The sequence below is a fragment of the Brachybacterium sp. GCM10030252 genome (assembly GCF_042666535.1).
In the GTDB taxonomy this organism is placed as follows: Bacteria; Actinomycetota; Actinomycetes; order Actinomycetales; family Dermabacteraceae; genus Brachybacterium.
In genome coordinates this window covers 1-223,144 of sequence record NZ_JBHTDM010000007.1, presented here as the reverse complement: position 1 = coordinate 223,144, position 223,144 = coordinate 1, and the positions used below count along the sequence as shown (strand labels likewise).

The window sequence follows — 223,144 nt, the reverse complement described above, 5'->3', positions numbered from 1 at the left end:
CTCCGTTCCGGGCAGATCAAGCACTCCGCGACCCGGCACGAGAAGAACACCGATCGGCAGATCAACGATCGCTCCCAGTGGGTGCTCGGCTTCGACAACCGCGCCAAGCGCGCCGTGTTCGAGGCCGAGCGCACTCGCGCCGAGCAGGCCCTGTTCGAGGCGCAGGCCCGGCGCAAGGACGTCGAGACCCAGCGGGAGCGCCGGCGGGAGCGGCTCTACGCGCTGCAGTCGATCAGCTCGGTGACCTGGGACGACATCGACGCCGCCTCGGTCGCCCGCCGGATCGCGAACCTCCGGGACATGGTGCGGGCGGCGGAGGACGGCTCCGAGGCGCTCGCCGAGCTCGCCGGCCAGATCGAGGAGGTCGAGAAGTCCATCGCCGAGACCGACGAGGAGCTGCTGGAGGTCGTCCGCAGCGCCGGCAAGCTCGGCGAGCAGGCCGAACGGGTCGAGGAGCGCCTGGCCGCGGCGAGGGAGCGCCTCGCCGAGTCGAGCCTGGACCCGGAGGTGGAGGCCGAGCTGGCCGAACGCTTCAGCGCGATCGCCCCCACGCTGGTGCTGTCCACCATCGACCAGGTCACCAAGGACGCCTCGGCCACCCTGGACGCCGAGCTGATGGACCTGACCCGGCGCACCTCCCGCGCCGAGGAGGACATCCGCACCGCGATGCGTGAGTTCTCCCGCCGCTGGCCCGCCCAGGCCGGGGACACCACCCCGTCCCTGGACTCGGCCGAGGACTACCTCGCCATCCTCCAGCGGATCGAGGAGGAGAAGCTGCCGGAGGTCGAGGACCGCTTCTTCGAGTTCTTCACCGGCAACACGCTCGGGGACGTGCAGGCCCTGGCCACGGCGATCGCCCGCGAGCCCGCGGAGATCCGCAAGCGCCTCCAGCGCATCAACGCTCTGCTGGCCCAGGTCGAGTTCCACGCCGGGCGCTACCTGCAGCTGTCGATGCGTCCGGTCCACCTCGCCGCGCTCGATGAGTTCAAGCGCGCCCTGGAGGACGCGGTGGCCGACACCGCGCTGAACGACATCAGCCGCGACCGCGAGCAGGCCGAGGAGCGCTTCCTCTCGCTGCGGCACCTGATGGACATGATCGGCGCCGCCCGCACCCGCGACGACCAGGTCTCCCGCGTCATCCTCGACGTGCGCCGGCACGTGCACTTCCACGCCGAGGAGGTCGACACCGAGGGCACCGTCGTCCACGCCCACGAGTCCGGCGGGCCCCTCTCCGGCGGCCAGAACGAGCGCCTGGCGACCTTCTGTCTGGCGGCGGCGCTGCGCTACCAGCTGGCCGGTACCGGCCAGGAGGTCCCGCGATTCGCGCCCATCATCATCGACGAGGCGTTCTCCAAGGGCGCCGGCAAGTTCATCACCGCCGCGATGGAGTCCTTCCGCCACTTCGGATTCCAGGTGATCCTCGCCAACCCCGGCAAGAACCCGCAGGCCCTGGCTCCGTTCATCGGCGGCGTCGGCGTGGTCTCGATCCGGCAGGATCGCTACTCCTCGGTCGCGCCCGTGGAGTTCGTGCCCGTCGACGAGTGAGCGCCACCGGGCGAGGGTGCGCCATGGGGAGTTCTCCCCATCGGCAGGATCCCCGCGGATCGCTAGCCTGATCGTCATCCGCTCCACCCGGGCGGAGGAACGAGCGCAGAAGCAGGCCGCAGCTGCGCCGAAGCAGGATGCGGCCGCCCGGTGCGGCGCGACAGGCGAGAGGTGGACAGCGATGCCAGCTCTGCCGGCCGACGGTCGTGAGTCGGTCCCCTCCCAGGACGAGGCCCACCAGCGCATCCGCGATCTGCTCGGCGCGGTGACCGCCGCCGTGCTCGAGCATCAGCCGGGCCTGACCTCCTTCGAGGACCATCGGCCCCAGCGGGACCGCTCCTCGGGCGGCTCCTGGCGCGGACTGGAGACCTGCTGCCACGTCAGTGCACTGCTGGTCAGCTCCGGCGTCCCCGCGGAGGACGCGGACGGACCCCGGCGGCTGCTGGGGACGGTCGACGCCGTCGCCGCGGCCCGCGGGATGGACCGCGGCGGGGAGCGGGAGAGCTACGCGATGCGCGCGGGGAGGTGGACCGGCGGGGACGGAGATGTGCTCGAGGTGATCGTCGGGGTGCGCGTGGCCGTGCGGGCGATCAGCGCGCCGTTCCTGCCGGGCTCGCTGGATCCGATCGCCTCCACCAGCCCGACGTCCCCGCTCAGCCCGGTGACCCCGGCTCCCCGGCTCGTGCGCTGATCCGTTCCAGGGCGGCCAGCGGGATCGGCAGCCAGTCGGGGCGATTGCGCGACTCGTAGAGCGCCTCGTAGGCGGCCTTGTCCGCCTCGAAAGCAGCGAGCAGGACCTGCAGCGCCGGGTCGTGGAGCGGCAGCCCCGAGGTGCCGGCGTACCCGTCCAGGAAGGCATCACGGGCGTGCGCCGCCCACAGTGAGGCATCTGCGCCGTCCTCGTGCGCGACCGCCCCGGCCACGTAGTCCAGGCTGCGCAGCATCCCGGCGACGTCCCGCAGCGGGGAATCGGGACGGCCACGCTGCTCCAGGGGCCGCAGGGGCTCGCCCTCGAAATCGAGCAGCACCCAGCCCCGCCCCGGGGCGAGCAGCACCTGCCCCAGATGCAGATCGCCGTGGATCCGCTGCATGGCCGGCCAGTCCACCTCGCCGGCGGAGGCCAGCAGGGACTCCAGGGCATCGCGGTGCCCGGCGACCTGCGGCACGGCCTCTGCGATCTCGCCGACCCGGCGGCGCATCTGCTCGAGCATCGCGGTGGCCACGGTGTGATCGGTGGCCGTCGCGCCGAAGGCGACGGCGAGGTCGTGGTGGACCTCGGCGAGGGTCGAGCCCAGCGCCCGGGCCGCTGCGGTGAAGTCCTCGCCGGCCCGGGCCAGACGCAGCGCCGTGCGCCATGCGTCCTCCAGGCCGGGCAGGAACTCCTGGGCGAACAGCGCGTGGGTGCGCAGCGGGCCGACGCGGACGGTCGCGGAGGCCACCAGGGACGGCACCCGCGTGCTGCCGGCGGCACTGAGTGCTCCCTGCAGCACCACATCCGGGTTCTCGCCGTGCTGAAGCACCCGGAACAGCTTGATGATCACCGGGTCCGCGCCCTCCGCCTCGGCGATCATCGAGGTGTTGGACTGCTCGCCGGAGAGCAGGCGCGTGCGCAGACCGGCGCCCCTCGGCAGCGGCAGCGGACGGCCGGCGGGATGACCCACGGGATGAGCGGCCATGCTCAGCGACGACCCGAGTGCCCCGTCCCCAGCGGCCAGGGCCGCGACGATCGCGGCGCGCCCGTCGGCATCGAGGGTGGCGTCGTCGGCCCGCACCGGGCCGCCCGGGACCGCCACCACGCCGATCTCGGAGCCCTCGTCGCGGGCCGCGCCGGGACCGTCCGGCGGCCTCAGCACGAGCGGGACCTGGTACAGCGCCTCCCCGGCGCCCTCCGGGGCGGCCGCCACCACGGTGAGGACGACGGCATGGCCGGCGGCGACCCGCAGCGGAGCCCAGCCCCGGATCGAGACCGTCGGCGTTCCGGCCCCCTTGTGCGCGTACCAGCGCTGGGAGGGCATCCAGGCCGCCAGCGGGCCGGTGAGGGCGTTGAGCACGTCGTCGAGCGGAGGCAGCGTGGTGACATCGAACGGGGTACCGGACGCGAACGCGGCGCCGGACGGGGAGGCGCCGGCCGCGGCAGCACCGTCCGCGGCGGGCGGGGAGCTGGGCTCGTCCATGGGCATCACTCTAAGGCCCCGTGCGGGTGCGCTTGCTACCCTTCTGGGGTGCCTGAGCCGACGCGTCGTCCCCGTGCGCGCGCGGGACTGCGGAAGGTCGCCGCGCGGGTCGCGGCACTGGTCGCGGTCGCGGTGCTGGCCGGTCCTCTCACGCTGCCGGCCTCGGCGCTGGGAGAGGACGGCACCTTCACCCTGCCGGTGGAGTCCGAGACGGTCTCGCTGGTGCCCGGGTCCGTGACCCGGCTGCCCCTGCGCGCCGTGGTCCAGGACGACGCCGAGGACGAGATCGACTTCGACTCCGCCCGCCTGGCGGTGCCCCAGGACCTCGACGAGGGCACGCGCGAGCTGATGGAGGTCGGCGACGATGATCGCAGCATCACCGTCCCCGGGGAGGGCACCTGGACCCTGATCGGCCAGGAGCTCGTGTTCACGCCGCTCAGCGGCGTCCAGGGTGCCAGCACCCCGATCGCCGTCACCATCGGCAGCACCCATGACACCCGGTCGCTGCCGGCCGTGCTCACCCCGGAGCTGGTGGAGCTGGAGGACATCTCCGTGCACGGCTCGGCCGGCGAGGTCACCGAGGTCCCGCTGGACCAGGAGATCCCCGAGGGCGGGACCGTGCGCCTGGAGCTGGCAGGTCTGCCCGCGGGATCCACTCTGCTGGCCGACGGCAGCAGGGCCACGGTCCCGGACCAGGGCGTGTGGCAGCTCTCGGCCGACGGCAGCTCGCTCAGCCACACCCCGTCGGGACCGGGGCTGGGCCGTCAGCTGGACCCGGTGCGTCTGGTCGTCGAGGACCCCGAGGGTGCGGTCGTGCAGGCGGGAGAGGTCTCCGTGACCGTCCCGATCATCTCCGACCTGGACTGGTCCGCCCCCTACGGGCAGGACATCCTGTTCGTCGTGGGGGAGGGCCAGCAGTACATCGATCCTTCCACCCTGCGTCTGCAGCCGCTGGCCGGCGAGGAGGGGGTCGAGGTCTCCGAGGACGGCACCACAGTGGTGGTCCCGGACCAGGGCACGTGGCAGCTCGACCGGGACCGTGCCACGGTCCGCTTCTCGCCCGAGAGCGACCAGGTGCGCACCACGGCGCCCATGGGCATCACCGGCGGGGACGGCGAGGGGGCGACGGCCGCGACCGCGCTGCTGTCGACCGCCTATCCGGTCCTGCTGGACCGCGCCGAGGCCGCCACGCCCGGCAACCCGATCCAGTTCGACCTGACCACCGGGATCCGCGACGTGCGCTCGGACTCGCTGCGCTTCGACCGCGAGCGGCTTCCCGAGGGGGCGGAGCTCTCCGAGGACGGCACCGAGGTGGTCGTCGAGGGGGAGGGCACCTGGACCATCGACTTCAAATCCCGCACCGTGACGATGACACCCGCCGAGGGCTTCGTGGGCGAAGCGTCCCCGGTGGGGCTCACCGGGCAGGGCGTCTACGCGGACAACACCGTCGATGCCACCTTCGAGGCCGTCGTCGCGCCGGAGGTCGCCACACTGCGCGACGACGAGCAGCTCGCCTCACCGGGAAGCCCGGTCACCGTGGACATCCTGGGCAACGACACCGCCGCCAGCGGCTCACAGCCGCTGGACCCGGAGACCGTGGAGATCGGCTCGCTCTCGGCGACCAACCTCTCCGAGCTCGAGGGGTGGCGCGGCAAGCGCCTGGTGATCCCCGAGGAGGGGGTGTACACCGTCGGCGAGAACGGCTCGGTCACCTTCGCCCCGGACGAGGACTTCGTCGGCCGCACCACCCCCATCACGTACTACGTGCGCGACAACGAGGGGGTCCCGGCCTCGGCAGAGCTCGTCATCGACGAGGACCCCACGCTCACCGGCTCCGATCGGTCCGGCGCGCAGGTCAGCGGTATCAACAGCCTGCTGATCGGGCTCTTGCCCTCGTCCCCGGCGACCGCGACCGTGTACCTCACGATCGTGCTGCTGCTGCTGTTCGGCGGGGGAGTGGCGCTGTGGATCGGCGTGCGCATGGAGGCCGACCGCCGGGCCTGGCAGGACTGAGCGCGGGGCGGACGATCCGGGACCGTCCCCCAGGGCCTCACTGCGTGGGACAGCCCTCGGGCATCTCGACCGGCTCCTCGGCGGCGGCGGACGCCGTCGCCTCCTCCTCGAGGCCGGCGAACCCGTCGCCGAGCAGCAGGTCCACGGCGGCGCCCTCGCGCGAATCCATCGTGAGCGTGGCGTCCGGAACCTGCGCGCTCAGGCTCTGGGCCGCGAGGTACCCGTCCGGGCCGTGGACGATGGTCGCGGGCCCTGCGGCCTCACCGGTGTTGCCCGGGTCCTCGAGGGCGAAGCCGCGCGCGGCGAGCTCCTCGGAGACGTCGCCGGCCAGGCCGGTGCGGCCGGTCCCGTTCAGCACGGTCACCGTGACCTCCTGGGCCGGCAGGGGGACGGCACCCGGTTCCGGGCAGGTGAGCTCGGCCGATCCCTCGTCGCCGAACGTCTTGGGGGCGATCACGCCGGGCTCGGCGGCCGGCTCGCGCAGTTCTCCCACCGCATAGAACCCGACCGCGATCACTGCGACCGCCAGTGCCGAGAAGAACACCAGCTGGGTCGCGCGCAGCCGGAGCTGCCGGCGCCGTCGCTGGTCCCGGCGGCGGACGTCGTCGGCCGAGCGGCCGTAGGGGTGGGAGTCCTGATGGGAGGAGGGCATGGATCAGTCCAGCGGGCGGTAACTGATCCCGAAGGCGTCCAGGCGGGGCAGATGCGCGCGCAGGCGCTCCTCGAACTCCTCCCAGCTCTGCTCGGGCGATCCCCAGGCGCGCTCGGCAAGGGCGCACATGCGGGGGAAGGCCATGTACTGCACCTGCTGCGCGGTGGGCATGTACTCGCTCCACAGCTGACCCTGGAGACCGATCAGCAGCTTGTGCTGATCCCCGTCCAGCCTGCCCGGGACCAGGTCGGCGGTGTAGACGTCCTCGACCGTGGTCAGGCCGCCGATGGCCAGCGGCTCCTCGTCGGGATCGCCCTGGTAGTAGTCGAAGTAGGTGTGCTCGCTGTTGGCGATCACCGTCTGGAAGCCGCGGGCGGTGGATTCCTTCAGGCCGGCGGCCCGACGCCAGTTCATCACCACGGTGTCATCGGGCAGATGGCTCTCGAGCACCTCGTCCCAGGCGACCACGCGCTTGCCGTGCTCGGCGAGGACCTCGGCCGCGAAGGAGGTGAACCTGCCCTGGATCTCGGAGACGCGGGTCAGGCCCCACTCGTTCATCCGGGCCCGGGCCGCCGACGAGCGCTCCCACTCCACCCGCGGGCACTCGTCGCCGCCGATGTGGACGTAGGGGCCGGGGAAGATATCCGCGACCTGCGTGAGCACATCGCGCAGGAAGTCGAAGACCTCGTCGGCCACGCCGAGGACGTGGTCGGAGATGCCCCACACCTGGCGCACCCCGAGCTGGACCTCGGGGTTGTTCCCGAGCTCGGGGTAGGAGGCGATCGCGGCCTGCATGTGGCCGGGCAGATCCACCTCGGGCACGATCATGATCCCGCGGCGGCGGGCGTACTCCACGAGCCCCCGCAGCTCGTCCTGGGTGTAGTAGCCGCCGTGGGGCGTGCCGTCGAACTCCCACGTGCCCGCCTCGGCCTGATGGTGGCCGATGAGCGTCTGGTCGCGCCAGGCGCCGACCTCCGTGAGCTTCGGATATCCCCGGACCTCGAGGCGCCAGCCCTGGTCATCGGTGAGGTGGAGGTGGAGGACGTTCAGGCGATGCAGTGCCATCGCGTCGATCATCGTCTCGAGCTCGGGGACCGTGCGGAAGTGGCGCGAGACGTCCAGCATCATGCCGCGCCAGGCGTGCTTGGGGTGGTCATGGATGGTCACGCACGGGATGGAGCCGGCGGCGCCGCTGACGATCTGGGCGAACGTGTTGCGGCCGTCGGCCAGGGCGGCCTCGCTGCCGGCGGCGAGGCTCGCGCCGTCCGGCGAGATCGACAGACTGTACTCGGTCCGGCCCAGGCCCTCGGAGAGGCCGACGGAGAGCGCGTCCCACGGGTCGTCGGTCACCCAGGTCCCCTCCGACCAGATGACGGACTGCGGCAGCGGGACGAGGGCGATGGGATCGGGCATCAACTTCTCCTGGCACGGCGGCGTCGGCGATGATCCGTTCCAGTCTGCCATGGAGACGCGGGTCACGACGCATCCGCCCCGTGCGCAGTGCGCAGTGCGCCGTGCGCTGTGCGCAGTGCGCTGTGGCTGCTGTGCTTGCGGTGTTCGTCGTGCTCGCCGTCCCCGGACGCACGGGAGCCCGGCCGGCGATGCCGACCGGGCTCCCTCACGCCGCCCTGCTCCTTCCCGGTGACGCTGATGCGTCGAGCAGGCCGCCGTGGTCCTGAGGCGTCGTCTCAGCGGTAGCTGACGAAGACGTGCGGCGAGTTCCAGATGGAACGCTCGACGACCTTCTGGCGCGAGCCGGAGGCGTCGATGATCTTCCCGTTGCCGACATAGATGCCCATGTGGCCGTAGTCGTTCGACGTGAAGGACACGAGGTCACCTGGCTGAGCCTGCGACCGGGGGATGATCTTCCCGCCGAAGGTGTATCCCTTCGCCGTCTTGCGCGGCAGATCGATGCCCGCCGAGTTGTAGGCGTAGTGGACCAGACCGGAGCAGTCGAAACCGGTCGAGGGCGACTCGCCGCCCCACGTGTAGCGCGCACCGAGCTGCGACCGGGCCGCGTTGATGACGGCCTGGCCGTTGATCGAGGTGCCCGACGTCGAGTCACGACCGTCGCCACGGCTGGAGCCGCCGTCGGAGATCCGCACGTCGGAGTAGACGGCGTTCCAGGTATTGGGGCCGACGACCCCGTCCACCTTGATGCCGGCGGCCGACTGCAGACCCCGCACCGCACTGGCGGTGCGGCTGCCGAAGACGCCGTCCACCGTGAGGGACGAACCGCGATCGTTCAGCGCGCTCTGCAGGGTGCGCACGGCGGAGCCGCGGCTGCCCTCGCGGAGCTTGGGCTGCGAGGACGACGGCGCCGAGGTGCCGCTGCCGGAGCTGCTGCCGCCCGCCAGGGCGCCCCACGTGTTCGGCCCGACGACTCCGTCCACGGCGATCCGGGCCGAGGACTGGAAGTTCTTCACCGCCCGCAGCGTGTTGGGGCCGAAGACGCCATCGGTGGCGATGGACGCGCCCTTGGCGTTCAGCTGGCTCTGGAGGTGGCTGACGGCGTCGCCGCGAGCGCCCAGACGCAGCTTCACCGTGGAGTACTTGGAGGAGGGCGCGGCCGGGGCGACGGTCGGCGCGGTGGCACCGCGGACCGTGCCGACGGTTGCAGGGGCGGGAGCGGGGCTCTGGGCCCGGGCCGTATCGGCGCCGGTGAACGCGGCGCCGGCGGTGACGGCACCGAGGACGGCGACGCCTCCGACGCCTCGGCCGACCGGGGCCGCGAGCCCGCGATAATCGATCACTGCACGGCCGGGTGCCCGGTGCGTGCTGCGTGGAGCGGTGCGGAACATCTGTGAGTGTCACTTTCTCCGTCGCCACGCAGGCGCCCCCGCGCGACGCGCGAGACCTGCGCCCGTCACCCAGGGAAGTGGAGGAAGCGACCGAGCCGGTGACGGGAAGGCGGCGTCTCGGTCAGTGCCCCAGCTACGGGCGGCACCAGCGCCACTGTATGTGCAGGTCAGGCCCCTACCACAGGGGAGTTTGCTCGCAGAAATGCACGTCTTTACCAAGATTTTGCCAAAAAAGCCGAATTCTCGCCGTGTTGTCCTCGTGCCTCGAAAAGCAGTGTGGTAGTTACACCGTTGTCATTCACGCCGCGAAAACCGCGGCCGATGACGTCGGTGCGTCCGAGGATTCCACCTGCGTCGAGCAATCCGTCGAGCAATCCTGGGCGGCAGGGAAAGGCGGGCCGGAAATACGTCAGGGCCGCGAGTGCGTCCGACGACGTTCTCGCGGCCCTGAGCCCGGTGGTCGGGGTGACAGGATTTGAACCTGCGACCTCCTCGTCCCGAACGAGGCGCGCTACCAAGCTGCGCTACACCCCGGAGGATCCTCGCCGAAGCGGTTCACCGAGGAGCAACTTTAGCAGGGGCGCGCGGGTGTCAGGTCCCCCTGGCGGGCGCCGGTGCGCGCAACGTGAGCAACGTCGCCTCGGGCGGGGTCAGCAGGCGGTAGTTCGAATAGGGGCTCGCACCGAGCCCGGCGCTGACGTTCAGCGGGACGCCGTGCCACGAGGAGAGCCCGCGGGCCTGCCGGCGGGGCAGGTCGCAGTTGGTCACCAGCGCGCCGATGCCCGGCAGGCGCAGCTGGCCGCCGTGGGTGTGGCCGGCCAGGATCATCTCGGCCCCGTCGGCCACGAAGGCATCCAGCACGCGGCGATAGGGCGCGTGGGCGACCCCGAGACGCAGCACGTGCCCGTGCGCCGGCGGCGGCTCCTGGGCCGGCTCGGGGACGCGGTCCCGGTCCAGATGCGGATCATCCACGCCCACCAGGCGGATCTCGAGCCCGCCGAGCTCGATGGTCGCCCGGGTGTTGGTCAGGTCCTTCCAGCCGTGGGCCGAGAGCACGCGTGCCAGGTAGGGCGTCGGCAGCGTCGGCTCCTTGGGATCGGTGAGGCCTTCGGGGCGTGCATCGGGCAGCAGGTAGCGTGCAGGGTTCTTGGGCGAGGGGGCGAACATGTCGTTGGAGCCCATCACGAAGGCGCCCGGGCGCTGCAGCAGCGGATCGAGGGCCTCGGCCAGCACCGGCACCGAAGCGGCCGAGGAGATGTTGTCTCCCGTGTCGATGACCAGGTGCGGCCGCAGTGCGGCCAGATGGCGCAGGAACGCGAGCTTGCGCTCCTGGTCCGGCATCAGATGGATGTCGCTGAGGTGGAGGACCCGGATGGTGCGGGTACCGGGCGGGAGGATCCGCAGCTCCGCCTCACGCAGCGTGAAGCGGTGGATCTCGACGTGACGCGACCACACGTGCGCCGCCGCGGCGGCGCCGAGGCCGGCAAGGCCCACTGCGCCCGCGGCCGCGGGGACCGGCCGCACGTCAGCCCTGCCCGGTGGACTGGCGGACGACGACCGTCTCGCCCTCGGGCAGGCGCGTGCCCGGGGGCTGCTCCGTGCCGATCACGAACCACTCGCCCACCGTGCCGGAGGGCTCCTTCGTGATCTCGACCCTGTAGCCGGCGGCCTCGAGCGTCGACTGGGCCTCGGAGAGGACCATGCCGGAGACGTCGGGCACCACGCCCTTCTGGACCGCCTGGGTCCCCGGCTGCTTGGTCGAGGCCGGTGCGGACGGGAAGGGTTCGCTGGGCAGGCCCTCGTGGACGCGGCTCATGTACTCCTGCCAGGTGGGCAGGGAGACGGTGTTGCCCCACACCTTCCCGCTGCGCAGCATCTCGCCGTCGACCGGGAAGCCCGCGGGGCGGACGTTCGCCTGCGGGTGACCGAACCAGACGGCGGTGGACATCTGGCGGGTGAAGCCGACGTACCAGGTGTGGAACTGGGAGCCGGAGGTGCCGGTCTTGCCGCCGGCGGGGTGGCCCTCGATGATCTTGCCCTTGCCGGTGGCGCGGGGGTCCTCGAGGTCCTGCTCGAGGGTCCAGGCCATGGTGTCGGCGACCTTCTTGTCCACCGCCTGGTGGCATTCGGCCCCGGAGATCGGCATGGCCTCGCCGTTGCGATCGATGACCTCGGTGACCGCCTGCGGCTTGCAGTACGTCCCGCCGGCGGCATAGGTCGCATACGCGCTGGCCATGTCCAGCGCGGAGATGCGCACCTCACCGAGGACCACGACGGACGGCGCCAGCTCGGTGCCGTAGACGTCCTCGATGCCGGCATCCCAGGTGGCCTGGTCGTACGGATTATGCGTCGCCGGGACCACGCCGATGTCGCGGGCGCCCTCGGCGATGTCGCACAGATCCAGCTGCCGGGCCATGTTCGCGTAGGCGGTGTTGATCGAGAACTTCGTCGAGTTCAGCGCGGTCTCCATCGGGGCGATGTCCACGGAGACGGCGTTGTCCGGGTTGTATCCGGGGCTCTCCCGCCATGCGCCCCGGGAGAGGCACTTGGCCGGGAAGCTCGGCATCGTCTCGCGGCCGGTGGCGACCTTGTCCATGATCCCGTGCCCGGTCTCCAGCCATTCCTGGAGCACGAAGGGCTTGAACGTGGAGCCGACGGGGAAGCCGCTGGAGCCGCCGAGGGCCTTGGGGACGTTGTAGTTGATCGCCGTCTCACCCGGATTGACCTCGTCGTACGGGTTGAACGTACGGTTCTCGGCCATCGTGAGGATGTTGCCCGTTCCCGGCTCGACGGTCACGATCGAGTGGCCGAAGCCGTGCTGCGCATCCCCCGGGACCCGGCGCTGCAGCACCTCCTCGGCGGCCGCCTGCGTCGAGGGATCCAGCGTGGTGCGGATCGTCAGCCCGCCCCCGTAGAGCAGCTTCTGGCGCTCCTCGTACGTCGGGGCGAGCTCCGGGTCGTTGAGGAGCGTGCGGGTGACGTAGTCGCAGAAGAACCCGCTGCCCTCCGCATCGGCACAACCGGCCCGGAGATTCTGGATCTGGAGCATGTCCTCGATGGGCTGCTCGGAGTACTTCGTGTACTCCTCGTCGGTGATGAAGCCTTCACGGCGCATGTCCGCCAGGACCTCGTTGCGGCGCTTCTCGCCGGCTTCCGGGTGGCTGACCGGGTCGTACTGGTTCGGGCCGTTGGTGACCCCCGCCAGCAGCGCCGCCTCGCCCGGATTCAGATCCGCGGCATTCTTCGAGAAGTAATGCCGCGAGCCGGTCTCGACCCCGTACTGGGACGGGCCGAACTGGGCGACGTTGAGATAGGCGTTGAGGATCTCGTCCTTGCTCCAGCGCTTCTCCAGCGAGATCGCCAGCTTCGCCTCACGCGCCTTGCGCCCGTACGTCTGCTCGGTCGCCTCGTTGATGTCCTCCTGGTCGCCGCGCTGGACCGCATCCATCAGCAGGGCGTTCTTGACGTACTGCTGGGTCAGCGTCGACCCGCCCTGGGTGGCGCCGCCGGCAGCATTGCTCGCGAACGCCCTCACCAGGCCCTTCGGGTCCACACCGCCGTGCTCGTAGAACCGGCGGTCCTCGACCGCGATCACCGCGTGCTGCATGTGCGGCGAGATCTCCTCGAGCGGCACCATGATGCGGTTCTCGGTGTAGAACGTCGCCAACAGCGACCCGTCAGCGGCCTCGATCCGGCTCGCCTCGTTCAGCGGCTCGACCTCGAGCTCGGTCGGGTAGGACTCGAACAGCTCCACCCCGTCCTCGGCGATCGCGGAGGTGGCCGAGACGGCGGGAAAGAAGAAGGCGGCCAGGAGTACGCCGCCGAGCGCCGAGACGGCGATCATCCCCAGCAGCAGGTACAGGGACTGCGCCAGGGCGACGGGAAGGGAGCGTCCGGAACCGGAGCTGGACGGAGTGCTGGCCATGATCCAAGAGTACGGCGGGCACGGGACGCAGGGCCAGACGCCGGGCCGGTGGCCGAGGAATCTTCACAACGCGAGACCGGGGCCGAGTCCTCGGGTCGCTGCCGCTCGAGGAGAGCTCGCGGTCAGTGGCCGGGTTTTGCGATGTGGCGTGGGTCTCCCTAGAGTATGGACAAAACGGGTCGACGAGGACCCGGGAAGGGGACGCAGATGAGCATCGGGGGGACTCCCATCAGCGCAGATTCGAGCTGGGCGGCACGCGGAGCCTGCGTGAGCATGGATCCGGACGGATTCTTCGTGCAGGGCGCGGAGCAGCATGCGGTCAAGACCACCTGTGGTTCCTGCCCCGTCCGGACGGAATGTCTGGCCGACGCGCTGGACAACCGTGTGGACTTCGGGGTGTGGGGCGGGATGACGGAGCGGGAGCGCCGGCGGCTGCTGCGCCGGCATCCCGATGTCAGCGACTGGTCCGCCGTGCTGCGGCGTGCCTCGCAGGAAGCCGTGGGCAGCTGACCGGTCGCAGCTGGCCGGTCGGGGCATGTCCACCCGCTCGGGCGCGTGTCCACGGGGCGGTCCCGCGAGGCCCCGGAGCAGGCCGTGGCCGGTAGGCTCGCCCCATGAGCACGCACACCCGCTGGGAGTACCTCACCGTTCCGCTGCTGATCCACGCGACCAAGCAGATCCTCGACAACTACGGCGAGGAGGGCTGGGAGCTGGTCCAGGTCGTCCCCGGGCCGAACCCGGAGAACCTGGTCGCCTACCTCAAGCGTCCTCTCGCCGAGGCCTGAGCCGGTGGCCGCCGCAGCGCAGGGCGCCACCACCGGCCCCCGCGTCCGGGCTCGCCTGGAGGAGCTCGGGCTCTCGTTGCCCGCTGTCGCCGCGCCGGTGGCCGATTACGTGCCGGCCGTGGCGACCGGTGTCCACGTGCACACCTCCGGCCAGCTTCCGTTCGTCGACGGCGTCCTGCCGCGCACGGGCAAGGTCGGCGCCGACGTGACCCCGGAGCAGGCCGCCGAGCTCGCCGCGACCTGCTGCCTCAACGCCCTCGCCGCGATCGAGGACCTCACCGGAGACCTCGACCGCGTGGTGCGCATCGTGAAGCTGACCGGATACGTCGCCTCCGATCCCGGCTTCACCGCGCAGCCCGCGGTGATCAACGGCGCCAGCGAGCTGCTCGGCGCGGTGTTCGCCGACGCTGGCCGGCACGCGCGCAGCGCCGTCGGAGTGGCCGTGCTGCCGCTGGATGCACCGGTGGAGCTGGATCTCCTGGTGGAAGTGGACTCCCCGCTCGTGCCGGGCCCCGCGCCCGTCTCCGTCCCCGCCGGCTGAGGCCCTGCCGTGTCCGACGACGAATCGCAGCGGGACCCGGCAGGACCCGCCGTCGAACTGCTCGCGGTCCCCGCATCGAACCCGGGGCCGATGACCCTCAGCGGCACCAACAGCTACGTGATCCGTGACGGTGACCAGGTGTGGGTGGTCGACCCCGGCCCCAAGGACCCCGAGCACCTCGCCGAGCTGCTGGTCAGCTGCGGCGAGGACGCACGGCCCATGGGCGTGCTGGTCACCCACCGACACCTGGACCACACCGCCGGCGCGGCGACACTGGCTCGCCAGCTCGCAGCCCGCAGCGGCCGCGAGGTACCGCTGTGGGCGGCGGACCAGGTGGCCGTGCCCGGCTCCCGGCCCCTGCCCTCCAGCCTGGAGAGCGACCACGGCACGGTCGGACACATCATCCACCTGCCCGGTCACACCGCGGACTCCGCGGCCGTGCTGCTCGACGGCGGCCGGCTGCTCAGCGGCGACACGCTGCTGGGAGGCTCCTCGACGGTGATCGTGCCCGACGACGGCGGATCGCTCGGTGACTACCTGCAATCGCTCGCGATCCTGCGCGCGATGGCTCTCGACGGCCGGATCGGCTCGATCCACCCCGGCCACGGCCCGGCCTACGAGTCGCCGCCCGCCGCGCTGGCGGCGATCGAGGAGGCGATCTCGCACCGCGAGGAGCGCATCGAGCAGGTCCGTCGGGCGCGCACGGCAGGCGTCCTCACCCTGGACCGACTGGTGCGTTCCGTCTATGGCCCTGATCTTCCCGCGTCGCTGCAGGAAGCGGCCCGCTGGAACCTGCGCGCCACGCTGGAGCATCTGGCCGAGGGGAACTGAGGCGGGCCGGGACATGCGGCTCGGACCGCCCGGCCTCGGCTGACCGTCTGGCATCAGCTGACCCTCTGGCCTCGGCTGACCGACCGGTTCGCGCCGACCGGTTCGCGCCGGCTGGTCTGCCCGCCCGAGGGCGCTTTCGCCCGCCCTGGCGCCGCGGGCCCGCCTGCCGGCGAGGACACACCGGCCGCGCAACGTCGAATCCCCTGATATGTGCCGGTCGTGGCACATATCAGGGGATTCGACGTCTCGGTCCGGCGTGGCGGTGGTCCGAGTCGGCGGCGCCGGTTCGAGTCAGCGGGCGCGGCGACGCAGGCGCTCGACGTCCGAGATCAGGACGGCGCGTGCCTCGAGCCGGATCCAGCCGCGCGAGGCGAAGTCCGCCAGCGCCTTGTTCACCGTCTCGCGGGACGCCCCGACCAGCTGGGCCAGCTCCTCCTGGGTGAGGCCGTGCGCGACCATCACGCCGTCGTCGGTCTGGCGGCCGAAGCGCTGGGCGAGGTCGAGCACGTTCTTGGCCACGCGGCCCGGGACGTCGGCGAAGACCAGGTCGGCGAGCGACTCGTTCGTCTTGCGCAGACGCCGAGCCAGCGAGGCGAGCAGGTGACGGCCCACCTCGGGGCGCTGCGCGAGCACCCGGTACAGATCCTGCTGCGAGAGCGAGTACAGGACCGACTCGGCGACCACGGTCGCGGTCGCGTTACGGGGGGCCGGGTCGAACAGGGACAGCTCGCCGAGCGTCTCGCCCGGGCCGAGCACCGCGAGGAGATTCTCGCGGCCGTCGCCCGAGGCGTGGCCGACCTTGACCTTGCCCGAGCCGATGATGAAGAGCCGGTCGCCCGGATCGCCCTCCCGGAAGATGATGGCGCTGCGGTGATAGTCCTCCTGCTTCATCGACGCCAGCACGGCCTGCTTGCCGTCCTCGTCGAGCGCAGCGAACAGCGGCGATGACCGTACGATGTTCTCGTCCACGGAACCTCCTGATGGTGGGGCCCCGGACGTCCGGGACCGTGCTGTGCTACCCATTGTGACCGATGCAACCAACAGCGGTGGTCACAGTCACATGATGGGGGAACACTATCGCGCCTGCGCCACCGGGGCCCGCCACCTTCCCACGAGGAGCAGTCCTGATGCCCACGCCGACCCCGTCCGCGGGCGCCGCGCCGACGCCCGCAGGGCCGGCCGGGGCCGTCGAGGTCAGCGCCCGGCTGCGGGAGCTGTACCCGGACGCACGCACGGAACTCGACCACCGCGACGCGTTCGAACTCCTGGTCGCGACGGTGCTGTCCGCCCAGACCACCGATGTGCGGGTCAACTCCGTCACTCCGGAGCTGTTCTCCGCCTGGCCCGACGCGGCCGCCCTGGCCGCGGCCGAGGAGAGCGAGGTCACCGACGTGGTCCGTCCGTTGGGAATGGGTCCGACCCGGGCGCGTCGCATCATCGGACTCGCCCGAGGGCTGCTCGCGGAGCACGGCGGCGAGGTGCCCGACGATCAGGCGGCGCTCGAGGCGCTGCCCGGTGTGGGGCGCAAGACCGCGCACGTCGTGCGGGGCGCATGGTTCGGTCGCTCCCTGCTGGCCGTCGACACGCACGTCGGCCGGCTCGCCCGCCGCCTGGGGTGGACCGCGGCCACCGACCCCCGGGCCGTGGAGGAGGACGTGGTCGCCGCGGTGCGCAGCAGTCCGCCGGCCGGCCCGCAGGGCACGGGGTCCGGCGAGGCACGCACGGAGGACGCGGAGCCGCCCGCGGGGCCCGCTGACCGCGCGGAGCATCCGCAGGAGCCGGAGGAGGATCTCGCGGCGCTCTCGCTGCGGCTGATCCTGCACGGGCGCCGGATCTGCACGGCGAGGTCACCGCGCTGTCCCGATTGCGTCCTGGCCGACGTGTGTCCGAGCGCAGGCGCCGTATGAGAGGCGCGAGCGCTCCGCACCCACCGCGCAGCGGCGGCGCACGGACCCCGCAGTTCCTGTCGTCGCTCGCCGACCGGGCGCGCAGCGGCGACGTGCTGGTCACCCGCGACCCCGATCCCCGCGACCCCGCCCGCGGCACCGACCAGGAGCGCCGCAGCGCCGTGCTGATCCTCGTCGCCGGGACGGAGATCGACGACGCCCGGATCGTCCTGGAGGAGCGGGGCAACGCACTGCGCTCCCAGCCCGGCCAGTTCTCCCTGCCCGGCGGGGGACGGGACGCGGGGGACGACGACGATGTGGAGACCGCGCTGCGCGAGGCGCAGGAGGAGACCGGCCTGGACCCCGATGGCGTACGGGTGCTCGGGGCGTTCGCACCGATCCCGATGCCCTGGCGCGGCCAGCGGGTCACCCCGGTGCTGGCCTGGACCCCCGTCGCCCCTGCGCTGGGTGTCCAGGATCCGATCGAGGTGGAGCGCGTGGTGTGGGCGTCGCTGACCGGTCCCGGCTCCCTGAGCGATCCCGCGCACCGGCGGCGCGGCCTGCTCAGCGGCGTCCCCGTCGGCCCCGTCTTCGAGCTGCCCGAGGACGCCTTCGTGTGGGGCTTCACCGCCATGATCCTGGAGAACGTGCTGACCGGGATGGGTCTGGAGCCCGTTGCGCGGACGGCCCCCACCCGCGAGATCCCGGCCCAGCGGCGCCGCTGACCATGCAGGCGCCGCCGCCGACCACCCGAGCGGTGCCCGACGTCACCCGCGTCGAGCGCGCTCGCCACGGCCTGGACTGCACGCGCTAGACTGGATCGTTGCCGGACGGTCTCCGGCGGCCGACTGCATGCCCGAACGCATGCAGGGTGCGTGCACGCAGAACCCGTCGGACCCGAACCCGGCTCCGCGCGCGCCCGGACTTCCAGAACCAGCAGACCGACACCAGCAGACAAGGATGGGATCCACGTGCCACGCGGCAAGGTGAAGTTCTACGACGCCGAGAAGGGCTTCGGCTTCATCCTCGATGACGAGGACGGACAGAGTGTTTACGTGCACGCCTCGACCCTTCCCGAGGGAGTCGCCACGCTCCGCCCGGGGACCAAGGTCGATTTCGACATCGTCGACGGCCGTCGCGGCCCGCAGGTGCTCGCGCTGCGCATGCTCGAGCCTGCCCCGTCGGTGAGCCGCGCGCGCCGCCCCAAGCCCGACGAGATGGCGGGCATGGTCGAGGACCTCATCCGCCTGCTGGACGATGCATCCAACGGCCTCCGCCAGGGCCGCTACCCCGATCGCGCGCACGCACAGAAGATCTCCACCGTGCTCCGCGCCGTCGCCGACAACTTCGAGGCCTGAATACATGACGCAGTCGACCATCGCCCCCCGTCGCACCCGCACCGCCCGGCCTCGGCTGGACGCGGTCGCGGCCGACGCCGTCGAGCTCGCCCGCGAGGCGCTGCTCGAGGTCACCGAGCCCGGCCAGGTCGGTGAGCACCTGCGCGTCGAGGCCAGTGGCGAGCGGTTGGTCACCCATGTCTTCGAATGCACCATGCCGGGCTACCGCGGCTGGTCCTGGGTCTCGGTGATCGCCCGCGCACCGCGCGCGAAGGTGCCGACCGTGGCGGAGACCGCGCTGCTGCCCGGCGAGGACGCCATCCTCGCCCCCGAGTGGGAGCCGTGGTCCGAGCGTCTGAAGCCCGAGGACATCGGCGCCGACGATCTGCTCCCCTTCCACGAGCAGGACGAACGGCTCGAGCCCGGCTACGAGGCCACCGGGGACGAGGACGCCGACCGCGTCGCGCTGTGGGAGCTGGGCCTGGGCCGCCCGCGGGTGCTCTCCCCGCACGGCCGGTCCGACGCCGCCGAGCGCTGGCTGGAGAGCGACTTCGGCCCCCGTCAGACCTCGAGCCGCGGTCGCCGCGGCACCGTGTCCGCCACCTGCAGCAGCTGCGGCTTCCTCACCCAGCTCGCCGGCTCCCTGCGCGGCGAGTTCGGCGTGTGCACCAACGAGTGGTCCCCGGCCGACGGCAGGGTCGTCCACCTCGGGTACGGCTGCGGGGCGCACTCCGAGACCGGCCAGGAGGACGAGGATCGCGAGATCCAGCGGTCCGGCGCCGGTCCCGTGGGCGTCGAGGAGCTCGATGTCGAGGACCCGGCCTCCGTCGGGCCCACAGAGACCACTGAGCCGGCGAGCGCCGACGAGAACGCCGAGTCGGCGAGCGGTGCCGAGAAGACGGCGCCGGCGAGTGCTGCCGAGGCCGCTGAGCCGACGGAAGTCGGGGCGGCGTCCAGGACGCTGACCGACGTGCCCGAGGCCGATTCTGCCGCCGACGAGGAGAACGCTGCCGCGACACCGGACGCCAAGCCGGCGGCCGACGCGAACGCCGAGTCGAGCACCGACGCCTCCGAGACGCCGCAGGCCTGACTCCTCGCCGACGCGCCTGCCCGCGCAGCTCCTCGCGGACGCGCGCCAGCGCAGCTCCGCGCGGGCGTGCGTCAGCGCAGAGAGACGGCGACGCGCGAGAGCAGCGCCTCGATCGCGAGCAGGGGCGGCACGTTCCCGCTGATCCGGGCCCGAGCCTGCCCCACCGCATCCAGCAGTCCCAGGGTGATCGTCCCGGAGCCGTTCGCCGCGGTCCGTTCGACCTCCTCGGCGACCTCGATGTTGACCAGCTCGCTGGAGGTGCCGAGCTGGCGGCTGAGCACATCGCGCAGCACCGAGTGCGCATCGAGCAGGTAGCGATCCAGCACGTCGCGCACCAGCCGGGTCTGGCGCCGCTTGGCATCCTCCTCGAGCTGACGCACCTGCGCCCGCAGCGCCGGCGGCACCTTCCCGTCGTCCACGCCCGCAGAGCGCAGGAAACGCTCCTTCTCCTCGGTCGCGACGGCATCGGCATGCTCCTTGGCCTCCGCGGTCGCTCGGTCCACCAGCGACTGCGCGGCCAGCACCGCCTCTCCGGTGCTGCGCAGGCCCAGGAGCGTGCGCGCGGAGTCCTCACGCGCCGCCAGAGCGCCCTCCTGCGTGGCGTAGCGCAGGGCGAGACCGATGTGTCCCTGCGCGGCGCGGGCCGCCCGCACGGCGAGCTGCTCGGCCACGCCGTCGCGGCGCCGCAGCAGCTCGGCGACCACGTCCGAGGACGGCACCGCGAGGGTCACCACCCGACAGCGCGACCTGATGGTGGGTGCGAGGTCCTCGGCCGAGGGCGCGCAGAGCATCCACACGGTCGAGGGCGGGGGCTCCTCGATGGACTTCAGCAGCACGTTGAAGGTGCGCGCGCTCATCCGATCGGCGTCCTCGATGATCACCACCCGGCGCGGCCCGGTGGCCGGGGACCGCTGGGCGGTCATGACCAGAGCCCTGACCTCCTCTTTCGCGATCGAGAGCTTGTCGGTCGCGACCACGGTGACATCCGGATGGGTGTCGGCCAGCACCGTCCGGCAGGCCCGGCACTGCCCGCAGCCGGTGCCGTTCTCGCACTCGAGCGTGGCGGCGAAGGCCCGTGCCGCCGTGGACCGCCCCGAACCGGGCGGGCCGGTGATCAGCCAGGCCTGGGCGAGGGAGCCCTCCGGGGACGCCGCACGGCGGAACTGTGCGACGGCGGCCTCCTGCCCGACCACGTCGGCCCACACGCCGGAGGCCGGATCGAAGTGACCCCCGCCAGGAGGGCCGGCGGGCAGGTGCGTTCCCGGCGCGGTCACAGCTCGTCCCGGTGCGAGGTGTGCGGGAGCTCCTCGAAGGTGGGGTCGAAGAGGTCCAGCAACTCGGCGACGGCCTCGAGCACCTCGGCGTGGACCTCCTCGCGCGGTCGGGTGCCGTCGATCACCGCGAAGCGCTCCTCGTCGGCCTCGGCCAGGTCCAGGAACTCCTGGCGCACCGTGGCGTGGAAATCCTCGCCGGCCTGCTCGAGACGATCACGGCCGGCCGCTTCCCGGCGCGTGCCCAGAACCTCCGGGGGCAGGTCGAGCAGGATCGTGCGGTGGGGGAGGAGTCCGTCGGCCGCCCACAGCGACAGCGAGCTGATCGAGTCGGGCTCCAGGTCCCGGCCCGCACCCTGGTAGGCGATCGAGGAGTCGAGGTACCGGTCGCCGAGCACGAGGCCGCCGCGGGCGAGGTGGGGGCGCACCAGCGTGGAGATGTGGTGGGCGCGGTCGGCTGCGTACAGGAGCGCCTCCGCGCGGGGATCGACGTGCTCTCCGTGCAGCAGCAGCTCCCGGATGCGCGCCCCCAGGGGGGTGCCGCCGGGCTCACGGGTGGTCAGAATCAGCTCCTCGGAGACCGAGCGCTCGCTGACCAGGTGGTCGCGCAGCATCGCCATCTGGGTGGACTTGCCCGCTCCGTCGCCGCCCTCGAAGGAGATGAACACCCCTCGGCGCGGGGGATGCGGTGAGGGGATGCGCAGGCCGCGGGCGGTCTCGAGGATGCTCACGCGCGCTCCTCCCCGGGGTAGACCACGCCGAGCTCGGCGCGCACGGTGTCCATCGTGTCCATGACGCTCAGGGTATCCGCCCAGCTCATGAGCGGGGATTCCAGGTCTCCTGCGGTGACCCGGCGGGCGGCCTCGGCGATCTCGTAGGCCATGCCGTCGCCGGGCGCACCGGGATGCTCGAAGCTCGCCGTGCGGCCGTCCAGCAGGGAGACGGTGAGAGTGCCGGGCGCGAAGAACGGGCCGGACAGCCGCGCCGCGCCGAGCGTGCCGCTGACCACGGCCTCGGTGGGGGTGCGCGCCAGCAGGGTGCTCGAGAGCCGGGCGCGGCCACCGCCGGTCCCGCGGGCCAGGACGGCGAGGTAGGCGTCGACGCCGGTCGAGGTGAGGTCGCCGCGGACCGCGAGCTCGGTGAGATCGCCGAGGACCATCTGTGCGAAGGAGACCGGGTAGACCCCGAGATCGAGCAGGGCGCCGCCGCCGAGCTCCGAGGCGTACATGCGGTGGGCCGGGTCCTCGGGGAAGGACTGGCCGTGATCGGCGGCGACCTCGATCACCTCGCCGAGCAGACCCGAGGCGATGACCTGCCGCAGCACGTCGTACTGCGGCAGGAAGCGTGCCCACATCGCTTCCATGGCGAAGGTGCCGCGCGCACGGGCCACCTCCAGCAGGTCGCGGGCCTGGCTGCCGCTGAGGGTGAAGGACTTCTCGACCAGCACCGGGATGCCGGCTTCGAGGACGGGCCGGGTCAGCTGATGGTGCTGGGCGTGGGGAGAGGCGACGTAGACGGCGTCCAGGCCGCCGGCGGCGAGCATGTCGGCCACCGAGGTGAACGCCTGCTCGATGCCGTGCGTGGCGGCGAACGCCTCGGCGCGCTCCGCCGAGCGGGAGACGACGGAGACCATTCGGGAGGCCGTCGCGCGATGTGCGGTCGCGGTGAACTGCCCGGCGATGTGACCGGGAGAGATCACGCCCCAGCGCAGGCCGGGCGCGGTGGCCGGGTCGGGGACGGTGGAGGCAGGCAGGGCCAGGGAGTTCTGGGCCTCGGGGCCTCGGGGGTCGGCGGTCTCGCTCATGACTCCAATCTACCCAGCGCGTCCGACGTCCACTGCCATGGTGGACGATGGGGAGGAGAGGTCCGCCCTCGGCTGAATCCGCACTCCGTGGCGCGCCGTCCGAGATATCGCGGTGCGCCGCTCGAGACTGCGCCGGGGCGGCCTCCCAGTGATCCGATTCAGCCCTTCACCGAGCCCGCCGTCATGCCTCGCACCAGGAAGTTCTGGAGCGAGAAGAACACGATCAGCGGGATCAGCATCGACAGGAACGCGCCGGCGGTCAGCAGCTCCGCGCCCTGTCCCTGGGTGCCCAGCAGCTGCTGCAGGGCCACGATGATGGTGGTGTTGGCGCCGCCGCCCAGGAACAGGCGTGCGATCAGCAGGTCGTTCCACACCCACAGGAACTGCAGGGTGGCGAAGGCGGCGATCGCGGGCATCGACATCGGAGCCACCAGTCGCCAGAAGGTCTGGTAGTGCGAGGCCCCGTCGATCTTCGCGCTCTCGATCACCGACCACGGCAGCCCGCTCATGTAATTGCGCAGGATGTAGATCGCCAGCGGCATCCCGAAGCCCGAGTGCAGCAGCCACACGGCCACGAACTCCCCGGAGATGCCCAGTCCCCGCGGTCCCAGCAGGTTCAGCAGGGGCTGGAAGGCGACCTGGATCGGCACCACCATCAGCGCCACGATGAGGATGAACGCGAGCTCCTTGCCGCGGAAGCGGGTGAAGGTGAACGCGTACGCCGCGAAGGCGGCGAACATGATCGGCAGCACCGTCGCGGGGACGGCCACGACGACCGAGTTCAGCAGCGAGGAGCCCAGGGCGGTGCTCTCGAACAGCCGCTGGTAGTTGGCCAGCGTCCAGTCCGCGCCGAAGGGGCCCAGCACGGCGGTCCACCAGCCGGAGGTGGCGGCGTCGGTGCGGCTGCGGAAGCTCGTGATCAGCATGCCGAGCGTCGGGATGGTCCACAGCACCCCGAGCAGGATCATCACGATGATGGCGGCCGGGGAGCGGCGGCGGCCGTCCGCCATGCGTGCGCTCATCGCTGCGCCTCCTGCTGCTTGTAGGCCCGCACCTGGTAGAACACCACCGGCATCACCAGGATCAGCAGCACCACCACGACCGCGGCTGCCTCTCCGGCTCGCTGCTCGGTGAACAACTTGCGGAAGAACAGGTTCGCGATCACATCGGTGTTGTTGCGGCCGTTGGTCATGACGTAGACGATGTCGAACACCTTCAGCACCACGATCAGCACCGTGATGAATACGGCCAGGACGGTGCCGCGCACCTGCGGGAAGACGATCTGCCAGAAGATGCGCATCTCGCCGGCGCCGTCGATGCGCCCCGCCTCGACGGTGTCCTCGGGCACGGCCTTGATCGCCGAGCTCAGCAGCACCATCGCGAAGCCCGTCTGCAGCCAGATCAGGATCACCATCAGCAGCAGCGAGTTCAGGCGGCCCTCGCTGATCTGCATCCACGGCTGCGGCTCTCCGCCGAGGCCGACGACGATCGCGTTCAGCACGCCCGTCTGCTGCGAGCCGGGGGAGTCGTAGGCGTAGATGAGACCCCAGATCGTCGAGGCCCCGACGAAGCTGATCGCCATCGGCAGGAAGATGAACGACTTCGCGGTCTTCTCCCCGGTCGGGGAGAGCTTGTCCGCGAGCACGGCGACCATGAGACCGAACGCGACGGTCACCACGGGCACCACGACGACCCACAGGAGGTTGTTGATCAGTGCCTGCCAGAAGCCGTTCGAGGAGAAGATCGCGGCATAGTTCTCCAGCCCCGTCCACTGCGTGGAGTCGTTGTTGGCGAAGGAGTACACGACGGTCTGGACCGTCGGGTACACCAGCATCACCGCGATCAGGGAGAAGCCGGGCAGCAGGAACGCGTAGGGGATCAGGCCCCGCGAGAACCGGCCCGGCAATCCCTCGATCGCCATGTTCAGGAACAGGAAGAACAGCACCGCGCCGCCGATGCCGACGACCAGGCCGGTCAGCCCGATGATCACGTCGCTGCCGCCGAACCAGGCGGGGTAGTACGCGAACGCCAGGAACAGGGTGCACACCGCCCACGCGGTGACCGCGAGGCCGACGGCGCCGATCAGGATCCGCAGCGGCTTCGCCGTCGAGTACGACGGAGCCGACGGAGCCGACGGATCTGTCGAGCCCGAAGAGCCCGGTCCCCCCGCTGAACTCGCAGCGCCGGAGCCCGCTCCCGGAGCCGGATCGGGCTCCTGGGGGCGGGCAGCAGCGCTGCTCACTGGGGCCATGATGCCTCGACGTCGTCCAGGACCTCCTGGGACGTCTTGTCCCCGCCGACCCACTGGTTCATCGCGGTCCAGAAGCTGCCGCTGCCGACGGGGCCGGGCATCAGATCCGAGCCGTCGAAGCGGAAGACCTCCGCATTCGAGGCGATGTCCGCGACCCGGCGGGTGGTCTCGTCGGCGTAGTGGGAGTTGTCGAAGCTCTGGTGCGGGCTCAGCCAGCCGCCGGCCTGGGCCCACTCGCCGCCGAAGTCGCTCGAGGTGATGAACTCCATGACCTGCTTCGCCTCGTCGTCCTCGGTGGCGAACAGCGCTGCCAGATCCCCGCCGCCGAGGATGGGCTGGCCATCGAAGCCGCCTTCCCAGGGCGGCAGCGCGAAGACGCCGACGGCGTTGTCGAGGTCTGCCTGCACGTCCTCGGGGAAGAACCCGGTCACGAAGTTGCCCTGGCGGTGGAGCATTGCTCGCGGCGGGTCCTCGAACAGGGGCAGGGACGCCTCGGAGAAGTCGGTGTTCAGGATGGTCTCGGAGCCGCCCAGCACGTTGCCCTCGGTCTTGAGCACTTCCCCGAGCGCGTCGAGGGCCTCGACCACCTTGGGGTCGTTGAAGGGCACCTCATGAGAGGTCCACTGGTCGTAGAACTCCGGCCCGTGCATGCGCAGGATGAACTCCTCGAGCCAGTCGGTGCCCACCCAGCCGGTCGCCTGATCGGCGTTCCAGGCATCCGCCCAGGGGGCCGTTCCGGAGGCCTTGATCTCGTCGGCGATGCCCTGCAGCTCCTGCAGAGTGGCCGGCTCGGTGCTCCAGCCGCCGTCGGCGTAGGCCGCCGCGGGATACCAGACCAGGGATTTCACGGCCAGACGGATCGGTGCGCCGTAGATCGTGTCCTCCGCCGTGGCGGCCTCCAGGAAGCCGGGGATCAGCGAGGACTCCAGCGAGTCCACATCCAGCACGTCGCCGATCGGGGCGATGTGGCCGTCGGCGGCGAGTTCGAGCAGCCCACCGGGCTGCGGGAACAGAGCGATGTCCGGCGCATCGCCCGCACTCGCCCGGGTGCGAATGGAGTTCGCGAAGTCCTGGTCGGAGGTGTACTCGACGCTGATGCCGCTCTCGTCGGTGAAGCTCTTGAGCGCGGCGTTGAACCCTTCGGCCTCGACGCCGCCGAAGTTTCCCAGGATCGTGACCACACCGTCGCCCGGGCTGCCTCCGGCGGAACCGCCCCCGCCCCCGCCGCCATCGGAGCCGCCGCTGCCGCCGGAGTTCTCAGGATTCTGCAGGCACCCGGCGAGTCCGAGCGCGGTGGCCGTCGCCGCGCCACCCATGACGGTGCGGCGGGAAAGATGTGAACGCATGACAGAACTCCTTCATCAACGGTGATGGGGATGTTGCTGCATTCATACTACGCCCAGGTCATGGCGCGAAGAGGGGTAATGAGGAAGGAACCGGGAATCCCGCCCCTCGGTGCCGACCGTTCGGTCCTCGTTCGCCCGGAATCATGGGATCCCGGGGTCTGGAGCCCGGGGCCCGGAATCGGGAGACCTGGGACCGGCGCGCGGAATGCCGCGTGCCGGCCCCGAGGGACTCACTTCTTCGTCGTGGTGCTCTTCTTCCGGGTCGTCGAACCCTTGGACGTCGAGCCCTTGGTCGTCGAGCTCTTGGAGGTGGAGCGGCGGGCGGCCGGCTTCTTGGCCGGACCCTTCGCACGCTTCTCCGCGAGCTTCTCCACGGCCACCTTCTCCGTGATCTCCTCGACCGATTCGCTCGAGCGCAGCGAGACGTTGGTGGAGCCGTCGGTGATGTACGGGCCGAAGCGCCCGTCCTTGATCACGATCGGCTTCTCGCTGGTGGGATCGGTGCCCAGCTCCTTCAGAGGGGGCTTCGCGGCCGCCCGGCCGCGCGTCTTGGGCTGGGCGTAGAGCTTCTCCGCCTCCTCCATGGTGATCGTGAACAGCTGCTCCTCGCTCTCGAGGGAGCGCGAGTCCGAGCCCTTCTTGAGGTAGGGGCCGTAGCGGCCGTTCTGCGCCGTGATCTCCGTGCCGTCCTCCGTGGTGCCGACGACGCGGGGCAGGCTCAGCAGCTTCAGCGCGTCCTCGAGGGTCACGGTCGCCAGATCCATGGACTTCAGCAGCGAGGCCGTGCGCGGCTTGGGCTTCTTGCTCTTGGCCGTCGACTTCTTCGCCGTCCCCTCCGCGCCCTCGTCGGCCTCCGGCAGGATCTCGGTGATGTACGGGCCGAAGCGACCGTCCTTGGCGACGAGCTCGTGCCCGGTCTCGGGGTCCACTCCCAGCACACGGCCGTCGTCCTTGGCGCGTTCGAGCAGCTCGGAGGCGACCTCGACGGTCAGTTCGTCGGGCGCGATGTCATCGGAGACGGACGCGCGCTGTGGCTCGCCGCCCTCGATCGGCTCGCCGTTCTCGTCGCGGGGCTGGCGTTCGACGTAGGCGCCGTAGCGGCCCACGCGCAGAGTGATGCCCTCGCCGATCTCGATGCTGTTGATGGCGCGGGCGTCGATGTCGCCGAGATCGTCGACCATGGGCTTCAACCCGATGGGCCCCTCGGACCCGTCCGAGAGGTAGAAGTCCTCCAGGTACTGCGCCCGGCCCAGCTCACCGCGGGCCATGCGGTCCAGCTGCTCCTCCATCTGAGCGGTGAAGTCGTAGTCGATGAACGCCCCGAAATGCTCCTCGAGCAGACGGACGACGGCGAACGCGGTCCAGCTGGGCACCAGGGCGGTGCCGCGGCGCAGCACGTAGCCGCGATCCTGGACGGTCGCCACGGTGGAGGCGAAGGTCGAGGGGCGGCCGATCCCGCGCTCCTCGAGCGCTCGCACCAGCGAGGCCTCGGTGTAGCGCGGGGGAGGGGTGGTGCTGTGCCCGTCCGGGACCAGCTCGCGGGTATCGAGCGTCTGGCCCTCCTCCATCTGCGGCAGGCGCTTGTCGCTGCCGCTGTCGGAGTCCTCCTTGTACCGCGTGGCGTCCCGGCCCTCCTCGTAGGCGGCCAGGAAGCCGCGGAAGGTGATCACGGTGCCGGAGGCACGGAAGGTCGCGGCGCGCTCCCCGTTCTCGACCAGCAGCTCGACGGTGGAGGTGGTGCCCTTGGCGTCGGCCATCTGCGAGGCGACGGTGCGCTTCCAGATCAGTTCGTAGAGGCGGAACTCATCGCCCGAGAGGGATCCGGAGACCTCGGCCGGAGTGCGGAAACGATCCCCGGCGGGGCGGATCGCCTCGTGCGCCTCCTGCGCGTTCTGGGACTTGGTCTGGTAATAGCGCGGCTTGTCCGGCACGTACTGGGAGCCGTACAGCTCCGCGGCCTGGCCGCGGGAGGCCTTGACGGCCTCTCCCGACAGCGCCACCGAGTCGGTACGCATATAGGTGATGTAGCCGTTCTCGTACAGCGACTGCGCGATCCGCATCGCCTGCCGGGCACCGAGGCGCAGCTTGCGGGAGGCCTCCTGCTGCAGCGAGGAGGTGGTGAACGGCGCCGCGGGGCGGCGGGTGTACGGCTTCGAATCCAGCGAGGTGACCGTGGCGGGGGCGTCGGTCAGGGTCTCGACGAGCTCCCGGGTGGAGGCCTCGGTGAGCACGGTCGCGTTCTGCGCCCGCGACTTCAGGGTGCCGTCGTCGGCGAAGTCGCTGCCGGTGGCGACGCGCGAGCCGTCGACGGTGGCGATCTTGGCGGTGAACTGTTCGGCCTCGGCGCCGAAGGTGCCGGTCACGTCCCAGTAGTCGGCGGGGACGAACGCCATCCGCTCGCGCTCGCGCTCGACCACGAGGCGGGTCGCGACGGACTGCACGCGTCCGGCCGACAGGGAGGGCTTGATCTTGCGCCACAGCACCGGGGAGAGCTCGAAACCGACCAGACGGTCCAGGATGCGGCGGGTCTCCTGCGCGTCGACCAGGTGGGAGTCGATCTCGCGGGTGTTCTCCAGCGCCCCCAGGATCGCGTCGCGCGTGATCTCGTGGAACACCATCCGCTTGACCGGCAGGGACTTCTTGGGCTTGAGGGTCTCCAGCAGATGCCAGGCGATCGCCTCGCCCTCGCGGTCCTCATCGGTGGCGAGGTAGAGGGTGTCGGCGTCCTTGAGGGCCTTCTTGAGGTCCGCGACGGTCTTCTTCTTGTCCGGGCTGACGATGTAGTAGGGCTCGAAGCCGCCCTCGACGTCGACCCCGAACTTCCCGTAGGGCCCCTTCTTCATCTCGGCGGGCAGGTCGCGAGGCACCGGGATGTCACGGATGTGTCCCACCGATGCCTGGACGATGAAGTCGTCCCCGAGGTAGCGGCCGATCGTCCGCGCCTTCGCCGGGGACTCGACGATCACCAGATGTCGTCCGCCAGTCACGTTGCTGTGTCCTTCCTCGCCGCGAGACGTCGCGGCCCGTCCGCCGTGGCAAGGTGCCGAGGTCAGGGTTGTCCGAGCACGTACTGCGCGCTCGGCGATTGTTCACGGTACACGTTCGCCGGGGCGGGTCCTGTGTGAGATCGGCGTGCGCAGAAGCAGCACCAGAGCCATCCAGGCAGCGGTGCACCCGCCGATGACGGCGGCCATCGCGGAGAACGCGGTGGCCTGCTGGGCCCCGTCCTGGAGGTCCAGCGGCAGCTGCAATGAGACGAGTTCGTAACCCCCGACGCCGAGCCCGGCCAGGCCGGCCAGAGCCAGCAGGAGCGCCACCACGGAATCGACGGCGCTCGTGCGCAGCCGCAGCAGGGGTCCCGTGGAGCCGTCCGGCCCGGCGACGTCCGCTCCCGGGGCGCCCCTGCGCCGGCGCCCGTGCCCGGTGCGTCGGGCACTGCGGGCCAGGCGGCGCCTGGTGCCCAGCCCGTCGAGGGCGAGGACCAGGAACGTCCACGCCGCCACCAGCACGAGCGCGCCGAGGACGTCGCTGGGCCGGTGCCAGCCCAGTACCACCGTCCCGATGCCTGCGCTCGCCGTCCACGCCGTCCCCAGCGGGGCGAGCACGGCCCGGGCGCCGCCGGAAGCCAGCACCAGCGCGATCACCGCCGTCGCGGCGAGCGTGGTGTGGCCGGAGGGAAACGAGTTCGGGGTGATCTCGATGCCCAGCCCCAGCGGCTCGCGCGAGACCAGGAAGTGCTTGACCACCTGGGTGGTGAGATTCGCGCCCGCCACCAGCACCGCCAGCGGCAGCAGCAGGCGCCACCGGCCGCGGACCAGCACCAGCACCAGGGAGAGGGCCAGCAGCACCGCGATCACGGGCAGGCTGACCGTCCCCACGGCCAGTTCCGCGTACTGCGCCAGGCGGCCCTCGTGGGCGAGCGCACCGGACAGCGCCAGCTCGTCCAGCCGCTGCCCGCTCGCGGTGCCCACGGCCGTCCGCGCCAGCAGCGTGACCGCCGCGACGCAGACGGCTGCCGCCAGCAGCGACAGCAGCGGCCGGGCGAGGCCGCCGACGCGGCGGCGGGACCCGGCGCTGTGGTCCCCGGTGGGGTCGGTCGCGGTGCGTCCGGCGGTCATAGAGTCACCATCCTGCTGATCACGAGTTCACGCACCGCTGGCAGGACCCGCGCGCGGGCCTCGTGCTCGTCGGCGTCGGTCAGGGCGCATACGGCGGCGAGGACCTGACCGAGGGTAAGGGTCCCATCCAGTGCGCCGACGGTCGCCGCGAGTATCTGGTCGGCCCGGACCACGCGGGCGAACCCGGCGCCCTGGGCCAGTTCGATGAGCGTGGGGTCCCATGCGCCCGGCGTGAAGTGGCGCCGCTCGATGACGTCGGCTGCGCGCACCGGGCGCAGGGCGGCCAGGGCGTCGTCATCCAGGGCCGCGAGTTCGTCGATCGCGTCCAGGCCGTCGGCGAGATGGGCGGCCAGGGACCCGGTCCCGGTGCCCGCGGCCTGTTCGGTGCGCAGCACTGCGGGGCGAGGCAGGGCAGGGACCGACCGGGCGCCGTGGTCCGGGCGTCGCAGCAGCAGATAGCCGAAGCCGATGCCCTCCACATCGCGCGCGGCGAAATCGTCCAGCCACGCCTCCAACAGCGGGGACCAGCGGGCGTCGCGCTCGGTGATGCCACCGTCACGGGCCCAGGTCTCCGCGTACTGGGCGGGATCCTCCTGCTCGCGCTGGATCACCCAGGCGTCCACGCCGTCGGCTCTCGCGGGATCGAGCCAGGCTCGCGGATGCGCGTCCCACGGCTGATCGCGGGAGATCTCCCAGTTCCCGAGCATCACGGCGCTGCCGCCCGGTGCCAGGTGTGCCGGGACCGCCTCCAGCAGCTCGGCGAGCAGCGAATCCCCGGCGCGGCCGCCGTCGCGGTAGGTCCAGCGGGCCTCCTCCTGCCCTGCCTCGCGCGGGGTGATCACGAAGGGAGGGTTGGAGACGATCAGGTCGAAGCTCTCCCCGGCCACCGGGGCCAGGAGCGATCCGTGTCGCAGCTCGATCTCGACGTCGTTGAGCGCCGCGTTGAAGGCGGCGAAGGCCAGTGCCCGCCGTGAGAGATCGGTGGCCACGACGTGATCGGCATGCCGGGCGGCGTGCAGCGCCTGGATCCCGCCGCCGCAGCCCAGATCGAGCACGGTGGCGACCCGGGTGCGCGGCGTGATCCGCGCCAGGGTGAGCGAGGCCCCACCGATACCGAGGACATGGTCGGGGCCCAGCGCCTGCCCGGTGGCCAGCTCGGAGAGGTCCGAGGCGATCCACCAGGCGATCTGACCGGCGTCGTCGCTGGCTGCGTACGGGGCGAGGTCGACGGCGGCGCGCAGCAGCGGCTCGGCGGCCTCCGCAGCTCCGGGAGTCTCCCGTGACGCGGCCGGGATCACCAGGCCCAGTGCGCTCGCCCCGTCAGCGCCCAGCGTGGGCAGTGCGCGCTGGATCACGGAGCGGGGCACCACGGCTCCCAGGGTGAACAGGCGGAAGAGGACGGCGGCGGCGTCGGTGCGGCCCTCCAGGGCACGGCGGGCCGGCACGGGATTCTCGCGGCGCAGGGCGGCGACGGCGACCGGTCCCAGCAGAGCCTCGGTGGTCTCGACCGTGTAGGAGGCGGCAGTGAGGTCCGCGCGCAGCGCAGCGATCTGCTCCGGCACGATCCGCGGCGGGGCGGGCGTCGGGGTCCGTGAGGGCGCCGCTGGCGAGTCGGGTGGCATGGCTACGATTGTGCCCCAGCCACCTGGAGCCGGAACGGAGGCCAGGTGTGGACGATGCGCAGGGAATGAGGAGCGGATGCGGGCAGGCAGAGCGGCCGATCTCCTGGCCGATCTCACGCAACCGCCGACCCGCCGAACGTGCCTGACCCACGTCGAGGAGCGTCCGGCCCGGGAGGGCCGCCGCGGCTTCTTCCCCGAGTGGGCGGACCCGCGCCTGGTCGCGCACCTGGCTGAGCGCGGAATCACTGCGCCGTGGATCCACCAGCAGGAAGCCGCGGAACTCGCCCATGGCGGCACGCACGTGGTGCTGGCCACAGCGACCGCCTCGGGCAAGTCGCTGGGGTACCTGCTGCCCGTGCTCACCGCGATCGGCGCCCGTGAGCTCGAGCCGGAGGCGCGCCGTGCCACCGCGCTGTATCTCTCGCCGACCAAGGCGCTCGCCGCGGATCAGCTGACCAACATCACCACCATGGCCGACGGGGCCGGACTGCGTGATGCCCGGATCGCGGTCTATGACGGGGACACCCCCACCGAGCAGCGGCGGTGGGTGCGCCGCCACGGAACCGTGGTGCTGACCAACCCGGACATGCTGCACTTCGGGATCCTGCCCGGCCATGAGCAGTGGGCGAGCTTCTTCCGCGCTCTGCGCTACGTGGTCATCGACGAGTGCCACAGCTACCGCGGCGTCTTCGGCAGCCACGTGGCGATGGTGATGCGTCGCCTGCGCCGGATCGCCGCCCACTACCGCGCCGACCCGACCTTCATCCTGGCCTCGGCCACCACGGCGAACCCGGAGCTGTCGGCCTCCCGGCTCATCGGGCAGGACGTCACCCCGGTCGTCGAGGACGGCTCCCCGCGGGCCGGGCTGACCATCGGGCTGTGGGAACCGGGCACGCGCACGCGCGTGGACGGACGCGGTCCGGGGCGGAGCGACGACGCCGACCCCGAGGGCGAGGCGGATCCCGCCGGCGCGGGAGCCGGGTCCGGCCCGGACGCCGCGAAGGCCACGGACGACGGCGCCCCGGCCGGGGTAGATGCCGGAGATGGCGAGGGCGGGGCCACGAGTGGCAGCGGCGCCACGAGCGAGGAGCCGCTGCGTCGCTCGGCCACCAGCGAGGCCGGAGCGATCCTGGCGGACCTCGTCGAGCGCGACGTCCAGACACTGGTCTTCGCCCGCTCCCGGCGCGGCGCTGAACTGGTCTCGGGCAGTGCCCGGCGGCTGCTCGAGCAGAAGGCGGAGCACGCCTTCGCTCCGGAGCTCGCGGACAGGGCGAAGCGCGTGGCCGCCTACCGCGGCGGGTACCTCGCCCGGGAACGCCGGGCTCTCGAGGACTCTCTGCGCTCGGGCGAGCTCAAGGCGCTCGCCTCCACCAACGCCCTCGAGCTCGGCATCGACATCGCCGGGCTGGACGCCGTCGTGGTCGCCGGCTGGCCGGGCACCCGCGCGTCCCTGTGGCAGCAGTTCGGCCGGGCCGGGCGCCGTCAGGACCGCGACGGCGGCGCGCTCGCCCTGTTCGTCGCACGGGAGGACCCGCTGGACACCTACGTCGTCCACCACCCCGAGACCGTGTTCGGGGCTGAGGTCGAGGCCGCGGTGTTCGATCCCGCGAACCCGTACGTCATGACCCCTCACCTGTGCGCAGCGGCCTCGGAGCTGGCGATCCGCGACGGCGAGGAGAGCATCTTCGGACCCACCGCTCGCGACCTGCTGACCACGCTCGCCGCTCGAGGTGTGCTGCGCTCGCGCCCCACCGGCTGGTACTGGACCATGACGGAGTCCGCGCACGAGCTGACCGATCTGCGCGGCAGCGGCGGGGAACCGGTGCGAATCGTCGAGGAGGCCAGCGGCACACTGCTGGGCACGGTCGACGCCGCCAGCGCGCACACCCAGGTCCACGACGGCGCCGTGTACCTCCACCAGGGCATGAGCTATGTGGTGAATCATCTGGACGTGGAGCGGGCGGTCGCGTTCGTCCATCGCGAGGATCCGCTGCACTCGACCCATCCCCAGACCACCTCGACCATCCGCATCCGGCAGGTGGACCGCGAGGTGGCGTGGTCCGGTGGGGTCCAGCTGTGCTTCGGCACGGTGGACGTCACCGACCAGGTCACCGGCTACCAGGTGCGGGACGTGTTCACGCAGACGGTCCTGGCCCAGCATCCGCTGGATCTGCCCCCGCGCACCCTGACCACCAAAGCCGTGTGGTGGGTGATCCCGCAGGAGCGCACCGACGCCGCCGAGATTCCCGGGGAGGAGCTGCCCGGGGCCCTGCACGCCGCCGAGCATGCCGCGATCTCCATGCTGCCGCTGCTGGCCACCTGCGACCGGTGGGACATCGGAGGGGTCTCGGCCGCCCAGCACGAGGACACCGGCGAGCCGACCATCTTCGTCTACGACGGAGCGCCCGGCGGTGCCGGCTTCGCCGAGCGCGGCGCCGAGGACGCGCACGCCTGGCTCAGAGCCACCGCGGACATGATCGCGGAGTGCCCGTGCGAGGCGGGGTGCCCCGCCTGCGTGGTCTCCCCGAAGTGCGGCAACGGCAACGAGCCGCTGTCCAAGGCTCAGGCCGAACGCCTGCTGGAGATCCTCCACCCCTGACCTCCGCAGAGGCTCCTCGCCCGGCCACTCGAGGTCGGCCGCCGCCGACGTTCCCAGCCTCTCGACCCCCGGGAATCGGGTGATCGTCGACCGCGAGTTCACGGCAGGTCCGCGGGGCCGGGGCCCGCCCGCGCGCGGGCCGTTGCCGCGGGCAGGGGAGAGGCGTCGACTTGGACCTGCACGACCACGTCCCACTCCCGCTGCTCGCAGCTGGTCAGCTGCGCACCGTTGCGGGAGGCGGCTTCCGCCGCCACCGCGCAGGGTTCGCCGCTGGCCGCCGCCAGGGCGTCGGCCCCCGCGAGGGACGCGAGGTCAGCGGCGGTCGCCGCGCGCGACTGCGCAAGCAGCCCGGTGCCCAGCAGGGACAGCCCGGCCAGGGCCGCGGTCGTCGCTCCCGTCCAGGCCAGGACTCCGGCGGCACCCGTGCTCACGAGACGCCGCCGTCGATCAGGTGCGGCTCCCGCCGCGCTTCCGCATCGGCGCTCAGCTCCCAGTTCGCCCCGGCCAGCGGTCCCGAGGGAGCCTGCAGGGTCCGAGTCGTTTCGACGTGCACCCACATGCCGGTACCGGAGACATGGACCTGGGTGCCCTCGCCGCCGATGCGCTGAGCGGTGGCGACCGCCGCACCGGCATCCTCCCCGCGCGCGAGCTCGCGGGCAGCGCCGCGGGCTGCGCTCTCCAACCGGATCTGGGTGCCCAGCCCCGCTCCGGTCAACAGGATGACGACCACCATCGCGACCACGACGGGCAGCACGATCGCCGTCTCCGCCGTGGCGGACCCCCGGTCGTCCCGCCAGCGGGACGACCGGGCGGACCGCGTCATCACGAGCCCATCGACAGGGCCGAGGTGATGATGCCCAGCAGGATCTCGCGCACCTCCCCGGACGCCAGCAGGGCGACCAGGACAGCGGCGAACCCGCAGGCTGCGAGCACCGTGATGGCATATTCGGCGGTCGATGCGCCGGTCTCGTCCCGCATCACACGGTCGAGGGCGCGGCGCATCCGGATCTTGGTCACGGACATGGTGTTCTCCTTCTCGTCGTGGGCGGCGCACCGCCCGTGGGTGAGCGGCCGTGGCCGCTCGGTCCGGAACGGCGGGCGCCGTTCCGGGAGGGCAGCTGCAGCTGCCGACGTGGGCCAGGGCCCACGCACCGGGAGGCTCCCGGTGGTCGGAGGGGTCGCGGGGAGGTGCCGCGCGACCGGGTCGAGGGCTTCCTGGGCGGGAGCTCATGGCACGGCGCCCGCCGTGGTGAGGGAGAACGTGCCGCCGAGCAGCGACATGACGGTGGGGATGATGCCCAGGACCACGAACGCGGGCAGAAGCGCGAGACCGGTGGGCAGCACCAGGCGCACCGCGAGCTGAGCGGCCCGTACCTCGGCGTGCCGAGCCCGGCCGCGCCGGGCGTCGCGGGCCGCGGAGCGCAGGACGTGGGCGAGATCCGCGCCGGCCGTCTCCGCGAGGACCGCGGACTCCCCGAGCGCTGTGAACTCCGCCGGCAGCTCCCGGGTGGCCACAGCTGCAGGGACCCCGGCCTCCAGAGATGTCGCGAGCCGCTCGAGAGCGTGGGCGTCCGGTCCGGCCGTGAGGGCGCCGGCCACCGCGGAGACGGACCGGGACAGCGGCAGCCCGGATTCGAGGGCGCCGGCGATCAGCTCGAGCACGACCGAGGGATCCACGCGCTGCCCGCTGGGCGGATCGGCCCGGCGGATCAGGCGCCGCATCCACCACCAGCCCAGCCCGGTCAGCGCGATGCCGAGCGCGCCCATCAGGTTCCCGGCGGGCGAGGCCAGCAGCAGCCGGAGCGGATCCCCGCCGAGGAGGATCCCCAGCCCGAGCCCGGCCAGGGGAAGCACCAGCAGGATCCGGGCGGTGGAGCGGGGCCCGGCGAAGGCACTGCGGCGGGCCTGGGCGGCGTCGTGGAGGTCCCGGAGCGCATCGGCCAGGCTCTGCAGCATTCCTGCCGTCGGCGCCCCGGTGCGCTCGCAGACGGTCAGTGCGGCGCCGAGGGAACCGATCACCTCCGTCTGCCGCAGTCGCCCCGGGGCTCCGCGTCTCGGGTCGGCCCCGGCCGCGGCGGCGCGGGCCAGCTCGGTGAGCTCACCCTCGGGCAGGGACCGGGCGATGGCGCCCCAGGCCTGACGGATGCTGGAGCCGGAGCTGATCACGGTGGCGAGCTGCTCGATCATGCGCGCCACCTCGAGGGTGCCCGCACCAGCGCGTGGGACCCGGGCTCTCACCGGGCGGGGGCCGGCCAGGACCGGAGGGGGAGTGAGCACCCAGGCGAGCGTGGCCGCGGCGGTCAGAGTGAGCAGCGCAGCGACGATCATGCCGCCCTCCGTCGCGCCCGGGTCTCCGGGGACGAGGAGGAGGCGCCGGTCCCGGCCGGGGCGGGCGAGGAGGCGCCGCGACCGGTCTCGGCCGCGGGCGAGGCCGCACGGCCGGGCGGGTGCAGCCGTGCCGCCAGCTCCCCGGCCGCCGGGCCCTCCCGCAGCTTTCCCCCGTCCACCCTCAGCGCTGTGGTCGCTCCCAGCGTCCCCTCCCGGTCCCGGTGCAGCAGGGCGATCTCGTCGAGGGCGCGGACCCCGTCGTGCCGCCCGAGGTGGACGACCACCTCGAGGGCGCTGCCGACCTGGGCCGCGAGAGCGCCCCGGTCCAGGCCGCCGAGCGCGCCCAGGGCCTCCAGGCGTGCCGGCACGTCCCTCGCGGTGTTGGCGTGGACGGTGCCGCAGCCGCCCTCGTGGCCCGTGTTCAGGGCCTGCAGCAGCTCCCGGATCTCCGCGCCCCGGCACTCACCGAGCACGATCCTGTCAGGGCGCATCCGCAGGCTCTGGCGCACCAGGGCGGTGAGGTCCACGGCGCCCGCGCCCTCACTGTTGGCATGGCGGGACTGCAGGTGGACCACGTGCGGGTGGTCGACGGCGAGTTCGAGCACGTCCTCGACCACCACGATCCGCTCGTCGGCCGGGACCTCGCGCAGCATCGCCGCCAGCAGTGTCGACTTCCCGGTGCCGGTGCCACCGGTGACCAGGAACGGGACCCGGGCCGTGATGACGGCCATGAGCACCTCGCGGGCCTCCCGGCCGAATGCGCCCAGTCGCTGGAGGTCATCGAGATCGAGGCGCTCCTGGCCGGGGAGACGCAGCGAGAGGATCGCCCCGCCCGGTGACAGCGGGGGCAGCACCGCGTGGAACCTGATCCCCGAGGGCAGGTGCGCATCGGCCCAGGGGACCGCGTCGTCCAGACGTCGTCCGCCGGCGGTCGCCAGCCGTACTGCGAGGTCCCGGGCCTGTGCGGGAGCGAGATGGATCGCGGCGGGGCGCAGCCCGTCTGCGTCGTCGAGCCACACCGAGCCGTCGTCGTTGACCAGGAGGTCCGTCACGCCGGGCCCGGTCAGTGGCTGCAGAGGGCCGAGCCCGTCGATGTGGTCGCGGATGCGCGTGGTCAGCTCGAGGGTGGCCGCGGCGCCGAGCACCCTGCCCTGCCGGCGCAGCACCCGGGCGATGCGGGGCACGTCCACCGCGCCGGGTGATCGCACGAGGTCTTCCCGCACCAGCTCCAGCAGAGGAGAGAGCTCCGCGTCGGAGGTGGGCGGGTGCACGGTGCTCATGACGCCCTGCCCGCAGCCAGCCCGGTGAGCAGCCGGCGCGCGGCGCGGTCGGCGCCGCGGCGCCGCGCATCCAGCAGGGGCACCGTCGAGCGGGGGCTGTCGCGGAACGATGCGGCCAGCGGCAGGTCGAGATCGTGGGCGACCTCCGCCGGCGTCAGGGGCCCGCGCCGGCGCACCACGGCCTGCGCCAGCATCTCGGGTGGGCGCCACGCGCGCAGACGGCGGGCACTCGCCCGGACTGCATGATCCGTGGAGGGGACCACCATGAACAGGTGATCAGCGTGCTCGGCAGCGACGGGTACGAGACCGGCACCGAGGTCCACCACCACCGTTCCGCCGAGCGGGGACAGCGCCGAGAGGACGCGGGAGAGGGTCTGCGGATCGGGGCCGGCATGGTCCCCGGAGATCAGCAGGTGCACGTCGTCGACCCGGGGCAGGCCCTCGCGCAGTGCCTCTCCGTCGTCGGGACCCAGTCCGGTCGCCTCCTGCCACCCGATGCCGCTGGTGGGCGAGGTCTCGACCAGGAGATCCAGACCGCCGCCGAGGGGATCGGCGTCGACCAGGACCACCGGACCGTGGGTGCGCGCGGCTCCGGCGAGACGTGCAGCGAAACTGGAGGCACCCGCCCCTCCGCAGCCGCCGGCCACGGCGAGCACCGTGGAGGCACCGCGGGGCCGCGCCAGCTCGGAGAACTGGGAGAGGAGCTGCTCGGATCCATCCGGCAGCGGGATCACGGCCAGGGCACCGGCGGCGAGGGCGTGCTGCCACAGCGATGCCGGGATGTCGACCTCGGCGGTGACCACGATCAGCGGGGAGCGGCTTCCGGCACCGTCCGAGTCGCCGCGCACGAGCGATGCTCCCTCGACCACGACGCATGCGCAGGGACCCGCGGAGGAGTCGACGAGCGCCATCCCCGCGGCGGTGGCGTGGTCCCGGACCAGCTCGCGCAGGCTCTCGTCCTGACCGCTCCAGCGCACCTGGGCAGGGCTGTCCGCGGCTCCCGCCACCGGTCCGTCGGGCCCGGCGCTGCGTGCGGCCGCCCGACCGGGGAACCGGGAGCGCTGTCGCCTCGGGCCGGAGCCCGGATGGACATCCGGCTCGGTCCGCAGGGTGGGATCGTGGGGATCCGGCGGCCGCGATGCAGCCGGGAGCTGAGGGATGGTGGTGCTGGTCATGCGGCCAGCGTGACTGCTGCGGTGGGGCGCTCGCCCGGCAGTGGCCCGGGTGGTGGACGAGGCCGCTATGTGGAGGAAAGATCGCTCTCACCGAGGGCTTGCAGGGACCTCGCGGCGGGCGTAGTGTGATGTGGACAACGACGAATACCGGCACCGGAACCCACGTGCGATTGGTCCCCGCAACGGACCGGCTGCGAGGCGTCGAAAGCGCCACCGCAACCACTTATCGTGCACGCCTGATCCCGATGCAGATGGCTCGTCCGGAGCGGCGCCGCGACTGATCGCGACGCCGCTCCTCCTTGCGTCCTATCTCCTCGCGGCGAGCCTCCGTGCGGCGGCGCATCCTCGCCTTCCGGCGGCGCATCCTCGTGGACCGCAGCCCGCTCTGGTCCGCCGGCCGTGGTCGTGGCGCGGGAACCGGCGGGGGAGGACCTCAGAACTCGAGGTCCACGATCACCGGGGCGTGGTCCGAGGCGCCCTTGCCCTTGCGCTCCTCGCGATCGATGAGCGAGCCGCGCACCGCGGACTGCACGGCCGGGGACCCGAGCACGAAGTCGATGCGCATGCCCTCCTTCTTCGGGAAGCGCAGGGCCTGATAGTCCCAGTAGGTGTACACACCGGGGCCCGGATGGTCGGGGCGCACCACGTCGGCGTACCCGGCCTCGACCACCGCCCGGAACGCCGCCCGCTCCGGCTCGGTGACGTGCGTCTTCCCCTCGAAGAACTCCATGTCCCACACGTCCTCGTCCTGCGGGGCGACGTTGAAGTCCCCGACGAACACCGTGCGCGACTGCGGGTTCGCGGCCAGCTCGCGCTCACCCTCGGCGCGCAGCGCGTCCAGCCAGCGCAGCTTGTAGGCGTAGTGCGGGTGGCCGAGCTCGCGCCCGTTGGGCACGTACAGCGACCAGATCCGCAGGCCGTCACCGACCACGCCGCCGATCGCACGGGCCTCGACCACGCCGGTGCCGTCCTCCGGCCAGGCCGGCACCGCCGGCAGCTCGGTGCGCACGTCGGTGAGGCCGACGCGGGAGATCAGCGCCACCCCGTTCCACTGATTCAGCCCGTGCGCGCGGACCTCGTAGCCCGCCGCCTCCAGGGCCGTGAGATCCAGCTGTTCGGGCTTGGCCTTGGTCTCTTGCAGAGCCAGCACGTCGACGTCGTGCCGCTCCAGGAAGGCCAGCACCCGATCCATCCGTGCCCGCAGCGAGTTGATGTTCCAGGTCGCGATCCGCATGGCCCCGATCCTACGGGCGGCGTCAGATCGACGCAGGCCCACGGCCCGTCGCCGCCGTCGTGCGGCCCGCGCAGTCGTAAACTCAGGACATGGCGCGCGCACTCGTCACCGGTTCGACGTCCGGACTCGGTCTGGAGTTCGCCTGGCAGCTGGCCGGGACCGGGCACGACCTCGTGCTGGTCTCGCGCGACGAGGACCGCCTGCGTGCGGTCTCCGAGCAGATCCGCGATGTCCACGACGTCAGCGTGGAGATCCTTCCCGCAGACCTCTCGGACCGACAGCACCTCGAGCGGGTCGCGGTCCGTCTCACCGATCCCGTCGACCGGATCGATCTGCTGGTCAACAATGCCGGCTACGGGCTCCGCGGCGGGTTCCTGGAGATCGGCGTGGGCGACCACGAGAAGCAGATGGACACCCTCATGAAGGCGGTCCTGGTCCTCTCCCACGCGGCGGCGCGCGCGATGGTCCAGCGCTGCCGCGGAGCGATCATCAACGTCAGCTCGCTCGCCGGGTACACCACCGCCGGCCCCTACGCCGCCTCCAAGAGCTGGGTCACGGTCTTCACCGAGTCGCTGGCGATGGAGCTCAAGGAGACCGGCGTGACCGCGACCGTCCTGCTGCCGGGGTTCGTGCAGACGGAGTTCCACGAGCGGGCCGCGATGACGATGGACGGCCTGCCGCGCATCACCTGGCTGAAGGCCCCCTTCGTGGTCGAGCAGGCGCTCAAGGACGCCGCCAAGGGCAACGTCATGTCGATCCCGTCGGTCAAGTACCGCACCGCCGGCGAGTTCTCCCGGATCGCCCCGCGGCCCCTCGTGCGCGCACTGACCTCACCGACCTGGTACCGCAGGATGCAGCAGCGGGCCGTGCTGCGCTCGCGCCGGAAGGCCTCGCGCCGCAACCTGCACGCCCCCTGGCAGCGCGAGGAGGGTTAGGCGGGCCGACCCAACGGCGGCGCGATGCGGCCGACGGACTGCACGGCCGGCGGGGCCGACGGGCTGAATTTCCGACGGGACGACGAGGGAGAGTCCATTACGCTGGCATCATGCCGGAGACCAGCCCCGATTCCCCCGTGTCCGCTCCGATCGAGGTCGCCCGTGAGCGTCTGCGCGTCCTGATCCGGGACCTCGCCGTCGTCCGCGGACACGTCGTCCTCTCCTCGGGTGCCGAGGCGGATCACTACGTCGACCTGCGTCGCGTCACCCTCCACCACGAGGCGGCGCCGCTGGTCGGTCGAGTCATGCTGGACCTCCTGCACCGCGAGGGCCTGGTCCCCGGCGTCGAGGCCGTCGGCGGGCTCACCCTGGGGGCGGACCCGGTCGCGACGTCGATCCTGCACGCCGCCGCTCACGCTCCCGGCGCCGCGGGCGATGAGCGCAGAGCGCTGGACGCGTTCGTCGTGCGCAAGGCCAACAAGGCCCACGGTCTGCAGCGACGCATCGAGGGGCCCGACGTCACCGGGCGCCGTGTCGTCGCCGTCGAGGACACCTCCACCACCGGGGGCAGCGTGCTGACCGCCTGCGAGGCACTCACCGAGGACGGCGCCGACATCGCCGCCGTCGCCGTGATCGTGCACCGCTCCGAGGCGTCCCGCGAGGCCGTCGAGGCCGCCGGGTACCGCTACCTCGCGGCCTACGACATCTCCGAGCTGGAGATCTGAGCACCGTCCATGAGCGAGCCCGAACCCGGCCGCGAGGTCGGTGTAGGCCCCCATCCCGAGCCCTGGCCGGAGGATCCGCGCCTGGATCCTGAGCTGCTCGCGCACGGGGACCGCCGCAACGTCGAGGACCGCTACCGGTACTGGCGGCGCGAGGCGATCATCGCCGACCTCGACACCCACCGGCACGAGCTGCACGTGGCCATCGAGAACCTCGAGCACGACGCGAACATCGGCTCCGTGGTGCGCACCGCGAACGCCTTCGCCGTCGGCGCCTTCCACATCGTCGGCCGGCGCCGCTGGAACCGCCGCGGCGCCATGGTCACCGACCGCTACCAGCACGAGATCCACCATCCCGACGCCGCCGAGCTCATCTCCTGGGCCCGGGCGCACGGCCGCCCGCTGGTCGCGATCGACCTGGTGCCCGGTGCCCTGCCGATAGAGCGCACACCGCTGCCGCGCGACGCGGTGCTGGTCGTGGGCCAGGAGGGTCCCGGCGTGAGCCCGGAGATCCTCGCCGCCGCGGACCTCGTCGTCGGCATCACCCAGTTCGGATCCACCCGCTCGATCAACGTCGCCGCCGCGGCCGCGATCGCGATGCACACCTGGATCATCCAGCACGCCGATCTCCCCGAGGGGCCGCTGCGCTGACGTATGCGCCGACCACGAGCCGCTGCGGCGGTGGCCGCTCTCGTGGGATGAGAGCCCGGTCGGCTCGAAAGGGCCCTATGGGACAATGAGCCGGATAGGACGATCGTGCGAGACGCACTCCGCGCCGCCGGTCATCGTCACGGACTCTCTTCAGCGAAGGAGCATGCCTCATGGCAGTCGCAACCCCGGATCAGTACGCAGAGATGATCGACCACGCCAAGCGCGGGAAGTTCGCCTACCCGGCGGTCAACGTCTCGAGCTCGCAGACCGCTATCGCCGCCCTGCGCGGCTTCAGCGAGGCGAACTCCGACGGCATCATCCAGGTGTCCTTCGGCGGCGCCGAGTACCTCTCGGGCTCCACGGTCAAGGACCGTGTCGCGGGCTCCATCGCACTGGCCGAGTTCGTGCACGCCGTGGCGAAGAACTACCCGATCAACGTCGCGCTGCACACCGACCACTGCCCCAAGGAGGCCCTCGACAACTGGGTCGAGCCCCTCATCGCCTGGGACCTCGAGAACCGCGTGAACAAGGGCCTGGACCCGCTATTCCAGTCGCACATGTGGGACGGCTCCGCCGTGCCGGTCGACGAGAACCTCGAGATCGCCGAGAAGCTGCTGGAGAAGTCCGCCGCCGCCAAGAAGATCCTCGAGATCGAGATCGGCGTCGTCGGCGGCGAGGAGGATGGCATCCAGGCCGACGTCTCCAACGACAAGCTCTTCTCCACCCCCGAGGACGGCCTCAAGACGGCCGCCAAGCTGGGCCTGGGCGAGCGGGGCCGCTACCTCACCGCGCTCACCTTCGGCAACGTGCACGGCGTGTACAAGCCGGGCAACGTGAAGCTGCGTCCCGAGATCCTGGGGGAGATCCAGAAGGCCGTCGGTGCCGAGTACGGCAAGGACCTGCCCTTCGACCTGGTGATGCACGGCGGCTCCGGCTCCACCCTGGAGGAGATCCAGGAGGCGGTGGACAACGGCGTCATCAAGATGAACATCGACACCGACACCCAGTACGCCTTCACTCGCCCCGTCGCCGCTCACATGTTCGAGAACTACGACGGCGTGCTGAAGATCGACGGCGAGGTCGGCAACAAGAAGGCCTACGACCCCCGCGCCTGGGGCAAGAAGGCCGAGGCCGGCCTGGCCACGCGCCTGGTCGAGGCCTGCGAGAACCTCCGCAGCGCCGGCTCCCACAAGGCCTGATCGACGTACTGCGAGCTTGCGAGCGGTAGGAGATCGGGCAGTGCGGAACCGGCTGATCGACGTACTGCGAGCTTGCGAGCGGTAGGAGATCAGGCAGTGCGGAACCGCTTGATCGACGTGCTGCGAGCTTGCGAGCGGTAGGAGATCGGGCAGTGCGGAACCGCTTGATCGACGTACTGCGAGCTTGCGAGCGGTAGGAGATCGGGCAGGTCGCTAGAGGCCGATCGACCCGATCGACTGCCACCGTCCCCGGGCTCGACCCGGGGACGGTGGCACCTGAACTTTGGCCACTGACGACGCATTTCCAGCGGATTATGCGACGTCAGTGGCCAAAGTTCGTTCTATGTCGACGGGCGGCATGGGCGCGGTCGAGGGGACCGGGCCGACGGGTCATGGATCGGCGGTCCAGCGTGAGCGGCGCTTACCAGCGGTTGCCGCGAGCGCGCCCCATGACCCGCTTCAGCGCGGGCAGCACGTCGGCCAGGAAGATCCCGGCGATCACGACGCCGGCCAGCATGAACAGCATCGAGGAGCCGCCGCTGCCGATCGGATAGGGCAGGGAGAGGAAGCCCAGCAGCAGCGCCGCGCCCGTGAGGATCCCCCAGAACAGCTTGCTGCGCTTGCCGGCCGCCGTGTAGGCGTCGGGACGGAAGCGGATCGCGTTCACGAACGCCCAGATCTCGATGGCGAACAGGGCGAGCGCGAGGACGGCGAAGATCCACGTCTGGATGAGTCCGATCATCCGGTCAGGATAACCGCGCCCGCCGAACGCCCGCTGGCAGGCGGCTCGGCCTCAGCTGCGCCGATCGGGGTCGGAGCGGTCGGTGATCAGCAGTTCGAGCGCCTCCGTGGTGGCAGGCGGTTCGACCGCCTTCATCTCCTGCGTCATCAGGCGCGGGCCGATCGCGTCCCCGTCGGCGGCGACCAGCAGACTGGGCAGGAACTGCTTGGCCTCCTGGGAGGTCAGCCCCGTGGCCTGGAGCAGGTCGATGGCCAGGGAGCGCAGCTGGATCGCGAGGGTGACTCCCTCGAAGTGGCCGGCACGGCCCGGCCGCACGCCCTCGTCGTTGCGCAGCAGCATCTCGGGGGTCAGGTAGGAGGCGAACAGGCGCAGCTTGCGCCGGGCCTCGGTGAAGTCGACCTCGTCGTGCCGTACGGCCGTCCCCAGCTCCGTCACGGCGTCGCGCGCGGCCAGCAGCGCGTCGGCCAGGGTCGAATGCGCATCCCCGCGCACGGCGTCGAGGAACTCCACCTCGTGCCGGGCGATCACCCGCATGTTGCGCATCGCGCGGTCAGAGCCCACCAGCAGGTGCTGCAGGCGGCCGACGTCGCCGGCGTGACGCAGCCCCGCGGGGGAGAAGGTGGCCATCTCGTTGGCGGCGTCATTGGCCAGCTGCCACTCATCGGTGTACTTCTGGGAGTTGTTGCGAATGCTCACCAGTGCTGCCTGGGCGACGCCGCGATCACCGCTGCGTGCGGCCAGGGCGAGAGAGACCAGCGTGTCCTCCAGCTCCTGGAAGAACGAGCATGCAGCCCGGCGCTGGGGGCGCCGAGGATCCCCCGAGAACAGCAGATGGATCACGATCGCGACGACCACGCCCGTCAGCGCATCCAGCACGCGCCCGCCCGGGGTCATGTTCGGGGTGAGCGGCATGATGGTCACCAGCAGGGACTGGATCGCGGTCTGGATCCCGAAGAGGTTGCTGGAGTCGATGAAGCGCGCGAGCATCCCGGCGACGAACACGACGACCAGGATCTGCCAGGTGCCGGAGCCGATCAGGGAGCGGGCGATCTCGCCGATGACCACGCCGAGCATCACTCCGGCGGCCATCTCGAAGATCTTGCGGACCTTCTTCTCGATGCCGAATCCGATGATGACGAACGCGGCGATCGAGGCGAAGAACGGGTACTGGTGATCCCAGATCAGGCCGCTGAGCAGGTAGGCGAGGGCGGCCGCCACCGCCGCGCGGGTGACGGTCACGGCGTCGGAGCGGCCGCGGGAGGCGCCCTGGGCCAGCCAGCCGGCGACGGCCCCGCGGACGCGATCGAGCAGGGGAGCCCGCTGCGGAGTCCCCCCGGGCGGAGGAGAGGCCTGGCTCATGGGCGCACCGGGTCCTCGAGGCGCATCTCCAGCAGCTCCTCGAGCCGGAACGTGTCGCCGTCGCGGGCTCCGCGGCCCACCACCAGCGGTGCCGGCGACGGGGCAGGGGTCGCGCCGCGCAGCCGGGACCGCAGGCCGCCGTCGACCCGCATCACGTAGTAACGGCCCTCGGCGTCGACCGCGAGGGACCGGTCGCGCTTGAGGTACCAGCCCCGGAGTGAGGTGCGGATCGTCCCGCCGCCGGTGTACGGCCGGGCGCGCAGCGGGATCGGATCGATCCCGGCCTCCCGGAATCGTGCGACCGCGTCACGGATGGTGGCGGTGGCCCTGAGGTGCTCGTCCTCGCGGGCGGCGTGCAGCGCCTGCTCCTTGGCCTCGAGCACCTGTCGTCGCTGCCGGCTCCAGTCCTGCTGCTCGCCCTGTGCACTCATGGTTCCCATTGTTCCAGGCCCGTCCGGGCGCCGCAGGTCGAGCACGGTAGGAGAGCGGTGCGAATGCTGTGCAGGCTGCGTGGACGTTCGGGCGGGCCGAACGGTACGGGTGCCGGGACGGGACGACCGGCTCGGGCGCCGGCACCGGCCAGGGGCGCACCCACGGCCGGCACCTGCCGTGCTGTGCGCGCCTCAGAGCTTGGCGGTCGCCGGGCGGTCGCCGTGGTCGCGGGGCACCACGACCGGTTCCTGCGACGCATCGATCCACACCGAGCTCGTCTCCCCGTCGGCGGCGGAGACAGGGACCTCCACGGCCAGAGCGGCGTCGAGCGGGACCGCTCGACGGACCACGGCCAGCGCGATCGGCCCGAGATCGGCGTGCAGGGCCGCGGAGGTGACGGCGCCGATGACCTTCCCGTCGGACCCGCCGAGACGCACCTCGCCGCCGGGGGCGGCGGGCACGTCCTGCGAGCCGTCCAGGTGGAGCATGACCAGGCGGCGCGGGGGCTGGCCGAGGTTGAGGACCTTCGCGACGGTCTCCTGGCCGCGGTAGCAGCCCTTGGTGGTGTGCACGGTGGTGCGCAGCAGATCGAGCTCGTGGGGGATGCTGCGCTCGTCCACCTCCCGGGCCGCCCGGGCGCGGTGGTCGGCGATCCGCAGCGCTTCCCATGAGGACATCCCGGCGAGGTGGTCGGAGCGCCAGGGCACCTGAGCGAGAGCGTCGGCATCGGCGACGGTGAGCACGGCGCCCACCGGGTCGTCGGGATCCGGCCCGTAGGCCACCCCGCCGGGGGCGACCTGCGGCCAGGGCTCGGACCAGACGGCGGCGGGAGCGGGCAGGTCGAGCTCGGGCAGGACGTCGGCGGCCGGCGCGGTGCCGCCGAGAACGCGCAGGTCATCACGATCGGTCAGCTCGACGCGCGCCGCGAAGCGCATCATCTCCAGGTAGCGGCGAAGGCCTGCACGGGCTCCGGCATCGAGCACCAGCAGCAGGGTCTCCTCCGCGGTGACCACGGCGGAGGCGAGGTGCTCGACCCGGCCCTGCGGCGAGAGCACGGCGAGGCTGGCCGAGGAGCCGACGGGGATGCCCTCGAGGACCTGGGTGGTCACGGTGGTCATCCAGCTGCGGGCGTCGGGGCCGGTGACCTCGAGCACCTCGAAGTGGCCGAGGTCGACGACGGCGCGGCCATCCAGCAGCCGGCGCTGTTCGCGCAGCGGTGCGCCGTAGTGGGCGGGCACCGCCGCATCCGGGCCGTCGCCGAGGACGGCTCCTGTGCTCAGCAGCGGGCGGATGTGACGGTCGGTCTCAGGCACGGTGGAGCTCCACGGAGATGTAGGGGGTCATGTCGGTCTCGCCGGTCTCGCTCGCGGCGCCGGGGACCCGCTGCTCCCACAGCCACATCAGGTTGCCGCCGACGTACCCGAACATGCGGGTCGCCGTGACCTCGGGGCTGCCATCCGCCGCGGGCTCGCCCAGGGCGAGCTGGATGCGGGGTCCGCGGACCTCACCGGCCCATTCCGGGCCGGCCGGGTCGTCACGGGGCGAGTCCTCACCGGCCGCGTGCTCTCCGGCCCGGTCCCGGCGCTCGAAACGCGCCCGCAGCCCGTAGGACAGGAAGCTGGCGGGATCGCCCGGCTTGGCCGCGCGGGCCGCGGCGACATCCTGGCCGGGCAGCACGTCGCCGACGGTCCAGATGCCGTCCTCACGCATCAGCAGGGTGCGCTCGCCCGTGCCCGCGGCAGGGGGCGCGTCCGCCCGGGCGAAGGCGCTGGTGGGAGGGAGCGGGGCGGGCGCGTCGATCTCGTGGATCGTCGAGCGCCAGCCCATGGTGCCGTCCTCGCGGGCGGTGCACACCAGGTGCTGCTGGACGCGGCGTTCGCCGGCGTCGGGATCCCCGGGGCGATGGAGGGCTCCGGAGCCCTGCCAGCTGCCGATCAGCCAGGCGAGCGGGTACAGCGGCTCCGGGAGGGAGGGGTCGAGTGTGATGGGCATGGGAGCCGATCAGCCGCTCAGCGGTCGAACAGGCGCAGCAGCACCAGGACGGCGAATGCCAGGGTGCCGAGACCCACCAGGACCACGAGCGAGATGAAGATCAGGGAGAGCGCGGACATGCCGCAGAGTCTATCGTCCACGAGCTGCGGCGAGCAGTGCGCGACGGAGCGGTCCGGGGAGCGGCCGGGAGGGCTCAGGGCAGCAGCATCACCGCGAGGTGGGCGACCACACCGATGGTGGCCACGGGCACCACCGCCACCGCGAGCGAGGGGACCGGCTCCCGCGCCACCAGGGAGGACCCTGCCAGCAGATGCGCACAGCTGCCCCCGATCGCGACCACGAGGCCGAGTCCGATCGCCAGGGGCAGCGACACCGCCAGGAGCGCTGAGGCCAGCGCCGCCGTCACCCCGGCGCCCGCGCCCGCGGAGAGCACGAAACGCAGGCCGGCCGGCAGCGCCGTGGCGTTGATCAGGAGAGTCGCGGCGAGACCCGCCGCGATGGCCGAGACCAGAGCGGCCCGGCCCTCGGCAGCGGCCTGGGCCTGCGCCAGCACCCAGCACGCCGCGACCCCGGCCGCGAACACCCCTGCCACCGTGCCGGTGAGAGAGGCCGTCAGGTCCCGCCGGTCCCGGCGCAGCATCTGGTGGACGAAGGAGGCGAACACCCCGACGGCGCACGCCATCACGATCCCGGTCATCGGGGCGATGCGGTCCGACGGGGCGGAGACGATCACGGCGCCGGCGATACCGGTGCCCGCCATCACCACCGCCGTCCCGACCGCGGAACGGAGCTCGAGCAGGCCCGGCCAGGCGATACCCAGCAGCACGGTGAGCAGGGCCACGAACGTCGCCATCACCACCGGCGACAGCGGGCCGGTCAGAGAGATCAGAGTCAGCAGCAGCGCCAGTGCGGCACCGAGCGGGGCGCGCTCGGGAGCGGTCATGAGGCCTCCCTCGCACTCGGTTCCGGTCACTTCGCCGTCGCCGACGAGCGTGGTCAGGCGGGCGCTACAGTGTCAGTCTACGAGCGCCCGCAGGCGGCGGCATCCACAGCGAACCGTCCGAGCCCCGGAAGGACCCCATGATCACGACGGCTGCCCTGTCGCAGACCCAGCGCGACGCGGCCCGTGAGCTGCTCGATGCAGTCACCGCGCACGACGGAGTCTCCCCGCTGGACGAGGCGGCGCGGCTCGCCCTGACGGGAGATTCCGCACAGCACCTGCTCCTGCCCGCCGGACCCGAGCACAGCATGGACCCCGGAGCCGATCCGGCCGCGGCGGAGACGCTGCTCGGCTACGCGAGCGTGCTGCCCGACGGCACCGTCCAGGGCATGGTCCATCCCGGCCATCGCCGGCGCGGGCACGGCACGGCGCTGCTGCGAGCCGCCCTCGAGCTGCGTCCCGACGCGGGCGTCTGGGCCCACGGCGCCCTCGACGGGTCGCTCGCCTTCCTCACCGCTGCGGGCATGCACGAGACCCGCCGACTGCTCACGCTGCATCGAGAGCTCGCCGCCGGGGATCCGGTGCGGGACGTCGCCGTCCCGACGCTCGAGGACTTCCGGCTGGACTCCTTCGACCTCGAGCGCGATGCGGACCGCTGGGTCGAGGTCAATGCGCTGGCGTTCGCCGACCACCCCGAGCAGGGCTCGCTGAGACGGGCCGATCTGGACCGGCGGCTGGCCGAGCCCTGGTTCGACGCCGGCGACCTGCTGGTCGCCCTCCAGCACGAGGAGCTGGTCGGATTCGTGTGGATCAAGCGGGACGCGGCGGAGGGCCCCGAGGCCGACGCCGAGATCTACGTCGTCGCCACCGCGCCGTCCGTCCAGGGCCACGGTGTGGCGGGGTACCTGCTGGCGGCGGCGCTGCGGCGGCTGCAGGCCGCGGGCGTGCCCGGCGTCGAGCTCTACGTCGAGGCAGACAACACCTCGGCACTGCGCCTGTACGAGGCATGGGGCTTCACCGTCTCGGGCCGGGACGTGCAGATGCGCGCGGCGGCGAAGGCCTGACCCGTGCGCGTCGCCCCCGGCAAGCCGCCGCCCGTGCTCGCTGCCGGTGCCCTCGCCTGGCGGGAGGGCACTGAGGGTATCGAGGTGATGCTCGTCCACCGCCCGCGCTACGACGACTGGTCCGTGCCCAAGGGGAAGCTCGACAAGGGCGAGACCTTTCCGGCGGCCGCCGTGCGCGAGGTGGCCGAGGAGACGGGGTACCGCGTGCGTCTGCACCGGCCGCTGCCCGCATCGGTGTACCTGCTGCCCGACGGCCGCACCAAGATCGTGCAGTACTGGACGGGGACGGTGCGGGCGAAGACCGCGCCCGGACCGCTGGACCCCGGTGAGATCGACGAAGTGCGGTGGGTAGGGCTCGACGAGGCGGAGTCCCTGGTCACCCGCCAGGGCGACCAGGTCTCCCTGGTGGCGCTGCGTCGCTATCTCGATGCCGAGGAGCTGGTCACCGTGCCGATCATCGTCCAGCGCCACGGGGCCGCCGTGTCCCGGGCGAAGTGGCGCAAGGGCGAGAAGTCCCGGCCGCTGAACTCCAAGGGACGCAAGCAGGCGCAGGCCCTGCCGCCGCTGATCGACGCATTCGACCCCGACCGCGTGCTGAGCAGCCCGTGGCAGCGATGTCTGCGCACGGTCGAGCCGGTGGCCCGCATCGAGGGGCTGACGATCCGTACCAAGGATGAGCTGACCGAGGTCGGCCACGAGGCTCATCCCTCTCGGACCGCCGCGGTGATGGCCAGGGTGCTGCACGAGGCGCGCGGCACGGTGGTGTGCACGCACCGGCCCGTCCTGCCGACGGTGATCCAGAGCGTGCGGGACGTCGCCCGGCCCGGCGCCGCTCTCGAGCTGCCGCGCGAGAATCCGTTCCTGGCTGCCGGCGAGGCCCTGATGCTGCATACGACACCGCAGGGTTCCGTGGTCGCGATCGAGCGGCATCTTCCCAACATCGGCTGAGCCCGGGCGCGGGCGGACGCCACCCGGAGGTCCTCGCGGCGACGCTGCGAGGACGAGGAGAAGGAGAAGGGCATGAGCATGGATCAGGGACCGGGGCACTCCGGGTATTCCTGGGGCTCGCCATCCGCGGGTGACCCGTATGCGAGCTCGCCATCAGCGGGCGACCCCTATGCGGGCACGCCGTATGCGGGCTCGCCGTCAGCGGGCGACCCGTATGCCACGGACCCGCCGGCCGGCGAGGGGTTCGGATCGTCGGTCCTGGCTCAGGGCTCCGGAGCGCCGGCAGGGCACGCCTCGTACTCCGCCGGAGTTCCCGTGCCCGGGCCGCCCGGTCCGTACGTGCAGCTGCCCCCGAGCTCGAGCCACGCCATCACGGGCTTCATCCTGGGACTGGCGGGTCTGGTCATGTGTGCAGGTCTCACCGCCCCGGTGGGCATCGTCTTCTCGGCCCTGGGCATGCGCGCCACGTCACCGGAGGCGGACCCGCCGCGCAGCGGCCGGGGCCTTGCGATCGCCGGGCTCGTGACCTCCCTGATCGGCATGATCCCGTTCCTGCTCATGGTCCTCTACATCGGGGCCATCATCGTCTTCGCCATCGTGGAGGCAACGTGAGCGTCGTCGCAGCGAAAGCGCTCACGAGCCTCGCGCGCAGCCCCGTGATAACTTCGTAACCAGAACTGTGACCCGATCGTATCTACGAACTGACCTGCGCGTTCATGCATCCCGGAGGGTTGTTCACCCGCTGTTCACACGAGAGCGGGTGCCGTGTCATCTGCGCTCCCTAGCGTCACCGGCGAAAGACGTCTCCGCAGTAATCACCCCGGGCCCTCGGCCCCGAAAGGACTCGAAGTGAACGTTCGCAAGAACAAGCTCGTCTCACTCGCCGCGCTCGGCCTGGCCGGCGGGCTCGCGCTCTCCGCCTGCGGTGGGGGCAGCGGGGAGACCGACGGCGGCAACGGCGGCGGTTCGGCGTCCGACGGCGGCGGCGCCGGCGACTACGCCAGCCTCACCGGGAACCTCGCCGGCTCGGGTGCCTCCTCGGCCCAGGCCGCCCAGACCGCGTGGACCGAGTCCTTCATGGGCATGGTCCAGGCCGAGGGTGGCGACATCCAGGTCACCTACGACGCCACCGGCTCGGGAACCGGTCGCGAGCAGTTCCTCTCCGGCCAGGTGAAGTTCGCCGGCACCGACGCCGCCCTGGACGAGGAGGAGCTCGCCTCCTCCACCGAGGTGTGCAACGGTGAGCAGGCCTTCGACCTCCCGGTCTACATCTCCCCGATCGCCGTGGTGTTCAACCTCGAGGGTGTCGACAACCTCAACCTCACCCCGGAGGCCCTCGCCGGCATCTTCGCGGGCGACATCACCAAGTGGAACGACCCGGCCATCGCCGACGAGAACCCGGATGCCGACCTGCCCGACCAGGACATCGTGCCGGTCCACCGTTCGGACGATTCCGGTACCACCGAGAACTTCACCGACTACCTCTCCCAGACCGCGCCCGACGCGTGGACGCACGGCCCGATCGAGACCTGGCCCATCGAAGGCGGCCAGTCCGGTGACGGCACCTCGGGTCTGATCTCCACCGTCGAGGGCGGCAACGGCACCATCGGGTACGCCGATGCCTCGCAGGCCGGCAACCTCGGCGTGGCCAGCATCCAGGTCGGCGAGGAGTTCGTGGACTACACTCCCGAGGCCGCCGCCAAGGCCGTCGAGGTCTCCCCGCGCGCCGAGGGCCGCGAGGAGAACGACATCGTCATGGAGCTGGACCGCACCACCACCGAGGAGGGCGTCTACCCGATCGTCTTGGTCTCCTATCTGGCGCTGTGCGGTTCCTACGGGGATCAGGCGACGGCCGACGCCGTCAAGGCCTACGCTTCCTACATCGTCTCCGAGGACGGCCAGCAGACGGCTGCCGAGAACGCCGGCTCCGCTCCGCTGACCCCCGCCCTCTCCGAGGACGCGCAGGCTTCCATCGACGGCATCACCGCGGGCTGAGAATCCTGCCAGATGCACACTGCCGTGCCGCCGGGTCCTTCGTGACCCGGCGGCATCGGCGCGTCACCGCCCCTGTCCCTGTCCCGTGAGCTCTGAGGAAGGCACCTGTTGAGCACCACCGACGTCGAGCCAGACACGCCGGAGGCCCCTTCGGCCTCCCTCAAGAGCAGCAATCGCCGCTTCGGGGACTCCCTCTTCTCCTATCTGAGCATCGGCTCGGGCATCCTCATCTTCCTGACCCTCGCCGCGGTGGCCATCTTCCTCGGCAGCGAATCGGTGCCGGCCATCCGCGTCAGCACCGAGGTCGTCGGCGAGGCCGAGGGGGAGTTCTCGCTGGTCTCCTACACGCTGCCGTATATCTTCGGCACCGTGCTGGCCGCGGCCATGGCACTGGCCATGGCGATCCCCGTCGCCATGGGCATCGCGCTGTTCATCTCGCACTACGCGCCGCGCAAGATGGCCTCCGGTCTCGGCTACATGATCGATCTGCTGGCCGCCGTGCCCTCCGTGGTCTACGGACTCTGGGGCGGTATCTGGCTGGTCCCCAAGCTCGAGCCGCTGTACAAGCTCCTCAACAGCACGCTGGGCAGCTGGCCCGTCTGGCCCGAGTTCATCCCCTGGGTCGGAGGGGACCCGGTGATCGCTCTGTTCGCCGGGGATCCGACGGCCCCCATGAACAACCTCGCCTCCGCCTCAGTGGTGCTGGCCGTGATGGTGCTGCCGATCATCACCGCGGTCGCCCGCGAGGTGTTCCTGCAGACGCCGCGCCTCCAGGAGGAGGCGGCTCTGGCGCTCGGGGCGACCCGCTGGGAGACCGTGCGCACCGTGGTGCTGCCCTTCGGCCGCAGCGGCGTGGTCGCCGCCTCCATGCTCGGCCTCGGCCGCGCGCTGGGAGAGACCATGGCCGTGCTGATGATCCTGGCGCCCGGGGCCACTTTCTCCTTCCACATCCTCGAGGTGGGCAGGCACCAGACCATCGCCGCGAACATCGCCTCCCGGCAGGCCGAGGCGTCCGGCGTCGACATGTCCCTGCTGATCTTCGTGGGCCTGGTGCTGTTCGTGCTGACGTTCATCATCAACGCCCTCGCCCGCTGGATCGTTGCGCGCAGCGGCGTGCAGAGCTGAGGTCCTCATGAGTTCCACAACCACCACCGAGAACACCTCCGTCCGACGTCGCCACGACGAGCGTCGGCTGCCCTGGTACCACCTGCTCCTGACCGGTCTGGCCGGCCTGCTGGTGGCCATCGCCGTCCTGGCGATCTTCGACGGTCTCTCCCTCGCCTCGGCGATCGTGCTGGGCTTCCTGCTCCATCTCGTGTTCGGCTACACCTACTCCCGTATCCGGGAAGGCCGCCGCTGGGCGATGGACCGGCTGATGATGCTGACCGTGATCGGCGCCTTCGCGGTCTCGATGTTCCCCCTGCTCTCGCTGCTGTGGGAGGTGGTCGGCCGCGGCCTGGTCCGTGCGGTCGAAGCCGCACCCACTCCCTTCTCCTTCTGGACCGATTCCATGTCCGGCGTGATCGGCGGCCCCGACGCAGGCGGTGTGCTCCATGCGGCGGTCGGCACACTGCTGATCACCCTGTGGGCCTCGATCATCTCCATCCCGATCGGCCTGTTCACGGCCATCTTCCTGGTCGAGTACGCGGACGTGGGCTGGCGCAGGGTCCTGGGGCAGGGGGTGACGTTCCTCGTCGACGTGATGACCGGTATCCCCTCGATCGTCGCCGGTCTGTTCGGCTTGGCGCTGTTCATCGCCTTCATGCCGGACGACAGCGTGCGCATGGGCATCATGGGCGCCGTGGCACTGTCGCTGCTGATGATCCCCACCGTGGTGCGCTCGAGCGAAGAGATGCTGCGGCTGGTCCCGATGGACCTGCGCGAGGCCTCCTACGCCCTGGGCGTGCCGAAGTGGCTGACCATCGTCAAGGTCGTCCTGCGTACGGCCATCGCGGGCCTGACCACCGGCGTCACCCTCGCCATCGCCCGTGTCATCGGCGAGACCGCGCCTCTGCTGCTGACGGTCGGCATGGTGACGGGCGTGAACTGGAACATGTTCGACGGGCGCATGGCGACCCTGCCGACGTTCATCAACCAGCAGTACCGCGCGGGCAGTGCGAACTGCATGAACGATACGGTGAGGAATCCGATCACCGATGAGGTATACAACTGCTCGATCACGACGAACATCGACCGCGCGTGGGCGGCGGCCTTCACCCTCATCCTCATCGTGATGGTGCTCAACATCGTCGCCCGCCTGGTCAGCTACTACTTCTCCCCGAAGCTCAGCCGCTGAGCCGAAGCCCCCGCGAAAGGACCCTGATGGCAGCCCCTCAGCCCATCAACGTCGAGGATCTCGACATCTATTACGGCGACTTCCTGGCCGTGGAAGGCGTGGACGTCCAGATCCGGCCCCGCTCGGTGACGGCCCTGATCGGCCCCTCCGGCTGCGGCAAGTCGACGTTCCTGCGCACCCTGAACCGTATGCACGAGGTCATCCCCGGTGCCTACGCCAAGGGCAAGGTCGAGATCAACGGCGAGGACATCTACGATCCCCGGATCGACCCGGTCAACGTGCGGCGCCGCGTCGGCATGGTGTTCCAGAAGGCGAACCCCTTCCCGACCATGTCGATCCGCGACAACGTGCTGGCGGGCGTGAAGCTCAACAACCGTCGCATGTCGAAGAACGCCGCTGACGAACTGGCCGAGCAGGCACTGCGGGGCGCCAACCTCTGGGAAGAGGTCAAGGACCGTCTGGACCGGCCCGGCATGGGTCTCTCCGGCGGCCAGCAGCAGCGCCTGTGCATCGCCCGCACCATCGCCGTCCGCCCCGAGGTCGTCCTCATGGACGAGCCCTGCTCAGCCCTGGACCCGATCTCGACGCTCGCGATCGAGGACCTGATCCACGAGCTGAAGCAGGAGTACACGATCGTGATCGTGACGCACAACATGCAGCAGGCCTCGCGCGTCTCCGATCGCACCGGCTTCTTCAACATCGCGGGCACCGGCAAGCCCGGCCACCTGATCGAGGTCGACGACACCGAGAAGATGTTCACCAACCCCTCGAACAAGGAGACGGAGGACTACATCTCCGGCCGCTTCGGCTGAGAGCCGTCCTCCACCCACAGTCTGACGTCGGCCCCGGGAGATCGATCCCGGGGCCGATGCGCGTCCACGGGCGGGCCGACGATCCTGGGCGCATGAACACCGCACCGAACCCTCATCCCGCGGCGGCTCCGGCCCGCTACCCGGCACCGGCCCAGCATGCGGGCCCGCCTCATGCCGCCGCCGCTCAGAACGGGGCTCCCGCTCAGGCCGTCCCGATGCGCCCGGCCCCGGTGCTCTCCGCCCGGCGCCTGATCATGACCTACGGTGCCGCCGGGGCCGCGACCCATGCTCTGGACGGAGTGGACCTCGATATCGGTCGCGCCGACTCGCTGGCCGTGATGGGCCCTTCGGGCTGCGGCAAGACCACGCTGCTGCACATCCTGGCGGGGATCCTGCGGCCGACGTCCGGCAGCGTCGAGCACGACGGCACCGATCTCGCCGCCCTCGGTGACCGCAAGCGGACCCGTCTGCGCCGCGACGACTTCGGCTTCGTCTTCCAGGACGGCCAGCTGCTGCCGGAGCTGACCGCGCTGGAGAACGTGATCCTGCCGCGCATGCTGGCGGGCACCTCCCGCCGCGCCGCGACCGCTGAGGCCGCCTCCTGGCTGGACCGCCTCGGGCTGCAGGGCATGCACGACCGTCGTCCCACCCAGCTCTCCGGCGGCCAGGCCCAGCGCGTCGCGATCGCCCGCGCCCTGGCCGGAGGTCCCTCGGTCGTCTTCGCCGACGAGCCCACCGGCGCCCTCGACCAGGCCACCGGCCAGGCGGTGCTGAACATCCTGGTGGAGTCCTGCCGCGATTCCGGCGCCAGCCTGGTGATGGTCACCCACGACTCCTCGGTCGCCGCCGCCTGCCGCCGCACCGTGACCATGCGCGACGGGCGCATCGCCCAGGAGTTCTTCCGCCCGGAGACCGCCGAGCCATCCACTGACCACGGTGCCGGCCAGTACGCAGCCTCGGGCCCCGGTCAGGCGGTGTCCCGATGAGGGCGCTGCTCGCGACCGCCCCGCTCCTGCTGCGCCGGCGCGGCGCCCTCGCGGACATCCTGCCGGTCATCGCGTTCACCGCCTCCACCGCCATCACGGCGACCGTCATCGGGGGCGCAGCGGCCTTCGTCGGCCGTATGCCCTCCGGAGCCGGGCCGGGAACCGGCGGCGAGGCGGAGATCATGGGCGCGCTCGTGATCTGCGCGATGATCGCTTCCGTGCTCCTGGTGCCCAGTGCCATCGGCCTGGGCGGATCCGCCGCCCGGCTCTCCCTCGCCCGGCGCGAGCGCGACCTGGCCACCATGCGCCTGGTCGGCGGGACCAGTGGCCAGGTGGGCTCCGTGGCGGTGCTCGACGTCGCCGCTCAGGCACTGCTCGGCGGCGTTCTCGGCATCGGCGTCCACGTCGCCGTCACCCCGGCGCTGACCCGGCTGGACTTCGGGATCACCCCGTTCACGACGGCGGACCTGCTGATGCCGTGGTGGGCCTACCCGCTGCTGGTGCTCGGCCTCGTCCTGCTCGCCGTCGGTTCGGCCGCCGTGTCCCTGACGGGCGTGGTGCTCAGTCCGCTGGGCGTCGCCCGGGATTCGCGCGTGGTGCGCATGTCCGTGATCCGCGTGATCCTCTGGGCGGCTCTGATCGTGGGCTTCTTCGCCTTCATGCAGATCGGTCCGGCCCTCCTGGGCCAGTCCGGCAGCATCGGGGCCGCGCTGGCGATCATGGTCCTGTTCATCGGAGCGATCGTCGCCGGTGTGAACGTGGTGGGCCCGTTCATCGTCTGGATCGCCGCGCTGGCACTGGCGAGGCTCGCCCCCACACCGTCGCTGCTGGTGGGTGCTCGCCGCCTGGCTGCAGATCCCAGGGCCGGCTGGCGCGCCGTCTCAGGCATCACCTTCGCTCTGGTCATCGCCGGGTTCCTGACCGTGCTCTCGCTGCTGTCGCAGACCGCGAGCCCGGAGGAGCAGATGCTGATGACGGCCATGTTCACCGGCGGTATCCTCACCCTCGGCATCGCCGCGGTGCTCGCAGCCGTGAGCACGGGAGTGACCCAGACCGCTCGGGTCATCGACCAGGCGCCCACGCTGCGCGCCCAGCACATCGCCGGCGCGGAGGTCGGCCAGCTGCACCGGGCCCGGATCGCGGAGATCTCGGTGCCCGTGGCGCTGAGCTCGATCCTCGCCACCGGCACCGCGCTGATGGTCGTCTCGGCCGTCTTCGGCGGCGCCCCGAACAACCCGATGGGCGCGGTCCAGTACGTGCTGTGCGTGCTGGGAGCCTATGCGCTGGTCATCGCCGCCGTGCTCGTCGCCTCGCCGCTGGTCAGGCGCTACGCGCTGCGGGCGGTCTGAGGGCCGGGCCGGCCGTCCCGCCGCGGCGGGGGAGCGGCTACTACGCTGGAGGCCATGAACTCCGACTCCGTCGCCCCCGCCGCCGTCCCTGAGAACGCGCACCTGATCGACGTGCGCGAGCAGTCCGAGTGGGATGCGGGCCATGCCCCGAACGCACAGCACCTGCCCGCCAGCTCCCTGCTGGAGAACCTCGACAAGATCCCGGAGGACGACTCCGAGCTGTACATCGTCTGCCGCAGCGGCGGCCGCAGCGCTCAGGTCACGCAGTGGCTGAACACCAACGGCTTCGAGGCGATCAACGTCGCCGGCGGCATGGACATGTGGTTCGAATCCGGCCTGCCCATGGAGTCCGAGGGCGACAGTGAGCCCTACGTCCTCTGAGCGCCCCGCTCAGGAAGGGTCACCCGCTCAGGTGGGGATGACGCTCTGGAGCAGGGCGTAGCCCACGAAGGCGAAGACGTCGAGCAGGGTGTGTGCGATCACCAGGGGCATGGTGCGCCGTGTGCGCCGGTAGAACTCCCCGAAGACCAGGCCCATCGCGAGGTTCGCGAGCCCCGGGCCGATGCCCTGGTAGGTGTGGTACGCACCGCGCACCAGGGCCGAGACCACGATGGTCCGCCTCGATGACCAGCCCAGTCGCTCGAGGCGATCGAAGAGATAGCCGACCATGATCACCTCTTCGAGCACGGCGTTCTTGACCGCGTGCAGCACCAGCACGGGCACTGTCCACCAGTGGGTGTCCAAGGCGGCGGGGATGACCTCGACGGTCGCCCCGAGGGCTCGGCCCACGTAGTAGATGACCAAACCCGGCAGGCCGATGCCTGCGGTCAGCGCCACGCCCCATGCCAGGTCCCGGCTCCATCGGCCCAGGTCCATGCCCAGCTCCCGCAGCGCCCGGGAGAAGGTCCCGGCGCTCAGGGTCAGCAGCAGCACCACCAGTGCGACCGGCATCAGATCGAAGAGGATCGAGAGCAGCTGGTAGAGCAGATCGACCCATGGGTTCTCCCGCAACGAGGGATTCAGCGCGGTGGACTGATCGGCCAGGGGACCGGCCGCGAGTGCCTGGGCGAGGGCGAGCAGCGAGTACACCGCGCTCTGGCCGAGGGACAGGGCGAGGACGATCAGCACCTCTGCCCGCAGCCAGCGGGTGTTTCCGACCATGGTGTGCACAGGGCACATGCTCCCACCACGGGGCGCGAGAAATGGGGCGCAAGGCGCGGGGCGCGGGACGCGGACACAGCGCACGATCGACGGGAACGCCGCCGTGGCAGACTCGGAATCATGACGACGACTACTGCGAATCCCGACTCCACCAGCGCGTCCCGCCCCACCGTCCTGATCACGGGCGCCTCCCGCGGCATCGGCCGGGCCGTCGCCGAGGAGCTCGCTGCCGACCACCACCTGGTCCTGGGAGGCCGCTCCCTCCGCGACCTCGAGGAGCTCGCCGCGACCTTCCCGTCCGCCGAGCCCTTCGCCGCCGACCTCACCGACTCCGCCGCCGCTGCCCGCGCCGCCGAGGCCCTCGACCTGCCCCACGGCCTGGCGGGTCTCGTCCATTGCGCCGGGATCCTGGTCCGGGGCCGCATCGAGGAGCTCACGGCCGAGGACTGGACCCGCTCCTTCACGGCCAATGTCACCGCGGTCGCCGACCTCACGCGCCTGCTGCTGCCCGCGCTGCGCACCGCCCGGGGAACGGTGGTCGCGATCAACTCCGGATCGGGGTACAACTCCGGCCCGGGCGGCAGCGCGTACGCGGCCTCGAAGTTCGCGCTGCGCGCGGTCACCGACGCCCTGCGCGCCGAGGAGCGCGAGCACGGCGTCCGGGTCAGCTCCGTCCACCCCGGGCGCACCGCTACGGACATGCAGCGTCAGCTGCGCAGCGACGAGGGCGGTGAGTACCGCGAAGAGGACTACATGCGGCCCGAGACCGTCGCGGCCACCGTCGCCCTGGCGCTGCGGCTGCCAGCCGACGCCAACATCGACGAGCTGTCCGTGCGCCCCCGCTGAGGACAGCAGTTGCCGCTCGGTCGATCGCGGAAGGATCGTGCGGTGCCGGTCCGGACGCCGAACCGCTCAGGCGTTCAGCCGGCCCGGCCCGGACACGGTCGGGTCACCGGCGATGCGGTAGCGCCACGGATACAGGCCCGGATCCGAGGCCTCCTCGCGCAGCCCGATCCGTGGTCCCGCCGCGAGCCGGGGATGGGGCATGAAAGGTTCTTCGCCCGGATGCTCGCCGTCGGCCCGGTCCGCCGGATCCACCCGCCCCAACAGGTGCACGCCGCTGCCGGGATCGCACAGGTCCAGCCCGTCGTCGGCGAAGGTGATCCCGCAGGCCACGGTGGCGCGACCCGGCCCGCGGGCGAGGTCCCGGTCGCTGCGGCACACGCCGGTGGCACGACGGCGGCGATACGCCTCCTCGACGCCGTCGACCACCTGGCCGGCGCGGATCAGGCACCCGGTCCCGGTGCCCTCGGCGTCGGCGACCACGTTCATGCACGAGTGCAGCCCCATGTGCCGGTACACGTACAGGTGCCCGGGCGGGCCGAACATGGTGGCATTGCGTGCGGTCCGGCCGCGGAAGGCATGGGAGCCGGGATCCTCCGCGCCGACGTAGGCCTCGACCTCGGTGATGCGCAGGGCGGTCCCGCGGCCGACGAGGACGCAGCCCAGCAGCAGCGGCGCCAGCTCCAGCACCGGCCGGTCGAAGAAGGAGCGGGGCAGAGGCGCCGGCGGACGCGTGGCGGTCACTTCATGAGCCGTTTGACGGCGCCCATGATCTCGTCCATCTTGCGATCCAGCTCCTCGGTGTCCCCGGAGTCGGCCGCGTCGTGGACGCAGTGGTGGATGTGGTCATCGACCAGACCGAGGGCGACCGACTGCAGGGCCTTGGTCACCGCGGAGACCTGGGTCAGTACGTCGATGCAGTAGGTGTCGTCCTCGACCATGCGGTGCAGTCCGCGCACCTGACCCTCGATGAGCTTCAGCCGGCGCAGGTAGGGCGCCTTGTTGCCGTGGTACCCGGGGTCGCCGTGGGTGCCGTGGTCGCCGGGCTCGGGGGAGGGGACCGCAGCGGCGTCGACGTCGGTGGCGTCAGCTTCGTCGGCGCCTGTCGGCTCCATCGGGGTGTCGTCGGGTGTCATCGCGGCTGCCTCTCGGGCTCGGTGCCGGTGCCGCCATGGTCCTCGAGGTGGTCCACCAGCGAGGCGGCGTAGCCGGTGTAGGTGTGCGGGGACAGTGCCAGCAGGCGGTCGCGCTCGGCCTCGGGCAGGCCCAGGGTGCCGATGAACTCGCGCATCCCCGCGCCGTCCACGCGGTGGCCGCGGGTGAGATCCTTCAGCCGCTCGTAGGGGTTGTCCATGCCGGTGGCGCCCTGGACGCCGAGGGTGCGCATCACCGACTGCACGGCCTCCCCGAGCACCTCCCAGTTGTCCTCGAGGTCGGCGGCCATCGCGTCGGCGTCGACATCCAGTCCGGCCAGGCCGCGGCGCAGGTTCGAGATCGCCAGCAAGGAGTGCCCCAGCGCCGGGCCCACGTTGCGCTGGGTGGTGGAGTCGGTGAGGTCGCGCTGCAGGCGCGAGGTCACCAGCGTCTGGGACAGCGAGTCCAGCAGGGCGCCGGAGATCTCGAGGTTCGCCTCGGCGTTCTCGAACCGGATCGGGTTGACCTTGTGCGGCATCGTGGAGGAGCCGGTGCCGCCCTGGGCCGAGAGCCGCTGGCGGAAGTAGCCCAGCGAGATGTAGGTCCAGATGTCGGTGGCGAGGTTGTGCAGGATCCGTCCGGCGCGGGCGATGTCCGCGTACAGCTCGGCCTGCCAGTCGTGGGATTCGATCTGCGTGGTCAGCGGGTTCCACGTCAGCCCCAGGTGCTCGACGAAGCTGCGGGAGACCTGCTCCCAGTCGGCCGACGGCACGGCGGTGGCGTGGGCGGCATAGGTGCCGGTGGCGCCGTTGATCTTGCCCAGGATCTCGTCGCCCTCGATCCGGCGGGCCTGGCGTTCCAGCCGGTGGGCGAACACCGCGATCTCCTTGCCCAGCGTGGTGGGGGTCGCGGGCTGGCCGTGGGTGCGCGAGAGCATCGCCACCTCGGCGGTCGACCGCGCCAGCTCGGCGAGATCGCCGATGACCCCGCGCAGCGCCGGCAGCCACACCTCGCGCACGGCGCCCTGGATCATCAGCGCGTAGGAGAGGTTGTTGACGTCCTCGCTGGTGCAGTAGATGTGCACCACCTCGGCGAGCGGCTCGAGGCTGGTGCCGGTCAGGCGGCGCTTGATGTAGTACTCGATCGCCTTGACGTCGTGGACCGTCTCGCGCTCGATCTCGGCGTGCTCGGCGATGCCCTCGGCACCGAAGTCCTCGGGGATGGCACGCAGCAGGGCGCGCTCGTCCTCGTCGAGGGAGCGCAGGCCGGGGATGACCCCGCCGTCCAGCAGGTGGATCATCCACTCGGTCTCGACCACCAGGCGGGCACGGTTCAGTGCGGCCTCGGAGAGGTGATCGACCAGGGGCGCGGCCTGGGCGCGGTAGCGGCCGTCGAGAGGGGTCAGGGCGATCGGCGGCGTGATGTCCGCGAAAGAGTGAGCCATGGGGTCATTCTCCCAGAGTCCGCGCGCACGGCTGCGGGATGTCTCGGCCACGGGAGCGCCTCGGCGAACGGGCGCCGGCGGGGCGGCCCCGGTGGTCAGTCACGCACCTCGTAGCGGCGGTCGTCCCGCTCGCCGAGTCCGGTGACCCCCTCGACGATGGCGGAGAGGATCCCGATGATCACGCCGGCCAGCAGGGCCCACCAGAAGGTGTCGAACGTGAGCGTGAGCCCGAGCAGTCCCGAGACCCAGCTCGCCAGCAGCAGCATCAGCGTGTTGATGACCAGCTGGAACAGACCCAGGGTCACGCAGGTGATGGGGAAGGCCAGGAACGAGAGGATCGGGCGCACGATCAGGTTCAGCAGCGCCACGATCAGCGCGATCGCGCCGATGGTGAGAATCTGCGTCAGCACCGTGGCGCTGTCGTCGCCCAGATGCATGCCGGGCAGGATCAGCGCCGTGACCCACAGCGCGAGGCCGGTGACGATGATGTGTCCGAGGAATCGCATGGGCCCCATTGTCCTCGCCCCGGCTGGGAACGCATCGGGGATATCCCTATTCCTACGGTGCCTCGGTTGCGACGTCGAACCGCACCTCGTCAGCGCAGATCGAGGTGATCGTGACCGTCCAGTCCTCGATCGCGTGGGCGTCCCCGACACTGCCGTCGAACTGCTCGGGGGCGGCGGAGGACGGGCCGGTGGCGGAGAGATAGAGGCGCGCCGAGGGTCCGTCCGAGGCGGCGTACCCCAGGGCGACCCTCAGCTCGGCGCCGTCCACTTCCGGGATCTCCTCGAAGCTGCGCTCGACCGAGGAGTCGACGGTGTAGTCGCCCTCCGTCGTGCAGGCGTCACCGAACTCCTCGTCGTCCCCCTCGACGTGCACGCCGGTGGGACCGGAGCCCTCGTTCGGTGTCGGGGCCGGCGAGGACTCCACAGGGCTGTCGTGCTCGAGGAGGGAGCAGCCGCTCAGGAGCGAAGCGGTGATCATCACGACGGCGGAGGTCAGGACTCGGCGATCACCCATCAATGCCTCCCGGCAGCAATCGAACGTCGACCCCGTGCTGGGCATCGATAGTGAGCATCTGGAAATCCCAGGATCGGCACTGTGCACCAATTCTCGCCGAACGCCCTTCCCGGCGCGATGGGGAGAGGTCCCCATGGGCTGCGGCCCGCCGAGGTCGGCTGACGTCTGGGGTGCTCGACAGGGCCCCGGAGCCGGGCGCGGACGTCACGGAACAGGCCGCCCGTTCGTCCTACCCTGAACGCATGTCCGCACCTCCCGACCCCGGCCGGTACCCCGAGCCCCCAGAGACCGTCCGCCTGCGCCCCGCGCTCGAGGCACTGCCCGCCTACGTCGCGGGCAAGCCCGCCGGAGACGACGGCCGGCGCCGCTTCAAGGCGTCCTCGAACGAGTCGCCCTTCCCGCCGCTGCCGGCCGTGCGGGACGCGGTCGTCGCCGCGATGGACGAGGCCAACCGGTACCCGGACATGGCCGCCTATGCACTGCGCGAGGCGCTCGGCGCCAAGCACGGCGTGGACCCGTCCCAGATCGCGCTGTCGACCGGCTCGGTGGCCGTCAGCGGCGACCTGGTGCGCGCCCTGGTGGGCGAGGGCGACGAGGTCGTCTACGCCTGGCGCTCCTTCGAGGCCTACCCGATCCTGGTCGGCTCCCACGGCGGCACCCCCGTCCAGGTGCCGCTGACGGCAGAGCACGAGCACGACCTCGAGTCGATGGCCGCCGCCGTCACCGACCGCACCCGCCTGGTGATCCTGTGCACCCCGAACAACCCCACCGGCCCCTCGCTGTCGACCGAACAGATCGAGGGCTTCCTCGCCCGCGTGCCCGAGCATGTCGTTGTCGCGATCGACGAGGCCTACCGCGAGTTCCACGACCCGGCGACCGTGGCGGGAACGGCCGGGATCTTCCGCCGCCACGGCAACGTGGTGCTGCTGCGCACCTTCTCCAAGATGCAGGGCCTGGCGGGGCTGCGCATCGGCTATGCCGTGGCTCACCCGCGCCTGGCCCGTGCGCTGGGCCAGGTCACCGTCCCGTTCGGCGCGAGCGCCCCGGCGCAGGTGGCGGCCCTGGCGAGCCTGCAGCCGGGCGTGCAGGCGGAGCTGGATCAGCGCGCGGCCTGGATCCGCGAGGAGCGCTCCCGCCTCGTCGCGGCGCTCGCCGGGCAGGGCTGGCAGCTGCCGAGGTCGCAGGGCAACTTCGTCTACTTCCCGCTGGGGGAGGACAGCCCCGCATTCGCCGCCTTCGCCGAGGAGCGCGGGCTGGTGCTGCGCGGCTACGGCACCGACGGGGTGCGCGCCACGATCTCCGAGCAGGAGGCCAACGACCTGCTCATCGAGGTCGCCGGGCAGTGGCGGCAGCGCTGAGGACCACGACGGTCCCGGCCGCCAGATCGTGCGGCCCCCGGCCGCTGCCGCGCAGACTCATCACGGCGAAGACACCGATGACGGCATAGGTGAGCGCGGCGAGCACGATCGCATCGCCTGATCCGTGGCAAGCGGAGGCCACGGCTCGGGTGTGCAGTCCGGCCACGGGTAGTGTCTGAGCCGAGGAAGCACGAGCCTCGCGAGCAGGAAAGAACGGTGATCATGGGCGCCCGCGCCGTCGACAGCAGCACACTCGGCGGCCCCCGCGCCTACGTCGTCTGGGGTGCGGCCCTGGTCGCCTACGCGATCGCGGTCCTGCAGCGCACCACGATGGGTGTCTCCGGGCTGGAGGCGACCGAGCGCTTCGGCACCTCCGCCACCATCGTCTCCACCTTCGTCGTCCTCCAGCTGCTGGTCTACGCCCTCGCCCAGGTCCCGGCCGGGCTGCTGCTGGACCGCTACGGCTCCCGCGTCACCCTCACCGCCGGAGCGGTGCTGATGGCCACCGGGCAGCTCGTGATCGCCCAGACCGACACCGTCGCCCTCGCGATCCTCGCCCGCGTGGTGGTGGGGGCCGGCGACGCGCTGACCTTCTCCAGCGCCGTGCGCCTGGTGCCCGCCTGGTTCCCCGCGGGCCGCGTCCCGATCCTCACCCAGCTCACCGGCATCCTCGGCCAGGTCGGGCAGATCGCCTCCGCGGTCCCCTTCGTGGCGGTGCTGACCGTCGCCGGCTGGAGCACGGCCTTCAGCGCCGCGGCCGGGGTGAGCGGCTGCGCGGCCCTGCTCGCCCTGCTCGTGGTGCGCGCGAGCCCGCCGGGGATCCCGCGCCCCCGCCAGAAGCAGAACCTCGCGCGGATCCCGCTGGTCATCGGCCGCATCATCCGCCACCCCGCCACGCAGCTCGGCTTCTGCACGCACTTCACGGCCGGGTTCACCGGCATCGCCTTCTCGATGATGTGGGGCTATCCGTACCTCACCGCCGGCGAGGGCCTCAGCCGGCCGGCGGCGTCTGCGGTGATGACGGTGCTGGTGGTGGTCTCCATCATCGGGGGACCGGTGATCGGAGCCCTGACCCAGCGCCACCCGCTGCGGCGCTCGTCCCTGGTGCTGCTGATCCTGGGCACGATCGCGGTACCGCTGACGGCCCTGGTGCTGTGGCCCGGTCCCGCCCCGATCTGGCTGCTGCTGGTGCTGGTGGCCGGCTTCTCCATCGGCGGGCCCGCCAGCTCCGTCGGCTTCGACTTCCCCCGCACCGATCTGGCCCGACACCGCCTCGGCACCGCCACCGGGATGGTGATCATGGGCGGCTTCTCCGGCGGCCTGATCGCCATCCTGCTGATCGGCATGATCCTCGACCTGCTGCGGCCCGACGGGAACTACGACCTGGCGGCGTTCCGCATCGCCTTCGCCGTCCAGATCCCGATGCTCCTGGTGGGCACCGCGGGCATGCTCATCACCCGGCGCAATCTCCGGCGCCGGATGGCTGCCCGCGGCGAGGTGGTGCCGCCATGGCGGGAAGTGTGGCGCAACGGCCGCTGGCGCCGGCTGTGACCGCTTGCCGCGGCTGAGCGCCGTGCCGTAGCGTTCCCTCCGACACTTAATTTCAAGGAGGAAGTATGTCTTTCAGTCTCGGCATCGTCGGGATCGGACAGTTCGGCAAGCACTTCGCAGAACTGTTCGCGGCCCATCCCGAGATCGACGAGCTGTACGCCGTCGACGCGATCCCGGAGCGGATCGACGCCGTCGAAGCCCGCGGCGTGCACTTCGCCGGACGCTTCGAGACCTTCGAGGACCTGCTGGCCTCCGACGTCGACGCGGTCGCGATCTTCACCCAGCGCTGGACCCATGGCGAGCACGCCCTGGCCGCGCTGCGCGCCGGCAAGCATGTCTACTCGGCGGTGCCGATGGCGATCGCGGAGGACGAGATCCGCCAGATCACCGAGGAGGTCCGGCGCACGGGCCTGGTCTACATGATGGGGGAGACCAGCCAGTACAACTCGGCAGTGGTCCTCGCCCGGCGGCTGCATCGCAGCGGAGTCTTCGGCGAGGTGTTCTACGCCGAGGGCGACTACGTCCACGACATGGACCTGGGCTTCTACGACGCCTACAAGTACTCCGGCGGCGAGGGCTGGAAGGCCACCGCCTCCTACCCGCCCCTGCTGTACCCCACCCACTCCATCGGCGGCATCCTCGGCGTGCTCGAGAACCACGCGGTCTCGGTCTCGGCGATCGGCCGGCCCGACACCCGCGGCGACGGCGTCTTCGACAAGGACGTCTCGATGTTCGACAACGACGTCTCCAACGCCTTCGCGCTGTTCGAGATGGACAACGGCGGCGCTTTCCGCACCAACGAGCTGCGGCGCGTGGGCTACCCCTCGCACCTGCGCGAGTCGCGCTTCCGCTTCTTCGGCGAGGCCTCCTCGTTCGAGGAGACGATCGACGTCACCTACTGGCACGACAAGGAGCGCGTGCTGGACGTGAGCGACGCGATCCGCACCGCGGCGACCATGAGCCTGGACGATCCCCGCCTGGCCGACGTCTCCCCGGCCCTGCGCGATGCCTTCGTCGCCGGATGCTCCCCGGCCCACCACCAGTCGCGGCTGCCCGAGCAGTTCCATGGCATGCCCAACGGGCACGAGGGCGCCCACCACTTCCTGGTCGACGACTTCGCGCGCGCCGTGGTCGACGGCATGCAGCCCGCCGTCAACGCCTGGCAGGCCGCCCGGTACACCCTGCCCGGCGTCATCGCTCACCAGTCGATGAACAACGGCGGCGAGCGGCTGCCGATCGCCGACCTCGGGGACTGCCCGCTGCCCGTGCAGGATCTCGACGCCGACCAGGAGCCTCTGGATGTCGCCGCCCTGGAGCGGCTGATCGAGAGCTGAGCGCGCACAATGGCTCCATGACGAGCACTCCGGCGGCCGGGCACTGGGACAGCGACGCTCTCGGCGTGCTGATGGCGCCGTTGACCGGCACCCAGCTGCCGGAGTGGATGGGCGAGGTGCTCGAGGCGGGCCTGGCCTCGGTGATCCTGTTCGGGCACAACACCCCGGACCCCGAGACCGCGGCCGCCCTGTCCCGGTCCGTCCACGCCCGCTCGGCGGACTGCGTGGTGGCGATCGACGAGGAGGGCGGGGACGTCACCCGCCTCCAGGCGGCCACCGGCTCCTCGCTGCCGACGGCCTGGGCGCTCGGCGAGGTCGACGATCCGGAGCTGACCCGCCACGCCGGCAGCGCCCTGGGCGACATCCTGGCCGCCTGCGACATCGACCTCGATCTGGCGCCGGTCCTGGACGTCTCCACCGACCCGGCCAACCCCGTCATCGGCACCCGAGCCTTCAGCGACGACCCGGACCGGGTCGCCGCCCACGCCCAGGCGTTCGCCGCAGGCCTGATCGAGTCCGGGCTCGGCACCTGCGCCAAGCACTTCCCCGGTCACGGCGCCACCGCCACGGACTCCCACACCGCCCTGCCCCTGATCGAGCTGGACCGCGAGGAGTTCACGCGCGATCATCTCGCGCCGTGGTCCATCGCGCCGTGGCTGGATGCCGTGATGACCGCGCACGTGCTGGTCCCCTCCCTCGGGGAAGGGCCCGCCTCGATCTCGTCCTGGTCGCGCCCCGAGCTGGACCGCGCCGTCAGCGGCACCTTCCACGGCCTCGTGATCACCGATGCCCTCGACATGGCCGCGGTGGCCGGCACCGTCGGCTACGGCGAGGCCGCGGTGCGCGCCGCCGAGGCCGGGGCCGACCTGCTGTGCCTGGGCACCTCCATCCGGCGCGACGACCGGCACATGCTGCGCGAGGCGCACGACGCCCTGGTGGCGGCCGTCGCCGACGGGCGGCTGAGCCGCGAGAGCCTGCATGCGCGGGCCGAGGGCACCCGGGCGCAGTGCCGCCGTCTGCGCACCCGCCGCCGATTCGTCCCCGCTCCCGAACTGCCCGCTGCGCTCGCTCACGCCGACGCACTGGGCTCCGACGCCGCCGCCCGCGCCGTCCGCGGCCGCCACGCCCACCTGGACCTGCGCCCAGTGCTGGTGGCGGACCTCCGTGCCCGCGCCGATCACGCCTCCGGGGCCCGGGCTCCGCAATTGATCCAGGCACTCGCCGAGCAGGGAGTGCAGGCCACCGTGCCGGACTATCCGGGCCAGGATGCCCAGAGCCACCAGCTGACCTCGGCTCCGCAGGTCCTCGCACTGACCCGGCTGCCCCGCAGCGACCCCGACGAGGGGGCGCGCCTCAGCGCACTGCTGGCGCGCCGGCCCGACGCGATCGTGGTCCACACCGGTGTGCCCGACGCCGCCCCGGACCATCGCCGCCTGGTCCTCGCCCACGGCGCCGGCCGCACCATGATGCGCGCCGCCGTCGACCTCCTGCTGCGCGGGCGGTGAGCACGCGACCTCAACTCACCCCTGGGGCCGCGACATCCGCTGTGACCAGCGGATCTTTATTCCCTACGGCACCGTAGGTTACGCTCCCCGGCGTGAGTGTGTTCGCAACGACCATCCCCTCCGTCGCGGAGCAGGAGCCGATGATCCAGCTCCTCGCGCCCGACGGCACCCGCACCCCCCACGACGAGATGGACGCCGTGCTCGCCGGCCACGGCGGCTCGGCGTCAGGCGGTGCCGCATCCGGCGACGGGGACGACCTGGCCACCCCGGAGCGCCTGCGCGGCTACTACCGCGACATGGTGATGATCCGCGCCGCCGACCTCGAGGCCACCAGCCTCCAGCGCCAGGGCCAGCTCGGGCTCTGGGCCAGCGCCCTGGGCCAGGAGGCCGCCCAGATCGGCGCCGGCCACGCCTCCCGCGAGCAGGACTACCTGGTGCCGACCTACCGCGAGCACGGCATCGCCTGGGCCCGCGGCATCGAGCCGTGGCGCCTGCTGGAGCTCTACCGCGGCATCAGCCACGGCGGCTGGGACCCCAACGAGCTGCGCACCCACCCGTACATGATCGTCCTCGGCGCGCAGGCCCCCCACGCGGTCGGCTACGCCATGGGCCTGCAGCGCGATGGCGTCGTCGGCACCGGGGACACCGCGACCGACACTTCGGTGCTCGCCCTGTTCGGTGACGGCGCCTCCAGCGAGGGCGAGGTCGCCGAGTCCTTCACCTTCGCCGCCTCGTTCCAGGCCCCGGTCGTCTTCTACACCCAGAACAACCAGTGGGCCATCTCCGTGCCCGCCGCGGTGCAGTCCCGAGTGCCGCTGGCCCAGCGCTCCCGCGGCTGGGGTATCCCCTCGGTGCGGGTCGACGGCAATGACGTGCTCGCCGTGCTCGCCACCGTCCGCTCCGCGATGGACGCCGCCCGGGCAGGGGAGGGGCCGCGCTTCATCGAGGCTGTCACCTACCGCATGGCAGCCCACACCACCAGCGACGATGCCTCCCGGTACCGCCCCGCCTCCGAGGAGGAGGAGTGGGCCGCGAAGGACCCGATCCTGCGGCTGCGCCGTCACCTCGAGCAGCTCGGCGAGATCGACGAGGACTTCATCGCCCGCTGCGACCAGGAGGCGCACGACCTCGCCATGCAGCTGCACCACCACATCCACGGCATGGAGGACCCGGACCCGGTGGGCATGTTCGACCACGCCTACGCCGAGCCCCACCCGATCGTCGACGCCGAGCGGGAGGCCTACCTCGAGTACATCTCCCAGTTCGAGGACGAGGGCGAGGACGGGGGTCCAGCAGGCGAGGGCGCGGATCAGACCGGAGGGGCGCACCGATGAGCAGCACGAACCTTCCGATCGCCAAGGCCATCACCGCCGGACTGCGCGACGCCATGCGCGCCGACGAGCGGGTGATGATGATGGGCGAGGACATCGGCATCCTGGGCGGCGTCTTCCGCGTCACCGACGGGCTGCACGCCGAATTCGGCTCCCAGCGCGTGGTGGACACCCCGCTGGCCGAGGCCGGCATCGTCGGCACCGCCGTCGGCCTCGCCGTGCGCGGCTACCGGCCGGTGCTCGAGATCCAGTTCGACGGGTTCGTCTACCCGGCGTTCAACCAGATCACCACGCAGGTCGCGAAGATGCACAACCGCACCCTGGGCCGGGTGAAGATGCCGATCGTCATCCGCATCCCCCACGGCGGCGGGATCGGCGCGGTCGAGCACCACTCCGAGAGCCCCGAGGCGCTGTTCGCCCCCACCGCCGGGCTGCGGATCCTGGCACCGGCGAACGCGCAGGACGCGTACTGGATGACGCGCCAGGCGATCGAGTGCGAGGACCCGGTGATCATGCTCGAGCCCAAGCGGCGCTACTGGGTCAAGGGCGACGTCGACCCCGACCATCGCCCCGAGCTGACCCCGTGGCAGGCCGCGGTGGTCCGCCCCGGGACCGACGCCACCCTGCTCGCCTGGGGACCGAGCATGCCGCTGGCCCTCGAGAGCGCCCAGGCCGCGGCCGAGGACGGGATCGAGCTCGAGGTGGTCGACGCCCGGTCGCTGTCCCCGATCGACGTCCCCACCATCGCCGCCTCGGTCAAGCGCACCGGGCGGCTGCTGATCGTGCACGAGGCCCCCGTGCTCGGCGGCCTCGGCGGCGAGATCGCCGCTCGCATCAGCGAGGAGTGCTTCTACCACCTCGAGGCGCCCGTGCTGCGCGTGGGCGGCTACCACCTGCCCTATCCGCCGGCGCGCATGGAGCACGCCTTCCTGCCCGACCTCGACCGGGTGCTCGACGGCGTGGACCGTCTGCTCGAGCACTGACGGCAGCGCCCGTCGCCCGCGTGAAAGGATTCCTGCCATGAGCTCGTCCTCGCAGTCCTCGTCCTCCGGGTCGTCCGCGGCCTCGTCCTCGATCGTCCGGATCCCCCTCACCGACCCCGGCGAGGGCCTGACCGAGGGCGAGATCATCGACATCAAGGTCGCCGTCGGCGACACCATCGCCATCAACGATCCCGTGGCCGAGGTGGAGACCGCCAAGAGCGCGGTCGAGCTGCCCAGTCATGTCTCCGGCACCGTCACCGCGATCCTGGTCTCGGTCGGCGACGAGGTCCCCGTCGGCACCGACCTGATCGAGGTCGACACCGCCGGCGGGCCGGCCCCGTCGGCACCGGGCGCGGACCAGGCTGCCGGGCAGCCCGCCCCGGCCGATGCGCCCGAGGCGGCCGCCGATGCCCCTGCTGCCGAGGCGGCCGCCGAGAGCGTGCAGACCGCGGCCGAAGTGGCACCCCAGCAGGAGCCTGCCGACGCGGCCGGAGGTGCCGGGGCCGCCGAGGGCGCTCCGGCGACGCCTGCCGAGGAGGAACCCAAGAACCTGGTCGGCTACGGTGCCTCCGCCTCCCCGCAGCGCCGTCGCCGCCGCCGCGCCGCCCAGCAGGACGAGGCGCAGGTGCCCATCGACCGCATCCTCGCCAAGCCGCCGGTGCGCAAGCTCGCCCGGGATCTCGGCATCGCCCTGGCCGACGTGTTCGCCACCGGGCCCGACGGGACGGTCACCCGCGCCGACGTGCTCGCCGCCCAGCAGCGCGCGATGTCCGGCGAGGGCCTCTCCGGGCACGACGGGCACTACTTCCCCGAAGAGTCCCCGCAGGTGCCCGAAGGGCTCGGCGGCGCCATGAAGTCCACCCGCGATCAGTCGTTCACGCAGGTCAGCAGCGACGAGCGCACCACTCGCGTGCCGATCCGCTCGGTGCGCAAGCGCACCGCCGAGGCGATGGTGGCCTCCGCCTTCACCGCCCCGCACGTGACCGTGTTCAACGAGATCGACATGACCCGGACCGCGCAGATCATCGCGGACCTCAAGAGCTCGAGGGAGTGGGCCGACGTCAAGGTCAGCCCCCTGGTCGTGGTCGCGAAAGCCCTGCTGGTGGCGATCCGCCGCAATCCCGAGGTCAACGCCTCGTGGGACGAGAAGAACCAGGAGATCGTCTACAAGCACTTCGTGAACCTGGGGATCGCCGCCGCCACCCCGCGCGGGCTCATCGTGCCCAACGTCAAGGACGCGCACCTGATGACGCTGCGCGAGCTGGCCGAGGCGATCGATGACCTGGCCAAGACCGCGCGAGCCGGGCGCACCTCCCTGTCGGACACTCGTGAGGGCACCATCACCATCACCAACTTCGGTGTGTTCGGGATCGATTCCGGCACCCCGATCCTGAACCCGGGGGAGTCGGTGATCCTCGGCGTCGGCGCCATCAAGGAGAAGCCCTGGATGGTCGACGGGCAGATCGTGCCGCGCAAGATCGCCCAGCTCGCCCTGAGCTTCGACCACCGCCTGATCGACGGCGCCCTCGGCGCCGAGCTGCTGCGCGACATCTCCGCCGTGCTGGAGGACCCCGCCCTGGGCCTGGTATGGGGTTGATCGACGACCGGCGAGCCCGGGGTCGTCGGCGAGCTTGCGAGTCGGCGGCACCGGGTGAGCGGGAGGAGATCAGCCGAGAGAGCGGAGCGCTGATCGAGCGGGAGGAGATCAGCCGAGAGAGCGGAGCGTCGAGCGACGAGCCCGCACCCTGGGACCGGGGCGCCCCGCGCGTCGGTACCCTGACCCGGTGACTTCGAGCCCTGATCCGCAGCCGCCCGCGTCGCGGCGCGATGACCCGCGGATGCAGACGGCGGAGATGGCGGCGCTGGGTTTCGAGGGCGCGGACGAGTGGGAGACCGAGTCCGAGACCATCGGGTCGGGCCCGGTGGACGTGCCCTGGGCGTGGTGGAAGATCGCGCTGATGGTCGCCGCAGGCGGTGCGCTGGGGTCGATGCTGCGCTTCGTCATCACGATCCTGGCGCCGACCGTCACCACCCCCACCCTGGTCGAGGTGCCCTGGGCGACGTTCTGGGTCAACGCGATCGGCTGCCTCGCCCTGGGGGCGCTGACGGGGGTGCTGGAAGTGCGCCGGGCCGGTCCGTGGGTCCAGCCGCTGCTGGGCACCGGACTGTGCGGCGGATTCACCACCATGTCCACCGTGGTCCTCGAGGGCTCTGCCATGATCGGCGCCGACTTCCCCCTCAAGGCCTTCGGCTACGCCCTGCTCACCGTGGTCGTGTGCCTGGGCGCGGTGGTGATCGGCATGCTCGCCGGGCGCCGCATCGCGCAGCGGATGGCTGAGAGCTCGAGAGGCCAGCGGGACTCGAGGGGCCAGCGGGGCACGAGAGATCAGGAGGGCTCGAGGGTCCGGCGCGGCTCGAGGCGCCAGCGAGGCCAGCGGCGCTCGCGCGCTCAGCGGGATGAGGCAGGGGCCGACGGGACCGCGTCCACGGACGAGGGGAGCGCCACATGAACGCCGGCACCTTCTTGCTGGGCATGCTGCTGGTCAGCCTCGGCGGGGCGGCAGGCTCCGTGCTGCGATGGGGCGTGCGGGAGTACGGACTGCGCTGGGCGGCCGGTCGCAGCAGCGGAGCCGAGGAACGGGTCCGGCCCTGGCTCACCTTCGCCGTCAACGTCGTGGCCTGCTTCCTGCTCGGCCTCATCGTCGCCCGGCTCGGCGCCGCCACCGGTCCCGCCGAACTCGCGTACCTGCTGCTCGCGGCCGGGGTCTGCGCCGGCCTCTCCACGCTCTCGACCGCCGCGGTCGACGTGGTCGATCTGATCCGCCGGGGCCGCATCGCCATGAGCGTCGCCTACTTCCTGCTGAGCATCGGCGCCGGTATGGCCGCCCTGTGGTCGGGCCTGGTGATCGCCTCGTGAGCACGCTCTCCGCACGGCGACCTGCTGCGCTGGTCGTCGCGATCCTCCTCGGTGCGCTCACCGTGCTGGCCGTGATCTCGGTCCTCGCGGCCGGTGCCGCCGGCGGCGGCAACCTCGTGCTGCGCGGCGCCGGGGCGATGGCACGCGCCGGAGCGCCGGTCTCCGCGATGCTCGCGGACCTCGCGGCGGCCGTGACCCTGGGTGGTGCCGTCGTCGCCGGCTGGCTGCTGCACGCGGAGGCCGACCGCGCCCGAGTCATGACCGCGGTCGCCGTCGCGGCCGGTATCACCACGCTCGCCCGAGGCACCTCCCTCGCCTTCTCCTACGCCGTGGCCACGGGGCAGGCCGTCGGGTCGGTGCGCTTCGGCTCCGACCTCGAGGTGTTCCTGGCCACCGACCTCGGCGTCTGGCTGGTCAGCGCCCTGGTGATCGCCGCGGCCGCCACGACGATCGCGGTCGCCGGCACCTCCCGCGGCATCGCCCGGACGGTTGCCGTCGCGGCCGGGCTGGTCGCCTTCGCCAGCGCGATGACCGGCCACGCCGGGGGCGGGCAGAACCACGAGGTGGCCACCTCCACGATGCTCATCCATCTGCTGGCCGTCGGGATCTGGCTGGGCGGACTGGCGGTGCTGCAGCTGCTGCCGTCCACCGCCCGGGACGATGCGACCGTGGTGCGCGGCTTCTCCCATCTGGCGCTGATCTGCTGGATCGCTCTGGCGGTCAGCGGGGTGTGGGCGCTGTCGGTGCGCATGAACGCTCCCTCGGAGGTTCTCACCAGCGCGTATGTGCAGCTGGGGCTGGCCAAGGCCGTCCTGCTGGTGGCCCTCGGCGGGCTCGGTGTCATCCAGCGCCGCCAGCTCGCCACGGGCTTCGCGGCCGAGGGCCCGGGGCACCGTGCGGCCGGCATCTATCGTCGGCTGGCCGTTCTCGAGCTCGCGCTGATGGGTCTGGCCGTGGCGATCGCCGCGGCCATGAGCTCCTCGCCGCCGCCGGCCGCCGAGGGCATCCCGCCGGCGGGCCCGGCCGGGATCCTCACCGGCTACCCCCTGCCTCCGGCCCCGGACCTGGGCACGGTCCTCACCGCGTGGCGCCCCGCACCGTTCGGCATGATGCTCGCCTGCGTGCTGCTGCTGGTGTGGTGGCGGCCGCGCGGCCCGCAGCGGACGCGGAGCGCGAGCATCCGTCTGGTGCTGGGAGCGGTCGTGCTGGTAGTGCTGACCAGCGGCCCGCTGACCGTGTACAGCAAGGTGCTGGTCTCCGCGCACCTGCTGCAGCACGTGCTGCTGCTGGCGGTCGCTGGCGTGCTGCTGGGCACCGCGCTGGCGGTTCCTGCCCGGATGCGGAGGGCACTCAGCGGCCGACATTGGCTCGCCGCGTTGGTGGCGGGCGCGCCGGTGGCCCTGCTCGCGGGCGTCTATGCCGGGCCGCTGCTGCGGATCGCCCTGGAAGGACACGCCGGACACCTGGTGCTGCAGGTTCTGGCACTGACCGGCGGTGCGGTGGTGACCTTCGCGGTGCGCAGCCTCGCGGGGGTCCGGGCAAGGATCCTCGTGATCGCCGTTCCGCTGGCGCTCGCGGTCGCCGGGGCAGTGGTGCTGCTCAGCACCGACACGCTGATCGCGGCGAGCTGGTTCGGGGCCACCGGGCGCCGGTGGTGGCCCGACGCCCTGGCCGATCAGCAGCGCGGCGGGATCGCTGTCGCGGTCGTGTCCCTCGCGGCCGCTGCCGTCGCGGCGCTCGCCGTGCGCCGTCCTGCGTCGCAGCGATCACGCTGACCCGCGGGGGTCACTCGAACAGGTCGCGCACCGTGCGCAGGCGGGCCAGCAGGGTCTCGCGGTCCGCCGCCGGCACCAGCTTCTCACCCTCCCCGCCCGAGGAGATCCCGGCCGAGCGGGCACGGACGCGGTTCGCGCCGAGCACGCCGCCGATCCGCCCGAGCAGACCGGCGTCGCCGGTGGCGCGGGCGGTGGCCACCGCGTTCTCCGAGCCGGCGCGCAGGCGCTGGAAGTCCTGGAGCGCGGGCGAGCCCTCGCGGGCGGCATGCAGCAGGTAGGCGGCGATATCGGCCTGCTGGACCAGGACCGGCAGCATCCCGCCGGGGCCGCGCTGCTGGCCGAGGACCACCAGGTCGTCGCGGCCACGGGGGAACACACCGAGGAACAGATCGAGGTCACCGCCGGCGGTGCGCGGCACGACGTCCTCGGGCAGGTGGCCCGCGCCGGATTCGTAGCCGGTCGCGAGCACGATCAGGTCCGGGGCGAAGTCGCCGTGGGCGGCGGGACCGCCATGACCGGCGAGGGTGAGGGTGCCGTTGTGGGCGATCCCGGCGATCTCGCCGACGGGAGTGATGCGGCCCTCACGCACGCGATCGAGCACCTCGTCGGAGACGATCACGGTGTCCTCCAGCAGCGGCGCGGCCGGGCGCGGGAGGCCGACGTCGGCCGGGTTGCCCACGCGGCGGCCGATCACGGCTTCGGCGATCTTCCCGTTCAGGGCTCCGAGCACGGCCGGCTCCCGGGCGGCGGCCACGTCGCCCGGGACGCCCCCGATGCGGCGAGGGACGACCCAGTGCCCGGTGCGCACCGACCAGCCGACCTCGAGGGCCCGGCGCGCGGCATCGACCGCGATGTCCGCCGCGGACTGCCCGGAGCCGACGACCAGCACCCGCTGGCCTTCCAGCCCGTCGGGCCCGGTCCAGTCCTTGGAGTGGATGACCTTGATGGAGGAGGGCACCTCGGCCGCCCAGGCGGGGCGGTGCGGGCGCTCGGAGATGCCGTGGGCGGAGATCACGGCGCGGTAGATCATGATCTCGCCGGTGGAGAGCTCGACCTGCCACACGTTGTCCTCGAAGGGGCGGGCGTAGCGCACCTCGACGCCGGGGCGGAAGTGCTCGGTCAGCTGGTGGCGGGCCGCGTAGGCGCGCAGGTACTTCGCCATGTGCGCCGGCCGCAGGTACTCGGGGAAGGAGACCGGCTGCAGCATGTCCTCGTACTGCGTGAACTCGCGCGAGGAGATCATCTCCATCGCCGGCCAGATCGGGGTGTCCTCGCGCTCCTCGTTCCAGATCCCGCCGACGTGCTTGGCGCGGTCGACCAGGTCGAAGGGGAGATCCAGCGCCTTCAGCGCCGCGGCGGCCGCCAGGCCGGCCGGGCCGGCGCCGATGACCAGCACCTTCTCGCGGGTGGGGATCTCGTCGTGGAGCTCGGGCATCGGGAAGAGCCTTCCGAGTCGGGTGGCGCGCGGCGACCGGGACGGACCCGGCCACCGGTCTCAGCGGCGGGCAGACGCTGGCCATCCTAGTCGTCCGCCGCGGGCGGCACGGCCGCGGCGGAGCGAGCGGAGGGGAGCCGGTGGGCCCGTGCTCACGGTTCGAGGGAGGCGGCCTTCTCCCGAGCCAGCAGCAGGGCCCCGGGCAGGCCCGTGGTGACGGCGCAGAAGGGGCGGCCGTCGGACTGCAGGCCCGTGACGACCTCGTCGTGGATCGGGCCCGGAGTGGCCAGCACCGAGCCGGCCAGCACCACGGGCAGGGCGGCCTCGGCGTCCAGGGCGCGCACGGTGTCCATGACGTGCCTGATCGCGGTGTCGAGGATGTCGCGGGCCGCCGGATCCTCGGGGACGGTCGCCGGCAGCTGCGCGAACCGGCCGAGGGCGGCGGGGGCACCGGCGGGCAGCTGCTCGTCCAGGGCCCGGATGAGGTCCTGGCGCGGATCACCGGTGGGGGAGGGCGGGACCAGCCCGTCCCGCAGATCCAGCTCGAGCATGTCGCCGACCTGCTCCGTCAGCAGCGTGCGACGGCCGCGGCCGTCGATGTCGGCGGCGACCGCCTGCAGGGTGCGCCGGCCCAGCCAGACGGCGGAACCGATGTCGCCGAGGAGCCAGCCCATCCCGTCGCGCCGGGCCACCGGCTCGCGACCGCGGAAGCGGACGGCGACCGCGCCCGTGCCGGCGAGCACGAGCAGTCCGTCATCGCCCACGTCCCCGGCGAGGAAGGCGGTGTGCAGGTCATCGGTGATCAGCACCCGATCCGAGGCGATGCCGAGGGCAGCCACGCGCTCGCCGACGGAGCGGCGCACGTCCTCGGCCCGGGCCGGTCCGGCACCGGAGATCCCCAGCGCGAGGGCGGCGACCTCCGGCGCGCGGCCGAGCTGCTGATGGCCGCGCTCCAGCACCTCGCGGATCGTGCCGGTGAGGTGGTCCAGGGCTTCCGCCCCGGACGAGCGCAGGTTCGCGCCCGGTCCCTCCGCCTCGGCGAGCACGTCGGGTCCCGGCGCGGAGGGATCGAGGCGAGCGAGGACGACACGCGATGTGGTCGCCCCGATGTCCCCGGCGATGACCGCGCGCGACGGTGCGGGGCCGGACGCTCCAGCAGCGGACGCTCCAGCGCCGGACGGTGCAGAGATGTCGGCGTCCATGGCGATGCTCCCTCGGTCGTTCCCCGCGCGGTCGGACCCCATCGTAGGGCGGCGTGCGGGGCCCGGTGCCCCCGGTGGACGTGCACCGACCGGTGCAGGGGCCTGGGCCGGTTCAGAGGTCCAGCCCGGCCTGGACCTCGCGCATCGCCTCGGCCGAGGCGTGCATCCGCGCCAGCTCCCGATCGTCCATCGGCACCTCGAGACGCCGGACGGCGCCCGCCCGGCCCACCACCGTCGGCATCGACATCGCGACGTCGTCCAGTCCGTGCCACCCCTCCAGCGGCATCGAGACCGGCAGCACCGCGTTCTCATCGCGCACGATGGCCTCGACGATGCGGGCCGCCGCCACGCCGATCGCGAGGTTGGTGGCGCCCTTGCCCTGGATCACCGTGTACGCGGCCCCGGCGACCTCGCGCTCGAGCTCCTCGAGCGCGGTGCGGTCCAGCGCAGGTCGCCCCTCGGCATCGAGCCAGCCCGTCAGCGGCACCTGGCCGATGCTGGCGGAGGACCACAGGCCGAACTCGCTGTCGCCGTGCTCGCCGACGATGGTGGCGTGCACGCTGCGGGAGGAGACCCCGAGCCGGGTGGCCAGCAGCCAGCGCAGCCGGGAGGTGTCCAGCACGGTTCCCGAGCTCATCACCCTCCCGCGGGGGAGGCCGGAGATGCGGGCCGCGGCCAGGGCCAGCACGTCGGCAGGGTTCGTCACCAGCACGTACACAGCATCCGGTGCCTGCTCGAGCAGCTGCGGCAGCAGGCTCTGCAGGATCGCGACATTGGTCCCGGTCAGCTCGAGGCGGGTCTGGCCGGGCTTCTGCCGGGCACCGGCTGTGATCACCACGACGTCGGCCCCGGCGACGACGGAGATGTCGTCCCCGCCGATCACCTCGGCCCCGGAGGCCAGCGAGCTGCCGTGGGCGAGATCGAGCACCTCCGCGTCGACCTTGGCGGTGTTCACGTCGTACAGGGCGATGGTGCGGGCCGAGCCGCGCAGCATGGCGGCGTAGGCGACGGAGGAGCCGACGGAACCGGCTCCGACGACGGCGAGCTTGGGGGCGGCCGAGGGTGGCGCGACGGCGGGGGCGACGGTGCTCATGGCACCAGTGTGGGTGCCGGGGCCCTCCGTGCACAGAGCGATCCGGGAGAAAGCTTCGCCGGGAAAAACAGTCGACGCCGTTCCCGCGCCGCTCTTAGACTCGCCCCGTGCGCATCTGATCAGCCCCGTCCATCGCCGCTTCCCGCGACCAGGAGCTGATCCATGCCCTCGCATCCCCGTCCCACCGCCCCGACCGATCGATCCGCCGCCGGGGCCGCCGCGCCCTCCGTCGCCGGAGCAGCCGCGTCCTCCGTCGCCGGGGCAGCCGCGTCCTCCGTCGCCGGAGCCGCGGCCGCGGACCCCGCCCTGCACCTGCGCGCCGAGGGGATCTCCTTCTCCTTTCCCGACCGGCGCGTGCTGACCGATATCAGTCTCGTGGTGCCCGCGGGACGCCCCACCGGCCTGCTCGGGGAGAACGGCAGCGGCAAGTCCACGCTGCTGCGCATCCTCGCCGGTGCCCTGCAGCCCGAGGGCGGAACCGTCTCAGCGCCCGGCCCCGTCGGCCTGCTCCACCAGGAGCTGCCGTTCCCGGGGTCCGCCACCCTCGCCGACGTCGTCGCCGATGCGCTGGCCCGTTCTCGCCGCCTGGAGCGCGAGCTCGCGCGGGCAGGGGAGGCGCTCGCCGGCGGGACCGGTGAGCCGGCCCCCGAGGCGGCCCGCCGATACGACCAGCTGCTGGCCGAGGCGACTCTGGCCGACGTGTGGAACGCCGACCGCCGCGCCGAGACGGTCCTGGCCGGTCTCCATCTCGACGGCCCGGGCCGGAGCACCCGACTCGACCGGATCAGCGGCGGCCAGCGGGAGCGGCTCGCCCTCGCCCATCTCCTCATCGCCCGCCCCACGACGTGGCTGCTGGACGAGCCCACCAATCATCTCGACGACGACGGGGCCGCGTTCCTGGCCTCCGCGATCCACGAGCATCCGGGGCCGGTGCTCATCGCCAGCCACGACCGGGCCTTCCTCGACCACGCCACGCTCGCCCAGCTCGACCTGGATCCCGCCGAGAGCCCCGTGGGCTCCCCGCCGGGCGGGCTGACGCTGTACACCGGGGGATTCTCCGACTACCTGCTGGCCCGTCTCGAGGCGCGGGAGCGGTGGGAGCACCGGTTCCGCGCTGAACAGGAGGAGCTGACCTCCCTGCGCCGGGCGGTCACGGATTCGGCGGAGGTCGGCCACGCGGGCCGGGGCCCGCGCACCGAGGCCAGGGCCGCCAAGAAGTTCTACGCCGACCGCAACGCCAAGACCGTCTCGCGGCGACTGCGGGAGGCCCGGGCCCGCCTCGAGCAGCTCGAGGCGGAGCAGGTGCGCAAGCCCCCGGCCGAGCTGCACTTCACCCACCTGCCGTCGGCCCTGCGGCGGGGTGGCGGGGGAGCGGACGGTGCCGTGCTGGTGACGGCGAGCCGGGCAGCGGTCTCCGGCCGCCTCGCGCCGACCTCGTTCAGCCTCGCCGCCGGTCAGCGGCTGCTGGTCACCGGGTCCAACGGGTCGGGGAAGTCGACTCTGCTGGACACGGTGACCGGGGCGCTCGAGCCGACGGCGGGCAGCATCGACCGGCCCCGCGGTCTGCGCATCGGTCACCTCGGGCAGGACGACGAGGCGATCCCGGGGCGCACCGTCGATGAGCACCTGCGCGCCGCAGCGACTGGCTCCGCCCAGCTTCCGCTCGAGGACGGCGCCGTGCCCGAGTTGTTCGGCCTGGTCCACCCCCGCGACCTCTCCCGGCCGCTCGATCAGCTCTCCCGCGGCCAGCTGCGCCGCGTGATGCTCGCAGCCCTCCTGCTGGATCCGCCCGAGCTGCTGGTGCTCGATGAGCCCACGAACCACCTGGCCCTGGTCACCGCCACCCGGTTCGAGCAGGCCCTGCAGGACTGGAACGGCACGGTGCTGATCGCCTCCCATGATCGCTGGCTGCGCAAGCGCTGGCAGGGCGAGGTGCTCGAGCTGGCATGACCCGCCCTGCGTGGTCGGCAGGGGGCATCGGCTGCGGCACCGTCGGTCTCCCACCGTCCGGCCGGTGGCGTCACACGAGTTCACGGAGGTCGGCGTCGCTCGCCGCGGTGCGTCACTGTGAACTCGACCCCGTTCTCAGGAGGAGCGCCATGACCGACACGTCCGCGACACCGCAGCAGTTCGAGACCCTCGCCATCCACGCCGGGCAGGAGCCGGATCCGGGCTCCGGGGCTCGCGCCCTGTCGATCCAGCAGACGACGAGCTTCGTCTTCCCCAGCGCGGAATCGGCCGCGGACCGCTTCGCCCTGGCCGAGGCCGCTCCGATCTACACCCGCATCACCAATCCCACCCAGGCAGCGGTCGAGGACCGGATCGCCGCGCTCGAGGGCGGCGCGGCCGGGCTCCTGGTCGCCTCCGGCCAGAGCGCGATCAGCCTGTCGATCCTCAATCTGGCCGGCGCCGGGGACTCCGTGGCCGTCTCCCCGAGCCTGTACGGCGGCTCGTTCAACCTCTTCAAGCACACCCTGTCCCGGCTCGGGATCACCCCGCAGTGGATCGAGGACCCCACCGACCCCGAGTCCTGGCGGGCCGCGGCCGACGAGACCACCCGGGCCTTCTTCGTCGAGTCCATCCCCAACCCCAAGCACGACCTGCCCGACCTGCGCGCGATCGCCGACGTCGCGCACGAGGTCGGTGTGCCGCTGGTGGTGGACAACACGGTGGCCACCCCCTTCCTGCTGCGGCCGCTCGAGCACGGGGCGGACGTCGTCGTCCATTCCGCCACCAAGTTCCTGGGCGGCCACGGCACCTCGATCGCCGGCGTCATCGTCGACGGTGACAGCTTCGACTTCACGGCCCACGCCGAGAAGTACCCGCAGTTCACCCAGCCCGACGAGTCCTACAAGGGGCTGGTCTTCTCCACGGTGCCCGCCGCCTTCGCCACCCGCGCCCGCACCAACCTGCTGCGCGACCTGGGGCCGGCCATCTCCCCGTTCAACGCCTTCCTCATCGGGCAGGGCCTGGAGACGCTGCCGCTGCGCATGGAGCGCCACCTGGCCAACACCCGCCGGGTCGCCGCCTTCCTCGAGGCCGACGAGCGGGTGTCCTCGGTGACCTGGGCGTCGCTGGAGTCCTCGCCCTACAAGGCGACGGCGGACACGTACCTCCCCAAGGGCGCCGGCAGCGTGCTGGGCTTCGTCCTGCCCGGCGGGGTCGAGGCCGGCCGGCGCTTCGTCGACGCCCTGACCCTGCACTCCCACGTCGCCAACATCGGTGACGTGCGCTCGCTGGTGATCCACCCGGCCTCGACCACCCACGCGCAGCTGAGCGAAGCCGAGCAGCGCGCCGCCGGCGTCGAACCCGGCTTCGTGCGGCTCAGCGTCGGCATCGAGCACATCGACGACATCCTCGCCGACCTCGAGCAGGGACTGGCCGCCGTCTCCGCGTGAGCCGGCAGGGGCGGAGCACGACTGCGGCCGTTGTGCCGCCGGCCAGGCGAGCTGGATACGCTGGGCACATCATGAGCAACCAGCCCGCGCCCCTGCCGTCCGTCCCGCTCGATCGCTGGCCACCGGTGTGGACCCCGAGCGCCGTGATCTTCGACTGCGACGGGCTGCTGGTGGACACCGAAGGCCGCTGGGTGCTGCTGCAGGAGGACTACCTCGCCCGGCACGGCGCGGCGCTGGACCCGGAGGCGCGGCGCGCCCTGACCGGCCGGGCCGCCGAGATCGTCGTCCTCGCCATCGCCGAGGCCGTCGGCAAGGATCCCCAGCTGGTGGGCCGCGAGCTCCTCGAGGAGCATCGCAGCACCATCGGGGAGAAGCTCACCCCGCTGCCCGGGGCGCTCGAGACGCTGCGAACCATCGCCGGCGTGAAGCCGGTCGCCGTGGCCTCCAACTCCCCGCGGGAGATGCTGGAGGTCAAGCTGGCCGAGCTCGGCATCGCCGACGTCGTGGACGTCTCGATCGCCATCGAGGACGTCGCCGCCCCCAAGCCCTCCCCGGAGATGTACCTCGCCGCGGCGCGCGCCCTGGGGGCCGATCCCGCCGACTGCCTCGGATTCGAGGACTCGGAGACCGGGGCCGAGGCGGCACTGGCCGCCGGGCTGCAGCTGATCGCGGTCCCCTCGATCCCCGGGCAGGATCCGCGGGCCCCGCGCCGGCTCAGCTCCCTGACCGACGCGGTGCTGGCCGACTGGATCGCCGGCTGGGGGAGCACCCGATGAGCGTCGCGGCCCCGGCCCGGTTCACGGAGGCCTTCGGGGACTGGACTCCGCGGGCGGTCGTCTTCGACTGCGACGGACTGCTGCTGGACACCGAGAGGGTCTGGCAGCGCGCTCAGGACAGTGTCGTGGCCGGGGTGCAGGCGACGCTGAAGGACGAGGACCACGCCGAGCTGCACGGCTCGACCATCCAGGTCGCCGCGGCCCTGATCGCCCGCAGGGCCCGCGCCGAGGAGCAGCGGGTCCTGGACGATCTGCACCGGGAGTTCGAGCGCGAACTGGCCGGCGCGATCCGCGTGATGCCGGGCGCCGAGGAGATCGTGCGGCGGGCCGGGGCCCGCGTCCCGCTGGGATGCGCCTCGAACTCCTGGCTCGAGGCGCTCGAGCACAAGCTCACCCTCGGCGGGCTCCGAGAGCACTTCGCCGTGCTCGAGGCCTCCGACACCGTCGAACGCGGCAAGCCCGCCCCGGACATGTACGCCGCGGCGGCCCGCGCTCTCGGCGTCGCGCCGGGGGACACGCTCGCTCTCGAGGATTCCGGCACCGGCGCACGCGCCGCCCGTGACGCCGGTCTGCGTCTGATCGCGGTGCCCACTTCGGGGCACCCTGCGCCTCCGGCTGACCTGGTGCTCGAGGACTTGACCGACCCCGACCTGGCCGCATGGATCGAGACCTGGTGACCATGAGGCGAAGTCCACGCATGTCACGCCGACTGGCCACTGCCCATCGACGCGGTGTTCACTGGTCCCCATGACCACACCCTCCGACCCCTCTGCGCCGCTGACCGCCCGCGCCCACGGCTCCCCGTTGCGCGGCCGCGGCTGGCTGAACACCGGTGGCGCCGAACTCGACCTGGAGGCCCTGCGCGGCAAGATCGTGCTGCTGGACTTCTGGACGTTCTGCTGCGTGAACTGCCTGCACGTGCTCGATGAGCTGCGGCCGCTGGAGGAGAAGTGGGCCGACGAGCTCGTCGTGGTCGGCGTCCACTCCCCGAAGTTCGAGTTCGAGAAGGACCCCGACGCGCTCGCCGCGAACATCGAGCGCTACGAGGTCGATCACCCCGTCATCGACGATCCCGAGCTGGAGACGTGGACCGAGTACGGTGCCCGCGCCTGGCCGACCCTGATGGTCCTGGACACCCAGGGCCGCATCGCGGGGAACCTCTCCGGCGAGGGCCATGCCGCGAACCTCGACGCGCTCATCGAGCGGCTCGTCGGCGAGGGCGAGGCCGACGGCTCGCTGCGCCGCGGACCGGCCCCCACCGTGATCGCCGAACGGCCCCAGCAGACCCTGCGCTTCCCCTCCAAGCTCACCACCCTGCCCGATGGCCGTCTGGTCGTCTCCGACGCCGGCCAGCACCGTCTGGTGGTCTTCCAGAACGACGGCGTGACCGTCGACGAGATCATCGGCACCGGTCACCGCGGGCACGTGGACGGGGAGGGGGAGCGCGCTCAGTTCGCCGAGCCCAACGGCGTCCTCGCCCTGCCCGACGAGGTCGCCGCCGAGGTCGGCTACGACCTGCTGGTGGCCGATACCGCCGGCCACACGCTGCGCGGCGTGAAGGTCGGCCAGGACCGACTGCTGCGCTCACGGACCGCCACCGAGGTGCACACCGTCGCCGGCTCCGGAGCGCAGTGGATGCAGGGCGAGCCCCTGCCCCGCGGCGAGGGCGATGCCCGTGGGTATGCCCTCTCGACCCCGTGGGACCTGACCTGGTCGCACGTGCTCTCCCGCGCCGTGATCGCCATGGCCGGCATCCACCAGATATGGACCTTCGACCCCGTCACCGGGGCTCTGATGGTGCTCGCCGGCACCACGCAGGAGGGCCTCGTGGACGGCCCCGCCGTCACCTCCTGGTGGGCACAGCCCTCCGGGGTCGACGAGCTGCCCGACGGTCGTCTCGTCGTCGCCGATGCCGAGAGCTCGGCGGTGCGGACGCTGGACCCGCACACGATGCTCGTGAGCACCCTCGTCGGCGAGGGGCTGTTCGACTTCGGCCATGTCGACGGCCCCGCCGGTCCGGACGGCGTCGCCCGTCTCCAGCACCCGCTGGGCGTGACCGCCCTGCCCGACGGCCGGATCGCCGTGGCGGACACCTACAACGGCGCCATCCGCCTCATCGAGGAGCATTCCGGGGAGGTCGACGCCGACGGGGAGGAGACCCCGCCCGTCGCCGCCGTGACCGTCGTGACGGTCGCCACCGACCTCAAGGAGCCGTCCGACGCGATCGTCGGCCCCCCGGTCGACGGCATCGGCCAGCTGATCGTCGTCGAGTCCGGCGCCCACCGCGTCACCTGGGTCCCCGTGGCCAAGGCCGCCGAGCGGGTCATCGACGAGGGCGCCCAGCGCTCCGAACGCCCGGTGACCGAGATGGGTCCGGGCCCGATCACGCTCCGTGTGCTGTTCACCCCGCCCGAGGGCCACAAGCTCGACGACTCCCTCGGGCCCTCCACCCAGGTCACCGTGTCCACCACGCCGTCCGCCATGCTGACCAGCGGCGGAGGGGTCGACACGCCCCTGGAGCGCACGATCGAGCTGGATCCCGCCTACGGTGAGGGCGTTCTGCACGTCAATGCGCGCGCCGCATCCTGCGATGCCGACCCCGCCGTCGAGTTCCCCGCCTGCCACATGCACCAGCAGGACTGGGGAGTCCCGATCCGGATCGTCGAGGGCGCACCCACCCACCTGGATCTGTCCCTGCTCGCCTGAGTCGCCACAGGCCGACTCCACCGAGCCCCGTCGTCGGAAGCATCTCTCTTGGATCTGATCACGCAATTCCCCCTGGGCGACGACATCGCCGTGACCCTGCTGGTGCTGGGGGTGCTCTCCCTGGTCGCCCTGGTGGCCGGAGCCGTCGTCCCCAGCCGCCTGCGCCGCGACGAGGACAGCCCCGAGGTCGACGCCGGGCTCGGACGTCGCCTGGGCGTGCATCTGGCCTCGTCCGGCTCGATCATCCTGTGGGTCGGCGTGCCCGCCGTGGTGCTGCTCTACCTGGTCCCGGGCTCGACGGATGACCGCATCCTGCGCTCGGTGATGATGCTGGTGGGTCTTCTGCTCGGCCCGCTCGCCGCCTGGCGCGGCCTCGCGATCCAGCTCGCCGCGCTCGGGGTCGATGCGGAGCGACGCCCCGCGCTGATCAACCGCCTCGGCGCCCTGACGGTCACGGGCGCGCTCGCGCTGGCGATCCTGCCGGTCGCCATCGTCGTGTGGTTCACCCACGCCAGCGGCTCGGCCGCGCTGATGGCCCTGGCCGGGGGCGCCGCGATCTCGGCGTTCGCGATCCGGGTGGCTGCCGCGCCGCTGGACACCGCCGCCTCCGCCTCCGCGATCCTCGTGGGGACCGACGAGCACGAGATCGCCGCCGACGACACCGACAACCTCGGCGCACCCCATCTGCGCACCTCCCGCATGTTCCGCCGCGGGGCCGCTCTCAGCGCCGACCTGGTGGCTCTGGCCACCGCGGGCGCCGCCGTCGGCGTCATCCTCGGCGTGCCCGTGCTGGCCGCCGAGGGCATCCTGGTGGTGCTGCTCGCCCTCGGAGTGGCGATGCTCGCCGCCGGTGCGAGCGCCGTCATCCCGCACCTGGGCGGGCCCGGCCGCGAGCGCAGCGCTCTCCAGCTGGGCGGGCTGATCCCCGCCGTGCTCGGCGGCGCCGGCACCGTCGTCGCCGCTGCCCTGTGGCTGCCCTCGCAGTACAAGGACCTGCGATTCGTCCAGGCCGGCATGGAGAACTTCACCGACCAGGCCGTGGCCGGGCCCGACCCGCTGCCGCGCGAGCAGCTCGAGCCGCAGATCGAAGAGGCCGTGGGCGACATGGGCCAGTGGGTCTCCCAGACCGACGACTCCCGGGACGCGGGAGCCTTCCTCGACGTGCTGACCCTGTACACGGTCTCCCCGAGCGCCGTGGTCGCCGCGGCCCTGGGCCTCGGCGTGCTCGCCGCGCTCGCCGTGGTGGTCCTCCTCGGCGGCACCGGCCACCGGTTCGGGGGCACCGTGCTGCGCGCGGCCCGCACCAGCCGCACCGGTGGGGCGCTCGGCGTCACCGCGGGCCTGGGCTCGACCGCCCTGGTCGCCGCCGGCTCCCTCGCCCTGATGCTGATCGTCGGCGCCGTGCTCAACGTGCTCAGCGCCGGCGTGCCCGGCCTCGCTCTCGCTCTGCTGGCCTACGCCGGGCTCGGCGCCCTGGTGGTGGCCGCGGGGTACGCCGGTTCGCTGATCGCGCCGACCCTGGTGGACCGCCCCGAGGCCGAGCGCGGCCTGCGCGATGCCGGCGCCACCTCCGCCACCGGGCCGCGCGGCGTGCTGCTGCTGGCAGGCTGCCTCACCGGCCTGGCGGCGCTGGGTCCCATCGTCACCGCGCTCCAGGTCGCCCCGCGTGCGGCGACCGTGTGGGAGGACCGCACCCTGCACGCCCTCACCCCGCTCTCCCTGCCGCTGCTGGGCGGAGTCGGACTGGGCGCGGTCACCGTGCTGCTCGTGACCGCGTCGCTGCTGGACGGCGCCCGCCGGCTCGGCGCGAACGCGGTCGTCGAGACCCGAGCCTCGATCCTCGAGAACCGCAGCGGGGTGGCTCTGCCCGACATGCCCGAGATGGTCCGGCGCGCCGTGCTGACCCCGGTCGTGCTGATCGTGCTGATGCCGCTCGTCGCCGGGTTCGGACTGGGCGCCGCCGCGCTGCCGGGCCTCGTGGTCGGTGTGGTCCTGACCGCCACCGGACTGGGCCTGTGGTCGCTGGGCTCCGCATCCACCATGGACAGCGCAGCGGCGGTGATCGGCCAGGGCCGCTACGGCGGGCCGGGCTCGTGGGGGCATTCCGGGGCTCTCGGCGGCGCCGTGCTGACCGGCACCCTGCGCGCCGCGGTCGGCTCTGTGGCCCTGCCGCTGCTGCTGGCCACGTCCGTGCTCTCCGCGCTCGCGGTCAGCTCCGTGGTGAGCATGAGCACCGACGGCACCAGCCCCTACCTGCGCTGGGGCATCGCCGTGATCGCGCTGATCATCGTGCTGACCTGCTGGGTGATCGCTGCGACCGCTCCGGAGGTCGACCTCGAGGACGGGGAGGGCGAGATCTCCCGCCCGCTGTTCGCCCGCGACGAGGAGGAGGCTACGGACACCCTGGACGCGATGGACTGGGAGGACGACGCCGAGAACGTCGACCAGGTCCCGGTGGCCGCCGCGCCCGCCCGTTCCAAGCGCAGCAAGCGCCGCAAGGGCAGTGGGAAGGCCTCCGCAGGCACCGGGGAGAAGAACAGGAGCTCGGACTCGGCCTTCGACTGAGCCACGTCCCGATGATGACGGTGGCGGCGGCCCCCTCGGGGTCCGCCGCCACCGTCATGTGTCGGCGCCGAGGCCCCGCAGCACGAACTGCTCCAGAGCGGGCCGCGAGAACCGGCGCGCGGCAGAGCCCACCAGCAGCGCGTTGATGATCCGCACGGTGGCATCGACATCGAGATCCGCCGCGAAGTCACCCTGGTCCACACCCTCGCGCACGATCCCGCGCAGCACGTCCTCGATCATCAGTACGTGCTCGCGCATGCGCGCCGCGGTCTCCTCGCTCAGCGACGTCGCGCCCGCCGAATGGGGCATGTGGAACGAGACCGTCAGCTCGAGCTGGGTGCGCACATACGCGACCGCCGCATCACGCGGGGAGGCGGAGTCGCTCACCCCCGCCCGCAGCTGCGCGATGTAGTCGGCGGTCTCATGGATCGCGTACTCCACCAGCAGGGTCTCGCGGTCCGGGAAGTGGTTGTACATCGCGGTGCGGCCGACTCCGGCCGCACCGGCGATCTTCGAGAGCGTGATCGATTCGAAGTCCTGGGTCTCCAGCAGCTCGGCGAGTGCGGCGAATATCTTCTCGCGGGTGCGTTCGCGGTGCTCCTCGAGCGACCCTCCGATGATCTTGGGCATGACGCATTCTTACACCCCGACAGATCCCGGGGGCCAGACCATCGGCCGGCCGCGTGCGCTGGTCATGCCGCTACCGCGCCGGGAGGTGCGATGAGACGGACCCGTTCCTGGATCCGTTCAGGGAATGATCGCGTCGACGTAGCCGCCGTCGACGCGCACCGTGCCGCCGGTGGTGGCGGAGGCCAGCGGCGAGGCGAGGTAGACGACCATGTTGGCGATCTCCTCGGGTTCGATGAGTCGCTGGATCAGGGACTGCGGGCGGTATTCGCGCATGAACCGGCGCTGGGCCTCGTCCCACGGCAGCTCATCACCGACGAGGGAGCGCGCGAACTCCTCGACGCCCTCGGTGTGGGTGGGCCCGGCCATGACGGCGTTGACGGTCACGCCCGAGCCGGCGGCCGTCTTCGCGAAGCCGCGCGAGGCGCCCAGCAGAGCCGTCTTCGAGGTGCCGTAGTGGATCATCTCGGCGGGGATCGCGAGGGAGGAGTCGGAGGCGATGCTGAGCACGCGCCCCCAGCCGCGGTCCATCATCGCCGGCAGCAGCATCCGCGTCAGGCGGATCGCGGAGAGGACGTTGACCTCGAAGTACCGCCGCCACTGCTCGTCATCGATCTCGAGCGCGTCCATGGACTCGAAGATGCCGAGATTGTTGACGAGGATGTCGACCTCTCCGGCGGATTCGGCCAGCTCCTGCGCACCGTCCGACGTGGCGGCATCCGCGACCACGCCCCGGGCCGACCCCGGACCGCCATGTTCCTGGATCCGCGCCACGGCGCGCTCGAGGGAATCCGGAGTGCGGCCGTTGACGACCACCTGGGCGCCGGCCCGGGCGAGCCCGTCGGCGATCGCGAGGCCGATCCCGCCGGACGAGGCCGTCACCAGTGCAGTCCTGCCGCTGAGGTCGATGTGCATATCTGCGCCTCCCACGTTCCGAGTTGTCTCTCGAGTCGTACGGGGCCATCACATCACGCGATGCGGCCGACGGGGGAGGTGAGCAGCGGTGCTCGGCCTGATGGCCGGTGGGACGGGCCGCGCCTCGCCGGCGGGCAGCCGTGCCCGGCCGGCGGGGAACACATGAGAGCGGGTGACGGGAATCGAACCCGCGCTGTCAGCTTGGGAAGCTGAAGTTCTACCATTGAACTACACCCGCGAATCGCCGCGACCGGCATCGTGTCCCCGTCGGGGATCATCGCCGCCTCAGCGAACGCACGCCAGCATAACCCGTCCGCCGCGGTGCTCGCGAACCGGGAGGACAGACCGTGACCGGCCTGACGCACCCGCGAGGGCGGCCCGGGGGCGCCCGGTGCTGCGAGGGCGCCCGTCGGCGCGGAGACGCCCGTCGGCCGGCGGGGGGTCCGCTGGGACACGGTGCCGTCTCCGGTGCGCGGCGGTTAGGCTGACGCCGTGCTGTTGAGCGATCGTGATATCCGGGGCCAGATCGAGGCCGGGCGAGTACGCCTGGATCCTTTCGACGACGCCATGATCCAGCCGGCGTCCGTGGACGTGCGGATAGACCGCTACTTCCGATTGTTCGACAACCACAAGTACGCGATGATCGACCCCGCCGTGGAGCAGGCCGAGCTCACCCGGGAGGTCGCGGTCGCCCCCGAGGAGCCGTACATGCTGCACCCGGGGGAGTTCGTCCTGGCTTCCACCTATGAGCAGATCACGCTGCCGGAGGACGTCGCCGCCCGGCTGGAGGGCAAGAGCTCGCTAGGTCGCCTGGGCCTGCTCACGCATTCGACCGCCGGGTTCATCGACCCGGGCTTCCAGGGGCACATCACCCTGGAGCTGTCGAATATGGCCACGCTGCCGGTGGCGCTGTGGCCCGGCATGAAGATCGGTCAGCTGTGCTTCTTCCGCCTCTCCAGTCCGTCGGAGCGGCCCTACGGCAGTGCGGGCAACCTCAACCGGTACCTCGGCCAGCGGGGCCCCACCCCGTCGCGCTCGGCCCGGAACTTCCACCGCACCCGGATCTCCGTGGAGGAGGACCAGTGAGCGACGCCGGCGTTCCCGACGCGGACCGCACCGGTCACCGCCTCCAGCTTCCCCGCGACACCGTTGCAGCGGATGTGCTGGCCATGGTGCGCAACGTGCGCCCGCACGCCGAGCTCGACGAGGACGGTGTCATCGACCTCGGCGAGGACGTCCGCCTGCTGCCGGACCGTTCGCCGCGCGGCGCGGGCCGCTGGACCGTGGACACCCCGCGGGTGCGTGAGGATCCGGTGCCCGACGGGTTCAGCGATTCCCACGGCTACGGGCGGGCGTTCCCGGACGGCCTGCCGTTCGGCGTGGAGCGCCGGGCTCTGGACCTGGCCTGGTCGCTGGGTCGCCGGCTGTTCGGGGCGGTGGTCACCGACGGCGGCGTCCGCCTCGAGCCGCACCCCTTCCACGTGCGGGACCTGACCGTGGTCAGCCCCCATGCCCTGGCACCGGAGTCCCTCGCCCAGCTGCTGGCGCCGCTGGAGCCGGAGGCCGAGCTCGACGAGGTGCCCGAGGAGACCCCGCGCAGCGGCTACAGCCTCACGATCCCGCTGCCGGCCGGCGATGAGATCGCCGTGCGGGTGGGCCGCAGCTCGCGGCCCACGGCGCTGGCCGCCCTCGGCTGGCTGGACGACGCGGTCGACTACGCGCTGGTGCATCTGCCCGCTGACGACGGGGAGGACGAGATCGAGATCCCCGACGCCGAGACGGCGGAGCGCTGGTCCCTCGCCTACCGGCGCATCGGGCTGATCGCCGGTCTGCTGACCGAGACCGTCGGCGGCTACGTCGTGGACCTCGAGGGCTTCCTCGTCGACCCCGCGGACCTGGCCTGACCCGACCCGGAACGCGGCCGGCACGACCGGTCGCCGGCCCGTGGATCGACCGGCTCCCTCGACCTCAGGAGCGGGCGGGCTCCGTGAACGCGGCGGGCGCCTTCCCGGCGGCGCCGAGCCGGATCGGCAGGAAGGCGACCAGGCCCACCGTCATCACCAGCACGATCCCCAGGATGCCGGTGCGGGTGTCCTGGAAGATCGCGACCGTGGCGGCGAACGCGGCGGTCCCCAGGAACCCGAGGGCCCGGCCGGTGGTCGCGTACAGGCCGAAGTTCTCGGTCTCGCGGCCGGGCCGGGACAGGCGCGTCAGCAGGTTCCGCGAGGCGGACTGCACCGGGCCGACGAACAGGCAGATGGCCAGGCCGGCCACCCAGAACACCAGCGTCGAGCCGAAGAACAGCACCACCAGGCCCAGCACGATGATCCCGAGGCAGCCGGCGATGATCACCGGCCGCGGGCCGACGCGGTCGTCGACCCGCCCGCCGAGGAAGACGCCGCAGCCGGCCACCAGGTTCGCGGCGATGCCGAAGACGATGATGCCGACGGTGTCGAAGCCGTAGGCGTTGGCCGCGAGCACCCCGGCGATGGAGAACACGGCCCCCAGGCCGTCACGGTAGATCGCGGAGGCCACCAGGTACTGCAGCATCACCGGCTCCTCGCGGAATGCGCGGAGCACGCGACGCACGATGCTCGCGTACCCCTGCAGGGGCGTCCACCTCTGGCCGGGGGCGGAGGCACGGTGCGCGGGCGCCCAGATCATCAGCGGCAGCGTGCCGATCAGGATCCAGGCCGCGACGAACAGCGGGATCGCCCGCAGGTTCCAGCCCTCGTCCCCGGTGATCCCCAGCAGGCCGGTGCCGGGCATCACGAACAGCACCAGCACCAGCCCCAGGCACACGATCGAGCCCCAATAGCCCACGGCCCACGCGGTGCCGGAGACGCGGCCGCGGTTGTCCGGGGTGGAGATCTCCGGCAGCACGGAGTTGACGAACACCCCGGCGAGCTCGCTGAAGACCACGGCCAGCGCGATCAGCACCGCACCCAGCGTCAGGAAGTCCGAATCCAGGGCCACCAGCGGCATCAGCGCGATCGTGGCCACCGTGGCCAGGGTGGTGATGCGCAGCAGCGCGTTGCGGGCGCCGCCGCTGTCGGCGAGATTGCCCAGCAGCGGTGCGAGCAGGGCGATCGCCACGGCCCCGATCGACTGCCAGGTGGTGAGGACCTGGGACCCGTGGTCCTGAGCGGCCTTGACCGCCTCCTCGCCGACGGCGCCCTCCGCGGCGACCGCGCTGGCGACATAGGTGGCGAAGACGAAGGTGAGGATCACGGAGCTGAAGGCGGACATCCCGCCGTCCCACAGCGCGAAGGAGACGACCGAGCGACGGAGGGAGCGAGGGGCGGTGTCCGGCGCGACCGGGTCGCGGTCGGGCGGAGTGGTGACCATGCACTCACTCTACGGAGCCGGCGGCGGGCGTGAGCGCAGGTCCGCCGTCGACTCTCGGAGAACTCTGAACGCGCTCCCGTAGAATGCCGGGAGCCCCTCTTCCGCGCACACGATGGACGGAGACTGCGTGTACACGATGCTCCTGGCCTATCTGGTGGCCGCCCTTCTCGGGCCGGGGCTGGTGCGGGCGATGGGGCGCGGAGCCTTCTTCCTCCTGGCCGCGGTGCCGGGCGCCTCGGCGGTGTGGCTGGCCACGATCGACCCGGCCGCCCTTCCCGAGGCGCCGCTGGACGCGTCGGTGCCCTGGGTTCCGGCACTCGGCATCGACCTCGCCTTCCGCCTGGACCCGCTGAGCTGGGTGATGGCGATGATCGCCACCGGCATCGGAGCGCTGGTACTGCTCTACTGCGCGCGGTACTTCCAGGACAACGAGCCGGGACTGGGCCGATTCGCGGGAGTGCTCACGGCGTTCGCGGGCGCGATGGTGGCCCTGGTGCTGGCCGACGACGTGCTGGTCCTCTACACGTTCTGGGAGCTGACCACCGTCTTCTCCTACCTGCTGATCGGTCACTATCAGGACAAGCAGGCCTCGCGCCGGGCGGCGCTGAACGCCCTGATCTCCACCACCGCGGGCGGTCTGGCGATGCTCGTGGGGCTGCTGATGCTCGCCGCCGCGGCCGGGTCGCTGCGGATCTCGACCATCGTGGCCGCGCCGATCTGGGCCGACGCGGGGCCGGGCCTCGCCCTGGCCGTGCTGCTGATCCTGGCGGGGGCCGCGACCAAATCGGCACTGGTGCCCACGCACTTCTGGCTGCCCGGAGCGATGGCGGCGCCCACGCCGGTCTCCGCATATCTGCATGCGGCGGCCATGGTCAAGGCCGGCATCTATCTGATCGTGCGGCTGGGTCCGGCACTGACCCACCTGGAGGCGATCAGCGTCCTGATCGCCGTGCTCGGGGCCGCCACCATGCTGCTCGGCGGCTGGCGCGCGCTGCGCCAGACCGACCTCAAACTGCTGCTGGCCTACGGCACCGTCTCCCAGCTCGGCTTCCTCTCGGCCGTGGCAGGCCTGGCCACTCACGACGCGCTGCTGGCGGCGATGGGCATGCTGGTGGCCCACGCCGTGTTCAAGGCGCCGCTGTTCATGGTCGTCGGGATCATCGACAAGAAGTTCGGCAGCCGCGACCTGCGGATCCTCTCAGGGGTGTGGAGGGTCGCGCCGGTGGTCGCCCTGATCGGCGTGGTCTCCGCCGCGTCGATGGCTGCGGTGCCGCCGCTGTTCGGCTTCGTCGCCAAGGAGGCGCTGTACGCCGCGCTCTGGGAGGGCGGGGGCTGGCGTCGGCTGCTGCTGGCCGCCCTGGTCGCCGGTTCCATCCTGACCGTCGCGTACTCCTGGCGCTTCGTGGCCGGTGCCTTCGGGGTCGCTCCGGGCGCCCCACCGGTCCAGCGCGCGAGGATCCCGGCGCTGTTCTGGCTGCCGCCCGCGGTCGTCGCCCTGGGATCCGTCGCGCTGGCGGCGGCCTCGGGACGGGTCGAGGAGATCGTCGCCGCGGTGGCCGCCGCTGTGCCCGCGGCCGGGGAGACCGTGCACCTGGCGGTGGTGCCGTCCCCGGGGGTGCCCCTGCTGGCCTCGGTGCTCACCCTCGGCCTCGGGGTGGTGCTGTGCGTGGCCGCCAGGCCTTTCGCGAGGTTCCAGAAGCAGGTCTCCCCGCAGCGCTGGGCCGGGGAGGAGGCGCTGGACCGGATCGACGCCGAGCGCGGGTTCCGACGGCTGCTGCGCAAGATCGACTCCCTCTCGGTCGCCGTCACCCCGCTGTTCCAGAGGGGCTCGCTGCCCTACACCCTGGGCACGATGCTGCTGGTGCTGATCGCAGTGGTCGTGCCCGTGGCGATCACGCTGACTCCGGTGCCGACGAATCTGGTGCTGTTCCACCACCCCCTCGAACTGATCGTGCTGCCGGTCGCGGCGCTCGCCGCCGTGGGGGCGGCCCGTTCCCGTCGTCGCCTGCGGGCGGTGTTCCTGATCTCCGTGACCGGGTACGCGGTGGCGATGCTGTTCCTGGTCGCCGGCGCCCCGGACGTCGCCACCACGCAGGTCCTGGTCGAGACCGCGATGACGGTGGTGCTGGTGCTCGTGCTGCGCCGGCTGCCGATCCACTTCTCCCGCCGGCCCCTGCGGATCGGGGCGTGGGGACGCTGGGCCATCGCGGTCACGACCGCGGTGGTGCTGTGCGGGGCGACCCTCTACGGCGCCGCCGCCCGCTCCGGCCCGGCGCTCGGGCCGGGCCTGATCGAGGCCGCCTACGAGATCGGCGGGGGCCACAACGCCGTCAACGTGGCGCTGGTGGACGCCCGCGTGTGGGACACCATGGGCGAGATCGCGGTGCTGCTCGTGGTCGCCACCGGAGTCGCCTCGCTGGTCTTCGTCACCCGGCGGGAACCGTCCATCTCCCGGGTGCGGGACCTGGACCCGCGCGCCTCCATCTGGCGGCGCCGCTCCGATGCCGCCCTCCCGCAGAACGCGCTGGACTTCGACGCCCGCCCGGACGACGTCGCCGGGGGTAACCGCTGGCGCACCTGGCTCTCGGCCGGCCTCACCCTGGCCCCCGAGCGGCGGATGGTGATCCTCGAGGTGGTCACCCGCATCGCCTTCCCGCTGATGATGATGTTCTCGCTGTACCTGCTGATGGCCGGCCACAACCATCCCGGCGGCGGGTTCGCCGGCGGCCTGGTGGCGGGCCTCGCCCTGGCCCTGCGCTACCTGGCCGGCGGCCGCTACGAGCTCTCCGAGGCGGCACCGGTCCAGGCCGGCTTCGTCCTGGGCAGCGGGATGGTGCTGGCCGTGGCCGCCGGGGCGCTGCCCGTGCTGCTGGGCGGGAGCGTCTTCGCCACGGCGACGCCCGTGCTCGAGGTGCCGCTGCTGGGCGAGGTCCACCTGCCCAGCGCCCTCCTGTTCGACACCGGGGTGTACCTGGTGGTGGTCGGGGTGATGCTCGACTTCCTGCGCTCCCTGGGCGCCCAGATCGATCAGCAGCAGGAGGCCGAGTCCGATGCCGGTTAGCCTCACTCTGCTGCTGATCGCCGGGGTGCTCATCGCCTGCGGCGTCTACCTTGTGCTCGAGCGCACCCTGACCCGCGTGGTGCTGGGCTTCGTGCTGCTGGGCAACGGCGTGAACGTGCTGTTCATCGTCGCCGCCGGCGAACCCGGCCGGCCCCCGTTCCAGGGCAGCGGCGAGGCGGAGACCATGACGGACCCGCTGCCGTTCGCGATGGTGCTTACCGCGATCGTGATCTCCCTGGGGATGACGGCCTTCGGGGTGGCCCTGGCCTACCGGGCCTGGCAGCTGTTCGGCCACGACGAGGTGCCCGACGACGTCGAGGACCGCCGCGTGCTGCGGCGCAGCCGCCGACGCGCGGAGGGGAGCGAGGACCTGCCGTGGTCCCAGGTGCTCTCCGAGGAATCCCGGCGCGGTGCGCTCATGCACTCCCAGGGCTTCGCCCCCTCCGGCGGGGATCCGTTGGGCTCGGACCTCACCGGGGCCCAGGACGTCCCGCAGGATCACACCGAGGCCGACGAGGGCGAATCACGGGCGCCCCGGCCGGCCGTGCGCCGTCGGGGCCCGCGCCGCGCGCACCACGCGGCCGACGCCCCGGGGGCGGGCCCGGCGACGGACCCGGAGTCGGACCTCGGCCACGGGACGGGCGCTGATCCCGGAGCCGCCCCCGGCACAGGCCCGGGCACCGACCCCGGCACAGACCCCGGCACAGACCCCCGCACAGGCCCGGACGCTGCCTCGAGGCCCCACGCGCCGGGCCGCGAGCACACCGACGGAGAGGAGGAGTGAGCATGGAACTGCTCCTCGCGCTGCCGGTGATGCTGCCCCTGGGCGGTGCCGCCGTGACCCTTCTGCTGCGCCACCACGCCCGCGTCCAGCTGTGGCTGACGATCCTCACGCTGGTCGCCATCCTCGTCGTCTCCCTGGTGATGGGCTACCACGTCACCCAGGACGGCGTGCTCGTCCTCCAGATCGGCAACTGGACGCCGCAGCTGGGCATCGTCCTGGTCGCCGACCGGCTGACCGCCCTGATGCTGCTGGTCTCCAGCTTCGTCACCCTCGCCGTGCTCGTGTACTCCAGCGCGCAGGCCGTCAGCGAGAACTCCGGCCGCACCCCGGTGGCGATCTACCACCCCACCTACCTGGGCCTGGTCGCCGGGGTGTCCATGGCGTTCCTCGCGGGAGACCTGTTCAACCTCTACGTCGGCTTCGAGGTGCTGCTGGCGGCGAGCTTCGTGCTGCTGACCCTGGGCGGTTCGGCCAGCCGCACCCGCGCCGCGACCACGTACGTGATCGTCTCCCTGCTCAGCTCGGTGATCTTCCTGGCGGCGATCGCCGCGGTGTACGCCGCGGCCGGCACCGTGAACATGGCCGAGCTCGCGGTGCGCCTGGACGTGCTGGACTTCGGGACCCGCATGATCCTGGAGCTGATGCTGCTGGTCGCGTTCGCGATCAAGGCCGCGATCTTTCCCCTCAGCGCCTGGCTGCCGGACTCGTACCCGACGGCGCCCGCGCCCGTGACCGCCGTGTTCGCCGGGTTGCTCACGAAGGTGGGCATCTACGCGATCGTGCGCCTGGAGACGCTGCTGTTCCCCGCCTCCCAGATCCAGAACCTGCTGCTGGCCGCGGCCGGGCTCACCCTGCTCGTCGGCATCCTCGGCGCCGTGGCCCAGACCGACCTCAAACGCGTGCTGTCCTTCACGCTGGTCTCCCACATGGGCTTCATGCTCTTCGGCATCGGGATGAGCACCCTGATGGGGATGGGGGCGGCGATCTACTACATCGCCCACCACATCACCGTCCAGTCCACGCTGTTCCTGGCGGCGGGACTGATCGAGCACCGCGGTGGGACGACGAACCTGGTCAGGCTGGGCGGGCTGGCGCGGCTGGCCCCGCTGATCGCGGTGCTGTTCTTCGTCCCGGCCATGAACCTCGCCGGCATCCCGCCGCTGTCCGGATTCCTCGGCAAGGCCGGGCTGATCCAGGCCGGCCTCGACTACGGGGCCCCCGGGCAGATCCTCGTGGCCATCAGCGTGGTCACCAGCCTGCTGACTCTGTACGCGATCGCGAAGATCTGGAACCGTGCGTTCTGGCAGGAGCCGGGGGAGGAGGTCCTCTCCCGCGAGGTGCGCACGCCGCGCGTGATGACCGGCGCGACGGCGGCACTGGTGGGCTTCTCGCTGCTGCTGACGGTGCTGGCGGGGCCGCTGATGGACTACTCGACCGAGGCGGCGCGCACGGTGCTCTCGAGGGCCCCGTACGTCGGGGCCGTGCTCGGGGACGAGGCCGCGAGCGACCTGGTCTACCGGATCGACGACGAGGGCCGGAAGGTGGAGGAGCGATGACCGGACGCCTGCGCGACCTGCTCGGCTCCTGGCTGTGGATCCTCATCTCCGTGGCGCTGTGGTGCCTGCTGTGGGGCGGTTTCGGCCTGCAGAACGTCCTCGGCGGCCTGCTGGCCGCGGTGCTGGTGTTCGCCTTGTTCCCGATGCCGCCGACCGGGCACGAGCTGACCCTGCGCCCGCTGCGCTTCGCCTACTTCGTGCTGCGCTTCCTGGCGGATCTGTGCGTCTCCGCGGTCGAGGTGGGCTGGTACGCGGTCCGGCCCCAGCCTCCGCCGCCGAGCTCGGTGATCGCCGTGACGATGGCCTCGCGCTCGGACTTCTTCCTCACCGCCACCGGCGTGCTGTGCACTCTGATCCCGGGCTCGGTGGTGGTCGAGGCGCAGCGCGCGACCGGCATGTTGTTCCTTCACACCATCGGGGCCGGCACGCCCGAGGAGGTCGAGCGGGCCCGTCGCACCGTGCGCGCGCAGGAAGCACGGCTGCTGCGGGCCGTCGGCCGCCGCCAGGTGCTCGAGGATGCGGGGCTGCGATGAGTCCCTTCGATCTGATCCTCGTCATCTATGGGGCGATCCTGTCCCTGACCGCGCTGAGCGTCGTCTACCGCATGATCGTCGGCCCCACCATCCTCGATCGCGCCGTCTCCACGGATTCCCTGGTCGTGCTGGTCGTGATCGGCATGGCCGTGTATACGGCACATGTCCGGGCGGCCTGGGCGGGACCGGCCATGCTGGCCCTGACCGGGCTCGCCCTGATCGGCACCGTCACCTTCGCCCGCTTCGTCGCGCGCGAGGAGCCCATGCAGGGCACGCGGCGCCGCCACCAGGAGGAGCCGCACACCGACACGGGCCCGCTCGATGCCATCCACGTCGATCACCGCGATGGAGCCTCCGGCCGTCCCGTCGGCTCTCAGGGCGCGGCCGACGGCCCCCAGGGCGTCGGCGCCACGGACTCCGCCGGCTCGCTCGGCGCGGACGCCGAGGGATCCGTCAGCTCGCTCAGCACCATCCCGGAGGTGGCATCGCCGGCGAACACGTTCGATCTCGAGGACGGTCAGGACGCCGCCCTGGAGGTGGGCGAGGCCGAGCGCGGGTTCGAAGCGGAGGACGGTTTCGGCCTCGAGGACGGGCCAGGCCCGCAGCGCGGCGCCGGGACCGAGGACGGGGCTCTCGCCGACGACGAGGACTGGGGTTTCGGAGCAGACCGGTCGCAGGGGGAGGGACGATGACCATCGTGGAGACCATCGCCGCCGTGCTGATCGGCGCCGGACTGGTGCTGGCCGTGCTGGCCGCGATCGGGCTGAACCGGTTCGACGGCGTGCTCATGCGCCTGCACGCCGCCTCCAAGCCGCAGACCCTGGGCCTGATCCTCGTCTTCTCGGGGGCCGCCCTGGTGTCGCGGTCCTGGTCGCTGGCCGCCTTCTTGCTGGTGGTGCTGCTCGCGCAGATGCTCACGGTGCCCGTGGCGAGCGTGATGGTCGGTCGTGCCGCCTTCCGCCGCGGCTTCGTGCGCGGCGGGGACTACGCGATCGACGAGCTCAGCCCGCGCCTGGCCTCCCCGTCGGACGAGGACGACGACGAGGACGGATTCCTCGACGAGGCCGGCGACGACCACGAGAGCATGGCCGACGGGGGACGCTTCCCCGAGAACGTCGGCGTCTCCACGGCGGACGCGGTCACCGACCGCAACTGGCAGGAGCCCGAAGCCGGTGCGGAGGACGTCGAGGACTCCGAGGTCATCGACGTCGACCTCGAGGACGAGACCGAGCGGGAGGCCGTGGAGGTCGCCGAGCGCGACCGCCGTCGCTGAGCGCGTCCGACGTCGCTGAGCGCGACCGTCGCCATCGGGCGACCGGGCTCCGTCGTCGACGCAGCGCGATCCGGGCTCTCGCCGGCCGGACGAGCTCAGAAGAGCCCGACGGACTCCCCGGTCTCGGTGACGCCCATCCGCAGCGCGGCCGGTTCCTTGGGCAGCCCGGGCATGGTCATGATCGATCCGGTCAGCGCGACCACGAACCCGGCCCCGATCTTCGGCACCAGATCGCGCACGTGCAGCACATGGCCGGTGGGCGCCCCGAGCAGGGTGGGATCGTCGGAGAGGGAGTACTGGGTCTTGGCGACGCACACCGGCAGGGTGTCCCAGCCGTTGCGCTGGAGCATCTTCAGCTGCGCCGGGGCGCGGTCCTCGAAGACGACGTCGTCGGCCCCGTAGATCTCGCTGGCCAGGGTGCGCAGCGAGGCTTCGATGCCGTCGGCCGGATCGTAGAGCGGGCGGAAGCCCGTCTCATCCGTCCCGGTCGTGTCGCCGCGGGCCGCGTCGATCGCAGCGAGCACCTCGTCGGCCACGGCGAGACCGCCCTCACCGCCGCGGGCCCACACCTCCGACAGCGCCGCGTGGAAGCCCTGCTGCCGGGCCCAGTCCAGGACGGCCTCCAGCTCGGCCTCGGTGTCGGTGGGGAAGCGGTTCAGTGCGACGACGGGCTCCAGGCCGAACTTCCGGAGGTTCTCGACGTGGCGGGCGAGGTTCGAGGTGCCCGCCAGGGCCGCCTCGATGTTCTCGGTGGCGAGGTCATCCTTGGCCACACCGCCGTGAATCTTCAGCGCCCGCACCGTGGCCACGACCACCACGGCGTCGGGCGTCAGGTCACCCAGGCGGGCTTTGATGTCCAGGAACTTCTCGGCGCCCAGATCCGAGCCGAAGCCGGCCTCGGTCACCGTGATCTCGGACAGCGACAGCGCCAGCCGGGTTGCGGCCAGGGAGTTGCAGCCGTGGGCGATGTTCGCGAAGGGACCTCCGTGCACCAGTGCCGGGGTGCCGCCGAGGGTCTGGACCAGGTTCGGCAGCAGGGCGTCCTTGAGCAGCATGGTGATGGCGCCGGCCACCCCGAGGTCGGCGACGGTGACCGGCGCCCGGCCCCTGGTGAAGCCCACCACGATCCGGCTGATGCGCGCTTCGAGGTCCGCGAGATCGGTGGCCAGGCAGAGGATCGCCATGATCTCGGAGGCGACGACGATGTCGAAGCCGTCCTCGCGCGGCACGCCCTGGCTGGGGCCGCCGAGGCCCACCACGATCTCTCGCAGCGCGCGGTCGTTGACGTCCACGACCCGCTTCCACTGGATGCGGCGCGGGTCGAGGTCCAGCTCGTTGCCCTGCTGGATGTGGTTGTCCACGAGGGCGGCCAGTGTGTTGTTGGCGATCTGGATCGCGTGGAAGTCGCCAGTGAAGTGGAGATTGATGTCCTCCATCGGCACCACCTGCGAGTAGCCGCCGCCGGTGGCGCCGCCCTTGATGCCCATGATCGGTCCCAGCGCCGGCTCGCGCAGCGCGACCATCGTCTGGAGCCCCTTCAGGGAGAACGCATCGGCGAGGCCGACGGTCGTGGTCGATTTGCCCTCGCCGGCCGGGGTGGGGGACATGGCCGAGACCAGCACCAGCTTCGGGGAGCGCGCCGCCTCGGGGCCGGGGGCGCTCATCCGGCGGATGTCGACCTTGGCCTTGTTCGTGCCGTAGGGAACGAGAGCCTCGTCGGGGATCCCGGCCCGCGCGGCGATCTCGGTGATGGGTTGCAGGGTCGCAGCTTGTGCGATCTGGAGATCCGGGTTCTCGGCAGACATCGTTGTCGTCCTCCCAGCAGGTTCGGCGTGCCCGGGATCGTGCCCGGTTGCTCAGCCCAACTGTACGGGCGGTGCTCCCCGTGCGTCACGAGATCCCGGGGGCTGGGTAGGGTGTCTCCTCATGAGCGATGCGAGCGACTGGGTCACGGTGACCCGCGAGGACGGCGAGACGGTCGGCTACCTCGAGCCGCTCACCGACGACTACGACGTCGTCCAGCCTCGCAGCCTGCTCGGACACTGCCTCGGCGAGCCCGTGGAGTTCGTCGCGGGCGAGGAGCTCGTCGAGCAGCAGGGACTGTGGGAACTCGCCGAACAGTGGGTGCTGGACGCGGACACCGACGACGAGATCACTGGGCTGACGATCGTCGAGCTCTCCCCGCGCGGCGTGGTGCTGGCCGACTACCTCGCGACCAAGGGCCTGATGGGCACCGACAGCCTGCACGTGCGGTGGCCCGACACGGAGCGGCGCCTGCGGCGGCAGTGACCCGCGAGTGACGCTCAGACGTAGCGACGGACTGCCTCTCGGATCGCTTCCGCATGCGCGTAGATCTCGTCGAGGGAATCGATGGCATGGCGAGTTTCGACCTTCGACTCATCGAGAAGTCCGAGATACTTCTGCTTGGTGTTGAAGTGGAGCCGGGCGATCGGGCGCCGATTGTTGTCGTCGATGAGGATCGCGAAGTACGACTTCTGGTCGCGGTGGACGATGCGTTGAGGCTTTACCTCGCTGCAGGCGATGGCTTTGACGATCTGATAGCCCTCGAGCTCCTCAAGGGTGGTCTCGATCTCGGTATCCCGCGACAGGTCGCTCTCTGCCACGGGCTCGGAGGACACCTCAGCAGTGGTGTGCTCGGTGACCGGCGCTACAACGCCCGCCCCGAGCGCTGTCTTGAGCCGATCATTGACCTGCTCCGTGAGGAATTGCTTCGAAGCTTTCGCGACGAGGCCTGTGAACTGTTCCCGTACCTTGGCCGTGAACATGCCGTCGTACACGCGCGTCGTGAAGAAGCGAACCCAATCATCCGTGGGATCGCGAAACTGCGAAGCGATCTCTCGCCTCAGTGCGCCGACATACTTCAGCTCTTCGGCAGCGTTGATGATGGAGTCCAGGTCGAAGCTCTCCTTGCTGAGCTTCTGGATCTCGGGGATCAACGTCTCATCGATGTCCAGCAGATCAAGCACGAGGAAGGGCTTCGCGTCCATCTTGTTCGGAGCGTCTAGATCCGTATAGAAGTGCCAGACCACGCCGTTGGTGAGCACTGCGAGGCGGGCGTTGGTCGTTGCGAAGTAGCGGAACAGCTGAGAAGCGTGCTCAAGAGTGAGGGCACCCAAAGAGGCCTTGCACTCGATGAGGATCTGCACCTCGCCGTCGCGGACGATCGCATAGTCGATCTTCTCGCCACGCTTCGTGCCCACATCGGCCGTGAACTCCGGGACGACTTCCAGCGGATTGAAGACGTCGTAGCCCAGGATCGTGGCGATGAACGGCATGACGAAAGCGTTCTTGGTCGCCTCCTCAGTGCCGATCGCGTCAGCTTGGTTCCGTACCTTCGTAGCTAACGCCTCGAGACGCTCATGAAACTCCATGGCCATTCCTCTCCCTGATAAACCGGACTCCCGTAGTTGCCGGTGCGCATCCGATCATATGGGGACGGACCGACAAACACGGCCAAAACGGTCGCGTGGGCATCGTGGCGCACGTGCGAACTTGGGGTCCCGCCATGATGTAACGGGGCCTGCCCGGCGGGCTGCCTGTTCAGAGGTCGGCGACGCGATCGCGCAGGATCGCGACCCCTTCGCCGGACAGTTCATCCAGCGCGCTCGGACGTCCGGCCATCGCGAGAACCAGCGCGAGGGAGTTCCCCGTGACCATGGGGCCGTCCCCGGTGCGCAGCTGCCCGTCGTTCGATTCGAGACGCAGCCCCTTGGTGAGCGTTCGGCTGTTGACGGCGAAATCCGTGCGGGCGAAGAAGGCGGCGACCGCTTCGACCGCCTCCCGGGAGGGGAGGAGGTGTAGGCCCAGCGGGCGGGCGATGTCCTGAGAGTGCACGACGACCTCGCCGAGTGCTCCCTGCTGCGACCCCAGCGGCGCGGCGGTCGTGGTGCTCGCGCGGCGGAAAGTGGCGAGAGTCTCGGTCGGGGTCGCGCCCCGATGCTTCTCGAGCAGCCGCCGATTGTGACGGTCCGTGTCGAACCGGGAGGCGACCATGTTCGCCAGCCAGGGGACGGTGGAGGTGCGGGCCGCGGCGGTGAGGTGGGCCAGGACGTCCTCGACCGTCCATCTGTCGCACAGCGAGGGGGTGTTCCAGGCGTCGTCAGGCAGGTCGGAGAGCGATTCCGCGAGAGCGGCTCGTTCAGCGTGGATGAGGGGCCAGAGGCCGCGGTTGCTCACGCTGGTCACGCTATGGCTACTCCGTGCCCTGCACAAGGGTGCGCATGCCGGCAGAGGCTCGCGATCCCAAAGTGAACCAAGGCGGTGTACATAATCTAGTTAGTGTGGTTCGCTGGCTCGGTCCGGTTGGTCAGCTTCGACGGTTCCCTTCGGGGACAAGGTGGGCAGGATGCGCAAACTTCTGGTTCTTGCGGCGGTAGGGCTGCTGGCCCAACTCGTCGACGGATCGCTCGGAATGGCCTATGGCGTCACGTCCTCGACCATGCTGCTGGCAGTGGGGATCGCCCCGGCCGCTGCCTCGGCGGCGGTGCACTTCTCGGAGATCGGCACGTCGCTGGTCTCCGGGATCTCGCACCACAAGCTGGGCAACGTCGACTGGCGGACGGTGGCGATCCTCGCCGGCCCCGGATTCGTCGGCGCCTTCGCCGGTGCCACGTTCCTCTCCAGCCTGGACGGAGCAGTCGCGAAGCCGTGGGTCGCGGGCCTGCTGCTCCTGCTGGGTCTCTACGTGCTCTGGCGCTTCCTCGTCCTCGGCGGGCGCCGGCCTGTCTTCAAGGCCCGCCCGGGGTCGGGGATGCTGGTTCCGATGGGCCTGGTCGGCGGCACCCTGGACGCGGTCGGGGGTGGCGGATGGGGGCCGGTGGGGACCACCACGCTGCTGTCCTCGGGGCGTCTGGAGCCGCGCAAGGTGATCGGCTCCATCGACACCAGCGAGTTCCTGGTCGCCGTCGGCGGCTCGCTCGGCTTCCTCATCGCGCTCGGCTCGCAGGGGATCGAATGGGCGATCGCCGGCGCCCTGCTCGCCGGCGGTGTGATCGCCGCCCCCATCGCCGCCTGGCTGGTGCGGATCCTCCCTGCGCGGGTCATCGGCGTCGCAGCCGGCGGGCTCATAGTGCTCACGAACGTCCGCACCATCGCCGGCACCCTCGGGATCACGGGCAGTGCGGCCACGGTGCTCACCGTGGCCGTCGCTGCCGCATGGCTCCTCGCCATCGCGTGGGCCGTGCGCCAGGAGCGCACCGCCAGAGCTGCGGAGGCCGCCGAGGCGGGGCTGATCGCAGCATGATCCGTCGGCTCTGCGAAACTGGGCGCTATGAGGGTCTCCACCAAGTCCGACTACGCGCTGCGCGCGCTGATCGAGATGGCCTCGGGGGATCCGAGCCGGGGTCCGCTCAGCGCTGAGGTGCTCGGGAACGACCAGGACATCCCTCGCGGGTTCCTGCTGACCATCCTCGGAGACCTCCGACGGGCAGGACTCGTGCAGTCACAGCGCGGCCCGGCCGGCGGATGGCGGCTGGCCAAGCCGGCGGACGAAGTCAGCGTCGCGGACGTGATCCGGGCTGTCGACGGACCGCTGGTGTCGGTGTACGACCAGCGCCCCGAAGCCGTGGCCTACAACGGGAACGCGGCACCCCTGCAGCGGGTGTGGATCTCGGCCAGGCATGCACTGCGGAGCGTCTTCGAGCACGTGTCCATCCAGCAGCTGGCCGACGACGACCTGCCCGACGAGGTCACCCGGCGCACCGAGGACGAAGACGCCTGGCGATCGCACTGACGGCGGCGGCCCCTTCGGCCTGGACGGCCGCGCTGATCGTGACCCGTCGGCCTGGACGACAGAAGGGACGATCCGCAGATCGTCCCTTCCTGTGGTGGCTCCGACCGGCGTCGATCCGGTGACCTTTCGATTTTCAGTCGAACGCTCTACCAACTGAGCTACAGAGCCGTGACCGCCGAAGCGGCCGAGGACAAGGTTAACAGGCCTCGAGGGGTGGACCCAACCCGGGCTGCGCGGTGAGAGCGACGCCACGGGCAGGGCCGCAGGTCCCGACGGCCGAGGCTGGGGCGGCAGAGGACGTGGAGGCATTCGCGTCGCGCCCGCACCCGCGCCCCGGCCCGTCGGGCACGAGGGATCCCTCAGGTCAGGAGACCTTGATGATCGCCTTGCCGAAGTTGTCCCCGCGTAGCATCCCGACGAAGGCGTCGGGGGCGTTGTCGAGGCCCTCGGTGATGTCCTCGGTGTAGGTGACCTCGCCGGAGGCGACCCACTGCGTCATGTCCCGCAGGAAGTCGGAGAACATCGAGCTGACGAACTCGCGCTGGATGAAGCCGCGCAGGGTGAGGCTCTTGGACAGCACGGCGCCCATCAGCTGCCCGCTGCGATCGGGGCCCTCGGGCAGCGAGGTGGCGTTGTAGTTCGCGGCCAGCCCGCACACGGGGACGCGGGCGAACTCGTTCAGCTGCGGCAGCACGGCATCCCACACGGGCCCGCCGACGTTCTCGAAGTACACGTCGATGCCGTCCGGCGCGGCCTGCTCGAGGCGGCCGGGAAGATCCGGTGCGCGGTGGTCCAGCGCCTCGTCGAAGCCGAGCTCACGCAGATGGGCGATCTTGCGCTCCCCGCCGGCGATGCCGACGGCCCGGGCGCCCTGGAGCTTGGCGATCTGGCCGACGGCGGAGCCGACCGGGCCGGTGGCGGCGGCGACCGCGACGGTCTCACCCGGCTGCGGCTTGCCGATGGCCAGCAGGCCTGCGTAGGCGGTGAACCCCGGCATGCCGAGCACGCCGAGCGCAGTGGTGACCGGGGCAGCGTCGGGATCCAGCCGGCGCAGCCGCTCGGCGGGCTCGAGGCTGTACTCCTGCCACCCGCCGTAGGACAGGACGATCTCTCCCGCGGTGAACTCCTCGGCCCCGGATTCGACCACCTCGGAGACGGTGCCGCCGACGACGACGTCCCCGACCTCCATCGGGGCCGCATAGGACTTGGCATCGCTCATGCGGCCGCGCACGTAGGGGTCCAGCGAGATGTAGCGCGTCCGCAGCAGCACCTGGCCCGGGCCGGGGGAAGGGACGGCGACTGCGTCATGGAGGAAGTCGCTTCCGGTGGGTTCTCCGTGGGGCCTCGAACCGAGGCGGATGCGGTGGTTCAGTGCTGTCGTGCTCATTATGCGAGCGTATGCCCGCAGGTCGGGGAGATGTCCAGGTGTGAGGAGGCGATCTCGGACACGACGAAGGCCCCGGAACCATGTTCCGGGGCCTTCGTGAGGGGCGACCCTGACCGGGCTTGAACCGGCGACCTCCGCCGTGACAGGGCGGCACTCTAACCAACTGAGCTACAGGGCCTTGGTGTTCGATCCGCTCGGCGGATCGACCTGGATAACTCTACCGGACCTTCGCGGCGCTCACAGCCACTTTGGCTGTGAGCCGTCTCGCACCTGCCGCCCGAGGGGCGGCCGACGTGGTCGGCTCCGACAGTATGCCGGGTCAGACGGTCCGCTGAGTAGAGTCTCTGGGCATGACCCACGACACCGCCGAGTCCACGCCCCCGCAGCGCCTCCGCTGGTCATCGCCATCGTGGCGATCATCTTCGGCGTGATCGGCCTCGTGTCGACAGGGCGTCGCCGCACGGCAGCGATCGTCGGGACGACCTTGGGCGTCTCCCACGTGGTCGTAGCGGGGCTCGGACTGGTGGGGATCATGATCGTCGGCGCAACGCTCAGCTGACGATCGAGAGCCAGTTGACGCTCGAGGGCGGCGCGCTGTCCTCGCGCGTCCGGTCCCACTGCGATGTGATGTTCTGCCCGAGAGACTCCGATGGCCTCCGGACTGGAGTCCGAAGGCCATGGTCGAGTTCTTCAGAGCAGGTCAGAGGAGTACCCCCAACGGGATTCGAACCCGTGTCGCCGGCGTGAAAGGCCGGTGTCCTAGGCCGCTGGACGATGGGGGCCCGGACAGCGAAAACTGCCCGCCGCAGAGCATACCTGCCCGTCGCGCATGCCGCGCGCGCACTGCCGGTCGATGCGGCGTATCCGACATCCGCCTCGAGCGCTCTCACGTCCCGCCCCGCTTTCCGTGCTCATTCCTTCCGCGCTTCCTGCGCACCTCTCCTCCGCCCGTGACGGTTGCATGTCGGTCTGCCCATCAGGCGCTGGGCGTGAGCGTGGTTCGATGGCTCCATGATCACGATCAGCCGCGAGGAGTTCGAGGAAGCGGTCGACGACGCCCTGGACTCCCTGCCCGAGGAGGTCGCCCGCTCCATCGCCGAGGCGAATGTGGCGATTCTGGTCGAGGAGGAGCCCAGCCACGAGCACTCCGCCGGCACCGAGCTGCTGGGTCTGTACGAGGGCATCCCGCTGGACAAGCGCAGCGTCTTCGACGGCTTCGCCCAGCCCGACCGGATCTTCATCTTCCGCGGCCCGCTGCAGCGCACCGCCCTCTCCCGCGAGCACCTCGTGGAACAGATCGCCGTGACGGTGCTGCACGAGCTCGGCCACCTCTTCGGCATCAGCGACGCGCGCCTGCACGAGCTCGGCTGGGGCTGAACGGCCGCTCAGCCCTCGACGGCGGGGTCCACGTCGAGATCGCTGAGGCCCGCCTCGTGGGCGATGATCGCGATCTGGACGCGATTGGTGCAGTCGAGCTTGGCGAAGATCTTCGAGACGTGCGCCTTGACCGTCGCCTCGCTCATGAACAGGCGCATCCCGATCTGCGCGTTCGACAGCCCCGCGCCCACGGCGCCGAGCACCTCCGTCTCGCGCTCGGTGAGCTGGTCCAGCCCGGGGTGGCGCTCCTGGCGGGAGCCGGGATTGGCGTCGGAGAAGTGGGAGAGCATCCGGCGGGTGATGGTGGGGGAGAGCATGGCGTCACCGCCGGCGACCACGTGCACCGCCCGGGCCAGCTCCTGAGGCGGGGTGTCCTTCAGCAGGAAGCCGCCCGCCCCGGCCTCGAGCGCCTGGAACACGTACTCGTCCATGTCGAACGTGGTCAGCATGATGATCTTCGGCGGGTCCGGCAGGGCCGAGACCGCTTTGGTGGCGGCGATGCCGTCCATGCCGGGCATGCGCACGTCCATCAGCAGCACGTCGGGCCGATGCTTGTGCACCAGCGGCACCGCCTCGGAACCGTCCGCGGCCTGGCCGAAGATCTCGAGCGTGGGATCGGCCCCCAGGATCATCGCCAGCCCGGCGCGCACCAGGGAATCGTCGTCGATCAGTCCCACGCGCGTCACGTTGTCGTCGGCCACGGGATCACCGCCCTCACTTCGAAGCGTCCATCATCGGTGGGCCCCGACGTGATCGTCCCACCCGCATGGGCCACGCGGGTCTCGATGCCCGACAGTCCCATCCGGGCCCCGGGCAGATCAGTCGTGAACCCCTTGGGCAATACATTACTGACCTCGATGATCAGCTCCGTGCCGGGCTCGCCGATCAGGGCGACCCGGGCCTTGGTGTGCAGGGCGTGCTTGTGGATGTTCGTCAGCCCCTCCTGCACGACCCGGTACGCGGTGCGCGCCAGCGGATCGGGGACGGGATCGTCGATGAAGTCGAACAGATCCACCGTGATCCCCGCATCCTTCGAGGTCTCCACCAGGCGCCGCACGTCCTCCCACGTCGGCTGCGGCATCAACGGGGCTTCCTCGCCGTCGCTGCGCAGCACGCCCAGCACCTCCCGCAGCTCCGACAGCGCGGTGGTCGCCGTCTGCCGGATCAGCGCGGCCGACTGCTCGACCTGCGCCCGCTCCAGGTTCGAGTTGACCTCGAGCGCCCCGGCCTGCAGGGCGACCAGCGAGATCTTGTGGGCGACGATGTCGTGCATCTCCCGGGCGATGCGGGTGCGCTCGGCGCGGCGGGCCTGCTCCTCCGCCGCGGCCTGGCCCGTCTCCGCCTGCTCGGCGCGCTTGTGCAGCTGCGCCAGCAGCATGCGTCGCGTGGAGATGTACATCCCGGTCGCGGCCGCCGCGGCGACCACGAGCACCGTCAGGACCAGGCCCATGACCGTCCCCGTCGTCGAGATCGCAGGACCCTGCAGCGCCGCCACCGGCACCGCCCCCGAGGCCACCGCGAGCACCGAGACCAGGAAGGTGCGCAGGCGGCTGGTGCTGCGGGTGGCATAGGCGTAGGTGACGATGATCAGGATGGCCAGCGACCATGACAGGGAGTTCAGCGCGAGCACCAGCGGCAGCAGCCACGGCCAGTGACGGTGCCGGAACATCAGTGCCCCCGCGAGCAGAGCGGCGAGCCCGGCCCGCCACCACTCGCCGGGGCTGGTCGCCGTGAGCACCAGCAGGACCACTTCGATCCCCACCACGGCGAGGACCAGCGCTTCCTGCCAGATCCGGCGCACGGGCGCTCCCAGTTCCTCCACGTCGACACTGTATCGGCGCGCGAACTGCCTGCGGCGTCCCGACCCCCGTTGCCGGACCCATCCAGCCGGAGGTCGAGCCGCGCATCGACGGAGGTCGTAGCACGGCCGACGGGAACCACTGAGGATCCCGACGTTCGTCATCGAGCGCCTGACCGCCGGTCGCTGTCGCGAGCAGACCGCCGGGGAGGAGGCTCGGGACCATGACGACGAACACCGGCCCCCGTGACGAGACCCCCAGCGGCGACAACGGCACCCGCGACCCCTCCGCGCCCACCCTCACCGCCGGCAGCGCAGCCCTCGAGGTGCGCGCCGTGACCAAGCGCTACGGCGGCCGTGCCGCCGTGGACGATCTCAGCTTCGTCTGCCACCCCGGCACCATCACCGGCTTCCTCGGTCCCAACGGTGCCGGGAAGTCCACCACCCTGCGGATCCTCACCGGCCTCGCCGAGCCCGACGCCGGCCAGGCCCTCGTCGGCGGCGCGGACTACCGCAGCCTCGACCACCCCGCGCGCATCATCGGCGTGATGCTCGATGCGCGCGCCCTGCACAGCGGCCGCACCGGGCTGGAGACCCTGCGCCTCGCGGCGCGCACCATCGGCATGCCGCCGGCCCGGGCCGACGAGGTCCTCGAGATGGTCGGGCTTGCCGACGCCGGCGCCAAGCGCGTGGGCGGCTACTCCTACGGCATGCGCCAGCGCCTCGGCATCGGCGTCGCCCTCATCGGCGACCCCGCCGTGCTCGTGCTCGACGAGCCCGCCAACGGCCTGGACCCCGAGGGGATCCGCTGGATGCGTCGCCTGTTGCGCTCCTTCGCCGATGCCGGCGGCACGGTGCTGCTGTCCAGCCACCAGCTGCGCGAGGTCCAGGCCACCGTCGACCGGCTGGTGGTGATCGCCGGCGGCCGGCTGGTGAAGGAGGGCACACTCGAGGACCTCACCGCCGGCGGCGGCACCCACGTGCGGGCCCTGGACCCGGCGGCGCTGATCACTGCCCTGGACAAGCACGGCATCGCCTACGAGCACCGCCCCGGAGAGATGCTCGAGGTCAGCCTCGCCCCGGAGGACGTCGGCCGCCTCGCCCTGCGTGAGCAGATCGTGTTGACCTCCCTCGGTGCGGCCGACGGCGGCGGCCTCGAGGAGATCTTCTTCGCCCTGACCGGGCAGACCGAGCCGGAGGCCGCCGACGGGGGCTCATCGCTCGCCCAGCCCATAGAGCCCGCGTCGGTCTGACTCCGCGCGCCCCCACCGAGGGACCGCGGCCGCTTTCCCTCACGGGCGCCCGCGCTCGATCCTGAGCGTGACGCCCTGCCCGTGACCTTCATCGACTCTTCCGAGGAGACCCCCATGCGCCCCCTGCTCGACATCCGCGCCTATCTCGATACTCGCGCCGCCGCCATCATGGTGGCCATCAGCCTCATCCTCGTCGCCGCGTTCGCCGGTCTCGGCGGGCTCCTCCAGCCCGCGCTGCTGCCCGTGAACACCTCCGACTTCGAGAACACCGTCATCGTCCTGACCCTGCCGCTGACGCTGATCATCCCGATTATCGCGGTCCTGATCACCGCAGGGGAGTGGTCCGACGGCTCCATCCAGGTCACTCTCCTCCAGCGCCCCGGGCGCCTCGCGGTGCTGGCCTCGAAGACGCTCGCCGCGATCGTGGTGGTCGGTGTGCTGGTGGCGATCTCCCTCGCGCTCGCAGCCCTGGCCACCTGGATCGGCGGCGAGATGCTCGGCGACGGCGCGAGCTTCGACTCGCTGGACGGCGTGCTGAGCACGCAGCTGCCCGTGATCGCCGTGACCCTGCTGTTCTCCCTGGCCATGGGCCTGGCCCTGCAATCGACCGTGCTCGGCCTGATCGCCGCGATCGGGTTCCCCTTCGTGGTCGGCACCGCCTCCGCCGTCGGAGTCCTGACCGGCTCCGAGTTCCTCACCGACCTGGTACGCGCATTCGACCTGCAGACCGCCGCCACGGCCTTCGGGAACGGCGAGGCGACAGCCTTCGAACTGATCCCGCTGGTGCTGCTGGTGATCCTCCCGGCCGCGTTCGGGATCTGGCGCTGGTCTCACCGCGAAGTCGGATGACCCTCGGCGAGCCGACGGAGACGGAACGTCGCAGCCTGACACCCCGGACCGGAAGCTAGGACGGCAATGGACCCGGCCCGAGCCGGGTGGCGCGGCCCGAGCGGGACCCGGCGAGGCCTAGGATGGCCGGGCCCCGCTCCTCGCGCGCATCCGACCCGCGGCCGGGTCCGATCGTCGGATGAGCGCTCCGGGGCTGCACTCCTCGGCGGCCCCGTCGCCCCGGTCCCGTCCGTCCTCAGACAAGGAAACACCGCATGACCTTCGCAGGCCTGTCGCCTCGTCCGTTCGCCCGCATCACCGCAGCGGCGGCAGCGGCGGTCCTGCTGATGGCGGGGTGCACCCAGGACGACGTCGGCCCCGACCGGAGCACCGGCTCGGCCAGCGACGGCGGCGGCGCCACCCAGCACGCCCCCGCCGGAGAGGCGGATCTGCCCCTGACGGAGATCGGGACCTCGGCCGCCCAGGACCTCGGCACGGACTTCGCCACCGACCCCGCCTACGCCGAGTACTACGAGCAGTCCATCGAGTGGGGCGAGTGCGAGGACGTCGCGAACCCGGACGCCGAGTGCGGGACCATCACCGTCCCCCTGGCATGGAACGATCCGTCGGCCGGGGACATCGAGATCGCCGTCGCCCGTATCGCGGCCACCGGCGAGGCCACCGGATCCCTGGTGGTCAACCCGGGCGGCCCGGGCGCCTCCGGCGTCAACTTCCTGGAATCGGCGCCGTACTTGATCTCTCCCGAGGTCAGCTCCTCCTACGACCTCGTCGGCTTCGACCCCCGCGGCGTCGCCCGCTCGGCCGGCATCGAATGCCTCAGCGACGAGGAGACCGACGAGTACCGCTCGGTCACCGCCGAGGCGGGGACCCCGGAGGCCGACCAGCTCGCCGAGGAGTGGAACACCCGTCTGGCCGACGCCTGCGAGCAGAACTCGGGGGACGTGCTGGCCTACCTCGACACCTACTCCGCGGCCCGCGACATGGACGTGCTGCGCGCAGCACTGGACTCGGAGCAGCTGGACTACCTCGGCTACTCCTACGGCACCTACCTCGGGGCCACCTACGCCGATCTCTACGCCGATCGGGTCGGCAAGTTCGTCCTGGACGGCGCCATGGATCCCACGATCACGATGGACGAGCTCTCCGCCGGGCAGGCCGAGGGCTTCGAGCAGGCCACCGAGGCGTTCCTGCAGGATTGCCTGGACAGCGCCGATTCGTGCCCGTTCTCCGGGGACCCCGCGGCCGCCAAGGACGAGCTGATCTCGTTCTTCGAGTCCGTCGATGACGAGCCGCTGGAGACCGACGATCCCCAGCGGCCGCTGACGGGCGCGCTCGCGCGATCGGCCGTGATGTCGATGCTGTACAGCGACCAGTCCTGGACGGAGGGTCGCGAGGCGCTGACCGCCGCCATGGCGGGGGACGGGCAGCCGCTGCTGGCCATCGCGGACCGCTCCGCCGAGCGCCTGCCCGACGGCACCTACCGCACCAACTCGACCTACGCGATCACCGCCGTGAACTGCCTGGACCATCCCGGCATCGCCGACGAGCAGTGGCAGGACCAGGAGGCTGAACGACTCGCGGAGGAGTTCCCGACCTTCGGGCCGACCATGGGCAACGACAACTCGCCGTGCGCCCAGTGGCCGGAGCCCGCGCTTCGCGAGCCCGCGCCGATCGCCGCGGAGAGCGCCGGCCCCATCGTGGTGATCGGCACCACGGGCGATCCGGCCACCCCGTACAAGTGGGCCGAGAGCCTCGCCGACCAGCTCGACAGCGCGAGCCTGCTGACCTTCGAGGGCAACGGCCACACCGCCTACGGACGCTCCGGCGGCTGCATCGAGGAGCAGGTGGACGCCTACCTCCTCGAGGACACGGTCCCGGAGGACGGGCTGACCTGCTGAGCGTGACGCGGATCGCGGCCGATCGCTTTGCGCCCGCCGCTGCGAGTCCCGTACAGTGATGCGGTCCGCCATGTGACCGGCGGGAACGCCGCCTTAGCTCAGTCGGTAGAGCGATTCACTCGTAATGAATAGGTCGCCGGTTCGATTCCGGCAGGCGGCTCGGGAGAGGCCCTCTGACCAGCGCACCAGCTGGACAGGGGGCCTCTGCTCTGCCCGAACCGCGAGCGCTCCGCCCGTTCGTGCTGTTCCTCTCCCCACGAAGTGCGCGCCGCGCGCTCCCGCTCGCAGTGTCGCCGGAGCCGAACCGCATAGGGTCGTCCCGACACCCCGCCGAGTCACAGGAGCACCCATGGACCGCGACAGCCTGACCACGTTCATCGCGAGCACGATCGCCGGCCCCTCGGGCCGGCACGACGCCAGCGACTTCGATCTCGACGCCATCGCCGACGACCTCCAGCAGCTGGCCGAGAGCAAGAACCTAGACAGCGTCGAGGACCTCCGCACCGCTGACTTCTGGGCCGCCGTGGAGAAGCACCGCCACCAGTCCTGACGCGACGCCAGCTCTGACGCGACGCCGGCTCTGACGCCGCGCCCGCCTGGCGCGACGCCGGCTCTGATACCGCGCCCGCGTCCGCCGAGCGGCACCGATCCTGGACGCGTGCGTTTTTTTGGACAAGTCCAGAAAACGCGCTAGGGTGGGCGTCATGCCGAACGCCGACCGCGCCCCCGCTCTGCGGAACGCCGGTCTGCGCGTGACCGCCCCGAGGCTGGCGACCCTGGAGGTCGTCGCCGAACACCCCCACGCCGATGCCGACTCCGTCGCCCATGCCGTCCGGGAGCGCCTGGGAGCGGTCTCCCGCCAGGCCGTGTACGACGTCCTGCACGCCCTGACCGAGGTCGAGCTGCTGCGACGTGTCCCCGTCGCGGGCCGCAGCGCCCGCTACGAGCTGCACGAGCACGACAACCACCACCACCTCGAATGCCGCGTCTGCGGGCGCCTCGAGGACGTCCCGTGCGCCATCGGCGAGGCCCCCTGCTTGCTGCCCCACGACGACCTCGGCTTCGAGATCGAGGTCGCCGAGGTCGTCTACCGCGGGGTGTGCGCCGCGTGTCGCGACGAGGCCGCCACGTCCGCCGCCGCGACCGGTGCGTCGGCATCCTCCACCGCTGCCGCCGCTCAGCTCGACTCGCCCGATTCGTCCTCGCCCTGATCGCTCCGGCCCTGCCGGTGCGAGACGGGCCGTCGTCTGTCCGCCTTTCGTGACAACTTGTCAGTACCCATCACCAACCCAGGAGAAGTACATGAACGACTTCGACCCAACAAAGAAGAGCACCACGGAGTCCGGTGCTCCGCGCGAGTCCGACGCGCACTCGCTGAGCGTCGGGGCCGACGGCCCGCTGCTGCTCCACGACGTCGCCCTGGTCGAGAAGCTGGCCCGCTTCGACCGCGAGCGCGTCCCGGAGCGCAGCCCCCACGCGAAGGGCTCTGGCGCCTTCGGTGAGCTCGAGGTGACCGAGGACGTCTCGAAGTACACCAAGGCGGACCTCTTCCAGCCCGGCCGCAAGACCCCGCTGCTGCTGCGCTTCTCCACCGTCGCCGGCGAGCTGGGCTCGCCCGACACCTGGCGCGACGTGCGCGGCTTCGCGCTGAAGTTCTACACGCAGGAGGGCAACTACGACCTGGTCGGGAACAACACCCCGATCTTCTTCCTGCGCGACCCGATGAAGTTCCCCGACTTCATCCACTCCCAGAAGCGCACCCCGGCTTCGGGCCTGCGCGACAACACCATGCAGTGGGACTTCTGGACCAACTCCCCCGAGAGCGCCCACCAGGTCACCTACCTCATGGGTGACCGCGGCCTGCCCAAGACCTGGCGCCACATGAACGGCTACGGCTCGCACACCTACATGTGGGTCAACGCCGACGGCGAGAAGTTCTGGGTCAAGTACCACTTCCACACCGACCAGGGGATGGAGTTCCTCTCCAACGAGGAGGCCGACCGCCTCGCCGGCACCGACGGCGACTACCACCGCCGGGATCTCTTCGAGTCCATCGCGGGCGGGAACTTCCCCAGCTGGACCGTCTCGGTGCAGGTGATCCCGTACGAGGACGCGAAGCACTACCGCTTCAACATCTTCGACCTGACCAAGACGGTCTCCCACGAGGACTACCCGCTGATCAAGGTCGGCACGATGACCCTGAACCGCAACCCGGTCAACCACTTCGCCCAGGTCGAGCAGGCCGCGTTCAGCCCCTCGAACACGGTGCCCGGCATCGGCCTGTCCCCGGACAAGATGCTGCTGGGCCGCTCGTTCTCCTACCCGGACGCGCAGCGCCACCGCATCGGCACCAACTTCAACCAGCTGCCGGTGAACCAGCCGATCGTGCCCACGAACTCCTACGACAAGGAAGGGTTCATGGAGTTCCTGCACAGCGGGGACGCGCCGGTGTACGCACCGAACTCCTACGGCCGCGCCTACCAGGACACCCAGGGCCCCTCGGAGAACGGCTGGGAGGCCGACGGGGAGATGGTGCGCGCCGCCTACACCCTGCACGCCGAGGACGACGACTTCGGACAGGCCGGCACGCTGGTGCGGGAGGTCTTCGACGACGCCGCCCGTGATCGCCTGGTCGAGACCGTCTCCGGTGCCCTGAGCACCGTCGAGGAGCCGGTCCTGTCCAAGGCCCTGCAGTACTGGAAGAACATCGACACCACCATCGGCGAGCGGATCGAGCTGGCCGTCGGCACCGCCAAGGCGGATCAGCAGCCCGGCGGGGACCCGCTGGAGGCCTGAGCCACCGGAACCGGGTCCAGCGTGCGGCCCGGCCGCGGACGAGAGGAAGCGGCCCGTCCCTCACACGTGGGGGACGGGCCGCTTCTGTACGTCGTCGGTGGCTCGCGCTGTCGCGGTCTGTCCGCGGGTCTGGCGCCGGCCGGCGTCGCTCACACCACGAGGACCTCGCTGGGGGCGGACAGCAGCAGCTTCTGCACGGTCAGGCCCAGCAGGTGGCGGGCCAGGTCCTTCTGGCGCCGGATGCCCAGGACCAGCAGTTCGGCCTTCTCCTCCTCGACCACCGTCAGCAGCACCTCGGCGATGTCCTCCTCGGTGTGCTCCTGGCGGATCTCCACGCGCACGGGAGCCTGCCGCAGCTGGTCACGAGCGATCTCCAGCTGCTGGTCGTCGGCGTGGCGGGGGTCTTCGGTGACCCCTTCGCGCACGACGTTGACCACGATCAGCGGGCCGCCTCGCAGCTCCGCCTGCTCACGTGCAGCTGCCAGCGCCTTGAATCCCACGTCGGTGGGGATGAATCCGACGACGACTGCCATCTGTTCTCCTGAGGTGCGGTCCGAGCCCGGCCCGCGCCCGGTCAGCGCGCGCCTGCCCCCGATCCTACGGGCTCGGCCCGAGCTCCCGGCACGAGGGGCCTGACCGGGTGGACGGCCGGGAACGTCGTGGTCGTGATCGAAGCGGCCCGGACGATCCTCAGAACTCGGAACGGGCCGAGGACGTCGGTTCGGGGGAGCGCCGCTGGCCCGAGAGCTTCTGGATCTCGTCCATGATCCGCGCGTTCATCACGCGTCGTCGGACCCCCTTGGACAGACTGGGATCGACGTCGGCGATGTCCAGCGGCTCTCCCACGCGCACGCTGACGGTGCCGCGTTCGGGGATCGCCGTGGTGAACAGATGCTGGGTGCCCTTCAGCCCGACGGGGATGACGGGGCAGCCCGATTCCAGCGCGAGCCAGGCGGCGCCCTGCTTGCCCGGATGCAGCAGCCCGTCCTTGGAGCGTGCTCCTTCGGGGTAGATCCCGAAACCGGAGCCCTCGCGGAGGATCTCCAGAGCCGCTTGCAGCGCGCCCTTGCCGGACGAGAGCGCCTCGCGATCCACCGGCACGGCGCCGACGGCATCGAAGAACCAGCGCAGGACGCTGCCCTTGATCCCTTGATGGGCCCAGAGCGTGTCCTTGGCCACGAAGCGCACCTGCCGGGGGAAGACCACCGGGATGACGAAGCTGTCGATGTTGGCCAGGTGGTTCGAGGCGATGATGAAGCCGCCCTCGCGCGGCACGTTCTCCATCCCCGTGACCCGGGGGTTCCATGCGAGCCGCACGAGCGGCCTGACGACCGTGCGAGCACCGAAGTAGAAGCGGCTGGCCACGTAGTCCTCCTGAGACGTCTGAGATCGCCGTCTACGATATCCCCGCCGGCCGTGGCCGGGTTGCCGCCGCCGGATGCTGTCGGCCCGGATGATGTGCAGGTCGCGCCGGTGAAGCCGCTGACTTCGGGTCCGGCTCGGTGTGGTAGAACAGGCGTGCGTCACGCGCCGATTCCGGAGGCGCGATGAGGCAGTAGGGCGGTCGCTGCGTCCGCTGCGCGCATGCGGTGGGCGCTGCCGATCTCCGCCGATCCCGAGGAGCCTGTCGATGCCGAAGACCTTGAACGTCGCCGTGATTGGCGCCGGAACGATGGCGCAGGCCGTGCACCTTCCGGTGCTGCGGCGGCGCTGGGACCGGTTCACCGTCGCCGCCCTGGTCGACCACTCGCCGCGTCGGCGCCGGGAGGCCTCCGACGTGTGGGGCATCGGTGAGGACAAGCGCTACGAGTCGGTCGGCGATCTCATCGCAGCGGTGCGCGCCAAGACGCTCTCGCTCGATGCGGCCGTCCTGGCGACCGACGGTCTCCACGTCGAGGACCTGCTGCAGCTGATGCGCCGCGGGATCCCCGTGCTGGTCGAGCCCCCGCTGGGGTTCTCCGCCGAGGAGGTGGCCAAGGTCGCCGATTTCGAGCGGATGACCGGCCGGCGCCTGGTGATGATGGCCTACCCGCAGCAGTACGACGAATCCGTCGCGCGCATGTCGGAGCAGATCGCCACCAAGGACCTGCGGATGGTCGATCACGAAGTGCTGATGCCGGCCAGCCAGCCGCTGTTCGGCGGAGCGCACGTGACGAGCTCCTCCTACGACCTGCCCTCCGATGTGCGCTCGCAGCGCCGCTCCGATCTCCAGGCCGCCGTCGTCGCCGGCTCCGGCGAGGGCGCCACCCAGCGCGACCGCGACCTGTATGTGAAGGGCCTGCTGACCGGGGTGGCCCACCAGATGGCCGTGATGGAGGCGGTGTACGGGCCGATCACCCGCGTGACGGCGGTGCGCCACTGGCCCAAGGGCGTCATCCCCGGCTCCCTCGAGATCCTCGGCGAGCTCGAAGGCGGAGCGCATGTGCGCCTGGTGTGGCATTACCTGCCCTTCGCGCCCGAGTACTCCGAGCACATCAAGGTGCTCTCCGCGCGTCGCCGCATGGAGGTCGAGCTTCCCGCTCCCTCGCATGGCGACCGCCGCTCCAGTGTCGCTTTGCGGGAGAAGAAGGGCGGCGCCGTCCATGAGACGGCGACCGTGGCCACGAAGGGCAGCGTCGAAGCCATGTGGGAGGCGTTCCACAGCTTCGTCGAGAAGGGCGTCCGGCCCGTCTCCGGCGCCGAGGAGGCACGCAACCAGGTCACGCTCCTGCGGGAGGTGCTCTCCACGATCGTGGTCGCCGACGGTCGCAGCCTCGATCCCGCCCCCGACGCGGCCGACGACGAACAGGGGAGCGACAGCGAGGCCGAGAGCGCTGATCCGTCTGCCTCCGGGCCGCTCGACTCCGAACCGGCTGCGGAGACGCTGGAACAGGAGCCGGCGACGGCCGCCGACGTGGCGGGAGCGCCGGACGGCGAACCGCCGGCCCTGGAACCGGAATCGCAGCCGGCACCGGAGACGCTCGAGCAGGAGCCGGCCACCCCGTCGCCCCACAGCAGCCCGGCGGACCAGGGTCCGACGGAGCAGCGACAGCCCGTCGTCCCCGCCGCCGCGAGCGATCCGAGCGGACTCCCGGAGCCCACCAACCCCACCGAGCCGATCGACTATCCCGACGCGGAGCCAGGTGCCGCGCCGCGGACGGGCCGTGACGTCGTGGACGTGTGGAATCTCCGATCGGACGGTCTGGACGAATCGACCTGGCCTCCCGAGCCGCACAGGACCTCCGATGCACAGCGCGAGGGCGACGATTCGGCGGGCGGCTCGGCGGCGCAGGCCGCGTCGCACGAGGGCGCCGGCGACGACGAGGCCGCGTCCCCGCAGGGCTCCGAGACGACCGGCACCGACCCGTCGGCGGAGTCGACGGCTGGCGAGTACCGCAACCGCCCCTCCTGAGGACTCGCCACCGTCCCTCCTGAGGAACTGCGTGTGCGGCGCGCTGCCGCCGCGGACGTGCCGCAGGGCGCCATGACGCCCCGGGCGGCAGAGGCCCGGACGGCTCACGAGGCGACACGCCGGTGCGGCGAAGGCTGTCCGCATGAAGCCGGTCGCGACACGCCCGGGCATCGCATGGTGCCCCGTAGGGGCGCGCCGATACTGCGCCGAGAAAGCAGTACGACGTCCCGTCGAGGCACGCCGACGACACGCCGACGCCACGCCGGCGACACGCCGGCGACACGCCGCGACGCGCCCGGACACGCCGGGGATCCGGAACACATCTGCGCCCGATCCGGGCTCGCCGGGGACCCTCGCTCAGCAGCGCCGTCCACCGCGATCGCGGTCTGTCCGACCCCCTGTCCACACTGTGATGTGCACGCATCCTCGGTCTTCTCCTCGGTCTTCGTGCGTGGCTCGCGATTCGCGTCCCCAGCTGCCCCGAGCCATCCACATCCCGTCCCCACCGCTTTGTGTATGACAATCTTGTAACTCAGTACATCTTGTGGTCGTTCCTCTCGGGCACCACTAGGTGTAGTGTTGGTACTGTCGCAGCGATCCGGCCCTCCCGGGGACCGTCCGCCACATCGAAAGCTCTGATGAGGCGGCGGTGGGGAGCCTCCGGAGGCCTGTGACGTGGTCCATCGGACCTCCCCGGAACATCTGCACACACCACGCTCCTCGCGCTCTCGGCGCGGCGCTCGAGAAAGGCCCCTTCCCTTGGACATCACCGTGTACTCCAAGCCCCTCTGCGTGCAGTGCGACGCGACCAAGCGCGCCCTGAACAAGGCCGGCGTCGCCTACGACGTCGTCGACATCACCGAGGACGCCGAGGCGCTGGCGCGCATCAAGTCCATGGGCTACGCGCAGGCTCCCGTGGTCATCACGGAGCAGGATCACTGGTCCGGCTTCCGTCCCGACAAGATCAAGGCGATCGCGGGCGCCGGCTCGCAGCGTTCGGCCGCCGCGATCTGAGCTGTCACCAGGAGGCGTCGGCGTGACGAAGCTCGTCTACTTCTCCTCGGTCTCGGGCAACACTCACCGCTTCGTCGAGAAGCTCGGGATGCCGGCCCGGCGCATCCCGCTCTACGCCCAGGAGGAGCACCTCGTCGCCGATGAGGAGTTCGTCCTGGTGGTCCCGACCTACGGCGGGGGCAACGGCCGCGGTGCCGTCCCCAAGCAGGTCATCAAGTTCCTCAACGATGAACGCAACCGGAGCCTCATCCGTGGCGTGATCGGTGGCGGCAACACCAACTTCGGGGACGCGTACTGCGCGGCAGGGGATGTCATCTCCGCCAAGTGCCGCGTCCCGCACATGTACAGATTCGAACTGTTCGGTACCCCTCGCGACGTGCAGCGGGTCCACGACGGATTGGAAGAGTTTTGGCGACACTGACCGAGATGCCCCCACTCGAGCACAACAGGCAGCTCGACTACCACGCCCTGAACGCGATGCTGAACCTCTACGGAGCGGACGGCCAGATCCAGTTCGACAAGGATCGCCTCGCGGCGCGGGAGTACTTCCTGCAGCACGTGAACCCCAATACGGTGTTCTTCCACTCGCTGCGCGAGAAGCTCGACTACCTGGTCGAGAACAAGTACTACGAGCCCGAGCTGCTGGAGAAGTACGACTTCTCCTTCATCGAGTCGCTGTCGGAGCAGGCCTTCGCCAAGAAGTTCCGCTTCCCGACGTTCCTGGGCGCGTTCAAGTACTACACCTCGTACACGCTGAAGACGTTCGACGGCAAGCGGTACCTGGAGCGCTTCGAGGACCGCGTGGTGATGGTGGCCCTCACCCTCGCCGAGGGCGATGAGCAGCTGGCCCGCAACCTCGTCGACGAGATCCTCGACGGCCGCTTCCAGCCGGCCACCCCCACCTTCCTCAACGCCGGCAAGGCACAGCGCGGTGAGCTGGTCTCCTGCTTCCTGCTGCGCATCGAGGACAACATGGAGTCGATCGGTCGTTCGATCAACTCTGCGCTGCAGCTGTCCAAGCGCGGCGGCGGCGTGGCACTGCTGCTGAGCAACGTGCGCGAGTACGGCGCACCGATCAAGCACATCGAGAACCAGTCCAGCGGCGTCATCCCCGTGATGAAGCTGCTGGAGGACTCCTTCTCCTACGCGAACCAGCTGGGGGCGCGTCAGGGCGCCGGTGCGGTGTACCTCAACGCCCACCACCCGGACATCCTGCGCTTCCTGGACACCAAGCGCGAGAACGCCGACGAGAAGATCCGCATCAAGACTCTCTCGCTCGGCGTGGTCATCCCTGACATCACCTTCGAGCTCGCGAAGAAGAACGAGCCGATGTACCTGTTCTCCCCGTACGACGTGGAGCGCGAGTTCGGCAAGCCGTTCGCCGACGTGAACGTCTCCGATCACTACCGCGAGATGGTCGACAACCCGAACATCTCCAAGAAGAAGATCAAGGCGCGCGACTTCTTCCAGATCCTGGCGGAGATCCAGTTCGAGTCCGGCTACCCGTACATCATGTTCGAGGACACCGCGAACCGGGCGAACCCGATCCCGGGCAAGATCACCCACTCGAATCTGTGCTCGGAGATCCTGCAGGTCTCGACCCCGTCGTCGATGAACACGGACCTGAGCTACGACGAGCTGGGCCGGGACATCTCCTGCAACCTCGGTTCGCTGAACATCGCCAAGACGATGGATTCCGACGACTTCTCGCGCACCATCGAGACCGCGATCCGCGGCCTCACCTCGGTCTCGGACCACTCCGACATCGAGTCGGTGCCGACGATCGCCGAGGGCAATCGCGCCTCGCACGCCATCGGTCTGGGCCAGATGAACCTCCACGGCTACCTCGCCCGCGAGTCCATCTTCTACGGCTCCGACGAGGGCCTGGACTTCACGAACATGTACTTCTACGCGGTCACCTACAACGCCATCAAGGCGTCGAACAAGATCGCCAAGGAGCGCGGCGAGGTCTTCTACGACTTCGAGAACTCGAAGTACGGCACCGGCGAGTACTTCGACAAGTACATCGAGCAGACGTGGGAGCCGCGCACCGAGAAGGTCCGCAGCCTGTTCGCGAACTCCAGCGTGCACCTGCCCACGCCGGAGGACTGGAAGCAGCTGCGCGACGAGGTCCAGAAGCACGGCATGTACAACGCCTACCTGCAGGCGGTGCCGCCGACCGGCTCCATCTCCTACATCAACCACTCGACCAGCTCGATCCACCCGATCGTCTCCAAGATCGAGATCCGCAAGGAAGGCAAGATCGGCCGCGTCTACTACCCGGCGCCGTACATGACCAACGACAACCTCGAGTACTACGAGGATGCGTACGAGATCGGGTACGAGAAGATCATCGACACCTACGCCGAGGCCACGCAGCACGTGGACCAGGGTCTGTCGCTGACGCTGTTCTTCCCGGACACCGCGACCACGCGCGATATCAACAAGGCGCAGATCTACGCCTGGCGCAAGGGCATCAAGTCCCTCTACTACATCCGCCTGCGGCAGATGGCGATCGAGGGCACCGAGGTCGAGGGCTGCGTCAGCTGCATGCTGTGAGCCGCTGACCCGGTATCAGAAGGGCGGGCACCATGACGCATGGTGCCCGCGCTTCTGCGCACGCGCGGGACCGGGTCGGTACGCGCTGTGGGGCGATCAGGTAGTCGATGTGCGGCGACCGCGGATCACCGCCCGGCGCATTCGGCCTGCATCTTGCTGGTGGCATCCTCGAGCAGTTCGACGTCGAGGGCGGAAATGCCCTGCTGGACCTCGGTGCCGATCTCCCGCAGCTGCTCGTCGCCGTCCGGCTCCGAGCCGGCCGCGGTGAAGTGGCTGCCGGCAGCCAACAGTTCCCACACGAGTGGGTCATCGAGGGCCAGCGAGTCCTCATCGATCGGGAGCTGGCCCGAGATCCGGTCGAGTGTCGCGCAGGCCTCGGCGAGGTTCGGGTCCGAGGGGCCGCCCACCCCGCCGCGGCCGAGCAGGAAGCCACCGATTCCTCCCACGCCGAGCCCGAGCAGTCCCACCACGACCGCAGTGGCGAGCAGGGCCAGCACTATTCCTGTCGGGCGTCGGTGCGACGTGCCTGAGTGATCGGGCGGACCAGATGTCGGTGACGGGCCGGACGGTCCGGATGGTTGCGTGGCATCAGGAGACGGGGAGTGGGAAGCCATGCCCTGACGCTATCGACCCGCCCTGACCGAGGGAAGGCACTGGGGGACTCGCCGCTTTCGCGCACCACGCACGAGCGCCGTGCGCGAGACCGGCTTGGCACCGGCTCCCGCGTGGTCATCCGTGACGTCAGAGCGAATCCTGATTGAACCGAGTTCGGCATGTGGGACGCTTGCGATATATGGTGAACGGACGCTGGCGCCGATGAGCCGCCCCGGAGGACGAGTGCCGGGACCACCGCACGAGCGAAGGAGCTCCTCCATGACCACGACGACCTCGACCGGAGCACCGGCGCCGATCCCCTCAGGCCGTCGGGGTGAGACCGCGGCGGGCTCGCATCGTCTCCAGGTCGTCATCGCGGCGAATCTGCCCGAAGAACTGTGTCGCACGATCGAAGAGTCCGAACCCCGGGTCGACGTGGTCAGAGACCATGCGTTGCATCCCGCACGGCGCAGCGCCGCCGAGTGGTACGGGGACCCCGAGCAGCAGCGCACCGCACAGGAGCAGCAGGCGTACCAGTCGATGGTCGATTCCGCCGATGTGCTCTTCGGCCTGCCTGATGGAGACCCCGCTGCTCTGGCGCGCACCGTCCGTGCCAATCCTGACCTGCGCTGGGTCCAGACGATGGCTGCCGGCGGGGGAGCGCAGCTGAGGGCGGCCGGATTGAACGACGAGGAGTTGGAGCGGCTGACCGTCACAACTGCGGCAGGCGTGCACGGTGACCCGCTCGCGGAGTTCGCGCTTTTCGGTGTGCTCGCCGGCGCCAAGACTCTGCCTCGACTCCAGCAGCTCCAGCAGCGCCACGAGTGGGGCGGCCGGCTGCAGATGCGCCACCTCAGTGAGATGACGGTTCTGATCGTCGGCCTGGGAGGCATCGGCGCGGCGTGCGCGAAGAAGTTCTCCGCTCTGGGGGCCAGGGTGCTCGGAACGACTCGCAGTGGTGACGCCGTCGACGGCGTCGACGAGCTCGTCCCCATCGATCAGCTGGCCCGAGCCGCCCGTGATGTCGACGCGATCATCGTGACCCTGCCGGGCACGGACCGCACCGCGGGCCTGATCGACGAGAGAGTTCTCGGCGGGGTGCGCGAGGGCACGATTCTCGTCAATGTCGGCCGCGGCACCGTTGTGGACGAGCCGGCCCTGCTCACAGCACTCGACGCCGGCCGGATCGGATTCGCCGCCCTGGACGTCACCGCGACCGAGCCGCTGCCCGCCGACAGTCCTCTGTGGGAACATCCCCACGTTCTGCTCAGTCCCCATACCGCGGCGCTGAGCGCGAAGGAGGACAGCCGGATCGTCAGGCTGTTCACCGACAACCTGCACCGCTATCTCGACGGGCGCCCGCTGCGCAACGTCGTGGACACCGTCGAGTTCTACTGAGCCATGCCCGAACCCAAGGATCCCGCTCCGGCCGTGTCGCGCGCCCTGCGTCTCCTCGAGGTGCTCAGCGAGGCCCAGGGGGAGCCGATGTCCCTGGCCGCTCTGTCCCGGGCGGTCGGTATCGCGAAGTCCTCCGCCTCGAACATCTGCGCTGTGCTCGAAGACGGGCGGATGATACATCGCGCCGACGGCGGGTATCGGCTGGGCATGCGCACCGCCGAGCTCGGCGGTGCATTCGCCGCCCAGTTCAACCAGGTCCGTGAGTTCTTCGGCGTGGTCGAGTCGATGCCCGAACTCGCCCACGAGGTCGTGCAGATCGCTGTCCTGGACGGGACCGACGCTCTGTACCTCGCACGGCACGAAGGTCGGCGGGAACGGCTCGGAACCCCCATCGGCTCGCGTCTTCCTCTGGTGTACACGGCGGCAGGCAATGCGCTGCTGATGGCCCTGGCGGATGACGAGGTCGAGGACATCCTCAGGGCCGAGCACTTCGCACCGAAGACCCCGAGGTCGGTCCGCGCGCCACAGGAGGCCTGGGAGAAGATCCGTGCCGCTCGGGAACGGGGCTTCGCCGTGGATCGAGGGGAATCGCTCGATGCCGTGTACGGAGTGGCCGCCCCACTGCCGGCGTGGCGTCCCGGCGATCCGCAGATGGCCCTCGGTGTCGCTCTGCCGCGGGAGGAGACCGACTACACGACCGTCGAACGCGTCGGGGCCGCCGTCGTCGACGCGGCGAGGCAGCTGACGAACCCCCTCGCAGCCCGGCCCTGAGACGGGCGGTAACGCGGCTCCGACAGCACGCGCACTCGCGGTGAGCTACCACTGCGTTCAATAGGTTGCACGTAGTTCAGAATGCGGTACGGTGGGCTCGTCGCGTCGGCCTCTCGGGTCGCGCGGCCCGCCCGCATCTGCAGCTGCATCGAAGGAGATGCCATGAGCTCACCGACGAGCGATCCCGATCCCGCGACCGTCGCATCCGGGCGTACCGGCAGCCTCGACCCGGACACCGAGCGCGAGTACACCGCGAACCTCCGCCGCGCCACCCTCTCCTCGAGCGTGGGCAGCGCCTTGGAGTACTTCGATTTCGCGATGTACGGCCTGATGACGGCTCTGGTCTTCGACCGACTGTTCTTCTCCGACGAGAATCCCGCCATCGCGACGATCGCGGCTTTCGGCATCTATGGCGTCGGCTTCGTCGCCCGTCCCTTCGGGGGTCTCTTCTTCGGCACCATCGGCGACCGGATCGGGCGCAAATGGGTCCTGGTGACCACCATCCTGCTGATGGGCGGTGCATCCACCCTCATCGGTGTGCTGCCGACCTTCGAGCAGGCCGGTCTGCTCGCGCCGCTGCTGCTGATCGTCCTGCGGCTGGCCCAGGGCTTCGGTGCAGGCGCCGAGCAGGCCGGAGCCACCGTACTGATGGCCGAGTACGCTCCCGTCCGCCGACGCGGATTCCTCGCCTCGTTGCCCTTCATCGGCATCCAGGCCGGCACCCTCCTGGCCAGCTTGACCTTCTTCGCGCTCACCCGGCTGATGCCCGAGGACGCTTTCCTCAGCTGGGGTTGGCGCCTGCCGTTCCTCGCGTCGTTCCTGCTCATCCTCATCGCCCTGTTCATTCGGGCGAAGCTGGCCGAGACCCCCACCTTCGTCACGCTCGAGAAGCACGAGCAGGTCGCGGACAAGCCGTTGCGCGAGATCTTCACGCGCGGACGCGCATCCGTGGTGGTCGGCATAGGCCTGAGGATGGCGGAGAACGGCGGGTCCTACATGTTTCAGTCGGTGGCACTGGCGTTCGTCACCTCCGCCGCCATCGGACTCGATCGCGGCATCGTCACGTGGGGCGTGACTCTCGGAAGTCTGCTCGGCCTGGTGTCTGTCCCGCTCAGCGGCCACCTCTCCGACCGTCTCGGCCGTGTCGCCGTCTACCGATTCGGTGCGGTGTTCATGCTTGTCTTCAGCATCCCGGCCTGGTGGCTGCTCTCGCTGGGGAGCCATGTTCTTGCCATCGCCGTGATCGCCGTCGGGTTGGGCGTTGCCGTCAACACGATGCTCGGCCCGCAATGCGCGATGCTTCCCGAGCTGTTCGGCAACAAGCATCGATACCTGGGAGTGGCGATGGCGCGGGAACTCTCCGCGGTGCTCGCCGGAGGCCTCGCCGGAGTTCTCGGTGCCGCACTGATGGCCTGGACCGACAACAACTGGATGGTTCTCGCGCTCTACATGGCCACGCTCGCCGCGATCACCACGGCATCGACCTTCCTCGTCCCCGAGACCCGCGGTCGCGATCTGCTGCGCATCGAGGACGCCCTGCGGCTGTCCGATACCGAGACCGGCAGCGAGTGGCCGACCACGGACGGAGAGCGGCCGAACCGTTCCAGCACGCCGGCGCGTTAGAAGGGCTCCGGCGCGTCAGGTCGTTGCCTTCCGTGGGCGCCGTGTCTCGTGCCTGCCGTAGGTCATGCGGCGCAGCAGAGCTTCGGCGGGACCGCGGCGCCCCTGGGAGTCCAGCAGCGCTGCGAGGGGCAGCGAGACCAGCCAGACCGCGAGGGCGATGGCGACGGCCGGGGCCGTGCTCAGCTGCGCGCCGAGGCCGAACCCCCAGCCGGCCATGATCGGGGCCAACAGCAGCGACTGGAACAGGTAGAACGTCAGCGACCGCTGGCCGACGGCGCTCAGGGCGCATACCAGGGGCCCGGGCCGGGCCTCCGTGACCGGCATCTCGGTCGCCGCTGGAACGCCGTAGGCGCGCTGGGCCGGGGTCTGTTCCGCCGTCGCGCCGGAACGGGACGCCGGACCCTCCGCACTGAGCGCCGCGGCTGGGAGCCCGTGCCTCTCCAGCCGCGCCGCGAGCAGGCCGAACGCGGCCGCGTAGCCGACGCCGCAGGCCATGCCCGAGACCGAGGTGATCCCGACGAAGCCCCAGGCGACCGCCTCCGGCATGGGCAGCACACCCACGTACGTCAGAGCGTCCGGCAGTCCGCCCAGCCAGCCGATGGCGATGCCGCCGATCGCGACGCGACGCAGCAGCCGGACGTGGCGCCACGGCTCGTCGAGCACCCGGTGACGGGCGGCGATCCACCCCAGCAGGATCATCAGCGGCGGGCCCATGAAAACGGCCGGCACGAGCGCGAACAGCCACATCCCGGTGCGCGTCAGGATCGAGATCAGGTACGGCTGCCCGTAGGCCAGGTCCCGGATGAAACCCATTCCGAAGCCGGCCATTCCCGCCTCCATCTCCGCGAGCGCCTCCGGCGGGGCGAGGAAGGCCAGCACCAGCGCGCTGACGGCGGAGAAGAGCGCATACAGCACCATGATCGAGGTCAGCACGATCAGCCAGATGGTGAGGGTGCGGGTGCGCCGGCCGAAGAAGATCCACACCAGCAGCAGGGCGGCGACCGCGTATGCCCCCAGGATGTCCCCGTAGAACAGCAGCGCCGCATGCAGGAAGCCCAGCAGCAGCATCGCCCAGTGCCGGCGCCGCATCATGATCCGGACGACGCCGGCTTCCATGCCGCGGTCGATGCGGGAGCGGTAGAACTGCACCATGCCGTAGCCGAACAGGAACGCGAACAGCGGCATCGCCCGGTGGTCGACGGCGACGGTCATGACGAACTGCACCGCGGAATCGAGCGGGCCCGTCGCCGGGACGTGGGGGCTCATGCCGACGGACCCCTCATGGCCCCACAGGTACCAGGAGACGTTGGCCATCGCGATCAGGGCGAGCATCAGGCCCCGGGAGATGTCCGGGGCCAGGGAACGGCGTGGGCGGGACGGGGCGGCAGGGGAGCGGGGAACCGTGGGCGAGCTGGTCACGTCGGCGCCTTTCGGGTCGGCGAGGCAGAGCGGTGGATCCGGTCGATGCGCCGTCGCACCCGAGGTGCAGCGTCGTCCTCTGAGGTGCGGCGTCGTCTCTTGCGAACCTAGCCGCGCCCGCAGCCGCTGTCGCGGGACGAAAGTCGGCTTTGTGTCACGGGTGTCGATGAGGCGCGCCGCCATGGTGCTCAAGGCCCGGAGGCGGCCCGCGCACCGCAGCGGAGGGCTTGCTCACGCCGAGGAAGGGGAACATCGCGGCGTTCGCCGCTGCCCCGGCGGAGGGTGTCGATTCCCACCGCGCCGGAGGGCCGTCGGTGCGCCGCCGGGAGGGCCCCACTGCCTACACTGGCGAGCACTGACTCTCCCCGATTCTTCTGACAGTGAGGCTGCGGTGAACGACCACCTGAAGACGACGGTCCAGGCCATCAACTGGAACCGGATCCCGGACCCGAAGGACCAGGAGGTCTGGGACCGCCTGACCGGAAACTTCTGGCTGCCCGAGAAGGTGCCGCTGTCCAACGACATCCAGTCCTGGAACCGGCTGCCCGATCACGAGAAGACGCTGACCATGCGGGTCTTCACCGGGCTGACCCTGCTGGACACCGTGCAGGGGACCGTCGGCGCCGTCTCCCTGATTCCCGATGCGATCACCCAGCACGAGGAGGCGGTGTACACCAACATCGCCTTCATGGAGTCGGTGCACGCGAAGTCCTACTCCCAGATCTTCTCGACGCTGTCGGACACCAAGCAGATCGACGAGGCCTTCCGCTGGAGCGAGTTCAACGAGCCGCTGCAGAAGAAGGCGCGGATCGTCATGGACTACTACCAGGGCGATGACGCGGAGAAGCGGAAGGTCGCCTCCACGCTGCTGGAGTCCTTCCTGTTCTACTCCGGCTTCTACCTGCCGATGCACTACTCCAGCCACGGCGAGCTGACCAACACCGCCGACATCATCCGCCTGATCATCCGTGACGAGGCCGTCCACGGCTACTACATCGGGTACAAGTTCCAGAAGGCCATGGAGCAGGCCTCCCCGGAGCGCCGCGCGGAGCTCAAGGACTACACGATGTCCCTCCTGCTCGAGCTGTACGAGAACGAGGAGGAGTACACCGAGGATCTCTACGACCCGGTGGGCTGGACCGAGGAGGTCAAGACCTTCTTGCGGTACAACGCCAACAAGGCGCTGATGAACCTCGGCTACGAGTCGCTGTTCCCGCAGGACTCCACGGAGGTCAACCCCGCGATCCTCGCCGCCCTGTCCCCGAACGCCGACGAGAACCACGACTTCTTCTCCGGCTCCGGCTCCAGCTACGTCATGGGCAAGGCCGTCGAGACCGAGGACGACGACTGGGACTTCTGAGGCTCTGACCCCGGGACAGGCGTGCTCCCCGGACCCCGCCCGAAGGCGCCGGACGTGAATGTCCGGCGCCCTCGGCGTATTGACCCGCGCCCGATGGGCGACTCGCCGGTGCAGCATCATGCGGCCGACGAGAACGCCGATGCGATCCTGCGCAGGCGCGTCGCCGAGCTGACCGATGCCTCCGAGGCCGACGTCCTCGTGGGACGCGCCTGCCCGCGCTGCGGCTCCTCCCGGCACGGGCGGCCCTGGGCCCGCGTGCCCGGGCGCGGCGACGAGGTCTCGGTGAGCCTCTCCCGCGCCGGCCCGCACCTGGTCACGGCGGTCACCACTGAGGGTGCCGTCGGCGTCGACATCGAGTCGGTGGCCGCGGTCGACGCCGGGTGGGATCCGGGCCTGGTGCTGCACCCCGACGAGGCAGGCCTCGATGCCGGCCCGGCGCAGCGCGCGGCGCTGTGGTGCGGCAAGGAGGCGCGAACCGAGCGGTTAAGGACTGCATGCCAGCAGTCGCCCTGGTCACGGAGCGATCTCGGCGCCCCCGGGGGCGCGCTGCTCACTGCGCCTTCCCCTGGAGCGAGCACCCTCCTATCGTGACGGGTACCACAGTGAATCCCGCGTCGAGGAGGAAACATGTCGGAGCAAGAAGCTGGCCAGGTCACCGGGACGAAGGACAAGCACTACAACCTGGTGTGGTTCCTGGAGTCCTGCCTGAACAACGCGTTGCGCATGGAGACCTACGTCAAGGACGCGGAGCGGGACGGTGACACCGAACTCGCCGAGCTCTTCTCCAAAGCGCAGCACGAGAGCACCAAGGGAGCTGAGCAGGCCAAGTCCCTGCTCGCCTCACGACTGGCCTCGCAGTGACACGGAGGGCCGCGGACCGGCGGCCCGCCGCGGCGCGCACTGCACTGCGCACTCCGGATTATTCGGCGACGAGGCGCTGACCGGCCGTGCCCAAGCGGCACGACGTCGTGATCGAGCTCTCGCCATACCGCCTGGTCGTCCGCGTGACCTGCGGTTTCGCGGCGATCTGGTCGTCAGTCGCCGTGCGGGGCCAGAATGTGTGCGTAACACCCCGTCCCCTTCCCCTCAACGAATGGAGAACGTGTCATGGGACTTATCGGACTGATCATCTCGTGGATCATCATCGGCGCGATCATCGGCCTCCTCGCCCGCGCGATCATGCCGGGCAAGCAGGCCATGGGGCTGGGGATGACGATCGTCCTCGGCGTCATCGGTGCGATCGTCGGCGGCTTCATCGGCGGCCTGTTCGGTGGTAACGGGATCGGCGGGATCATGGACAACCCGTGGAGCATCGGCACCATCCTGCTGTCCATCGTCGGCGCGATCATCGTGATGGCGATCTACGGCTTCGCGACCAAGAACCGCGCCTGACCTCAGGCCACTAGCGTCCGCACCACGACGGCGCCGTCCCGGGACTCCCGGGGCGGCGCCGTCGGCATGTGCGGGGGCAGGTCATCGCCCACGCCGTGGGTATCGCCGGTGACGGGTGTCGATAATCTGATGACATGCGGCGACGGCACCGCCTCACGGAGCTCGAGCAGCGTGAGCACCTCGCGCTGCGCTTCGGGCTGATCCTGCGGCGCGACTTCGGTCCGCTCGCGGTGCGCGACCGTGCCTCGAGCGAGGTCCGACGGGCACTGGCCGTGCCCTACTACTCACTGCTGCACCACGCCAACGTGGTCCCGCGGGCGGCGACGGCGCAGCGCGGGAGGCTGATCGGCAGCATCGCGGTGCAGGTCGATGCCGCCGGCCTCTCGGCGCGAGCCGTCTCCGCGCGCGCCGAACAGATCGCGCGGGTGCTGATCGCGGAGTACGACGCTCACGGCGTCATCTTCGCAGTCCGTGCCACCACCTGGGACAGCCCCGCAGGGGCTGGGCGCGTCGAGCTCGACCTCGCCAGCAGCGCGGACGTCCCCTCCCAGCACGCCGTCACGGGAGGGGACCTGACCCCGGTGCTGACGGCCATGCTGGAGGCCGTGCGCCCGGCGGGAATCGAGCTGGCCGTGGTCCGCGACCCGTTCGATGTGCGGGAGCAGCCCGCCTCATCATGGCGATGGGTGTTCCCGATCCGCTCCGGCGAGGCCGTCGAGGAGTTTCATGACCTGCACCGGGAGATGTCCTTCGCTGTGCTCAGCCGGCTGGTCACCGCGCAGCCGCGCGATCTGCGTCCGCTCAAATCGGTTCCCGCGCACTACGTCGATCTTCCCGGCGGGCAATGACCCCGCTGAGTGCCGGCCACGTGCCGGTCCACCGGCAGGGGCGTGCGAGCGGGTGCTCGCTCCGCGGCCCGATCGACGTCTCACTCCACCTCGCGCGAGATCGGTACGTCCGTCAGTCGATCCCCGGTGGCGCGGACGTCGATGCGGCCGGAGGACCAGCGTGCGGTGTCCGCTGCCAGGGCCTCGAGGTGGGACGGCTCGAGGAGCACCTGCACGGTCGCGGCCCGCGCGGAGTAGACGGTGGGCTCGACATGCGCGCCGTGCGCGGCGGCCCACTGGCGCACCGCATTCTCGGCGGCCCCGATCTCGGCGAGCGGGACGTCCAGCTCGGCGACGGTGAGCTGGGTGCGGCGCAGCACCGTGCCCTCGGAGACCGCCTGCTCCACGGCGGCGGTGTAGGCCCGCATCAGGCCGCCGGCCCCCAGTTTCACGCCGCCGAAGTAGCGGGTGACGATCGCCAGCGTGTCGACCAGGCCAGCATGCAGGAGTGACTGGAGCATCGGCATGCCCGCCGTGCCGGACGGTTCGCCGTCATCGCTGGAGCGGTTCACCTCGGCGGCGTCGCCCGGGGCGCCGATCACGAGAGCGGTGCAGTGGTGGCGGGCGTCGGGGTGGTCGCGTCGGGCGGCCCGGATGCGGTCCTCGGCCTGGTGGAGGTCCTCGACCCGGTGCAGTCGGGTGAGGAAGCGGGAACGCTTCTCGACCAGTTCCGTCTCCACATCGGCGGCGAGAACGAGCGGATCGGGCATGGAGCCGAGTCTAGGGCGACGGTAGTCTGCTCGAGGTTGCAGCTCGATTCCCAGGAGGATCCCCATGACCGTCCCGAACTCCGCTCCCGTGCCCCCGCCGGGCTCGATGGGCCAGCAGCACCCAGGGTCCGGCTCCGGTCGGAAGAAGTTCGGCAGGGTGCCGAACATCCTTGTCATCGTCGGCGCGATCATCCTGGTGCTCAGCATCGCCCTCGGCATCACCCTCACGGTGCTCGGCATCACCAGGACAGCCGGCGGGCTGGGTGACATCGAGGTGTTCGACAGCGGCAGCGGCTCGGTCACCGCGGAGGCCGGTGACGATATCCAGTTCTACGCCGAGGAGGGCACCCAGATCCCCACGTGCGAGGTGATGGGCCCCTCGCCCGAGGCGATCGGCGAGGGCACGCATCAGACGAGCAGCACCACCAAGGGGGGGAGGACCTGGGCGTCCTTCGACTCGATCACGGCGAACGAGGCGGGGGAGTACTCCTTCGACTGCGGCGGCACGCCTGTCGCCGTCGGCCCGCCGGTCTCCATCGGTGGGATCTTCGGGGCCGTCGGAGGCGTCCTGCTGGGCCTGGGCGGCGGTTTCCTCGGATTCGTGCTGGTCGTGATCGGCGTGATCCTGCTGATCATCCGTCGTCGTGCCTCGTGAGCGCCCCTGATCCCCGCGGTCCAGCAGAGGCGCGGTGACGGCAGGCAGATCCGCTGCCGCCCGCGACGTCAAGGGCTGAGGGACGCGACAGGGCCCGGCAGGATCGTGATGATCCTGCCGGGCCCTGTCGTGCTCAGGAGCGCCTCGAGTGCGCCCTTGTCGTCCTACGGCCTCGAGTGGACCGCGGACGGAGGAGCCCGCCTCAGGCGTCCTCGGTCACCAGCGGGTAGACGCCGTTCTCGTCGTGGATCTCGCGGCCGGTGACCGGCGGGTTGAACACGCACACGCACTTGATCTCGGTGCGGGGACGCACGATGTGCTTGTCGTGGTCGTTGAGCAGGTAGAGGCTGCCCGGCGCCAGCTGGTGCTTCTCGCCGGTGGCCAGATCCTCGATCTCCCCCTCTCCCTGGGTGATGAAGACGGCCTCGATGTGGTTGGCGTACCAGAAGTAGCTCTCGGTCCCGGCATAGAGCGTGGTCTCGTGCACGGAGAAGCCGACGCCCTCCTTCGCCAGGATGATGCGCTTGCTGCGCCAGTTCTCGGACTTGATGTCCGCGTCGGTGTCGGTGACCTCATCGAGGGTGCGAACGAGCATGGGGGAATTCCTCTCCGTGGATGAACGGGGTCCTGCGGTCCCCGAGCGGGCGCTCAGGGAGACGTCGGCCCGCCCCGGAGCTGGAGCGGGCCGACGGGGGTGGGGTGCTCAGGCGGTCAGCGCCTCGGCGACGGCCTGGTCGATGATGTCCAGTCCCTGGCGGAGCTGCTCCTCGGGGATCGTGAGCGCCGGCAGCAGCTTGACGACCTCGTCGTCGGGCCCGGAGGTCTCCACCAGCAGACCGAGCTCGAAAGCACGGTCGGTGACCTTGCCGGCCAGCTCGCCGCTGGGCATCCCCAGGCCGCGGGCGAGGCCGCGGCCCTTGACGATGAGCTCGTGGTCCTCGAAGCGGGCGGCCAGCTGGTTGAAGCGGCTCTCGATGTAGGCGCCCTTCTTGATGGTCTCCTTCTGGAGCTCGTCGTCGCTCCAGAACAGCTCGATCGCCTTGGTGGCGGTCGCGAAGGCCGGGCCGATGCCACGGAAGGTGCCGTTGTGCTCGCCGGGCTCCCAGATGTCCAGCTCGGGCTTGATCAGCGTCAGCGCCATCGGCAGGCCGTAGCCGCTGATGGACTTCGAGAGCGTGACCATGTCGGGCTTGATGCCGGCCTCCTCGAAGGAGAAGAAGCCGCCGGTGCGGCCGCAGCCCATCTGGATGTCGTCGACGATCAGCAGGATCTCGTGCTTCGCGCACAGATCGGCGAGGCCGCGCAGCCATTCAGCGCGGGCGGCGTTGATGCCGCCCTCGCCCTGGACGGACTCGACGATGACGGCGGCGGGCTTGTTCAGGCCGCTGCCGCCGTCGGTGAGCAGACGCTCGAGGTACATGAAGTCCGGGACGACCTGGCCGAAGTAGTCATCGAACGGCATCGGGGTGGCGTGGACCAGGGGGATGCCGGCGCCGCCGCGCTTCATCGAGTTGCCGGTCACCGACAGCGCACCGAGCGTCATCCCGTGGAAGCCGTTGGTGAAGTTCACGACGGACTCGCGCCCGGTCACCTTGCGGGCCAGCTTCAGAGCGGCCTCGACGGCGTTGGCGCCGCCCGGGCCGGGGAAGGCCATCACGTAGTCGAGGTCGCGCGGCTCGAGGATCTGCGACTTGAAGGTCTCCAGGAACTGGCGGCGCACGTCGGTGAACATGTCCAGGCCGTGGACGACGCGGTCCTCGAGGAAATGGTCGATGACGACCTTCTTCAGCTCGGGGTGGTTGTGGCCGTAGTTCAGGGCGCCGGCGCCGGCGAAGAAGTCGATGTACTCCCGGCCGTCCTCGGCGGTCAGCGTGCTGCCGGTGGCGTGGGTGAACGTGGTGGGCCAGCTGCGGGAGTAGCTGCGGACCTGGGACTCGAGCTCAATGGCATTGGTGGGTGCGGTCGTCGTCATGTGGTGCCTTCTCCCTGATGGATGGGTGCGGATGGTCTGTGGGGTCCTGTGGGCGCACGGAGACGCCCGTCTCGACGGGTGGGGTGTGGGAAGCGCAGCGCATTCATGCGCCGGGGCGCAGGTCTCCGATCACGTGGAGCAGTTCGGCGCCGTGGCCCTCGTCGGGGAAGTGGCTCTCCTCGAACAGCGGCTCGATCGTGTGGCTGGCGCCATGGCGCTCGGCGAGGGAGGCGAACAGGCGCTGGGAGGCGCTGTTGTCCTCGGTGATGGTGGTCTCCAGTGCGGTCACCGACGGAAGATCCTCCAGCAGCGCCTCCAGCAGCCGGGCTGCCACGCGCTGGCCTCGCATCGACTCGTCGACGGCGATCTGCCAGATGAACAGCCGCTGAGGGGCGTCCGGGCGGAGGTATCCGAGAACGAAGCCGACGACCTCTCCCTCGTGCAGAGCTACCCGGGAGGTCGCCGCGAAGTCACGGGCGAGCAGCAGGTAGGCGTAGGAGGTGTTCAGGTCGAGAGATCCGCTGTCCCGGGCAACGCGCCAGATGTCGGCGCCATGGCTCTGAGCAGGCGCAGTGATCGTGAGGTCGGCGGCGGGGGAGCTGGATCGGGTCGTGCGTCGGTTCGAGTCGGAGTGGTTTTCGATCGTCGTCAACGGGCCCATAACGATCCCCAACGCTATCGAGAACGCCGACGGATGTGGACCCCGGGCCCTCGCGGAGAGGCCTCCGCTCGGAGTGTCGTAACGAAAACGTGACCGCCGACGTGCTGCTCGTCGGATTGTCGGACAAGGCCGTCCTATACGTGCCGACCTGCGCAAACGGGGTCGCGGTCGGCACGATGGCGGCCGGGGGCGAGAACTCTCTGTGTTGTGCGTCACGGGTGCCCGGATCGCGGACTCCCGCGCGCGCAGACATGAGTGAGCCACGGCGGCCGCATCACGCCGAATCGCGACGGACCTGGAGGGGCACTGGGTACCGTCATGGACATGACTCCTCTGGAATCACTCAATGAATGGCTGGGAAACGCCGAGGGCTGGCTGTGGACCTGGGCAGGGATGCCCGTGGTCGTCGTGCTCGCCCTGTACTTCACGATCCGCTCCCGGGGAGTGCAGTTCCGGATGATCCCGGCGATGTTCGGCGCGATCACGCAGAAGGCGCAGCGTGAGCAGCGCGGGGCGGGCCGCAACCGCATCGTGAGGACCAAGTCCCTCAGCGCGTTCCAGGCCTTCAGCGTCTCCGCGGCAGCGCGCGTGGGCACCGGCAACATCTCCGGCGTGGCCGGGGCGATCTTCCTGGGCGGGCCGGGCGCCGTGCTGTGGATGTGGGTGATGTGCCTGCTCACCAGCGCTGCCAGCTTCATCGAATCCACCCTCGCCCAGCTGTGGAAGTCCCGTGCCGAGGACACCTACAAGGGCGGGCCGGCCTTCTACATCCAGCGGGGGCTGGGCAGCCGCGGCTTCGGGCTGTTCTTCGCGGTCCTGTTCATCTTCTGCTTCGCCTTCGCCTTCACCTCGCTGCAGGCCAACACCATCGTCGACGCGTTCAGCGGTGCGGTTGCGATCTACGCGGATCCTGCGGGGATGCCGTGGATGCCTGTCGTGCTCGGTGTGGTGCTGGCCGTCCTCACCGGTGTGATCGTATTCGGCGGGATGCGCCGGGTGGCCCGGGTGGCCCAGAACATGGTGCCGCTGATGGCGCTGATCTACCTGGTCATCGGCATCCTCATCGTCGGCCTGAACCTCGGTGAGCTGCCGCGTGTGGTCGGCCAGATCGTCACGGAGGCGTTCAGCCCGCAGGCCGCGATCGGTGGCGGCATCGGTGCCGCGATCGTCAACGGCGTCCAGCGCGGGATGCTCTCGAACGAGGCGGGCATGGGCTCGGTGCCGAACGTGGCCGCCACCGCCTCGGTCAGCCACCCGGTCAAGCAGGGCCTGGTCCAGACCCTCGGGGTCTACTTCGACACGATCCTGATCTGCTCGATCACCGCGTTCATCGTGCTGGTGGCCTTCCCCGACGTCTCCGCCGGCGGTGAGGGACTGGTGATGGTGCAGGAGTCGATGACCGCCAACCTCGGTGGGTGGGCCGCGATCCTGCTGGCGGCGATCATGTTCCTGCTCGCCTTCACCTCCGTGCTGGGGAACTTCTCCTACGGCGAGGCGAACATGCACTTCATCACCAGCAAGCGCGGCTGGCATATCGCCTTCGGCCTCGCCGTGGTCGCCCTCGTGTTCATCGGTTCGGTGATCTCGGTGGACCTGGCCTGGTCCATCGCCGGGGTCAGCATGGTCTTCATCGCGATCATCAACCTCATCGTGATCGCCCTTCTCGCCCCGACCGCCATGAAGCTGCTGCGCCACTACAACGAGCAGCTGGCACAGGGCCACGACCCGATCTTCCTCGCCTCGGACCTGCCCGAGATCAAGAACATCGAGGTCTGGGAAGGCGTGGACGTCAGCGACTACCAGGACAGCAGGCGCAACGCCGGAGTCTGACCGGCGGGCCCGGCGACGACGGGAACGGCGCACGGCGGACGCCAGGTGACGGGTACGACCGGTCACCTGGCGTCCGCTTCGTCCTGCGCGCGCCGTTAAGATGGGTTGGCCCGCCACGCGGGCACGGGCCTGTAGCTCAGTTGGTAGAGCATCGGACTTTTAATCCGCGGGTCGAGGGTTCGATCCCCTCCGGGCCCACTGGTCAGCGCAGCGGCTGGGTCGAGGTGCGAGAGCGCCCACTCTTCCGAAGCCGGGCGTAGCCATGCAGGGGACCCGGACGGTGTTGCCAGGCCGCGCACAGCCCCCGGTGGTGCCATCGGGGGATGAAGCTGAGTCGACTCCTCCACTCCGCACGAACTGCCCTGCGCAGCGAGAAGGGCCGCCGGGCAGCCACGCGTGCCACGGACACGGTCGCCGACACCGCGCGGCGCGCGTCGCCGCGTCACAGCGCGAAGATCGACCAGGCACAGCAGAGCGCCAGGAAGTACCTCGACCGCCAGTGAAAACAGGCACGCGCCCCTGATCCGACCCGGGAAGGTCGTATCGGGGGCGCTGTCATGCAGCCAGCGGCGTCGAGCTCGGCGGTCGGCGTCAGCGCGTCGCGCGCACGGCGTCGACCACCTGCTGGCACGCGGCCAGGCCCGCCCACTCGTCGTCGTCCGCGCCGGCGTAGACCAGGCACAGCGGTCCGTCATAGCCGGCGCCCAGCACCGCCTGCAGCACGCGGCGGTAGTCCTCGGTATCCAGGGTGCCTTCAGCGGTGGTGGGGCACTTGGCGTGGGAGGTCTCGGCGAGGCCGCCGATGCTCGCCAGCTGCGCCTCGCGATCGGGCATCTTCCAGTTGTCCAGATCCACCAGCAGGCCGATGGAGCCTCCCGCCGCATCCAGCAGCGCGTGGACGTCTTCGGCCGAGGCCAGCAGGTCCTTCCAGTTCTCGGTGACCACTCGCACCGGGGAGCCGGCGGCCAGCCGGGCCAGGCGCTCGCCGCTGGCGGCGATGAGCTCGGGCGTGGGGGAGGACTCTCCCGCGCACACGCGGCCTCGCTTCGCGCCGAGGACGGCGGCGTCCTCGAGCCAGCCGGCGATCCAGGCCTCGTGGGCGTCGGCGTCGGTGGGGTGGACGGGGTCGCCGGAGTCCACCAGCAGGGCATCCAGCGTCACGTCGGCCTCGGCGAGGGCGCCGCGTAGCTCTTCGAGGTAGGAGCGGTCTCGGCGGGGCAGGTGGAAATGGCACAGCTGCACGGTGCCGACTCCGTGGGCGGCGAGCTCGCGCGGCAGGTCCAGCATGTCCACGGCGCCGGGCGCAGCGGCCGTCGGCGTCATGGCGGAGGAGCCGGGCGGGTTGGCGTGTTCGGCGATGAATCCGCCGAGCGTGCGGTGCAGCGACCAGGCGTGCACGGCCATCGGCGTTTCCGGAGCGGGGGAATCGGCGGCCGGGTCATCGGCGGGGGCGGTGTTCTGGGCAACAGTGCTCATGGCGCCAATGTATCGGCCCCGTGCCTTCCGCATGTACGACCGGCCGACGCGACGGATGGCGATGGGCCGCCGCTCTCCGGCGCAGCATCGACCCACTCAGAGCAGCACGAGAACTCCGCCCAGCGCTCCGACCGTGACCGCAGCCGCGCCGAGCACGACCGCCCAGGGGGAGAGCGTGCTGCGACGAACCGTCATGGTGGTGGCGTAGATCGAGGCCATGCTCGATACCAGCAGAACGGCGGCCACGACGACCAGGACGAAGCCGAGTGCTCTCACAGGGCGGCCTCGGCGCGGGGAGCGATCGTCATGGACGTGATCATCCCATGACGCCGAGACGGGCAGCCGCAGCGGGGTCGAGCTCACGCGCTCTCGCGCGTCACCCCGTGGAGCGATGGCAATCGGTCCGCCGAGCGATGTGCGGGCGAGTCCGCGGATCTAGCGTCGAGGTGTGGAACAGATCAACGACTTCATCCTGCAAGCGGCCGAATCGCCATGGCTTCTCCTGGTCATGTTCGTCGCCTCCGTGATCGACGGGTTCTTCCCTCCAATTCCCAGCGAGACCGTGCTGGTGGCGGCCGTCGCGACCGCCGCGGCCACCGGGGATCCGGTCATCATCGTGCTGCTGGGCCTGGTCGCCGCGGCGGGCGCCATCATCGGTGACAACATCGCCTACCTGCTCGGCCGCACGCTGGGGGACAGGATGCCGCGCTGGATGCAGGGGCGGCGCTTCTCCTCGGCCCTGGCCCGCGCCCAGCAGTCCCTCGAGCAGCGCGGGGCGCCGTTCATCCTCTCCGCCCGCTTCATCCCCGTCGGCCGGGTCGCCGTGAACATCAGCGCAGGTGTCCTGCGCTATCCGTGGCCCCGGTTCGCGGCGCTCAGCGTCGTCGCCGGCTTGATGTGGTCGCTGTACAGCACGGTCATCGGCGTGGTCGCCGGGCAGTGGCTCGGTGACCAGCCGCTGCTCAGTGCGGTCATCGGAGTCGTGGTGGCCGGCGTGATCGGCCTCGTCGTCGACCGGGTCAGGACGGCCCGAGGACGCGCGTCGGCACGGGCGCGGACGACACCTGCCCTGCTCCCGGCCGGCCATGCAGCCCCGGACCGCGTGGCCGCGACGGGCGCTGGCCGTGAGCCGGCATCGCCCCGTGGTCCCAACGCCCCAGTGGCCCTCGGACCCGTCGTGCCCTGCCCTGCGGCGCTCTGACCCGCCGAGACGGGCGCATCGGCGCCGACAGCCACCCTCCCAGGTAGGGCCTGTGCGTGGTACGTGAGAGTGATGTGCCGGGATGCGCTGCGGGCTAGCGTCGGAGTGTGGACCACACCGATTTCCCCGGCGATCTCCCGCGCTCGACCAGACGGGCGCGACGGATGCGCATGGTGCCGCTGGCCGCGCTCATGGTCCTAACCGTGACGCTGTTCTCGGTGCTCGTGCCGATCCACGCGACCTACTACGGCACGCCCGTGCCGGTGGCCATCCCGCTCGGGGCCGCCCTGTGCAGCGCACCGCTGATCGCACTCAGCGGACCCCGAGTGGCAGCCGTCGTCTTCGGCGTGGCCGCCCTGGTGCTGCCCCTCGTGACCTCGGCGAGCCGGGACCTGTCCTGGCCGTGGCCCTGGTCGGTGCCGGCCATGATCACGTTCACGGTGTTCGTCCTGGTGATCGCCACCGTCCACGGGTGGCGCATCGGTCTGGTGTCCTGGGCAGCGCCCATGGCCGCCTCCCTCGCCCTGCCGATGATCGTGCCCGCCGTCCCCGCGAGCACGGCCGGCCCGAACCTCATCGTGACGGCCTCGATCACCGGCGCCGCGCTGCTGGTGGCGGTGCTGCTGGCCGGCAGGATCCGCGTGGGCGAGGAGCTGAACCGGGAACGGGAGCTCACGGCATCGGAGCAGGCACGGCGCATCCTCGTCGAGGAGCGCACCCGGATCGCCCGGGAGCTGCACGACGTGGTCGCCCACAGCACCTCGCTGATCCAGGTCCAGGCCTCCACCGCCCGCTACCGGATCCCGGATCTCGCGCCGGAGGCCACCGCGGAGTTCGAGGAGATCTCCCAGACCGCCCGCAACTCCCTGACCGAGATGCGGCGCCTGCTCGGTGTGCTGCGCACCGAGGACGACGCCACCGAACTGGCACCGCAGCAATCGATCGCCGATATCCCGGCCCTGGTCGAGGGCATCCGCCGCACCGGCGGCGAGGTCGAGTTCTCCTTCTCGCCGCCGCCCGACGGATTGCCGCCCAGCCTGCACATCGCCGCCTTCCGCATCACCCAGGAAGCCCTCAGCAACGCCGTGCGCCACGCGCCCGGCGCTCCGATCGACCTGAGCGTCGGCACCGAGGGCTCCGCCGTCGCGCTCCGCGTGCACAATGACGAGGTGGCCGAGGGCGACGCCACCCAGCCCGGCGCTCGCCGGTCGCCCTCCATCGCGGGCCTCGACGGCACCGTCGCTGCCACCTCGGGCAGCGGCCACGGACTGCGCGGCATGCAGGAGCGGGTCTCGCTGCTGGGAGGCAGCCTCGCCGTGGGACCCGACCCCTCGGGAGGATGGACCGTCTCCGCGGTGCTGCCGTTCGATGATCGGGACGGGAGGCCGGAATGAGCATCGACGTCCTGATCGTCGACGACGCCGCGATGGTCCGCGCGGGATTCGCCGCGCTCCTGGACGCCCACGACGGGATCCGGGTCGCGGGCCAGGCCACCACCGGCAAGGAAGCTCTTGCGCTCGCCGCCCGGCTGAGCCCGGACGTGATCGTCATGGACGTGCGGATGCCGGAGCTGAACGGCATCGAGGCGACCCGGCAGATCCTGGGACCGGGCTTCCCGGCGGCGAAGGTGCCGCGGATCCTCATGCTGACCACCTTCGACATCGATGACTACGTCTACGACGCCCTGCAGGCCGGGGCCAGCGGGTTCCTGCTCAAGGACGCCCCGCCCGAGGAGCTCGTCCATGCGGTGCGCGTCGTCGCCGCCGGCGACGCGCTGCTCTCCCCGGGCATCACCCGGAAGATGATCGCCCAGTTCGCCGCCCAGAAGCCGCAGCCGCCTCGCGCCGCGGGGCTGCTGGCGAAGCTCACCGAGCGCGAGCGGGACGTGCTGCTGCTGATGGGGCAGGGACGCTCGAACGGGGAGATCGCCGCCGACCTGTTCCTCTCCGAGCACACGGTCAAGACGCACGTGGGCAGGATCCTCACCAAGATCGGTGCCCGCGACCGCGTCCAGGCCGTGATCTTCGCCTACGACAGCCGCCTGGTCGAGCCCACCTCCTGAGATCACTCCCCGGTAGGGGGTCGCCAGGGCACCCGCGAGCGATGTCCTGGACGAGGCCGCGTCCATAGCCTCCTGGCGTCACCCCAGGAGGAGAACCCATGGCCATCGCCCCGGCGCCGCAATCCCGCACCGCCCCATCCCGCACCGCCCCATCCCGCACTGCCCCGCATCGCCCGGCAGGGCGAGCCTGGGGACGCGACGCCGGCATCGACCTCGTGCGGGCGATCTGCGTGCTCGTCATCGTCGTGCTGCACTCGCTCCAGGTGGGCGTCACGCTGGCACCGGCCGGGCCGGTCCTGGAGTACGCCACGGTGGGCGCCGCCTGGTACCCGCCGCTGACGTGGCTTCTCCAGGTGATGCCGATCTTCTTCGTGATCGGCGGCTTCGCCGGGATGCACGGGTACCGGCGGATGCGCGAGCGAGGCGGAACCGCGACCGGCTTCGTGGTGGGACGCGTCCACCGGCTGCTGGTCCCGGCCGTGGTGACGATCGCCGTCGCCGGCGTCGCGCTGGCCGTGCTGACCAGCGCCGGGGTTCCGGCCGATCTCGTGGCGCTGACCGGCATCCGCTACGGACAACCCCTGTGGTTCCTGGGGGTGTTCCTCGCCGTTCAAGCAGTGCTCCCGGCCCTCCTGACCGCACACCAGCGCGCTCCGCTGGCCACCCTCGCCGGCCTGGTCACCGGCGCCGTGCTGATCGACGCCCTGCGGCTGGCCACCGCCATCGAGGCCATCGGCTACACCAACCTCGCCTTCGTCTGGCTCGCCCTGCAGCAGGCCGGATTCTTCCTCGCCGACGGGCGCATCGACGCCCTGCGGCCCCGGACCCGAGCCCTCGGCGGGCTCGTCGCCGCCGCCCTGGCAGCCGGCACGATCGCTGCAGGGATCTTCTCCCCGGATCTGGTTGCCAACATGAACCCGCCCACCACCGTCCTGCTGCTCGTCGGCGCCGCCCAGATCGCTGTGCTCTCGCTCCTGCGCGGGCCGATCACCGCCCTGAGCAGGCGGCCCCGGGTCGCGGCGCTGACCGCGTTCGTCACGCAGCGCGCCATGACCATCTACCTGTGGAACCTCACGGTGCTGCTGGCGATGGCCGCCGTCACCGCGTTCGTCGCCGCCGCCGCAGAGCTGTCGCTGCCCGAGCCCTCGAGCGCGGGGTGGTGGCTGACGCGGCCGGTGTGGATCGCGCTGGCCATCGTCCTGACCGCAGGCGTGGCCCGGCTGCTCGGCGGCATCGAGCGGCTCCCGCTGCCGCAGGCCCCGACCACCTCCGCCTCGCGCGCGGCGCAGGCCGTCCTGATCGGCCTCACCGGCGTGCTGGTCCTCCTCGTGGCCGGCACCACCGCCCTGACCGCCACCACCGCGATCGTGCTGATCGTGCTCGCCCTCTCCCGCCTCCGGCGCACGGACGAGGCGGAGACGGAACCTCCACGCCCGGCGCGGCGAGAGATGGCACCCTGGGGGCGGTCTCAGCACACCGCACGATCGACCACAGGGAGCGTCCATGTCGCCAGTCCGGCTCACCGGGAACCTCGTCTGCGCCGACGTCGACGAGGCGAGGGTCGTCGAGGCATACCTGCCTCGCCACGTCGAACTGACCCGCGCCGAGGAGGGCTGCGAGTATTTCGACGTCACGCGGACGGACGATCCGCTGATCTGGTCCGTCCAGGAGCAGTTCCGTGATGCCGACGCGTTCGCTGCCCACCAGGAACGGGTCAAGGACGACGCGTGGGGCCGGGCGACCGCGACCATCAAGCGCGATTACGAGGTCACCGGGCTGCCTACCGAGACAGCCGAGTGAGGGAGCCCGCGGCGCGGCACTGGTGACGCGGTGTGCGCCGACGGGTGCCCCGCACCGAAAGGGCCAGCCCCTTACTCTGAGCGCATGCCCTCCCTCCTGTGCCTGGATCTCGGGACCTCCGCTGCCAAAGCGGCGCTGATCGACACGACGGGCACCCTCCGGGCGCAGGCGAGCAGCGCGTACCCCACCCGATCCGCCCCGGGCGGAGGAGCGGAGCAGGCTCCGTCGGACTGGGTGCGCTCCGCACGCGCGGCGATCACGGCCATCCGGGCCGACGGGCCGGGCGATGGCTCGCCCGATGCGCCGATCGGAGCGCTGTCCCTGACCGGGCAGATGCAGGACCTCGTGCTCGAGACGGGCGACGGCACCGACGTCCCGGCCATCCTCTACAGCGACACCCGTGCCGCTCGGGAGGCCGACGAACTGCACGCGGCTTTCCGAGACGAGGATGCAGCAGTCTCCTCGTGGGACCGGATCACCGGGAACCTGCAGGACGCCACCAGCTGCGCCGCGATGTTCCGCCGCCTGGTACGCACTGACCCGGGCCTCGTCCAGCGCACGCGGGGCATCGTGTTCGGTCCCGCCGGCCACCTCGCGCACCTGCTGGGTCTGGGCTGCTGGTGCGATCCGACCACGGCCGCCGCCACCGGCCTCCTCGACGCTCGCAGCCGCACCTGGTCGCCGCCGATCGCGGCGGCCGCAGGCATCGACGAGACACTGCTGCCCGCGATCACCACGAGCGCCGGCCAGGTCATCGGCCGCACCGGTGCGAACGCGCAGCAGCTGCTGGGCCTGCCGGCCGGTCTTCCCGTGGTGCTCGCGCCCGGTGATGCCGGGGCGACGACGCTGGGCCTGGTCGGCCTCGACCCGGGGGATGAGTACGCCTACCTCGGCAGCAGCGGGTGGCTCGCGTCCGTGCTGCCCCGCGTCCACTCCGCCTCGCGCCCGGGCGCATCGCACCACCTCGCCCTCGGCGCGACCCGCCGCGCCCCCAGCGGCACCCTGCGGATCTCCGCCCTGCTCGCTGCCGGCGCCGCAGCATCCTGGGCGCGCGAAGCCCTTCTGGAGGGCGTATCCGCGGCGACGGCCGACGCCATGCTCGAGCGCCGCGAGGCCGAGCACGGTCGCGGGCCGACGGGCCTGCTCGCCCTGCCGTCTCTTTTCGGGGAGCGTTTCCCCGTACGGGACGGCAACCTGCGCGCCGCGGTCATCGGCATGGGAGCGGGCACCCGCGGGATCGACATGTATGCGGCGGTGCTCGAGGGGATCGCCCACGCCCTCGCCCACGCGCACGTCGAGGGGGCGGAGGGACGGCGTCCGCTGGCGGTGACCGGTGGGGGAGCGGCCTCCGCGCCGTGGCTGCGGATCCTCGCCGACGTCATGGGCCGGCCCGTACGGACCCTCGAGCAGGACGACGCCGCCCTGGTGGGCTGCGCCATCGCCGCGGCCGACGCTCTCGGACTGGAGCACGGCATCGTCCCGCTGGCGGCCCGGGAGACCGTCCGCACCATCGAGCCGGAGCCGTCGGCCGCCGAGGCGCATGCCTCGCTGCGACCGGCCCATCGCGCGCTCTACACCGCCGTCGCCGAGGTGCGCGCACTGCAGTGACAGCCGGACCCTCGCTCCACCGCGGCGGAGCGTCCCGGCTCACGCCGGAGGGTCAGCGGAAGCGCTGGATCGCCTGCGGGACGCTGGCGGCGAGATCGCGGATGTCCTCGTGCTCCGTGCTGGCCAGGACCTCCTCGAGCGGTCCCCGCGCGAGGATGCGGCCCTGCCCGAGGAAGGCGACCTGCGGGCACATGCGCTGGAGGAGCTCGATATCATGCGAGGCGATCAGCGTGCCCACGCCGAGCCGCTGGATCAGAGCGGTCAGCGACGCGGCGATCTCGCCGCGCATGCCGGGGTCCACCGCGGTCAGCGGCTCATCGAGCACCAGGATCTCCGGGCGCGTGGCCAGGGCCGTCGCCAGGGCGACTCGCTGCCTCTCGCCCCCGGAGAGCGTGATCAGCGCACGATCCAGGACATGGTCCTCGAGGCCGACGGTCGCGAGCATCTCCGCGGGGGAGACGGCGTGGGTGCGGCCTCCCTTGCGGGCCTCCTTGGCCGCACGCTGCAGGCGGGCCCGTACGGTCTCGCGTGGATCCGAGATCGTCATCGAGTACTGCGACATGAAGCGCACAGCGGCGCGGAACTCCTTGCGATCCTTCCCGCGCAGGCGGCCGACGCTGCGACCCTGGTAGGTGACGTCCCCGGCCGATGGCTTCAGTTCCCCGCGCAGCACATCGATCAGCGTGGTCTTCCCGGCTCCGGAGGGGCCCAGCAGGCCCAACGGCGCCTCGCCCGCGCTGATCGTCAGATCCACCCCCTCGAGCACTCTCTCCCCGGGGTATCCGGCGTGAACGGCGGAAGCGGTCAGGGTCGTCGAAGGCGGCATCGATCTCTCTCGGCAGTGGGCGTCGGGCTCGAAGGCACTGTAGCCGTGCCGGCTGGGGGAGTCCGGGCCGCGCGTCGCGGGATCGGTGACAGTGCGCTTCCCTCGGGCCGTGCCGTCACCGCCGAGAGCACGTCAGCCGCACTCGGCGCCAAGGGCCTCGAGCGCGGCATTGACCTCCTCCCACATCGAAGGTGTTCAGGCCCTCCTGGACGCGGCGCCCGGCGTCGTAGAGGTCCGACCGGGCCGGGTCGGCAGTGCCGGCGGCCATGAAGGAGCTCGCGATGGCGGTGATCTCGAATATCTGCGGGGTCTCGAGACTGAACTCCGATTCCTCGAAGGGGAGGTCGCTCTCGATGCGCTCGAGGACTGCGCACCCCTCGGCGACGTTCTGCTCCGCGCGGGAACCGCCTGATCCGCCGGAGCCGGAGGAGAGCATGAACCCGCCGACCCCGCCGGCGCCGAGCCCGACGACTCCGGCGACCACCGCTGCCGCGATCGCGACGATGACGAGGGTGCGTGTGCGGTGCCTGCGGGTGGAGGGGCGAACCGGTCGTGAGGGATCCTGAGCAACCATGTATCCAGCCTAGATGGCCTCTGAGAGGGTGCTGGTCCGGCGGCTGGATGAGGGGCGGGATGTGCTGCGGGCGGCGGGCTGCCCGGTGCCGGTCCGGCCCCGGGCAGCCCGCCGATCACTCAGGCGAAGGGACGGGAGACCTCATCGAGCGCAGCGACTTCCTCGGCCGAGAGCTCGAGCGAGGCGGCGGCGATCAGGGCGGGCACCTGCTCGGTGGTCGAGGCCGAGGCGATGGGCGCCGTGACCCCCTTGGCCAGCAGCCACGCCAGGGCCACGCTGGTGATCTCCGCGCCGTGAGCGGAGGCGACCTTCTCCAGCGCGTCGACGACGGCCAGACTCTCGTCGGTGACCAGGGACTGCGCCATGCCCTTGCGAGCGCGACCTTCCAGATCCTCCCTGGAGCGGTACTTGCCGGTGAGCACACCGGAGGCCAGCGCGAAGTAGGGGAAGACGGCCACGTCGAACTCACGGGCGATCGGCCCGTAGGAGTTCTCGTAGTCGGCCCGGTGCAGCAGGTTGTACTGAGGCTGGATCGCCACCGGGACGGTCAAACCCTCGCGCTGTGCGGTCTCGAACCACTCGCGCATGCGCTCCGGGGAGAAGTTCGACAGCGCGACGTGACGCACGCGGCCGGACTCGACGAGCCCGTGGAAGGTGCGGACCTGATCGGCGATCGCCACCGACTCGTCATCGAAGTGGAGGTAGTACAGGTCGATCACGTCGGTCTGCAGACGCTGCAGCGACTCCGTCAGCGCCGCCTCCACGTTCGCGGCCTCCAGGCCCTTGCGGTCCGGCTTCGAGCCCACCTTGGTGGCGATCACCAGCTGGTCGCGGTTGCCGCGCTCGGCCATCCACTGCCCCAGAACCGCCTCCGACTCTCCGCCGGAGTTGCCCTCGACCCACGCGGAGTACCCATCGGCGGTGTCGATGAAGTTGCCGCCCGCGGCGACGTAGGCGTCGAGCACGGCGAAGGACGTCTCGCGGTCCGAGGTCCATCCGAAGGTGTTGCCACCCAGGTTCAGCGGAAAGACGTCGAGTTCGGTGCGGGGGATGAGTGTCATGACAGCTCCTCGGGAACGGGTGCGGTGCGGCCGACAGCTGGCGGCTGCGGCTGGGGCGCCGTGGAAGGCGCCGCAGGATGCAACGCTGTGAGGCGCCCGGAACATCTCAGCCCGCGGCGACCAATTCTGGCCATCGCGGTTCTCCCGGGGCGGCTCCAACCGCGGGAGACGAGAGGACGGATTCAGTCGAGGCAGAACTCATTGCCCTCTGGATCGGCCATGACGAGGAAGCCAATGCTCATGGGTGGTTCCGGCTCGTGGCGGAAGAGCCGCGCGGCGCCGAGGCCGAGCAGCCGCTGTGCTTCCTCCTCGAGTGCCTCCATGCGCTCAGCACCACGCAGTTCACTCGCCGTCCGCACATCGAGATGGACCCTGTTCTTGACGACCTTGCCCTCGAGCACCTGCTGGAAGAACACCCGCGGCCCCGTCCCGTCGGGGTCCTCGAGGGCGGAAGCGCTATTGCGCTGCTCCGGAGGGATCCCGCTGCGTTCTAGGAACTCGTCCCACGCCGCCAGCGGGTCCTCACCCGCGGCGACCGTCGTCCCGGGTGGGGCCGGATGCACGTACCCGAGCACGTCGCGCCAGAAGGTGGACAGAGCGCGGGGGTCGCGGGCGTCGATGGTGATCTGGATGGTGCTGCTCATGGGACCTCCGTCATCGAGTTGGAGGCTCCAGACTGCCTACCCCTGAAGGACAGGAGGTGTCCTTGGAAATCGGCGATCCTGTGGCGCGGGCCTCCGATCGGCATCTGCACGACGTGTGCGAGCTATTCGCTGATCCGCTGACCCAGCAGCGACATCACGGAGTCTCGGGCCTGCTGGCCCTGCTCCCCGCGGCGGGCGACCAGCAGTTCAATGACCGCTTCGAGCACCAGGGTCAGCGCGACCCGCGAGGTCTGCATCAGCTCGTCGGAGAAGGACTCGTGGACCGTGGGCACCACCAGCGCCACATCGGCCAGCTCGGTCAGCGGGGCGGAGGTGAACGAGGTCAGCGCCAGCACCGTGGCTCCGGAGGCCCGCGCCTCGGTGGCCACGTCCAGGGACGACGGGTTCGCGCCGGAGCCGGAGATGACCAGGCACACCGAGTCCGGGCCGAGCCGGCGGGCGGAGATCAGCTGCGAGAGCGGGTCGGGGATGAACTCCGCGGGCCGGTCCACCGAGCTCAGACGCATCGCCGCGCTCAGCCCCAGCGGCACCGAGAGCCCGGCTGCGGCGATCACCACGCGGTAGGCACCATCCAGCGCCGTCACGAATTCATCGACCGTCTCGTCCGAGAGGGCGGAGGTGACCCGGGGGAGCGTCTTGGCGAACCGCAGGATCGAGGCGCGCACGGCCCCGGCCTCGCCTGCCCCGTCGGCCGCGCCCGTGCCGTCGGCCTCATCGAAGGACAGCTCCCGCGCCAGGGCGACCCGCATCTGCGGGTACCCCTCGTACCCCAGGGTGCGGGCGGTGCGGATCACCGAGGCACGACCCACCCCGACCTGGTCGGCGAGCTGCTGAGCGGTGCATTCGACCGCTCCGGCGAGATCCGCGGTGATGCGGTCCACCACGAGCCGTTCGGTGCGCTGGAAGGACGGGGCCAGCGCCGCGATCCGGGCGCTGAGCGGAGCATCGGCGGGACCGGTCCACGTCATCAGCGCGCCCCTTCCATGATCCGCCGGCGGATGCCGCCGGAGACCAGATCGATCAGCATCGTGACCGCGACGACCACGATCAGCAGCATGCCCACCGTGTCCCACTCCCGGTAATTGGTGTAGTTCGAGAGCATAGTGCCGATGCCACCTGCGCCGATGAGGCCCAGCACCGCGGAGGTGCGGATGTTGATCTCGAAGCGGTACAGCGCGAACGACATCAGCGTGGGCAGGGCCGCCGGCCACAGCGCCCACCGGGCGACCTCGGCCGTGGTCCCGCCGGCGGCGCGCACGGCCTCGGAGGCGCCCTCCTGGACCGACTCGATCGCCTCGTAGACCCATTTGCCCTGGGTGCCGATGCCGGCGATGCCGAGGGCGAGCGCGCCGGTCAGCGGCGTCAGCCCCGTCACCGTCAGCAGCACCAGGGCGATCACCACCTCCGGCACGGCGCGGATCACGGCGAACAGCCAGCGCAGCGGGTAGCGCAGCCACGCCGGGCCCACGCCGCGCGCGGCCAGGATGCCCAGCGGGATCGAGACCGCCACGCAGCCGATCGCCCCCAGCCACGCCATCGAGATCGACCGCCAGGTCTCGAACAGTGCCCGCGGCAGCTTCTCCCAGTTCGGCTCGGCGAACAGCAGCTGCAGATACGTCACCACGCGCGCCGGGATCTCGCCCAGAGAGCCCCAGGCGATGTCGAGCCCGGCGGTGGCCAGCAGCACGATCGCTCCCGCGACCACGGCGGCGATCGTGGGGCCGACGCGGGAGGGGCGCGGGGGCAGTGTCGGCGCGGCGGGAGCGACGGCGCCGGCGGGGGCCGGGGTCCCGGTGGCGGCGCTCATCGCAGCCTCCTGCGCAGCGTGGTCGAGACCAGTTCGATCGCGACCACCACCACGAGGATCTCGAGGATGATCAGCGAGACGTCCTCGTAGGCGTAGAACGCGCGGCGCTCATCCAGCAGCCGGCCGATGCCGCCGGCGCCGACGATGCCGAGGATCGCCGAGATGCGCACGTTCAGCTCCAGCGAGTACAGCCACTGAGTGGCGAACAGGGGCCAGGACTGCGGCAGGAGCGTGCGGCGGTTGATCTGGGCCTGGGTGCCGCCGGCGGCCCGGCCCGCTTCGAGGTAGGGGTGGTCGGTGGAGTCGATCGCCTCGGAGACCAGCTTGATGACCACGCCGGCGTCGAACAGGATCAGGGTGACCACGCCCGGCAGGGTGCCCACCCCGATCATCGCGACCAGGATGGTGGCGTACACGAGATCGGGCACGGCGCGGACGATGTTGACCACGAACCGCACCGCCTGGCGGGTGAGCGGGTTCGGGTTCGAGGGGCGGGCGGCCCACAGCGTCACCGGGATCGAGAGCAGCGCCGCGCTGACCGCCCCGACCACGGCCATCGCGAGCGTCTCCAGCATGGGGCCGAGAGTGCGGGGCGCGAAGGCGAGGTTGGGCCGGGCCAGTTGCTGCAGCTTGGTGGCGCCGTTGCGCCAGTTGTCCAGGATCGAGGCCAGATCCAGTTCGACCCCGCCGATCGCCGGGAGGCACGTGGAGAGCGTGAAGGCGGCCAGCGCTGCCAGGATCAGCGCCGTGCGCAGCCGGTTCGTCGGCCGCGGGGGCAGTGCCGGCCCGGCGGGCAGGGGAGCGGCCGCGCGGCCCTGCGGGGCGCTCATACAGCTTTCCCCAGCACATCGCGGCCCTGGACCGGCCGCCCGTAGATGGTCTCGAAGTCGGCGTCCGTGGCCTCGGCGGCCGGGCCGTCGAAGACGAGCTCTCCCTCGCGCAGCCCGATCATCCGGGTCGTGTACTGCCGCGCCAGGTCCATCAGGTGCAGATTCACCAGCACCGTCAGCCCGCGCTGGTCGTTGATGCGCCGCAGGTCGCCCATCACGGAGTGCGCGGTGGGCGGGTCCAGGCTCGCCACCGGCTCGTCGGCCAGCATCACCGAGGGCTCCTGCGCGAGGGCCCGGGCGATCGCGACCCGCTGCTTCTGCCCGCCGGAGAGGGCGCCGGCGCGGTGCCAGGCCCGCTCGAGCATCCCCACCGACTCCAGTGCCGCCGCGGCGATCCGGGTGTCCTCGGCGCGGGCGAGACCCAGCAGGGTGCGCCAGGCGGGGGAGTGGGCGAATCGACCCACCAGCACGTTGCTGAGCACGCTCGTGCGCTCGGCCAGGTTGAAGCCCTGGAAGATCATGCCGATGCTGCCTCGCAGCTCGCGCAGGCCGCGACCGGAGAGTTGGGAGACGTCCTGATCGCCGACGACGACGGAGCCGCTGGTGACGGGGACCAGGCCGTTGATGGTGCGGATCAGCGTGGACTTGCCGGAGCCGGACAGCCCCACCACGGAGACCATCTCGCCCGGTGCGATCGACAGCGTGATCCCGCGCAGCGCGCGGGTGCCGCTGGAGTAGGTGACGGTGACGTCGCGGAGGGTGATCGGCCAGGCGGCGGCCGGGGCCGGTGCCCCGGCCGCCGTGGCCGCACTCCCCGCGGAGCTCGCTGAGATCGGGGTGCTCACTCGGAGAACTGCTCCAGGATCTCGCCGTAGCGGGCAATCTGCTCCGGCTGGGTGTCGGTGGTCCAGTCCGAGAGGCCCACCAGCTCGAACATGACGTCGGCGGCCTCGTCGGAGGACTCCGCGTACTCGTCCATCAGGGTGGCCAGCTCGTCGGCCATGTCGTCGGGCAGGCTGTCCGAGACGGCGACGCCGCCGTTGGGGATCATCTCGGTGTAGGCGAACACCACGGTGTCCTCACCGACCGTGGGCGCTTCCTCGGTGACCGTGGAGCGGGCATCCCAGTAGGCGAAGCCCACCTCGGCGTCCCCGTTCTGGACCGCCAGGACCGCGTTGTTGTTGCCCTCGACCGGGACCTGGTTCAGGGAGTCGGTGTCCACGCCCTGCTCCTGCATGGCCACCAGCGGGTACTGGTAGCCGGCCGGGGAGGTGGCGGCCTGCAGCGCGACGGGGGTGGAGGAGTCGATCTTGCCCAGCGCCTCGACCCCGGCGGGCCCCTCACCGGTGGCCTCGGCGCCGGTCTCGGTGCCGTTGCAGTAGGACATCTCGTCACCGGTGGCGCCGTAGGTGGCGGTGACGACCTCGTCCTCGCAGTACTTGTCGGGGTTGTTCGTCATCGCGATGGCCGAGTAGGAGGTCGCCCCGAAGCGGACGTCGCGCAGCACCAGCTGGGCGTCGTGCTGCTCGGTCGCGTTGTACAGCGAGCCGGCGTCGGTGATGATCACCTGCGCCTGATCGGCGCCGAGCGCCTCGACCGTGGCGGCGTAGTCGTTGGCGACGACGCCGTGGACGTCGATGCCGAGCCCGTCGGAGAGGTACTCCGTCAGCGGGTCGAGGGCCTCGGCGAGGTCCTCGCCCTCGACGGAGGGGACCAGCGAGATGGTGATCTCCTCAGGCCGCTGATCGGAGCCGCCGGAGGCGGCGTCGCCGCCCGCGGAGGAGCAGCCGACGAGGGAGAGCAGCGCGAGGGCCGCGGCGGACGTGGTCAGGAGGTTCTTGCGCATGGCAGGCGAGCCTTTCGGGAGGTGAGGGCGGTTCGGCTGTCGGACGGAGCGTGATCGGGTCGGTCGGAGGCGGCGTCGGACGGTCGGGCAGGACATCGGCCGCTGCCCACGGGGTGCAGCGGACCTCGGGTCTCAGGCGGAGGCGGCCACACGATGGGCGCGGGCCCAGTCGCGGATCGGTTCGTAGAGGTCGGTCAGGGTCTCGCCCCGCAGGGTGGGGCGGGCTTCGGGGACCTCGCGGACTCCCACCAGCGCGGTGTCCGCGCCGAGGCGGGCGGCGGGAGCGAGGTCGAACTCCCAGATGTCGCCGACGGCGAGCACGGGCCCGCGATCGAGGTGGTGGGCGATGATCGGTTCGAGGCCGACGGGCTTTCCCACGTCGTGGTGGCGCTCGTGGAGCGAGTGCTCGATGCCGAGCGAGATCAGGGCGCGCTCCACGCCAGCCTCCGGGGCGTTGGTGGCCAGCACGCAGGTGGCCGAGGTGGACAGCTCCGCCAGGAACGCCGACAGGCCCCGGGGCGCGACGACCGGGGCGTCCTCGGTGCCCAGCAGGTCGCGGCTGGCGAGGTAGGCGCGGCTGAGGTCGGTCTCGGTGATGCCCCGGGCGAGGGCGGTGGTGCGCACGGCGTCGTACGCGTCCCGGTGGTCGGTGGCGCCGGCGTCGAAGGACTCGATCGCGGCGAGGCAGGCGCGGACTATGTCGCCGCCGCTGTCGCTGTTGCTCGACCGGTCGTCGAGTGCGGCGATGTACGCCTGCAACGGGCCGCGCCCGAGGGCGAGGGTGCCGTCGAAGTCGAGGACGACGGTGGGGCCAGCGGTCACGGAGAGCCTCTCGGTGCGGAGCCCGGACGGGCTCGGTGGACGATGCGGCCACCATAGGTATACCGAGTGGACGGATTGGCCACGGGCGGGTGAACACTGCGTGACGACGCACGGGCGCCTTGTCCCTCGTGGGCGGTCGGGCCAGCCCTCGCGGGCGATCGGGGCCCGCGATCGCCTGTGATCCGGACCCGCCGTCGCGAGCCCTCGACCGCCTCCGCACCCGACGGGCGAGGGCATGACAGCGCCCCGGCCGTTCGAGACGCGTGCTCGAACGACCGGGGCGCTCTGGGCTTGTGGCGGCTAGCCGCTACGTGCTGGTGGAGACTGCTCGTGGCGCTCGCGCACGGTCAGCGCTGCGGACGTCGCAGCCAGACGGTGGCTGCGCCCGGCAGCATGCGCTGCCCGTCGGGCCCGCTCTCGAGCTCGGCGCTGGTGACCAGCACGTCCCCCTCGGGAACGGCCACGGGGGAGTCCCCGAAGTTGGTGACGTTCAGCCACCCGCCGGGACGCTCGAAGCCCAGCACCTCTCCGCGGCACAGTTCCTCGTCCCAGGTCAGCGTCTCGTCCGTCTGCAGCTCGCGGCGGCGGGACAGGGCCGCACGGTACATCTCCAGCGTCGAGCCCTCGAGGCCCTCCTCCGCCTCGACCGAGTACTCGGCGAACCAGTCGGGCTGGGGCAGATGCGAGCCGTCCTCGCCGAAGCCGAAGGAGGACCCGTCACGAGTCCACGGCAGCGGCACCCGGCAGCCGTCGCGCCCCAGCCCGTCCTGGCCGCGGTCGCCGGGCGCGCTGCGCCAGAACGCGGGATCCTGGCGCTGGTCATCCGGAATGTCGGCGACCTCGTGCAGGCCCAGCTCCTCGCCCTGGTACAGGTAGGCGCTGCCGGGCAGGGCGAGCTCGAACAGGGTCGCGGCCCGGGCGCGGCGCAGGCCCAGGTCCCGGTCGATCTCGTCCTCCGGGCCGCCGGCCATGATCCAGTCCGCACCTTGCTTGCCGGGGCGGCCGTCGCGCGGCGGCAGCCCGTAGCGGGTCGCGTGGCGGACGACGTCGTGGTTGGAGAGCACCCAGGTGCTGGACGAGCCGGTCTCCGCGGACTGGGCGAGGTTGTCGGAGACGATGCGGCGGAAGTCCTCCGCCTCGAAATCCGCCTCCAGGAGATCGAAGCTGAACGCCTGGCCGAGCCCCTTCGGACTGGCGTACTTCGCGCGCCGCTGAGCGGTCTCGACCCAGGCCTCGGCGACCCCGATGCGGGGCGGATCGTACTCGTCGAACACCTTCCGCCACTCGGCGTAGATCTCGTGGACCTCGTCGCGGTCCCACAGCGGATGATTGCCGTCCTTGGGGATCTCCTCCAGCTCGGCCGCGCTGGGGAGGTCCTCCGCGAGGTCCTTGGAGAGCCCATGGGCGACGTCGATGCGGAACCCGTCGACCCCGCGATCGGACCAGAAGCGCAGCGTGCGCAGGAAGTCCTCGCGGACCTCGGGATGCCCCCAGTTGAAGTCGGGTTGCTCCTTGGCGAAGCTGTGCAGATACCACTGCCCATCGGGCACCTGCGTCCAGGCCCGGCCGCCGAAGACGGACGTCCAGTCCGCCGGGGGCAGCTGCCCGTTCTCGCCCCTGCCGTCGCGGAAGATGTACCGCTTGCGCGCGTTCGATCCGCGCGGGGACTCCAGCGCCTCCCGGAACCACTCGTGACGGTCCGAGGAGTGGTTCGGGACGATGTCGACGATGAGCTTGATGCCGACGCCGTGCAGCTCCGCCACCAGCTCGTCGAACTCCTCCAAGGTGCCGATGCGCGGGTCCACGTCGCGGTAGTCGTCGACGTCGTAGCCGCCGTCGGCCAGGGCGGAGGGGTAGAAGGGGCTCAGCCACACCGCGTCGATCCCCAGCTGCCGGAGGTAGGGCACACGCGAGATGATCCCGCGGAAGTCGCCCATCCCGTCGCCCCTGCCGTCGGCGAAGGAACGCGGGTAGATCTGGTAGACGGCCGCCTGGCGCCACCAGTCGGCGTCGGCCCCGCGCTGTGCGGCGTCGGCGGACCGGTCCGGGGCGTCGCTCGGGCGGGCGGAGGTCGGGTGCGTCGTCAACGATGCTCCTCTCTCAGCTCTCTCGGAGGTCGGGTCCTGTCGGACACTGTCCGATTCTCCCGCGGGAAGCATGGGTTGTGAACGACGGGGGCGGCCTGCGGCTCAGGTGAGGTTGCGGCAGGTCCCTCCGATACCGGCCAGGAGGCCGGCGTTGCTGGCCACGGCAGCACGCGTCGAAACCCACCCGCTGGGCGCATCCCGCACCACGAGGGCGATCTCGAGCTCACTGCCCAGGCCGAGCAGACCGCCCAGTAGATTCGTCGGGACATCCGTGCGATAGGTGCCGTCCGACTGCTGCACAGTGTTGCCCGTGACGTTGAAGCCCGTCAGTGGGGCGAGGACCGATCCCAGGCCGCTGGTGGAAGCCCGCACCTCGATGTCCGCGAGCGTGTACCCCGCTGGGAGCGACCAGAAGATGCGCACACGGGCTCCGAGCCCCAGCACTCCGGGCCGGAACTCGCACGGCGCTGTCAGGCGCGGTGCGGGGATCGTGGCCGCGCGGGCCTGGCCGGAGACGGCGCTGGTCTGCGTCCATCCGGCCTCCGTGTGCTGGATGGACGTCGGCAGGGCGACGCCGAGCAGCAGGATCGCCGGCACCACTGCCCCAACCAGCAGTGCCGTGAGACGGCGACGGGAGGGCTGGCTCATACGGTGTCCTCGGTGTCCTCGGTGCTATGGGCGCCCGAGGTCGACCGGGCCCGCGGCCACAGGGCCCACACCACCAGCGCGCTCACGGCGAGGGTCACACCGCCGAGCATCCACGGGGAGTTCAGTGCCGCGACGGGGCGGGCCAGGCCGGGGATCGAGAACAGCACGAGGCGGACCGTGGTCACGGAGTACGGTGCCGGGTCCGGCCCGGGGTTCGCGTCGCCCTGCATCGTGATCTCCCAGCGCGCGTCCGCGGCCGGTTCGATCGAGGTCACGCGATGCGTGATCGGCAGGCGCTCGCCCCGCTCCACGGTCACCACGTCACCGACGCCGACCTCGGAGGCCGGCACTTCCCGCACCACCGCGAGCGACCCTTGCGGGATCGCCGGCTCCATCGACCCGGTGCGGAACAGGATCAGCGAGATGTCGAAGACCACCGCGAGCACGACCAGCACGATGCACAGCGCCCCGCCGGCCGCGGCGAGGTTCAGGACGGCGTTCAGCGCCCGGTCGGTGAGGGACCGCCGACCCACGTCGGAGCCTGGTGCGGCGTGCCGTGTGCTGGTGCTCATGTCGTCTCCGAGGTCGCGGTGATCTGCCACCGGGCGGTGGCGGTCTTGCCCTGCAGGGCGTTGTCGGCGCCCCGCGGGAGGGACAGCTCGAGGCACAGGTGGACGGCGGGGCCGGGCGCGTCCGGCCCCGCGGCGGGCAGGGTGAGCGGGCGCTGCGGATCCTGACCGGTTGTGAGGGGGACGGTCGTGGCGGACGTCCCCACGACGAATCGGGCGCCGTCCCCGAACGCGGGCCCGGCGCAGGTGCCGGTGCTCGGTTCGTAGGTGACCACGCGGTACCGCAGAGCCGGGCCGAGCTGCGGGGAGCCCGTCCCGTCACCGGTGACCTGGGCTCCGCCCAGCAGTGCCGTCCCGCCGAGCGAGCCCGCCGTGGTGCGCAGCGCCAGCGGCGCGTACCGGGCGGAGCCCGGCGTGATCCCGTCGGCCGCGAGACGCAGCTCGGCGGCGGTCTCGGCATGCGTCGCCCACGGGCCGCCGGGGGAGTAGGGGGCCGACGGGTTGGCCTCGACGACGAACGTCGAGGCGGAGAAATCCGCCTGCGCCCGGGTGGGGTCGGTCCACGCGGCGAGCGTCGTCGTGGCGCCCGCGCCCAGCGCGAGGCCCGAGGCGAGCACGGCCCTCACCCATAACCCCCAGGTGGTACGGGGCCCGGCTCCCGGTGTGCTGGACACCGGCCGGTCAGCTGTCCGAGGTGGCGAGGAACTCCCAGGTGGCCGTACCGGACTGCCCCTGCTGCAGAGCCTCACCTGCTGTGACCGTGAAGCAGAGGAAGATGGCGTCCCCCGCGGTGGCGCCATCGCCCGCTGCCAGATCGAAGTTCGCGGTGCCGGGCTCGGTGCCGAAGCTCGTGCCGGCCGGGACCAGCGTGTCCGCGGTGGAGGCCTGGCACCCGAAGGCGCTGGTCGTGGCGAGTGAATAGGTCAGCCCCGTCACCGTGCCCGAGGTCGCCGACGGTTCCACGGCGACGTTCGCGCCGTAGGTCGTGGTGTCGTCCAGGCGCACGGCAAACGGAGCAGTGACCGTATCGCCCGGCGAGAGGTTCGAGGCGTCGAGGCTGAACGCGAGCGGGGCGGCGGTGGCGGCCGTGGCGTGCTCGTCGTAGGTGGAGCCGTCCACGCTGCCCTCGAGGTCGAAGGCCCCGGACTCGAAGCTCCCGGTGGCGTATTCGGAGTCGTTCCACGCCGCGAGCGTGATGGCGGCGCCGACGCCGAGGACGAGGCCTCCGGCGAGCAGGGCGCGCACCTTGCGGGAACGGGTGGACGGGGCGGACGACGAGACCTCGGACATGGTTCTCCCTGGGGATGAGCCGGCACAGTGGGCAGGGCCCGGAGCGACGGATGCGGTGGGTGGGGTACTGCGGGAACAGCAGGACTGCAGGATTGGCGCGAGAACGGGAGCGGTTCCGGGGCACGTCGTCGTGCTGAACCGCGCCGAGCTCTCGCGCTGAGTCCATATTACGGGAGGAATCGGTCATCCCGGGTGGAATCGGGCAAGAAGGCGAGGCGGGTCTCAGAATGTCCCGACGTCATACGGTCCGCCCGGCGCCGTCATGCAGCGCCGACATAGGGTTGTCCGTGCTCACACACCCGAGGGAAGGACGGCAGCACGATGACCGCAGCAGAACAGGGAAGCGGGCAGCGCAGGCTGCGCGCCGGGGTGATCGGCCTCGGCTGGGCCGGCCAGCAGCACGTGGCCGCCTACGCCGCCGACCCCACCGTCGACCTGGTCGCTCTGTCCGCGATGGAGGAGCACCTGCTGACGCGGTTCGGGGACGAGCACGATGTACCGGGCCGCTACCGGGACTGGAAGCAGATGATCGCCGAGGCGGACCTCGATGTCGTCTCGATCGCGACGCCGACCTTCCTGCATGCTCCGATGGCGACCGCCGCCCTCGAGGCGGGTCTGCACGTGCTCACCGAGAAGCCGATGGCCGAGACCGCGGAGGCCGCCGAGAGCATGGTCGCTGCCGCCGGCCGAGCCGGTCGCGTGCTGGACGTGGCGTTCAACCATCGCCAGCGCGGTGACGTCACGGCCCTGCGTCAGGTGGTCGAGTCCGGGGTGCTCGGCAAGATCTACTACGCCAAGACCGGGTGGCTGCGCCGCCAGGGCATCCCGGGCATGGGCACCTGGTTCACCAAGACCGCCAGCTCGGGCGGCGGCGCGATGATGGACATCGGCGTGCACATGCTCGACATGGCGCTGCACCTGATGGGCGAGCCAGAGGTGACAGCGGCCTCTGCCAGCACGCACGCCGAGTTCGGGCCGCTGGGTCGCGGCGGCTCCGGCTTCGGCGTCTCGCAGGTCGAGGAGGGCACGCCCTTCGAGGTCGAGGACCTCGCCACGGCGTTCCTGCGGATCGACGGCGGCGGTACGCTGCTGCTCGAGACCAGCTGGGCCCAGTGGATCCCGTACGACCAGTGCTACGTCACCCTCTACGGGGCCGACGGCGGCGCCTCCATCGAATGGGGAGGGCCCCCGAGCGACCCGTACCAGCGCCTGAACGTGTGGACCGAGGTGGCCGGCATGCCTGCCGAGCTGCAGCCAGTTGCCGGGGAGGACGGTCGTCACGCCCGCGCGGTCGCGAACTTCCTGCAGAAGGTGCGCTCCGAGGACTGGGCCGCGCACGACGGGTCGCTCGCCCTGCGCCGTGCCCGGGTGCTGGATGCCTGCTACGCCTCGGCACGGACCGGCGCCGAGGTCACCGTCGAGAACTGACCCGTTCCCGGCCCCTTCCGGCGACGGGGCCGCCTATGACGACGGGGCCGACCGCGAATCATCGCGATCGGCCCCGTCGTCATGCGGGCTCCGGATCGGGCCGTAAGATCGGCCCGGCTCGGAGCGCCGGTGCTGCCGAGTTCTCAGACCGCCGGAAGCAGGTCCGGGTACTCCTCCAGCCAGGCCTCGACGGCCTCGGGCTCCTTGCCCTCACCGAACTCGTTGACCACCTTGTCCTCCAGGTTGCCGTACTCCTCGTCGGTGAGCTTGATCTGGCTGATGAAGTCGGCGGCCTCGGGGAACTCCTCCTCGAAGCCGGTGCGGCCCAGGAAGTGCAGCTTCTCGGCCTCGCCGAACAGCCCCTCGGGATCCTCGAGCGCCTTGACCGAGTAGGTCGTGTTGGCCCAGAACGGGGTCCACAGGGTGACGACGATGTCCTCTTCGGCGTTCACGGCGCTCTCCAGCTCCGTGAGCATGCCGGTGGTGGAGGACAGCACCAGCTCGTACTCGCTGTCGAGCCCGTAGCCGGGCATGACCGAGTCCTGGGTGGCGGCGGTCAGACCCGCGCCCGGCTCGATGCCGATGATCTGGCCACCGAAGCGATCGGCCTGGCCCACCAGGTCCTCGATGGAGGAGATGTCCATGTAGTCCGGGACCGAGAGGTTCAGCTTGGCGTTCTCGTAGTAGGAGCCGATGTCCTCGATGTCGCCCTCGTGCTGGTCCATGTACTCCTTGTGGGTGACCTCGGGCCACGCCGAGGGGTACATGTCCACGTCGCCCTGGGCGAGGCCCTGGTAGAGCACGCCGGCTTCGGCGATCTCCGTGTGCTCGATGGTGTAGCCCATCGCGGTGAGGCGGTTCTCCAGCAGGTAGGCCATGCTCAGGCCGTCGGACCAGGAGGGGATGTACCCCATGTTGATGGTGCCGCTGGCGGAGCCGCCGCCGTCGCTGGCGGAGCCACCGTCGGAGTCACCGGAGCCGCCGTCGCTGCTGCCGCCGCAGGCGACCAGGCCGAGCCCCATGAGGCCGGCACTGCCGCCCATCAGAGCTGCACGACGGGAGACGCCGCGGCGGGGGAGGATCAGTCGATTCGTCATGGGTTCATGTCCTTTCGGAGGGGTCGTACGGGTGGTCGTGCTCGTCAGGCCGTGCCGGCCCGGCGAGTGCGTGTGGTGCGGATCAGCGTGATCAGCGAGGACGGATGCCCCGCCGGGTTGCCGAGCGCAGCGGTCAGGCGGTCCAGGAAGACCGCCAGGAGCACCACGGAGAGCCCGGCTTCCACGCCGCCCGCGAGATCCTGCGTGGAGACGGCCTGGGTCACCTCCTGGCCGAGACCAGGGGCGGCGACCATGCCGGCGATGACCGCCATGGAAAGCGCCAGCATGATGATCTGGTTGACGCCGGCCATGATGGTGGGAACGGCCAGCGGGAGCTGGATGCCGCGCAGAATCTGCCACGGCGTGGCCCCGAAGGACTCGCCGGCCTCGACGGTCTCCGAGTCGACCTGCCGGATGCCCAGCTCGGTCATGCGCACTCCCGGGGGCAGGGAGAAGATGACCGTCGCGAACAGGCCCGGGGCGTAGCCGAGCGAGAAGAAGATGACGGCCGGGATCAGGTACACGAAGGCCGGCATCGTCTGCATCAGGTCGAGCACCGGGCGCACCAGGGAGCTGACCACATTGTTGGAGGCGGCCAGGACCCCGACGGGAACCGCGATCACCACAGCCACGACTGTGGCGACGATGACCTGTGCCATCAGCTGCATCATCGGTTCCCACAGCTCCAGCGAGAGCACCAGCGTGAAGCCGACCAGGGTGAACACCGCGAAGCGCCAGGAGCGGACCACCAGGGCGATCAGCACACAGGCCAGGATGCCCACCACCGGCGGAACCAGGATCAGCCAGTTGGCCAGGTGCTCGATCGGGAACTCCATGGCCGTCGTCAGGCCATCGAAGAACCACGCGAAGGTGGCCTTGAACCACAGCAGGAAGGTCTCGACCCAGTCGCCGACGGGGATGTGGGGGATGAGGCTCTCGTCGTCCGCGTTCATCGCGTCTCACCTCCGTGGGCCAGGTCGTCGGGTCCGCTCGTGGCGGCGGGGTCCGGGGGCGGGTCGGTCCCGTCCGGAGGTGTGCCGGCACCATCGGGGGGAGGCACCGGGGTCGCGGTCGCCGCTGCGACCTCGTGACTCGTACCGTTCGCCTCGCCGGCGGCGGTCAGGAGGGTGACCCGCGGGATGACCCCTGCGAAGTGGCCTTCGTCGTCGACCACGATCAGCGGGCTGTGATGGCGGGCCGAGGTCGCGAACAGTTCCGCCAGCGAGCTGTCGTGCTGGACGATGGGCATCGTGTGTTCGCTCGACCAGGGAAGCTCGTCCTGGCCCTCGCGTACGGCGCGGGCGACGTCGTCCTCCCACAGCACGCCGGCGGGCGTGCGGTCGCGCTTGAGCACCACGAGCCACGAGTTCTGCGTCTGTCGCAGCAGCTTGTGGGCGGTGCGCGGACCCTGGGCGGCGCCGAGCGTCTCGGGCGGCTGCTCCATGATCGTCGACGCGGTCAGCACGCGGGAGCGGTCGACATCCTGGATGAAGCGGGCGACGTAGTCGTTCGCGGGCTCGTTGAGGATCTCGTCGGAGGTTCCCACCTGTTCGATGCGGCCGTCGCGCATCATGGCGATGCGATCGCCGATGCGCATGGCCTCGTTGAGGTCGTGGGTGATGAACAGGACCGTCTTCTCCAGGCGCTGCTGGAGGTCGATGAGCTGGTCCTGCATGTCGCGACGGATCAGCGGGTCGAGGGCACTGAAAGCCTCGTCCATGAGCATGATGTCGGTCCCGGCGGCCAGAGCGCGGGCCAGGCCGACGCGCTGCTGCATGCCGCCGGAGAGGGCGCTGGGCTTGTACCCGCCCCAGCCCTTCAGGCCGACCATCTCGAGGGCCTCGGCGGCCTTGGCCTCACGGTCCTTGCGGTTCACCCCGCTGACCTCGAGACCGTAGGCGGCGTTCTCCCCGACGGTCCGGTGGGGGAACAGCGCGAAGTGCTGGAAGACCATGGAGATGCGGTTGCGCCGCACCTCACGGACCTCGGCCGGGCTGAGGGAGGTCAGGTTTCGGTCGCCGATATACAGCTCGCCGGCGCTCGCCGGGAGCAGGCCGTTGACCATTCGGATCAGCGTGGACTTGCCCGAGCCGGACAAGCCCATGACGACGAAGATCTCGCCGGGCTCGACGCTGAAGCTGGCATCGATGACGGCGGCGGTGAGGCCCTGGTTGCGCAGTTCGTCGCGGCTTCCGCCCTTGCGGAGCTCGTCGACTCCCCGCGCGGGGCGACGTCCGAAGATCTTGTACAGACCGTCGGCGGTAATTGCTGGCACGCAGGCTCCTTCATGGAAGTTCGGGTGGCGGGCCGGGGTGGCGATCCGGGTCCCGTGTATCCCCCACGTCACAGGACGCCGGCATCGCAGGACGCCGACCCGACAAGTCATCCTCACAAGCGGCCCGGCGTACGGCAAACGGTTCTTTATCAGGAATGGGGTCGGCAGAGCTTGTGAAAGGCCTGTTCAGGGCCGGTAGACAGCCGTAGGTGCGGCCGGCGCGAAGCTCGGAAGGTCCCGTTGGCCTGGAGCGATGCCGCGTCCAGCGGTGCCGGCCCGGGGACAACCGGATTGTCGGACGATCCGGACATAACTATTCGGTCACGCGGGTGTCGTGGGTCCCAGAACGGCGGGCTCGTCGGGACCGGAAGGTCACGGGCATGTTTCGGCGGAGAACGACGAGTCGGGCCGGACGGGCGCGCAGACGCCCTCGGGCGGCGTGATGCGAAGGCGCGGGCGCAGATACGCAGATACCCGGCCGCGGAGGGTCAGGCGCGGAGGGTCAGGCGCGGAGGGTCAGGCGCGGAGGGTCAGGCGCGGAGGGGGAGCGTCTCGGCGAGGAAGTCGACGGTCTGCTGCCAGGCCGCGTCGGAGGCCTGCGCGTGGTGGACGAACGGGTGCGGGTTGTCGAAGGCGTGCCCCGCTCCCTCGTGCAGTTCGAACCGCACCTGCTCGCGGGTGCCGCCGGCGGTGACGGCGTGGCGGATCTGCTCGACGGTCTCGGGCGGGATGAAGTCGTCTGCCGTGCCGAAGTGGTGCAGGCTCGGCATGGTGACCTCGCCCGCGCGATCCAGCAGGGAGGGCAGGGCCGAGCCGTAGTAGCTGACCAGCGTCGTGGGCGGGCGGTCCTCCTCGGCGGCGGACGCCGCAGCGGCGAAGGCCAGGCCGCCGCCGTAGCAGAAGCCCAGCAGCCCCACCCGTTCGGAGTCCACCGCGCCGTGCGCACGCAGCGCGCCCAGGGCGGCGATGGCGTCGGCCTCGGCTCGCTCCCAGGGCAGCTGCTGGGTCAGGGTCATGGCCTCGCCGAGCCAGGACTCCGCGTCCTCCCAGTCGTCGATGCCGACGATCGGCGGATCGAGGCGGGCGAAGAGCTGCGGGGCCAGCACCGCATAGCCGAGCGCGGCGAGATCTGCGCAGCGCCGCTGGATGTAGTCGGAGACGCCGAAGATCTCCTGCAGCACCACGAGGCCGGGCACCGGCTCCTCGCGGTGCTCGGGCAGCCAGAGCAGTCCGGGCAGGTCGCCGGCATCGGTGGGGATGGGCAGTGTGGTCGCGCTCACGCGATGACTGTATCGCGAGGGGCGCCGGTCACTCACTCGCCCTGCGGCCTCCCCCGCTCGGCCGCACGGCCTGGCCGCGATGCTCGGCCGCTCCGCTGGACGACGGTCACAGGGTCTCGATGCCCACCAGCAGGCCCTGGTCGTTGCCGGCGAATGCCCCGGGCGCCACCTCCAGCTCCCACTGATCGCCGCCGGCGGTGGTCGCGGTGCAGGCCACCGGTTCGAAGGTCGCGAAGGAGAGGCCGTCCTGGCAGGTCACGTCCTCCCAGTCGGCGTAGTCGACGGGAACGTAAGCATTCGGGGAGGTGAGTACCTCCAGCGTGTACTGCGCGAGCTGCTCGGAATCCAGGTCCTCGGCCCCGAACGTCGAGCTGACGCCGAGGCCGGTGAGGGACACGGTCTCCTCCAGCAGGACCTCGGCCGGCCCGGTCAGGGCGCCGCCGGTGGTGAACAGGATCGCGACCCTGCTGCCGGCGGTGAAGTCCTCCTCGGACGGGATCCGCACCGAGTGCGCCGTCCATTCCTGGTCGGGGTCGGGAGAGTCGACGCTCGCCGGGCCCATGCACGATGCGGTGGCGCCCGGGCTGAGCGTGAGCTCGGAGTCGCACTCGGCCATCCCGCCGAGGGGCCCGGTCAGCAGGGCGGCCAGCTGGTCGGGGCTGCGCACGAGATCGCCCTCACCGGGCTCCTCGGGTCCCAGATCGGTGACGAGCACGAGACGGGTCTCAGGCTCCGTCGGCTCCGTCGCCTCGTCCTCGTCGCCCGCATCCAACCCATCGTTCTGTTCGGACCCCTCGTCCGAGTCCCCGTCCCCCTGCTCGTCGCCGGTGGCGGCGCCCCCGCCGTCGCTGCTGTTCTGCCCGGCTCCCTGCCCTTCCCCCTGATCTGATGTCTCGGACGGTGTCCCCGCGCTGCCCTCCCCGTCGGCTCCGGCGCTCGTGCTGCAGGCCGACGCGGACAGCAGTGCCGCCCCCGCGGCGACGGTCAGTACGGTGGGGGCCCGGCGTGCGGTGCTCGTGATGGGCATGGCGTCCTCTCCGCCGACTGCGGGAGACGGTTGTCCGTCGTGGATCCGCGTCGATGCGTTGCCGCTCACACCGTGGCATCAGGTCAAGGGAAGATCAAGAGAATGCCAAGGAATTACAGGCTTATGAGTGTGAAGATCCTGTGTGCCCCTGTCTCGGCCCCTGCTAGAGTCGCCGACCAGTGACGTGGGGTGCCGTCGAGAAGCGGCGGCTGAGAGCACACCCGTCGAACCTGCCCTGGTCTGCACCTGCGAAGGGATCGTCACCGATGACTACGAGCACGCCCGAGAACCGGCTGCGCAGCGCCCTCGAGGCGCTCAGCGGGCACAGCCCGCTCGTCCACTGCATCACCAACACCGTCGTCCAGCAGATCACCGCCGACGTCCTGCTGGCCATCGGGGCCGCCCCCGCAATGGTGGACCACGCGCAGGAGGCGCCGGTCTTCGCCGCTGCGGCCGACGCACTGCTGGTGAACACCGGCACCGTGGCCGAGGGGCAGGTGCAGGCGATGCCCGCCGCCGCCCGCGCCGCCCGCGACGCCGGACGGCCCTGGGTGCTCGACCCGGTCGCCGTCGGCTCGCTGCCCGTCCGCACCCCGCTGGCGCACGAACTGCTGACCCTCGGGCCCGCCGCCGTCCGCGGCAACGCCTCCGAGATCGCCGCGCTCGCCGGCACCGGCGGGGGAGGGCGCGGCGTCGATTCCACCGACACGGTCGAGGCGGTGCTCGACGCCGCCCGCGACCTCTCCGCCCGCACCGGTGCCGTGGTCGCGGTCTCCGGGGAGCGCGACGCGATCGTCTCCGCGGGTCGCACCACAGTGCTGACCAGCGGCGACGCCCTGCTCGCGCGAGTGATCGGTACCGGCTGCGCGCTCGGCGCGACCTGCGCCGCCCTCCTGGGCTCAAGTCGCGACACCGACCTCACCCCCCACGACGCGGTGCTCGCCGCACATGCCCTGCACGGCGCCGCCGGAACCCTCGCCGCGCGCGGGGCGCAGGGAGTCGGGTCCTTCGCCGTCGGCTGGCTCGATGCGCTGGACACCCTCACGCCCGCCGACGTGCTCGAGCTCGTGGGTCTTCAGGAGCAGGCGGCCCCGGCGTGATCCGGCCGTCCCTGCGCACCGCCCATGCGGCCGACTTCTCGTTGTACCACGTCACCGACTCGGCGCTGTCCGGCGGGATCGACGCGGTGCCCGGCGTGGTCCTCGCCGCCGTCCGCGGCGGAGCGGGCGCGATCCAGCTGCGGGACAAGGACGCCTCCGACGCCGACCTGCTCGAGCTGGTCCGCGCATGCCGGGAACGCCTGGCGAGCGAGCTCGGCCCTCGCGCCCAGGAGGTGCCCTTGTTCGTCAACGACCGTCTTGGTGTGGCCGAGGCCGCGCGGTGCCACCTCCACGTGGGCCAGAGCGACGTCGCCGCGGCCGCTGCCCGCGAGGTGCTCGGGGAGGAGCTGATGATCGGCCTCTCCGCCGGCACCGCCGGCCAGGTGCGCGCCGCGCTCGCCGAGGACACGGCCGACGTGCTGGGCATCGGCCCGATCCGCGCGACCGCCACCAAGGCCGATGCCGCGCCGCCGCTCGGCCTGGAGGGACTGGGGGAGTGCCTGGACCCGTGGCGGCAGGCACGGCACGTATCGGCCGCCTCAGCTCCGCTGGCCGTCGCCATCGGCGGCATCGACCATCGCCTCGCCCCGGAGATCGCGGCCACCGGTGTGGACGGTCTCTGCGTGGTCTCGGCCATCGCCGCGGCACCCGACCCCGCTGCGGCCGCCGGCCGACTCCGAGAAGCCATCGACCAGGGCCGCTCATCCAGCAGGCCGTGACCACCCGTCCGCGGACCCCGGCTCCCCACCGGCCCGGCTCCGCAGCACACCCCAGGAGGACCGCCCCATGCGACCACCGACAGCACTGACCATCGCCGGCTCCGACCCCAGCGGCGGCGCCGGCTTCCAGGCCGACCTGAAGACGTTCACGGCACTCGGCGTCTACGGCACCACCGCGATCACCGCCGTGATCGCGCAGAACACCCGCGGCGTGCAGTCCGTGACGCCGATGACCGCCGAGGACGTCCAGTCGCAGCTGACCAGCGTGCTGGATGACATCCCGCTGGACGCCACCAAGCTGGGGATGCTCACCTCCGCCGAGGTCGTCGCCGCCGTCGCCGAGACCATGGCCGCGCGAGCCGGCCAGTTCGGCACCGTCGTGCTCGACCCGGTCATGGTCGCCACCAGCGGCGATGAACTGCTGCCCCGGCAGGCGGCACAGAACCTGCGCGAACTGCTGCTGCCGCTGGTGCACGTGATCACGCCGAACCTGCCCGAAGCGGCGAAGCTGCTGGATGCGGAGGTCGCCCCCGATGTCGAGACCATGCAGGAGCAGGCCGTGCGGCTGCAGCAGCTGGGTCCCGCCGTCGTGGTCCTCAAGGGCGGACACCACGATGACGACGAGGTCTTCGACGTCGTCGCTCACCCCGGCGGCGTGGACCTGCTGCGGGCCGAGCGCGTGCGCACCCGCGCCACCCACGGCACCGGGTGCACGCTCTCCGCGGCGATCGCCGCGCAGTACGCGCGCATCGCGATGGTCCGCTCAGCGGGGCCCGACGCACTGGGTGCGCTCGCCGCCACCATGGACGCCTCGCACGAGAGGATCGGCGAATCCGAAGCAGGAGACGACCTGGCCGCGGTCGGCGCGGGGCGTGACTTCCTGCAGCGGGCGCTGATCGGCGGCGCCGCCTATGACCTCTCGTTCGCGCCGGAGCAGGGGCACGGCCCGGTCGACCATCTGGTCACCGTGGCGCGCCGGGAGCCGGGCGGGCACACGGCGAGTGCCTGAGCGCTCGGCCGCTGACCGGGCCGCCGCTGACCGGGCCGCCGCTGACCGGACCCGACCGAAAAACGTTCCCGCGGGAACGTTCTCCGGCTGGTGGTCTCAGGCGGAGCGAGCGGAGAGGTGGCGGGAGCTGACCGCGAGGGGGCCGGTGGCCTCCACCAGGCCGGTCAGGGTCTCGTCCCTCTCCCGCGCGAAGATCTGGGCTTCGTCGGCTGCCGTCTCGGGCTGGAGATCGGGCTCGAGGTAGTCGAAATGCTCGGCTGCGCTGGGGTGTGTGTCGGTGACCTTCATCGGTGCCTCCTGGGGAAGTCAGGCGGTGTTCACCGGCCGTTAGTCGACCAGGTGCGATAAGCATGGCACCACGGGCTCGGATTCCCGGGAAAGACACCTGGGATTTTGGTGGATGGAGGCGGCCTGGGGAGGAACGGTCCGCGGAGCCGGCCCGAGGGGTGGTCCTGGGACGGTGAGCCCTGGCTCGCTCGGTCCTGCTTCGCTCAGTCCTGGCGCGCTCAACCCGCGTGCGGCCGCGCGGTCAGAGCTCGTCGTCCCCGGCGTGCCCGTCGGCCCGGCGGCGGGCACGGTCCTGCGCGGCGTCCTCGATCTCTTCCTGGCTCTTCGAGCCGCGGCGGTCCCGGAATCCGAGGGCGACCCCGAGTGCGGCGCCGAAGATGAATCCGATTCCCGCGCCGAGGAAGAGATTGTTGAAGATGGACAGGCCCACGCCGATCCCCACCGTGAATCCGATGATCATCCCGAAGGGCAGCCAGGTCGCGTCGAAGCGTCGTCTGCTGTCGGCCATCATCCCTCCTCCGGTCAGTGCTGGATCCATGGTCGCCGGCACTCGGGGCGCGGCCTCGGGACCAGCGATCCTCTGAGGCTCCCCAGCCTATCCGGTCGACGGCAGATCACCGAGGTCAGGGCTCCGCGGGGCCGTGTGGATCACGACCGGTCGGTCACCAGGGCAGGGCGTCGGGGACCCGGTCGGCGCCGAGCACATGCTGGTCGCAGAAGGCCAGCACCGTCCGGTTCCAGGCGAGGGCGTTCGAGGGTGTCTGCACCCAGTGGTTCTCGCTGGTCAGCTGCAGGAACCGGTGCGGCATGGTCTCGGGCGGGCCGTCCCAGGTCGAGACCAGGTCCCACCACAGTCGCAGCGCTTCACTAATCGGTACCCGGTAGTCGCGGTTGCCGTGGGTGATGAGCATCGGGGTGGTGATCGCGCCGACGCTGCGGTGCGGGGAGAAGGCGCGGTACCACTGGGGGTCCTCGTCCTCATGGCGGTGCACGCGCATCTTCGAGGCGGCCGCATCGGTGGTGCGGTGCTGCTGCTCCAGCGCCCACAGCCCGGCGTGGGTGACGATCGCGTCGAAGCGGTCCGTGTGCCCGGCGATCCAGTTCGCCATGAACCCGCCGAAGGAGGCGCCCAGCATCGCGGTGCGCGAGCCGTCCAGCTCCGGGCGCGCAAGCTCCTGGTCGAACAGCGCCTCGCACTCGCGGTAGACGACGTCCGGACGGCGCGGCCAACCCCGGTTCAGACCCGTGTCGCCGTACCCGGTCGACATCGCCGGATCGGGCATCAGGACCGCGTAGCCGCGCTCGACGGCCAGCCACGGGCACCACCGCCAACTCCATGCGTTGTAGGAGGCGTGAGGGCCGCCGTGGATCCACAGCATGAACGGCGCGGGGGAGCTGGCCGACGCGGACTCGGGCATGCACAGCCATCCACCGACGGCAACACCGTCGACGTCGGCCTCGACCCACTCCACGGTTCCCGGCAGCCGGCCCACGGCCCCCGGGGCCGGCAGCTCACGCACAGCCGCGTCCACCGCGATCCGCACCGGCCGCGCCGGCGTGGCGATATCACTGCACAGCGCGATGACCGAACCATCGGGCGCCGGAGCGAGCGAGGAGAACACACCGCCGGTCACGAGCTCGCGCACCGCACCGGTCGCAGCATCGACGCTGAGTATTGCGCCCGAGGAGTGCAGGTCCCCGGTGACCAGCAGGGTGCCCTCCGGGGTCCATGCGAACTCGCTGACAGTCAGGTCGCCGGGGTCGACGACGTTCGGATCCCCGCCGCCGAGCGGATGGATCTCGAGGCGGCTGTAGCTGGTGTCCGTCGGGCCGGAGAGCGTCGAGCGGATCAGCGCCAGGCGGGTGCCATCGGGTGAGAAGCGCGGGTCGTGGTACTCGGCGGCGTCGCCGGCCGCGAGCAGCGTGGTGCGCTCGCTCGTCGCGGTGTCGATCAGCACGAGCGACGAGCGGGTCTCCCCGCCCCGGACGCGCTCGGTCCAGGACGTCGCGACCGTCGACCCGTCAGGGGAGAGGTCCGCCGAGGCGGCGTGCAGGGGGAGAGTGCCGGCATCGGGGGTGAGGTCGGTGAGGTCGCCGTCGGGGGAGACGAGCACGAGGTGGCGCTCGGAGTCGCCGAGTTCGTGGTCCCACTGTCGGATGGGCATGCCGGTGTGCCAGATGGTGGTCTGCTCGGCGTCCTGGCGGCTCGACCGACGATCGGCGTCGTCCTCGAGGGTGGCGCCGGGAAGAACACCGGTGGCGGCCAGCAGCGTCCCGTCGTCGGCGATCGCCAGCAGCTCCAGGCCACCCGGGGTGGACGCGACCAGTCGTGCTTCACCGATGCGCGGCAAGCGCCAGATCGCCGCGGAATCCTCGTCGTCCTCGCCGAGGGGGTCGGGGCGAGCCGACGTGAACAGCAACGAGCCATCGGAGGCGAATCTCGGGCCGCGCTCGCCCTTCTCCGAGAAGGTCAGGCGCCGTGCCGGGTGCTCACCGTCCGGATCCAGTTCCCACAGGGAGGAGACGAGCCTCGCGCCGGGCTCGTCGGCCTCCTGGATCGCGGCGACCACCCGTCCGTCCGGGCCGGCGGCGACCGAGCCCAGGCGTGGGATGCGGAGGAAGCCGTCGATGTCGGAGAAGTCGGAGAACGGCTCGGGGGCATCGGCGCTGGTGACAGGAGGCACATCGCCACGCTACCGGAGGCTGCGGAAGAAGTCCGACGGTGGAGCTGTTTCGTCGTGCTCGCAGGAGACTGCGTCGTGCCTCCGGCGCGATTCGAACGCGCGACACCCGCTTTAGGAGAGCGGTGCTCTATCCCCTGAGCTACGGAGGCGGACCGGCCCCGTGGACCGGTGCCCGCATGTGTCGTTGTGTGGCGCGCTGGTCATCGTCACGACACATGGGCCCGGCCATCGTAGCGCCCCGTGGCAGGATCGACCCATGTCGAGGCACCGTCACGAGATCACCGCCACCGTCACCAGTGTGGTACTGGCCGGGGGCAGCTCCTCCCGCCTGGGCGGCGAGGACAAGACCCGTCTGCGCATCGCCGGCGCCCCCGTGCTGGAGCGGGTGCTGCGCGCCGCGCCCATCGGACGGCGCGTCGTCGTCGGGCCGGCGACCGATGACGGTGCCGACCTCGCGGGCCGCCACGGGGCCCACTTCGTCCGCGAGGATCCTCCGGGGTCCGGCCCGCTGGCCGCACTCGCCCGTGGTCTCGGCGAGCTCACGCGCGAGGACGACGGGGAGTCCGGGGTCGACCACATCGGCACCGCCGGCGTACAGACGGTGCTGGTGCTCGGCGGGGACATGCCGTTGCTGCGCCCCGAGACCCTCTCCGCCCTGTGTGCGGACAGCGCGGCCACCGGGCGCGTGGCGGCGCTCGCCGACGGCGACGACCGCACCCAGTACCTGTGCGCCGCCTGGCCCCTGGCCAGGCTGCTCGACGCCCTGGCCGCGGTGGAGAACCCGGAGGGCGGCTGGGCGGACGGCAGCCTGCGCAGCCTGTACGCGCAGCTGGGGGAGGGCGAGCTGACGACCCGCGCCGCCATCGGAGCGGAGGCGACCGACGTGGACACCCCCGAGTCTCTCGCCGAGGCGCGTCGCGCCGCCGGCCTGCGCATCGCTCTGGCGCAGATCACCGTCAGTGAGGAGTTCGAGACGACGGCACTCACGGTCCGCCGCGCGGTCGCCGACGCCGCAGCCGCCGGGGCCCACTTGGTGCTGCTGCCCGAGGCGACCCTGACCCCGTTCGGCACGGACCTGCGTCGCGCCGCGGAGGCCCATCACGATGCCTTCGAGTCCCTCCTCCAGGAGCTGGCCGACCAGCACGCCCTCGTCGTCGCGGCGGGGTCCTTCACCACCGCCGACGCCGACCGTGTGCACAACACGGTCATCGTCCGCGGTCCTGCTCCGATCCATCTCGAGTACCGCAAGATCCACCTCTTCGATGCCTACGGCCACCGCGAGTCCGACACCGTCGCTCCCGGCCGCGAACTCGTGACGATCGACCTCCATGGCACCCGCCTGGGCCTTGCCACCTGCTATGACGTGCGCTTCGCCGAGCAGTTCACGGCCCTGGCCCGTCGCGGCGCCGAGGCGATCCTGCTTCCGCTGGCGTGGGCCGACGGGCCCGGCAAGAGCGAACAGCTGCGGCTGCTGCTGCAGGCCCGTGCGCTGGACTCGACCAGCGTCGTCCTCGCCGCCGACCAGACACCTCCGGCGGACTACGCAGGCCGTGCGGCCCGTGGGATCGGCCAGAGCGCCGTCATCGGCCCCCTCGGTCAGATCCGGCAGGAGCTCGGGCGACAGGAGGGCATGCTCGTGGTCGATCTCGACCTGGCGGAGATCGCCGCCGCCCGCGCCGCCCTGCCGGTCCTGGAGCACGCTGCGGACCTCCCGCCCGCGTGAGCGCGCCCGGCACGTGTGATCGAGGGCACGCTCGGGCTCTCAGAGCTCAGGCGTAGCCTGCTCCCGTGATTTCTCGAGCATCCCGCGACCTGCACACCGTCCCCGCCGCGCTGATCGGGCTGGCCGCCGCCGTGATAGTGGCTCTCACGCTGCTGCCCGCGCCGGCGCACGCGCACGACACGCTGATCTCCACGGATCCGGCCGACGGGGACACGCTGGAGGCCTCGCCCGATGACATCACGCTGACCTTCTCCGCCGACGTGCTCGAGGTGAGCCCCGTCGTCCGCATCAGCGACGAGTCCGGCGAGACCCTGAGCGAGATCACGCCGAGCGTCGAGGGGCCGACCGCGACGGCGGAGCTCGAGGAGCCGCTGCCGGCCGGCACGTACACGGTCGAGTGGCGGGTCGTCTCCTCGGACGGCCACCCGATCGAGGGCACCTTCGACATCACCGTCGAGCAGGACACCGACGCCGGCGCGGCCGCCGATCCCGCGGCCAGCGACGGTGGCGGCCAGTCGAGCGACGGGGGAGAAGCCGCGTCCAGCGACGCCGGAGGAGCCGCGCAGAGCGATGCCGGCGGGGCCGAGCAGTCCAGCGCAGCATCCCAGGAGGAGCCCGCCGATCAGAACGGGTCGATGATGCCGTGGCTGCTCGGGATCGTCGGTGTCGCCGTCGTCGGCGTGGCCATCGCGGCGTTCTTCACCCTGCGCAAGCGGTCCTGAGGGGGCGTGCGCCGGACGGGAGCGGGGCAGGAGCCGCCCGTCTCCGAGTGATACCGCCCGCGAACGTCTCGATCCCGCGCACGGGCCCCCGCGCATGAAGGAGCCCCCGGTGCCGCAGCACCGGGGGCTCCTAGATCACGACGGGACGGTGATCAGTTCCCGCCCTGGTTCTCGTCGCCGCCGAGGCCCAGCTGATCGCGGGCGGCGTCGGCCCCGCTGTCGACCTGCTCGTCGAACTGATCCGGAGTGCGCTCCTTGATCTGCTCGGCCGCCGCGTCGATACCCTGCTCGGCCTGCTCGGAGTTCTCGCCGGCGAAGTCCTTCGCCTTGTTCAGCGCGTCATCGAAACCCATGATGGTCACCCTTTCGTTCGCGGAACCGCCCCACATCCGGGGCGACGCGGTCAACCTACGTCGCTGTGAAGCGTGACTCAAACGTGACCTTCAAACTGGCCGCGAACTGACCGGTTCTGCCCGAATAACCCCCTCACCGGGACGAGGTGAGCAACAATGGATGCGTGAATCTGCGCAGCTCGCCGGCGGACGGACCCTCCACCCCCTCGGAGCGTCCCCCGCTGCCCAAGGACCGGTCCGCCCGCTGGGACCACGTGCTGAATCTGCTCGCCTCCAGCAAGCGGCTGAGCGTCTCGGAGGTCGCCGCCGAGCTCGGGATCAGCGAATCCACGGTGCGCCGCGACTTCATGGAGATGGAGCGCGCCCAGCTCGTGCGTCGCACCCACGGCGGGATCGTGGCGATCGACGTCGCCTACTCTCTCGCCACCGTCCCCCGGGCCACGGACGAGAACTCGGCGCAGCGCGAAGCGGTGGCCGACTTCGCCGCGTCCCTGGTCGAGCCGGGTCAGATCATCGGCTTCAACGGCGGGCGCACCACCACGGCGACCTCCCGCCGCGCCGTCGCCCGTCCCGACATCGACTCCCGGGACGGCAGCCCGGGCCTGACGGTCGTCTGCGCGGCGCTGAACATCGCCACCGAGGCGGTGCTGCGGCCCTCCGTGCGCACCGTCGTCCTCGGCGGGGTCGCCGAGCCCTACTCCTTCGAGCTGACGGGCCCGCTGGCCACGGCGACCATGCGGGACCTGTGGCTGGACACGATGTTCGTCGGCACCGTCGGGCTCGACATCGATGCCGGTCTGACCTGCAACTCCGACTCGGAGGCCGGCGTCACCCGGATCATGATCGGCCACTCCCGGCGGGTCGTGGGGCTTGCGACGGCCGACAAGATCGGCCACCGCGCCCTCGCCGGCATCTGCCCGGTCTCGGTGCTGACCGACCTGATCATCGCCGGGCCGGTCCCGGACGAGCTGCGAGCCCATCTCGCCGAGGCCTCGGTGCGGCTGCACGAGGTGTGAACCGGCCAGGGCCCGGCCGGACCCGCCGGCCGATGCCGGGGCGCGGGCCGATGTGAGCAGGACCAGCGATGCGCCCGGCACGCCTGCGCGAGCGGAGGCCCCTGTCCCGGTAGCGTGAGCAACCATGTGGAGACTCCTGCGCGGCAAGAACCGCCCGGACGGCACGGCACAGGACGCGGATCCCCGCGACGACGCCCTGTCGGCCCTGGCTCGCGAGCATCGGGCCGCCGCGAAGCCCGCCCGCAGCGGCGACGACCGGCCGGAGACCGCCGCCTCCCGCCGTTCCCAGCGCACCGCATCGGCGAGCACCCAGGACAGGCCCGAGAGCACCGGCGGCGTGGACATCGTCGTGGATCGGCACCTCGAGGAGGTCGGGGCCGGGATCGCGCCCGAGCAGGACGAGGACGACCTGCCCGCTCCGCCGCGCGAGCATCGTCCGCTCAGCCGGGACGACCTGGTCGCCGACGCCCTGGACCGTTGGGCCCAGCAGATCACCGGCGGCGTCACCGCGCCCTCGTTCCTGACCCAGATCCGGGCCGGTGCGACCGTCCTGGACCTCAGCCACTCCCACCCCTCGGGCCTCGCCCAGCTGCTCGCCGGTCGCGGCCCGACCCGACTGTCCTCCCTGGTCCGCGAGGTCGGCGCCCTGGCCGACGCCCGTGCGCACGCCCGGACCATCCGCGAGGTGGCCGAGCGCCACGCGGAAGAGGTGGGCCTGACCACCTGCCATCTCGGCATCGGAGAGGCCACCTGGATCCCGGAGGACGGCTCCGAGCCGATCCACGCTCCCGTCCTGGTGCGCCCCATCACCCTGCGCCTGCGCGGCAACGCCCGCGAGGACGTCGACCTCGAGGTGGACACCACCGCCGACCTGAACCCGGTGCTGCTGCGCTCCCTGCGCGAGGCCGGCGTCGCCGTCGACGCCCGCGCACTGTTGGCGACCACCGACAGCACGCACGGCTTCGACCCCAATCCGGTGCTGGACGCCTTCCGCTCCCTCGGCCAGCCGCTGCCCGGCTTCCGCGTCACCCACGCTCTCGTGGTCGGCAATCTCATGGACGCCGCCGGGTCGGTCGCCGAGGACCTCGCCATCGATCGCAGCGACTGGTCGTCCTCCCCGCTGATCGCCGCGCTCGCCGGTGACGCCGAGGCCCAGGCCGTGGTGCGCCCCGATCCGGGCGAGCGTGACGGCGACGAAGCAGCCCACGCCGGCCGCGCAGACACTTCAGGCACCGCGGACACCGCGGATCACGCCGTTCCCGAAGTCCCCGAGGACGAACTGGTCGCGGCGGTGGACCCCGACCATCGCAAGGTGCTCGCTCGGGTGCTCGCCGGCCAGGACCTCGCTGTGGCGACACCGCCGGGAACCGGCAGCCTCGACCTCGTCGTCGACCTCGCCGAGGAGCTCAACGCCCGCGGCCGCAGCGTGCTGGTGGTCTCCCAGCGCCGCCGCAATCTGGCCCAGCTGGTCCAGCTCGCGCGCGGGCGAGGGCTGGAGGAGCTCGTCTTCGATCTCTCCCCGGACCCGTCGCTGCAGCGCAACGCCTCCGCTGCGCTGCTGCGCAGCCTGCGACGCGCCGGCTCCCACGGTCTGGGCGCCGGTGACACCGCCCCGGCGGAACTGGGCGAGACGCGCGAGACCCTGGTCGGCCACGTGGAGGCGATGCATCGCATCCAGCACCCGTGGGGAGCCTCCGCCCACGACGCGATCTCCGCGCTCGCCGCCCTCACCCGGCTGCGTCCGGCGCCCCGCACGCAGGTGCGCCTGCGCGCCGATGTCGCGGCCCAGATGGTCGGCGCCGACCGTGATCGCTTCGCGGCTGCTCTGCGCGAGGCCGCAGAGGTCGGGATCCTCTCCAGCGGGCCGGAGGAGTCCGCCTGGTACGGCGCGCCCATCAGCTCGGACACGCAGGCCGCCCGCGCCGAGGAGCTCGTCTCTGTGCTGCGCGAGGAGATCCTGCCGCAGCTGCGCAAGGCGTGCGACGTGACCGGCGGGAAGCTCGGCCTCGCCGAGCCCACCAGCCTCCGGCAGCTGACCCAGCGGCTGAGCCTGCTGGACCGTGTGCAGGCACTGCTGTCGACCTTCCAGGCCGCGGTGTTCGTCTCCCCGCTGGCCGATCTCGAAGCTGCGACAGCCGACAAGACCTGGCGCATCGAGCACGGCGTGACCATGGGGTGGGGCACGCGGCGCCGACTGCGCAAGGAGGCCGCCTCCCTGCAGCGGCCCTCCTCCCTGTCCCCGGACCTCCACCGCGACCTCACCGAGGCCCGCCGCGTCGCCGAGGACTGGCGGCGGGTCACGGCTGAGCGCGAGGCCGACAGCGGATCGAGCGCTGCCGCCTCCGCCTCGTCGGCCCCGCAGTCGCCGTCGGACGCCGACTCGCCCTCGGATGCCGTCTCGCCCGCCGGCTCGGCCTCGTCCGCGGGCCCCAGGCGGTCCCCGTCGGCCCCCAGCTCCAAGCCGTCCCTCCCGCCGGACCTCGCCGCCGTGCACCGCACCGCGGACCGCGCCCAGAAGGTGCTCGACGAGCTGGCGGTGCTGCTGGATGGCACGGAGGCCGGCAGCGACCTCGCCCGCACCGACCTCGACGAGCTCGAGCGCCGCTTCGAGGCGCTGCACCGCGACCGTGCAGATCTCGAGAATCTGCCGCGCCGCACCGAGCTGCTGCGGCGCCTGTCCTTCGACGGGCTCGGCGAGCTGGTCGAGGACCTCCGCATGCGGCGCGTGCCGATCGACCAGGTCGAGGCGGAGCTGGAGCTGTGCTGGTGGCGCACCGTGCTGGAACTGATCGCCGGGGCAGAGCCCACCATCTCCCAGTACGACGGCACCTCGCTCTCGCAGGTCGCCGAACGCTTCCGGCGCCTGGATGCCGAATACCTCGCCAGCGCCTCCGCACGGGTCCACGCCGCGGCCGACGAGGCCCGCGTGGAGACCATGAAGACCTACCCGGACACCTCCCGCGCGGCGATCGCGGAGCTGGCCCGCTCCTCGACCGTCTCGATCCGCGACCTGGCCGCGAAATACGAGGACATCCTCTTCGCCGCCCGGCCCACCTGGCTGGCCTCCCCGTACCTGGTCCCGCAGGTGATCCCGCGCGGCCGCCACTTCGACGTGGTGATCGTGGCCGACGGCGGCCGCCTGCCCACCGCCGCCGCCCTGCCCTCGATCGTCCGCGCCGAACAGACCGTCGTCGTCGGCGATCCGCTCGAGTACGGCGGCGACGGCGCTCCCAGCCTGCTGGACGACATGCTGCGCATCGCCCCGCACGTCGAGCTGCTGCGCGACAAGCACCCGGCCACCGACGGGCTGCGCACCTTCGCCCAGCGCCGAGCCCTGGTGGGCGAGGTGGTCGCCGTGCCCAGCCCCATCGCCCCCGAGCAGGACCGCCTGGTGCGGGTGGAGAACGGCCGAGGCGCGGTCACCGAGGGCATGGAGTACGTCGAGAGCACCGAGGCCGAGCTGCGCCGCGTGACCGACCTCGTCATCGAGCACGCCCGCACCCGTCCCGAGCGCTCCCTCGCGGTGCTCACGTTCACCGAGGACCATGCCCGGCGCCTGATGGATCGCATCATGAACACGGTCTCGGTGATCCCCGCGCTGCGGGACTACTTCGACCCCGGCGCCCGCGAGGTGTTCACGGTGCTGCCCGCCGCCCAGGCGACCTCGATCCTGCGCGACGACATCATCGTCTCGGTCGGGTTCGGCAAGACGCCGCACGGCCGGCTCCTGCACCGCTTCGGTCCCCTGTCCGAGCCCGACGGCCGCAAGGCCCTGGCCACGGTCATCACCCGCGCCCGCGGCCGCACCACCGTCGTCTCCTCGATCGACGTCCAGGACCTCGACCACACCCGCCTGCGCAGCGAAGGCGCCCGCGACCTGCGGGCGATGCTGTGGGTGCTGCGCGGCGGGCCCGACGTCCCCGTGCTGCCCCACGTCGCGGCGCTGACCGGGCGCGAGGAGCTCAGCGCCCCGCCGGAGACCGAGGCACCGCGCCGATCGCCGGCCGCCCCGGGCGAGGACGCCGAGGACACCGCCGCCGCACGTGGCGCCTCGCCGGCATCGGCCGCTCAGACATCCGGCAGCAGCCCCGAATCGGAACTGTCGGACGAGGACCTCGACGCGGCCATCGAGGCGGCCCTGGCCCGGAAGTCCGCTGATTCCGCGGGTGGCGGCGACACGGAGATACAGCCGAGCGCAGCCGATGCCGCGGAGGCGGGAGCTCCCTCACCGAGCGATCCTTTGCCGGTCGGCGAACAGGGCGTCGAGGATGACCGGGCCGGCGGCACGGCGACCACCGCGGCGGTGACGGACCTTGATGCATCAGGGGACGCAGCGCCCGGTCCCGATGCCGAGGCGACCGCCCAGGCCGACCAGGGCGCGCAGGCCGACGAGGCTGCGGAGCCCGCCGCCCCGCGCGAGCTGGAGACCGACGCACTCGTGCGCGACCTCGCCGACCGTCTGTGGCGACTGGGACTGCTGGTCGAGAGCAACTTCGGCCTGACCTCGGACCGCATCGAGCTCGCCCTGGGGCACCCCGAGATGCCCGGCCGCCTCCTGCTCGCGGTGGACACCGACGGCGCCCGCTACGTGGCCACCTCCAGCCAGCGCGAGCGTGACCGTCTGCGCGCCGAACGCCTCGAGGCCGCCGGCTGGGCGACCGAGCGGGTGTGGTCATGGGCGCTGTTCATCGATCCCGACGGGGAGGCCGAACGCATCCGCCGCGCGGTGGACCGGGCCCTGCGACTGGTCCAGGCCGAGGAGCGCTCCGATTCGCCCAGCGGCGTCGGCACCATCCGCCATCGCCTGCCGCGCCCGCAGATCCCCGCCGGGCATCCGCTGTCCTTCTACTCCAGCGAGGATTTCGACGCCGTGGTGGAGTACATCTGCTCCGACGGCCGGGCCCGCCTCGAGGAGCACCTGGCCACCGAGGTGCGCAGCTTCCTCGGCTTCGAGCACCGCTCCGTGCTGCTGGACGTGTCGGTCTCCAGCGCGATCCGCCGCTACCAGGAACGGCAATGACCCACCGGGAGCGGCGATGAGCCAGCAGGAACAGCGATGAGCCGCCGGGTCGTGATCTCCTCGGTGACGGGCAAGCCCATCGCCTGGGACGAGCCCGAGGACGACGAGCCCGGCGAGTCCGAGCCGGAGCGTCGCCCGATCGTGCCGGACCGCCTGGCCGAGGAGGCCCCGGAGCCCGGGGCCGACGAATCCAACGATCACCGCATCGCCGGAGACGTCCCGCCCCACTGGGGACCCGGGCGGTGAAGTCCGTACCTGCGGTGTCGCCGCATGGCGGTCGTCCCGGCGAGTGCTCAATGCTCCACGATCTGCAGTCCTTCATCCGTGGACGGTTCCTCGAGCGGAGACGCCAGATGCTCGTTGCCGGCGCGATCGATGAGGTGCACGAAGCTCGCGCCGTCGACCCGTCGTTGCTGTGCCCGCCGGGTGGACTCCTCGAGCGACGTGGTCAGTCGGTGCAGCACAACCTCAGCGCGCTCTGGTACCGCGCGTTCGAGCGCCCAACTTCGGTGGGATACTGACCACGCGTTCCAATCCAGCACGACCTGGATGTCCGCACGCAGAACCTGCTCGGCGACAGACCAGATCAGCTTCCGGGCCTCGGCCGCACTCTCGCCGTAGGCGGGGTCATCCAAGGCCAGACTCGGATACAGCCGCAGCATCCACTCGTCCAGCGTGAAGCGGACCGCCGGGAGTGTGTCCTCCAGATGCCTGGCGAGCGTGGTCTTGCCGGATCCGGCCAATCCGTACATGAGATGAACGCGACGATGCATGATCCCGACCTTAGACGTCCCCACAGCACCCGCCCCGTACGCTAGCGGCCATGACGGACCCCGCCTCTGCCCCCTCGGAGAACGCCGCCTCGGCGGAGCCTGGCCGGGAGCCGGCTCTGCCGCAGCACCGCAACCCCCTGGGGAACCTGCTGCGCGGAGCGCTCATCGGTCTGGTCGAGACCATCCCCGGAGTCAGCGGCGGAACGGTCGCCCTGGTCACCGGGATCTATGACGAGCTGATCGACTCCGGCCACCACGTCACCGCTGCCGCCCGCCGGCTGGTCACCGGCCCGGATCGCCTCACCTCGATGCGCCGGGAGCTGCGGGCCGTCTCCTGGATCCTCGTGATCCCGCTGCTGATCGGCATGGGCGCCGCCGTGCTGACCCTGGCCGGCCCGGTCTCACACCTGGTCGAGACCTTCCCGCAGACCATGCGTGCGCTGTTCTTCGGACTGGTGCTCGGCTCGGTCATGGTTCCCGTCCGTCTCTCCGGCGGGGCCTGGCGGGGCGCGGAGTACCTCCGCTTCGCCGTGGGGGCGGTCATCGCGTTCGCGCTGACCTCGCTGCCCACCGCCTCCCTCGAGCCGAGCCTGTGGATCATCGCGCCCGCGGCCGCCCTCGCGGTCAGCGCCCTCGTGCTGCCCGGCCTGTCGGGCTCCTTCATCCTGCTCAGCCTGGGGCTCTACCAGCCCGTGCTGCAGGCCGTCGACCAGCGGGACCTCGGCTTCATCGCCTGGTTCGGGCTGTGGGCCTGCGTGGGCCTGGTGGTGATGGTCAAGCTGCTGCGCTGCGTGCTGACCCGCTACCACCGCAGCACCATGGTGGTCCTCGCCGGGCTGATGGTCGGCGCCCTGCGCAGCCTGTGGCCGTGGCAGGACGAAGCCGGATCCCTGCAGGCGCCCGACGCCGACTGGCTCGCGCTGCTGGGTCTGGCGGTGCTCGGTGTGGTCGCCGTGCAGCTGCTGATCCTGCTGGAGAAGCGCACCGTCTCCGAGCACAGCTGAGCCCGCGGCGACGGGGCGGGAGGCCGTTCGCGCCCTCCCTGTTCGGGCACCCGCCGTACCCTGGTCGTCATGACTGCATCCTCCTCGCACCCCGCCGCCCACACCTCTGCCGAGCAGTCCGGTCCGGACCTCTCCGGCGTGCGGATCGCGCTGATCGGAGCCGGCAACATGGGCGGCGCCGTCGCCCGTGCCTTCCTCAGCGCGGGCGTAGCCGCCGAGAATCTGCAGATCGTCAACTCGACCTCCGCCAGCAGCGAGCGGGCCGCCGCGGAGCTCGGCGCCACCGCCGCCTCCCGCTCCGAGGCGCTCGAGGGGGCCGATGTCGTCGTCCTCGGGGTCAAGCCGTACCAGGTCCTGGATCTGCTCTCCGCGATCCGCGACTCCCTGCCCGCCGGCGCCGTGGTGATCTCCCTGGCCGCCGGCGTCACGATCGCCGCTATGGAGGCCGCCCTCCCGGCCGGTATGCCCGTCGAGCGGGCGATGCCCAACACGCCGATCGCGGTGGGGGAGGGCGCCGTGGGCCTCATGCGTGGCACCAGCGTCGAGGACGCTCAGCACGCCCTGGTCCACGCCCTGTTCGCCCGCGCCGGCGTCGCCGTGGACATCGCTGAGGAGCAGGTGCATGCCTTCATCGGCGCCGCCGGGTCCCTTCCCGCCTTCACCTACCTGATCATCGAGGCGATGACCGACGAGGCCGTCCGCCTGGGCCTGAAGCGCGATCTGGCCGCCTCCCTGATCCAGCAGACCGTGCGCGGCGCCGCGACCGTGCTGAGCGAGACCGGTGCCCATCCGGCGGCGGCCAAGAACGCGGTCAGCTCTCCGGGTGGGACCACCGTCCAGGGCCTGGCCGCGATGGAACGCGCCGGGGTCCGTGCGGGCGTGGCCGGTGCGATGGCCGCCGCCGCGGACCACTCCCGGCAGATGGCCGGCGACTGACCGGCGTTCCCGGGCGCCGGGCCGATGACCGGGGGCTGACAGGCGGTTCCAGGGCGCCGGGCCGGGCGTTCCGGTCGACTACTGGCGTGTGAGCGGGAGCCGTGGCGTATATGGCATCGGTTCCCGCTCCTCGACCAGTAGTCGACGGCCCTCCCGGTCACCATTGAGGCTGGGCCGGGCCGCAGCAGGGTGGGGCCGGCGCCGCGCTCAGGGCCGGTTGGAGAACTTCTCGATCAGATCCGTGTGCCCGGAGACGATCACCAGGTCGTGGGGGTCCACCATGGTGTCCGGCGCCGCGTAGGTGAAGTCCTTGCCCGGGGACTTCACGCCCACCACGGTCACGCCGAAGGTGGCCCGGATATCGGATTCGGCGAGGGTCTTGCCCTGCACCTCGCGCGGCGGCCGCATCTTGACGATGGCGAAGTCGTCGTCGAACTCGATGAAGTCCATCAGGCGCCCGTTGACCAGGTGCGCGACCCGCTTGCCGGCGTCGGCCTCCGGATAGACCACGTGGTGGGCGCCGATGCGCTGGAGGATGCGGCCGTGCGCTGTGGAGATGGCCTTCGCCCAGATGATGGGCTTGCCGAGATCGACCAGGTTCGCGGCGATCAGCACGCTGGATTCGATGGAGGTGCCCACGCCGACTACGGCGACGGAGAAGTCCGAGGCGCCCACCTGGTCGAGGACCTCGGGCTGGGTGGCGTCGGCGCGGACGACATGGGTGAGCTGGCCGGAGTACTTCTGGACCAGGTCCTCGTGCTCGTCGATCGCGAGGACCTGGGTTCCCAGCCCTTCCAGCGTGACGGCGATGGCGGCGCCGAAACGGCCCAGGCCGATCACCAGCACTCCCTCATCGCGTGCGCGGCGCGCCATGTCTCCTCCTCGTCCCCGGCAGGTCACCGCGGGGTCCGCGGGCCGGGCGGGCACAGTCTACGAGGTCCGCGGACGGGCCCGCCGGGGATCAGCCGACGATCGGGCGCTCCTCGGGGAACTGGACCATCCGGCGGCGGTGACGCAGGGCGAGGGCGGCGCCGAGGGTCGTCGGCCCCAGACGGCCCACGTACATGCACGCGATGATCACGTACTTCGCCTCGGTGGGCAGCTGCGAGGTGATGCCGGTGGACAGGCCCACCGTGCCGAAGGCGGACAGCGACTCGAACAGTGACTCGTCCAGCGTGAACGTGGTCATCCGCAGCAGCAGGAACGTCGCCATGAACACCCCGGCGGCGCTGAGGACCAGGACGCCGATGGCCTGACGGATGGTCTCCTGGGGAATGCGTCGGCCGAACGCCTCGACGTCGGGATTGCCGCGCAGCTCCGCCCAGATCGACAGCACCAGCAGGGCGAACGTCGTCACGCGGATGCCGCCCGCGGTGGATCCCGAGCCGCCGCCGATGAACATCAGCAGTTCGGTCAGCAGGTGGGACTCGGCGGTCATCTGCCCCACGTCCAACGTGGCGAAGCCGCCCGAACGGGGCATGATCGAGGCGAACCCGGAGGCGAGGATCTTGGTGCCCAGCGGCTGGCCGCCCAGCGTGGCGGGATTGGTCCACTCCAGGATCAGGAAGCCGAGCCAGCCGATCACCAGCAGCAGACCGGTGGTCGCCAGGGTGAGCTTGGCGTGCAGGCTCCACATGTGCGGGATGCGGAGCTTCTTGACCACCGCCAGGATCACCGGGAAGCCGAGCGAGCCCGCCAGCACGGCCAGGCCCACCGGCACCGAGAAGAACGGGTCCCCGAGGTACTGGCCGACTCCTTGGGCCTCGGGCACGAAACCGGCGTTGTTGAAGGCGCTGACGGCGTAGAACAGGCCCAGGAACAGGGCCTCGCGGACACCGTGATCGTTGAGGATCATGTACGGGGTCAGCGCGATGAACGTGGCGATCTCGAAGGCGGTCGAGGTGATCACGATGATGCGCAGCACCCCGCCGACCTCCGCCAGGCGCTCGGCCCTGGTCTCCTGCGCGGTGATCATCCGCTGGGCGAGGCCGAGGCGATGCATCACCGACAGGCTCAGCAGCGAGGCCAGCGTCAGCAGCCCCAGGCCGCCCATCTTCATCGCCACGATGATGATGCTCAGGCCCAGCGTCGACCAGTTCGACCCGGTGTCCACCGAGACCAGGCCCGTCACGCAGATGGCCGAGGTGGCGGTGAACAGGGCGTCGACGAAGGCGGTGCGCTGGCCGTCCGCGGAGGCGGCGGGCAGCGACAGCAGGCCCGTGAACAGCGCGATCATCAGCGTGAACACACCGAGGGCGGCTCGTGCCGGCGTGAGCTTGAACAGGGGAGCCAGGCGCTTCCACCAGTCGTCGACCGGGATTCCGAGCGGTCCGAGCACGCGCCGCAGCGCGGCTCTGGCCTGCCGTCCGGTCATCGCTCCCCGTCTCGTCATCGTGCGGCCGGCCGCAGGCCGGCTCCGCTGGCGTCCTCCCGCGGCAGGTCGCCGCGCTCGGGGCAGTCTATGAGACCGCGCCGGGCATCCGGCCGCACCGGGCCGCTCGTGGGTACGCTTCGACGCATGCCCGATGCCGCGCCCCTGTCCGCCCCGACTCCGCACGCCGGCCCCGGCTCCGTCCCGGACGCCACCGGCCTGGTGCGGGACGATGCCCTGTCCGAGTACGACTTCGGTCCCTACCATCCGATGTCCCCGGTGCGGCTGTCGCTGACCTTCGAGCTCGCCCGCTGCGCAGGGCTCCTGGATCGGCCCGGCGTGGAGTTCCTCGAGGCTCCCGTGGCCACCGACGAGCAGCTCGGTGCCGTGCATGAGGCCGCCTATATCGCGGCGGTGAAGCAGGCGTCGCTGCCCCAGGACCTCGGTGCGGCCGACGAGCTGATCCACTTCGGCATCGGCGGGGACGACGTGCCGGCCTTCCCCGGGATGCACACGGCCTCCGCCCGCATCGCCGGAGGCTCGATCGCGGCGGTCGACGCGATCCGCTCCGGCCGGGTGCGTCGCGCGGTCAACATTGCCGGGGGCCTCCACCATGCCCGGCCCGGCAGCGCCTCTGGGTTCTGCGTGTACAACGACGCGGCCGTCGCGATCCAACACGCCCTGGCCCAGGGGGAGGAGCGGGTGCTGTACGTGGACGTCGACGTCCACCACGGCGACGGCGTCGAACTGGCCCTGTGGGACGAGCCCCGCGCCGTCACCCTGTCGATCCACGAGACCGGCGAGCGCCTGTTCCCCGGCAGCGGCTTCATCCAGGACACCGGGGGAGCGGGCGCGCAGGGATCGGCCATCAACGTACCGCTGCCGCCGCGCACCACGGCCGACGGGTGGGTGCGCGCGATCCGCGCCACGGTGCCCGCCCTGGTGCGGGCCATCCGCCCGACGCTCCTGGTCACCCAGCATGGGGCCGACACCCATCGCGTCGACCCCCTGGGGGACTTCAGCGTCTCCCTCGAGGCCCAGCGCGAGGTGATGATCATGCTGCGCGAGCTGGCCGACGAAGTCTGCGACGGCCGCTGGCTGGCGCTGGGAGGTGGCGGCTACGCGGTGATCGACGTGGTGCCCCGCTCCTGGGCGCAGCTGATCGCGGTGGCCACCGGGGACCCGCTCGAGCCGGACGCCGCGCTGCCGGCCTCCTACCTCGAGGCCGAGAGACGGGCCCGCAGCGCGCACGGGCTGTCCCCGGATCCCGGGATCCGTACCTTCGGCGACGGGCGCGCGCTCTCGGCTCGCGACTGGGCGACGGGCTACGACCCGGCCGACGAGCTGGACCGCGCGGTGCAGGCGGCCCGGCGCGCCGCGTTCCCCGAGTGGGGACTGGACCCGTACCTCGACTGAACCGGCTGGACCAACTGAACCGGCTGGACCGAACCGCTTGAACCGGCCGAACCAGCTGGACCGGACGAACCGGCTGGACCGTCTGCGTCAGCCCTGGCCGGGTGGCCGCGCGTGCTCTCGCCGCCGGCCCTGCTGCCGGCGTCGCCGCCCGGCCTCGCTGGCGCGGGATCCGATCCTGAGACAATGTCGCCACGTCGGCCCGGCACCGGGTCGTGCGCGCACAGCCTTCGGGGAGAACGATGACGATGAAGCCGACCGCGGTGCTCGACACCTTCGCCGAGCACCTGGCCACCGTGGATCTCCCGCTGCCCGTCGACGGCGCCGAGCAGGCCCGCGGGCAGGTCACCTCCGCCCGGTCCCAGCTCGCCGACCACGTCGTCCCGCGGCTGGAATCGCTGGACGCCCCGCTGCTGGTGGTCATCGGCGGCTCCACCGGCGCCGGCAAATCGACCCTGGTCAACGCCCTCGTGGGCGAGACCGCCAGCCGCTCCGGCGCGATCCGGCCCACCACGCGCCGGCCCGTGCTGCTGCACAATCCGGCCGACGAACCCTGGTTCACCGGCACCCGCATCCTGCCGGGGCTGGCCCGGGTCCGCGCCGGCGGGGAGGCCGGTGGCCGTGGCGCCACGACCGGCGCCGTCTCCGACACTGCGATCGCCGGTGGGTCCGTGCCGGGCGGACCTGCGCCGGTGGCGAGGCCGGGCCCCGATGAGGAGGCTGCCGGCGATGTCCATCCCGCCACCAGCCTCGAGCTGAGCGCGCAGGCCCGCGTGCCCCAGGGCCTCGCCCTGCTCGATGCTCCCGACATCGACTCGGTGGCCGCCGGGAACCGTGAGCTGGCACGGCAGCTCCTGCGCGCCGCGGACCTGTGGCTGTTCGTGACCACCGCCAACCGGTATGCGGACGCGGTGCCGTGGGAGGTCCTGCGCACCGCCGCCGAGCGCGACGTGAGGGTCGACGTGGTCATGAACCGCATCCCCGACCGGGAGGGCGTCTCCGAGGAACTGGCCACCGACCTTCGAGAGATGCTCGAGCGCCACGGCATCGACGTCACCCACCTCTTCCTGGTCCACGAGACCGAGCTCGACGAGCAGGGGATGCTGCCCCCGGCCGAGATCGCCGAGCTCCAACAGCACTTCTCCGCGCTCGCCGCCGACGCCGGCGGCCGGGGCCGGATCGCCCGCCGCACCCTCGCCGGCGCCATCGCCGGGCTCGCCGGGTCCGCGCGGGAGATCGCGTCGCACGCCCGCGCCCAGGAGGCCGAGCGGCAACGGCTGCGCGACGAGGCCCTGGCGGCCTTCACCGGCGCCCGAGAACGGATCGACGAGGCCCTTGGCGACGGTTCTCTGCTGCGCGGCGAGGTCCTCGCCCGCTGGCAGGACGTCGTCGGCACCGGCGAGTTCTTCCGCGGCGTCGAGAACCTCGTCTCGCGGGTGCGCGACCGCATCGGCCTCGCCATCAGCGGCAGACCGGCCCCCTCGGTCGCCGCCGAGCAGGCTCTGGGCACCGGTCTGGTCCATGTCGTGATCGACGAGAGCGCCCGCGGGGCGGAACGGGCCGACGCCTCCTGGCGCGCCACCCCGGCGGGCCGCTACCTCGCCGAGGGCCGGGATCTCTCCCGGATCCCGGAGGGGTACCGCGAGCAGGTCTCCACCGCCATCCGCGCCTGGCAGGGCGACGTGCTGGAGCTCGTGCGCTCCGAGGGCGCCGACCGCCGCACCAAGGCCCGCCTGCTCTCCCTCGGTGTGAACGCCGTGGGCGTCGCGCTCATGGTCGTCGTGTTCGCCTCCACCGCCTTCGTGCCGACGGGGCTGGAGGTCGGCGCGGGTGCCGCGACCGCTGTCGTCGGCCAGAAGCTGCTGGAGACGATCTTCGGGGAGGAGGCGGTGCGCCGGATGGCGCGAGTGGCCCGGGAGCGTCTCAGCTCCCGACTCGACGCCCTGGTCGCCGACCGCTCCGGACCCTTCCTCGACCTGCTCGACGAGCTCGGCGATCACGGCTCCGCCGACCTCCTGGAGGCCGACGCCGACGCCCTCGACCAGCTCGCCGGAACCATCCGGGAGGATGCATGAGCCGCCGTCCCGATCGCACCGGCCGCCCCGACCGCACCACGGGTCGCAGGCGTGGCCCGGCCCCGCTCGCCGAGCGCATCGACGCCCTCGAGCGCTCCGCGGATGCCCTCGAGGGCATCGCCCCCGGCGGCGACGTCGAGGCCGTCCGCGACCTGCTGGACCGCATCGACCGACGTCGGGCGCTGTCCGCCGAGCACACGGTGATCGGCGTCTTCGGGGCCACCGGCTCGGGGAAGTCCACGCTCGTCAACGCCCTGGTCGGCACGGAGATATCTCGGGCCGCCGTGCGCCGGCCGACCACCGCCCGCCCGGTCGCAGCGGTGCTCGGCGCCGCCGGCAGCGACCCCCTGCTGGACTGGCTCGAGGTCGAGGAGCGCCATCACCTCGACGGCACCGGCGTCACCCTGGAGGCCGCGGCCGCGCCGGTGCCCTCTCGTCGGCGCCGGAGGCGCAGGGACCGTGGCGCGGACCCTGACGGGGCGCAGAGCAGGGCGGCGAACGGGGACGGCGCCGACGACGGGACCCCCGGGATCGTGCTGCTGGACCTGCCGGATCTCGATTCGGTCCAGGCCGACCACCGCGCCATCGCCGAGCGCATGACGGGCATGGTCGATGTGATCGTGTGGGTCACCGACCCCCAGAAGTACGCCGACGCCGTCCTCCACCACGACTTCGTGCGCCCCTACGCCGGTCACGACGCCGTCACCGTGCTCGTGCTGAACCAGATCGACCGGATCCGCGAGAGCGAGCGCGAGGAGGTCCTGGCCTCCCTGTCGGGCATCGCCCGGGCCGACGGACTGGACCAGGCGCCCGTGCTGGGGACCTCCGCGAGCACCGGCGAGGGCGTGGATCAGCTGCGCGAGCAGCTGGTTGCCATCGCCCGCACCCGCGAGGCCACCGCCGCCCGTCAGCGCGCCGATGTCCGAGGCGGCGCCGAGCGGCTGCTCGAGGCCGCCGACCCGTCCGGGATGCCCGGGCAGGTCCCGCAGGCGGAAGTCTCCACGCTGGTCGAGGACCTGGCCACCGCGGCCCGGGTCGAGCCGGTGGCCCAGGCCGTCGGCGCCTCCTACCGCTACCGCGCCGCCGGGCAGGTGGGCTGGCCGCCGCTGCGCTGGGTGCGCCGGCTGCGCCCGGATCCGCTGGGCCGGCTGGGCATCGGCCGCCGCCGTGACGGTGAGGGGCTGGAGCGCACCTCGCTGCCCGAGCCCGATGCGGCCACCCGGGCCCGCGCCTCCGGCGGGGTGCGCCGGTTCGCCGATGCCGCCTCGGTGGGCGGCAGCGATCCCTGGCGGGCCGCGGTGCGCCAGGCAGCCCGCTCCCGGGAGGAGGAGCTGCCCGACGCCCTGGACCAGGCTGTCGCGGGCGCCGATCTCCGCACCGCGACGGCCTCGTGGTGGTGGCCCGTGCTGAACATCCTGCAGTGGCTGGCCGTGCTCACCTGGGTGGTGGGCTTGGGCTGGCTGGTGCTGAACGCCGCGCTCGCCTTCTTCGCCATCCCTCCGCCGCCGATGCCCATGATCGAGGAGCCGTGGATCCCGATCCCCGTGCCGACTGCGCTGATCGTGCTGGGGATCGCGGCCGGCGTTCTCCTGGCTCTGGCCGGGGGAGCGGTCGCCGCGCTCGCCGGCGCCGGCCACCGCCGCCGGGCCCGCACGGTGCTCACCGCCCAGGTGCGCGAGGTCGCCCTCAGCCACGTGGTGGCGGGCGTCGACGCCGAGCTCGAGCGCGCCGAGCGTGCGGCCGGGGACCTCGCGCTCGCGCGCGGCTAGCTGACTGCGTGCGATCTCGCTCACGCGCGCAGGCACGTGCGAGCGATATCGCTCACCCGCGGAGGGATCTGCAGGCTCGCTGTGTAGAATGGCTGGTCGACCGTGGCGGCGGACCGCGCACCACCTCTGTGGAGACCCCGCGGGCCGCGCACTCCTGATCCGCTGCATCATCCCGCAGGCGTGGCCTGCAGAACAGAGGCAACCTATGGGTTCTGTCGTCAAGAAGCGACGCAAGCGCATGTCCAAGAAGAAGCACCGCAAGCAGCTTCGCAGGACTCGTCACCAGCGTCGCAACAAGAAGTGAGCACTGTGTGATGCACGACGGCCCCCGTCCTCGGACGGGGGCCGTCGTCGTCTGCAGGCGTCTTCGGGCGCGCCCGGTCGGGCTCTCAGGCCCGTCCGGTCAGGCGCCGCCACCACGGACGCTTGCGCAGTGTGGCGCGCAGCTGATCAGCCTCGACGCGGTACTTCGCGAACACGGAGCCGTCCACGATCACCACGGGGACGTCGTAGTCCCAGTCGCGGCGGAGGGTCTCGTCCTCATCGATGTCGCGCACCTCGACCGCTGTGCCGGCGCGATCGGCCTCGGCCCGCACCACCGGCAGGGCCTCCTCGCACAGGTGACAGCCGTCCCGGGTGAGGTACAGGATCCGGGCGTGCGGATCGGCAGGGGAGGGAACGCGCGGCGTGTTCATGGCTGGCACCATATCGAGCGGACCGGGGACCCGGTGCCGGGGGTGGTGGCACGAACATGTAGCTCAGCGGACCGTGCCCTGCGCTGAGAGGGGGCACGGTCCGCTCAGCTACACCTTTGTGCCAGGCCCTCCCGCGACGAGAGCGCCCGCCCCGCGACGAGGACGGGCCGCCCGCACGAAGCGGACGGCCCGTCATGCACGCCGGTGCCGGCGCCGCCGGCTTCGGGCGGGAATGCTCCTGCGGCCGATGGCTCGGACGCGGCGGATCAGGCGGCGGTCGGTGCCGTGAACTCCGCCTCGATGCTGATCTTGACCTCGTCACCGACCAGCACTCCGCCGGCGGCGAGGGCGGCGTTCCAGGTCAGCCCGAACTCCTTGCGGGAGATGGTGGTCTCGCCGGTGAAGCCCGCGCGGTAGGTGCCGAACGGGTCGGTGGCGGCACCCTCGTAGGAGAAGTCGAGGACGACCGGCTTGGTGACGTCGCGGATGGTGAGATCGCCGTGGAGCTTGTCGCCCTCGAGCTTGGTGGAGACGAACTTGATGTCGGGGTAGGTCTCGGCGTCGAAGAAGTCGGCGCTGCGCAGGTGGTTGTCGCGGTCCTCCTGCGAGGTGTCGATCGAGGCCGTCTTCAGGGTGGCCTGGAAGGACAGGTCCTCGGAGTTCTCGCCGACGACGAGGCTGCCCTCGATGTCGGTGAACTGGCCGCGCGCCTTGGAGATGCCGGCGTGGCGCACCATGAAGCTGGCGGAGGTGTGGCCGGGGTCGAGGGTCCAGGTGCCGGGGGTGAGGTCGTTCATGCTTCGTCTCCTTGGGATCGAGGCTGACAAGAGATTCGGCCGTTCACCGAACTCGTGCTTGAAAGATAAACTATACTCGGGCGAGCGGCAACGGCAGTGCCCTCGGAAGAAGGAGACAGTGATGCAGGACATACAGTCAAACGGTGCGGATCGGGCGTCGACGCCCGAGGAGCTCTGGCTGACCCACGAAGAGCAGGCGGCATGGCGCAGCTTCCTCTACGCCACGGCGCTGCTGAGCGACCGGCTCTCCGAAGCGCTGCAGGCGGATCCGGAGATCGACCTGACCCTCGGCGAGTACGAGATCCTGGTGCGCCTGTCCGAGGCGCAGGACCGCTTCCTGCGCATGTCGGAGCTCGCCGACCAGGTCGTCCACTCCCGCTCCCGCCTCACCCACACCATCGGCCGGATGGAGAAGCGCGGCCTGGTCGAACGGGTGCGATGCTCGGCCGACGGTCGCGGCCGGCAGGCTCAGCTGACCGAGGCGGGGCAGGCGCTGCTGGAGCGCGCGGCGCCGACCCACGTGCGCTCGGTGCGGGATCTGCTGCTGGACGTGATCGGCCACGACGACTTCCTGGAGCTGGGCCGGATCCTGGGCCGCGCGGTGCCCGAGGGGGCGCCCATCGCCCTGGGATGTCCGGCGCCTCACCCGCAGGAGCCGCCGCAGAGCTGATTCGGAGAAACGGTTGGTACCGTGAAGCGGCTCGGAGTAGGGAGGACCTCGCTCTCATGACCACCACCACCGTTCACCTCGTCCGTCACGGCGAGGTGCACAACCCGGATCGCATCCTGTACGGACGCATGCCCGGGTACCGCCTCAGCGAGCGCGGCGCACAGATGGCCGAACGCGTCGCCGGCCACCTGGCCGACTCCGACGTTGCCGTGGTGCGCTCCTCCCCGCTGCTGCGTGCCCAGCAGACGGCCGCGCCCATCGCCGCCGCTCACGACCTCGAGGTCACCTCCGACCAGCGGCTCATCGAATCGGGCAACCACTTCGAGGGCCACCGGATGGGCCACGGCCAGGCACGGCTGAGGGACCCGCGCAACTGGCGCTGGTTCGTCAACCCGACCCGACCCTCCTGGGGCGAGCCCTTCCGTGAACAGCTCCAGCGCGTGATCGCCGCGGTGCACGACGTCCGCGCCGAGGCCGAAGGGCACGAAGCGGTGCTCGTCCTCCACCAGCTGCCCATCTGGCTGATCCGCCGCAGCGCCGAGGGCAAACCGCTCTTCCACGATCCGCGCCGGCGCCAGTGCGCGCTGTGCTCGGTGACCAGCCTGCGTTTCGTCGGCCCCCACCTGGCCGGCGTGGACTACGCCGAGCCGGCCGCCGAGCTCTACGCGGGGGCGGTCGATGCGACCGGAGGTCGCCTGACGTGAGTCCGCGCTCCCTGCCGTCCCCGTTCTCCGAGGAGTCCCGGCCGGCCCTCTTCCCTCTGCCTCCCCGTGCTGTCCACTCTCCCGCGAGTGCTCCGGCTGCCCGCGCGGCGCGGACCGTCCGGCCCTCCCGCCGCGGCCTGCTCGCGGCCGCCGGCGTCCTCTCGGCGGCGGCGCTGTCCGGGTGCGGGAACGACACCAGTGACCGCTACGAGTCCGGCTACGTCTCCGGCGACGGCGTGACCACCGAGATCGCCCCCGATCAGCGCACCGAGCCCCTCGAGTTCTCCGGCACCACGTACGACGGGGAGGAGTTCTCCGCCGCGGACCAGCGCGGCGAGGTCCTCGTGGTCAACGTCTGGTACGCCTCGTGCCCGCCGTGCCGCAAGGAGGCCCCGGAGCTGCAGAAGATCCACGAGGACTACGCCGATCAGGGCGTGCGGTTCGTCGGGGTCAACGTGCGCGATTCCGAGGGTCCTGCCAGGGCGTTCGAGGAGAACTACGGGATCACCTACCCCTCGATGCCCGACCAGGACGCCCAGATCATGTACGAGCTGCGCGGCCAGGTCGCGCCCAACGCCGTCCCCTCCACCCTGGTGCTGGACCGTGAGGGCCGCGTCGCCGCGCGCATCTCCGGCGCCGCGGATCCCTCCGTGCTGCGCAGCATGCTCGACGGGGTGCTCGCCGAATGATCCTCGCCGAGATCGGAGCGGCCTTCCAGGCGACCGCGCTGTCCGGATCCTTGCTGCTGGCGATCGCCGTGGCCGCCGCCGCGGGACTGGTCGCCTTCCTCTCCCCGTGCGTGCTGCCCGTCGTCCCCGGCTATCTCGGGTACGTCTCGGGACTGGCAGGCCAGAGCGGCGTCGTCGCCGGCACGCGGGGGCGGACCTCGCCGGCCCGGAAGGGCGCCAAGCCCGGCACCGGGCGTATGCTCGCCGGCAGCCTCCTGTTCGTCGCCGGCTTCGCAGCGGTGTTCATGGTGCTCGGCGGCTTCGCCGGCGCTCTGGGGTACCTGCTGCAGGAGTACAGCGTGTGGATCGACCGCGTCGCCGGCGCCATCGTCATCCTCATGGGCCTGGTCTTCCTGGGAGTCTTCCCCGGTCTCGGCGCCAACCGACCCGTCTCCAGCAAGCGCCCGGACGCGGGCCTGCTGGGCGCCCCGCTGATGGGCCTCGTCTTCGGTCTCAGCTGGACCCCGTGCATCGGGCCCACCTATGCCGCGATCGTCGCCCTGTCCCTGAACGGCGGCGGGGACGGCGCCGCGCTGCGCGGCGGCGTGCTGGCCCTCGCGTACTCCCTGGGCCTGGGCATCCCGTTCGTGCTGTTCGCCCTGCTGTTCGAGCGCGCCCTGGGGCTGAGCAAGAAGCTCTCCCGTCACCGCCGCAGCATCGGCCTGGTCTCCGGGGCGCTGCTGATCACGATCGGTGTGCTGCTGATGACGGGGCAGTGGTCGGCCTGGATGGGTGACCTGCAGAGCGTGATCTCGACCTTCGAGCCGGTGGTCTGATGGCCGGCGACGACGATGCGGAGAAGAACCTGAGCACCTCACCACGCCCCGGGGACGAGAAGGGCGGGGCCCCGAGCGCCGCGAAGAGCGCGGGAGCGGACGGCAGCTCGTCCGAGGACGCCGCCTCGCCGGATCCCTGGAGCAGCAAGCGCGACAAGAACGGCCCGCGCGGCGGCACCAGCCTGCCCTCGCTGGGACTGCGCGGCACCCTGCTGTTCCTGTGGCGCCAGCTGACCAGCATGCAGACGGCGCTGATCCTGCTGATGCTGCTGGCGATCGCCGCCGTCCCGGGGTCGTTGTACCCGCAGCGCAGCGTCAACCCGGCTCTGACCGACCAGTTCCTCGAGGAGAACGGGCGCTGGGGCGAGCTGTTGGACACCCTCGGGTTCTTCGAGGTGTTCTCCTCACCGTGGTTCTCGGCGATCTACCTGCTGCTGTTCATCTCCTTGATCGGCTGCATCGTCCCGCGGGTGGGCGTGCACCTCGCCCAGCTGCGCTCGAAGCCGCCTCGCACCCCCTCGCGGCTGACCCGTTTCACGGGCTATACCCGCACCGAACTGCCCGGCGCCGACGCCGATCAGCTCCTGCAGACCGCGCAGCGCTCCCTGCGTCGCTCCCGCTACCGCACCCAGCGCCGCGAGGAGACGGCCGCCGCCTCCGTCAGCGCCGAGCGCGGGCTGCTGCGCGAGACCGGGAACCTGCTGTTCCACATCGCCCTGGTCGGCGTCCTGATCTGCGTCGCCGGCGGCCAGCTGACCAGCTACCGCGGTCAGATCACCGTGGTCGAGGGCTCCGGCTTCTCCAACTCCCTGACCCAGTACGACTCCTTCGACTCCGGGCCCTGGTTCGACCCCTCGAGCCTGCCCCCGTTCCGTTTCACGCTCGAGGACTTCCGCGCCGAGTACGTCCAGGAGGGCCCCGAGGACCGCGTGGGCCAGCCGCTGTCCTTCGAGGCCGACGTCCACGTCGACACCCCGGGGCAGACGGAGGAGGACCGCACCCTGCAGGTGAACAAGCCCCTGCATGTCGACGGCTCCTCGATGTACCTGCTGGGCAACGGCTACGCCCCCGAGGTGACCGTCACCGATCCCGAGGGCACGGTCGTGGCCGAGGGCCCGGTCATCACCGTGCCCTCCGGCGATGTCGGCTACACCTCGCAGCTGGTGATCAAGGCGCCCGATGCGAAGCCGAAGCAGACGGCCGTGGTCGGCTATTTCCTTCCCACCGGGGTGATCGACGAGCAGGGACCGCACTCGATCTACCCGGACCTCGTGGATCCGCAGCTCGCGCTGACCGTCCACCAGGGAGACCTCGGGCTCGACGAGGGGGTGCCGACCAATGCCTACGAGGTCGACGTCTCCTCGCTGGAGCCGGTGGCCGACGAGGACGGCTCGCCGGTGCTGGTGCGCCTGTACCCGAACCAGGAGTACGAGCTGCCCGACGGCACCACCATCAGCTTCGACGGAGTCAAGCGCTACGCCGCGTTCGACGTCGCCCACGACCCGTTCGAGCGCTGGGTCCTGGTCAGTGCTCTGGTCGCCGCCGGCGGGCTCATCCTCTCCCTGTTCGTGCCGCGACGGCGGCTCTGGGTGCGCGTGGGCGAACGGGACGGCACCGCCGTGCTGGAGGTCGCCGGCCTCGCCCGCAGCGACGACCCGGCCCTGCCGGATGATGTGCAGGCACTGGCCGACAAGATCATCTCGGCGCAGGATGGGGGCGCGGCCACCGAGCAGACGGCGGCCGGCCGGACGGCGACCGATCAGTCGGCGCCGGATCGCACGGCGCAGGATGGCACGGCGCAGGATGGGACGGCGCAGGACGGGACGGCGCAGGATGGGACCGGGTCGCGCGCCGAGCGCGACCCGGCGGCTCCGGAGACGGCAGCCGATGACGATGACACCCCTGGAGGTAGTGCACAGTGATTGACCAGCAGCTGGCGGAGATCTCGAATCTCGCCATCGTGGTGACGATCGTGCTGTACGTGCTCGCACTGATCGGCTTCGCCGCCGACCTCGCGTCCATGTCCCAGCGCCGCAGCGATGCGCGGCTGGCCGCACAGGAGAGCCGCACCTCCGGTGCCGCGCCGGCCGCTGAGCCCGCGACCGTCGGCTCCGGAGCCGCCTCACGGGCCGAGACCGCCGAGGCGGCGGTTCCCGGCGCCGGGTCCGGGGCCACCACGTCGCAGGGACGATCCGGCGGAACCGCGGGCACCGGTGTCAGCGACGAGGCCGCCGGCTCGGGCCCGCCGTCGGGCCGGGCCTCCGGCACGATGACCGCACAGTCCTTCGCCTTCCTGCTCTCCGGCGCGGCGACGGTGCTGCACATCGCGGGTGTCGCCACCCGGGCCGCCGCCACCCAGCGGGTGCCGTGGGCGAACATGTACGAGTTCGCCACCACCAGCACCGCCGTGGTGATGGCGGCGTTCCTGATCTTCTCGATCAAGCGTGCCGAGCTGCGGGCGCTGGGCACCTTCGTCGTCGGCCCGGTGCTGCTGGTGATGCTGCTGGCGCAGACGTTCTGGATCGTGCCCGCCGCCGAGCTGACCCCGAGCCTGCAGAACTCCCACTGGATCTACATCCACATCGCCGTCGCGATCCTGGCCACCGCCCTGTCCATCCTCGGAGCCGTGGTCGCCGCCCTGCAGCTGCTGCAGTCTCGCCACGAGCGCGCCCTGGTGGTCAAGGCCGAGGCGGGCGAGGAGCTGCCCGAGCACTGGGGCCGCTTCGGGCACGTCCTGGACCGGCTGCCCAGCTCCACCGTGCTGGAGGCGCTGAGCTTCCGGATCCATTCCGTCGCGTTCGTGTGCTGGACCTTCACGCTGATGTTCGGCGCGATCTGGGCGCGCGAGGCGTGGGGCCGCTACTGGGGCTGGGACCCCAAGGAGGTGTGGACGTTCATCATCTGGGTGATCTACGCCGCCTACCTCCACGCCCGCGCCACCGGCGGATTCCGTGGCAGTCGCGCCGCCGGGCTCGCCCTGGCGGGGTTCGTGGCCGTGGTCTTCAACTACACGATCGTCAACACGGTCATCAACGGCCTGCACTCGTACTCGGGGCTGTGACCCGGGGCAGTCCTGCTCGGGCCTGCTCAGTCCTGCTGCGGGCTCGTGCAGATCCTTACTCGGAGTTCTGGTCGCCGTCCTGATCGCGGTGACGGCGCTCCCGCCGCTCGCGGCGGATGTCCTCGTCGAGCCGGCGCAGGAAGTCGGGATCCTCGTCGGGCGCCGTGGGCCGGGTCCGGCGCGACCCGCCGCTGCCGCCGTTGCTGCGGTCCTTGCCGACGATCAGCCAGGTGATCGGCCCCACCCACGGCAGCAGCACGATGAGCACCACCCACGCCCACTTCGGGATGCCGCGGACCTTGTCGTTCGTGGTCTGGACGCAGTCAGCGAGCGCGAAGACGGTCAGGGCGATGGATACGAGAGCGAGGATCGCGCGGGGCATGGCGGGAGTCTAGGCAACGCGCCTGATCATTGCGGTGATCGGCGTCATGTCGGTGACCGGGCTCATGACCATGATCGGCCCATTCCCATGCGGGCGCTCTACCCTGATCCCATGCGAGAAATGGCCCTGTTCGCCGTCATCCGCCTGGCCCTGTGGGTCGGGATCTGGTGGGTACTGACCCTGTTCGACATCGGGGTGATGCTGGCAGGCGTGCTCGCGGCGCTGCTGGCGATGCTGATCTCGATCCTGTTCCTGCACCGGATCCGAGAGGCCGCCGCCATGCGCTGGAAGGCTGCCGATGATCGCCGCCGCGCCCGCAAGGGCGAGCCGGTCGACGAGGACGCCGTCGAGGAGGACGCGCTGCTGGACGACTACGGCCGGGCCACCGACGCCGACGGGAAGGACATCGACGGGGATCGCGCCGACGAGGACGACGCCGACGAGGACGACGCCGACGGGGATGATGCGGACGGGGACGGCGCCGACGGGAATGATGCCGACGAGGACGACGCCGACGGGGATGATGCCGACAGGGACCGCGCCGACGGGATCACACGGCCAGAGAGATGAGCAGCAGCAGCGCGTAGACCAGCTCGAGCCGACCCGTGGCTCCGAGCACCGGAATCAGGTCCCGGCCACTCGCGCCGCGCAGCACGGTGCGCACCGGCGCGATCGCCAGCGGCAGCGCGACCAGCACCGCCACGGTGGGCCAGTGGACGAGCATCACCGGCACCAGCAGCGCGAAGGGGGCCAGCATGGTCGCGGCGAACAGCACGCGGGTGCCACGCTCGCCCAGCCGCACCGCCAGGGTCTGCTTGCCGGAGACGGAGTCGGTGGGGATGTCGCGCAGATTGTTGGTCAGCAGGATCGCCACCGCCAGCAGCCCGACCCCGACGGAGGCGAGCACGGACACCCATCCCAGCTGCACCGTGATCGCGTAGGCGGTGCCGTTGACGGCGACCAGGCCGAAGAAGAGGAAGACGAACACTTCACCGAGGCCGCGATAGCCGTACGGATTCTTGCCCCCGGTGTAGAACCACGCGGCGGCGATGGCGGCGGCCCCGACGATCAGCATCCACCAGATCTGGGCGAGGGCGATCAGCACCACCCCGAACAGCGCGCCGGCGGCGAGCGCGGCGATGGCGGCTGTCCTGACCTGCCGCGGGGCAGCGGCGCGCGAACCTGTCAACCGGAACGGCCCCACTCGGTCCTCGTCCGTGCCGCGGATCCCGTCGGAATAGTCGTTGGCGTAGTTGACCCCGACCTGGAGGCACAGGGCCACCGCGAGCGCGAGCAGCGCCCGGGGGATCACCACGGCCCAGTCGACGCCGCCGGTCTGCGTATCCAGCTGCCAGATCGCGGCACCTGTGCCGGCGGCGACGGGGGACAGGGCGGCCGGAAGGGTGCGGGGTCGGGCGCCCTGGACCCACTGCGACAGGCTGGCCATTGTGCTCCTCGAGGAATCGACAGGCCACCCCGGTGGCGGCCCCGCAGAAGCATACGCCCAGGCCGGAGGGGAAAGAGGTGCCGTGGCCCACGGCACAGCGACGCAGAGCCCGGCGGCCGCGCTCATCCGGCTGCGAGGCGCCGGGCCGCGGCCCGATCCACCTTCCCGATCCCCAGCAGGGGCAGCTCCTCGACCACATGGACCCGCTTGGGGACCATGTGCGCCGGGACGTCGCTGGTACGCAGGGCGGAGCGCACGAGCGACGGCGCTTCTGCGGGCTCCGCGCCCGCCTCGAGGGTGACCAGGACTTCGACCCGCTGGCCCCACTCGGGATCATCCACCCCCACCACGACACAGGAGCGCACCAGCCCGCGCAGCATGAGGGAGCGGTCGATGGCGCGCTCGACATCCTGCGGTAGGACCTTCCGGCCGCCGGTGTTGATGACGTCGTCGGCACGGCCCAGCACGGTCAGCGCGCCGTCCGGGTCGAGCTCGGCGAGGTCCGACGTGCTGAAGGAACGGGGCTCGTCCTGCGAGAACGCCGCGGTGTCGGTGCCGCCGTCCGCGGTGAGGTAGCCCAGCGCCAGGGTGGGGGAGATGATCGCCAGCCGCCCCGCGCCGTCGCTGTCGGGCGCCTGCACCCGCAGCTGCACCCCCGGCAGCGGCCGACGGTCGTAGACGCAGCCGCCCGCGGTCTCGGAGGACCCGTAGGTCGTGACGACGCGGATCCGCTGGGCGCGGGCTCGTGCGAGCACGTCACCTCTGGTCGCGGCGCCACCGACGAGCACGGCGTCGAAGCGCTTGAGGACCGCGCGGGCGCGGGCGTCGGCCCCGGAGCCCCCGGTGACGATCCGGGTGAGCTGGGTGGGGACCAGCGAGGTGAACGCGGGCAGCCCGGCCGCAGCGGCCTGCTCGAGCGCGGGCTCGGCCAGCGCGACGAAGGCGGCGGCGTCGAAATGCCCCCGCAGGTCCGGCAGCGGGTCCGGCAGAGCCGGTTCGGGCAGGCCCAGCACCTGGGCGGTGCGGTGGGCGCGGGCGATGACCTGCACTCCGGCGATGTGGGTCGGCGGGAGCAGCGGGAGCCAGAACCCGTGCCCCCCGGATCCGGCCACAGCGCTCCGGGACCGCGTGGAGGTGCCGGCTCCCGCCGAGACGTCCGCCGCCAGATGGGCGGCCGTGGCGTCATGGGAGGCCAGCAGCGCCTGGCGGGTCAGGGCCACTGCCTTGGCGGTCCCGGTCGACCCGGAGGTCGGGACCACCAGCGCGGTCTCCTCGAACCCCGCGGGCAGAGTCGGCGGAGGATCGAAGGGGCCCAGCCACAGCCTCCCGGTGCCGGCCATGACCTCGTCGATGGCGCGGGCGTGCGCGTCCAGGGAGGCGGCGGAGGCATCGTCGCGGGGCGGGATGAGCCAGGGACGCTCGGGCGGGGGAGCCGCGGCGCGCTGGGACGGGGGAGTCACGGCGCGCTCAGCCCTGGGGGTGGGGGAACGGCGACCAGTCGGGGGAGCGCTTCTCGAGGAAGGCGTCACGGCCCTCGGCGGCCTCGTCGGTCATGTAGGCCAGTCGGGTGGCCTCACCGGCGAAGACCTGCTGGCCCATGAGCCCGTCGTCGGCCAGGTTGAAGGCGAACTTCAGCATCCGGATCGCCTGCGGGGACTTGGTGGCGATCACCGCGGCCTGCCGCAGCGCCTCCTCCTCGAGGTCCGCATGGTCCACCACCCGGTTCACCGCGCCCCAGTCGAGGGCGTCCTGGGCGGAGTACTCCTCGGCGAGGAAGAAGATCTCCCGCGCCCGCTTCTGGCCCACCTGCTTGGCGAGGTAGGCCGAGCCGTAGCCGCCGTCGAAGGAACCCACATCGGCGTCGGTCTGCTTGAAGCGCGCGTGCTCGCGGGAAGCGATGCTCAGATCGGCGACCACGTGCAGGGAGTGCCCGCCGCCGGCCGCCCATCCGTTGACCACGGCGATGACGACCTTCCCCATTGTGCGGATCAGACGCTGGACCTCGAGGATGTGCAGCCGCCCGCTGGAGCCGGCGCGCACCTGCGAGGTCTCGCCCAGCTCCTCCTGCTCGGCGTACTCGTAGCCGGAGCGGCCTCGGATGCGCTGGTCGCCGCCGGAGCAGAAGGCGCGGCCGCCGTCCTTGGGCGAGGGGCCGTTGCCGGTGAGGAGGATGACGCCGACGCCGGGATCCAGGCGGGCATGATCCAGCGCCCGGTACAGCTCATCGACCGTTCGGGGACGGAAGGCATTGCGCACCTCGGGCCGATCGAAGGCGACCCGGACGCAGGGCAGGTCGCGGATGGTCGCCTCCCCGTCCGGGCTCTCGATGCGCTCGACGGCCCGGTGATAGGTGACATCGCTGAGGGCCTGCCCGCCGTGCTCTGCCGGCGTCACCTCCCGCCACCGACGGGGATCGAAGGTCTCGGAGACCGACGGGGGCAATGACGAAGCAGCGGCGGCGGAGGTCATGGGACTCAGGGTAGTCCGGGCTCGCCTCGGACATCAGCTCCCCGTACCTCAGCGCCGCGGAGGACGGGCCCGCGGTTTCGGCCGGCGGCCCTCGTCCCGTTAACCTCGAGGGATGCGCATCCCCACCGCTCTGCGCGAGCGCGGCATCGATCGTGTCCTCGCCTGGTCGATCCCCCTGACCACACGCTTCCGCGGCATCACCGAACGGGACGGACTGCTCCTGCACGGGCCCGCCGGCTGGGCCGAGTTCTCCCCGTTCTGGGACTACGACGCCGACGAGTCGGCGACCTGGCTGCGTGCGGCGCTCGCCGACGCCACCGATCCCCGCCCGGCTCCGCGTCGTGAGCAGATCGAGGTCAATGCCACCATCCCCGTGGTCCCCGCCGTGCTGGCCCACCGCATCGCCACCGTCGGCGGCGCCCGCACCGCCAAGGTCAAGGTCGCCGATCCCGCCTCGACCCTGGCCGAGGACGCCGCGCGGCTGGAGGCCGTGCGCGACGCGATGGGACCGGATGCCCGGCTCCGCATCGACGCCAACGCCGCCTGGACCCTGGAGGAGGCGCTGGCCGCCCTGCCGGTGCTGGACCGGGCCGCCGGGGGCCTCGAGTACGCCGAGCAGCCCTGCGCGAGCATCGAGGATCTCGCCTCGGTGCGCCGCGCCCTCGACATCCCGATCGCGGCCGACGAATCGGTGCGGAGGGCCGAGGACCCGCTGCGGGTGGCGCGGGCCGAGGCGGCCGACGTGCTGGTGCTGAAGGTGCAGCCGCTCGGGGGCGTGGCACGGTGCCTGGACCTCGCCGAGCAGGCAGGCCTGCCCGTGGTCGTCTCCTCCGCCCTGGAGTCCAGCGTCGGTCTCAGCGCCGGCCTCGCGTTCGCCGCCGCCCTGCCCGAGCTCACCCATGCCTGCGGCCTCGCCACCGCCGCCCTGCTCACTGGGGATCTGGTCACCGAGCCGCTGCATGCAGCCGGCGGCACGATCCCCGTCGGCCGTCCCGAGCCCGAGCCGGAGCTGCTGGAGCGGCATGCGGCGCCGCCCGAGCTCGCCGCCCGGTGGCAGGAACGCCTGGAGGTCTGCGCCGCGCGGTGGTGACGGCTGTGCCGAACTACTCTGGCAACATGCACGAGACCGCCCTTCCCGCGCCGCCCTCGTCGATCAGCACACCCCGTCTCGCAGGATCCGGCGCGGTCGAGGAAGCGGTCGCGATCTGGGACGCACTGGCAGCGCTCGGCGTCCGGGACGCCGTCCTCGCCCCGGGGTCGCGCTCCGCCCCGCTCGTCTACGGGCTCTGCGAGCCCCGTCCGGCCGCAGAGATCCGCTCTCACGTGCGTATCGACGAGCGTGCCGCCGCCTTCACCGCCCTGGGGCTCTCGCGCCACGACCGCGCGCATCCGGCGGTCGTGGCCACCACCTCCGGCACCGCGACGGCGCACCTGCTGGCGGCCGTGATGGAATCCCACCACTCGCGCGTGCCGCTGCTGGTGCTGACCGCGGATCGACCCGCCGAGCTGCGCGACGTCGGCGCGAACCAGACCACGCGGCAGGCCGGCATGTTCCGCTCGCTGGTGCGCTTCGACGCCGATCTGCCCGCCCCCACGGCCACCGGCGCCACGCCGGCCGAACTGCGCACCGCCGTCTCGGTGGCCGCCCGCGCGTTCGCCGTCGCGACGGGCGAGCATCCCGGCCCGGTCCACCTCAACCTCGGGTTCCGCGACCCTCTCGTACCCCGGGCCCCTGCCGCCGACATCCCCGCGGGGGAGCGCGAGCGGATCGTGCTCACCCACCGCCCGGCGCCCGTGCCGCCGCCGGCGCATCCCGTTCCGGTCAGCGCGCGCACCGTCGTCGTCGCCGGTGACGCCGGCGCGGCTGCGCGCGGATTCGCCGAGCGCCACCACCTGCCGCTGCTGGCCGAACCCAGCTCCGGCGCGCGCGGCGGCGCGACGCTCGTGCCCGGCTACCCCGCACTGCTCGCGGAGATCATGGCCGACCCGGACCACCCGCTGCGGCCCGAGCGGGCCATCGTGTTCGGGCACCCGACCCTCTCGCGGCCCGTGATCGGCCAGCTGCTCGGCGCCGAGGACGTCGAGGTGATCGTGGTCGACCAGCATCCCGACTGGGCCGACGCCGCACGCCGTGCTCGCCTCGTCGTCCCCGCGGCCGCGGGGGAGGACCCGGCCCTGGCCGACAGCATCCGATCCGGCGCTGGGACTGGCGATGGTGCCGGTGCCGGCACCGGCGCCGGCACCGGCGAGGACGAGCAGCAGGACCGGTCCGAGAACCAGCAGGACCGCCTCGAGGTCGCGGCGCGCCAGGAGCGCCTGGAGGCGTGGCGCCGCGCCGCCGCGGACCGCACGGCGCAGCTGACGGCTGCCTGGCAGCAGCGGGCCGCCCTCGCCGTCTGGAACGCGACCGGTGAGGACGACCTGCTCGTGCTCGGCTCCTCGAGCCTGATCCGCGACCTCGAGCAGCACGCGGGCGCCACCGCAGGGCGCATCATCGCCAACCGCGGTCTGGCCGGGATCGACGGCACCCTCTCAATGGCCGGCGGCATCGCCCTGGCCCTTCGCGGCTCCGGCGACGTGCCGGGGGCGGGAACCGAGGCCGGGGCCGCACCGGGCCGGGTGCGGGTGCTGGCCGGCGACCTCACGGCTCTGCACGACCTCACCGGGCTGGTCATCGGTCCCCACGAGCAGACCCCCGACCTCGATGTGATCGTCGTCGACGACGGGGGTGGCCGGATCTTCTCCGGCCTTGAGCACGCCGCCGCCCCTCCCGAGCTGCTGCGGCGGTTCTTCACCACTCCGCACGGCGTGGACATCGCCGGCGCCGTGACTGCTCTGGGCGCCGCCGTGCAGCGCGTGGACGCGGACAGCCTGCCCGCAGCACTGGCACAGTCGGGATCCGGGCTACGGGCGTTCCTCGTCCAGGAAGGGTCCAGCTCGCAATCGTCGAATTCGGCAGCAGAGGTGGTCCCATGAATGACATGAAGGACGAGCGCGAACCGTACGAGAACCACGACGACGCCGCGTCGACCCCCGACCATGCCGCCCCGTTCTTCGGGTACAGGGGCCCGGGGGACCCGAACCTTCCCGGCGGGTACCGCGGCGCCCAGGACACTCCGCCGACCGAGCAGTTCGAGCCGACCCCGGACCACGCCGGGTCCGGGCCCGGCGACGACTCCGCGTACCCACCGGCAGCGGAGGACGCAGCCGCGTGGGGTCCCGCGGCCGGCACGTACTCCGACCCCTTCGCCTCCCCGGCCTCATCCGCTCCGGCCGCGACCCCGGCGGCCGGCTCGGCTCCGGCCGCGACCCCGGCGGCCGGCTCGGCTCCGTCCGCGGTCCCGCCGGCCGGCTCGGCACCACGGCGACGCGGCCCCGGCTGGGGCGGGGTGACGGCGCTGGTGGCACTGGGGATGCTGTTCTCCAGCGGCGCGACCCTCGGCGGCGTCGTCGCCTACGACGAGTTCATCGATCCGGAGGCGCCGGCGACGGAGCAGTCGACCCCGTCTCCTGGCACGACGGCCAGCCCCACCGCGGTGTCCTCCACCGAGGATCCGGACTGGACGGCGGTCGCCGATCAGGTCGCGCCGAGCGCCGTCGCGATCCAGGTCTCCTCGGGGGCCGGGACCAGCCAGGGCACCGGCGTGATCCTCGACGAGCAGGGGGCGATCCTGACCAACAACCACGTCGTCACCGACGCGGAGTCCGCGCAGGTGACCACCAGCGACGGCCTGTCCTACTCCGCCTCCGTCGTCGGCACCGACCCCACCACGGACCTCGCGGTGATCCGCCTGGACTCCCCGCCGGAGGGTCTCCAGCCGGCCACCTTCGCCGATTCCTCGACCGTCACGGTGGGTCAGTCGGTGATGGCCTTCGGGACTCCCTTGGGACTGGAGAACACGGTGACCACCGGCATCGTCTCGGCGCTGGATCGGCCGGTCACGGCCTCGGGGGACGAGACGGACGGCTCCGACGCCACGTACACCTCCGCGATCCAGACCGACGCGGCCATCAACCCCGGCAACTCCGGGGGCCCGCTCGTGGACGCCGCCGGCCAGGTGATCGGCATCAACACCGCCATCGCCGGGATCCCCAACGCCTCCGGTCAGGCCGGAAGCATCGGCCTCGGCTTCGCGATCCCCTCGAACACGGCCGCGATGATCGCCGGTCAGCTCCAGGCCGACGGCACGGCCGACCACGCGTACGTCGGTGTGACCAGCACCGACGGGGCGCAGACCGTCGGCGATGTCACCCACCGGGGCGCAGAGGTGGTCAGTGTCGAGCCCGGGAGCCCTGCGGAGCAGGCCGGGCTGCAGGAGGGTGATCTGATCACCGCGGTGGACGAGACGCCCGTGGGCAGCGCAGCCGCCCTGACCGGGGTGGTGCGCGGACTGCCGGTGGACTCCGAGCACACGCTGACCGTGGTCCGCGACCAGGACGTCCAGGAACTCCAGATCACGCTGGGCCAGGCACCCTCCTGAGCGCTGCCTCCTGAGCATTCACTCCTGAGCCGGGCCGCGAGTCCCCGGCTGCGCCCCGGTCAGGTCAGGCGCGCCCGGCAGGATCCTGAGTCGGCTCGCCGCGCAGAGCGCGCAGCATCGGGCGGCACTTGGCGAGGACCTCAGCGTGTTCCGAGACCGGATCCGAGGCGGCCACCAGCCCGCCGCCCGCGTGCAGTCGTGCCGTGTGCTCATCGACCAGATGGGCCATCCGCAGCGCGATCGCCCACTGTCCATCGCCGTGGGCGTCCATCCACCCCACGGGTGCCGCATATCCGCCGCGGTCGTGCGTCTCCAGACGGGAGATGATCTCGTCGGCCGCGTCCCGGGGCGTGCCCGAGACAGCCGCCGAGGGGTGCAGCCGGGAGGCGACATCCAGGCTCGTCACGCCCTCGAGCAGCCTCGCGGAGACGTCGGAGGCCAGATGCTCCAGCCCCGGCAGACGCAGCACGAACGGCTCCGAGGAGACCTCGATGTCCTCGGCCAGGCCGGCGAGACGCTCGACCACGGACTCCGCGGCGAACGCGTGCTCGGAGAGCTCCTTGGCGTCGGCGCGGAAGGCACGACGGTCGGCCTCGTCCAGCTCGCCGTTGTCGGCCACCGGCCGGGTGCCCGCGAGCACGCGGGAGAAGACCCGGCCGTGCTCGGTCTGGGCGAGCATCTCCGGGCTCGCCCCGACCACGTCGTCCAGGTGGTACACCCAGGTGCTGGGATAGTCGCGGGCCAGTCGCGTCAGCAGCACCGCCGGCTCGATCGGGGTCCCGGAACGAACCGTCGTGCGCTCGGACAGCACGACCTTCGCGGCCCCGCCCTGCCGGATCTCCTCGACGGCGTCGCGGACCAGCCACTGGTACTCGTCCGGCGTGTGCTCCGCCTCCACCTCGAGGGCTCCCGGCGTCGCGGACACGACGGGGGAGGAGGGGAACAGATCCCGCCAGGAGGCCGGCATGAGCGGGTCCTCGTCGACCCCGACCACGGTCAGGAACGACTCCCCGTCATGGACCCCCAGCACGGCCCGCGGCACCATCAGCACGGACGACCTCGCCGAGGAATCCGCGTAGGAGAAGCTGCCCAGTGCGAGCAGCCCGCTGGTACGGGTGCGCACCTCATCATCGACGCGGGCACGGGCGGCGACCGCTCGGAAGGCGGCGCTGGCGGCGGCGAAGCGATGCGGGCCGGCCGTGCGCACCGACCATGCCGAGCCGAGCGCGACCATGCCCTGACCGTGCCGCAGCCATGCCGCACTGACCCCGACCGGGATATGGCCCAGCAGGTCGACCGGCTCCTCGATGCGGACTGTGCGGGCGGAGAGCGTCACCGGTTCGGCGGCGGCCTCAGGGCTGGGATTCGGGGCGGACATCCGTGTCATTATGCGGCACCCGCCGCGCCCCGCGCCGTGACCTGTGTCCCCTCCCCGGATGCACGGCCCGGCCGCGCCGAGGTGCGACTATGGACCGGCGACCCCGACCTCGGGGTGCCGGCCCCGGAGCCCCCTCGGCTCCGCTTCCCCGTCGTGACCCGCCCAAGGAGCATCCCGTGAGCAGCAACGGCGACAGCATCGCGACGCCCGTGGCCCGTGGCGCGATCGCCGCGATCCTCTCCCTCGGGACGGCGCTCGCCGTGGTGGTGGTCCCTGCGCTGGCCGCCCAGGTCGCCGGCACCCGGTCCTCCGCGACCGTGCTGGACGCGGTGATCATCGCTCTGAACCTGCTGGTCCTCGGCCACGGCGGCGGGATCGTGCTGAGCACAGGGGTCGTCGAGGGCGCCGTCACCCTGACCCCGTTCGGGCTGCTCATCGTGCTGCTGGCGATCTCGTTGCTGGGCATGCGCCGGGTAGGACGGGCCCTGCGGCTGGTCCGCGACGACGGCGTGCTGCGCGCCCGCGCCCTGCGCGACGCCGGCGGGGCGCTGGGCTCCTATGCGTTCGTCTACGCCGTCGGGCTGGCGGTGCTGGCCGGGATCGGGCGCAGCGCCGAGGCCAGCCCCGTGGTGACCTCGGCGCTGGTCTCCGGCGCGATGATCGCCGTCCTCGGCGGCCTGGCCGGGGTGCTGTTCTCCCTGCGCCGTGACGCCACCTCGACGGTTCCCGGGGTGCGCGTGCTCGACCTCCTGCCCAGCCCGTACGGCGACATCGCCCGGGCCGCGCTGATCGCCGTGGTGGGCCTGCTCGGGCTCGGGATGCTGGTGACCGTGGTGATGCTGCTGGTCTCCCTGCCCGCGCAGTCCTCGCTGTTCGAGTCCCTCTCGCCCGGGATCGTCGGCGGCATCGTGCTGACCCTGATCCAGCTCGCACTGCTGCCGCTGCTGGCTCTGTGGGCGCTGGTGGTCGTCGCCGGCGGCACCATCGGTGTGGGCACCTCGACGGGGATCTCGCTGGCCGGCGCCGAGACCGGCGTGATGCCGGCGCTGCCCATGCTGGGTGCGCTGCCGGGCCCCGGGGACTTCCCCGGCTGGATGTGGGCGCTGCTGGTCCTTCCCGCGATCCCCGTCGCGGCCGGCGCCGTCAACCTCGTCGGCAACGTCGCGGACCTCGAGCTGCGCGACCGCGTCACCGCCTGGATCGCCTACCCCGCGTCGGTGATCCTCGCGGTGCTGCTGCTGGCGGGCCTGTCCACCGGTGGCATCGGAGACGGCCGCCTCGTCCACCTGGGCCCGCAGATGGACAGCCTGGTGCTCCCGCTGACGGGCATCGTGGCGGTCTCCACCGCTGTGGTGCTGGTGGTGATGGCCACCCCGCTGATCGACTGGTCCCGCGCCCTGGTCGCCGCGCTGCGCGAGAAGGTGGAAGGCGCCGAGAAGGCCGAGCGCTCGGAGACGACCCACCCTCGGGGACGCACCGCCCAGAACGACGCGCACCGGCACACCCCGTCGCAGAACGGGTCCGACACGCAACGGGACGTGCCGGAGTCGGAGCCCGGCCCGCGCACCGGCGGGGCCGGCGCTGGCGACGACGACCCGAGCGATGGACAGAGCGAGGCCGACGCTGACGGCGGTGCCGGCGAGGCACCGGGCTCGGCCGACGGACGAAGCGCGACCGACGGAGCGAGCGAGGCCGACGGACGAAGCGCGACCGGCGAAGGGGCCGAGGGCGAGGCCGAGGGCGCCTTCGGTCTCAGCCGCCCAGAAGACCGCTGAGCCATTCGGCCATCGAGTCCTGCGCCTCGACATCGCACTGCGACTGCGCCTGCTCGGTGATCGCCGTCGCGCGGCACTCCTGGATCTCCGCCATCGGCCCGTAGAACAGCAGCGAGAGCAGCGAGCCGGTGATGATCATCAGCGTGGCCGGCACGCCGATCACGGCCGCCATGATCGCCATGCCGCGGCGCCCCTCCCGGAAGGACTGCACGACCAGCAGGATCAGCAGCACCAGCGCGGCCAGGCCCGCCACCCCGGCGAACAGGGAGAACGGCAGGGGAGCGAGCGTCAGCAGCCAGGACGCCAGCAGCGCGAGCGTCAGCCCGCCCAGCAGACGACGGTGCCGCGCCGACCCCCTGCCGCCCGACGCCGTGCCCCGATCGCTGTTCTGTTCGCTGCTCATCGGTCCCATTGTGCCCGCTTCGCCGGGACTGATCCTGATCAGCCCAGCCCAGCCCAGCCCCTCGCCGCAGATCGAGCCGGACAGGCCTCGGCCGGATGGGCGTGGAGCGTCGCGGTCGGTGCCCGCATTACGCTGACCCGGTGATGCGACATCCGGTGACCCGAACCCCCGTGGCCGTCCTCATCTCCGGCACCGGCTCCAATCTCGCCGCCCTGCTGCGCGCCGCCCAGGACCAGGACTGCCCGTACACCGTGGTCGGCGTCATCGCCGATCGCGACGCCTCCGGCCTCGAGCACGCCCGCGCCGAGGGGATCCCCACCGAGGTGGTGCGGCTCGGCGACCATCCGGACCGTCCGGCGTGGGATCAGGCCCTCGCGCGCGCCATGGCCCGCCTGGACCCGCAGCTGGTCGTGCTGGCGGGATTCATGAAACTCGTCGGCCCCCCGCTGCTGGAGGCCTACGGCGGACGCATCATCAACACCCACCCGGCCCTGCTCCCGTCCTTCCCCGGCGCCCACGGCGTCCGCGACGCCCTCGCCCACGGGGTGAAGGTCACCGGCGTCAGCGTCATCGAGGTGGACGCCGGTGTCGACACCGGCCGCATCCTCGCCCAGGCCCCGGTCGAGGTGCTGGACACGGACACGGAGGAGTCCCTCCACGAGCGCATCAAGCGTGCCGAGCAGCCGCTCCTGGTCGACGTCGTGCGGCGGCTGACCGCCGCGTCCTGACCCGGGCCGACTGATCCTGACCGAGCCGGGCACCGCCCGCGAGGTCCGGATACAGTGGCCTCACACGACTGGCGAAGGTGGGAGACCACCGGGGAGTGACGTCTGTGGGCATCGACCGCCTGGGTGCCCGCGGCAAGGAACAGATCCGAACAGGAGCACGCCACGTGAACACCGCTGCACGCCGCCCGATTCGCCGCGCCCTCATCTCCGTCTTCGACAAGACGGGCATCACCGAGCTCGCCCGCACCCTGGCCGATAACGGCGCCGAGATCGTCTCCACCGGCTCCACCGCCGCCACCATCCGCGAGGCCGGCACCCCGGTCACCGACGTCGAGACCGTCACCGGGTTCCCGGAGATGCTCGACGGACGCGTGAAGACCCTCCATCCCCGCGTCCACGCCGGGATCCTCGCCGACCAGCGGCTCGATTCGCACCGCGAACAGCTCAGCACCCACGAGATCGAGGCCTTCGACCTGGTCGTGGTGAACCTCTACCCCTTCAGCGAGACCGTCGCCGCCGGCGGCAGCTTCGAGGAGATCATCGAGAAGATCGACATCGGCGGGCCGTCCATGGTGCGCGGGGCCGCCAAGAACTTCGCCTCCCTCGCCGTGGTCGTCGATCCCCAGGACTACTCCCGGGCCGCCGACGCCGCCGCAGCGGGCGGGTTCACCCAGGCCGAGCGCCAGGAGCTGGCGACCATCGCGTTCACCCGCACTGCCGAGTACGACGAGGCCATCAGCGACTGGATGCTGAGCCGGCTCACCGAGGATGCCGACGAGGGCCAGGGCGCCGGCCCCGGCCGCGCGAGCGAGGACGAGGCCGACGGGCCCAGCGGCTCCGCCGCCTTCGTGCTGGACATGGCCGACGAGGAGGCCGCCGCCTCCGGCTTCCGCACCCTGCGCTACGGCGAGAACCCCCACCAGCGCGCCCGCGTCGCCGTCATCGACGACGACCAGCCCGGTATCGCCGGCGCCGAGCAGCTCGGCGGCAAGGAGATGAGCTACAACAACTACGTCGATGCGGACGCCGCCGTGCGCGCCGCCTTCGACCATGAGCGCCCGTGCGTGGCCGTGGTCAAGCACAACAACCCCTGCGGCATCGCCGTCACGGCCGAGGGCGAGGACATCGCCGGCGCCCATCGGCGTGCCCATGGCACCGACCCGGTCTCCGCCTACGGCGGCGTCATCGCCACCAACCGTCCGGTCACCCTCGCCATGGCCCAGCAGGTCAAGCCCGTCTTCACCGAGGTCATCCTGGCCCCGGCCTACGACGACGAGGCGCTCGACCTGCTGCGCACCAAGAAGAACCTCCGCATCCTCCGGCTCCAGGGCGCCTACCAGCGGCCCGTCGAGATCCATGAGATCTGGGGCGGCTCCCTGGTCCAGGATGCCGACCGCCTCGACGCGGAGGGCGATGATCCCGGCAACTGGACCCTCGCCGCCGGGGAGGCCGCCGACGAGGCCACCCTCGCCGACCTCGCCTTCGCCTGGCGCTCCGTGCGCGCGGTGAAGTCCAACGCCATCCTGCTGGCCGCTGACGGCGCGGCCGTCGGCATCGGGATGGGCCAGGTCAACCGCCTGGACTCCTGCCGCCTGGCTGTCACCCGTGCCAACACGCTCGGCGAGCACGCCGAGGGCGAGGCCGCCCCGGAGCGCGCCCGCGGCGCCGTGGCGGCCTCGGACGCGTTCTTCCCCTTCGCCGACGGCGCCCAGATCCTGCTTGACGCGGGGGTGAAGGCGATCGTCCAGCCCGGCGGCTCCATCCGCGACGAGGACGTGATCGAGGCCTGCCGCGCCGCCGGCGCCACGCTCTATCTCACCGGGACCCGCCACTTCGCCCACTGAGGCCCACGACCGCGTCCGAGCCCCTGCCCTCGGCAGCTCTTGCCTGCGCACATCCGCCCGTCGCGCCGGTGGGTCGTCCCGGTTTGTTCACCGCTCGGTCACGATGGAGACCTAGGGTGGGGTGCATAGACCAGCGACCGAAGGAGCGACCGTGAGGATCCCGGACAACCAGAGCCTGCGCGAGTACATCGAACATCTGCGCGAGGAGGGGTACACGGTCGCGGACGGGCACACCCCCGACCCCGACCTGATCGACCCCCAGGGCAACCCCGTCTACACCTGGCAGGAGGGGTACCCGTACGACACGCGCATGGACCGCGACGAGTACGAGCTCGAGAAGTACCGCCTCCAGGTGGAGCTGCTGAAGTACCAGTACTGGCTGGAGGACAACGACCAGAAGGCCATCATCATCTTCGAGGGGCGGGACGCGGCCGGCAAGGGCGGCACCATCAAGCGCTTCACCGAGCACCTCAACCCCCGCACCGCCCGCGTCGTCGCGCTGAACAAGCCCAGCGACCGCGAGCGCGGCCAGTGGTACTTCCAGCGCTACGTCCAGCACCTGCCCACCGAGGGCGAGATCGTGCTGTTCGACCGCTCCTGGTACAACCGCGCCGGTGTGGAGCGCGTGATGGGCTTCGCCACCCCGGAGCAGTACGAGACCTTCATGAACCAGGTGCCCTACTTCGAGCGCATGCTCGTCGACTCCGGTATCCACCTCACCAAGTTCTGGTTCTCGGTCTCGCAGAAGGAGCAGCGCACCCGCTTCGCGATCCGGCAGCTGGACCCGGTGCGCCGCTGGAAGCTGTCCCCGATGGACCTCGAGTCCCTGGACCGCTGGGAGGCCTACACCCAGGCCAAGGAGGAGATGTTCCGCCGGACGGACAAGAAGTACGCGCCGTGGACGATCATCCGCTCCAACGACAAGAAGCGTGCGCGCCTGAACGCGATGCGCTACTTCCTCTCCCAGTTCGAGTACGAGGACAAGGACCACGAAGTCGTCGGGAAGCCGGATCCGAAGCTGGTGATGCGCGGCAAGATGGAAGAGGCCGACGAGTGAGCTGAGCGCCGCCTCTGCCCGGGGTCAGTCGCCGCTGGACTCCGTGGGCAGGCGGGTGATCTCCCCGGAATCCAGCTTCGCGTTCTCCGGCGCGGGGAACGTGCCGGTGGAGGTGGCCCGCACCGGGGCGGTCATCGAGGCGGGGGAGAGCAGGCTCTGCAGGCGGCGCTCGTCGACCAGGCCGCGCTCCAGGACGAGATCGGCGACCGGGCGTCCCGTCTCCAGCGCGGTGGCGGCCACGTCCGTCGCGGCGGCGTAGCCGATCACCGGGACCAGGGCCGTGATCACTCCGATCGAGCGTCGCAGGTAGCTGTCCAGGACGTGCTCGTTCAGGGTGATCCCCGCGATGCAGCGATCGGCCAGGGTGTTCATGGCACGGATCATGATGCGCGTGGACTCGAGGATGTTGAAGCAGATCACGGGCTCGAACGCGTTCAGCTGGAGCTGCCCGCCCTCGGCCGCGAAGGTCACCGTGAGGTCGTTGCCGATCACCTCGAAGGCGACCTGGTTGACGACCTCGGGAATCACCGGATTCACCTTGCCCGGCATGATCGAGCTGCCCGGCTGCACGGCCGGCAGGATGATCTCCGCCAGGCCCGCCCGCGGCCCCGAGGACAGCAGCCGCAGGTCGTTGCAGATCTTGGAGATCTTCACCGCGATCCGCTTGAGGACCCCCGAGAACGTCACGAAGGCGCCGGTGTCGCTGGTGGCCTCGACCAGGTCCGCGGAGACGGTGAAGGGCACACCGGTGAGCTCAGCGAGCTCCTGCGTGGCCAACTGGGCGTAGCCCGGATCGGAGGTGATGCCGGTCCCGATCGCGGTCGCGCCGAGGTTGATCTCCTGGAAGAGGGTCGCGGTGCGGGTGAGGCGCTCGACGTCCTCGGCGATCGTCGTCGCCCAGCCGTTGAACTCCTGGCCGACCGTCATCGGCACGGCGTCCTGCATCTGGGTGCGGCCCACCTTCAGCACCGAGGAGAATTCCTCGCCCTTGGAGCGCAGCGTCCCGATCAGCGAGTCCATCGCATCCGCCAGCGCGGGGAAGGACAGCATCATCGCCAGACGCACCGCGGTGGGGTACACGTCGTTGGTGGACTGGCCGAGGTTGACGTGATTGTTGGGGTGCAGCCGGTCGTACTCGCCCCGCTGCCGGCCCAGGATCTCCAGCGCCCGGTTGGCGATGACCTCGTTGGCGTTCATGTTGGTGCTGGTACCCGCACCGCCCTGGATCATGTCCACGACGAAATGCTCGTGCAGGGCACCGTCGACGATCTCCGCGCAGGCCTGCTCGATGGCGGCGGCCCGCTCGTCATCGAGCGCCCCGAGCTGGTTGTTCGCGCGGGCCGCGGCCCGCTTGACCTGGGCCAGCGCCTCGATCAGACGGGGGAAGTGACTCAGCGGAACGCCGGTGATGTGGAAGTTCTCCCGCGCCCGCAGGGTCTGGATGCCGTAATAGGCGTCGGCCGGCACATCGCGGTCGCCGAGCAGGTCGTGCTCGCTCCGCGTGCCGGCGTGCTGCGTGGTACCGGGGACGGTCATCGCGGAATCCTCCAGATCGGGCGGACGGCCGACGGCAGTGCCGGCCCCGGCCAGGGTAACCAGCCGCGGCGACTGCCGCGGGCGTATCGAGGCCGTCTCGACGTCGTCGAGCAGTCGGGCAGTCACGTCGTCGAGCAGTCGGCCCCTCGGCCCCTCGGGCAGTCGGGCAGTCGGGCAGTCGGGCAGTCGGGCAGTCGGGCCGTCGCCCCGCCGGGCCGCCGGCCGATCAGACAGGCAGGCGCGCGGCCGGCGCGTCGGCCGTAGCATGGAGCCGTGCGTGCCGACCGATCCCCGTTCACCCTGCGTGCCGCTTTCCGTCGGCAGGCGGTACTGACGCTCGCCCTGTGCGCGCTCGCCGGGATCCTGGTCGTGGGCACGACGGTATCGACCCCGTGGGCGGGCGCCCTGCTCGCGGCGCTGCTGGGAGTGCTTGCACTGCTGCGCGCTGTGCTGCCGGTGCGCACCGTCGGCGCCCTGGCGGTGCGTTCGCGCGCGCTGGATGTGAGCGTGCTGGCCCTGCTGGCGATCGGGATCGGCGTGCTCTCGAGCGCACCGAATCTCTGACCCGGGTCGGCTCATCGCCGACGCGGGTCGGTCCCGCCGGCTCTCCGGGGGCCAGTCCGGTCGGCTCCCCGGCGGGTCAGCCCCTCGGCTCTCTCGGGGCCGGCCTCGTCGGCTCCGACGGGCTCTGACGCGGGTCAGTCCCGTTCCGGGTGCGCCGTCAGCAGGCGGATGCGGCCGTCGACCAGACCGTAGACCGCGCCGGCGACGGCCAGGCGTCCCTCCTCGTGTGCGCTGCGCACCAGGTCGGAGGAGGCCAGCAGGTCCTCGATCGTGCCGATCACGTGATGGTCCACGCCGTCGGCTGCGGAGCCGTCAGGGTCGAGGTGGCCGCGCACGCCCTCGACCAGCGCGGGCATCGCCCCGGGCAGCTCGCGGCCGTCGGCCAGGTACTGCTGGGCGGCACCGACCGCGCCGCAGGACTCGTGGCCCAGCACCATCGCCGCGGAGACGCCGAGCTGCTCGACGGCGAACTCGATGGAGGCCTGCACCGAGCGGTCCAGCACGTGCCCCGCGGTGCGGACCACGAAGAGGTCTCCGAAGCCCTGGTCGAGGAGGAACTCGACGGTCACCCGGGAATCGGAGCAGGCGAGGACCACGGCGAACGGCTGCTGTCCGCGGGCGAGCGCGCGGCGGTGCTCATCGCTCTGATGAGGGCGCTGCGAACGTCCTTCGGAGAACCGCGTGTTGCCCTCCAGGAGGGCCTCCAGCGCACCGTGAGGAGTATGACGATCGTGGGGGTCGGGCATGGTGTTTTCCACGGCGCCCAGTGTGGCACGATCAGAGCTGTGCCCACCGATTCCGCACGTCTGCATGCCGTATTCGACCTCGCCATGAGGATCGGCGAGGGCCTGCTCACGAACGGGGCCGCGGCCTCGGAGGTCACGGCCACCGTGCTGCGGGTCACCAGCTCCTCCGGCTACCGCAACGTCTCGGTCCAGGTCACTTTCGACGAGGTCACGATCTCCTACCTCGCCGACGAGTCCTCGGCCCCGTTCACCCGGGTCCGCTCGGCGGGCGCCCGGGTCCAGGACTTCGCACGGCTGGCCGCGTTCGAGGACATCACCCACGACTACATCTCCGGTGAGCTGCCGCTGGAGGAAGCCCGCCGCCGGGCCGAGGCGATTCCCCGCGAGGCCCCGGCGTACAAGCTGCCCCTGGTGGTCTCCGGCTTCGCGGTGATGGGCGGATCGGCCGCGCTGAGCTTCGGTGCCGGGGTGCTCGTGGTCGTCGCGGCGACCTTCACCGCCGGGCTGCTGATCGCGGCGGGGGAGTACCTTGCCCGGCTGCACATCCCCCCGTTCTACGGGCAGGCGCTCGGGGGCTTCCTCGGGGTCAGCGCCGCCGTGCTCGTGAACCTGATCGACCCCACCGTGAACTCCTCGATCGTGGTGGTCTCCTGCATCATCGTCCAGCTGGCCGGACTCTCCTCGATCGGCGCGGTCCAGGACGCCGTCACCGGCTGGTACGTCACCGCCGCCGGCCGCATCCTGGAGACGCTGATGATGACCGTGGGCGTCGTGGCCGGGGTGCGCGGCGGCATGCTGCTGGCCGACATGATCGAGGCCGACATCTCGGTCAGCGCCGCCCTGCCGCTCTCTCTGACCACCACCCTCGTCGTCGTCATCTCCGGGATCGGGATGGGTCTGGGCTACGGGGTGGGCACCCAGGTGCCGTGGCGCATGCTGCCCTGGATCTCGCTGGTCGCCGCAGGCTCGGCCAGCATCTCGCACCTGGTCAAGAGCCTCACCCCGGAGGGCGTGTACGCCGTGGCCATCGCAGCCTTCGTCTCCGGTGTCGCCTCGGTCGTCCTCGGTGATCGACTGCGGGCCCCGGGCCTGCTGTTCGTGATGGGCGGGGTCATCCCTCTGGTCCCCGGCAGTCGAATCTACGCGGGCCTGCTCGGGCTCAGCGGGGACATGTCCACCGGAGCGGCCGAGCTGTTCGCCGCCGCCGAGATCGCCGTGGGGATCGCCTCGGGGGCCGTGCTCGGGCAGATGCTGGCCTCCCGCGCGCTGCCCTACTTCCGGCGCAGCGGCATCGCCTACACCCCGAGCATCTCCTCGCCGTTCACCACCCTGCGCCGTCGTCGCCTGACGCTCGGTTCGCGACGCTTCCGCAGGCGCCGCGGGGCGCAGGTGGTCGAACCGTCTACGATGACGGGCGAGATGACAGCGCTGTCTCCCGCGATGTTCGAGGACCTCGAAGATCCCGGGGTCCCGGAGGAGAGCGGGGGCCCGGAGGATCCGCCGGAGAACCACGGGCGGCGCACCGACACCGAGGAGACCCCATGAGTTCCCTGAGTCAACCTCTAGGCCGTGAGAGCGCTGCTGTGGTCGTTTCTGTCGGTTCTGCGCCGCTCGTGGATGGTGGGGTCGTAGCACGTTCCGTCGC

At 71.5% G+C, this 223,144-nt stretch carries 208 protein-coding genes, 8 tRNA genes and 1 riboswitch (1 of these 217 cut by a window edge); of the genes, 116 read left to right on the top strand and 100 right to left on the bottom strand.

What is annotated here, in order from left to right; all coding sequences use genetic code 11:
* Window positions 1-1,545: the end of an ATP-binding protein gene (locus tag ACFQRJ_RS07380; protein WP_377018338.1), read on the top strand. It extends 1,854 nt beyond the left edge of the window; only the last 1,545 of its 3,399 coding nucleotides appear in the window; its start codon lies beyond the left edge, outside the window; the stop codon is at window positions 1,543-1,545.
* Window positions 1,546-1,726: 181 nt separating this feature from the next.
* Window positions 1,727-2,236: a hypothetical protein gene (locus ACFQRJ_RS07375; RefSeq protein ID WP_377018337.1), complete on the top strand. Its 510-nt coding sequence runs from the start codon at window positions 1,727-1,729 to the stop codon at window positions 2,234-2,236.
* Here ACFQRJ_RS07375 and ACFQRJ_RS07370 read toward each other — a convergent pair.
* Complete coding sequence (locus ACFQRJ_RS07370; protein ID WP_377018336.1) at window positions 2,199-3,719, bottom strand: trehalose biosynthesis protein; 1,521 nt, start codon at window positions 3,717-3,719, stop codon at window positions 2,199-2,201. The genes ACFQRJ_RS07375 and ACFQRJ_RS07370 overlap by 38 nt on opposite strands.
* A gap of 48 nt (window positions 3,720-3,767) precedes the next feature.
* On the opposite strand from ACFQRJ_RS07370, the gene ACFQRJ_RS07365 reads away from it, so the two are divergent.
* The gene (locus ACFQRJ_RS07365; RefSeq protein WP_377018335.1) at window positions 3,768-5,732 is read left to right on the top strand and encodes an Ig-like domain-containing protein; all 1,965 of its coding nucleotides are present in this window, start codon (window positions 3,768-3,770) and stop codon (window positions 5,730-5,732) included.
* 37 nt (window positions 5,733-5,769) lie between these two features.
* Here the strand turns inward: ACFQRJ_RS07365 and ACFQRJ_RS07360 are convergent, their stop codons facing one another.
* The 6 genes from ACFQRJ_RS07360 to ACFQRJ_RS07335 form a co-directional block, all read right to left on the bottom strand.
* A complete protein-coding gene (locus ACFQRJ_RS07360; protein WP_377018334.1) occupies window positions 5,770-6,384 on the bottom strand; it encodes a LytR C-terminal domain-containing protein in 615 nt (204 codons plus the stop codon).
* A 3-nt stretch (window positions 6,385-6,387) separates the two neighbouring features.
* Window positions 6,388-7,797, bottom strand: coding sequence for a beta-N-acetylhexosaminidase (locus tag ACFQRJ_RS07355; protein ID WP_377018333.1), 1,410 nt, complete (start codon window positions 7,795-7,797; stop codon window positions 6,388-6,390).
* 275 nt (window positions 7,798-8,072) lie between these two features.
* Entirely contained in the window at window positions 8,073-9,185 is a 1,113-nt protein-coding gene (locus ACFQRJ_RS07350) for a peptidoglycan-binding protein (protein WP_377018332.1), read from the bottom strand.
* A gap of 457 nt (window positions 9,186-9,642) precedes the next feature.
* A tRNA-Pro gene (locus tag ACFQRJ_RS07345) sits at window positions 9,643-9,719 on the bottom strand.
* Between the two features lie 57 nt (window positions 9,720-9,776).
* A complete protein-coding gene (locus tag ACFQRJ_RS07340; RefSeq protein ID WP_377018331.1) occupies window positions 9,777-10,709 on the bottom strand; it encodes a metallophosphoesterase in 933 nt (310 codons plus the stop codon).
* Between the two features lies 1 nt (window position 10,710).
* The gene (locus ACFQRJ_RS07335; RefSeq protein WP_377018330.1) at window positions 10,711-13,110 is read right to left on the bottom strand and encodes a transglycosylase domain-containing protein; all 2,400 of its coding nucleotides are present in this window, start codon (window positions 13,108-13,110) and stop codon (window positions 10,711-10,713) included.
* A 207-nt stretch (window positions 13,111-13,317) separates the two neighbouring features.
* On the opposite strand from ACFQRJ_RS07335, the gene ACFQRJ_RS07330 reads away from it, so the two are divergent.
* From ACFQRJ_RS07330 to ACFQRJ_RS07315, 4 genes are all read left to right on the top strand, one after another.
* Entirely contained in the window at window positions 13,318-13,620 is a 303-nt protein-coding gene (locus ACFQRJ_RS07330) for a WhiB family transcriptional regulator (protein WP_377018329.1), read from the top strand.
* A gap of 104 nt (window positions 13,621-13,724) precedes the next feature.
* Window positions 13,725-13,895, top strand: coding sequence for a DUF4177 domain-containing protein (locus ACFQRJ_RS07325; protein ID WP_377018328.1), 171 nt, complete (start codon window positions 13,725-13,727; stop codon window positions 13,893-13,895).
* A 4-nt stretch (window positions 13,896-13,899) separates the two neighbouring features.
* Entirely contained in the window at window positions 13,900-14,436 is a 537-nt protein-coding gene (locus ACFQRJ_RS07320) for a RidA family protein (protein ID WP_377018327.1), read from the top strand.
* A gap of 9 nt (window positions 14,437-14,445) precedes the next feature.
* Entirely contained in the window at window positions 14,446-15,267 is an 822-nt protein-coding gene (locus tag ACFQRJ_RS07315) for an MBL fold metallo-hydrolase (protein WP_377018326.1), read from the top strand.
* A gap of 291 nt (window positions 15,268-15,558) precedes the next feature.
* On the opposite strand, the gene ACFQRJ_RS07310 is transcribed toward ACFQRJ_RS07315, so the two are convergent.
* The gene (locus ACFQRJ_RS07310; RefSeq protein WP_377018325.1) at window positions 15,559-16,236 is read right to left on the bottom strand and encodes a Crp/Fnr family transcriptional regulator; all 678 of its coding nucleotides are present in this window, start codon (window positions 16,234-16,236) and stop codon (window positions 15,559-15,561) included.
* A 158-nt stretch (window positions 16,237-16,394) separates the two neighbouring features.
* Here ACFQRJ_RS07310 and nth point away from each other — a divergent pair, with 158 nt between their 5' ends.
* From nth to ACFQRJ_RS07290, 4 genes are all read left to right on the top strand, one after another.
* Complete coding sequence (nth, locus tag ACFQRJ_RS07305) at window positions 16,395-17,174, top strand: endonuclease III domain-containing protein (RefSeq protein ID WP_377018324.1); 780 nt, start codon at window positions 16,395-16,397, stop codon at window positions 17,172-17,174.
* Window positions 17,171-17,878 (top strand): NUDIX hydrolase, encoded by a 708-nt coding sequence (locus ACFQRJ_RS07300; protein WP_377018323.1) that lies wholly within the window; start codon window positions 17,171-17,173, stop codon window positions 17,876-17,878. The genes nth and ACFQRJ_RS07300 overlap by 4 nt, the downstream gene beginning before the upstream one ends.
* A gap of 246 nt (window positions 17,879-18,124) precedes the next feature.
* Window positions 18,125-18,511 carry a cold-shock protein gene (locus ACFQRJ_RS07295; protein WP_377018322.1) on the top strand — a complete coding sequence of 129 codons (387 nt, stop codon included), beginning with the start codon at window positions 18,125-18,127 and terminating at the stop codon, window positions 18,509-18,511.
* 4 nt (window positions 18,512-18,515) lie between these two features.
* Window positions 18,516-19,580, top strand: a complete 1,065-nt coding sequence (locus tag ACFQRJ_RS07290) for a DUF3027 domain-containing protein (protein ID WP_377018321.1) — start codon at window positions 18,516-18,518, stop codon at window positions 19,578-19,580.
* A gap of 71 nt (window positions 19,581-19,651) precedes the next feature.
* Here ACFQRJ_RS07290 and ACFQRJ_RS07285 read toward each other — a convergent pair whose 3' ends face one another.
* From ACFQRJ_RS07285 to ACFQRJ_RS07245, 9 genes are all read right to left on the bottom strand, one after another.
* Window positions 19,652-20,854, bottom strand: coding sequence for a DNA polymerase III subunit delta' (locus tag ACFQRJ_RS07285; RefSeq protein ID WP_377018320.1), 1,203 nt, complete (start codon window positions 20,852-20,854; stop codon window positions 19,652-19,654).
* Complete coding sequence (gene tmk, locus ACFQRJ_RS07280; protein ID WP_377018319.1) at window positions 20,851-21,582, bottom strand: dTMP kinase; 732 nt, start codon at window positions 21,580-21,582, stop codon at window positions 20,851-20,853. Before tmk ends, ACFQRJ_RS07285 begins: the two co-directional genes overlap by 4 nt.
* Window positions 21,579-22,655 carry a Gfo/Idh/MocA family protein gene (locus tag ACFQRJ_RS07275; protein WP_377018318.1) on the bottom strand — a complete coding sequence of 359 codons (1,077 nt, stop codon included), beginning with the start codon at window positions 22,653-22,655 and terminating at the stop codon, window positions 21,579-21,581. Before ACFQRJ_RS07275 ends, tmk begins: the two co-directional genes overlap by 4 nt.
* A gap of 158 nt (window positions 22,656-22,813) precedes the next feature.
* Window positions 22,814-23,677, bottom strand: a complete 864-nt coding sequence (locus ACFQRJ_RS07270; RefSeq protein WP_377018317.1) for a carbohydrate ABC transporter permease — start codon at window positions 23,675-23,677, stop codon at window positions 22,814-22,816.
* Window positions 23,674-24,897: a carbohydrate ABC transporter permease gene (locus ACFQRJ_RS07265; protein WP_377018316.1), complete on the bottom strand. Its 1,224-nt coding sequence runs from the start codon at window positions 24,895-24,897 to the stop codon at window positions 23,674-23,676. Before ACFQRJ_RS07265 ends, ACFQRJ_RS07270 begins: the two co-directional genes overlap by 4 nt.
* Window positions 24,894-26,252 carry an ABC transporter substrate-binding protein gene (locus ACFQRJ_RS07260; protein WP_377018315.1) on the bottom strand — a complete coding sequence of 453 codons (1,359 nt, stop codon included), beginning with the start codon at window positions 26,250-26,252 and terminating at the stop codon, window positions 24,894-24,896. Before ACFQRJ_RS07260 ends, ACFQRJ_RS07265 begins: the two co-directional genes overlap by 4 nt.
* A gap of 230 nt (window positions 26,253-26,482) precedes the next feature.
* On the bottom strand, window positions 26,483-29,239 hold the full coding sequence (topA, locus tag ACFQRJ_RS07255) for a type I DNA topoisomerase (protein ID WP_377018314.1): 2,757 nt from the start codon (window positions 29,237-29,239) through the stop codon (window positions 26,483-26,485).
* Between the two features lie 102 nt (window positions 29,240-29,341).
* Complete coding sequence (locus ACFQRJ_RS07250) at window positions 29,342-30,370, bottom strand: phosphatase PAP2 family protein (protein ID WP_377018313.1); 1,029 nt, start codon at window positions 30,368-30,370, stop codon at window positions 29,342-29,344.
* Window positions 30,367-31,992 carry a methyltransferase gene (locus ACFQRJ_RS07245; RefSeq protein ID WP_377018312.1) on the bottom strand — a complete coding sequence of 542 codons (1,626 nt, stop codon included), beginning with the start codon at window positions 31,990-31,992 and terminating at the stop codon, window positions 30,367-30,369. The genes ACFQRJ_RS07250 and ACFQRJ_RS07245 overlap by 4 nt, the downstream gene beginning before the upstream one ends.
* Window positions 31,993-32,068: 76 nt before the next feature.
* Between ACFQRJ_RS07245 and ACFQRJ_RS07240 the strand changes: the two genes are divergently transcribed.
* Entirely contained in the window at window positions 32,069-34,591 is a 2,523-nt protein-coding gene (locus ACFQRJ_RS07240; protein WP_377018311.1) for a DEAD/DEAH box helicase, read from the top strand.
* 98 nt (window positions 34,592-34,689) lie between these two features.
* On the opposite strand, the gene ACFQRJ_RS07235 is transcribed toward ACFQRJ_RS07240, so the two are convergent.
* The 7 genes from ACFQRJ_RS07235 to ACFQRJ_RS07205 form a co-directional block, all read right to left on the bottom strand.
* Window positions 34,690-35,022 (bottom strand): Rv3654c family TadE-like protein, encoded by a 333-nt coding sequence (locus tag ACFQRJ_RS07235; RefSeq protein ID WP_377018310.1) that lies wholly within the window; start codon window positions 35,020-35,022, stop codon window positions 34,690-34,692.
* Window positions 35,019-35,414, bottom strand: coding sequence for a TadE family type IV pilus minor pilin (locus ACFQRJ_RS07230; protein WP_377018309.1), 396 nt, complete (start codon window positions 35,412-35,414; stop codon window positions 35,019-35,021). Before ACFQRJ_RS07230 ends, ACFQRJ_RS07235 begins: the two co-directional genes overlap by 4 nt.
* The gene (locus tag ACFQRJ_RS07225) at window positions 35,414-35,614 is read right to left on the bottom strand and encodes a DUF4244 domain-containing protein (protein ID WP_377018308.1); all 201 of its coding nucleotides are present in this window, start codon (window positions 35,612-35,614) and stop codon (window positions 35,414-35,416) included. Before ACFQRJ_RS07225 ends, ACFQRJ_RS07230 begins: the two co-directional genes overlap by 1 nt.
* A 204-nt stretch (window positions 35,615-35,818) precedes the next feature.
* Entirely contained in the window at window positions 35,819-36,919 is a 1,101-nt protein-coding gene (locus tag ACFQRJ_RS07220; protein WP_377018307.1) for a type II secretion system F family protein, read from the bottom strand.
* Window positions 36,916-38,199 (bottom strand): TadA family conjugal transfer-associated ATPase, encoded by a 1,284-nt coding sequence (locus tag ACFQRJ_RS07215; protein WP_377018306.1) that lies wholly within the window; start codon window positions 38,197-38,199, stop codon window positions 36,916-36,918. The genes ACFQRJ_RS07220 and ACFQRJ_RS07215 overlap by 4 nt, the downstream gene beginning before the upstream one ends.
* Complete coding sequence (locus ACFQRJ_RS07210; RefSeq protein ID WP_377018305.1) at window positions 38,196-39,374, bottom strand: hypothetical protein; 1,179 nt, start codon at window positions 39,372-39,374, stop codon at window positions 38,196-38,198. Before ACFQRJ_RS07210 ends, ACFQRJ_RS07215 begins: the two co-directional genes overlap by 4 nt.
* A 433-nt stretch (window positions 39,375-39,807) precedes the next feature.
* Window positions 39,808-40,608, bottom strand: a complete 801-nt coding sequence (locus ACFQRJ_RS07205; RefSeq protein WP_377018304.1) for an exodeoxyribonuclease III — start codon at window positions 40,606-40,608, stop codon at window positions 39,808-39,810.
* An 89-nt stretch (window positions 40,609-40,697) separates the two neighbouring features.
* Between ACFQRJ_RS07205 and ACFQRJ_RS07200 the strand changes: the two genes are divergently transcribed.
* The 4 genes from ACFQRJ_RS07200 (at window position 40,698) to fbaA (ending at window position 44,115) form a co-directional block, all read left to right on the top strand.
* The gene (locus ACFQRJ_RS07200; RefSeq protein ID WP_377018303.1) at window positions 40,698-41,543 is read left to right on the top strand and encodes an SDR family NAD(P)-dependent oxidoreductase; all 846 of its coding nucleotides are present in this window, start codon (window positions 40,698-40,700) and stop codon (window positions 41,541-41,543) included.
* A 110-nt stretch (window positions 41,544-41,653) separates the two neighbouring features.
* Entirely contained in the window at window positions 41,654-42,268 is a 615-nt protein-coding gene (locus ACFQRJ_RS07195) for an orotate phosphoribosyltransferase (protein WP_377018302.1), read from the top strand.
* Window positions 42,269-42,277: 9 nt separating this feature from the next.
* Complete coding sequence (locus tag ACFQRJ_RS07190) at window positions 42,278-42,916, top strand: TrmH family RNA methyltransferase (protein WP_377018301.1); 639 nt, start codon at window positions 42,278-42,280, stop codon at window positions 42,914-42,916.
* Window positions 42,917-43,086: 170 nt separating this feature from the next.
* Window positions 43,087-44,115, top strand: a complete 1,029-nt coding sequence (fbaA, locus tag ACFQRJ_RS07185; protein ID WP_377018300.1) for a class II fructose-bisphosphate aldolase — start codon at window positions 43,087-43,089, stop codon at window positions 44,113-44,115.
* Between the two features lie 421 nt (window positions 44,116-44,536).
* Here the strand turns inward: fbaA and ACFQRJ_RS07180 are convergent, their stop codons facing one another.
* The 6 genes from ACFQRJ_RS07180 to ACFQRJ_RS07155 form a co-directional block, all read right to left on the bottom strand.
* Complete coding sequence (locus ACFQRJ_RS07180) at window positions 44,537-44,857, bottom strand: DUF2516 family protein (RefSeq protein WP_377018299.1); 321 nt, start codon at window positions 44,855-44,857, stop codon at window positions 44,537-44,539.
* Window positions 44,858-44,908: 51 nt separating this feature from the next.
* Window positions 44,909-46,216: an aromatic acid exporter family protein gene (locus ACFQRJ_RS07175; RefSeq protein WP_377018298.1), complete on the bottom strand. Its 1,308-nt coding sequence runs from the start codon at window positions 46,214-46,216 to the stop codon at window positions 44,909-44,911.
* Window positions 46,213-46,647, bottom strand: coding sequence for a hypothetical protein (locus ACFQRJ_RS07170; protein WP_377018297.1), 435 nt, complete (start codon window positions 46,645-46,647; stop codon window positions 46,213-46,215). Before ACFQRJ_RS07170 ends, ACFQRJ_RS07175 begins: the two co-directional genes overlap by 4 nt.
* Window positions 46,648-46,839: 192 nt before the next feature.
* Window positions 46,840-47,961, bottom strand: a complete 1,122-nt coding sequence (locus ACFQRJ_RS07165) for a YgfZ/GcvT domain-containing protein (protein ID WP_377018296.1) — start codon at window positions 47,959-47,961, stop codon at window positions 46,840-46,842.
* Window positions 47,954-48,640, bottom strand: coding sequence for a heme-binding beta-barrel domain-containing protein (locus tag ACFQRJ_RS07160; RefSeq protein WP_377018295.1), 687 nt, complete (start codon window positions 48,638-48,640; stop codon window positions 47,954-47,956). Before ACFQRJ_RS07160 ends, ACFQRJ_RS07165 begins: the two co-directional genes overlap by 8 nt.
* 193 nt (window positions 48,641-48,833) lie before the next feature.
* Window positions 48,834-49,583 (bottom strand): hypothetical protein, encoded by a 750-nt coding sequence (locus tag ACFQRJ_RS07155; RefSeq protein ID WP_377018294.1) that lies wholly within the window; start codon window positions 49,581-49,583, stop codon window positions 48,834-48,836.
* Between the two features lie 137 nt (window positions 49,584-49,720).
* Here ACFQRJ_RS07155 and mshD point away from each other — a divergent pair, with 137 nt between their 5' ends.
* The 10 genes from mshD (at window position 49,721) to ACFQRJ_RS07105 (ending at window position 59,411) form a co-directional block, all read left to right on the top strand.
* A complete protein-coding gene (gene mshD, locus ACFQRJ_RS07150; RefSeq protein ID WP_377018293.1) occupies window positions 49,721-50,644 on the top strand; it encodes a mycothiol synthase in 924 nt (307 codons plus the stop codon).
* A gap of 3 nt (window positions 50,645-50,647) precedes the next feature.
* Window positions 50,648-51,592, top strand: coding sequence for an NUDIX domain-containing protein (locus ACFQRJ_RS07145; RefSeq protein WP_377018292.1), 945 nt, complete (start codon window positions 50,648-50,650; stop codon window positions 51,590-51,592).
* 72 nt (window positions 51,593-51,664) lie between these two features.
* On the top strand, window positions 51,665-52,204 hold the full coding sequence (locus ACFQRJ_RS07140) for a DUF4190 domain-containing protein (RefSeq protein WP_377018291.1): 540 nt from the start codon (window positions 51,665-51,667) through the stop codon (window positions 52,202-52,204).
* A 237-nt stretch (window positions 52,205-52,441) separates the two neighbouring features.
* Window positions 52,442-53,587, top strand: coding sequence for a phosphate ABC transporter substrate-binding protein PstS (gene pstS / locus ACFQRJ_RS07135; protein ID WP_377018290.1), 1,146 nt, complete (start codon window positions 52,442-52,444; stop codon window positions 53,585-53,587).
* Window positions 53,588-53,695: 108 nt separating this feature from the next.
* On the top strand, window positions 53,696-54,712 hold the full coding sequence (gene pstC / locus ACFQRJ_RS07130) for a phosphate ABC transporter permease subunit PstC (protein WP_377018289.1): 1,017 nt from the start codon (window positions 53,696-53,698) through the stop codon (window positions 54,710-54,712).
* A 7-nt stretch (window positions 54,713-54,719) separates the two neighbouring features.
* Window positions 54,720-55,883: a phosphate ABC transporter permease PstA gene (gene pstA / locus ACFQRJ_RS07125; RefSeq protein WP_377018288.1), complete on the top strand. Its 1,164-nt coding sequence runs from the start codon at window positions 54,720-54,722 to the stop codon at window positions 55,881-55,883.
* Between the two features lie 26 nt (window positions 55,884-55,909).
* Window positions 55,910-56,695, top strand: a complete 786-nt coding sequence (gene pstB / locus ACFQRJ_RS07120; RefSeq protein ID WP_377018287.1) for a phosphate ABC transporter ATP-binding protein PstB — start codon at window positions 55,910-55,912, stop codon at window positions 56,693-56,695.
* Window positions 56,696-56,787: 92 nt separating this feature from the next.
* Window positions 56,788-57,681, top strand: coding sequence for an ABC transporter ATP-binding protein (locus ACFQRJ_RS07115; RefSeq protein ID WP_377018286.1), 894 nt, complete (start codon window positions 56,788-56,790; stop codon window positions 57,679-57,681).
* Window positions 57,678-59,030, top strand: coding sequence for an FtsX-like permease family protein (locus ACFQRJ_RS07110; RefSeq protein ID WP_377018285.1), 1,353 nt, complete (start codon window positions 57,678-57,680; stop codon window positions 59,028-59,030). Before ACFQRJ_RS07115 ends, ACFQRJ_RS07110 begins: the two co-directional genes overlap by 4 nt.
* Window positions 59,031-59,084: 54 nt before the next feature.
* The gene (locus ACFQRJ_RS07105; protein WP_377018284.1) at window positions 59,085-59,411 is read left to right on the top strand and encodes a rhodanese-like domain-containing protein; all 327 of its coding nucleotides are present in this window, start codon (window positions 59,085-59,087) and stop codon (window positions 59,409-59,411) included.
* A gap of 27 nt (window positions 59,412-59,438) precedes the next feature.
* Here the strand turns inward: ACFQRJ_RS07105 and ACFQRJ_RS07100 are convergent, their stop codons facing one another.
* Window positions 59,439-60,191 (bottom strand): CPBP family intramembrane glutamic endopeptidase, encoded by a 753-nt coding sequence (locus ACFQRJ_RS07100; protein WP_377018430.1) that lies wholly within the window; start codon window positions 60,189-60,191, stop codon window positions 59,439-59,441.
* Between the two features lie 120 nt (window positions 60,192-60,311).
* On the opposite strand from ACFQRJ_RS07100, the gene ACFQRJ_RS07095 reads away from it, so the two are divergent.
* The gene (locus ACFQRJ_RS07095; RefSeq protein WP_377018283.1) at window positions 60,312-61,037 is read left to right on the top strand and encodes an SDR family oxidoreductase; all 726 of its coding nucleotides are present in this window, start codon (window positions 60,312-60,314) and stop codon (window positions 61,035-61,037) included.
* A gap of 66 nt (window positions 61,038-61,103) precedes the next feature.
* Here ACFQRJ_RS07095 and ACFQRJ_RS07090 read toward each other — a convergent pair whose 3' ends face one another.
* The 5 genes from ACFQRJ_RS07090 to ACFQRJ_RS07070 form a co-directional block, all read right to left on the bottom strand.
* On the bottom strand, window positions 61,104-61,778 hold the full coding sequence (locus ACFQRJ_RS07090) for a DNA-3-methyladenine glycosylase (protein WP_377018282.1): 675 nt from the start codon (window positions 61,776-61,778) through the stop codon (window positions 61,104-61,106).
* A complete protein-coding gene (locus ACFQRJ_RS07085; RefSeq protein ID WP_377018281.1) occupies window positions 61,775-62,170 on the bottom strand; it encodes a metal-sensitive transcriptional regulator in 396 nt (131 codons plus the stop codon). Before ACFQRJ_RS07085 ends, ACFQRJ_RS07090 begins: the two co-directional genes overlap by 4 nt.
* On the bottom strand, window positions 62,167-63,612 hold the full coding sequence (gene purB / locus ACFQRJ_RS07080; RefSeq protein ID WP_377018280.1) for an adenylosuccinate lyase: 1,446 nt from the start codon (window positions 63,610-63,612) through the stop codon (window positions 62,167-62,169). Before purB ends, ACFQRJ_RS07085 begins: the two co-directional genes overlap by 4 nt.
* Before the next feature lie 95 nt (window positions 63,613-63,707).
* Entirely contained in the window at window positions 63,708-64,118 is a 411-nt protein-coding gene (locus tag ACFQRJ_RS07075) for a phage holin family protein (protein ID WP_377018279.1), read from the bottom strand.
* A gap of 52 nt (window positions 64,119-64,170) precedes the next feature.
* Complete coding sequence (locus ACFQRJ_RS07070; RefSeq protein WP_377018278.1) at window positions 64,171-64,632, bottom strand: hypothetical protein; 462 nt, start codon at window positions 64,630-64,632, stop codon at window positions 64,171-64,173.
* A 242-nt stretch (window positions 64,633-64,874) separates the two neighbouring features.
* Here ACFQRJ_RS07070 and ACFQRJ_RS07065 point away from each other — a divergent pair, with 242 nt between their 5' ends.
* The 10 genes from ACFQRJ_RS07065 (at window position 64,875) to ACFQRJ_RS07020 (ending at window position 77,386) form a co-directional block, all read left to right on the top strand.
* A complete protein-coding gene (locus ACFQRJ_RS07065; RefSeq protein ID WP_377018277.1) occupies window positions 64,875-65,990 on the top strand; it encodes a histidinol-phosphate transaminase in 1,116 nt (371 codons plus the stop codon).
* 222 nt (window positions 65,991-66,212) lie between these two features.
* Window positions 66,213-67,541 (top strand): nitrate/nitrite transporter, encoded by a 1,329-nt coding sequence (locus tag ACFQRJ_RS07060; RefSeq protein ID WP_377018276.1) that lies wholly within the window; start codon window positions 66,213-66,215, stop codon window positions 67,539-67,541.
* A 65-nt stretch (window positions 67,542-67,606) separates the two neighbouring features.
* Window positions 67,607-68,875 carry a Gfo/Idh/MocA family protein gene (locus tag ACFQRJ_RS07055; RefSeq protein WP_377018275.1) on the top strand — a complete coding sequence of 423 codons (1,269 nt, stop codon included), beginning with the start codon at window positions 67,607-67,609 and terminating at the stop codon, window positions 68,873-68,875.
* Between the two features lie 17 nt (window positions 68,876-68,892).
* A complete protein-coding gene (locus ACFQRJ_RS07050) occupies window positions 68,893-70,380 on the top strand; it encodes a glycoside hydrolase family 3 N-terminal domain-containing protein (protein WP_377018274.1) in 1,488 nt (495 codons plus the stop codon).
* Window positions 70,381-70,472: 92 nt separating this feature from the next.
* Window positions 70,473-71,714, top strand: a complete 1,242-nt coding sequence (locus ACFQRJ_RS07045; protein ID WP_377018273.1) for a thiamine pyrophosphate-dependent enzyme — start codon at window positions 70,473-70,475, stop codon at window positions 71,712-71,714.
* Window positions 71,711-72,694 carry an alpha-ketoacid dehydrogenase subunit beta gene (locus tag ACFQRJ_RS07040; RefSeq protein WP_377018272.1) on the top strand — a complete coding sequence of 328 codons (984 nt, stop codon included), beginning with the start codon at window positions 71,711-71,713 and terminating at the stop codon, window positions 72,692-72,694. The genes ACFQRJ_RS07045 and ACFQRJ_RS07040 overlap by 4 nt, the downstream gene beginning before the upstream one ends.
* Window positions 72,695-72,731: 37 nt before the next feature.
* Window positions 72,732-74,291 (top strand): dihydrolipoamide acetyltransferase family protein, encoded by a 1,560-nt coding sequence (locus tag ACFQRJ_RS07035; RefSeq protein WP_377018271.1) that lies wholly within the window; start codon window positions 72,732-72,734, stop codon window positions 74,289-74,291.
* 187 nt (window positions 74,292-74,478) lie between these two features.
* Window positions 74,479-75,204: a fluoride efflux transporter FluC gene (locus ACFQRJ_RS07030; RefSeq protein ID WP_377018270.1), complete on the top strand. Its 726-nt coding sequence runs from the start codon at window positions 74,479-74,481 to the stop codon at window positions 75,202-75,204.
* Window positions 75,201-75,611 carry a fluoride efflux transporter FluC gene (locus ACFQRJ_RS07025; RefSeq protein ID WP_377018269.1) on the top strand — a complete coding sequence of 137 codons (411 nt, stop codon included), beginning with the start codon at window positions 75,201-75,203 and terminating at the stop codon, window positions 75,609-75,611. The genes ACFQRJ_RS07030 and ACFQRJ_RS07025 overlap by 4 nt, the downstream gene beginning before the upstream one ends.
* A complete protein-coding gene (locus ACFQRJ_RS07020; protein ID WP_377018268.1) occupies window positions 75,608-77,386 on the top strand; it encodes a CopD family protein in 1,779 nt (592 codons plus the stop codon). The genes ACFQRJ_RS07025 and ACFQRJ_RS07020 overlap by 4 nt, the downstream gene beginning before the upstream one ends.
* A 10-nt stretch (window positions 77,387-77,396) precedes the next feature.
* Here the strand turns inward: ACFQRJ_RS07020 and ACFQRJ_RS07015 are convergent, their stop codons facing one another.
* The 3 genes from ACFQRJ_RS07015 to ACFQRJ_RS07005 form a co-directional block, all read right to left on the bottom strand.
* Window positions 77,397-78,821 (bottom strand): flavin-containing monooxygenase, encoded by a 1,425-nt coding sequence (locus ACFQRJ_RS07015; protein WP_377018267.1) that lies wholly within the window; start codon window positions 78,819-78,821, stop codon window positions 77,397-77,399.
* A 152-nt stretch (window positions 78,822-78,973) separates the two neighbouring features.
* Entirely contained in the window at window positions 78,974-80,023 is a 1,050-nt protein-coding gene (locus tag ACFQRJ_RS07010; protein ID WP_377018266.1) for an N-acetylglucosamine kinase, read from the bottom strand.
* Between the two features lie 112 nt (window positions 80,024-80,135).
* Entirely contained in the window at window positions 80,136-81,116 is a 981-nt protein-coding gene (locus ACFQRJ_RS07005) for an L-lactate dehydrogenase (protein ID WP_377018265.1), read from the bottom strand.
* 162 nt (window positions 81,117-81,278) lie between these two features.
* Here ACFQRJ_RS07005 and ACFQRJ_RS07000 point away from each other — a divergent pair, with 162 nt between their 5' ends.
* The 6 genes from ACFQRJ_RS07000 (at window position 81,279) to ACFQRJ_RS06975 (ending at window position 90,561) form a co-directional block, all read left to right on the top strand.
* Window positions 81,279-83,066, top strand: coding sequence for an ABC-F family ATP-binding cassette domain-containing protein (locus ACFQRJ_RS07000; RefSeq protein ID WP_377018264.1), 1,788 nt, complete (start codon window positions 81,279-81,281; stop codon window positions 83,064-83,066).
* Window positions 83,067-83,215: 149 nt separating this feature from the next.
* The gene (locus ACFQRJ_RS06995; RefSeq protein ID WP_377018263.1) at window positions 83,216-84,514 is read left to right on the top strand and encodes an O-acetylhomoserine aminocarboxypropyltransferase/cysteine synthase family protein; all 1,299 of its coding nucleotides are present in this window, start codon (window positions 83,216-83,218) and stop codon (window positions 84,512-84,514) included.
* Window positions 84,515-84,585: 71 nt separating this feature from the next.
* Entirely contained in the window at window positions 84,586-85,290 is a 705-nt protein-coding gene (locus ACFQRJ_RS06990) for an HAD family hydrolase (protein WP_377018262.1), read from the top strand.
* Entirely contained in the window at window positions 85,287-85,967 is a 681-nt protein-coding gene (locus ACFQRJ_RS06985; protein WP_377018261.1) for an HAD family hydrolase, read from the top strand. Before ACFQRJ_RS06990 ends, ACFQRJ_RS06985 begins: the two co-directional genes overlap by 4 nt.
* 70 nt (window positions 85,968-86,037) lie before the next feature.
* Window positions 86,038-87,996 carry a thioredoxin-like domain-containing protein gene (locus ACFQRJ_RS06980; RefSeq protein WP_377018260.1) on the top strand — a complete coding sequence of 653 codons (1,959 nt, stop codon included), beginning with the start codon at window positions 86,038-86,040 and terminating at the stop codon, window positions 87,994-87,996.
* 48 nt (window positions 87,997-88,044) lie between these two features.
* Window positions 88,045-90,561: a pyrophosphatase gene (locus ACFQRJ_RS06975; RefSeq protein ID WP_377018259.1), complete on the top strand. Its 2,517-nt coding sequence runs from the start codon at window positions 88,045-88,047 to the stop codon at window positions 90,559-90,561.
* 54 nt (window positions 90,562-90,615) lie between these two features.
* Here ACFQRJ_RS06975 and ACFQRJ_RS06970 read toward each other — a convergent pair whose 3' ends face one another.
* The 3 genes from ACFQRJ_RS06970 to ACFQRJ_RS06960 all read right to left on the bottom strand — a co-directional run bounded on the left by ACFQRJ_RS06970 (window position 90,616) and on the right by ACFQRJ_RS06960 (window position 92,341).
* A complete protein-coding gene (locus ACFQRJ_RS06970; protein ID WP_377018258.1) occupies window positions 90,616-91,191 on the bottom strand; it encodes a TetR/AcrR family transcriptional regulator in 576 nt (191 codons plus the stop codon).
* A 117-nt stretch (window positions 91,192-91,308) separates the two neighbouring features.
* A complete protein-coding gene (locus ACFQRJ_RS06965) occupies window positions 91,309-92,103 on the bottom strand; it encodes an SDR family NAD(P)-dependent oxidoreductase (protein WP_377018257.1) in 795 nt (264 codons plus the stop codon).
* A 167-nt stretch (window positions 92,104-92,270) separates the two neighbouring features.
* Window positions 92,271-92,341, bottom strand: a tRNA-Gly gene (locus tag ACFQRJ_RS06960).
* Between the two features lie 254 nt (window positions 92,342-92,595).
* Here ACFQRJ_RS06960 and dcd point away from each other — a divergent pair.
* On the top strand, window positions 92,596-93,189 hold the full coding sequence (dcd, locus tag ACFQRJ_RS06955) for a dCTP deaminase (protein WP_377018256.1): 594 nt from the start codon (window positions 92,596-92,598) through the stop codon (window positions 93,187-93,189).
* A complete protein-coding gene (locus tag ACFQRJ_RS06950) occupies window positions 93,186-94,007 on the top strand; it encodes a hypothetical protein (RefSeq protein WP_377018255.1) in 822 nt (273 codons plus the stop codon). The genes dcd and ACFQRJ_RS06950 overlap by 4 nt, the downstream gene beginning before the upstream one ends.
* A gap of 64 nt (window positions 94,008-94,071) precedes the next feature.
* On the opposite strand, the gene ACFQRJ_RS06945 is transcribed toward ACFQRJ_RS06950, so the two are convergent.
* The gene (locus ACFQRJ_RS06945; protein WP_377018254.1) at window positions 94,072-95,451 is read right to left on the bottom strand and encodes an MFS transporter; all 1,380 of its coding nucleotides are present in this window, start codon (window positions 95,449-95,451) and stop codon (window positions 94,072-94,074) included.
* Window positions 95,452-95,587: 136 nt separating this feature from the next.
* Between ACFQRJ_RS06945 and ACFQRJ_RS06940 the strand changes: the two genes are divergently transcribed.
* Genes ACFQRJ_RS06940 through mnhG form a run of 6 tightly spaced genes read left to right on the top strand, consistent with a single transcriptional unit; the run spans window position 95,588 to window position 102,658 of the window.
* Window positions 95,588-98,512, top strand: a complete 2,925-nt coding sequence (locus ACFQRJ_RS06940; protein ID WP_377018429.1) for a Na+/H+ antiporter subunit A — start codon at window positions 95,588-95,590, stop codon at window positions 98,510-98,512.
* Window positions 98,502-99,296, top strand: a complete 795-nt coding sequence (locus ACFQRJ_RS06935; RefSeq protein ID WP_377018253.1) for a Na(+)/H(+) antiporter subunit C — start codon at window positions 98,502-98,504, stop codon at window positions 99,294-99,296. Before ACFQRJ_RS06940 ends, ACFQRJ_RS06935 begins: the two co-directional genes overlap by 11 nt.
* Before the next feature lie 2 nt (window positions 99,297-99,298).
* Window positions 99,299-100,852: a Na+/H+ antiporter subunit D gene (locus ACFQRJ_RS06930; protein ID WP_377018252.1), complete on the top strand. Its 1,554-nt coding sequence runs from the start codon at window positions 99,299-99,301 to the stop codon at window positions 100,850-100,852.
* Window positions 100,849-101,385, top strand: coding sequence for a Na+/H+ antiporter subunit E (locus ACFQRJ_RS06925; RefSeq protein WP_377018251.1), 537 nt, complete (start codon window positions 100,849-100,851; stop codon window positions 101,383-101,385). Before ACFQRJ_RS06930 ends, ACFQRJ_RS06925 begins: the two co-directional genes overlap by 4 nt.
* Window positions 101,382-102,077, top strand: a complete 696-nt coding sequence (locus ACFQRJ_RS06920) for a hypothetical protein (protein WP_377018250.1) — start codon at window positions 101,382-101,384, stop codon at window positions 102,075-102,077. The genes ACFQRJ_RS06925 and ACFQRJ_RS06920 overlap by 4 nt, the downstream gene beginning before the upstream one ends.
* Entirely contained in the window at window positions 102,074-102,658 is a 585-nt protein-coding gene (gene mnhG / locus ACFQRJ_RS06915; RefSeq protein WP_377018249.1) for a monovalent cation/H(+) antiporter subunit G, read from the top strand. Before ACFQRJ_RS06920 ends, mnhG begins: the two co-directional genes overlap by 4 nt.
* A 95-nt stretch (window positions 102,659-102,753) precedes the next feature.
* On the opposite strand, the gene ACFQRJ_RS06910 is transcribed toward mnhG, so the two are convergent.
* Window positions 102,754-104,463 carry a formate--tetrahydrofolate ligase gene (locus tag ACFQRJ_RS06910; protein ID WP_377018248.1) on the bottom strand — a complete coding sequence of 570 codons (1,710 nt, stop codon included), beginning with the start codon at window positions 104,461-104,463 and terminating at the stop codon, window positions 102,754-102,756.
* A gap of 121 nt (window positions 104,464-104,584) precedes the next feature.
* On the opposite strand from ACFQRJ_RS06910, the gene ACFQRJ_RS06905 reads away from it, so the two are divergent.
* Window positions 104,585-104,947: a serine/threonine protein phosphatase gene (locus ACFQRJ_RS06905; protein ID WP_377018247.1), complete on the top strand. Its 363-nt coding sequence runs from the start codon at window positions 104,585-104,587 to the stop codon at window positions 104,945-104,947.
* Window positions 104,948-104,961: 14 nt separating this feature from the next.
* Here ACFQRJ_RS06905 and ACFQRJ_RS06900 read toward each other — a convergent pair whose 3' ends face one another.
* Together ACFQRJ_RS06900 and ACFQRJ_RS06895 are read right to left on the bottom strand one after the other, a co-directional pair.
* On the bottom strand, window positions 104,962-106,050 hold the full coding sequence (locus tag ACFQRJ_RS06900; protein WP_377018246.1) for a type I restriction endonuclease: 1,089 nt from the start codon (window positions 106,048-106,050) through the stop codon (window positions 104,962-104,964).
* A 169-nt stretch (window positions 106,051-106,219) separates the two neighbouring features.
* A complete protein-coding gene (locus ACFQRJ_RS06895; RefSeq protein WP_377018245.1) occupies window positions 106,220-106,855 on the bottom strand; it encodes a maleylpyruvate isomerase family mycothiol-dependent enzyme in 636 nt (211 codons plus the stop codon).
* Window positions 106,856-107,024: 169 nt separating this feature from the next.
* Between ACFQRJ_RS06895 and ACFQRJ_RS06890 the strand changes: the two genes are divergently transcribed.
* Both ACFQRJ_RS06890 and ACFQRJ_RS06885 read left to right on the top strand, forming a co-directional pair.
* A complete protein-coding gene (locus tag ACFQRJ_RS06890; RefSeq protein WP_377018244.1) occupies window positions 107,025-107,921 on the top strand; it encodes a sulfite exporter TauE/SafE family protein in 897 nt (298 codons plus the stop codon).
* A gap of 27 nt (window positions 107,922-107,948) precedes the next feature.
* Window positions 107,949-108,410, top strand: coding sequence for an RrF2 family transcriptional regulator (locus ACFQRJ_RS06885; protein ID WP_377018243.1), 462 nt, complete (start codon window positions 107,949-107,951; stop codon window positions 108,408-108,410).
* Between the two features lie 92 nt (window positions 108,411-108,502).
* Here the strand turns inward: ACFQRJ_RS06885 and ACFQRJ_RS06880 are convergent.
* From ACFQRJ_RS06880 to ACFQRJ_RS06870, 3 genes are all read right to left on the bottom strand, one after another.
* Window positions 108,503-108,578 (bottom strand) — tRNA-Phe (locus ACFQRJ_RS06880).
* A 196-nt stretch (window positions 108,579-108,774) separates the two neighbouring features.
* The gene (locus ACFQRJ_RS06875; RefSeq protein WP_377018242.1) at window positions 108,775-109,797 is read right to left on the bottom strand and encodes an NADP-dependent oxidoreductase; all 1,023 of its coding nucleotides are present in this window, start codon (window positions 109,795-109,797) and stop codon (window positions 108,775-108,777) included.
* 104 nt (window positions 109,798-109,901) lie between these two features.
* Window positions 109,902-109,975 (bottom strand) — tRNA-Asp (locus ACFQRJ_RS06870).
* 231 nt (window positions 109,976-110,206) lie between these two features.
* On the opposite strand from ACFQRJ_RS06870, the gene ACFQRJ_RS06865 reads away from it, so the two are divergent.
* A complete protein-coding gene (locus tag ACFQRJ_RS06865; protein WP_377018241.1) occupies window positions 110,207-110,356 on the top strand; it encodes a hypothetical protein in 150 nt (49 codons plus the stop codon).
* A gap of 150 nt (window positions 110,357-110,506) precedes the next feature.
* Here ACFQRJ_RS06865 and ACFQRJ_RS06860 read toward each other — a convergent pair.
* Window positions 110,507-110,579 (bottom strand) — tRNA-Glu (locus ACFQRJ_RS06860).
* 229 nt (window positions 110,580-110,808) lie between these two features.
* Here ACFQRJ_RS06860 and ACFQRJ_RS06855 point away from each other — a divergent pair.
* Window positions 110,809-111,174, top strand: a complete 366-nt coding sequence (locus tag ACFQRJ_RS06855; RefSeq protein ID WP_377018240.1) for a metallopeptidase family protein — start codon at window positions 110,809-110,811, stop codon at window positions 111,172-111,174.
* An 8-nt stretch (window positions 111,175-111,182) separates the two neighbouring features.
* On the opposite strand, the gene ACFQRJ_RS06850 is transcribed toward ACFQRJ_RS06855, so the two are convergent.
* A complete protein-coding gene (locus ACFQRJ_RS06850; RefSeq protein ID WP_377018239.1) occupies window positions 111,183-111,875 on the bottom strand; it encodes a response regulator in 693 nt (230 codons plus the stop codon).
* Entirely contained in the window at window positions 111,857-112,996 is a 1,140-nt protein-coding gene (locus tag ACFQRJ_RS06845) for a sensor histidine kinase (protein ID WP_377018238.1), read from the bottom strand. Before ACFQRJ_RS06845 ends, ACFQRJ_RS06850 begins: the two co-directional genes overlap by 19 nt.
* A gap of 200 nt (window positions 112,997-113,196) precedes the next feature.
* On the opposite strand from ACFQRJ_RS06845, the gene ACFQRJ_RS06840 reads away from it, so the two are divergent.
* From ACFQRJ_RS06840 to ACFQRJ_RS06810, 7 genes are all read left to right on the top strand, one after another.
* Window positions 113,197-114,225, top strand: a complete 1,029-nt coding sequence (locus ACFQRJ_RS06840) for an ABC transporter ATP-binding protein (RefSeq protein ID WP_377018237.1) — start codon at window positions 113,197-113,199, stop codon at window positions 114,223-114,225.
* A 114-nt stretch (window positions 114,226-114,339) separates the two neighbouring features.
* Window positions 114,340-115,074 (top strand): ABC transporter permease, encoded by a 735-nt coding sequence (locus ACFQRJ_RS06835; protein ID WP_377018236.1) that lies wholly within the window; start codon window positions 114,340-114,342, stop codon window positions 115,072-115,074.
* 254 nt (window positions 115,075-115,328) lie between these two features.
* Window positions 115,329-116,972, top strand: a complete 1,644-nt coding sequence (locus ACFQRJ_RS06830; protein WP_377018235.1) for an alpha/beta hydrolase — start codon at window positions 115,329-115,331, stop codon at window positions 116,970-116,972.
* Window positions 116,973-117,059: 87 nt separating this feature from the next.
* A tRNA-Thr gene (locus tag ACFQRJ_RS06825) sits at window positions 117,060-117,132 on the top strand.
* 189 nt (window positions 117,133-117,321) lie between these two features.
* Entirely contained in the window at window positions 117,322-117,522 is a 201-nt protein-coding gene (locus ACFQRJ_RS06820; protein ID WP_377018234.1) for a hypothetical protein, read from the top strand.
* Between the two features lie 154 nt (window positions 117,523-117,676).
* Window positions 117,677-118,183 carry a Fur family transcriptional regulator gene (locus ACFQRJ_RS06815; protein ID WP_377018233.1) on the top strand — a complete coding sequence of 169 codons (507 nt, stop codon included), beginning with the start codon at window positions 117,677-117,679 and terminating at the stop codon, window positions 118,181-118,183.
* Window positions 118,184-118,274: 91 nt separating this feature from the next.
* Window positions 118,275-119,768 carry a catalase gene (locus tag ACFQRJ_RS06810; RefSeq protein ID WP_377018232.1) on the top strand — a complete coding sequence of 498 codons (1,494 nt, stop codon included), beginning with the start codon at window positions 118,275-118,277 and terminating at the stop codon, window positions 119,766-119,768.
* 149 nt (window positions 119,769-119,917) lie between these two features.
* Here ACFQRJ_RS06810 and ACFQRJ_RS06805 read toward each other — a convergent pair whose 3' ends face one another.
* Window positions 119,918-120,301: a universal stress protein gene (locus ACFQRJ_RS06805; protein ID WP_377018231.1), complete on the bottom strand. Its 384-nt coding sequence runs from the start codon at window positions 120,299-120,301 to the stop codon at window positions 119,918-119,920.
* 157 nt (window positions 120,302-120,458) lie between these two features.
* The gene (locus ACFQRJ_RS06800; RefSeq protein ID WP_377018230.1) at window positions 120,459-121,133 is read right to left on the bottom strand and encodes a lysophospholipid acyltransferase family protein; all 675 of its coding nucleotides are present in this window, start codon (window positions 121,131-121,133) and stop codon (window positions 120,459-120,461) included.
* Window positions 121,134-121,398: 265 nt separating this feature from the next.
* Here ACFQRJ_RS06800 and ACFQRJ_RS06795 point away from each other — a divergent pair, with 265 nt between their 5' ends.
* The 4 genes from ACFQRJ_RS06795 to nrdE all read left to right on the top strand — a co-directional run bounded on the left by ACFQRJ_RS06795 (window position 121,399) and on the right by nrdE (window position 126,732).
* Entirely contained in the window at window positions 121,399-123,159 is a 1,761-nt protein-coding gene (locus ACFQRJ_RS06795; RefSeq protein WP_377018229.1) for a Gfo/Idh/MocA family oxidoreductase, read from the top strand.
* Window positions 123,160-123,918: 759 nt separating this feature from the next.
* Window positions 123,919-124,173, top strand: a complete 255-nt coding sequence (gene nrdH / locus ACFQRJ_RS06790; RefSeq protein WP_377018228.1) for a glutaredoxin-like protein NrdH — start codon at window positions 123,919-123,921, stop codon at window positions 124,171-124,173.
* A gap of 22 nt (window positions 124,174-124,195) precedes the next feature.
* On the top strand, window positions 124,196-124,594 hold the full coding sequence (gene nrdI / locus ACFQRJ_RS06785) for a class Ib ribonucleoside-diphosphate reductase assembly flavoprotein NrdI (protein ID WP_377018227.1): 399 nt from the start codon (window positions 124,196-124,198) through the stop codon (window positions 124,592-124,594).
* 5 nt (window positions 124,595-124,599) lie between these two features.
* Entirely contained in the window at window positions 124,600-126,732 is a 2,133-nt protein-coding gene (nrdE, locus tag ACFQRJ_RS06780) for a class 1b ribonucleoside-diphosphate reductase subunit alpha (RefSeq protein WP_377018226.1), read from the top strand.
* Window positions 126,733-126,857: 125 nt separating this feature from the next.
* On the opposite strand, the gene ACFQRJ_RS06775 is transcribed toward nrdE, so the two are convergent.
* Window positions 126,858-127,229, bottom strand: a complete 372-nt coding sequence (locus ACFQRJ_RS06775) for a hypothetical protein (RefSeq protein WP_377018225.1) — start codon at window positions 127,227-127,229, stop codon at window positions 126,858-126,860.
* A 376-nt stretch (window positions 127,230-127,605) separates the two neighbouring features.
* On the opposite strand from ACFQRJ_RS06775, the gene ACFQRJ_RS06770 reads away from it, so the two are divergent.
* The 3 genes from ACFQRJ_RS06770 (at window position 127,606) to ACFQRJ_RS06760 (ending at window position 131,118) form a co-directional block, all read left to right on the top strand.
* Entirely contained in the window at window positions 127,606-128,724 is a 1,119-nt protein-coding gene (locus ACFQRJ_RS06770) for a D-2-hydroxyacid dehydrogenase (RefSeq protein ID WP_377018224.1), read from the top strand.
* Window positions 128,725-128,727: 3 nt separating this feature from the next.
* On the top strand, window positions 128,728-129,495 hold the full coding sequence (locus ACFQRJ_RS06765; protein WP_377018223.1) for an IclR family transcriptional regulator: 768 nt from the start codon (window positions 128,728-128,730) through the stop codon (window positions 129,493-129,495).
* Between the two features lie 162 nt (window positions 129,496-129,657).
* The gene (locus ACFQRJ_RS06760; RefSeq protein WP_377018222.1) at window positions 129,658-131,118 is read left to right on the top strand and encodes an MFS transporter; all 1,461 of its coding nucleotides are present in this window, start codon (window positions 129,658-129,660) and stop codon (window positions 131,116-131,118) included.
* Window positions 131,119-131,133: 15 nt separating this feature from the next.
* Here the strand turns inward: ACFQRJ_RS06760 and ACFQRJ_RS06755 are convergent, their stop codons facing one another.
* On the bottom strand, window positions 131,134-132,537 hold the full coding sequence (locus ACFQRJ_RS06755) for a DUF418 domain-containing protein (protein ID WP_377018221.1): 1,404 nt from the start codon (window positions 132,535-132,537) through the stop codon (window positions 131,134-131,136).
* 391 nt (window positions 132,538-132,928) lie between these two features.
* On the opposite strand from ACFQRJ_RS06755, the gene nrdF reads away from it, so the two are divergent.
* The 5 genes from nrdF (at window position 132,929) to ACFQRJ_RS06730 (ending at window position 136,137) form a co-directional block, all read left to right on the top strand.
* Window positions 132,929-133,897 carry a class 1b ribonucleoside-diphosphate reductase subunit beta gene (nrdF, locus tag ACFQRJ_RS06750; RefSeq protein WP_377018220.1) on the top strand — a complete coding sequence of 323 codons (969 nt, stop codon included), beginning with the start codon at window positions 132,929-132,931 and terminating at the stop codon, window positions 133,895-133,897.
* A 93-nt stretch (window positions 133,898-133,990) separates the two neighbouring features.
* A complete protein-coding gene (locus ACFQRJ_RS06745; protein WP_377018219.1) occupies window positions 133,991-134,488 on the top strand; it encodes a hypothetical protein in 498 nt (165 codons plus the stop codon).
* A 36-nt stretch (window positions 134,489-134,524) separates the two neighbouring features.
* Window positions 134,525-134,758, top strand: coding sequence for a hypothetical protein (locus tag ACFQRJ_RS06740; protein WP_377018218.1), 234 nt, complete (start codon window positions 134,525-134,527; stop codon window positions 134,756-134,758).
* 246 nt (window positions 134,759-135,004) lie between these two features.
* Complete coding sequence (locus tag ACFQRJ_RS06735; RefSeq protein WP_377018217.1) at window positions 135,005-135,289, top strand: GlsB/YeaQ/YmgE family stress response membrane protein; 285 nt, start codon at window positions 135,005-135,007, stop codon at window positions 135,287-135,289.
* Window positions 135,290-135,423: 134 nt separating this feature from the next.
* Window positions 135,424-136,137 carry a hypothetical protein gene (locus tag ACFQRJ_RS06730; RefSeq protein WP_377018216.1) on the top strand — a complete coding sequence of 238 codons (714 nt, stop codon included), beginning with the start codon at window positions 135,424-135,426 and terminating at the stop codon, window positions 136,135-136,137.
* 80 nt (window positions 136,138-136,217) lie between these two features.
* Here the strand turns inward: ACFQRJ_RS06730 and ACFQRJ_RS06725 are convergent, their stop codons facing one another.
* A complete protein-coding gene (locus ACFQRJ_RS06725) occupies window positions 136,218-136,886 on the bottom strand; it encodes an IMPACT family protein (RefSeq protein ID WP_377018215.1) in 669 nt (222 codons plus the stop codon).
* Window positions 136,887-136,950: 64 nt separating this feature from the next.
* Between ACFQRJ_RS06725 and ACFQRJ_RS06720 the strand changes: the two genes are divergently transcribed.
* Window positions 136,951-137,541, top strand: coding sequence for a hypothetical protein (locus ACFQRJ_RS06720; RefSeq protein ID WP_377018214.1), 591 nt, complete (start codon window positions 136,951-136,953; stop codon window positions 137,539-137,541).
* A 202-nt stretch (window positions 137,542-137,743) separates the two neighbouring features.
* Here the strand turns inward: ACFQRJ_RS06720 and ACFQRJ_RS06715 are convergent, their stop codons facing one another.
* The 3 genes from ACFQRJ_RS06715 to ectA all read right to left on the bottom strand — a co-directional run bounded on the left by ACFQRJ_RS06715 (window position 137,744) and on the right by ectA (window position 140,165).
* Window positions 137,744-138,136 (bottom strand): ectoine synthase, encoded by a 393-nt coding sequence (locus ACFQRJ_RS06715; RefSeq protein WP_377018213.1) that lies wholly within the window; start codon window positions 138,134-138,136, stop codon window positions 137,744-137,746.
* A 108-nt stretch (window positions 138,137-138,244) separates the two neighbouring features.
* The gene (ectB, locus tag ACFQRJ_RS06710) at window positions 138,245-139,513 is read right to left on the bottom strand and encodes a diaminobutyrate--2-oxoglutarate transaminase (protein ID WP_377018212.1); all 1,269 of its coding nucleotides are present in this window, start codon (window positions 139,511-139,513) and stop codon (window positions 138,245-138,247) included.
* A gap of 103 nt (window positions 139,514-139,616) precedes the next feature.
* A complete protein-coding gene (gene ectA, locus ACFQRJ_RS06705; RefSeq protein WP_377018211.1) occupies window positions 139,617-140,165 on the bottom strand; it encodes a diaminobutyrate acetyltransferase in 549 nt (182 codons plus the stop codon).
* Window positions 140,166-140,498: 333 nt separating this feature from the next.
* Between ectA and ACFQRJ_RS06700 the strand changes: the two genes are divergently transcribed.
* From ACFQRJ_RS06700 to ACFQRJ_RS06690, 3 genes are all read left to right on the top strand, one after another.
* Window positions 140,499-142,004 (top strand): alanine/glycine:cation symporter family protein, encoded by a 1,506-nt coding sequence (locus tag ACFQRJ_RS06700; protein ID WP_377018210.1) that lies wholly within the window; start codon window positions 140,499-140,501, stop codon window positions 142,002-142,004.
* 125 nt (window positions 142,005-142,129) lie between these two features.
* A tRNA-Lys gene (locus ACFQRJ_RS06695) sits at window positions 142,130-142,202 on the top strand.
* 125 nt (window positions 142,203-142,327) lie between these two features.
* Complete coding sequence (locus ACFQRJ_RS06690; protein WP_377018209.1) at window positions 142,328-142,507, top strand: hypothetical protein; 180 nt, start codon at window positions 142,328-142,330, stop codon at window positions 142,505-142,507.
* Between the two features lie 88 nt (window positions 142,508-142,595).
* On the opposite strand, the gene ACFQRJ_RS06685 is transcribed toward ACFQRJ_RS06690, so the two are convergent.
* Both ACFQRJ_RS06685 and ACFQRJ_RS06680 read right to left on the bottom strand, forming a co-directional pair.
* On the bottom strand, window positions 142,596-143,480 hold the full coding sequence (locus ACFQRJ_RS06685) for a sugar phosphate isomerase/epimerase family protein (protein WP_377018208.1): 885 nt from the start codon (window positions 143,478-143,480) through the stop codon (window positions 142,596-142,598).
* A gap of 96 nt (window positions 143,481-143,576) precedes the next feature.
* A complete protein-coding gene (locus ACFQRJ_RS06680) occupies window positions 143,577-143,843 on the bottom strand; it encodes a hypothetical protein (protein WP_377018207.1) in 267 nt (88 codons plus the stop codon).
* A gap of 85 nt (window positions 143,844-143,928) precedes the next feature.
* Between ACFQRJ_RS06680 and ACFQRJ_RS06675 the strand changes: the two genes are divergently transcribed.
* The 6 genes from ACFQRJ_RS06675 (at window position 143,929) to ACFQRJ_RS06650 (ending at window position 150,151) form a co-directional block, all read left to right on the top strand.
* Window positions 143,929-144,681 (top strand): DedA family protein, encoded by a 753-nt coding sequence (locus ACFQRJ_RS06675; protein ID WP_377018206.1) that lies wholly within the window; start codon window positions 143,929-143,931, stop codon window positions 144,679-144,681.
* 107 nt (window positions 144,682-144,788) lie between these two features.
* Window positions 144,789-146,075: a sensor histidine kinase gene (locus ACFQRJ_RS06670; RefSeq protein ID WP_377018205.1), complete on the top strand. Its 1,287-nt coding sequence runs from the start codon at window positions 144,789-144,791 to the stop codon at window positions 146,073-146,075.
* Window positions 146,072-146,743 carry a response regulator gene (locus ACFQRJ_RS06665; protein WP_377018204.1) on the top strand — a complete coding sequence of 224 codons (672 nt, stop codon included), beginning with the start codon at window positions 146,072-146,074 and terminating at the stop codon, window positions 146,741-146,743. The genes ACFQRJ_RS06670 and ACFQRJ_RS06665 overlap by 4 nt, the downstream gene beginning before the upstream one ends.
* 98 nt (window positions 146,744-146,841) lie before the next feature.
* Window positions 146,842-148,425 carry an acyltransferase gene (locus tag ACFQRJ_RS06660; RefSeq protein WP_377018203.1) on the top strand — a complete coding sequence of 528 codons (1,584 nt, stop codon included), beginning with the start codon at window positions 146,842-146,844 and terminating at the stop codon, window positions 148,423-148,425.
* Entirely contained in the window at window positions 148,319-148,543 is a 225-nt protein-coding gene (locus ACFQRJ_RS06655) for a putative quinol monooxygenase (protein ID WP_377018428.1), read from the top strand. The genes ACFQRJ_RS06660 and ACFQRJ_RS06655 overlap by 107 nt, the downstream gene beginning before the upstream one ends.
* 84 nt (window positions 148,544-148,627) lie before the next feature.
* Complete coding sequence (locus ACFQRJ_RS06650; RefSeq protein ID WP_377018202.1) at window positions 148,628-150,151, top strand: FGGY family carbohydrate kinase; 1,524 nt, start codon at window positions 148,628-148,630, stop codon at window positions 150,149-150,151.
* Window positions 150,152-150,203: 52 nt separating this feature from the next.
* Here the strand turns inward: ACFQRJ_RS06650 and ACFQRJ_RS06645 are convergent, their stop codons facing one another.
* The 15 genes from ACFQRJ_RS06645 to ACFQRJ_RS06575 form a co-directional block, all read right to left on the bottom strand.
* The gene (locus ACFQRJ_RS06645) at window positions 150,204-150,905 is read right to left on the bottom strand and encodes an ABC transporter ATP-binding protein (protein ID WP_377018201.1); all 702 of its coding nucleotides are present in this window, start codon (window positions 150,903-150,905) and stop codon (window positions 150,204-150,206) included.
* Window positions 150,906-151,092: 187 nt separating this feature from the next.
* The gene (locus ACFQRJ_RS06640) at window positions 151,093-151,551 is read right to left on the bottom strand and encodes a hypothetical protein (RefSeq protein WP_377018200.1); all 459 of its coding nucleotides are present in this window, start codon (window positions 151,549-151,551) and stop codon (window positions 151,093-151,095) included.
* Window positions 151,552-151,670: 119 nt separating this feature from the next.
* Window positions 151,671-152,612, bottom strand: coding sequence for an aldo/keto reductase (locus ACFQRJ_RS06635; protein WP_377018199.1), 942 nt, complete (start codon window positions 152,610-152,612; stop codon window positions 151,671-151,673).
* 182 nt (window positions 152,613-152,794) lie between these two features.
* Window positions 152,795-153,256: a VOC family protein gene (locus tag ACFQRJ_RS06630; protein WP_377018198.1), complete on the bottom strand. Its 462-nt coding sequence runs from the start codon at window positions 153,254-153,256 to the stop codon at window positions 152,795-152,797.
* Between the two features lie 122 nt (window positions 153,257-153,378).
* Window positions 153,379-154,245: a MurR/RpiR family transcriptional regulator gene (locus ACFQRJ_RS06625; RefSeq protein ID WP_377018197.1), complete on the bottom strand. Its 867-nt coding sequence runs from the start codon at window positions 154,243-154,245 to the stop codon at window positions 153,379-153,381.
* Window positions 154,245-155,084, bottom strand: coding sequence for a phosphonate ABC transporter, permease protein PhnE (gene phnE, locus ACFQRJ_RS06620; protein ID WP_377018196.1), 840 nt, complete (start codon window positions 155,082-155,084; stop codon window positions 154,245-154,247). Before phnE (ACFQRJ_RS06620) ends, ACFQRJ_RS06625 begins: the two co-directional genes overlap by 1 nt.
* Window positions 155,081-155,914 (bottom strand): phosphonate ABC transporter, permease protein PhnE, encoded by an 834-nt coding sequence (gene phnE / locus ACFQRJ_RS06615; RefSeq protein ID WP_377018195.1) that lies wholly within the window; start codon window positions 155,912-155,914, stop codon window positions 155,081-155,083. The genes phnE (ACFQRJ_RS06620) and phnE (ACFQRJ_RS06615) overlap by 4 nt, the downstream gene beginning before the upstream one ends.
* On the bottom strand, window positions 155,911-156,759 hold the full coding sequence (gene phnC / locus ACFQRJ_RS06610) for a phosphonate ABC transporter ATP-binding protein (RefSeq protein ID WP_377018194.1): 849 nt from the start codon (window positions 156,757-156,759) through the stop codon (window positions 155,911-155,913). The genes phnE (ACFQRJ_RS06615) and phnC overlap by 4 nt, the downstream gene beginning before the upstream one ends.
* Entirely contained in the window at window positions 156,756-157,760 is a 1,005-nt protein-coding gene (gene phnD / locus ACFQRJ_RS06605) for a phosphate/phosphite/phosphonate ABC transporter substrate-binding protein (RefSeq protein ID WP_377018193.1), read from the bottom strand. Before phnD ends, phnC begins: the two co-directional genes overlap by 4 nt.
* Window positions 157,761-157,892: 132 nt before the next feature.
* Window positions 157,893-158,582 (bottom strand): HAD family hydrolase, encoded by a 690-nt coding sequence (locus ACFQRJ_RS06600; RefSeq protein WP_377018192.1) that lies wholly within the window; start codon window positions 158,580-158,582, stop codon window positions 157,893-157,895.
* A gap of 347 nt (window positions 158,583-158,929) precedes the next feature.
* Window positions 158,930-160,669: a glycoside hydrolase family 13 protein gene (locus tag ACFQRJ_RS06595; protein WP_377018191.1), complete on the bottom strand. Its 1,740-nt coding sequence runs from the start codon at window positions 160,667-160,669 to the stop codon at window positions 158,930-158,932.
* A 102-nt stretch (window positions 160,670-160,771) separates the two neighbouring features.
* A complete protein-coding gene (locus ACFQRJ_RS06590) occupies window positions 160,772-161,317 on the bottom strand; it encodes a hypothetical protein (protein ID WP_377018190.1) in 546 nt (181 codons plus the stop codon).
* On the bottom strand, window positions 161,314-161,889 hold the full coding sequence (locus ACFQRJ_RS06585; RefSeq protein WP_377018189.1) for a signal peptidase I: 576 nt from the start codon (window positions 161,887-161,889) through the stop codon (window positions 161,314-161,316). Before ACFQRJ_RS06585 ends, ACFQRJ_RS06590 begins: the two co-directional genes overlap by 4 nt.
* Complete coding sequence (locus tag ACFQRJ_RS06580; protein WP_377018188.1) at window positions 161,886-162,512, bottom strand: hypothetical protein; 627 nt, start codon at window positions 162,510-162,512, stop codon at window positions 161,886-161,888. Before ACFQRJ_RS06580 ends, ACFQRJ_RS06585 begins: the two co-directional genes overlap by 4 nt.
* A gap of 55 nt (window positions 162,513-162,567) precedes the next feature.
* Window positions 162,568-163,176 (bottom strand): SipW-dependent-type signal peptide-containing protein, encoded by a 609-nt coding sequence (locus ACFQRJ_RS06575; protein ID WP_377018187.1) that lies wholly within the window; start codon window positions 163,174-163,176, stop codon window positions 162,568-162,570.
* 321 nt (window positions 163,177-163,497) lie between these two features.
* Between ACFQRJ_RS06575 and ACFQRJ_RS06570 the strand changes: the two genes are divergently transcribed.
* Window positions 163,498-164,604: a Gfo/Idh/MocA family protein gene (locus tag ACFQRJ_RS06570; RefSeq protein WP_377018186.1), complete on the top strand. Its 1,107-nt coding sequence runs from the start codon at window positions 163,498-163,500 to the stop codon at window positions 164,602-164,604.
* A gap of 143 nt (window positions 164,605-164,747) precedes the next feature.
* On the opposite strand, the gene ACFQRJ_RS06565 is transcribed toward ACFQRJ_RS06570, so the two are convergent.
* The 5 genes from ACFQRJ_RS06565 to ACFQRJ_RS06545 form a co-directional block, all read right to left on the bottom strand.
* A complete protein-coding gene (locus tag ACFQRJ_RS06565) occupies window positions 164,748-165,701 on the bottom strand; it encodes a glycine betaine ABC transporter substrate-binding protein (protein WP_377018185.1) in 954 nt (317 codons plus the stop codon).
* A 44-nt stretch (window positions 165,702-165,745) separates the two neighbouring features.
* The gene (locus ACFQRJ_RS06560; RefSeq protein ID WP_377018184.1) at window positions 165,746-166,654 is read right to left on the bottom strand and encodes an ABC transporter permease; all 909 of its coding nucleotides are present in this window, start codon (window positions 166,652-166,654) and stop codon (window positions 165,746-165,748) included.
* Complete coding sequence (locus tag ACFQRJ_RS06555) at window positions 166,651-167,976, bottom strand: glycine betaine/L-proline ABC transporter ATP-binding protein (RefSeq protein WP_377018183.1); 1,326 nt, start codon at window positions 167,974-167,976, stop codon at window positions 166,651-166,653. Before ACFQRJ_RS06555 ends, ACFQRJ_RS06560 begins: the two co-directional genes overlap by 4 nt.
* A gap of 530 nt (window positions 167,977-168,506) precedes the next feature.
* Window positions 168,507-169,256 (bottom strand): dienelactone hydrolase family protein, encoded by a 750-nt coding sequence (locus ACFQRJ_RS06550; RefSeq protein ID WP_377018182.1) that lies wholly within the window; start codon window positions 169,254-169,256, stop codon window positions 168,507-168,509.
* Between the two features lie 106 nt (window positions 169,257-169,362).
* Entirely contained in the window at window positions 169,363-170,283 is a 921-nt protein-coding gene (locus ACFQRJ_RS06545; protein ID WP_377018181.1) for a hypothetical protein, read from the bottom strand.
* Between the two features lie 175 nt (window positions 170,284-170,458).
* Window positions 170,459-170,558, top strand: a riboswitch (TPP riboswitch).
* Between ACFQRJ_RS06545 and thiM the strand changes: the two genes are divergently transcribed.
* From thiM to thiD, 3 genes are all read left to right on the top strand, one after another.
* Window positions 170,550-171,383 (top strand): hydroxyethylthiazole kinase, encoded by an 834-nt coding sequence (thiM, locus tag ACFQRJ_RS06540; RefSeq protein WP_377018180.1) that lies wholly within the window; start codon window positions 170,550-170,552, stop codon window positions 171,381-171,383. (Overlaps the previous riboswitch by 9 nt.)
* A complete protein-coding gene (locus ACFQRJ_RS06535; RefSeq protein ID WP_377018179.1) occupies window positions 171,380-172,102 on the top strand; it encodes a thiamine phosphate synthase in 723 nt (240 codons plus the stop codon). Before thiM ends, ACFQRJ_RS06535 begins: the two co-directional genes overlap by 4 nt.
* A 67-nt stretch (window positions 172,103-172,169) precedes the next feature.
* The gene (gene thiD / locus ACFQRJ_RS06530; protein WP_377018178.1) at window positions 172,170-173,111 is read left to right on the top strand and encodes a bifunctional hydroxymethylpyrimidine kinase/phosphomethylpyrimidine kinase; all 942 of its coding nucleotides are present in this window, start codon (window positions 172,170-172,172) and stop codon (window positions 173,109-173,111) included.
* Window positions 173,112-173,207: 96 nt separating this feature from the next.
* Here the strand turns inward: thiD and ACFQRJ_RS06525 are convergent, their stop codons facing one another.
* From ACFQRJ_RS06525 to ACFQRJ_RS06510, 4 genes are all read right to left on the bottom strand, one after another.
* Window positions 173,208-173,399, bottom strand: coding sequence for a hypothetical protein (locus tag ACFQRJ_RS06525; RefSeq protein ID WP_377018177.1), 192 nt, complete (start codon window positions 173,397-173,399; stop codon window positions 173,208-173,210).
* Window positions 173,400-173,640: 241 nt separating this feature from the next.
* The gene (locus ACFQRJ_RS06520; RefSeq protein WP_377018176.1) at window positions 173,641-173,907 is read right to left on the bottom strand and encodes a hypothetical protein; all 267 of its coding nucleotides are present in this window, start codon (window positions 173,905-173,907) and stop codon (window positions 173,641-173,643) included.
* 154 nt (window positions 173,908-174,061) lie between these two features.
* A complete protein-coding gene (locus ACFQRJ_RS06515) occupies window positions 174,062-176,083 on the bottom strand; it encodes a prolyl oligopeptidase family serine peptidase (protein WP_377018175.1) in 2,022 nt (673 codons plus the stop codon).
* 76 nt (window positions 176,084-176,159) lie between these two features.
* Window positions 176,160-176,232: transfer RNA gene (locus tag ACFQRJ_RS06510), tRNA-Arg, on the bottom strand.
* 107 nt (window positions 176,233-176,339) lie between these two features.
* Here ACFQRJ_RS06510 and ACFQRJ_RS06505 point away from each other — a divergent pair.
* Window positions 176,340-177,806: a nitrilase-related carbon-nitrogen hydrolase gene (locus tag ACFQRJ_RS06505; protein WP_377018174.1), complete on the top strand. Its 1,467-nt coding sequence runs from the start codon at window positions 176,340-176,342 to the stop codon at window positions 177,804-177,806.
* 65 nt (window positions 177,807-177,871) lie between these two features.
* The gene (locus ACFQRJ_RS06500) at window positions 177,872-178,528 is read left to right on the top strand and encodes a copper resistance protein CopC (RefSeq protein WP_377018173.1); all 657 of its coding nucleotides are present in this window, start codon (window positions 177,872-177,874) and stop codon (window positions 178,526-178,528) included.
* A 152-nt stretch (window positions 178,529-178,680) separates the two neighbouring features.
* Here ACFQRJ_RS06500 and ACFQRJ_RS06495 read toward each other — a convergent pair whose 3' ends face one another.
* A complete protein-coding gene (locus ACFQRJ_RS06495) occupies window positions 178,681-178,881 on the bottom strand; it encodes an antitoxin (protein WP_377018172.1) in 201 nt (66 codons plus the stop codon).
* 164 nt (window positions 178,882-179,045) lie between these two features.
* Between ACFQRJ_RS06495 and ACFQRJ_RS06490 the strand changes: the two genes are divergently transcribed.
* The 3 genes from ACFQRJ_RS06490 to ACFQRJ_RS06480 all read left to right on the top strand — a co-directional run bounded on the left by ACFQRJ_RS06490 (window position 179,046) and on the right by ACFQRJ_RS06480 (window position 185,163).
* A complete protein-coding gene (locus ACFQRJ_RS06490; RefSeq protein ID WP_377018171.1) occupies window positions 179,046-179,897 on the top strand; it encodes a DeoR/GlpR family DNA-binding transcription regulator in 852 nt (283 codons plus the stop codon).
* Window positions 179,898-180,021: 124 nt separating this feature from the next.
* A complete protein-coding gene (locus tag ACFQRJ_RS06485; RefSeq protein WP_377018170.1) occupies window positions 180,022-184,917 on the top strand; it encodes a hypothetical protein in 4,896 nt (1,631 codons plus the stop codon).
* 36 nt (window positions 184,918-184,953) lie between these two features.
* A complete protein-coding gene (locus tag ACFQRJ_RS06480) occupies window positions 184,954-185,163 on the top strand; it encodes a hypothetical protein (protein WP_377018169.1) in 210 nt (69 codons plus the stop codon).
* 47 nt (window positions 185,164-185,210) lie between these two features.
* Here the strand turns inward: ACFQRJ_RS06480 and ACFQRJ_RS06475 are convergent, their stop codons facing one another.
* Window positions 185,211-185,669, bottom strand: a complete 459-nt coding sequence (locus ACFQRJ_RS06475) for an AAA family ATPase (RefSeq protein WP_377018427.1) — start codon at window positions 185,667-185,669, stop codon at window positions 185,211-185,213.
* A gap of 71 nt (window positions 185,670-185,740) precedes the next feature.
* Here ACFQRJ_RS06475 and ACFQRJ_RS06470 point away from each other — a divergent pair, with 71 nt between their 5' ends.
* Together ACFQRJ_RS06470 and proC are read left to right on the top strand one after the other, a co-directional pair.
* Window positions 185,741-186,694, top strand: a complete 954-nt coding sequence (locus tag ACFQRJ_RS06470; RefSeq protein ID WP_377018168.1) for a DUF368 domain-containing protein — start codon at window positions 185,741-185,743, stop codon at window positions 186,692-186,694.
* Between the two features lie 69 nt (window positions 186,695-186,763).
* Window positions 186,764-187,630, top strand: coding sequence for a pyrroline-5-carboxylate reductase (gene proC / locus ACFQRJ_RS06465; protein ID WP_377018167.1), 867 nt, complete (start codon window positions 186,764-186,766; stop codon window positions 187,628-187,630).
* A gap of 207 nt (window positions 187,631-187,837) precedes the next feature.
* Here the strand turns inward: proC and ACFQRJ_RS06460 are convergent, their stop codons facing one another.
* Both ACFQRJ_RS06460 and ACFQRJ_RS06455 read right to left on the bottom strand, forming a co-directional pair.
* Window positions 187,838-188,503, bottom strand: coding sequence for a potassium channel family protein (locus ACFQRJ_RS06460; RefSeq protein WP_377018166.1), 666 nt, complete (start codon window positions 188,501-188,503; stop codon window positions 187,838-187,840).
* A gap of 88 nt (window positions 188,504-188,591) precedes the next feature.
* Window positions 188,592-190,004, bottom strand: coding sequence for a TrkH family potassium uptake protein (locus ACFQRJ_RS06455; protein WP_377018165.1), 1,413 nt, complete (start codon window positions 190,002-190,004; stop codon window positions 188,592-188,594).
* A 144-nt stretch (window positions 190,005-190,148) separates the two neighbouring features.
* On the opposite strand from ACFQRJ_RS06455, the gene ACFQRJ_RS06450 reads away from it, so the two are divergent.
* The 4 genes from ACFQRJ_RS06450 (at window position 190,149) to ACFQRJ_RS06435 (ending at window position 195,562) form a co-directional block, all read left to right on the top strand.
* Complete coding sequence (locus ACFQRJ_RS06450; protein ID WP_377018164.1) at window positions 190,149-191,417, top strand: acetoin utilization protein AcuC; 1,269 nt, start codon at window positions 190,149-190,151, stop codon at window positions 191,415-191,417.
* A 239-nt stretch (window positions 191,418-191,656) separates the two neighbouring features.
* Window positions 191,657-193,489, top strand: a complete 1,833-nt coding sequence (locus tag ACFQRJ_RS06445; RefSeq protein ID WP_377018163.1) for a dynamin family protein — start codon at window positions 191,657-191,659, stop codon at window positions 193,487-193,489.
* A complete protein-coding gene (locus ACFQRJ_RS06440; RefSeq protein WP_377018162.1) occupies window positions 193,486-195,258 on the top strand; it encodes a GTPase family protein in 1,773 nt (590 codons plus the stop codon). Before ACFQRJ_RS06445 ends, ACFQRJ_RS06440 begins: the two co-directional genes overlap by 4 nt.
* A gap of 205 nt (window positions 195,259-195,463) precedes the next feature.
* A complete protein-coding gene (locus ACFQRJ_RS06435; RefSeq protein WP_377018161.1) occupies window positions 195,464-195,562 on the top strand; it encodes a 30S ribosomal protein bS22 in 99 nt (32 codons plus the stop codon).
* An 85-nt stretch (window positions 195,563-195,647) separates the two neighbouring features.
* On the opposite strand, the gene ACFQRJ_RS06430 is transcribed toward ACFQRJ_RS06435, so the two are convergent.
* Together ACFQRJ_RS06430 and ACFQRJ_RS06425 are read right to left on the bottom strand one after the other, a co-directional pair.
* Window positions 195,648-195,953 carry a glutaredoxin family protein gene (locus tag ACFQRJ_RS06430; protein ID WP_377018160.1) on the bottom strand — a complete coding sequence of 102 codons (306 nt, stop codon included), beginning with the start codon at window positions 195,951-195,953 and terminating at the stop codon, window positions 195,648-195,650.
* 266 nt (window positions 195,954-196,219) lie between these two features.
* Window positions 196,220-196,750 carry a YceI family protein gene (locus ACFQRJ_RS06425; protein WP_377018159.1) on the bottom strand — a complete coding sequence of 177 codons (531 nt, stop codon included), beginning with the start codon at window positions 196,748-196,750 and terminating at the stop codon, window positions 196,220-196,222.
* 121 nt (window positions 196,751-196,871) lie between these two features.
* Here ACFQRJ_RS06425 and ACFQRJ_RS06420 point away from each other — a divergent pair, with 121 nt between their 5' ends.
* The 6 genes from ACFQRJ_RS06420 (at window position 196,872) to ccsB (ending at window position 202,689) form a co-directional block, all read left to right on the top strand.
* Window positions 196,872-197,420: a MarR family winged helix-turn-helix transcriptional regulator gene (locus ACFQRJ_RS06420; protein ID WP_377018158.1), complete on the top strand. Its 549-nt coding sequence runs from the start codon at window positions 196,872-196,874 to the stop codon at window positions 197,418-197,420.
* 56 nt (window positions 197,421-197,476) lie between these two features.
* Window positions 197,477-198,124 carry a histidine phosphatase family protein gene (locus tag ACFQRJ_RS06415; protein ID WP_377018157.1) on the top strand — a complete coding sequence of 216 codons (648 nt, stop codon included), beginning with the start codon at window positions 197,477-197,479 and terminating at the stop codon, window positions 198,122-198,124.
* Window positions 198,125-198,261: 137 nt separating this feature from the next.
* Window positions 198,262-198,813 carry a TlpA family protein disulfide reductase gene (locus ACFQRJ_RS06410; protein WP_377018426.1) on the top strand — a complete coding sequence of 184 codons (552 nt, stop codon included), beginning with the start codon at window positions 198,262-198,264 and terminating at the stop codon, window positions 198,811-198,813.
* On the top strand, window positions 198,810-199,628 hold the full coding sequence (locus ACFQRJ_RS06405; RefSeq protein ID WP_377018155.1) for a cytochrome c biogenesis CcdA family protein: 819 nt from the start codon (window positions 198,810-198,812) through the stop codon (window positions 199,626-199,628). The genes ACFQRJ_RS06410 and ACFQRJ_RS06405 overlap by 4 nt, the downstream gene beginning before the upstream one ends.
* Window positions 199,628-201,550, top strand: coding sequence for a cytochrome c biogenesis protein ResB (locus tag ACFQRJ_RS06400; protein WP_377018154.1), 1,923 nt, complete (start codon window positions 199,628-199,630; stop codon window positions 201,548-201,550). The genes ACFQRJ_RS06405 and ACFQRJ_RS06400 overlap by 1 nt, the downstream gene beginning before the upstream one ends.
* A complete protein-coding gene (gene ccsB / locus ACFQRJ_RS06395) occupies window positions 201,547-202,689 on the top strand; it encodes a c-type cytochrome biogenesis protein CcsB (protein WP_377018153.1) in 1,143 nt (380 codons plus the stop codon). Before ACFQRJ_RS06400 ends, ccsB begins: the two co-directional genes overlap by 4 nt.
* 55 nt (window positions 202,690-202,744) lie before the next feature.
* Here the strand turns inward: ccsB and ACFQRJ_RS06390 are convergent, their stop codons facing one another.
* Window positions 202,745-203,071 carry a PLD nuclease N-terminal domain-containing protein gene (locus tag ACFQRJ_RS06390; protein WP_377018152.1) on the bottom strand — a complete coding sequence of 109 codons (327 nt, stop codon included), beginning with the start codon at window positions 203,069-203,071 and terminating at the stop codon, window positions 202,745-202,747.
* 111 nt (window positions 203,072-203,182) lie between these two features.
* On the opposite strand from ACFQRJ_RS06390, the gene ACFQRJ_RS06385 reads away from it, so the two are divergent.
* A complete protein-coding gene (locus tag ACFQRJ_RS06385; protein WP_377018151.1) occupies window positions 203,183-203,641 on the top strand; it encodes a DUF4229 domain-containing protein in 459 nt (152 codons plus the stop codon).
* On the opposite strand, the gene ACFQRJ_RS06380 is transcribed toward ACFQRJ_RS06385, so the two are convergent.
* The 3 genes from ACFQRJ_RS06380 to ACFQRJ_RS06370 form a co-directional block, all read right to left on the bottom strand.
* Window positions 203,622-204,518, bottom strand: coding sequence for a 1,4-dihydroxy-2-naphthoate polyprenyltransferase (locus ACFQRJ_RS06380; RefSeq protein ID WP_377018150.1), 897 nt, complete (start codon window positions 204,516-204,518; stop codon window positions 203,622-203,624). The two genes, ACFQRJ_RS06385 and ACFQRJ_RS06380, sit on opposite strands and share 20 nt — an antisense overlap.
* A 122-nt stretch (window positions 204,519-204,640) precedes the next feature.
* Window positions 204,641-205,978, bottom strand: coding sequence for an AMP-binding protein (locus ACFQRJ_RS06375; protein ID WP_377018149.1), 1,338 nt, complete (start codon window positions 205,976-205,978; stop codon window positions 204,641-204,643).
* 7 nt (window positions 205,979-205,985) lie between these two features.
* Window positions 205,986-206,987: a 1,4-dihydroxy-2-naphthoyl-CoA synthase gene (locus tag ACFQRJ_RS06370; protein WP_377018148.1), complete on the bottom strand. Its 1,002-nt coding sequence runs from the start codon at window positions 206,985-206,987 to the stop codon at window positions 205,986-205,988.
* 112 nt (window positions 206,988-207,099) lie between these two features.
* Between ACFQRJ_RS06370 and ACFQRJ_RS06365 the strand changes: the two genes are divergently transcribed.
* Genes ACFQRJ_RS06365 through ACFQRJ_RS06355 form a run of 3 tightly spaced genes read left to right on the top strand, consistent with a single transcriptional unit; the run spans window position 207,100 to window position 211,468 of the window.
* Window positions 207,100-208,077 (top strand): o-succinylbenzoate synthase, encoded by a 978-nt coding sequence (locus ACFQRJ_RS06365; protein WP_377018147.1) that lies wholly within the window; start codon window positions 207,100-207,102, stop codon window positions 208,075-208,077.
* Window positions 208,078-208,103: 26 nt separating this feature from the next.
* Entirely contained in the window at window positions 208,104-209,963 is a 1,860-nt protein-coding gene (menD, locus tag ACFQRJ_RS06360) for a 2-succinyl-5-enolpyruvyl-6-hydroxy-3-cyclohexene-1-carboxylic-acid synthase (RefSeq protein WP_377018146.1), read from the top strand.
* A complete protein-coding gene (locus ACFQRJ_RS06355) occupies window positions 209,960-211,468 on the top strand; it encodes a S1C family serine protease (RefSeq protein WP_377018145.1) in 1,509 nt (502 codons plus the stop codon). The genes menD and ACFQRJ_RS06355 overlap by 4 nt, the downstream gene beginning before the upstream one ends.
* Before the next feature lie 64 nt (window positions 211,469-211,532).
* Here the strand turns inward: ACFQRJ_RS06355 and ACFQRJ_RS06350 are convergent, their stop codons facing one another.
* On the bottom strand, window positions 211,533-212,846 hold the full coding sequence (locus ACFQRJ_RS06350) for an isochorismate synthase MenF (protein ID WP_377018144.1): 1,314 nt from the start codon (window positions 212,844-212,846) through the stop codon (window positions 211,533-211,535).
* A 176-nt stretch (window positions 212,847-213,022) separates the two neighbouring features.
* On the opposite strand from ACFQRJ_RS06350, the gene ACFQRJ_RS06345 reads away from it, so the two are divergent.
* The gene (locus tag ACFQRJ_RS06345) at window positions 213,023-214,621 is read left to right on the top strand and encodes a DUF6350 family protein (protein WP_377018143.1); all 1,599 of its coding nucleotides are present in this window, start codon (window positions 213,023-213,025) and stop codon (window positions 214,619-214,621) included.
* Here ACFQRJ_RS06345 and ACFQRJ_RS06340 read toward each other — a convergent pair.
* Window positions 214,599-215,024, bottom strand: coding sequence for a hypothetical protein (locus ACFQRJ_RS06340; protein WP_377018142.1), 426 nt, complete (start codon window positions 215,022-215,024; stop codon window positions 214,599-214,601). The genes ACFQRJ_RS06345 and ACFQRJ_RS06340 overlap by 23 nt on opposite strands.
* A 155-nt stretch (window positions 215,025-215,179) precedes the next feature.
* Between ACFQRJ_RS06340 and purN the strand changes: the two genes are divergently transcribed.
* From purN to ppk2, 3 genes are all read left to right on the top strand, one after another.
* Window positions 215,180-215,752: a phosphoribosylglycinamide formyltransferase gene (gene purN / locus ACFQRJ_RS06335; protein WP_377018141.1), complete on the top strand. Its 573-nt coding sequence runs from the start codon at window positions 215,180-215,182 to the stop codon at window positions 215,750-215,752.
* Window positions 215,753-215,916: 164 nt separating this feature from the next.
* Window positions 215,917-217,596: a bifunctional phosphoribosylaminoimidazolecarboxamide formyltransferase/IMP cyclohydrolase gene (gene purH, locus ACFQRJ_RS06330; protein WP_377018140.1), complete on the top strand. Its 1,680-nt coding sequence runs from the start codon at window positions 215,917-215,919 to the stop codon at window positions 217,594-217,596.
* A 151-nt stretch (window positions 217,597-217,747) separates the two neighbouring features.
* Window positions 217,748-218,653, top strand: a complete 906-nt coding sequence (gene ppk2, locus ACFQRJ_RS06325) for a polyphosphate kinase 2 (RefSeq protein ID WP_377018139.1) — start codon at window positions 217,748-217,750, stop codon at window positions 218,651-218,653.
* A gap of 24 nt (window positions 218,654-218,677) precedes the next feature.
* Here the strand turns inward: ppk2 and ACFQRJ_RS06320 are convergent, their stop codons facing one another.
* Window positions 218,678-220,189, bottom strand: coding sequence for an aspartate ammonia-lyase (locus ACFQRJ_RS06320; protein ID WP_377018138.1), 1,512 nt, complete (start codon window positions 220,187-220,189; stop codon window positions 218,678-218,680).
* A 273-nt stretch (window positions 220,190-220,462) separates the two neighbouring features.
* Here ACFQRJ_RS06320 and ACFQRJ_RS06315 point away from each other — a divergent pair, with 273 nt between their 5' ends.
* Window positions 220,463-220,753, top strand: coding sequence for a DUF3017 domain-containing protein (locus ACFQRJ_RS06315; RefSeq protein WP_377018137.1), 291 nt, complete (start codon window positions 220,463-220,465; stop codon window positions 220,751-220,753).
* 134 nt (window positions 220,754-220,887) lie between these two features.
* On the opposite strand, the gene ACFQRJ_RS06310 is transcribed toward ACFQRJ_RS06315, so the two are convergent.
* On the bottom strand, window positions 220,888-221,499 hold the full coding sequence (locus ACFQRJ_RS06310) for a carbonic anhydrase (RefSeq protein ID WP_377018136.1): 612 nt from the start codon (window positions 221,497-221,499) through the stop codon (window positions 220,888-220,890).
* A 39-nt stretch (window positions 221,500-221,538) separates the two neighbouring features.
* On the opposite strand from ACFQRJ_RS06310, the gene ACFQRJ_RS06305 reads away from it, so the two are divergent.
* Window positions 221,539-223,044, top strand: coding sequence for a threonine/serine exporter ThrE family protein (locus ACFQRJ_RS06305; protein ID WP_377018135.1), 1,506 nt, complete (start codon window positions 221,539-221,541; stop codon window positions 223,042-223,044).
* Window positions 223,045-223,144 lie beyond the last annotated feature (100 nt).

Excerpts from the sequence above, each read along its gene's own strand:
- thiD (WP_377018178.1), top strand. The coding sequence starts at position 172,170 with ATGCGACCACCGACAGCACTGACCATCGCCGGCTCCGACCCCAGCGGC.
- pstB (WP_377018287.1), top strand. The coding sequence starts at position 55,910 with ATGGCAGCCCCTCAGCCCATCAACGTCGAGGATCTCGACATCTATTAC.
- ACFQRJ_RS07115 (WP_377018286.1), top strand. The coding sequence starts at position 56,788 with ATGAACACCGCACCGAACCCTCATCCCGCGGCGGCTCCGGCCCGCTAC.
- ACFQRJ_RS06575 (WP_377018187.1), bottom strand. The coding sequence starts at position 163,176 with ATGTCCGAGGTCTCGTCGTCCGCCCCGTCCACCCGTTCCCGCAAGGTG.
- ACFQRJ_RS06720 (WP_377018214.1), top strand. The coding sequence starts at position 136,951 with ATGACCGTCCCGAACTCCGCTCCCGTGCCCCCGCCGGGCTCGATGGGC.
- ACFQRJ_RS07225 (WP_377018308.1), bottom strand. The coding sequence starts at position 35,614 with ATGTCCGTGACCAAGATCCGGATGCGCCGCGCCCTCGACCGTGTGATG.
- ACFQRJ_RS06650 (WP_377018202.1), top strand. The coding sequence starts at position 148,628 with ATGCCCTCCCTCCTGTGCCTGGATCTCGGGACCTCCGCTGCCAAAGCG.
- nrdE (WP_377018226.1), top strand. The coding sequence starts at position 124,600 with ATGCCCCCACTCGAGCACAACAGGCAGCTCGACTACCACGCCCTGAAC.
- ACFQRJ_RS06425 (WP_377018159.1), bottom strand. The coding sequence starts at position 196,750 with ATGAACGACCTCACCCCCGGCACCTGGACCCTCGACCCCGGCCACACC.
- ACFQRJ_RS06630 (WP_377018198.1), bottom strand. The coding sequence starts at position 153,256 with ATGAGCAGCACCATCCAGATCACCATCGACGCCCGCGACCCCCGCGCT.
- ACFQRJ_RS06900 (WP_377018246.1), bottom strand. The coding sequence starts at position 106,050 with ATGGAGTTTCATGAGCGTCTCGAGGCGTTAGCTACGAAGGTACGGAAC.
- ACFQRJ_RS06460 (WP_377018166.1), bottom strand. The coding sequence starts at position 188,503 with ATGGCGCGCCGCGCACGCGATGAGGGAGTGCTGGTGATCGGCCTGGGC.
- ACFQRJ_RS06985 (WP_377018261.1), top strand. The coding sequence starts at position 85,287 with ATGAGCGTCGCGGCCCCGGCCCGGTTCACGGAGGCCTTCGGGGACTGG.
- ACFQRJ_RS06730 (WP_377018216.1), top strand. The coding sequence starts at position 135,424 with ATGCGGCGACGGCACCGCCTCACGGAGCTCGAGCAGCGTGAGCACCTC.
- ACFQRJ_RS07170 (WP_377018297.1), bottom strand. The coding sequence starts at position 46,647 with ATGAGTGCACAGGGCGAGCAGCAGGACTGGAGCCGGCAGCGACGACAG.
- ACFQRJ_RS07095 (WP_377018283.1), top strand. The coding sequence starts at position 60,312 with ATGACGACGACTACTGCGAATCCCGACTCCACCAGCGCGTCCCGCCCC.
- mnhG (WP_377018249.1), top strand. The coding sequence starts at position 102,074 with ATGACCATCGTGGAGACCATCGCCGCCGTGCTGATCGGCGCCGGACTG.
- ACFQRJ_RS06980 (WP_377018260.1), top strand. The coding sequence starts at position 86,038 with ATGACCACACCCTCCGACCCCTCTGCGCCGCTGACCGCCCGCGCCCAC.
- ACFQRJ_RS06715 (WP_377018213.1), bottom strand. The coding sequence starts at position 138,136 with ATGCTCGTTCGCACCCTCGATGAGGTCACCGACACCGACGCGGACATC.
- ACFQRJ_RS06625 (WP_377018197.1), bottom strand. The coding sequence starts at position 154,245 with ATGACGTGGACCGGTCCCGCCGATGCTCCGCTCAGCGCCCGGATCGCG.
- ACFQRJ_RS06840 (WP_377018237.1), top strand. The coding sequence starts at position 113,197 with ATGACGACGAACACCGGCCCCCGTGACGAGACCCCCAGCGGCGACAAC.
- ACFQRJ_RS06815 (WP_377018233.1), top strand. The coding sequence starts at position 117,677 with ATGCCGAACGCCGACCGCGCCCCCGCTCTGCGGAACGCCGGTCTGCGC.
- ACFQRJ_RS07065 (WP_377018277.1), top strand. The coding sequence starts at position 64,875 with ATGTCCGCACCTCCCGACCCCGGCCGGTACCCCGAGCCCCCAGAGACC.
- menD (WP_377018146.1), top strand. The coding sequence starts at position 208,104 with ATGCACGAGACCGCCCTTCCCGCGCCGCCCTCGTCGATCAGCACACCC.
- ACFQRJ_RS06485 (WP_377018170.1), top strand. The coding sequence starts at position 180,022 with ATGTGGAGACTCCTGCGCGGCAAGAACCGCCCGGACGGCACGGCACAG.
- ACFQRJ_RS06810 (WP_377018232.1), top strand. The coding sequence starts at position 118,275 with ATGAACGACTTCGACCCAACAAAGAAGAGCACCACGGAGTCCGGTGCT.
- ACFQRJ_RS07270 (WP_377018317.1), bottom strand. The coding sequence starts at position 23,677 with ATGAGCGCACGCATGGCGGACGGCCGCCGCCGCTCCCCGGCCGCCATC.
- ACFQRJ_RS07240 (WP_377018311.1), top strand. The coding sequence starts at position 32,069 with ATGCGGGCAGGCAGAGCGGCCGATCTCCTGGCCGATCTCACGCAACCG.
- ACFQRJ_RS07275 (WP_377018318.1), bottom strand. The coding sequence starts at position 22,655 with ATGAGCGAGACCGCCGACCCCCGAGGCCCCGAGGCCCAGAACTCCCTG.
- ACFQRJ_RS07005 (WP_377018265.1), bottom strand. The coding sequence starts at position 81,116 with ATGAGCACCGTCGCCCCCGCCGTCGCGCCACCCTCGGCCGCCCCCAAG.
- ACFQRJ_RS07325 (WP_377018328.1), top strand. The coding sequence starts at position 13,725 with ATGAGCACGCACACCCGCTGGGAGTACCTCACCGTTCCGCTGCTGATC.
- ACFQRJ_RS06905 (WP_377018247.1), top strand. The coding sequence starts at position 104,585 with ATGAGCGATGCGAGCGACTGGGTCACGGTGACCCGCGAGGACGGCGAG.
- ACFQRJ_RS07105 (WP_377018284.1), top strand. The coding sequence starts at position 59,085 with ATGAACTCCGACTCCGTCGCCCCCGCCGCCGTCCCTGAGAACGCGCAC.
- ACFQRJ_RS06405 (WP_377018155.1), top strand. The coding sequence starts at position 198,810 with ATGATCCTCGCCGAGATCGGAGCGGCCTTCCAGGCGACCGCGCTGTCC.
- ACFQRJ_RS07250 (WP_377018313.1), bottom strand. The coding sequence starts at position 30,370 with ATGACCGCCGGACGCACCGCGACCGACCCCACCGGGGACCACAGCGCC.
- ACFQRJ_RS06585 (WP_377018189.1), bottom strand. The coding sequence starts at position 161,889 with ATGAGCACCAGCACACGGCACGCCGCACCAGGCTCCGACGTGGGTCGG.
- ACFQRJ_RS07375 (WP_377018337.1), top strand. The coding sequence starts at position 1,727 with ATGCCAGCTCTGCCGGCCGACGGTCGTGAGTCGGTCCCCTCCCAGGAC.
- ACFQRJ_RS07070 (WP_377018278.1), bottom strand. The coding sequence starts at position 64,632 with ATGGGTGATCGCCGAGTCCTGACCTCCGCCGTCGTGATGATCACCGCT.
- ACFQRJ_RS06390 (WP_377018152.1), bottom strand. The coding sequence starts at position 203,071 with ATGCCCCGCGCGATCCTCGCTCTCGTATCCATCGCCCTGACCGTCTTC.
- ACFQRJ_RS06310 (WP_377018136.1), bottom strand. The coding sequence starts at position 221,499 with ATGCCCGACCCCCACGATCGTCATACTCCTCACGGTGCGCTGGAGGCC.
- ACFQRJ_RS07355 (WP_377018333.1), bottom strand. The coding sequence starts at position 7,797 with ATGCCCGATCCCATCGCCCTCGTCCCGCTGCCGCAGTCCGTCATCTGG.
- phnD (WP_377018193.1), bottom strand. The coding sequence starts at position 157,760 with ATGCGCAAGAACCTCCTGACCACGTCCGCCGCGGCCCTCGCGCTGCTC.
- ACFQRJ_RS06875 (WP_377018242.1), bottom strand. The coding sequence starts at position 109,797 with ATGAGCACGACAGCACTGAACCACCGCATCCGCCTCGGTTCGAGGCCC.
- ACFQRJ_RS07085 (WP_377018281.1), bottom strand. The coding sequence starts at position 62,170 with ATGACACCCGACGACACCCCGATGGAGCCGACAGGCGCCGACGAAGCT.
- ACFQRJ_RS06495 (WP_377018172.1), bottom strand. The coding sequence starts at position 178,881 with ATGGGTTTCGATGACGCGCTGAACAAGGCGAAGGACTTCGCCGGCGAG.
- ACFQRJ_RS06945 (WP_377018254.1), bottom strand. The coding sequence starts at position 95,451 with ATGGTCACCACTCCGCCCGACCGCGACCCGGTCGCGCCGGACACCGCC.
- ACFQRJ_RS07300 (WP_377018323.1), top strand. The coding sequence starts at position 17,171 with ATGAGAGGCGCGAGCGCTCCGCACCCACCGCGCAGCGGCGGCGCACGG.
- ACFQRJ_RS07110 (WP_377018285.1), top strand. The coding sequence starts at position 57,678 with ATGAGGGCGCTGCTCGCGACCGCCCCGCTCCTGCTGCGCCGGCGCGGC.
- ACFQRJ_RS06545 (WP_377018181.1), bottom strand. The coding sequence starts at position 170,283 with ATGCCCATCACGAGCACCGCACGCCGGGCCCCCACCGTACTGACCGTC.
- ACFQRJ_RS07360 (WP_377018334.1), bottom strand. The coding sequence starts at position 6,384 with ATGCCCTCCTCCCATCAGGACTCCCACCCCTACGGCCGCTCGGCCGAC.
- ACFQRJ_RS07370 (WP_377018336.1), bottom strand. The coding sequence starts at position 3,719 with ATGGACGAGCCCAGCTCCCCGCCCGCCGCGGACGGTGCTGCCGCGGCC.
- ACFQRJ_RS07155 (WP_377018294.1), bottom strand. The coding sequence starts at position 49,583 with ATGACCGCTCCCGAGCGCGCCCCGCTCGGTGCCGCACTGGCGCTGCTG.
- ACFQRJ_RS06565 (WP_377018185.1), bottom strand. The coding sequence starts at position 165,701 with ATGACGAATCGACTGATCCTCCCCCGCCGCGGCGTCTCCCGTCGTGCA.
- ACFQRJ_RS06635 (WP_377018199.1), bottom strand. The coding sequence starts at position 152,612 with ATGACACTCATCCCCCGCACCGAACTCGACGTCTTTCCGCTGAACCTG.
- ACFQRJ_RS06940 (WP_377018429.1), top strand. The coding sequence starts at position 95,588 with ATGCTCCTGGCCTATCTGGTGGCCGCCCTTCTCGGGCCGGGGCTGGTG.
- ACFQRJ_RS07200 (WP_377018303.1), top strand. The coding sequence starts at position 40,698 with ATGGCGCGCGCACTCGTCACCGGTTCGACGTCCGGACTCGGTCTGGAG.
- nth (WP_377018324.1), top strand. The coding sequence starts at position 16,395 with ATGCCCACGCCGACCCCGTCCGCGGGCGCCGCGCCGACGCCCGCAGGG.
- ACFQRJ_RS07205 (WP_377018304.1), bottom strand. The coding sequence starts at position 40,608 with ATGCGGATCGCGACCTGGAACATCAACTCGCTGCGGGCACGGATGGAT.
- ACFQRJ_RS06400 (WP_377018154.1), top strand. The coding sequence starts at position 199,628 with ATGGCCGGCGACGACGATGCGGAGAAGAACCTGAGCACCTCACCACGC.
- ACFQRJ_RS06505 (WP_377018174.1), top strand. The coding sequence starts at position 176,340 with ATGTCGAGGCACCGTCACGAGATCACCGCCACCGTCACCAGTGTGGTA.
- ACFQRJ_RS07100 (WP_377018430.1), bottom strand. The coding sequence starts at position 60,191 with ATGGTCGGAAACACCCGCTGGCTGCGGGCAGAGGTGCTGATCGTCCTC.
- ACFQRJ_RS06745 (WP_377018219.1), top strand. The coding sequence starts at position 133,991 with ATGGGCGACTCGCCGGTGCAGCATCATGCGGCCGACGAGAACGCCGAT.
- phnE (WP_377018196.1), bottom strand. The coding sequence starts at position 155,084 with ATGAGCGCCGCCACCGGGACCCCGGCCCCCGCCGGCGCCGTCGCTCCC.
- ACFQRJ_RS06590 (WP_377018190.1), bottom strand. The coding sequence starts at position 161,317 with ATGAGCCAGCCCTCCCGTCGCCGTCTCACGGCACTGCTGGTTGGGGCA.
- mshD (WP_377018293.1), top strand. The coding sequence starts at position 49,721 with ATGATCACGACGGCTGCCCTGTCGCAGACCCAGCGCGACGCGGCCCGT.
- ACFQRJ_RS07220 (WP_377018307.1), bottom strand. The coding sequence starts at position 36,919 with ATGATCGTCGCTGCGCTGCTCACTCTGACCGCCGCGGCCACGCTCGCC.
- ACFQRJ_RS06805 (WP_377018231.1), bottom strand. The coding sequence starts at position 120,301 with ATGGCAGTCGTCGTCGGATTCATCCCCACCGACGTGGGATTCAAGGCG.
- ACFQRJ_RS06320 (WP_377018138.1), bottom strand. The coding sequence starts at position 220,189 with ATGACCGTCCCCGGTACCACGCAGCACGCCGGCACGCGGAGCGAGCAC.
- ACFQRJ_RS07190 (WP_377018301.1), top strand. The coding sequence starts at position 42,278 with ATGAGCGAGCCCGAACCCGGCCGCGAGGTCGGTGTAGGCCCCCATCCC.
- ACFQRJ_RS06355 (WP_377018145.1), top strand. The coding sequence starts at position 209,960 with ATGAATGACATGAAGGACGAGCGCGAACCGTACGAGAACCACGACGAC.
- ACFQRJ_RS07000 (WP_377018264.1), top strand. The coding sequence starts at position 81,279 with ATGCCCTCGCATCCCCGTCCCACCGCCCCGACCGATCGATCCGCCGCC.
- ACFQRJ_RS06420 (WP_377018158.1), top strand. The coding sequence starts at position 196,872 with ATGCAGGACATACAGTCAAACGGTGCGGATCGGGCGTCGACGCCCGAG.
- ACFQRJ_RS06665 (WP_377018204.1), top strand. The coding sequence starts at position 146,072 with ATGAGCATCGACGTCCTGATCGTCGACGACGCCGCGATGGTCCGCGCG.
- ACFQRJ_RS07050 (WP_377018274.1), top strand. The coding sequence starts at position 68,893 with ATGACGAGCACTCCGGCGGCCGGGCACTGGGACAGCGACGCTCTCGGC.
- ACFQRJ_RS06660 (WP_377018203.1), top strand. The coding sequence starts at position 146,842 with ATGGCCATCGCCCCGGCGCCGCAATCCCGCACCGCCCCATCCCGCACC.
- ACFQRJ_RS06990 (WP_377018262.1), top strand. The coding sequence starts at position 84,586 with ATGAGCAACCAGCCCGCGCCCCTGCCGTCCGTCCCGCTCGATCGCTGG.
- ACFQRJ_RS06690 (WP_377018209.1), top strand. The coding sequence starts at position 142,328 with ATGAAGCTGAGTCGACTCCTCCACTCCGCACGAACTGCCCTGCGCAGC.
- ACFQRJ_RS06370 (WP_377018148.1), bottom strand. The coding sequence starts at position 206,987 with ATGACCTCCGCCGCCGCTGCTTCGTCATTGCCCCCGTCGGTCTCCGAG.
- pstA (WP_377018288.1), top strand. The coding sequence starts at position 54,720 with ATGAGTTCCACAACCACCACCGAGAACACCTCCGTCCGACGTCGCCAC.
- ACFQRJ_RS06795 (WP_377018229.1), top strand. The coding sequence starts at position 121,399 with ATGCCGAAGACCTTGAACGTCGCCGTGATTGGCGCCGGAACGATGGCG.
- ACFQRJ_RS06380 (WP_377018150.1), bottom strand. The coding sequence starts at position 204,518 with ATGGCCAGCCTGTCGCAGTGGGTCCAGGGCGCCCGACCCCGCACCCTT.
- ACFQRJ_RS06445 (WP_377018163.1), top strand. The coding sequence starts at position 191,657 with ATGACGATGAAGCCGACCGCGGTGCTCGACACCTTCGCCGAGCACCTG.
- ACFQRJ_RS07330 (WP_377018329.1), top strand. The coding sequence starts at position 13,318 with ATGAGCATCGGGGGGACTCCCATCAGCGCAGATTCGAGCTGGGCGGCA.
- ACFQRJ_RS07075 (WP_377018279.1), bottom strand. The coding sequence starts at position 64,118 with ATGCGATTCCTCGGACACATCATCGTCACCGGCCTCGCGCTGTGGGTC.
- ACFQRJ_RS07350 (WP_377018332.1), bottom strand. The coding sequence starts at position 9,185 with ATGTTCCGCACCGCTCCACGCAGCACGCACCGGGCACCCGGCCGTGCA.
- ACFQRJ_RS07010 (WP_377018266.1), bottom strand. The coding sequence starts at position 80,023 with ATGGACGCCGACATCTCTGCACCGTCCGGCGCTGGAGCGTCCGCTGCT.
- ACFQRJ_RS07210 (WP_377018305.1), bottom strand. The coding sequence starts at position 39,374 with ATGACCAGCACCACCATCCCTCAGCTCCCGGCTGCATCGCGGCCGCCG.
- ACFQRJ_RS06480 (WP_377018169.1), top strand. The coding sequence starts at position 184,954 with ATGAGCCGCCGGGTCGTGATCTCCTCGGTGACGGGCAAGCCCATCGCC.
- ACFQRJ_RS07055 (WP_377018275.1), top strand. The coding sequence starts at position 67,607 with ATGTCTTTCAGTCTCGGCATCGTCGGGATCGGACAGTTCGGCAAGCAC.
- ACFQRJ_RS06885 (WP_377018243.1), top strand. The coding sequence starts at position 107,949 with ATGAGGGTCTCCACCAAGTCCGACTACGCGCTGCGCGCGCTGATCGAG.
- ACFQRJ_RS07195 (WP_377018302.1), top strand. The coding sequence starts at position 41,654 with ATGCCGGAGACCAGCCCCGATTCCCCCGTGTCCGCTCCGATCGAGGTC.
- ACFQRJ_RS06760 (WP_377018222.1), top strand. The coding sequence starts at position 129,658 with ATGAGCTCACCGACGAGCGATCCCGATCCCGCGACCGTCGCATCCGGG.
- ACFQRJ_RS07015 (WP_377018267.1), bottom strand. The coding sequence starts at position 78,821 with ATGCCCGAGCTCCACGACGAGATCCCCACCCGCGAGAAGGTGCTGGTC.
- ACFQRJ_RS06560 (WP_377018184.1), bottom strand. The coding sequence starts at position 166,654 with ATGAACGCGGACGACGAGAGCCTCATCCCCCACATCCCCGTCGGCGAC.
- ACFQRJ_RS06920 (WP_377018250.1), top strand. The coding sequence starts at position 101,382 with ATGAGTCCCTTCGATCTGATCCTCGTCATCTATGGGGCGATCCTGTCC.
- ACFQRJ_RS06835 (WP_377018236.1), top strand. The coding sequence starts at position 114,340 with ATGCGCCCCCTGCTCGACATCCGCGCCTATCTCGATACTCGCGCCGCC.
- ACFQRJ_RS06440 (WP_377018162.1), top strand. The coding sequence starts at position 193,486 with ATGAGCCGCCGTCCCGATCGCACCGGCCGCCCCGACCGCACCACGGGT.
- ACFQRJ_RS06570 (WP_377018186.1), top strand. The coding sequence starts at position 163,498 with ATGACCGCAGCAGAACAGGGAAGCGGGCAGCGCAGGCTGCGCGCCGGG.
- ACFQRJ_RS07025 (WP_377018269.1), top strand. The coding sequence starts at position 75,201 with ATGAACGCCGGCACCTTCTTGCTGGGCATGCTGCTGGTCAGCCTCGGC.
- ACFQRJ_RS06415 (WP_377018157.1), top strand. The coding sequence starts at position 197,477 with ATGACCACCACCACCGTTCACCTCGTCCGTCACGGCGAGGTGCACAAC.
- ACFQRJ_RS06700 (WP_377018210.1), top strand. The coding sequence starts at position 140,499 with ATGACTCCTCTGGAATCACTCAATGAATGGCTGGGAAACGCCGAGGGC.
- ACFQRJ_RS06765 (WP_377018223.1), top strand. The coding sequence starts at position 128,728 with ATGCCCGAACCCAAGGATCCCGCTCCGGCCGTGTCGCGCGCCCTGCGT.
- ACFQRJ_RS06910 (WP_377018248.1), bottom strand. The coding sequence starts at position 104,463 with ATGTCTGCCGAGAACCCGGATCTCCAGATCGCACAAGCTGCGACCCTG.
- phnE (WP_377018195.1), bottom strand. The coding sequence starts at position 155,914 with ATGAGCGCCCCGCAGGGCCGCGCGGCCGCTCCCCTGCCCGCCGGGCCG.
- ACFQRJ_RS06455 (WP_377018165.1), bottom strand. The coding sequence starts at position 190,004 with ATGACCGGACGGCAGGCCAGAGCCGCGCTGCGGCGCGTGCTCGGACCG.
- ACFQRJ_RS06970 (WP_377018258.1), bottom strand. The coding sequence starts at position 91,191 with ATGCCCAAGATCATCGGAGGGTCGCTCGAGGAGCACCGCGAACGCACC.
- ACFQRJ_RS06740 (WP_377018218.1), top strand. The coding sequence starts at position 134,525 with ATGTCGGAGCAAGAAGCTGGCCAGGTCACCGGGACGAAGGACAAGCAC.
- ACFQRJ_RS07035 (WP_377018271.1), top strand. The coding sequence starts at position 72,732 with ATGAGCTCGTCCTCGCAGTCCTCGTCCTCCGGGTCGTCCGCGGCCTCG.
- ACFQRJ_RS06640 (WP_377018200.1), bottom strand. The coding sequence starts at position 151,551 with ATGGTTGCTCAGGATCCCTCACGACCGGTTCGCCCCTCCACCCGCAGG.
- ACFQRJ_RS06890 (WP_377018244.1), top strand. The coding sequence starts at position 107,025 with ATGCGCAAACTTCTGGTTCTTGCGGCGGTAGGGCTGCTGGCCCAACTC.
- ACFQRJ_RS06935 (WP_377018253.1), top strand. The coding sequence starts at position 98,502 with ATGCCGGTTAGCCTCACTCTGCTGCTGATCGCCGGGGTGCTCATCGCC.
- proC (WP_377018167.1), top strand. The coding sequence starts at position 186,764 with ATGACTGCATCCTCCTCGCACCCCGCCGCCCACACCTCTGCCGAGCAG.
- ACFQRJ_RS07335 (WP_377018330.1), bottom strand. The coding sequence starts at position 13,110 with ATGGCCAGCACTCCGTCCAGCTCCGGTTCCGGACGCTCCCTTCCCGTC.
- ACFQRJ_RS06350 (WP_377018144.1), bottom strand. The coding sequence starts at position 212,846 with ATGTCCGCCCCGAATCCCAGCCCTGAGGCCGCCGCCGAACCGGTGACG.
- ACFQRJ_RS06685 (WP_377018208.1), bottom strand. The coding sequence starts at position 143,480 with ATGAGCACTGTTGCCCAGAACACCGCCCCCGCCGATGACCCGGCCGCC.
- ACFQRJ_RS06820 (WP_377018234.1), top strand. The coding sequence starts at position 117,322 with ATGGACCGCGACAGCCTGACCACGTTCATCGCGAGCACGATCGCCGGC.
- ectB (WP_377018212.1), bottom strand. The coding sequence starts at position 139,513 with ATGACGACGACCGCACCCACCAATGCCATTGAGCTCGAGTCCCAGGTC.
- ACFQRJ_RS06435 (WP_377018161.1), top strand. The coding sequence starts at position 195,464 with ATGGGTTCTGTCGTCAAGAAGCGACGCAAGCGCATGTCCAAGAAGAAG.
- ACFQRJ_RS07245 (WP_377018312.1), bottom strand. The coding sequence starts at position 31,992 with ATGCCACCCGACTCGCCAGCGGCGCCCTCACGGACCCCGACGCCCGCC.
- ACFQRJ_RS06925 (WP_377018251.1), top strand. The coding sequence starts at position 100,849 with ATGACCGGACGCCTGCGCGACCTGCTCGGCTCCTGGCTGTGGATCCTC.
- ACFQRJ_RS06450 (WP_377018164.1), top strand. The coding sequence starts at position 190,149 with ATGCCCGATGCCGCGCCCCTGTCCGCCCCGACTCCGCACGCCGGCCCC.
- ACFQRJ_RS07040 (WP_377018272.1), top strand. The coding sequence starts at position 71,711 with ATGAGCAGCACGAACCTTCCGATCGCCAAGGCCATCACCGCCGGACTG.
- ACFQRJ_RS06475 (WP_377018427.1), bottom strand. The coding sequence starts at position 185,669 with ATGTACGGATTGGCCGGATCCGGCAAGACCACGCTCGCCAGGCATCTG.
- ACFQRJ_RS06735 (WP_377018217.1), top strand. The coding sequence starts at position 135,005 with ATGGGACTTATCGGACTGATCATCTCGTGGATCATCATCGGCGCGATC.
- ACFQRJ_RS07140 (WP_377018291.1), top strand. The coding sequence starts at position 51,665 with ATGAGCATGGATCAGGGACCGGGGCACTCCGGGTATTCCTGGGGCTCG.
- ACFQRJ_RS06995 (WP_377018263.1), top strand. The coding sequence starts at position 83,216 with ATGACCGACACGTCCGCGACACCGCAGCAGTTCGAGACCCTCGCCATC.
- ACFQRJ_RS06385 (WP_377018151.1), top strand. The coding sequence starts at position 203,183 with ATGCGAGAAATGGCCCTGTTCGCCGTCATCCGCCTGGCCCTGTGGGTC.
- ACFQRJ_RS06365 (WP_377018147.1), top strand. The coding sequence starts at position 207,100 with ATGCGCATCCCCACCGCTCTGCGCGAGCGCGGCATCGATCGTGTCCTC.
- thiM (WP_377018180.1), top strand. The coding sequence starts at position 170,550 with ATGACTACGAGCACGCCCGAGAACCGGCTGCGCAGCGCCCTCGAGGCG.
- ACFQRJ_RS06965 (WP_377018257.1), bottom strand. The coding sequence starts at position 92,103 with ATGCACATCGACCTCAGCGGCAGGACTGCACTGGTGACGGCCTCGTCC.
- ACFQRJ_RS06520 (WP_377018176.1), bottom strand. The coding sequence starts at position 173,907 with ATGGCCGACAGCAGACGACGCTTCGACGCGACCTGGCTGCCCTTCGGG.
- ACFQRJ_RS07175 (WP_377018298.1), bottom strand. The coding sequence starts at position 46,216 with ATGAGCCAGGCCTCTCCTCCGCCCGGGGGGACTCCGCAGCGGGCTCCC.
- ACFQRJ_RS07290 (WP_377018321.1), top strand. The coding sequence starts at position 18,516 with ATGACGCAGTCGACCATCGCCCCCCGTCGCACCCGCACCGCCCGGCCT.
- ACFQRJ_RS06830 (WP_377018235.1), top strand. The coding sequence starts at position 115,329 with ATGACCTTCGCAGGCCTGTCGCCTCGTCCGTTCGCCCGCATCACCGCA.
- ACFQRJ_RS07060 (WP_377018276.1), top strand. The coding sequence starts at position 66,213 with ATGGGCGCCCGCGCCGTCGACAGCAGCACACTCGGCGGCCCCCGCGCC.
- ACFQRJ_RS07230 (WP_377018309.1), bottom strand. The coding sequence starts at position 35,414 with ATGACGCGGTCCGCCCGGTCGTCCCGCTGGCGGGACGACCGGGGGTCC.
- ACFQRJ_RS07160 (WP_377018295.1), bottom strand. The coding sequence starts at position 48,640 with ATGCCCATCACACTCGACCCCTCCCTCCCGGAGCCGCTGTACCCGCTC.
- purB (WP_377018280.1), bottom strand. The coding sequence starts at position 63,612 with ATGGCTCACTCTTTCGCGGACATCACGCCGCCGATCGCCCTGACCCCT.
- ACFQRJ_RS07215 (WP_377018306.1), bottom strand. The coding sequence starts at position 38,199 with ATGAGCACCGTGCACCCGCCCACCTCCGACGCGGAGCTCTCTCCTCTG.
- ACFQRJ_RS06770 (WP_377018224.1), top strand. The coding sequence starts at position 127,606 with ATGACCACGACGACCTCGACCGGAGCACCGGCGCCGATCCCCTCAGGC.
- ACFQRJ_RS07180 (WP_377018299.1), bottom strand. The coding sequence starts at position 44,857 with ATGATCGGACTCATCCAGACGTGGATCTTCGCCGTCCTCGCGCTCGCC.
- ACFQRJ_RS06430 (WP_377018160.1), bottom strand. The coding sequence starts at position 195,953 with ATGAACACGCCGCGCGTTCCCTCCCCTGCCGATCCGCACGCCCGGATC.
- ACFQRJ_RS07260 (WP_377018315.1), bottom strand. The coding sequence starts at position 26,252 with ATGCGTTCACATCTTTCCCGCCGCACCGTCATGGGTGGCGCGGCGACG.
- ACFQRJ_RS06855 (WP_377018240.1), top strand. The coding sequence starts at position 110,809 with ATGATCACGATCAGCCGCGAGGAGTTCGAGGAAGCGGTCGACGACGCC.
- fbaA (WP_377018300.1), top strand. The coding sequence starts at position 43,087 with ATGGCAGTCGCAACCCCGGATCAGTACGCAGAGATGATCGACCACGCC.
- ACFQRJ_RS06930 (WP_377018252.1), top strand. The coding sequence starts at position 99,299 with ATGGAACTGCTCCTCGCGCTGCCGGTGATGCTGCCCCTGGGCGGTGCC.
- ACFQRJ_RS06340 (WP_377018142.1), bottom strand. The coding sequence starts at position 215,024 with ATGAGCAGCGAACAGAACAGCGATCGGGGCACGGCGTCGGGCGGCAGG.
- ACFQRJ_RS06525 (WP_377018177.1), bottom strand. The coding sequence starts at position 173,399 with ATGAAGGTCACCGACACACACCCCAGCGCAGCCGAGCATTTCGACTAC.
- ACFQRJ_RS06470 (WP_377018168.1), top strand. The coding sequence starts at position 185,741 with ATGACGGACCCCGCCTCTGCCCCCTCGGAGAACGCCGCCTCGGCGGAG.
- ACFQRJ_RS06725 (WP_377018215.1), bottom strand. The coding sequence starts at position 136,886 with ATGCCCGATCCGCTCGTTCTCGCCGCCGATGTGGAGACGGAACTGGTC.